The organism is Mesorhizobium sp. LCM 4576 (genome assembly GCF_001854815.1).
GTDB classification, from domain to species: domain Bacteria; phylum Pseudomonadota; class Alphaproteobacteria; order Rhizobiales; family Rhizobiaceae; genus Mesorhizobium; species Mesorhizobium plurifarium.
Genome location: NZ_MDDT01000009.1, coordinates 1 through 213,121 on the forward strand (window position 1 = coordinate 1; position 213,121 = coordinate 213,121).

At 65.0% G+C, this 213,121-nt stretch carries 184 protein-coding genes and 1 pseudogene; 72 read left to right on the forward strand and 113 right to left on the reverse strand.

Translation table 11 applies throughout. The features are described from left to right. The 16 genes from LCM4576_RS03885 to LCM4576_RS03965 form a co-directional block, all read right to left on the reverse strand. On the reverse strand, positions 1-680 hold a 680-nt coding region (locus tag LCM4576_RS03885), incomplete at its 3' end, for an ABC transporter permease subunit (RefSeq protein WP_407067358.1). Positions 681-713: 33 nt separating this feature from the next. Continuing rightward, positions 714-1,583, reverse strand: coding sequence for an urea ABC transporter permease subunit UrtB (gene urtB / locus LCM4576_RS03890; protein ID WP_071030629.1), 870 nt, complete (start codon positions 1,581-1,583; stop codon positions 714-716). 57 nt (positions 1,584-1,640) lie between these two features. Then, a complete protein-coding gene (locus tag LCM4576_RS03895; RefSeq protein WP_071030630.1) occupies positions 1,641-2,888 on the reverse strand; it encodes a transporter substrate-binding domain-containing protein in 1,248 nt (415 codons plus the stop codon). Positions 2,889-3,100: 212 nt separating this feature from the next. After that, complete coding sequence (locus LCM4576_RS03900; RefSeq protein ID WP_083361296.1) at positions 3,101-3,754, reverse strand: ANTAR domain-containing protein; 654 nt, start codon at positions 3,752-3,754, stop codon at positions 3,101-3,103. A gap of 44 nt (positions 3,755-3,798) precedes the next feature. Further along, complete coding sequence (locus LCM4576_RS03905; protein ID WP_071030631.1) at positions 3,799-4,959, reverse strand: transporter substrate-binding domain-containing protein; 1,161 nt, start codon at positions 4,957-4,959, stop codon at positions 3,799-3,801. Positions 4,960-5,039: 80 nt separating this feature from the next. Then, positions 5,040-6,056: an alpha/beta fold hydrolase gene (locus tag LCM4576_RS03910; RefSeq protein ID WP_071030773.1), complete on the reverse strand. Its 1,017-nt coding sequence runs from the start codon at positions 6,054-6,056 to the stop codon at positions 5,040-5,042. Positions 6,057-6,116: 60 nt separating this feature from the next. After that, positions 6,117-7,430, reverse strand: a complete 1,314-nt coding sequence (locus tag LCM4576_RS03915) for a cytosine permease (protein ID WP_071030632.1) — start codon at positions 7,428-7,430, stop codon at positions 6,117-6,119. A 643-nt stretch (positions 7,431-8,073) separates the two neighbouring features. Next, the gene (locus LCM4576_RS03925) at positions 8,074-8,787 is read right to left on the reverse strand and encodes an ABC transporter ATP-binding protein (RefSeq protein WP_071030634.1); all 714 of its coding nucleotides are present in this window, start codon (positions 8,785-8,787) and stop codon (positions 8,074-8,076) included. Beyond that, entirely contained in the window at positions 8,784-10,502 is a 1,719-nt protein-coding gene (locus tag LCM4576_RS03930; RefSeq protein ID WP_071030635.1) for an ABC transporter permease subunit, read from the reverse strand. The genes LCM4576_RS03925 and LCM4576_RS03930 overlap by 4 nt, the downstream gene beginning before the upstream one ends. After that, positions 10,489-11,358 (reverse strand): branched-chain amino acid ABC transporter permease, encoded by an 870-nt coding sequence (locus LCM4576_RS03935; protein WP_071030636.1) that lies wholly within the window; start codon positions 11,356-11,358, stop codon positions 10,489-10,491. The genes LCM4576_RS03930 and LCM4576_RS03935 overlap by 14 nt, the downstream gene beginning before the upstream one ends. Before the next feature lie 139 nt (positions 11,359-11,497). Continuing rightward, positions 11,498-12,682, reverse strand: a complete 1,185-nt coding sequence (locus LCM4576_RS03940) for an ABC transporter substrate-binding protein (protein WP_083361311.1) — start codon at positions 12,680-12,682, stop codon at positions 11,498-11,500. Positions 12,683-12,718: 36 nt separating this feature from the next. Next, positions 12,719-13,807, reverse strand: coding sequence for a GTP-binding protein (locus LCM4576_RS03945; RefSeq protein WP_071030637.1), 1,089 nt, complete (start codon positions 13,805-13,807; stop codon positions 12,719-12,721). Further along, on the reverse strand, positions 13,794-15,458 hold the full coding sequence (locus LCM4576_RS03950; RefSeq protein WP_071030775.1) for an amidohydrolase: 1,665 nt from the start codon (positions 15,456-15,458) through the stop codon (positions 13,794-13,796). Before LCM4576_RS03950 ends, LCM4576_RS03945 begins: the two co-directional genes overlap by 14 nt. A gap of 67 nt (positions 15,459-15,525) precedes the next feature. Further along, positions 15,526-16,299, reverse strand: a complete 774-nt coding sequence (locus LCM4576_RS03955) for an SDR family NAD(P)-dependent oxidoreductase (protein ID WP_041001997.1) — start codon at positions 16,297-16,299, stop codon at positions 15,526-15,528. After that, positions 16,296-17,093, reverse strand: a complete 798-nt coding sequence (locus LCM4576_RS03960; RefSeq protein WP_071030638.1) for an SDR family oxidoreductase — start codon at positions 17,091-17,093, stop codon at positions 16,296-16,298. The genes LCM4576_RS03955 and LCM4576_RS03960 overlap by 4 nt, the downstream gene beginning before the upstream one ends. 3 nt (positions 17,094-17,096) lie before the next feature. Beyond that, on the reverse strand, positions 17,097-18,491 hold the full coding sequence (locus LCM4576_RS03965) for a transaminase (RefSeq protein WP_244510622.1): 1,395 nt from the start codon (positions 18,489-18,491) through the stop codon (positions 17,097-17,099). A 158-nt stretch (positions 18,492-18,649) separates the two neighbouring features. On the opposite strand from LCM4576_RS03965, the gene LCM4576_RS03970 reads away from it, so the two are divergent. Further along, positions 18,650-19,396 carry an IclR family transcriptional regulator gene (locus tag LCM4576_RS03970; protein WP_071030639.1) on the forward strand — a complete coding sequence of 249 codons (747 nt, stop codon included), beginning with the start codon at positions 18,650-18,652 and terminating at the stop codon, positions 19,394-19,396. Positions 19,397-19,464: 68 nt separating this feature from the next. Here the strand turns inward: LCM4576_RS03970 and LCM4576_RS03975 are convergent, their stop codons facing one another. Continuing rightward, positions 19,465-19,851 (reverse strand): VOC family protein, encoded by a 387-nt coding sequence (locus LCM4576_RS03975; RefSeq protein WP_041006727.1) that lies wholly within the window; start codon positions 19,849-19,851, stop codon positions 19,465-19,467. Positions 19,852-20,159: 308 nt separating this feature from the next. Between LCM4576_RS03975 and LCM4576_RS03980 the strand changes: the two genes are divergently transcribed. Further along, positions 20,160-21,119 (forward strand): helix-turn-helix domain-containing protein, encoded by a 960-nt coding sequence (locus tag LCM4576_RS03980; RefSeq protein WP_071030640.1) that lies wholly within the window; start codon positions 20,160-20,162, stop codon positions 21,117-21,119. A 162-nt stretch (positions 21,120-21,281) separates the two neighbouring features. Here the strand turns inward: LCM4576_RS03980 and LCM4576_RS03985 are convergent, their stop codons facing one another. From LCM4576_RS03985 to LCM4576_RS04030, 10 genes are all read right to left on the reverse strand, one after another. Further along, positions 21,282-22,250, reverse strand: a complete 969-nt coding sequence (locus LCM4576_RS03985; protein ID WP_071030641.1) for a branched-chain amino acid ABC transporter permease — start codon at positions 22,248-22,250, stop codon at positions 21,282-21,284. A gap of 5 nt (positions 22,251-22,255) precedes the next feature. After that, a complete protein-coding gene (locus tag LCM4576_RS03990; RefSeq protein WP_071030642.1) occupies positions 22,256-23,149 on the reverse strand; it encodes a branched-chain amino acid ABC transporter permease in 894 nt (297 codons plus the stop codon). A 3-nt stretch (positions 23,150-23,152) separates the two neighbouring features. After that, positions 23,153-23,863 (reverse strand): ABC transporter ATP-binding protein, encoded by a 711-nt coding sequence (locus LCM4576_RS03995; RefSeq protein WP_071030777.1) that lies wholly within the window; start codon positions 23,861-23,863, stop codon positions 23,153-23,155. Next, the gene (locus LCM4576_RS04000) at positions 23,856-24,593 is read right to left on the reverse strand and encodes an ABC transporter ATP-binding protein (protein WP_071030778.1); all 738 of its coding nucleotides are present in this window, start codon (positions 24,591-24,593) and stop codon (positions 23,856-23,858) included. The genes LCM4576_RS03995 and LCM4576_RS04000 overlap by 8 nt, the downstream gene beginning before the upstream one ends. Before the next feature lie 146 nt (positions 24,594-24,739). Then, positions 24,740-25,948 (reverse strand): amino acid ABC transporter substrate-binding protein, encoded by a 1,209-nt coding sequence (locus LCM4576_RS04005; protein WP_071030643.1) that lies wholly within the window; start codon positions 25,946-25,948, stop codon positions 24,740-24,742. A 72-nt stretch (positions 25,949-26,020) separates the two neighbouring features. Then, positions 26,021-26,413, reverse strand: a complete 393-nt coding sequence (locus tag LCM4576_RS04010) for a nuclear transport factor 2 family protein (RefSeq protein ID WP_071030644.1) — start codon at positions 26,411-26,413, stop codon at positions 26,021-26,023. 17 nt (positions 26,414-26,430) lie between these two features. Continuing rightward, positions 26,431-27,225, reverse strand: a complete 795-nt coding sequence (locus tag LCM4576_RS04015) for a MoaF C-terminal domain-containing protein (RefSeq protein WP_071030779.1) — start codon at positions 27,223-27,225, stop codon at positions 26,431-26,433. Between the two features lie 13 nt (positions 27,226-27,238). Beyond that, the gene (locus LCM4576_RS04020) at positions 27,239-28,027 is read right to left on the reverse strand and encodes an SDR family NAD(P)-dependent oxidoreductase (RefSeq protein WP_071030645.1); all 789 of its coding nucleotides are present in this window, start codon (positions 28,025-28,027) and stop codon (positions 27,239-27,241) included. 180 nt (positions 28,028-28,207) lie between these two features. Further along, positions 28,208-28,795, reverse strand: coding sequence for a YceI family protein (locus LCM4576_RS04025; protein ID WP_071030646.1), 588 nt, complete (start codon positions 28,793-28,795; stop codon positions 28,208-28,210). 41 nt (positions 28,796-28,836) lie between these two features. Continuing rightward, complete coding sequence (locus LCM4576_RS04030; RefSeq protein ID WP_071074452.1) at positions 28,837-29,733, reverse strand: hypothetical protein; 897 nt, start codon at positions 29,731-29,733, stop codon at positions 28,837-28,839. Positions 29,734-29,938: 205 nt separating this feature from the next. Between LCM4576_RS04030 and LCM4576_RS04035 the strand changes: the two genes are divergently transcribed. From LCM4576_RS04035 to LCM4576_RS04045, 3 genes are all read left to right on the forward strand, one after another. Further along, on the forward strand, positions 29,939-31,441 hold the full coding sequence (locus LCM4576_RS04035) for an aldehyde dehydrogenase (RefSeq protein ID WP_083361312.1): 1,503 nt from the start codon (positions 29,939-29,941) through the stop codon (positions 31,439-31,441). A 4-nt stretch (positions 31,442-31,445) separates the two neighbouring features. Further along, a complete protein-coding gene (locus LCM4576_RS04040; RefSeq protein WP_071030648.1) occupies positions 31,446-33,035 on the forward strand; it encodes a GMC family oxidoreductase in 1,590 nt (529 codons plus the stop codon). A gap of 313 nt (positions 33,036-33,348) precedes the next feature. Further along, positions 33,349-33,591, forward strand: a complete 243-nt coding sequence (locus LCM4576_RS04045; RefSeq protein WP_071030649.1) for an ATP-binding protein — start codon at positions 33,349-33,351, stop codon at positions 33,589-33,591. A gap of 182 nt (positions 33,592-33,773) precedes the next feature. Here the strand turns inward: LCM4576_RS04045 and LCM4576_RS04050 are convergent, their stop codons facing one another. The 6 genes from LCM4576_RS04050 to LCM4576_RS04075 form a co-directional block, all read right to left on the reverse strand. Then, entirely contained in the window at positions 33,774-34,082 is a 309-nt protein-coding gene (locus LCM4576_RS04050) for a putative quinol monooxygenase (protein WP_071030650.1), read from the reverse strand. A 1-nt stretch (position 34,083) separates the two neighbouring features. After that, entirely contained in the window at positions 34,084-35,052 is a 969-nt protein-coding gene (locus LCM4576_RS04055; protein ID WP_071030651.1) for an ABC transporter permease, read from the reverse strand. After that, positions 35,042-36,628, reverse strand: coding sequence for a sugar ABC transporter ATP-binding protein (locus LCM4576_RS04060; protein ID WP_071030652.1), 1,587 nt, complete (start codon positions 36,626-36,628; stop codon positions 35,042-35,044). Before LCM4576_RS04060 ends, LCM4576_RS04055 begins: the two co-directional genes overlap by 11 nt. Then, the gene (locus tag LCM4576_RS04065; protein ID WP_071030653.1) at positions 36,625-37,794 is read right to left on the reverse strand and encodes a Gfo/Idh/MocA family protein; all 1,170 of its coding nucleotides are present in this window, start codon (positions 37,792-37,794) and stop codon (positions 36,625-36,627) included. Before LCM4576_RS04065 ends, LCM4576_RS04060 begins: the two co-directional genes overlap by 4 nt. A gap of 63 nt (positions 37,795-37,857) precedes the next feature. Beyond that, positions 37,858-38,961, reverse strand: coding sequence for a substrate-binding domain-containing protein (locus LCM4576_RS04070; protein ID WP_244510634.1), 1,104 nt, complete (start codon positions 38,959-38,961; stop codon positions 37,858-37,860). A gap of 56 nt (positions 38,962-39,017) precedes the next feature. Then, positions 39,018-39,845 carry a sugar phosphate isomerase/epimerase gene (locus LCM4576_RS04075; RefSeq protein ID WP_071030781.1) on the reverse strand — a complete coding sequence of 276 codons (828 nt, stop codon included), beginning with the start codon at positions 39,843-39,845 and terminating at the stop codon, positions 39,018-39,020. Positions 39,846-40,067: 222 nt separating this feature from the next. Between LCM4576_RS04075 and LCM4576_RS04080 the strand changes: the two genes are divergently transcribed. From LCM4576_RS04080 to LCM4576_RS04090, 3 genes and pseudogenes are all read left to right on the forward strand, one after another. Then, positions 40,068-41,516: an ROK family protein gene (locus tag LCM4576_RS04080; protein WP_198540203.1), complete on the forward strand. Its 1,449-nt coding sequence runs from the start codon at positions 40,068-40,070 to the stop codon at positions 41,514-41,516. A 43-nt stretch (positions 41,517-41,559) separates the two neighbouring features. Further along, positions 41,560-42,573 (forward strand): substrate-binding domain-containing protein, encoded by a 1,014-nt coding sequence (locus LCM4576_RS04085; protein ID WP_071030655.1) that lies wholly within the window; start codon positions 41,560-41,562, stop codon positions 42,571-42,573. Positions 42,574-42,584: 11 nt separating this feature from the next. Further along, positions 42,585-42,890: pseudogene (locus LCM4576_RS04090) on the forward strand (Lrp/AsnC family transcriptional regulator); the annotation flags it as partial. Between the two features lie 224 nt (positions 42,891-43,114). On the opposite strand, the gene LCM4576_RS04095 reads toward LCM4576_RS04090, so the two are convergent. Genes LCM4576_RS04095 through LCM4576_RS04110 form a run of 4 tightly spaced genes read right to left on the reverse strand, consistent with a single transcriptional unit; the run spans position 43,115 to position 47,348 of the window. Continuing rightward, the gene (locus LCM4576_RS04095; RefSeq protein WP_071030656.1) at positions 43,115-43,765 is read right to left on the reverse strand and encodes a glutathione S-transferase family protein; all 651 of its coding nucleotides are present in this window, start codon (positions 43,763-43,765) and stop codon (positions 43,115-43,117) included. A gap of 9 nt (positions 43,766-43,774) precedes the next feature. Continuing rightward, positions 43,775-45,541, reverse strand: a complete 1,767-nt coding sequence (locus LCM4576_RS04100) for a Rieske 2Fe-2S domain-containing protein (protein ID WP_071030657.1) — start codon at positions 45,539-45,541, stop codon at positions 43,775-43,777. Between the two features lie 24 nt (positions 45,542-45,565). Continuing rightward, positions 45,566-46,456: an aromatic ring-hydroxylating dioxygenase subunit alpha gene (locus LCM4576_RS04105; RefSeq protein WP_244510624.1), complete on the reverse strand. Its 891-nt coding sequence runs from the start codon at positions 46,454-46,456 to the stop codon at positions 45,566-45,568. A 34-nt stretch (positions 46,457-46,490) separates the two neighbouring features. Continuing rightward, complete coding sequence (locus LCM4576_RS04110; protein WP_071030659.1) at positions 46,491-47,348, reverse strand: aromatic ring-hydroxylating dioxygenase subunit alpha; 858 nt, start codon at positions 47,346-47,348, stop codon at positions 46,491-46,493. A 251-nt stretch (positions 47,349-47,599) separates the two neighbouring features. On the opposite strand from LCM4576_RS04110, the gene LCM4576_RS04115 reads away from it, so the two are divergent. From LCM4576_RS04115 to LCM4576_RS04145, 7 genes are all read left to right on the forward strand, one after another. Next, positions 47,600-48,436, forward strand: coding sequence for a GntR family transcriptional regulator (locus tag LCM4576_RS04115; RefSeq protein ID WP_071030660.1), 837 nt, complete (start codon positions 47,600-47,602; stop codon positions 48,434-48,436). After that, positions 48,433-49,527 carry a BMP family ABC transporter substrate-binding protein gene (locus tag LCM4576_RS04120; protein WP_071030661.1) on the forward strand — a complete coding sequence of 365 codons (1,095 nt, stop codon included), beginning with the start codon at positions 48,433-48,435 and terminating at the stop codon, positions 49,525-49,527. The genes LCM4576_RS04115 and LCM4576_RS04120 overlap by 4 nt, the downstream gene beginning before the upstream one ends. A 94-nt stretch (positions 49,528-49,621) precedes the next feature. Next, the gene (locus LCM4576_RS04125) at positions 49,622-51,163 is read left to right on the forward strand and encodes an ABC transporter ATP-binding protein (RefSeq protein WP_071030662.1); all 1,542 of its coding nucleotides are present in this window, start codon (positions 49,622-49,624) and stop codon (positions 51,161-51,163) included. Further along, positions 51,147-52,241 (forward strand): ABC transporter permease, encoded by a 1,095-nt coding sequence (locus LCM4576_RS04130; protein WP_116397877.1) that lies wholly within the window; start codon positions 51,147-51,149, stop codon positions 52,239-52,241. The genes LCM4576_RS04125 and LCM4576_RS04130 overlap by 17 nt, the downstream gene beginning before the upstream one ends. Positions 52,242-52,254: 13 nt before the next feature. Beyond that, the gene (locus tag LCM4576_RS04135; protein WP_071030664.1) at positions 52,255-53,175 is read left to right on the forward strand and encodes an ABC transporter permease; all 921 of its coding nucleotides are present in this window, start codon (positions 52,255-52,257) and stop codon (positions 53,173-53,175) included. A 248-nt stretch (positions 53,176-53,423) separates the two neighbouring features. Further along, positions 53,424-55,526, forward strand: a complete 2,103-nt coding sequence (locus tag LCM4576_RS04140; protein ID WP_071030665.1) for an FAD-dependent oxidoreductase — start codon at positions 53,424-53,426, stop codon at positions 55,524-55,526. Between the two features lie 68 nt (positions 55,527-55,594). Then, positions 55,595-57,133: a trimethylamine methyltransferase family protein gene (locus tag LCM4576_RS04145; protein WP_071030666.1), complete on the forward strand. Its 1,539-nt coding sequence runs from the start codon at positions 55,595-55,597 to the stop codon at positions 57,131-57,133. Position 57,134: 1 nt separating this feature from the next. Here the strand turns inward: LCM4576_RS04145 and LCM4576_RS04150 are convergent, their stop codons facing one another. From LCM4576_RS04150 to LCM4576_RS04185, 8 genes are all read right to left on the reverse strand, one after another. Further along, positions 57,135-57,812, reverse strand: coding sequence for a TetR/AcrR family transcriptional regulator (locus LCM4576_RS04150; protein WP_071030667.1), 678 nt, complete (start codon positions 57,810-57,812; stop codon positions 57,135-57,137). 38 nt (positions 57,813-57,850) lie between these two features. Continuing rightward, a complete protein-coding gene (locus tag LCM4576_RS04155) occupies positions 57,851-59,398 on the reverse strand; it encodes an ABC transporter substrate-binding protein (RefSeq protein ID WP_244510626.1) in 1,548 nt (515 codons plus the stop codon). Positions 59,399-59,414: 16 nt separating this feature from the next. Then, positions 59,415-60,443: an ABC transporter ATP-binding protein gene (locus tag LCM4576_RS04160; protein ID WP_071030669.1), complete on the reverse strand. Its 1,029-nt coding sequence runs from the start codon at positions 60,441-60,443 to the stop codon at positions 59,415-59,417. Beyond that, entirely contained in the window at positions 60,440-61,405 is a 966-nt protein-coding gene (locus LCM4576_RS04165; RefSeq protein WP_071030670.1) for an ABC transporter ATP-binding protein, read from the reverse strand. Before LCM4576_RS04165 ends, LCM4576_RS04160 begins: the two co-directional genes overlap by 4 nt. Further along, positions 61,402-62,289, reverse strand: a complete 888-nt coding sequence (locus LCM4576_RS04170) for an ABC transporter permease (RefSeq protein ID WP_071030671.1) — start codon at positions 62,287-62,289, stop codon at positions 61,402-61,404. Before LCM4576_RS04170 ends, LCM4576_RS04165 begins: the two co-directional genes overlap by 4 nt. After that, positions 62,273-63,223 carry an ABC transporter permease gene (locus tag LCM4576_RS04175; protein ID WP_071030672.1) on the reverse strand — a complete coding sequence of 317 codons (951 nt, stop codon included), beginning with the start codon at positions 63,221-63,223 and terminating at the stop codon, positions 62,273-62,275. The genes LCM4576_RS04170 and LCM4576_RS04175 overlap by 17 nt, the downstream gene beginning before the upstream one ends. Before the next feature lie 13 nt (positions 63,224-63,236). Next, positions 63,237-65,246 (reverse strand): CocE/NonD family hydrolase, encoded by a 2,010-nt coding sequence (locus LCM4576_RS04180; RefSeq protein WP_071030673.1) that lies wholly within the window; start codon positions 65,244-65,246, stop codon positions 63,237-63,239. Positions 65,247-65,628: 382 nt separating this feature from the next. Further along, a complete protein-coding gene (locus tag LCM4576_RS04185) occupies positions 65,629-66,981 on the reverse strand; it encodes an aromatic ring-hydroxylating dioxygenase subunit alpha (protein ID WP_041001946.1) in 1,353 nt (450 codons plus the stop codon). Between the two features lie 133 nt (positions 66,982-67,114). Here LCM4576_RS04185 and LCM4576_RS04190 point away from each other — a divergent pair, with 133 nt between their 5' ends. Then, entirely contained in the window at positions 67,115-68,008 is an 894-nt protein-coding gene (locus tag LCM4576_RS04190; protein WP_071030674.1) for a LysR family transcriptional regulator, read from the forward strand. Positions 68,009-68,018: 10 nt separating this feature from the next. Here the strand turns inward: LCM4576_RS04190 and LCM4576_RS04195 are convergent, their stop codons facing one another. Together LCM4576_RS04195 and LCM4576_RS04200 are read right to left on the reverse strand one after the other, a co-directional pair. After that, positions 68,019-69,278, reverse strand: a complete 1,260-nt coding sequence (locus tag LCM4576_RS04195) for an FAD-binding oxidoreductase (protein WP_071030675.1) — start codon at positions 69,276-69,278, stop codon at positions 68,019-68,021. 12 nt (positions 69,279-69,290) lie between these two features. Further along, entirely contained in the window at positions 69,291-71,318 is a 2,028-nt protein-coding gene (locus LCM4576_RS04200) for a prolyl oligopeptidase family serine peptidase (protein WP_083361300.1), read from the reverse strand. A 205-nt stretch (positions 71,319-71,523) separates the two neighbouring features. Here LCM4576_RS04200 and LCM4576_RS04205 point away from each other — a divergent pair, with 205 nt between their 5' ends. The 7 genes from LCM4576_RS04205 (at position 71,524) to LCM4576_RS04235 (ending at position 80,155) form a co-directional block, all read left to right on the forward strand. Next, positions 71,524-72,516: a dipeptidase gene (locus LCM4576_RS04205; RefSeq protein WP_071030677.1), complete on the forward strand. Its 993-nt coding sequence runs from the start codon at positions 71,524-71,526 to the stop codon at positions 72,514-72,516. A 189-nt stretch (positions 72,517-72,705) separates the two neighbouring features. After that, positions 72,706-74,265: an ABC transporter substrate-binding protein gene (locus LCM4576_RS04210; protein WP_071030678.1), complete on the forward strand. Its 1,560-nt coding sequence runs from the start codon at positions 72,706-72,708 to the stop codon at positions 74,263-74,265. 50 nt (positions 74,266-74,315) lie between these two features. Next, positions 74,316-75,263, forward strand: a complete 948-nt coding sequence (locus LCM4576_RS04215; protein WP_071030679.1) for an ABC transporter permease — start codon at positions 74,316-74,318, stop codon at positions 75,261-75,263. Beyond that, positions 75,256-76,128 (forward strand): ABC transporter permease, encoded by an 873-nt coding sequence (locus LCM4576_RS04220; protein ID WP_244508464.1) that lies wholly within the window; start codon positions 75,256-75,258, stop codon positions 76,126-76,128. The genes LCM4576_RS04215 and LCM4576_RS04220 overlap by 8 nt, the downstream gene beginning before the upstream one ends. After that, positions 76,125-77,105: an ABC transporter ATP-binding protein gene (locus tag LCM4576_RS04225; protein WP_071030680.1), complete on the forward strand. Its 981-nt coding sequence runs from the start codon at positions 76,125-76,127 to the stop codon at positions 77,103-77,105. The genes LCM4576_RS04220 and LCM4576_RS04225 overlap by 4 nt, the downstream gene beginning before the upstream one ends. After that, the gene (locus LCM4576_RS04230) at positions 77,102-78,112 is read left to right on the forward strand and encodes an ABC transporter ATP-binding protein (RefSeq protein WP_071030681.1); all 1,011 of its coding nucleotides are present in this window, start codon (positions 77,102-77,104) and stop codon (positions 78,110-78,112) included. The genes LCM4576_RS04225 and LCM4576_RS04230 overlap by 4 nt, the downstream gene beginning before the upstream one ends. 15 nt (positions 78,113-78,127) lie before the next feature. Next, on the forward strand, positions 78,128-80,155 hold the full coding sequence (locus tag LCM4576_RS04235; protein WP_071030682.1) for a CocE/NonD family hydrolase: 2,028 nt from the start codon (positions 78,128-78,130) through the stop codon (positions 80,153-80,155). A 23-nt stretch (positions 80,156-80,178) separates the two neighbouring features. Here LCM4576_RS04235 and LCM4576_RS04240 read toward each other — a convergent pair whose 3' ends face one another. From LCM4576_RS04240 to LCM4576_RS04315, 16 genes are all read right to left on the reverse strand, one after another. After that, positions 80,179-80,841, reverse strand: a complete 663-nt coding sequence (locus LCM4576_RS04240; RefSeq protein WP_071030683.1) for a TetR/AcrR family transcriptional regulator — start codon at positions 80,839-80,841, stop codon at positions 80,179-80,181. Positions 80,842-80,892: 51 nt separating this feature from the next. Further along, positions 80,893-81,417 carry a hypothetical protein gene (locus LCM4576_RS04245; protein WP_071030684.1) on the reverse strand — a complete coding sequence of 175 codons (525 nt, stop codon included), beginning with the start codon at positions 81,415-81,417 and terminating at the stop codon, positions 80,893-80,895. Next, positions 81,410-84,289, reverse strand: coding sequence for a sarcosine oxidase subunit alpha family protein (locus tag LCM4576_RS04250; protein WP_071030685.1), 2,880 nt, complete (start codon positions 84,287-84,289; stop codon positions 81,410-81,412). Before LCM4576_RS04250 ends, LCM4576_RS04245 begins: the two co-directional genes overlap by 8 nt. After that, positions 84,286-84,555 (reverse strand): sarcosine oxidase subunit delta, encoded by a 270-nt coding sequence (locus LCM4576_RS04255; RefSeq protein ID WP_071030686.1) that lies wholly within the window; start codon positions 84,553-84,555, stop codon positions 84,286-84,288. Before LCM4576_RS04255 ends, LCM4576_RS04250 begins: the two co-directional genes overlap by 4 nt. A gap of 14 nt (positions 84,556-84,569) precedes the next feature. Beyond that, on the reverse strand, positions 84,570-85,823 hold the full coding sequence (locus LCM4576_RS04260; RefSeq protein ID WP_071030687.1) for a sarcosine oxidase subunit beta family protein: 1,254 nt from the start codon (positions 85,821-85,823) through the stop codon (positions 84,570-84,572). A gap of 376 nt (positions 85,824-86,199) precedes the next feature. Then, entirely contained in the window at positions 86,200-88,074 is a 1,875-nt protein-coding gene (locus LCM4576_RS04265) for an alpha/beta fold hydrolase (RefSeq protein WP_071030688.1), read from the reverse strand. Next, positions 88,074-88,961 (reverse strand): branched-chain amino acid ABC transporter permease, encoded by an 888-nt coding sequence (locus tag LCM4576_RS04270; RefSeq protein ID WP_083361301.1) that lies wholly within the window; start codon positions 88,959-88,961, stop codon positions 88,074-88,076. The genes LCM4576_RS04265 and LCM4576_RS04270 overlap by 1 nt, the downstream gene beginning before the upstream one ends. After that, the gene (locus LCM4576_RS04275) at positions 88,958-89,749 is read right to left on the reverse strand and encodes an ABC transporter ATP-binding protein (protein WP_071030689.1); all 792 of its coding nucleotides are present in this window, start codon (positions 89,747-89,749) and stop codon (positions 88,958-88,960) included. Before LCM4576_RS04275 ends, LCM4576_RS04270 begins: the two co-directional genes overlap by 4 nt. Then, on the reverse strand, positions 89,746-90,471 hold the full coding sequence (locus LCM4576_RS04280; RefSeq protein WP_041006854.1) for an ABC transporter ATP-binding protein: 726 nt from the start codon (positions 90,469-90,471) through the stop codon (positions 89,746-89,748). Before LCM4576_RS04280 ends, LCM4576_RS04275 begins: the two co-directional genes overlap by 4 nt. Before the next feature lie 117 nt (positions 90,472-90,588). Further along, the gene (locus tag LCM4576_RS04285) at positions 90,589-91,836 is read right to left on the reverse strand and encodes an ABC transporter substrate-binding protein (protein ID WP_071030784.1); all 1,248 of its coding nucleotides are present in this window, start codon (positions 91,834-91,836) and stop codon (positions 90,589-90,591) included. A gap of 118 nt (positions 91,837-91,954) precedes the next feature. Further along, positions 91,955-93,043 (reverse strand): acetylornithine deacetylase, encoded by a 1,089-nt coding sequence (gene argE / locus LCM4576_RS04290; RefSeq protein WP_244510628.1) that lies wholly within the window; start codon positions 93,041-93,043, stop codon positions 91,955-91,957. A 41-nt stretch (positions 93,044-93,084) separates the two neighbouring features. Further along, on the reverse strand, positions 93,085-93,981 hold the full coding sequence (locus LCM4576_RS04295; protein WP_071030690.1) for an amidohydrolase: 897 nt from the start codon (positions 93,979-93,981) through the stop codon (positions 93,085-93,087). Positions 93,982-94,166: 185 nt separating this feature from the next. Beyond that, positions 94,167-95,234 (reverse strand): branched-chain amino acid aminotransferase, encoded by a 1,068-nt coding sequence (locus LCM4576_RS04300; RefSeq protein WP_071030691.1) that lies wholly within the window; start codon positions 95,232-95,234, stop codon positions 94,167-94,169. Positions 95,235-95,299: 65 nt separating this feature from the next. Beyond that, positions 95,300-96,319, reverse strand: a complete 1,020-nt coding sequence (locus LCM4576_RS04305) for a succinylglutamate desuccinylase/aspartoacylase family protein (RefSeq protein ID WP_071030692.1) — start codon at positions 96,317-96,319, stop codon at positions 95,300-95,302. 232 nt (positions 96,320-96,551) lie between these two features. Then, positions 96,552-97,469, reverse strand: coding sequence for a helix-turn-helix domain-containing protein (locus tag LCM4576_RS04310; RefSeq protein WP_071030693.1), 918 nt, complete (start codon positions 97,467-97,469; stop codon positions 96,552-96,554). 303 nt (positions 97,470-97,772) lie between these two features. Further along, a complete protein-coding gene (locus LCM4576_RS04315) occupies positions 97,773-98,093 on the reverse strand; it encodes a DUF1330 domain-containing protein (protein ID WP_052467793.1) in 321 nt (106 codons plus the stop codon). Positions 98,094-98,221: 128 nt separating this feature from the next. On the opposite strand from LCM4576_RS04315, the gene LCM4576_RS04320 reads away from it, so the two are divergent. From LCM4576_RS04320 to LCM4576_RS04330, 3 genes are all read left to right on the forward strand, one after another. After that, positions 98,222-98,671 (forward strand): Lrp/AsnC family transcriptional regulator, encoded by a 450-nt coding sequence (locus LCM4576_RS04320; RefSeq protein WP_071030694.1) that lies wholly within the window; start codon positions 98,222-98,224, stop codon positions 98,669-98,671. A gap of 107 nt (positions 98,672-98,778) precedes the next feature. After that, positions 98,779-99,549 (forward strand): 2-keto-4-pentenoate hydratase, encoded by a 771-nt coding sequence (locus tag LCM4576_RS04325; protein ID WP_157901198.1) that lies wholly within the window; start codon positions 98,779-98,781, stop codon positions 99,547-99,549. Positions 99,550-99,574: 25 nt separating this feature from the next. Then, the gene (locus tag LCM4576_RS04330) at positions 99,575-100,309 is read left to right on the forward strand and encodes an SDR family oxidoreductase (RefSeq protein ID WP_071030696.1); all 735 of its coding nucleotides are present in this window, start codon (positions 99,575-99,577) and stop codon (positions 100,307-100,309) included. A gap of 24 nt (positions 100,310-100,333) precedes the next feature. Here the strand turns inward: LCM4576_RS04330 and LCM4576_RS04335 are convergent, their stop codons facing one another. Next, positions 100,334-103,162: an ATP-dependent Clp protease ATP-binding subunit gene (locus LCM4576_RS04335; protein WP_071030697.1), complete on the reverse strand. Its 2,829-nt coding sequence runs from the start codon at positions 103,160-103,162 to the stop codon at positions 100,334-100,336. 332 nt (positions 103,163-103,494) lie between these two features. Between LCM4576_RS04335 and tssA the strand changes: the two genes are divergently transcribed. The 17 genes from tssA (at position 103,495) to LCM4576_RS04420 (ending at position 123,105) form a co-directional block, all read left to right on the forward strand. Further along, positions 103,495-104,667 (forward strand): type VI secretion system protein TssA, encoded by a 1,173-nt coding sequence (tssA, locus tag LCM4576_RS04340; RefSeq protein WP_071030698.1) that lies wholly within the window; start codon positions 103,495-103,497, stop codon positions 104,665-104,667. 5 nt (positions 104,668-104,672) lie between these two features. After that, positions 104,673-105,209 carry a type VI secretion system contractile sheath small subunit gene (tssB, locus tag LCM4576_RS04345; protein ID WP_071030699.1) on the forward strand — a complete coding sequence of 179 codons (537 nt, stop codon included), beginning with the start codon at positions 104,673-104,675 and terminating at the stop codon, positions 105,207-105,209. Positions 105,210-105,212: 3 nt separating this feature from the next. Continuing rightward, positions 105,213-106,718, forward strand: coding sequence for a type VI secretion system contractile sheath large subunit (gene tssC / locus LCM4576_RS04350; RefSeq protein ID WP_071030700.1), 1,506 nt, complete (start codon positions 105,213-105,215; stop codon positions 106,716-106,718). Positions 106,719-106,786: 68 nt separating this feature from the next. Then, complete coding sequence (locus LCM4576_RS04355; protein WP_198540207.1) at positions 106,787-107,236, forward strand: Hcp family type VI secretion system effector; 450 nt, start codon at positions 106,787-106,789, stop codon at positions 107,234-107,236. Further along, entirely contained in the window at positions 107,223-107,975 is a 753-nt protein-coding gene (gene tssE / locus LCM4576_RS04360; RefSeq protein ID WP_071030702.1) for a type VI secretion system baseplate subunit TssE, read from the forward strand. Before LCM4576_RS04355 ends, tssE begins: the two co-directional genes overlap by 14 nt. Position 107,976: 1 nt before the next feature. Continuing rightward, positions 107,977-109,851 carry a type VI secretion system baseplate subunit TssF gene (gene tssF, locus LCM4576_RS04365; RefSeq protein ID WP_071030703.1) on the forward strand — a complete coding sequence of 625 codons (1,875 nt, stop codon included), beginning with the start codon at positions 107,977-107,979 and terminating at the stop codon, positions 109,849-109,851. Next, positions 109,815-110,882 carry a type VI secretion system baseplate subunit TssG gene (tssG, locus tag LCM4576_RS04370; protein ID WP_071030704.1) on the forward strand — a complete coding sequence of 356 codons (1,068 nt, stop codon included), beginning with the start codon at positions 109,815-109,817 and terminating at the stop codon, positions 110,880-110,882. Before tssF ends, tssG begins: the two co-directional genes overlap by 37 nt. Beyond that, a complete protein-coding gene (gene tagH / locus LCM4576_RS04375) occupies positions 110,879-112,339 on the forward strand; it encodes a type VI secretion system-associated FHA domain protein TagH (protein ID WP_071030705.1) in 1,461 nt (486 codons plus the stop codon). Before tssG ends, tagH (LCM4576_RS04375) begins: the two co-directional genes overlap by 4 nt. Before the next feature lie 3 nt (positions 112,340-112,342). Next, positions 112,343-112,795 (forward strand): type VI secretion system lipoprotein TssJ, encoded by a 453-nt coding sequence (tssJ, locus tag LCM4576_RS04380; RefSeq protein ID WP_040985738.1) that lies wholly within the window; start codon positions 112,343-112,345, stop codon positions 112,793-112,795. 36 nt (positions 112,796-112,831) lie between these two features. Continuing rightward, entirely contained in the window at positions 112,832-114,166 is a 1,335-nt protein-coding gene (gene tssK, locus LCM4576_RS04385) for a type VI secretion system baseplate subunit TssK (protein ID WP_071030706.1), read from the forward strand. Between the two features lie 4 nt (positions 114,167-114,170). Beyond that, positions 114,171-115,505: a type VI secretion system protein TssL, long form gene (tssL, locus tag LCM4576_RS04390; RefSeq protein ID WP_071030707.1), complete on the forward strand. Its 1,335-nt coding sequence runs from the start codon at positions 114,171-114,173 to the stop codon at positions 115,503-115,505. Position 115,506: 1 nt separating this feature from the next. Next, entirely contained in the window at positions 115,507-119,046 is a 3,540-nt protein-coding gene (gene tssM / locus LCM4576_RS04395; protein WP_071030708.1) for a type VI secretion system membrane subunit TssM, read from the forward strand. Then, entirely contained in the window at positions 119,028-119,570 is a 543-nt protein-coding gene (gene tagF / locus LCM4576_RS04400) for a type VI secretion system-associated protein TagF (protein ID WP_083354888.1), read from the forward strand. The genes tssM (LCM4576_RS04395) and tagF overlap by 19 nt, the downstream gene beginning before the upstream one ends. A 100-nt stretch (positions 119,571-119,670) precedes the next feature. Beyond that, positions 119,671-120,726, forward strand: coding sequence for a DUF2169 domain-containing protein (locus tag LCM4576_RS04405; RefSeq protein WP_071030786.1), 1,056 nt, complete (start codon positions 119,671-119,673; stop codon positions 120,724-120,726). Next, complete coding sequence (locus LCM4576_RS04410; RefSeq protein WP_071030709.1) at positions 120,726-121,781, forward strand: beta-ketoacyl synthase N-terminal-like domain-containing protein; 1,056 nt, start codon at positions 120,726-120,728, stop codon at positions 121,779-121,781. The genes LCM4576_RS04405 and LCM4576_RS04410 overlap by 1 nt, the downstream gene beginning before the upstream one ends. Further along, the gene (locus LCM4576_RS37085) at positions 121,781-122,599 is read left to right on the forward strand and encodes a DUF4150 domain-containing protein (RefSeq protein WP_071030710.1); all 819 of its coding nucleotides are present in this window, start codon (positions 121,781-121,783) and stop codon (positions 122,597-122,599) included. Before LCM4576_RS04410 ends, LCM4576_RS37085 begins: the two co-directional genes overlap by 1 nt. 2 nt (positions 122,600-122,601) lie before the next feature. Further along, positions 122,602-123,105 (forward strand): hypothetical protein, encoded by a 504-nt coding sequence (locus LCM4576_RS04420; protein WP_041001898.1) that lies wholly within the window; start codon positions 122,602-122,604, stop codon positions 123,103-123,105. A gap of 46 nt (positions 123,106-123,151) precedes the next feature. Here the strand turns inward: LCM4576_RS04420 and LCM4576_RS04425 are convergent, their stop codons facing one another. The 3 genes from LCM4576_RS04425 to tssI are packed head-to-tail and all read right to left on the reverse strand — an operon-like array spanning position 123,152 to position 127,015. Continuing rightward, complete coding sequence (locus LCM4576_RS04425; protein ID WP_071030712.1) at positions 123,152-124,249, reverse strand: HEAT repeat domain-containing protein; 1,098 nt, start codon at positions 124,247-124,249, stop codon at positions 123,152-123,154. Between the two features lie 2 nt (positions 124,250-124,251). Continuing rightward, positions 124,252-124,680 (reverse strand): DUF6484 domain-containing protein, encoded by a 429-nt coding sequence (locus LCM4576_RS04430; RefSeq protein WP_071030713.1) that lies wholly within the window; start codon positions 124,678-124,680, stop codon positions 124,252-124,254. Positions 124,681-124,690: 10 nt separating this feature from the next. Continuing rightward, complete coding sequence (gene tssI, locus LCM4576_RS04435; protein ID WP_071030714.1) at positions 124,691-127,015, reverse strand: type VI secretion system tip protein VgrG; 2,325 nt, start codon at positions 127,013-127,015, stop codon at positions 124,691-124,693. Between the two features lie 307 nt (positions 127,016-127,322). On the opposite strand from tssI, the gene tagH (LCM4576_RS04440) reads away from it, so the two are divergent. The 7 genes from tagH (LCM4576_RS04440) to LCM4576_RS04470 all read left to right on the forward strand — a co-directional run bounded on the left by tagH (LCM4576_RS04440) (position 127,323) and on the right by LCM4576_RS04470 (position 140,209). Further along, the gene (gene tagH, locus LCM4576_RS04440; protein ID WP_071030715.1) at positions 127,323-128,405 is read left to right on the forward strand and encodes a type VI secretion system-associated FHA domain protein TagH; all 1,083 of its coding nucleotides are present in this window, start codon (positions 127,323-127,325) and stop codon (positions 128,403-128,405) included. A 399-nt stretch (positions 128,406-128,804) separates the two neighbouring features. Continuing rightward, a complete protein-coding gene (gene tssL / locus LCM4576_RS04445; protein ID WP_071030716.1) occupies positions 128,805-130,334 on the forward strand; it encodes a type VI secretion system protein TssL, long form in 1,530 nt (509 codons plus the stop codon). Beyond that, positions 130,334-133,861: a type VI secretion system membrane subunit TssM gene (tssM, locus tag LCM4576_RS04450; protein WP_198540204.1), complete on the forward strand. Its 3,528-nt coding sequence runs from the start codon at positions 130,334-130,336 to the stop codon at positions 133,859-133,861. The genes tssL (LCM4576_RS04445) and tssM (LCM4576_RS04450) overlap by 1 nt, the downstream gene beginning before the upstream one ends. A 117-nt stretch (positions 133,862-133,978) precedes the next feature. After that, entirely contained in the window at positions 133,979-134,758 is a 780-nt protein-coding gene (locus tag LCM4576_RS04455; RefSeq protein WP_071030718.1) for a PP2C family serine/threonine-protein phosphatase, read from the forward strand. After that, positions 134,755-137,265 (forward strand): serine/threonine-protein kinase, encoded by a 2,511-nt coding sequence (locus LCM4576_RS04460; RefSeq protein ID WP_071030719.1) that lies wholly within the window; start codon positions 134,755-134,757, stop codon positions 137,263-137,265. Before LCM4576_RS04455 ends, LCM4576_RS04460 begins: the two co-directional genes overlap by 4 nt. A gap of 11 nt (positions 137,266-137,276) precedes the next feature. After that, on the forward strand, positions 137,277-137,771 hold the full coding sequence (locus LCM4576_RS04465) for a DUF1036 domain-containing protein (RefSeq protein ID WP_083361302.1): 495 nt from the start codon (positions 137,277-137,279) through the stop codon (positions 137,769-137,771). Further along, positions 137,768-140,209 carry a M23 family metallopeptidase gene (locus tag LCM4576_RS04470; RefSeq protein WP_071030721.1) on the forward strand — a complete coding sequence of 814 codons (2,442 nt, stop codon included), beginning with the start codon at positions 137,768-137,770 and terminating at the stop codon, positions 140,207-140,209. Before LCM4576_RS04465 ends, LCM4576_RS04470 begins: the two co-directional genes overlap by 4 nt. 51 nt (positions 140,210-140,260) lie before the next feature. Here LCM4576_RS04470 and LCM4576_RS04475 read toward each other — a convergent pair whose 3' ends face one another. Then, positions 140,261-140,797 carry an OmpA family protein gene (locus tag LCM4576_RS04475; RefSeq protein WP_071030722.1) on the reverse strand — a complete coding sequence of 179 codons (537 nt, stop codon included), beginning with the start codon at positions 140,795-140,797 and terminating at the stop codon, positions 140,261-140,263. A 191-nt stretch (positions 140,798-140,988) separates the two neighbouring features. On the opposite strand from LCM4576_RS04475, the gene LCM4576_RS04480 reads away from it, so the two are divergent. After that, the gene (locus LCM4576_RS04480; RefSeq protein WP_244510636.1) at positions 140,989-141,549 is read left to right on the forward strand and encodes a DUF6931 family protein; all 561 of its coding nucleotides are present in this window, start codon (positions 140,989-140,991) and stop codon (positions 141,547-141,549) included. Positions 141,550-141,562: 13 nt separating this feature from the next. Here LCM4576_RS04480 and LCM4576_RS04485 read toward each other — a convergent pair whose 3' ends face one another. The 12 genes from LCM4576_RS04485 to LCM4576_RS04540 all read right to left on the reverse strand — a co-directional run bounded on the left by LCM4576_RS04485 (position 141,563) and on the right by LCM4576_RS04540 (position 156,531). Continuing rightward, entirely contained in the window at positions 141,563-142,801 is a 1,239-nt protein-coding gene (locus tag LCM4576_RS04485) for a caspase domain-containing protein (RefSeq protein WP_244508465.1), read from the reverse strand. A 7-nt stretch (positions 142,802-142,808) separates the two neighbouring features. Continuing rightward, positions 142,809-143,897 carry an OmpA family protein gene (locus tag LCM4576_RS04490; protein WP_071030724.1) on the reverse strand — a complete coding sequence of 363 codons (1,089 nt, stop codon included), beginning with the start codon at positions 143,895-143,897 and terminating at the stop codon, positions 142,809-142,811. Between the two features lie 149 nt (positions 143,898-144,046). Next, the gene (locus LCM4576_RS04495) at positions 144,047-144,313 is read right to left on the reverse strand and encodes a hypothetical protein (RefSeq protein WP_244510630.1); all 267 of its coding nucleotides are present in this window, start codon (positions 144,311-144,313) and stop codon (positions 144,047-144,049) included. Between the two features lie 17 nt (positions 144,314-144,330). Next, positions 144,331-146,880, reverse strand: a complete 2,550-nt coding sequence (locus LCM4576_RS04500) for a caspase family protein (RefSeq protein ID WP_071030725.1) — start codon at positions 146,878-146,880, stop codon at positions 144,331-144,333. A 244-nt stretch (positions 146,881-147,124) separates the two neighbouring features. After that, entirely contained in the window at positions 147,125-148,243 is a 1,119-nt protein-coding gene (locus LCM4576_RS04505) for a branched-chain amino acid ABC transporter substrate-binding protein (RefSeq protein WP_071030726.1), read from the reverse strand. A gap of 304 nt (positions 148,244-148,547) precedes the next feature. Beyond that, entirely contained in the window at positions 148,548-149,570 is a 1,023-nt protein-coding gene (locus tag LCM4576_RS04510; protein ID WP_041001865.1) for an AraC family transcriptional regulator, read from the reverse strand. Between the two features lie 36 nt (positions 149,571-149,606). Beyond that, positions 149,607-151,235, reverse strand: coding sequence for an AMP-binding protein (locus tag LCM4576_RS04515; RefSeq protein ID WP_083361303.1), 1,629 nt, complete (start codon positions 151,233-151,235; stop codon positions 149,607-149,609). Positions 151,236-151,238: 3 nt separating this feature from the next. Continuing rightward, positions 151,239-151,985, reverse strand: coding sequence for an enoyl-CoA hydratase/isomerase family protein (locus tag LCM4576_RS04520; RefSeq protein WP_071030789.1), 747 nt, complete (start codon positions 151,983-151,985; stop codon positions 151,239-151,241). 44 nt (positions 151,986-152,029) lie between these two features. Next, entirely contained in the window at positions 152,030-153,721 is a 1,692-nt protein-coding gene (locus tag LCM4576_RS04525; protein WP_071030727.1) for a methylmalonyl-CoA mutase family protein, read from the reverse strand. Beyond that, positions 153,718-154,719: a methylmalonyl Co-A mutase-associated GTPase MeaB gene (gene meaB / locus LCM4576_RS04530; protein ID WP_071030728.1), complete on the reverse strand. Its 1,002-nt coding sequence runs from the start codon at positions 154,717-154,719 to the stop codon at positions 153,718-153,720. The genes LCM4576_RS04525 and meaB overlap by 4 nt, the downstream gene beginning before the upstream one ends. After that, complete coding sequence (locus tag LCM4576_RS04535; RefSeq protein WP_071030790.1) at positions 154,716-155,165, reverse strand: cobalamin B12-binding domain-containing protein; 450 nt, start codon at positions 155,163-155,165, stop codon at positions 154,716-154,718. The genes meaB and LCM4576_RS04535 overlap by 4 nt, the downstream gene beginning before the upstream one ends. 28 nt (positions 155,166-155,193) lie before the next feature. Continuing rightward, positions 155,194-156,531, reverse strand: a complete 1,338-nt coding sequence (locus LCM4576_RS04540; protein ID WP_071030729.1) for an aspartate aminotransferase family protein — start codon at positions 156,529-156,531, stop codon at positions 155,194-155,196. Positions 156,532-156,628: 97 nt separating this feature from the next. Here LCM4576_RS04540 and LCM4576_RS04545 point away from each other — a divergent pair, with 97 nt between their 5' ends. Both LCM4576_RS04545 and LCM4576_RS04550 read left to right on the forward strand, forming a co-directional pair. Continuing rightward, positions 156,629-157,489 (forward strand): LysR family transcriptional regulator, encoded by an 861-nt coding sequence (locus LCM4576_RS04545; protein ID WP_071030730.1) that lies wholly within the window; start codon positions 156,629-156,631, stop codon positions 157,487-157,489. A gap of 208 nt (positions 157,490-157,697) precedes the next feature. Continuing rightward, positions 157,698-158,141, forward strand: coding sequence for a thioesterase family protein (locus LCM4576_RS04550; RefSeq protein ID WP_071030731.1), 444 nt, complete (start codon positions 157,698-157,700; stop codon positions 158,139-158,141). A gap of 45 nt (positions 158,142-158,186) precedes the next feature. Here the strand turns inward: LCM4576_RS04550 and LCM4576_RS04555 are convergent, their stop codons facing one another. The 17 genes from LCM4576_RS04555 to LCM4576_RS04635 all read right to left on the reverse strand — a co-directional run bounded on the left by LCM4576_RS04555 (position 158,187) and on the right by LCM4576_RS04635 (position 176,870). Further along, positions 158,187-159,248 (reverse strand): ABC transporter ATP-binding protein, encoded by a 1,062-nt coding sequence (locus tag LCM4576_RS04555; protein WP_071030732.1) that lies wholly within the window; start codon positions 159,246-159,248, stop codon positions 158,187-158,189. 7 nt (positions 159,249-159,255) lie between these two features. Then, on the reverse strand, positions 159,256-160,068 hold the full coding sequence (locus tag LCM4576_RS04560; RefSeq protein WP_071030733.1) for a carbohydrate ABC transporter permease: 813 nt from the start codon (positions 160,066-160,068) through the stop codon (positions 159,256-159,258). Beyond that, positions 160,068-160,949, reverse strand: a complete 882-nt coding sequence (locus tag LCM4576_RS04565) for a carbohydrate ABC transporter permease (protein WP_071030791.1) — start codon at positions 160,947-160,949, stop codon at positions 160,068-160,070. The genes LCM4576_RS04560 and LCM4576_RS04565 overlap by 1 nt, the downstream gene beginning before the upstream one ends. A 74-nt stretch (positions 160,950-161,023) precedes the next feature. After that, a complete protein-coding gene (locus tag LCM4576_RS04570) occupies positions 161,024-162,316 on the reverse strand; it encodes an ABC transporter substrate-binding protein (protein WP_083361305.1) in 1,293 nt (430 codons plus the stop codon). A gap of 64 nt (positions 162,317-162,380) precedes the next feature. Further along, complete coding sequence (locus LCM4576_RS04575) at positions 162,381-163,397, reverse strand: Gfo/Idh/MocA family protein (protein ID WP_071030735.1); 1,017 nt, start codon at positions 163,395-163,397, stop codon at positions 162,381-162,383. Beyond that, positions 163,394-164,110 carry an N-acetylmannosamine-6-phosphate 2-epimerase gene (locus LCM4576_RS04580; RefSeq protein WP_071030736.1) on the reverse strand — a complete coding sequence of 239 codons (717 nt, stop codon included), beginning with the start codon at positions 164,108-164,110 and terminating at the stop codon, positions 163,394-163,396. The genes LCM4576_RS04575 and LCM4576_RS04580 overlap by 4 nt, the downstream gene beginning before the upstream one ends. Before the next feature lie 65 nt (positions 164,111-164,175). Beyond that, positions 164,176-165,087 (reverse strand): N-acetylmannosamine kinase, encoded by a 912-nt coding sequence (locus LCM4576_RS04585; protein WP_083361306.1) that lies wholly within the window; start codon positions 165,085-165,087, stop codon positions 164,176-164,178. After that, on the reverse strand, positions 165,071-165,898 hold the full coding sequence (locus LCM4576_RS04590; RefSeq protein WP_083361307.1) for a MurR/RpiR family transcriptional regulator: 828 nt from the start codon (positions 165,896-165,898) through the stop codon (positions 165,071-165,073). Before LCM4576_RS04590 ends, LCM4576_RS04585 begins: the two co-directional genes overlap by 17 nt. Positions 165,899-165,973: 75 nt before the next feature. Further along, positions 165,974-167,113 (reverse strand): enhanced intracellular survival protein Eis, encoded by a 1,140-nt coding sequence (eis, locus tag LCM4576_RS04595; RefSeq protein ID WP_071030793.1) that lies wholly within the window; start codon positions 167,111-167,113, stop codon positions 165,974-165,976. Between the two features lie 246 nt (positions 167,114-167,359). After that, positions 167,360-168,220, reverse strand: coding sequence for a MaoC family dehydratase N-terminal domain-containing protein (locus LCM4576_RS04600; protein ID WP_071030738.1), 861 nt, complete (start codon positions 168,218-168,220; stop codon positions 167,360-167,362). Between the two features lie 12 nt (positions 168,221-168,232). Further along, positions 168,233-169,390, reverse strand: a complete 1,158-nt coding sequence (locus LCM4576_RS04605) for an acyl-CoA dehydrogenase family protein (RefSeq protein WP_071030739.1) — start codon at positions 169,388-169,390, stop codon at positions 168,233-168,235. Next, positions 169,390-170,724: an MmgE/PrpD family protein gene (locus LCM4576_RS04610; RefSeq protein WP_071030740.1), complete on the reverse strand. Its 1,335-nt coding sequence runs from the start codon at positions 170,722-170,724 to the stop codon at positions 169,390-169,392. The genes LCM4576_RS04605 and LCM4576_RS04610 overlap by 1 nt, the downstream gene beginning before the upstream one ends. Beyond that, complete coding sequence (locus LCM4576_RS04615; protein WP_071030741.1) at positions 170,721-171,887, reverse strand: CaiB/BaiF CoA-transferase family protein; 1,167 nt, start codon at positions 171,885-171,887, stop codon at positions 170,721-170,723. The genes LCM4576_RS04610 and LCM4576_RS04615 overlap by 4 nt, the downstream gene beginning before the upstream one ends. A 340-nt stretch (positions 171,888-172,227) precedes the next feature. Continuing rightward, positions 172,228-173,328: an alcohol dehydrogenase family protein gene (locus LCM4576_RS04620; RefSeq protein ID WP_071030742.1), complete on the reverse strand. Its 1,101-nt coding sequence runs from the start codon at positions 173,326-173,328 to the stop codon at positions 172,228-172,230. An 8-nt stretch (positions 173,329-173,336) separates the two neighbouring features. Further along, positions 173,337-174,716, reverse strand: coding sequence for an aspartate aminotransferase family protein (locus LCM4576_RS04625; RefSeq protein ID WP_071030743.1), 1,380 nt, complete (start codon positions 174,714-174,716; stop codon positions 173,337-173,339). A gap of 35 nt (positions 174,717-174,751) precedes the next feature. Continuing rightward, positions 174,752-176,245, reverse strand: coding sequence for an NAD-dependent succinate-semialdehyde dehydrogenase (locus LCM4576_RS04630; RefSeq protein WP_071030744.1), 1,494 nt, complete (start codon positions 176,243-176,245; stop codon positions 174,752-174,754). A 133-nt stretch (positions 176,246-176,378) separates the two neighbouring features. Further along, on the reverse strand, positions 176,379-176,870 hold the full coding sequence (locus LCM4576_RS04635) for an Lrp/AsnC family transcriptional regulator (protein ID WP_071030745.1): 492 nt from the start codon (positions 176,868-176,870) through the stop codon (positions 176,379-176,381). Positions 176,871-176,953: 83 nt separating this feature from the next. On the opposite strand from LCM4576_RS04635, the gene LCM4576_RS04640 reads away from it, so the two are divergent. From LCM4576_RS04640 to doeB, 10 genes are all read left to right on the forward strand, one after another. After that, positions 176,954-178,339, forward strand: a complete 1,386-nt coding sequence (locus LCM4576_RS04640) for a PLP-dependent aminotransferase family protein (protein WP_071030746.1) — start codon at positions 176,954-176,956, stop codon at positions 178,337-178,339. Positions 178,340-178,476: 137 nt separating this feature from the next. Beyond that, positions 178,477-179,262: an ectoine/hydroxyectoine ABC transporter ATP-binding protein EhuA gene (gene ehuA / locus LCM4576_RS04645; RefSeq protein WP_040985803.1), complete on the forward strand. Its 786-nt coding sequence runs from the start codon at positions 178,477-178,479 to the stop codon at positions 179,260-179,262. A gap of 95 nt (positions 179,263-179,357) precedes the next feature. Next, complete coding sequence (gene ehuB / locus LCM4576_RS04650; protein WP_071030747.1) at positions 179,358-180,209, forward strand: ectoine/hydroxyectoine ABC transporter substrate-binding protein EhuB; 852 nt, start codon at positions 179,358-179,360, stop codon at positions 180,207-180,209. Between the two features lie 165 nt (positions 180,210-180,374). Next, on the forward strand, positions 180,375-181,034 hold the full coding sequence (gene ehuC / locus LCM4576_RS04655; RefSeq protein ID WP_071030748.1) for an ectoine/hydroxyectoine ABC transporter permease subunit EhuC: 660 nt from the start codon (positions 180,375-180,377) through the stop codon (positions 181,032-181,034). Between the two features lie 16 nt (positions 181,035-181,050). Next, positions 181,051-181,710: an ectoine/hydroxyectoine ABC transporter permease subunit EhuD gene (gene ehuD / locus LCM4576_RS04660; protein WP_041001787.1), complete on the forward strand. Its 660-nt coding sequence runs from the start codon at positions 181,051-181,053 to the stop codon at positions 181,708-181,710. A gap of 5 nt (positions 181,711-181,715) precedes the next feature. Continuing rightward, the gene (gene eutA / locus LCM4576_RS04665) at positions 181,716-182,492 is read left to right on the forward strand and encodes an ectoine utilization protein EutA (protein WP_071030749.1); all 777 of its coding nucleotides are present in this window, start codon (positions 181,716-181,718) and stop codon (positions 182,490-182,492) included. Between the two features lie 19 nt (positions 182,493-182,511). After that, positions 182,512-183,495: a hydroxyectoine utilization dehydratase EutB gene (eutB, locus tag LCM4576_RS04670; protein WP_071030750.1), complete on the forward strand. Its 984-nt coding sequence runs from the start codon at positions 182,512-182,514 to the stop codon at positions 183,493-183,495. After that, positions 183,492-184,484, forward strand: coding sequence for a cyclodeaminase (locus tag LCM4576_RS04675; protein ID WP_071030751.1), 993 nt, complete (start codon positions 183,492-183,494; stop codon positions 184,482-184,484). Before eutB ends, LCM4576_RS04675 begins: the two co-directional genes overlap by 4 nt. A gap of 38 nt (positions 184,485-184,522) precedes the next feature. Then, positions 184,523-185,701 (forward strand): ectoine hydrolase DoeA, encoded by a 1,179-nt coding sequence (doeA, locus tag LCM4576_RS04680; RefSeq protein ID WP_071030752.1) that lies wholly within the window; start codon positions 184,523-184,525, stop codon positions 185,699-185,701. 4 nt (positions 185,702-185,705) lie between these two features. Then, positions 185,706-186,707 carry a N(2)-acetyl-L-2,4-diaminobutanoate deacetylase DoeB gene (gene doeB / locus LCM4576_RS04685; protein WP_071030753.1) on the forward strand — a complete coding sequence of 334 codons (1,002 nt, stop codon included), beginning with the start codon at positions 185,706-185,708 and terminating at the stop codon, positions 186,705-186,707. 81 nt (positions 186,708-186,788) lie between these two features. Here the strand turns inward: doeB and LCM4576_RS04690 are convergent, their stop codons facing one another. The 4 genes from LCM4576_RS04690 to LCM4576_RS04705 are packed head-to-tail and all read right to left on the reverse strand — an operon-like array spanning position 186,789 to position 191,201. After that, complete coding sequence (locus LCM4576_RS04690) at positions 186,789-187,724, reverse strand: sugar ABC transporter substrate-binding protein (RefSeq protein WP_071030754.1); 936 nt, start codon at positions 187,722-187,724, stop codon at positions 186,789-186,791. A 14-nt stretch (positions 187,725-187,738) separates the two neighbouring features. Then, positions 187,739-188,734, reverse strand: coding sequence for an ABC transporter permease (locus tag LCM4576_RS04695; RefSeq protein WP_071030755.1), 996 nt, complete (start codon positions 188,732-188,734; stop codon positions 187,739-187,741). Further along, positions 188,734-189,732, reverse strand: a complete 999-nt coding sequence (locus tag LCM4576_RS04700; protein WP_244508466.1) for an ABC transporter permease — start codon at positions 189,730-189,732, stop codon at positions 188,734-188,736. Before LCM4576_RS04700 ends, LCM4576_RS04695 begins: the two co-directional genes overlap by 1 nt. After that, entirely contained in the window at positions 189,729-191,201 is a 1,473-nt protein-coding gene (locus LCM4576_RS04705) for a sugar ABC transporter ATP-binding protein (RefSeq protein WP_244510632.1), read from the reverse strand. The genes LCM4576_RS04700 and LCM4576_RS04705 overlap by 4 nt, the downstream gene beginning before the upstream one ends. A gap of 342 nt (positions 191,202-191,543) precedes the next feature. On the opposite strand from LCM4576_RS04705, the gene LCM4576_RS04710 reads away from it, so the two are divergent. The 4 genes from LCM4576_RS04710 (at position 191,544) to LCM4576_RS04725 (ending at position 195,137) form a co-directional block, all read left to right on the forward strand. Next, a complete protein-coding gene (locus tag LCM4576_RS04710; RefSeq protein WP_071030795.1) occupies positions 191,544-192,218 on the forward strand; it encodes a GntR family transcriptional regulator in 675 nt (224 codons plus the stop codon). 28 nt (positions 192,219-192,246) lie between these two features. Next, complete coding sequence (locus LCM4576_RS04715) at positions 192,247-192,576, forward strand: L-rhamnose mutarotase (RefSeq protein ID WP_071030796.1); 330 nt, start codon at positions 192,247-192,249, stop codon at positions 192,574-192,576. Positions 192,577-192,783: 207 nt separating this feature from the next. Further along, entirely contained in the window at positions 192,784-194,295 is a 1,512-nt protein-coding gene (locus tag LCM4576_RS04720) for a UxaA family hydrolase (RefSeq protein WP_071030757.1), read from the forward strand. Between the two features lie 95 nt (positions 194,296-194,390). Continuing rightward, positions 194,391-195,137 (forward strand): SDR family NAD(P)-dependent oxidoreductase, encoded by a 747-nt coding sequence (locus LCM4576_RS04725; protein ID WP_040985817.1) that lies wholly within the window; start codon positions 194,391-194,393, stop codon positions 195,135-195,137. 119 nt (positions 195,138-195,256) lie between these two features. Here the strand turns inward: LCM4576_RS04725 and LCM4576_RS04730 are convergent, their stop codons facing one another. Genes LCM4576_RS04730 through cyoA form a run of 7 tightly spaced genes read right to left on the reverse strand, consistent with a single transcriptional unit; the run spans position 195,257 to position 202,148 of the window. Next, complete coding sequence (locus LCM4576_RS04730; protein WP_164772005.1) at positions 195,257-195,790, reverse strand: response regulator transcription factor; 534 nt, start codon at positions 195,788-195,790, stop codon at positions 195,257-195,259. Continuing rightward, positions 195,780-197,132, reverse strand: a complete 1,353-nt coding sequence (locus LCM4576_RS04735; RefSeq protein WP_083354894.1) for an ATP-binding protein — start codon at positions 197,130-197,132, stop codon at positions 195,780-195,782. Before LCM4576_RS04735 ends, LCM4576_RS04730 begins: the two co-directional genes overlap by 11 nt. After that, positions 197,129-197,953 carry an SURF1 family protein gene (locus tag LCM4576_RS04740; protein WP_083361308.1) on the reverse strand — a complete coding sequence of 275 codons (825 nt, stop codon included), beginning with the start codon at positions 197,951-197,953 and terminating at the stop codon, positions 197,129-197,131. The genes LCM4576_RS04735 and LCM4576_RS04740 overlap by 4 nt, the downstream gene beginning before the upstream one ends. After that, complete coding sequence (gene cyoD / locus LCM4576_RS04745) at positions 197,950-198,324, reverse strand: cytochrome o ubiquinol oxidase subunit IV (RefSeq protein ID WP_041006522.1); 375 nt, start codon at positions 198,322-198,324, stop codon at positions 197,950-197,952. The genes LCM4576_RS04740 and cyoD overlap by 4 nt, the downstream gene beginning before the upstream one ends. Next, the gene (gene cyoC / locus LCM4576_RS04750; protein WP_116397878.1) at positions 198,321-198,947 is read right to left on the reverse strand and encodes a cytochrome o ubiquinol oxidase subunit III; all 627 of its coding nucleotides are present in this window, start codon (positions 198,945-198,947) and stop codon (positions 198,321-198,323) included. The genes cyoD and cyoC overlap by 4 nt, the downstream gene beginning before the upstream one ends. A gap of 2 nt (positions 198,948-198,949) precedes the next feature. Beyond that, on the reverse strand, positions 198,950-200,956 hold the full coding sequence (gene cyoB / locus LCM4576_RS04755; RefSeq protein ID WP_071030760.1) for a cytochrome o ubiquinol oxidase subunit I: 2,007 nt from the start codon (positions 200,954-200,956) through the stop codon (positions 198,950-198,952). Positions 200,957-200,966: 10 nt separating this feature from the next. Next, positions 200,967-202,148 (reverse strand): ubiquinol oxidase subunit II, encoded by a 1,182-nt coding sequence (gene cyoA, locus LCM4576_RS04760; protein WP_071030761.1) that lies wholly within the window; start codon positions 202,146-202,148, stop codon positions 200,967-200,969. Positions 202,149-202,358: 210 nt separating this feature from the next. Between cyoA and LCM4576_RS04765 the strand changes: the two genes are divergently transcribed. Further along, positions 202,359-203,672 carry an MFS transporter gene (locus LCM4576_RS04765; protein ID WP_071030798.1) on the forward strand — a complete coding sequence of 438 codons (1,314 nt, stop codon included), beginning with the start codon at positions 202,359-202,361 and terminating at the stop codon, positions 203,670-203,672. Between the two features lie 19 nt (positions 203,673-203,691). Here the strand turns inward: LCM4576_RS04765 and LCM4576_RS04770 are convergent, their stop codons facing one another. Next, entirely contained in the window at positions 203,692-204,711 is a 1,020-nt protein-coding gene (locus tag LCM4576_RS04770) for an NAD-dependent epimerase (RefSeq protein WP_198540205.1), read from the reverse strand. Between the two features lie 187 nt (positions 204,712-204,898). Further along, positions 204,899-205,990, reverse strand: coding sequence for a helix-turn-helix transcriptional regulator (locus tag LCM4576_RS04775; RefSeq protein WP_071030763.1), 1,092 nt, complete (start codon positions 205,988-205,990; stop codon positions 204,899-204,901). A 234-nt stretch (positions 205,991-206,224) separates the two neighbouring features. On the opposite strand from LCM4576_RS04775, the gene LCM4576_RS04785 reads away from it, so the two are divergent. Beyond that, entirely contained in the window at positions 206,225-206,665 is a 441-nt protein-coding gene (locus LCM4576_RS04785; protein ID WP_071030765.1) for a hypothetical protein, read from the forward strand. Positions 206,666-206,954: 289 nt separating this feature from the next. Next, positions 206,955-207,362, forward strand: coding sequence for a hypothetical protein (locus LCM4576_RS04790; RefSeq protein WP_083361316.1), 408 nt, complete (start codon positions 206,955-206,957; stop codon positions 207,360-207,362). Positions 207,363-207,398: 36 nt separating this feature from the next. Here LCM4576_RS04790 and LCM4576_RS04795 read toward each other — a convergent pair whose 3' ends face one another. Then, the gene (locus tag LCM4576_RS04795; RefSeq protein ID WP_131803210.1) at positions 207,399-208,481 is read right to left on the reverse strand and encodes a hypothetical protein; all 1,083 of its coding nucleotides are present in this window, start codon (positions 208,479-208,481) and stop codon (positions 207,399-207,401) included. A gap of 26 nt (positions 208,482-208,507) precedes the next feature. On the opposite strand from LCM4576_RS04795, the gene LCM4576_RS04800 reads away from it, so the two are divergent. Beyond that, a complete protein-coding gene (locus LCM4576_RS04800) occupies positions 208,508-209,761 on the forward strand; it encodes a cytochrome P450 (RefSeq protein WP_131803211.1) in 1,254 nt (417 codons plus the stop codon). Positions 209,762-209,767: 6 nt separating this feature from the next. Here LCM4576_RS04800 and LCM4576_RS04805 read toward each other — a convergent pair whose 3' ends face one another. Continuing rightward, positions 209,768-211,348, reverse strand: coding sequence for a GH3 auxin-responsive promoter family protein (locus LCM4576_RS04805; RefSeq protein WP_071030769.1), 1,581 nt, complete (start codon positions 211,346-211,348; stop codon positions 209,768-209,770). Beyond that, complete coding sequence (locus LCM4576_RS04810) at positions 211,338-212,075, reverse strand: hypothetical protein (RefSeq protein ID WP_071030770.1); 738 nt, start codon at positions 212,073-212,075, stop codon at positions 211,338-211,340. Before LCM4576_RS04810 ends, LCM4576_RS04805 begins: the two co-directional genes overlap by 11 nt. Positions 212,076-212,270: 195 nt before the next feature. Here LCM4576_RS04810 and LCM4576_RS04815 point away from each other — a divergent pair, with 195 nt between their 5' ends. After that, positions 212,271-213,005, forward strand: coding sequence for a pseudouridine synthase (locus LCM4576_RS04815; RefSeq protein ID WP_071030771.1), 735 nt, complete (start codon positions 212,271-212,273; stop codon positions 213,003-213,005). Positions 213,006-213,121: the final 116 nt, after the last annotated feature.

Below are 213,121 nucleotides of genomic sequence, written 5' to 3' on the forward strand. Positions count from 1 at the left end.
TCCTGGTCGCGGATCGCCTGCACGATCAGGCCGGCCTTGCTTTTGGTGACCGCCAGCGCAAGGAACAGTGAAGCTGTCAGGCAGATGGCGACCAGATAGTAGCTCGYCGAGCCGTAGGCATCGAAAGCGAAGCCGGCRACGTCGAACTGAGCGAGGTCGGTGATGYCGTTGAAGCCGCCCGTATAGGCCTGCTGATCAATGATGACGAGCTGAACGACGACCATTGCCGCCAGCGTGGTGATCGCCGCATAGACCCCCGTCACGCGGCCMCGGAACATGAACCAGCCGAGAAGCGCCGCGAACAGGACCGGTATGACGATGCCGGCGGTCACGCCGAAGGTCGTGGAATAAAAAGGCTTCCAGAACCACGGCAGTTCCGGCACGTTGTTCCAGACCATGAAATCCGGCAGRCCATCCGGACCCGTATGGATCGGGATGGTCTTCAGCTTCAGCGCCATCGCCATGCAATAGGAGCCGAGCCCGAAGGTGGTGGCCTGGCCGAGGTTCAGGATGCCGGCGTAGCCCCATGACAGGCTAAGCGCGATGGCCAGCATGCCAAGCACCAGATAGCGGGCGTATTTGTTGAGCAGGAAAGAGTCGTTCATGAACACGGGCACAAGCAGGATCGCCAGGCATACCGCCGCGCAGATCACGATTTCTGTTTTTGTCTTGCCGGACACTGAGCTGTTTCCCTGATTCAAATCCGCAACGACTCAAGTCCGCACGCGGGCGGTGAAGAGCCCTTGTGGCCGGAAGCGGATGAGGACGACGATTGCGAGCAGCACGAGCGCCTTGGCGATCGTGTCGTTCGAATAGAAGGCCAGATAGCCGGACAGCTCACCCAGGATGCCGGAGCTTGCCAGCGTTCCCATCAGGCTTTGTGTGCCGCCGAGGACGACCACCATGAAGGCATCGACCACATAGTTGGTGCCCATCTCCGGCGAGACGCTCTTCAGCGGCGAGACCAGGGCGCCCGCAAGTCCGGCAAGGCCCGCTCCGTATGCAAAGGTCAGCYGATAGATGCGGCTGGCGTTGATGCCGTAGCTCGAGGCGACGGCGCGGTTCTGGGTTATCGCCCTGAGCTTGAGGCCGAAATTGGTGTGCCGGTAGATCACCCAGGTGAGGACGAAAAGAGCGAGCGCCACGAACAGGATGAACAGGCGGTAGGCCGAGTCCGTCGCGCMGAGGATGGTGACGCTCTTCGACAGCGGCTCCGGCATCTGCACGTAGCGCAGCTCGCCGCCCGCGGCCAGGCGCACGGCCTGCTGCGCCATGACGCCGATGCCCCAGGTGGCAAGGATGGTGTCGAGCAGCCGGTCGTAGAGACGGCTGATGACCAGCACCTCGACCAGCCATCCAATCGCGGYCATGATGATGAAGATCGGCACCAGGCTCGCGAGCAAAYCCATGCCGAACTCGGTCTGCAGCGCCCAGGCGGCATAGGCGCCTAGCATGACGAATTCGCCATGCGCCAGATTGATGACGCCGGTGACGCCATAGATGACGGCGAGACCAAGCGCCACCAGCATCAGGATCGATGCGATGCTGAGGCCCGTCATGAGCTGCGATACGATGATATCCATGGCACACCTTTCGAAGGGGCGGCGCCGTCCCGGGCGCCGCCGATCCGTCTTCCGGTCTCAGACCTGCTTGAGCCCTTCCGCCGTGCATTTCTGGTTCGGGTAGGCCTTGTAGGGCACCGGCTCGAGCCACTCGGCGGACTGCTTCAGGATTTTGAACTGGCCGTCTGCCTGGCACTGGCCGATCTTGGGCCACAGCCAGGTGTGCAGGTTCTCCGGCTCGATGCGGACCTTGCCCTGCGGAGCCACCATCTCCTGGCCCTTGACCGCCTCGCGGATGGTGTTGGGCGTGATGTCGCTGCCGGCGAGCTTCTCGACCGCCTGCTTGAACAGGTGGACCTGGAAGTAGGACGGCTCGGACACGAAATGGGTGACCTTGTCGGCGCCCCATCGTTTCTTGTAGGCGTCGACGAATTTATGATTCTCAGGCGAATCCCAGACCATGAAGTAAGGCGCCGAGGTGAAGTGCCCGGCAGCCGCCTCGCCGCCCATGGCCGCCACTTCGTTCTCCGACGTCGTCAGGCTGGCCATCGGCATGGTCGCAGGGTCGAGCCCGGCGRCATGGTATTGCCGGTGCAGGGCCACCACCGAGTCGCCGACCACGGTGGAGAAGATGACGTTCGGCTTTTCCGCCTTGAGCTTGTTGATGACGGATGAGAATTCGGAATGGCCGAGCGGGACGTATTCCTCGGCCACCACCTCGGCGCCGAGTTCGGCCAGCAGCTTCTTGCAGTAGTTGTTTTCCTCCTTCGGATAAATGTAGTTCGACCCTATGAGGTACCAGCGCTTGCCGAAATTCTTGACCAGCCAGGGGACGAAATCATCCTGTTGCTGGTTGGGCACGGCCCCAGTGTAGATGACATTCTTGGAGCATTCGCGCCCCTCGTAAAGGGTCGGATACCAATAGAGGTTGTTCTGCTTCTCGAACACCGGCAGCACCGCCTTGCGGCTGGCCGACGTATAGGAGCCGAAGACCGAAACGCATTTGTCGGACAGCACCAGCTTGCGCGCCTTTTCGGCGAACGTGGCCGGATCGGAGGCGGGATCCTCGACCACCGGCACGATCTGCATGCCGTTGATGCCACCCGCGGCATTGATCTCCTCGATGGCCAGGACCGTGGCCTTGTTGAGCGATTCCTCGATGATGGCCGTGGTGCCGGTCAGCGAGAACAGGACGCCTACCTTGATTTGGCCGTCCGCGGCGCGCGCCAGCGAGGCGTTCTTGCTCCAGATATGCGGAAATCCGACGAGGGACACTGTGCCGAGCGCGGCTGTGGCCTTGAGAAAACTACGACGGTTTTTGTTCACCTTTTTCTCCCCTTGAAAACGAAAAAGGCCCCGAAGCGAGCTGCGTGAAGCAGATCGTTTCGAGGCCTCAGTGCCTTTGATGTGCGCGGCACCCTGCCGCCCGCGAACTCTGTCGTTCGCAACAAAAAACCCCACGTCCCGCTTTCGCGAATGCCGTGAGGTTCCGTTACCTGTATTTCGCCGGCGGCACCGTTGCCGCCAATTTGAAAACGCTAGCTGAGAAGATCGTAGGAGTCAACAATGGCGCTGGCGACCGCGCCGATCGTCACGCGCCGTTCCATCGCCTGCCGGCGAAGGTAGTTGTAGGCCTCTTCCTCGGTGATGTTCTTCACCCGCATCAGAAGCGATTTCGCGCGCTCGACGCTGCGCATCGTGCGCAGGCTCTCGTCCAATTTATCTATGCGGCCGCGCAGGCGGCGCTCATAGAGGAAATGGCTGCGCGCCAATGAAAGGACCGCCTGTACCGAGCGCGTCGTCGTCGGATAATGGAGCACGCCGTGGGCGGCGCAATTGTGCAGAAGCTTGAGGTCGAGCGGACTGTCGCCGCGATCGATGAYGACAAGGGCAGCCCCCGGTTCTCCGGGTATCCAGGGCAGCCTTTGCGGCAGGTCCGCGGACAGCGTGCAGAACACGGCATCGTAATGAACCGGTATCTGCGGCGGGATCGGCCATTCGTGATGCACCTGGCAGCGCAACCTTTGCAACTCGCGCACGAGCCGCTCGCCATCGTCATCTCGGTCGACGATRACGGCAACCTTGAGATCCCAGAGCGACTTGGTTGCGGAAGAAGGGGAGGATTGCGTGAAAACCCCACCATCCCYCCGTGGTGCCCCTGCCTGCCCGATCTTGTCGCGACCATTCCTCATGTCGACGGTCTCTTGCACGATTGTCCTCCCTTGCTGCCGCTTGGTCAGGTTAGTTCCAGGGATCGCTGGCGCAGGCTGCGGCCGTAGCCAAGCAAATAGGGATCGGATCGAACGCAGCTTGGGGACTCATAGACGAGGTCGAACTGGCCCTGCCGGTTCGCGCGACCGATGCGCGTCCACAGATCCGCATGGCCCCAGATCGGATTGATGACAACATCGCCCTGTGGCGCCTCGAATTCGGACCCCATCACGGACGACCGCAGGATCTCTGTGTCCATCGACCCGGTCTGCTCCAAGGTCTTGGCAAACACGTTGACCTGGAAGTACGAAGCCTCCAGGCACATGTTGGTCGGCTCGTCCTCGCCATAGCGCTTCTGGTAGTGGCGCACGAAGGTGGAATTGCGCTCGTTGCCGATGCCCTGGAAATAGGGAGCCGCGGTGATGTGGYCCTCGCCGACGTCATGACCCATGGCGCGGATCTCGGCCTCCGTGGTGGTGAGGCTGGCAATCGGCATCATCTTCGGGTTGAGCCCGAGCTCGGCATAGGCTTGATAAAGGTAGACCGTTCCATCGCCGACGACTGTCGAGAAGATCACGTCGGGCTGCGCGCGTTTCACTTCACGCATGACCGGCAGGAATTCGGCACGCTTGGCGCCCATGTTGACGTAGGACTCGCCGACAACGCTGCCACCGCTGTTGCGGATCAGCTCGCGCATGATGCGGTTGGACTCGCGCGGGTAGATATAGTCCGAGCCGATGAAGTAGAAGCGGGTGCCGTAGGTCTGCATCAGCACACGGCACAGTTCGACGCTGTTCTGGTTGGGCGTAGCGCCGGTGTAGATGACATTGGGGGAGAATTCGAAACCTTCGTAGAGGGTCGGATACCACAGCAGGCCGTTCAGCCGCTCGACGACCGGCAGGACCGCCTTGCGGCTGCTTGATGTGTAGCAGCCGAATATCGTGCTGACTCCGTCCTCGACCATCAGCTTCTTGGCGTAGCGGCCGAAGGCGCTGGCCTCGGAGCCCGGATCGTAACAGATCGGCTCGATCGGCCTGYCGTTGACGCCGCCCGCGGCGTTTATCTCCTCGATCGCCGTCAGCGTTCCCCTGAATTGCGTTTCCTCGATGACGGCCATGAAGCCGGAGCGGGAAAAGAGGACGCCGACGCGCCACGGTTCGGAGGTATTGCTTGATCTGGTCAACATACGCTCCCAAAGTTCCCCAACTGCGTTTTCTTGTTGTCGGACGCGGCCGGCCGCAATCCTGCGGTCGGCCGCGATCGCGGTCAACTGGCCAGCAAATCCTTGAGCTTGCCGTCCAGGAACTTCACATCCTGCTGGCTCGTGCCGGGGCCGCCGGCAAAGTGACCCCAGATGGACTCGAAAGGAATGAATTTGGCATTGGGCATGTTCGCCACTTCGAACTCGCTGTCTTCGGGTGGGAAATAGAGATCCGTCCGGCTCGGCATAACGTAGGTCTTTGCCCGGATGGACGACAGCGCCTTCTTGAAGTCGCCCTTGTACAGCTCGTTGTCGGAGATATCGCCGTTCTGCCAGGTCCACAGCATCGTCAGGAGATTGTTGGCGTCTTTCGGCAGGAAGAACCCTYCCCAGAATGCGATCAGGAAATCCTCGAGCGAGGAGAAGCCCAGCGTTTCGAGATCCAAYTTCTGCCGGTAGAATGCTTGCGAAAAACCCCAGCCCGCATAGACCCTGGCCATCGCACGCAGACCTTTTTCAGGCTTCTTCTCATACCAACCATTGTTCCAGGCTGCATCGGCCGTCAGCGCTGCCTTGACGCCTTCGAGGAAGACGAAGTTGTGCCGCGAGCACTTGGCCGACCCACAGAACGGAGCAATGCGCTCTACCATCTCGGGATACTGAGCACCCCACTGGAAGGTCTGTAACGCGCCCATCGACCAGCCGGTGACCAGCGGCAATTTCTGGACCTTGAACTTCTCCGTCACAAGACGATGCTGGGCGCGGACGTTGTCGTATGCGGTTACCAGCGGAAAGCGGGATGCGTTGTAAGGCTCGGGCGTGTTGCTCGGCGAGGATGAGAGACCGTTGCCGAACATGTTCGGGATGACGATGCAATATTTGGCTGGGTCGAGCGCCATGCCACTGCCGATCAGCCATTCATTGTCGGCGTGCTGGCCCGAATACCAGGTCGGATAGACGATGAGGTTGTCCTTTTTGGCGTTCAGCTCGCCGAATGTTTTGTAGGCGAGCTTGGCGTTGCGCAGCGTGGCGCCGCGCTGCAGGGCGAAGTCGCCGAGGTCGAAGATTTCATAATCAGCCATATGCTTCACTTTCCTTGCGAGTTTGAGGCGGGACGCGAAAGCGGCCCGCCCGATCCAATCTCAAGCGGCCGCCCGTGCAGTCTGCTGCTGCCGGCCGATCACGGCATAAGCGATGCCGCCTGCCAGCATGGCGCTGATGGCCGTGGAGAAATGCGGGGCGTAGAATTCGACAATCAGCGCCACGGCCGATCCGATTGCCCAGGCGATGAAAGCGGTTGGCCGCCAGTCTTCGCCGATCTCCGCATTCCTGCGGTAGAGATACTGGTCGACAAGCACGATGGCGCCGATCGGCGGCACCACAACACCGAGCAGCGACAGCCACTGAATGAAGAAGGCCCACACATTGCCGGCGGCAACCACGATGCCGATGATGCCGAGGACCACCGCCATGATCCGCATGCGCGTGCCCAGGATCCGCGACCAACCGGTGGCCGAGTTGTAGAGGCAGTGCGCGCAGACCGAGCCGAGATTGCAATAGAGGAAGAGGAAGGCGAGCGCCCCGAGCCAGCCGATCTGCTTGCCGTTCATGTAGCCGAACATGTTGTCGGTGCCGAACGGGTTTGCGTTCGGCACGGCCAGCGCCGCGGTCATCACCCCGCCGGCCAGCATCGCGAGAAGATTTGCGAATGGAAACGCCGAGAAGGTAGCGACCACTGAACTGCGCGCATCCTTGGCCCAACGGTTGAAGTCGGCGGTGACCGTGYYGGCATCGATGAAGAGYGCAATGACCACGGTCAGGCCGATGCCCATCGTCATGGTCGCGGCGCCGTTGTTCCCGGGATAGTTGAAAATTGCGTTCCATCCGGACGTCGAGGCGGCATCGAGCGCTACCCATCCGCCGAGGATGACGAAAAGCGGCACAGAAACCAGGCCGATGAGGTGGAGACCACGCACACCGATAAAGGTGATGCCGATATAGAGCAGGCCGGCCACGATGGTCATGGCGACGTAGTTCAGGCCATAGGCCGAGCTTATAAGGGCGCCAGTTATCCCGGTTTGGACCGCATACCACCCCAGCAGCAGCGTCGACAGCAGGCCGGACGCGAAGACATAGCCCTTCTTGCCGAAGACGATTGAAGCCAGAAGGGCGAAGTTCATGCCGCGCCGCGTTCCCAGAAGGCCGAGCGCGCCGACGTAAGCGAACATGATGAGGTTGCCGATCCCCATCGCCCAGAGCGCGTTGCGGAACCCCATGCCGAGCACGAGGATGGATCCGGTCATCGCTCCTGTAATGATCATCGGGAACCCGATCCAGACGGTCGTCACCGAAAACGTGCTCCGCCTGGCGGAAATGGGAACGGGTTCGTGCTCGTATTCTTCGCCAAGGACGTGGTCGACTTCATCGAGCGTATCGATGTCCGTGGTCTTCGTCATTGCACCCTCCTGGGTCAATCGCGTTGCGTGACGGCCCGTCTTGCGATTGGACGCCCTTGTCCGAGCCCRCGTTTTCCTCGGTGGAAGTGCTGTCGGCCATGAATTTGTCTGGATGCCTGCCGCGGCGGCTTTTTTGCCTTTTTCCGCGCCTATCCTCGCCTTCCGGCCGACCGGCGCCTGTTCCCCTTGGCTTCTCGGTCGGTATCGCACAAACGACAAAGGCCCCCCGATGGCTCCTGGAGCGGAGTCAAAGGGAGGCCCTTTTGCCTTGATCTGAATGGTGGCCCCGTTGCCACCTACCTGCCTAGCAGGCAACATAAACCTACATGCAAGGTGGAACCGAGTCAAACAAGCATGTTCAAGGCGCTGCTGGTTTCGACCTGGTGCGCGCCGCGCGCGGCTCCCGGGACCCGATCGCCTCCAGGACGAAGCCATAGCCGGATCCATCCGGCGTAATCGGCGTGACATTGCCGGTTGGCGATGACGGGAGAACCGGAGAATATCCGAGCTGCGGTTGCATCTCGAAATTGAACTGCCAGCCGATCGCCGATCCCAGCGGCAAGCTGCGCTGGCTGAGCGTCCCCCGCCTTGGAAGCTGTTGTCGTCGCGCGCGATGCGAAAGCGCCCGTCCACAGTGCACGTGTCAGGCAGGTACAGCGCTTTCGGCTCCGCCGAGATAAAGCCGATGCAGTTCGTCCGGCGATTGCCGCAGCCTCGCGCAGTCGCCGTCATAGACGACGCGGCCGCGGCGCATGACATAGGCGCGGTTGCCGATCGAGAGCGCGAGCGCCGCGAATTGCTCGACCAGCACGACGGCCAGGCCGTCATCGGCGAGCTTGCGCACCGCCGTCATCAGACGCGTGACGATGACCGGGGCGAGACCGGCGGACATCTCGTCGATCAGCAAGACTTTCGGGCGGGTGAGAAGCGCCCGCGCGATGACCAGCATCTGCTGCTCGCCGCCGGACAGCAGGCTCGCCTTCACCGCGCGACGCTGCACCAGCTCGGGGAACAACGCATAGGCTTCCGCGATGTCGGCGCCCGGATGCAGGCTGACGCGCAAATTCTCTTCCGTCGTCAGCTGACGGAAGACGGTGCGGYCCTGCTCGACGTGGGCGAGGCCTTCGCGCGACCGGGCGCCGGGCCGTGCCTTCTGCAATTCGCGGCCGTCGATGGCGATGGTGCCRCCGGCGACCGGGATGATGCCCGAAAGGCCTTCGAGCAGGGTCGTCTTGCCGGCGCCATTGGCGCCGAGCACCACGCTGATCGCGCCGCTCTCCGCGACAAGGTCGACCGAGGTGACRACCGGCAATTCGGCGCGGTTGATCGACAGGTTGGAAACGACGAGCCTGCTCATGCCGCCACGCTCTCTTCCTCGATGCCGAGATAGGCTTTCTTCACCGCCCGGTCGCTGAGCACCTTGGCCGGCGGGCCCGATGCGATGACCTGGCCGAAGTCGAGCACGGTGACCTCCGAACAGACGGCACGCACAAGGTCCATGTCATGCTCGACCAGAAGCACCGCCGAGYCGAACAGCTTTGGGATCTCGGCGATCCGCTGGCCGAGCCGCAGCGTCTCCTCGTGYGACTGGCCGGCGGCGGGCTCGTCGAGCAGCACGACGGCCGGGCGGGCCGCGACAACGCCGGCGACATCGAGCAGACGCCTGGTGCCGGCATCGACCGAAGCCACAAGCGTGTCGGGATGCGGACAGTCTAGCCAATCGAGCACCGCTTTGGTCTCATTCGCCGACAGGCCCCTGGCCGCCAAGGCCAGATAACCGCCTACGGTGAGCTCCGGCGCGATACGGTTGGTCTGCCAGCTGCGGCGCACGCCCTCGCGGGCACGCAGATGCGCCGGCACGCCTTCGAGCGGCTTGCCGCCCAGCCGCACACTGCCCTGATAGGACGACAGGAAGCCGGCGACCGCGTCGATGAAAGTCGACTTGCCGGCGCCGTTCGGGCCGATCAGCCCGGCCACCGTGCCGGCGGCAACGCTCAGGCTGACATTGTTCAGCGCGACGACGCTGCCATAGCGAACAGTGAGCCCCTCGATGCTAAGCGCAGGTCCGGCGGCGCGCTCGATTGGTCCCGGCAATTCCGAGGCGGACGCGACGGCGGCTTTTGGCGCGCCGGCCGGCAACAGCTTGCGGAACTGGCGCCGGAAGGTCTCGCTCATCGTCTCGCCGGTCGACAGYGCCTGCGTGGCGCCGATGGCGAACAGCACGTTGCCGATGTCCTGCGGCCAGTCGAGACGGCGCAGGATTTCCGGGAACATCACGACGAGCAGGCCGCCAATGATCGCGCCCTCGGCGAAATGCGCGCCGGTCATCACCGACACCGCATAGAGCGAGAGCGACTGCATCATGCTGAAATTCTCGGCGACCAGCGTGCCGAGATAGCCGGCAAGCAGGCCGCCGGAAATGCCGGCGACGAAGGCGCTCAGCGCAAAAGCCGAGAGCTTGGCGGTGGCGATGCTGACGCCGTGAGCGGCTGCGGCGCGCTCCGAGTGACGCACGGCCAGCCAGGATGCGCCGAGCCGCGAGCGGCTGATGACTTCGAGCGCCACGGCAATCGCGACATAGAACAGCAGCACGAAGACGAAATAGCCCTCGTCGCTGTCGAACAGTTCCGGCCGCGGCACCTGCAGGAAGTCGGTCTGGCCGGGATACGTCATGGTGGCGAGGATAGTGTCGAACGCGGTGGCGAAGGAGAGCGTGACGATGGCGAGATTGATGCCGCGCAGCCTGAGCGCCGGYAGGCCGATGGCGATGCCGAACGGCACGGCCGCAAGGCCGCCGATCAGGATCCATGCAACGAGGCCGCCCGGCGCCTCGGCGAGGTTGAGATAGCCGACCGTCCAGGCGCCGACGCCGGCGAAGGACATCTGGCAGAGCGCGATCATGCCGGTGCGGCCGGCGACGAGGCCGAGGCTCTGCAGCGCGACGCCGGTGATCAGCACCGAGGTTGCGAGAAACACCCAATAAGAGGGCAGCAGGCCGGCATAGGCGACGCCGCCGGCGACGAGCGCGACGACGATAAGGATCAAAGAGGCCCGAAGACTAGCGCGCTTCATCCCAGCGGGCCTCCCGCTGCGACCAGAGGAGAACGGCAAGCACCACCAGGAACGGGATGGCGCTGCGATACTGGCTGACGCTGTCGATGGAGCTTGCCAGTCCTTCGACGATGCCGAGCGCGATACCGCCGGCCAACGCCCACCAGAAGCTGCGGAAGACGCCGATGAGCGCCGCGGCCAGCGCTGGCACGACAAGCAGGCTGAGCGTCATGAAGTTCGGTGAGCGCTGCGGCGCGATGATCATCAATGCGAAAGTCGTGAAGGYGCCGGTCATGCCCCACACCAGCAGCGACAGGAGCTGCACGCGCACGCCGAGCAGTTCCGCCGCCATCGGCCGGTCGGCCAGCGYGCGCAGATTGAGGCCGATCTTGGTCCGGTTGAGAAAGAGATCGGAGAGGATGGTGAACAGCACCGCCAACCCGATGGTGAGCACCGAGGCGATGGTCACCTCGACACCGGCGAGACGGAAAGCCGAGCCCGGAAACAACTCCGGCATGTTGTGCGGATGCTGGCCGCCCGTGAGGCGCAGCCCGATTGCGATCAGGCCGACGAGCAATGCCACCGTCACCGCCGCCTTGGTCGAAGCGCTCGCCTCGCCGAACCATCTGGTCATGATATTGCCGACCGCGACGCCGGTTGCCGTRCCGGCCGCTATCCCCGCCAGCACAGAGGGCCAGATCGGGAAACCGGCCTCGAACAGCGCGATCAGCACGAAGGTGCCGGCGGTGCCGATCGCCGCCCCGGTAAAGTTCACCACGGCGACGAGCCGGTAGGTGAAGACGGCGCAGACGCCGAGCAGGGCATACGTGCCCCCGGCCGTCAGTCCCGCCACGGCGGATGTGAGCAATGCGTTCATCTTTTCCCAATCTGGAAGTAGGGCCGGCATCGGCCCGAATATCTGTCGAGGTCGGCGCCGCCCCTCATGCCCGACATTTCTCCCGTGAGCGGGGAGAAGAGGCCGGTCACGAGAGACAGCGCCGACACCCGGGAGGACCTCATTTGGCCTGCGGCAGCACGACCCAGTCCGGCGTCTCGACCTTCCAGGCGCCGGCATCGAGCTTCATCACCTTGGTGGCCTGCATYGGCGAATGCGTCTTGGCCTTGCCGAAGACGTAAGGCGAGCCGGCGAGCGGGTTGGYGAGCGGTTGCATGTCGTGCAATGYCTTGGCGACACTTCCGCGCGTGACCTCGCCGTCGATCGAGGCGACCACCTTGAGGAATATCTCCGCGGCGAGATAACCGCCCTGCGAGAAGGYCGTGAGCGGCCGGTTTGCCTTCTGCATGTCGGCAATCCACTGCGCGTTGGCGGCCGAATTCTTCTCGGTATAGGGCTCCCATTCGGTGCCGACATAGATCGGCTGCTTGGTGTCAGCGAGCGCCTTGGYGACCTGCTCGGTGTAGCCCGGCGCCAGGAACAGCCAGTTGATGCCCGTGATCTTCTGCGCATCGACAGTTTTGATCAGCTGCACCACCTGCGGCTCGACCTGGTTGGTCAGAACCGCGTCGCAGCCGGCATCGCGCGCCTTGATGACATAGGGCGTCAGATCGCCCTGGAAGGGCAGCGTCAAGTCGAGGAGATGGATCTTCTGGCCGCTGATCTTCTCCCAGTTCTCGATCGCCTTCTTGTAGGCCTCCTGCGTGCCGCCGATGATGATGAAGAAGGCGCAGAGCTTCTTCGTTTTCAGCTCATTGGTGGCGTAGTAGGCCATGGCCGTCGACAGCGTGTACGGGCCGACATTGACGGGCGCGACATTGGGCGAGGAGAAGCAGGCGGCGTCGACGCCGAGACCCTGCACCGAAAGGATCTTCTTGCGGCTGTAGGTGGCGGAGTTGACGGCGYAGTCGAGCAGGGAGGCGGAGCCGACCAGGGCGACCGCTTCCTTGTTGTCGATCAGGTCGCGCGCGGCTTGTGCCGCGACCGCCGGATCGGCCTTGTCGTCGGCGATCGTGTAGTCGATCTTGCAGCCATTGATGCCGCCGGCCGCATTGACGGCATCGAAGGCGGCCTGCGTCGCTTTCGGCACTTCCGAGAAGTCGGCCGGACCGGTGACGGTCGACACGGCGCCGACCTTGATGGCGCCGTCCTTGCAGGTAGGGCCGGCGGCGGACGCCGTGCCGGCCATGGCGACAAGGCCGATGCCGACAAATGCCGCTGCGAGCAGTCTCGATTTCCAGTGCATGTTCATTCTCCCATTTTTGTCATGCGTTGTTCGGTTTCAGGCGGCGGCGAGCGTGGGCGAAACGATGCTGGCGGCGTCGACCGCCGCGAACTTCACCAGCGTGCGGGCGATGGTCTCGCGCTCGATGTCGCGGACGATGAACACCAGCCGGGTGCGTCGGTCCGCCGACGGCCAGCGATCGAGCCGCGCCGGCGGATGAAAGACGTGCTGCACGCCATGCAGCACAAGCGGCCGCTCGGGATCGTCGGCTGTGCGCACGATGCCCTTGAAGCGCAGCAGGTCCTCGCCCTTCAGTGCCGCGACGTAGTCCAGCCAGCGGGCGAAAGCGTCCCATTCGACCGGCTTGTCGATAATGAAGCTGAAGGACCGGATGCCGTGGTGCGTGTCGTGATGATGATCGTGACCATGGCGGCAATCAGGTCCGCATCCATGGTCGTGGTGACCAGCCGCTTCGACCCGCATCGCGATGCGGGTCGCGTCCGCCGCAGCATCAGCGSGCAGGCTCGCCAGCAGTTCGAGTTCGACTTCGCCATTGCGGGCGACGGTTTGCTCGACGGCTGGCGCCAGATGCTCAAGCCGGTGCCGCAAACCGCCGAGTGCCTCGTTCGAGACGAGATCGGTCTTGGTGATCARCAACCGGTCAGCGACGGCGATCTGCTTCGCCGCTTCGGAATGGCGGGCGAGCGTCGTCGCGCCATTCACCGCATCGACGGTGGTGACGACACCGCCGATGCGAAAGCGTGTCATGAGCTCGGCTTCGGCCATCAGCGTGTGCAGGATCGGCGCCGGATCGGCGAGGCCGGTCGTTTCGATGATCACCTGAGAAAGCGGCGGCGTTTCGCCGGCCTGGCTCTTACGATCCAGCTCCTTCAGCGTGGCGACCAGATCGCCGCGCACCGTGCAGCAGACACAGCCATTGTCGAGGAGCGTGAACTGTTCTTCGCTGGCCTCGATCAGCAGATGGTCGAGCCCGACGGCGCCGAACTCGTTGATAATGACTGCGGCGCCGGCAAGCGAGGGCTGGCGCAGCAGGCGGTTGAGCACCGTCGTCTTACCGCTGCCCAGGAAGCCGGTAARCACCGCCACCGGAACCCTTGCATCGATTGCGGGATCAGGCGCGCTCATAGACCACCCTCCCCTCGAAATACGTCGTCAGCACTTTGGTGTCGGCGAGGTCGTCGGCCGGCGTTTCCAGCACGTTACGGTCGAGCACGATGAGGTCGGCCGATTTGCCGATCTCGATCGAGCCGACTGTGTCGGCAAGGCCGATGGCGCGGGCCGAATTGATGGTGAAGATCTCGAGCGCCGTGGCCACGTCGATCGCCTGCTCCGGCCAGAGCGACGCGCCCGGAAACTCGCCGCTCGGGTTGCGGCGAGTCACCAGCCCTTCGATGCCGTCCCACGGATCGGGGTTGGGCATCACCGGCCAGTCGGAGCCGCCGGCGAGCAGCGCGCCGGCGGCGAGCAGGTCCTTGTTCGGCCAGAAGCGCAGCGCGCGCGCCTCGCCCATCGTCTGCTTGTGGCCTTCGAGGAAGCTCGTCGGATACCAAAGGAAAGGCGAAAGGTCGGCGACGACGCCGAGGTCGGCGAAGCGGGCGATGTCGTCCGGCGCGATGTAGCTCGCATGCGCGATATGATGCTTGAGCTTTGTCGGGCCGTTGAAGGAACGCACGACGTCGATCGCGTCCAGCGCCTGGCTGACGGCGGCGTCGCCCGCGCAATGGATCTTCACGCCGAGCCCGAGCTTCTCGCATTTGCCGACCCAGCGGATCAGCTCCGGCACGGTGACGATGGTCGAGCCGCGGAAGCAGCAGCCCAGAACTGGATCCTTGGTGTAGGGCTCGTGGAAGGCGGCGGTGCGGGCGCCCGGCACGCCGTCGAGGAAGATCTTCACGAAATCCGGTTTCGCATGGGCGCCGCGATATTGCTCGCGCAGCGCGATCAGCTCATCGCCGGCGATGCCGAACATGAAGGACGGCTCGACCGCGGGCATGGCCGAGACCGACCAGGCAGTCAGCTCGCCGCGATCGTCGAGGCCCTTCAACGCCGCAAGGATCGGCTGCATGGCGGCGGCGTCGAGGAATGCGGTGACGCCGTAGGAGTTGAGCGTCGCGATCGAGCGCGCCATCGCGGCACGGTCCATCTCTTCGGTGTAGTGGCCGGATTGCGCGATGGTGCGCTCGACGATGCCGGCGGCGGATTCGATCATCATGCCGGTCAGCGCGCCGGTCGTCGGGTCGCGGCCGATGGAGCCTTTCTCCGGATCAGACGAAGAAGCCGACAGGCCGGCGAGCGCGAGCGCCTGCGAATTGACCCAGCGATTGTGATAGGTGTCGTCGCGCAGCATCACCGGCCGGCCTTGGCTGACCCGGTCGAGCGCCGCCAGCGCTTCCAGGCGGTTGAGCTTCGGCAAGAGATCGCTGCCCCATTGGCCGCCGATGATCCAGGAGCCTTCCGGCGCCTTGGCCGCTGCCTCGCCGACGCGCGCGATCAGCGTCTCGAAGCTCGCGGTCGGCGGAAAMCGCAATTCGAAAAGCTCAGCCTGGCCGCCCATCATCAGATGCGCATGCACGTCGACGATGCCCGGCATCATCATCGCGCCCTTGAGGTCGACGACGCGGGTAGCCGCGCCTGTCAGCGCGGCGACATCAGCACCTTCGCCAATCGCGACGATGCGGCCGCCCTTGACGGCGACGGCCGATGCCCAGGGCCGTTTGCGGTCGAGCGTGTAGATGCGGCCATTGGTGAAAACCAGGTCGGCACTTCTCTCGGGCATTCTCTTCTCCTCCTGCTCCCGCCGACCGGCACCCTCATGCTGGCGGACGGGCAAACCTCAATTCACGTCACACCGCCCTGTTCTGTGTCGGGGCGCGGCCGCCGCCATCCGCGACCAGCACCGCGCCGGTGACGAAGGACGCTTCGTCGGAGGCGAGGAACAGGCAGCAGGAGGCGATCTCTTCAGGCTCGGCGACGCGGCGCAGCGCGATGCGGCTGGTCAGCGCCTTGAACTCCGCGTCGGGCGTCGAGCCGTTGGCGCTTGCGGCGACTTTCATCTCGTAGACGCTCATCGGCGTGCGCACCCAGCCGGGCGCCACCGCGTTGGCGCGGATGCCGTCGACACCATGCGCGAAGGCCACCGAGCGGGTGTAGGAGACGAGTGCTGCCTTGCTCGCCGAATAGGCGGCGTTCTGGCCGCTGGCGTTGAAGGCGCCGACCGAGGCGATGTTGACGATCGCGCCTCCGCGCTGCTTGAGCAGCGGCAGCGCCGCGCGGCAGACCATCATCGAGCCGGTGACGTTGACGGCAAAGCTCTTGGCCCAGGTCTCGTCGCTCAGCGTCTCCGGCTCGTCGAGGATCATGACACCGGCAGCATTGACGACGATGTCGAGGCGGCCRCCGCAGGCTTCGATGGCGCGGGCGATGTCGCGGGCATCGGTGATGTCGCCGCGTACGGCGGTGCCGCCACTGGCCTTGGCCGCTTCATCCAGCACGTCCCCGCCATGCCCGAAGGCGATAACCTTGGCGCCGTGGCGGCCGAACAATTCGGCGGTGGCGCGGCCCATGCCGGTGGCGGCACCCGTGACCAGAGCCGTGCGGCCTTCGAGGCGGCGGCTCATGCGAGCCCCCAATGCCGTTCGACGGCATAGCCGGTCTCTGGCAGGGTCGAGCCGCCRTCGACGACGATGGTCTGGCCAGTGGTGTATTTCGCTTGGCTCGAGGCGAGGTAGAGCATGGCGTAGGCGATGTCATCGGCCTCRCCGAGACGGCCCATCGGGATGAACTGGCCGAGCCTGTCCGCCACCTCCGGCTTGCTCATCGTGCCCCTGCCCGGCTTGGCGATGAAGCCCGGCTCGACGCCGTTGACGGTGATGCCGTCGCGGGCGAACTCGAAGGCGGCGCCGCGGATGAAGGCGTTGACGCCTGCCTTGGCTGCCGAGTAGTGCGCGCCGCCGGCCATCGCCACGCGCGCCGAAACCGACGAGGTGACAAGGATGCGGCCGAAGCCGTTGGCGCGCATCGCCGGGGCGGCCGCCTGCGCCAGCCAGAAGCAGGCCTTGAGGTTCACCGCAAGCGCCTCTTCCAGCTTGTCCTCGTCGAGTTCCTCGACCGAGGCCCAGGGACAGCCGCCAGCATTGTGGACGACGATGTCGAGGCGGCCGGATTTGCCCGCAACATCGCCGACCAGGGCGTGCAGCGCCGCGCGGTCCAGCCCGRCAAGCGCGACGGCGCGGGTGGATAGGCCACGCGCGGACAGCTCGGAGGCAAGCGCCTCGGCGACGTCGAGCGTGCGGTTGGCGATGACCACCGAGGCGCCGGCCTCTGCGAAACGCGTGACGATGGCGGCACCGATACCGCGCCCGCCGCCGGTCACCAGCGCCACCCTGCCCGTAAGGTCGAACGGGTTCGCCATGGCTCAGACGACGCCCGCGCCGCGAACGAGATCGACGAAACGGCCAAAGACTTCCGTATGGCGATCGACATCGACAGACGACGTCGCCGGGCACATCAGGAACATGGTGTGGAACGGCGTCACCAATATGCCTTCGTTCATGTAGAAGGCATGCAGCAGCGTCTCCAGATCGCCGCGCCGGCCGGCAATGACGTCGGCGCCGCTCAGCGGCGGCTTCGGCATGAACATTATCTCGGCGCGGGCGCCGACCTGCGTCACATGCCAGGGCAACCGGTTGGTTCGGATGATGCCCCAGGCGGCTTCGGCAAGGCGCGTGGCGTTGGYGATCATCAGCTCGAAATTGGCCGGCGTCAGCACCTCTTCCAGCACGGCGCGCATGGTGGYGACGGTGAGCGCGTTGCCGGCCAGCGTGCCGCCGATGCCGAGATGCGCCGACTGGCGCACGCGCGGATTGACCATCGGCACGATCTTCCAAAGCCGCTCGGCGATCTCCCGCGAGACGCCGAAGATGCCGGCCGGAATGCCGCCCGCGATCGCCTTGCCGGCGACCAGAATATCCGGCTCCAGCCCGTGCAGCGCGGTGTAGCCGCCGGGGCCGCTGGAGATGGTATGCGTCTCGTCGATGATGAGCACCGTGCCGGTGCGGCGGGTGATCTCACGCAGCGCCGCGTGAAAGCCGTCGGCGACCGGTATCATGCCGAAATTGGTCATCAGCGGCTCGGTAAGCACGCAGGCGACGTCACCATGCGACAGCGCTTCCTCGAGCGCCGCGACGTCGTTGAACTCGACCACCCGGGAGACGGCCGAATGATCGACGCCGTTCGGGTGGATCATGTTGCGCATGCCGATCCTGCCGTCGCGGATCTCGACATGCGCCTCCTCGACGCCGCCATGATAGCAGCCGGAAAAGACCAGCACCTTGGGGCGGCCGGTGATCATGCGCGCGATGCGGATGGCGCCGCGATTGGCGTCGGTGGCCGACGTCGTCAGCGTCCAGTAGGGCAAGCCRAAGCGGCGCGCGAGCTCGGCGCCGACCCAGAGGCTGTCCTCGGTGGGCAGCATCATGGTGGTGCCGTTCTGCAATTGGCGGAGCGCGGCGCGCGTCACCGCCTCCGGCGCGTGGCCGCACATGCCGCCAGTGTCGCCAAGCGCGAAGTCGACATAGTCGCGGCCGTCAATGTCAGTGATATGCGCGCCGCTTGTCGAAGCAGCGTAGACCGGGAAGCCGCCGGCCCAGCGCCGCATCCAGTGCGACGGCCCGCCATAAAGAAAGTGCTTTTTGCCTTCCTCCCATGCCGCCGCCGAGCGCGGATGCGTGTCGAGGAACCGCGCCTGCTCACGGTCGAGCAGGTCTTCCGTCGTTGCTGATTGCAAAGCTGTCTTGCTGGCGGCCGTCACGGCGCTGAACTCTCCCTGGCGCGCCAAATTCCGGGGCGCATAGCCGTTCCCAGTCGGTTCATTATTTGAACCAGTGTTTTGTATGTTATGAACACACTGGAGGCAGGGAGGGCGCCTGTCAAGTTAATTCACATGCGAAGTATCTTGGAGGATGCGCGATGAGCACGGTGGGCAAGGCAGTGTCGCTGCTGGAGCTGTTCACGCTGCACGAGCCGGAGATCGGCCTCTCCGATCTCGCCCGCCGCGCCGGGCTCGACAAGGCCACCRCCAGGCGGCTCCTGACGGCGCTTGCCGCGCACCGGCTGATCGAGCAGGAGCCGCRCAGCCGCCGCTATCGGCTGGGTGCCGGCCTGTCGCGGCTCGCCCGAATCCGCGACGCGCATTTCCCCTTCGTGCGCCTCGCAGCGCCGGTCATCCGCGAGCTGGCGCAAGAAACCGGCGAGACGGTACATCTGTCGGAGTTCAGCGCCGGCGCACTGCTCACCGTCCATGTCGCGCTTTCGGCCAAGGCTAATCGCGTCAATGTCGATGTCGGCCAGGTGCTGCCGCTGCATGGCACGGCCTCGGGCATCGCCTTCCTTGCCGCCTCGCGCCTGGAGGTGGCCAGCGCCTATCTGGAGCAACCTTTGCAGGCCTTCACCGCGCATACGATGACAGAGCCGGACACGCTGGCCAAAGCCATCGCGTTCGCGGCCGCAACCGGCTATTCGCGCAGTTCGCAGGGCTATGAGGAAGGCGTGCWCAGTATAGGTGCCGCGATCCTCGGCGCCGACGGCCAGCCGATCGGCACGCTGTCGATCGCCTCCCCCGTCTCGCGTATCGACGACCATCTGGCGGCCAGTCAGGGCGAGGCGGCGACCAGGGCAGCACGGCTGATCTCGGCGCGGCTGACCGGCGAGGCATAAGTTCATCTCCGCCGTTGCGGCCGGTATCGTTCGGTGCTGCCGACGCCAGACGTTCTCGTTCCTGGCCGTCAAACACCGTCCTGGTAGAGTTCGATCGGAAGTCCATCGGGATCGGCGATGAAGGTGAACAATCGGCCCGTGTAGGGATCTGTTCGGATGGGCTCCACCTCAACGTCGCGCGACCTAAGCAGCCCGGCGGTTGCCTCGACCGAGGCAACCGCGAACGCAAGATGTCTTAATCCGCAGGCCTCGGGCCTGCTGGGCCGGCCTGGCGGATTCGGGAAACTGAACAACTCGATCTGGATGGGGCCATGACGCAAATCGCATTTCCAGGACTGCCTCTCCGGGCGCCAGTTTTCGGCGAGGACGGCGAAATCGAGCTTGTTGGTGTAGAACTGCTTGGACGTTTCGTAGTCACTGCAGATGATTGCGACATGATGGACAGCCAGGAGCATCAAACGGGTCTCACGTGAGCTTCGATAAGGGCGACGCAGCAGACTCGCATCGGGCACGCCTTTGACGCAACCAGGTACCGACACCGGCATCGAGCGGCCAGAGAAACGTACCGAGTCCCGGCCTTGCTAGGACCTTCTCGCTTGCGCCGAGCGCTTCCTTGGTCACCGAGCGCGAATGAATTTCTGCCGTTGCGATGAAGATGCTTAGCATGTTAACTTATTTGCCGGTTGCATCGGCGCTGCCGTTGCGTCTCAATCCCGCGAAAAGAGGCCACGAAAAAGGGCCACGAAAAGACGGGGCGAAACTGATGGAGGAGACTATGCTCGGCCACCATGTGAGCGTCGCCGACGGCGAGGCTTTCCTGTCCGCTTCGCGGATGCTGTTCGGCCCTATCACGCAGCGGTTCTCGCGCGGTGAGGCACCCTCGCTGCCGAAGCTGGTCTCCGTCAATCTGGGCTCCTGTCGACTCTCCGAGATCAGGGCGAAATCGCACCTCGTGGTCAACGACCGTGCCTTCTGGCGCAGCTTCGATCCCGACGCGATCAAGATCCTGATGCAGCTCAAGGGCCGCAGCCGCTTCGAGCAGCAGCAGACGGCGATCGATCTCGGGCCGCGCGCGGCGATCATCTACGATCCGGTGCGGGCTTATTCGCTGCAGAACCTCTCCGACGTCGACCAGCTCATCCTCCAGGTGCCGCGCTCGACCTTCGGCGACGAGACGCTGGCCCGTCTTTCGGCGCCGGTGYCGCTGCCGGGCGAGGGCGACAGCCTAACCCATWTCGTGTCCGGGCTGATGCAGATGGCGATCGGCGAAGCGCACAAGCTCGACGAGGCCGGCTGCCGCCGCGTCGGCGAAAGCCTGATCCAGCTCGTCAACGGCCTGATCCAGGCAAAGCCCATGGCGCCGGAATTCCGCCGCTCGCCGCTGGAAGCGCTGCGCGAGCGCATCGTCGCCTATATCGACGCCAATCTGGCCCGCAGCAGCCTCTCGGCCGAGGACATCGCCCGCCATATGGGCTGCTCCCGGCGCTACCTGCACCGCGCCTTTGAGGGCGAAGGCATGACGCTGGAGCGCTTCGTCTGGGACAGACGGCTGGAGCGCAGCAAGGAGGAACTTCTCTCCCCCGCCCGCGCCTCGGTATCGATCTCCGAAATCGCGTTTGCCTGCGGCTTCAATTCGAGCGCGCATTTCTCGCGTGCGTTCAAGAGCAAGTATGACGTGTCGCCACGGGAGTTGAGGGAGCGGATGCGCACCCTGGTGCATTAAGTAGTTTCGGCTGGAGTTTTAGCAGATACAGCAAGCCGTTCCCGCCCTTGGCAGGCACCCGGTGTTCCAGTTTCCATCAGTTCTCGCAGATAGCTGAATCCTCGGCTTGCAGCTCTTGCGCTGCAACCGTCGACAGCGCCTAGTTCGGGGTGTGCACAAATTTCAAGCCGTGCGCGCCTTGCCGACAAAACTCCGCATCAGCCCCCTTGGCAGGAACAGCATCGCCAAAATGATTGTCAGCCCCGAAATCACCGGGTGATAGTCGGGGACGACGATGCGGGCGAGATCGAACACGGCGTACATCACCAGCGCGCCGAGGATCGGGCCGAGCAGCGTGYCGGTGCCGCCGACCACCGTCATCATCAAGGGCAAGAGCATCCAGTCGAGGTCGAACACCGAGTCCGGCCCGACATGGAAGATGTAGAAGGTATAGAGGCTGYCGGCGACGCCGGCGATGAAGGCGCTGCCGGCGAAGGCTGCGACTTTGACCTTGAGCGTGTCGATGCCGTTGGCGGACGCCGCCATCTCGTCGTCGCGCACGGCGATCAGGGCAAGGCCGTAGCGCGAGCGCATCAGCGCGCGGATGGCCAAGGCGGTGGCGACCATAAGGCCTAGCCCGACCCAGTAATGCGGCCGCAGCGTGTCGAAGCTGCTTGCCGGGGCGACGATGCCGAAGGCGCCGCCGGTGAAGTCGCCGCCATTGACGAAGATCACCTTCACGATCTCGCCGAAGCCGAGCGTGCCGAGCGCGAAATAATCGCCATGGAGTTTCGACAGGAGCGGCAAGCCGATGAGGACCGCCGCGAGTGCCGCGACGAAGCCACCCAGCAGCATTGTCACCGGGTCGAAATAATAGATGTTCGGATGGCTGTCATAGAGCGAGCCCCAGAGATAGTTCCCGCTCCACAGGATCGCGGTGGTATAGGCGCCGAGGCCGAAGAAGGCATGGCTGCCGAGGCTGATCTGGCCGCCATAGCCGGCGACGAGGTTCCAGCTTTGCGCCATGACGGCGTAGAGGAAGACGAAGAACAGGAAGGAGAAATAATAGGCGTCGACAGCGCCGGGCAGGAACGGCAGCAGCGCCAGCGCCGCGATGACGACGATTGCGATCCATTGCGAGGGTCGGCTCATCGTTCTCAAGCCTTCTTGTAGGGACGGCTGAACAGGCCTTCCGGTTTGAACATCAGCACCAAAAGGAACACGCCGTAGGCGATGGCGTTCGTCCAGCCGCCCGAGATGAAGAACTGGACATAGGCTTCGATCAGGCCGAGCAGGATGCCGCCGGCCAGCGCGCCGGTGACGTTGCCGATGYCGCCCAGCGCCAGCGCCACCAGCGCCTTGAGGCTGAAGATGAAGCCGGCGAAGGGGTTGAACGGAAAGGTGGTTGCGACCGCGACGCCGGCGGCGCCCGCCAGCGAAATGCCGATGGCGAAGGCAATCGCATTGACGCGGTGYGGGCTGATGCCCATCAAAGTCGCGGCGTCCATGTCTTCCGAGGCGGCACGCACCGCCTTGCCGACGATCGTCTTGCGCAGGAAGAGCATGACCAGGCCGGTGCCGGCGAGCGCGATCAAAAAACCCATCGAGCGGGTGAAGGAGGTGCGCACGCCGAAGAGCTCGATGCCGCTTGCCGTATAGCTCGTCACCACGCCGGCGGTGTTGCCGCCCCAGATCACMGTCATCAGGTTCTGGACCAGGAACATCAGGCCGACCGCGATGAGCAGCGAGACGTTGCGGTCTGCTTCAGCGGCGGCCTTGCGGAACAGGCCCTGATAGATCAGCCAGCCAACGCCGAGCCCGACCGGCACGACGATCAACAGCGACAGGAACGGGTCGACGCCGAGGCCGTAGAAGAGCGCGCGCACGAAATAGGCGGCCAGGATGATCATCGCGCCCTGGGCAAGGAAGATCAGCCGCATGGTGCCGAAGATGAGGCTCAAGCCCACGGCGGCGACGCCATACATTGCGCCGCCGAGCGCGCCGTTGAGCGACAGCTGGAGCAGGATCTCGGGTGGCGGGAGATTGACCATGTTCTACTCCAACACGCCCATATAGGCCTTCTGGATTTCGGGATCGGCGATGAGTTCGGCGCCCGTGCCTTGCATGGCGAGCGAGCCGGTCTTGAGCACGAAGGCGTAGTCGGCCACCTTCAGCGCCTGATGGATGTTCTGCTCGACAAGCAGGATGGTGACGCCTTGGCCATGCAAAGCCTGGATGAGCGCAAACATCTGCTGCACGACGAGCGGGCTGAGGCCCAGCGACGGCTCGTCGAGGATGAGCAGCGACGGTTCGGACATCGTGGCCCGCGCGATCGCCAGCATCTGCTGCTCGCCGCCGGAGAGCGACCCGGCCTTCTGGTGCGCGCGTTCCTTCAGGCGCGGGAAAAGCGTGTAGGCTTTCTCCAGCAGCTGCTTGGTGCGCGGGCGAGCCTTGGGCTGGAACGCGCCGAGCTCGAGATTTTCCAGCACCGTCATCTGGCGGAACAGACCGCGCCCTTCCGGCACATGGGCGATGCCCAGGCGGGCGATCTCCTGCGGCACCTTGCCTGTGATCGACTGGCCCCAAAGCCGGATGTCGCCGGCGTTGGGCTTCAGCAGGCCGGAAACGGTGCGGAGCAGTGTCGTCTTGCCGGCGCCGTTGGCGCCGACCAGCGCGACGATCGTGCCGGGATCGACATGGAGCGACACGCCCCACAGCGCGCCGACGTCGCCATAGGCGACCTCGAGATTGCTTATTTCAAGCAGCCGGYTCGCCAAGATAAGCCTCGATGACTTTGCGGTTTTGCGTGACGTCGCGCGGTGTGCCGTCGGCGATCTTCTCGCCATGGTCGAGCACGATGACGCGGCTGCATACTTTCATGATGGYGTCGACCTTGTGCTCGACCCACAGCATTGAGATCCCACGGTCGGCRCGCACACGGCGAATGACGTCGACCATGCGCTGGATCTCGGTCGGGTTGAGGCCGGCCATCGGCTCGTCGAGGAGCAGCAGCGCCGGATCGGAGGCGACGGCGCGCGCAATCTCCAGCATGCGGCGGTCCGACAGCGTCATATGCGCGGTGCGCATATCGCGCCTGGCGCTGAGGCCGACCAGCTCCAGCGCGGCGGTCGCCGCCTCGGTCGCGTGCTTGACGCGGCCTCCTGCCCCGTAGACGGCGCCGACCATGACATTCTCGAAGGCGGTCATGGTGAGGAAGGTGCGCACGAGCTGGAAGGTGCGGGCGATGCCGAGCCTCGAGATGCGGTGCGGCGCGATGCCGGTGATGTCCTTGCCGCGGAAGGACACGCGCCCTTCGGTCGGCGCGTAGATGGCGGTAATGACGTTGAAGAGCGTCGACTTGCCGGCGCCGTTCGGCCCGATCAGGCCAATCAGCTCGTTGGCGCCGACGGCGATATCGATGTTGTTGAGGACGACAAGCCCACCGAAGCGCTTCTTGACCGCCTCGAGGCGCAGCAAGGTTTCGTCCGCCTGCATCGTGTTTTCGTTTCCTTCCAGCGGAAGCGCCGAGGATTCGGCACTCAAACCGCTCAATTGCCGAGCGACCCAAATGTGCGGGCGGGAAGCGAACGGGCGCCTGGCTTCGCAATCAGGCGCCCGCCGCTTCCACCGCATCCGCTCGTTCAGCGCTTGTCCCAGGCCGGGGCCGGCTTGTAGGTCCAGTTGCCGTCCGGATAGATGAGCTGGTGCTTGCCTTGCCACCATTGCGTGGCAACGCTCGGTATCAGGGCGAAGCCGGTGTCGTCGAACTTGAGGTCGCCGACCACTGTGTCCTTGAACTCCTGGCCGAAGATCGCGTCGTGGATGGCGGTGGCATCGGTGCTGCCGGCCTTCTCGATGGCCTGCGCCAGCACCTGCGCATTGGCGTAGAATGCGCCGACGGTGACGGAGTCCTTCTTGAACTCGGCCTCGTAGCGGTCGCCGAGCTCTTTCGCGCCCTTATAGGGATAGCTCGCCGACCAGAAGCCGTCGGTCAGGATGTAGTCGGAATCGGGTCCGAGCGCCTCGTGGAATTCGCCGGTCCAGGTACCCTTCCAGCCATGCAGATAGGGCACGGAGAAGCCGAGCTCCTTCATCTGCCGCAAAAGCGTGACAGTGTCGGCCGGCGAGCCGAAGACCAGCATGGCGTCGACATCGGCGGCCTTGAGCTTGGTGATCAGCGCCGAATAGTCGGTGGCGCCGATCGCCCAGGGATCGTCGACGGCGAAGCTGTAGCCGTATTTCTTGGCCGCCGCCTCGAAGGCGCCGCCGAAGCCCTTGCCGTCGGGCGAGTCTTCCGAGACCAGCGCCGGATGCTTCGGCTTCTCATTCGCCGGCAGCTTGTCCCATATCTGGAAGGGCACCTCGGCGCCAGGTCCCGGATGGAAGAAGAACAGCGCCGAGTATTTGAGCTTCAGCGGCTGCCACTCGAAGGGAAAAGCCGTCGTGATCATGTAGAACTTCTTGTATTTTTCCGCGACGATGGCGCCGGCGATGTTCATCGGCCCGGAATGCGTCGAGAGCAACGCGTCGACCTTCTGCACCTTGATCAGGTTTTCGAGCGCCGAAGCGACCTTGCCCTCCGAGCTCTCGTCGTCGGCGACGACCAGCCTGAYCGGCAGCTTCTTGCCGGCCGACTTCACCATGATGCCGCCGGCCTTGTTGATGTCGGCGACCGCCTGCTCATAGGCCCATTTCTGCTCCTTGCCGTCGCCGGCCAGCGRCCCGGTGAGCGAGATCGGCGCGCCGATGACGATCTCGTCGCCGGCGGCATTGGCGACGAGCGTGCCGCCGGCGGTCAGCGCGGTGGACAGCAAAAGGCCGGCCAGCATTCCCTTCAGACTGATTTCCATTGTCATCCTCCCAGATTTTTTCATCGGGCCGATCCTCCCAAGGCCAGGCCCGCATTCACTCGTGCCGACGCCTCAGCCCATCGCGGCCGCGACCAGCCTGGTGTCGGTGAACTGCTCGAAACTCACGGCCTTGCCGTCACGCATCTCCCAGACATGGACGACGCGCGCCGTCATCGGCTTGCCGGTCTTCCTGTAGGTGCCCGAATAGGTGCCGATGCCGACGATGGTGGCGCCGCCGTCGACCAGTTTTTCCAGCGCGAAGGTGTAGCCGTCCCAGTCCTCGCCGATGCGCTTGAAGACGCCGGCGATGACGGCATCAGGGCCGACATAGGTGCCGGCATAGGGAAAGCCTGCCATTTCGGTCCAGGCGGTGCTTTCGGTGACCGGCGCCATCATCATCGCCAGATCCTTGGCGTCGGAGCCGGCGTAATGGGCCTTGATGGCGTCGTAGTTCTTGTTGCTCATGATGCTGACCCCAACACTCACACGGGCTCCTGGCCCGGGTCGTAAACGGCCCTGGATTTCTTCTCGATGAAGGCGCCGGCGGGCTTGTTCTCGACCTTGCCCTGGCTGGTCACGCCGAGAAACTTGCCGGTCGAGCGCATCGTGTCCCAATTGTAGAAGAACAGCGACGCGACCGGGATGATGAACTCGCGGAAGCCGAAGACATAAAGATTCTCGGCGAACTTCCAGGTGGTGGCGAGATCGACGTCGCCATGCCCGCGCTGGACGCCGACGAGGTTCTGCCAGGCGTAGCGCTGGGAGCTCAGATAAATGTGCTCGTATACATGGTTGGGGCTGTAGGTGTAGTGCGCCGTCAGCCCGATCAGGTCGCGCGTCGGCGCCGGCTCGCGACCGGTCGGCGGCACGGCGGGGTCGCCCAGCACGCCGGCGGAATAGGTCTGCGCCACGCGCGGCTCGCCCTGCGCTTCGCCGGGTTCACGCACCCGCTCGCGCACCGACAGAACGCGCCGCGTTTTCGTGTCGACGATGAAGGCTTCGTCCTCGGCCGGCCTCGCGGCGAAGGTCATGTTGATGAAGAAGACATGCGGCGCGACTTCCAGCGCCTCGTACCAGTCGGCGCCGGCCTCTGCGCCCTCGCTCCAGGCCACGGTGTCGGCGGCGGTGAAGGCGAGATCGATGGTGCGACCGGTCTTCAGCGTGATCTTGAAGGTCTGGCCGCGCAGCGCATCCGTCGTCGGCAGCCGGTTGGTGGCAATGCCGGCGGCGAAATCGTCGAAATGCTTCCAGTCGGCGGGTCTGTTCTGGTCGTTCATCGCCATCTCCAAATCAATCGACAAAAGCGAGCGTCGGCAGGTCGACCACGGTGGCGCCGCCATCGACGGTCAGGATCGAGCCATTCATCATCGCCGCCTCGCTCGAAGCGACGAAGCAGATGACGTTGGACACTTCTTCCGGCGTCGCCGGCCGGCCGAGCGGCACGTCCTTGGTGACAAGCCTGTAGGCTTCCTCGATCGAGCCCAGCCGGTGCTTGTCGACAATCACCTGCATCTGCTCGTCGGCCATGGCCGTCGCCACCCAGCCGGGGCAGATGATGTTGGTGCGCACGCCCTGGCGGCCGTAGTCGCGCGCCAGCGATTTGCCGAAGCCGACGCAGGCATGCTTCATGGTGACGTAGCCCGCCGCTGCCGGTCYGGCGAACAGGCCGGCGATCGAGGCGACGACGACGATGTTGCCTTTGCGCGCGATCAGATCGGGCAGGCATTCGCGGGCGCAGACGAAAGCGGTATCGAGATTGGTGCGCGTCGCCAGCGCCCAGGTCTCGTCGCTCATCGTCACCGTCGGGCCGACGCCGTGGCCGCCGGCATTGGCGACGAGGATATCGACCGGGCCGATCTTGTCGTGAACCTCGGCAACGGCGGCGCGCACCGCCTTGGCATCGGCGGCGTCGCCCTGCACGACCAGCCCGCCAATATCCCTGGTTACGGCCTCGAGCGGCTCTCGCCGCCGCCCCATCAGCACGACTTTGGCGCCCTCTGCCGCCATGCGCCGGGCGACAGCGGCGCCGATGCCGGTGCCGCCACCGGTGATGAAGGCCGTCTTGCCGGAAAATCTCATGCCACGGTCCTTATGGGCACGCGCCCAAACGTTGCCGATCGTTGACGTGGAGTGTGCGACGGTTGCCTTTTTCCGTCTTGTCCGACCGGGAACTTTGTTTTGACTGAGAGCGCACTTCTGCGCTCCTTCGGATGCCGCGCGGCCTTGCCGCGCGGCATCATGCGTCTGGCTTCCAGCGGCCTATTTCTTGACCGCCTCGACATCGATGACGATGTCGACCTCGGGCCCGAGGCCGAACCCATCGGCGGCCTTGGCCATTGGGAAGTCGGCGGTGCTGACCTTGCCGGTGGCGCTGAAAGCCGCCTTGGTCAATGTCGCGTCCCATGGCGCCGGCGCTTCGTTGAGCAGCTTGACGTCGAGCGTAACCTCCTTGCTGACGCCGCTGATCGTCAGGTTGCCGGTGACCTTGCCGGTCTTGTCGTCGACCTTCTCTACCTTGGTGCTTTCGAAGCTGATGGTTGGAAACTCGGCGGCGTTGAAGAAGTCGGGGCCTTTCAGGTCGCTGTCGCGCTGGTCGAAGGCGGTGTGGACCGAGCCGACATCCAGCTCGGCCTTGACGCTGCTTTTGGTGACGTCCGCCTTGTCCATGACGATCGAGCCTTTGACCGCGTCGAACTGGCCGTGGGCGATGCCATAGATGCCATGCTTGACGGTGAAGGTGACCCAGGCGTGCTGGCCGTCGATGTCGTAATTATCGGCATGCGCCGCGGCAGTCAGGATCGATGCGCCGGCGAAAGCGAGCGCGGCAATCAGTTTTGTCGTCCTCACATGTTTTCTCCCTGTTGTTGGTTGTTGTGTTTGGATCCGGCTCAGGAAAAGCCGAGGGCGGCCCCATGCGGCGCCCAGACGATCGCCGTCACGATGGCCAGAATCGCCGGAACGGCGATCAGGATGCCGGCGACCAGCGGCCGCAGGGGCCGTGCGCCGGGAAGCAGGTTTTGCAACGGGCCGCGCACGAGCGCGACGGCGAGCGGCGGCAAGGACGACAGGACGAGCGCGGCGGGATTGGCCTTGGGCGCGAGCAGCGCCACCTGGACCAGCACCGTCGCGGCGGCGTAGAGCAACAGGAACTCGACGCCCCTGCCCCATGGCGCGGCCACGCCGCCGCGAAGCGTCGTAAGATACTGCACCAGACACCAGCCACCGACCAGCGCGGCAATCGAGCCGAGCAGTTGCCCGGTGACGATCGAGGCGCCAAGCACCGAGACGATGGCGCCGGCGAGCGACAGCGCAAGCACCGCCGCTGGCGCGAGGAATGGCTCCTCGGGCGACGGCGATGGCGAGGGTTGCTGTGCGGTGAGCAGTGCAGCGCCGACAAGCGCTAGCAGCCCGACGGCAAGTGCTGCGATCAGTTGCACATCGAGAGCGCCGCCGGCCAGCCGCCGCCAACCGAGCCACAGGAAGGCCGCCGCGAAAGCGACGACGGCGGGAAGACTCGTTGCGCGTCCCAACACCCGCTCGGGCAGCAGGCCGATGACGATGCCGGCGAAGGCGAGATAGATCAACTTCTGACTGGCGGCGACAGGCAGCATGACCGGTGGCCCGAGCGTGTCCCAGTAGAAGAACAGGAGCAGCGCTGCCCACAACAGCGTCAGCACCGGCGATGCCGCCGGCAAAACAATGCGCGCGGCGAGCGCCAGCGCGATGCCGAGCAGCAGCGGCAGCGCGGCCGTAGTGACCATCGGATTGCCGAGAACCGCGCTCAAATCGTCTTCACCTTCCAGGACCCGCGGAGACGTGCCAGCGTGGCCGATCTCATCCCGCGATCTTGATTGGCCTTGGGCGAGCCGTCTTGTCCGAGCGGGAACTTTGTTTTGACTGAAAGCGCACTCGCGGCCGCGCCGGCTTGAAGGGCATTGGCGCGCTCCATAACCCTCTCGAAAAATGTTCGTCAATTTCGAGGAGGATGGCGTGAACGAGAGAACCGTGCCGCCGATCAGCGCGGCTGCCGCCGCATTCCTTTCGCGACCGCATCGGCCCTTCATCAACGGACGTTTCGTCCACGGGCTCGCCGGAGACGAGCTGGCTGTCGACGATTCCGCCTCGGGCGAGATCGTCGCTTATGTGCCCGAGAGCGGCCCGGAACTCGTCGACCAGGCTGTGCGCGCGGCGCGGGCGGCGCTCGAAGGGCCATGGGCGTCGATGCGGCCGGTCGACCGCCAGAACCTGATGCTGAAGCTTGCCGACGCGATCGAGGCCGATGCCGACCTTCTGGCCGAGATCGAAAGCATCGAGAACGGCAAGTCGCTGGGCGTCGCCCGCATGCTGAGCGCGGGCGGCGCCGTCGACTGGYTGCGCTACTATGCCGGCTGGGCGACCAAGATCGAAGGCTCGACCTTCCAGGTTTCCATTCCCGTGCCGCCTGGGGCGAAGCACCAAGCGATGACGGTGATGGAGCCAGTGGGTGTCGTCGGCGCCATCGTGCCGTGGAACTTCCCGCTGCTGATCGGCATGTGGAAGATCGCRCCGGCGCTCGCCTGCGGCTGCACCATCGTGCTCAAGCCGCCGCAGGAAACACCGCTCGGYCTGCTCAGGCTCGCCGAACTGATCGAGGCAGCGGGCTTCCCGCCCGGCGTCGTCAACATCGTCACCGGCAGCGGCGCTGTGACCGGTGAGGCGCTGATCCGCCATCCCGGTATCGACAAGCTGACCTTCACCGGCTCGACGGAAGTAGGAAAGCGCGTTGGCCACGCCGCGGTCGACCGGGTGGCGCGTTTCACGCTGGAGCTCGGCTCCAAGTCGCCGATGATCCTGCTCGCCGACATGGAGGAAGGCATCGAGCCGCTGCTTGCCGGGCTCGGCATGTTCTTCAACCAGGGCCAGGTCTGCACCTCGGCGGCGCGGCTGTTGATCGAGAAGCCGATCTACGACCGCACGCTGGCGCGGCTGGCCGAAATCGCCGACGGCATGACGATGGGCGCCGGCCGCGACGCGGAGGCTCAGATCAATCCGCTGGTCTCGGCCAAGCATCGTTTGAGCGTGCAGGGTTTCGTCGAGCGCAGCCTGGCGGCGGGTGTCGAACGCGTGAGCGGCGCGCGACCCGTGCCTACGAAAGGTCACTATGTGGCGCCGACCATCCTGCACCATGTGAAGCCGGAGATGGAGATCGTGCGCGAGGAGGTATTCGGGCCGGTGGTGGCGGCGATGCCGGTCGCCGATCTCGACGAGGCGATCCGCATCGCCAACGACACGCGCTACGGACTGTCTGCCTCGATCTGGACCCGCGACATGGGCAAGGCAATGACGGCGATCCACGGCCTCAAGGCCGGCACGGTGTGGGTCAATTCGCACAACACGCTGGATCCGGYAGCGCCCTTTGGCGGCTTCAAGCAATCCGGCATCGGCCGCGAGCATGGCCGCGCGGCGATCGAGGGCTACCTCGAAACCAAGACCGCCATCATGCGCTACGCCTGATCCGATGACGGACATCTACGATTACATCGTCGCCGGCGCGGGCTCGGCGGGCTGCACGCTGGCAAGCCGGCTGGTCCAGGCCGGCAAGCGCGTGCTCGTCGTCGAGGCTGGCCCCGCGGACAACACGCGCTTCATCGATATGCCGGCCACCTTCGCCAAGGTGATCGGCACGGCGCGCAGCTGGATCTACCAGTCGGAGCCGGAGCCAAGYGTCGGCGGCCGCTCGCTGCCGATCCCGCAAGGGCGCACGCTCGGCGGCGGCTCTTCGATCAACGCCATGCTCTACATAAGGGGTCAGCCGGAGGACTATGACGGCTGGCGCGATCTCGGCTGCCCGGGCTGGGGCTGGGACGAGGTGTTGCCGGTGTACAGGAGGCTGGAGCGCAACGAGCGGCTTGCCGGCGAGTTGCACGGCTCCGAAGGACCGTTGCCAGTCTCCGATCCGCGCTACCGGCATCCGCTGTCCCTCGCCTATGTGCGCGCCGCCCAGCAAGCCGGCTACCGCTTCAATGACGACTTCAACGGCGAGCTGCAGGAGGGCGTCGGCTTCTACCAGACCACGACCGCAGACGGCGAAAGGCAGTCGGCGGCCAAGGTGTTCTTGAGGCCGCTCGCCGGCAATGCCAATCTCACGGTCGTCACCGATGCACTGGTGACGGCGCTGACGCTGGAGAATGGCGCCGCGACCGGCCTCGCCTATCAAACGCCGGACGGCTATAACCATACCGCCTCGGCGAAGGACGAAGTGATCCTTGCCGCCGGCGCGCTGGCGACGCCGAAACTGATGATGCTGTCCGGTCTCGGCCCGGCCGCGCATCTGGCGGAGATGGACATTCCCGTCGTCCGCGACATGCCGGCGGTCGGCCAGGACCTGCAGGATCATGTCGCCGCCCCGCTCTACGCGCTGACGCGCAAGCCGGTCTCCCTGCTCGGCGAGGATCGCGGCTTCAAGGCGCTGCGGCATGGCATCGAATATCTCATGTTCCGGCGCGGCCTGCTCGCCTCCAACGTGGTCGAGAGCGGCGGCTTCTTCGACACCGATGGCGATGGCCGACCCGACGTCCAGTTCCACGTGTTGCCGGTGATGATCGAAAACGCCGAGCACGGCTCGGTCGAACGCCACGGCATGGAACTGAACCCGTGCGTGCTGCGGCCGAAGTCGCGCGGCTCGGTGCGGCTGCGCTCGCGAAAGCCAGGCGACCCGATCCGCTTCACCACCGGCTTCCTGTCCCATGCCGACGATCTTGCGCTGTTGCTGGCAGGGATGAAGATTGCCCGCGCCATCGTGCGTCAGCCGGCACTGCGCGAAGTAGTCTCCGAGGAGCTTGCGCCGGGCAAGGCGGACAACCTCGGCGACGAGGCGGTAATCGACCACATCATCCGCCACGCCAAGACCGTCTACCATCCCTGCGGCACCTGCCGGATGGGAACGGACCAACAGGCAGTGGTCGATCCGCGGCTTCGCGTGCGCGGCGTGCCACGCCTGCGTATCGCCGACGCCTCGATCATGCCGCGCCTCACCAGCGGCAACACCAACGCGCCGGCGATCATGATCGGCGACCGCTGCGCCGATTTCATCCTGGGCACCTCTTGAAGGTTAGCCGAGACTGATCCAGGCCGTCTTGAGGTCGGTGTACTTCTCGATGGCGTGAAGCGACTTGTCGCGACCGAAGCCGGACTGCTWGAAGCCGCCGAGCCAACTCTCCGCTAGGTCAGTTTGCGCAATAGGAAATCGTAGAAGCGCGCGTCGTCCGCCCTTGAGACGTTGATGCGTATTCCTTTCGCGAGCGGGTGTGTCTTGTCGACGCAAAACACACTGCCCGGCGCGATGAAGATGCTCTCTTTCGCGCCCTCCCGCGCCAGTTCGATATGAGAGCATCATCCTTAGCCTGTCGGCAACTCCCGTGATGTCCGATGTCGATCCCGATGCCGCCGGGATCCTGTGCCRCAACCTCATCGACAACGCGCTGCGTTATGGCAAGGCCTCGTCGCCTGTGGCAGTGACCCTCGACTCGGATGGGCTGCTGACGGTGTCAAACGAAGGACCCGTTGTGCCGCCCGAGATAATGGCGAAACTGGCGTTTCGAGCGGGGCGGAACTTCGGCCCGCGGCAGCGGAATCGGGCTGTCGATCGTTTCGACGATTGCTGATCGGATAGGCAGCCCGCTCACCCTCAAATCGCCTAGGCCAGGGAAGCAGTCCGGTTTCGAAGCCAGCGTGAACCTCGCGAACGCAAGCGAGTCCAAGTCCACGGCTTCATCTTGATGTGATGTCTGCCCCGATGGCGACGGTGAAAATGGCTGGATGCAGGCGCGAGATGATGCTCGTGGCTTCACGTCGCCATCGGGCTCAACATCACGAAACGACGGACGTCGACCGGACGTGCGACCAGATCATCGAGGCGGCCGAACAGCGGCTTCAGATGCGGCATTRCCAAATGCCGGTCGAGATCGTCCTTCGAGCGCCAGTTCTCATAGAACATGAACACGCAAGGGTCGGYCGCATCGACATGGAAATCGTAGTTGATGCAGCCCACCTCGGCCCGCGTCGGCTCGACGAAGCCCGACAGGATCGCCTGCAGTTCCTCGCGGGTCTCCGGCTTGGCGACGATGGTGCCGACCACCGTGTAGGGAACCACCATGTCATTTCCGTCCCTGGCTGAGCGCGACGGCGAGGATGATGATGGCGCCGCGCGCGATCAGCTGCTGGCTGAACTCCAGGCCMATCAGGATCAAGCCGTTGTTGATAAGCCCGATCATCAACGCGCCGACAATGGTTCCGATCACCGTGCCGGACCCGCCGAACAGGCTGGTGCCGCCAAGCACCGCCGCCGCGATGACCGACAGCTCGTCGCCCTGGCCGAGCTGGAAGCGGCCGGATTGCAGCCRCCCGGCATAGAGCATGCCGGCAAGAGCCGCCGCCATGGCCGAGATGATGAGGACGCGAAACTTGATCGACTTGGTGTCGATGCCGGAATAGCGCGCCGCGACCTCGCCGCCGCCGGTGGCCAGCACGCGCCGGCCGAAGCTGCTTCGCCTCAGCACGACATGACCGACGGCGCCCAGCACCAGCATCCAGATCAGCAGGACGGGCGCCGGCCCGATATTGCCACCGCCAAAAATCCACGAATAGCTCTTCGAGATGATCGGCACCGCGGCCGTATCGCTCATCCACATCGCGGTGCCGGTGGCGATCCCCATCATGGCCAGCGTGGTGAGGAAGGACGGAATGCYGATGCGCGTCGTCAGGAGCCCGTTGAAGGTACCGACGACGGCGCCGGTGGCGAGGCCTGCAACGATGCCGGTAACCGGCCCACCGGCGTCGATCGCCATGGCCGTGGTCACCGAAGCCAGCCCCGCCACCGCCYCGACGGACAGGTCGATCTCTCCCGCCGACAGCACGTAGGTCATGGCGATAGCCATGACCGCGATCATCGCCGTCTGGCGCACGATGTTGAGCAGGTTGTTGGGGTTGAGGAAGCCCTTGTCGAACAGCGTGATCGCGAACACGATGAAGATCACGACGAAGCCGATATAGATGATGTTCTGCCGCCAGTTGGCGAGACCGAGTCTTGCGAGGAGCGAGGGGGCGGTGTCCCGGTCAGTGGACATGTGTTCCYCCCTCACTCTTGCTCAGCGCTTTCTGGATGACGATCTGCAGCTTGCGCTCCRCCGCCTGCAACCGAGCGACCGGATCGTCCTCCGGCGCCGACAGATCGTCGAGATCGCCGCGGTCTATGTCGTCCATGACGCGGCCGTCCGCGATGACGAGTATGCGGTCGCAAGCGGTCARCATCTCGGACAGCTCGGACGAGATCATGATGATGGCCTTGCCGCTCTTGGCGAGCWCGCGCACCAGCATGATGATTTCCGACTTCGAGCCGATGTCGATGCCGGAGGTCGGCTCATCGAGGACAAGAATATCCGGCTCGGTCGAAAGCCATTTGCCGATGACGACCTTCTGCTGATTGCCGCCCGACAGCGTGCGCACCGCAGCGTCGCGCGAAGCGGTCTTGATCCGCAGCCTTCCGATCTGGCTGTCGGATTGCTCGCGCATCTTGCTGTTCGACATGAAACCATTGCGGCTCAGCCGGTCGAGCGAGGCAAGCGCGATGTTGGAGGCGACCGAATGCTCGGCAATGACGCCTTGCCGCAACCTGTCCTCGGGCACCAGCGCGATGCCGGCCTCGATGGCGTCGCTTGGCCTCGTGATCGCCACCGGCTTGCCAGCGATGCGCATTTCGCCTTCGACGATCGGCTCGATGCCGGCAATGACGCGCGCGATCGCGGAGCGGCCGGAGCCGAGCAGTCCGGCAAGGCCCACCACCTCGCCGCCGCGGACGACGAAACTGGCATTCTTCGGCTTCGTCACGCCCGACACGTTGTCGAACTCCAGCAACGGTTTTCCGATGCGCGATCCGCCGCGCGCCACATCCGACAGGCCGCGTGAGCGTTTGCCGACAATGTGTTCGATCATCGTTTCGACCGGCAGGTCCGACAGCGGCGCGGTGACGACATGGCGGCCGTCGCGCAGGATGGTGGCGCGGTCGGCGATGCGAGCGATCTCATCCATGCGGTGCGAGACATAGATGATGGCCACGCCATCCGACCTCAGCTTGCGCAGGAAGGCGAACAGCCGCTCGACATCGGACACGGCCAGCGCCGTCGACGGCTCGTCCAGCACCAGCACCCTGGCGTTCTGCGAGATCGCCTTGACGATCCCGGTCAATTGCCGCTGGCCGGCGCCGAGATCGCCGACAATCGCCTTCGGATCGACCTCGACCTCGAGCATGGCGAACAGATCCCGGGCGCGCCTCTCGGCGGCGCGGTCGTCGATTAGGCCGAACGCGCCCTTGGCTTCGCGGGTGAGAAACACGTTCTGCGCCACGGTCAATGTCGGGATCAGGCTCATCTCCTGGAAGATCATGGCGATGCCCGCCCGGCGCGAAGCCTCAGGCGAAATCTCGCTCAGCGGCTTGCCGTCGACAAGGATGGTGCCGCTGTCGGGCGCATGCACGCCGTTCAGCACTTTGAGGATGGTCGACTTGCCGGCGCCGTTGCCGCCGAGCAGGGCATGGATCTCGCCCTTCTCCACCTGCAGGTCGACATCGACCAGCGCCTTGACGCCGCCGAAGGATTTGCTGACGCCCTTCATCTCCACCGCATGAACGGGCGWCCCGTCGATCATGGCCGGACCTTGACCCAATGGCCGCTCTCGCCGGATTCGATCAACGCGTCGGCGACCCGCTCCGTCTTGTAGCCGTCCTCGAAGTTCGGCGACGGCTGCTTGCCGGACGCGATGGCGGAGAAGAAGTCGAAGCACTCGACGATCTTGGTCTCGGAATAGCCGATGCCAAGTGCCGGTATCGGCCACAGGCCCGAACCATAGGGATGCGCCGGACCGGAATAGACGGTCCTGAACCCACGGGCGTCGGCAGGATCATCGGCGAACATGACCTGCAATTCGTCGCGCCGTTCGTAGTTGAAGGCAATGGAGCCCTTGGTGCCGTGGATCTCGAAAGTGATGAAATTGTTGCGGCCATAGGCATTGCGGGTCGCCTCGAGCGAGCCGATGGCTCCGTCGGCGAATTTGAGYAGCGTCACCACCTCATCGTCGACATCGACTTCGGCCCGTTGCGCGCCGGTGTTCCGTTCGGCGGCGCCGAGCCTGTCGAGATTTCCGCTCTGAACCGGGCGCGTCTTGTTGTAGGTGCGCACCAGCGCGCTGACCTCGGCGATCTCGCCAACGAGGTAGCGGGCAAGATCGACGACATGCGTGCCGATGTCGCCGATCGAGCCGGAGCCGGCGATCTTCTTCTGGAAGCGCCAGGAGAGCGGGGAATCGGGATCCGCCGACCAGTCCTGGAGATAGGTGCCGCGGAAGTTGAGAATCTTGCCGATGCGGCCCTCCTCTATGTATTGGCGGGCCAGCGCCACCGCCGGGGTGCGCCGGTAGTTGAAGGCGACCATGTGGATGATACCCGCCTTCTTCACCGCGTCGAGCATGGTCTTCGCCTCGTCGCCGCCGCGCGCCAGCGGCTTTTCGCAGATGATGTGCTTGCCGGCTTCCGCCGCGGCGATGGCGATCGCGRCATGGCTGTCGTTCGGCGTGACGATGTCGACAACGTCGATGTCCGGCCGCTTCACCACCGCGCGCCAGTCGGCGGACGATTCTTCGAAACCGTAGCGGCGGCGGCCTTCGTCGGCCAAGGCCTCGGTGACGTCGACCACGACCTTGCGCACGGGAATGGCGGGCGCCGGCCAGAAGAACATCGGCATTGCCGCATAGGCCATGGCATGGGCCTTGCCCATGAAACCGCCGCCGATCATCGCCACGTTGAGCGTTCGGGTCATGATAGCCTCCAGATTGAGCTGAGAAGGAGTGGCCGGCGGGGGAGCGCGCCGGCCGCGGGGCCGCTACATGCTGCCCTTGATCTTGTCGGTGGCCTCGGCGTGATAGACGGCCTTCCAGCCTTCCAGCAGCGTGTCCTTGGTGACCGGCAGCGCCGGCAGGGCGACGAAGGCCGGCGCTTCCTTGCCGAGCAGGCCATAGCCGGCGAGCTTGGCTTCGGTGACGCCCTGGTCGAACGGACGTTGGGCGCCCAGCCCCTTCACGAAGCCGCCGCTTGCTATGTTGATGGCGACGTTCTCGCCGAGATCGCAGGTGGTGATGACGAGATCGTCGCGGCCGGCGGTGCGCGCCGCCGAGATCACGCCTTCGGCCGGCACGTCCCACACCGCCCAGATGCCGTTGATGGTCGGGTGCGAGGTGAGGATGGCGGACGCCGCCTTCTCGGCGTCGCCGGTGAAGTCCGGCCCGCCAATGCCTTGCTCGGCGACGATCTTGATGTCGGGATAGTTGTCGGCGATCGTCTTCTTGAAGCCGTCATAGCGCTGCCTGGTGACGAAGAAATCGGCGGCGTGGAAGACGAGGCCGATCTCGCCCTTGCCGCCCAGCGCCTTGGCCATCAGATGCGCGGCCGCGACGCCGTTGCCGTAATTGTCGGCAGAGACCACGGAGACGTAGTCCTTGCCGGCGGCGAAGCCCGCCGGAACATTGTCCATGAACACCAGCTTGGCGCCCTTGTCGGCGGCAGCCTTGTAGGCCGATGCCGTGGCCGACGGATCGGTCGGGATCGACACGATGATCTTCGGGTTCTGCGCCATCACCGTCTCGAGGTCGGCGACCTGCTTTTCCGGCTTGAAGCCGGCATCGGTGGTGGCGATCACCTCGATGCCCATCTTCCCGAACTGGTCCTTGAGGCCGGCGATCTGCGCCCTCGACCAGTCATTGCCGCCATAGTGCATGACGATCGCGGCGGTGGCCTTCATGTCCTTGATCTTTGCCAGTTCCTCGTCCGTCAGCGTGACGGAGGCTGCCGAGGCCGGCGYCTCGCCGTTCGGGCCCCTCGAAAGCACCGTCTTTTGYAGTTCCGCCAGCGCCGAATCCGGGTCGGCGGAGGCTGGCGCGGCGGCATAGAGACTGGTTGCCAGCAGCGCCGTCGTGAAGACCGCGGTCATTGTCCTGAAACGTGTCATTAGGTTCCTCCCTGATGACGGGCGCGAAGCCCGGTTGCTTAATGTGGCCCCATGGCCTTGTTGAGGTAGTTCATGCTCAGTGCTGCTCCTTGCCTGGGATCCGCCCAGGCATCGAGTTCGGTGGTGATCCAGCCGGAAAAGCCGATGTCCTTGAGCGCCTCGACGATCGGCGCCATGTCGAGGTCGCCGCGATCGAGCGGCGTGAAGGCGAAGGGGTCGCGCTGCCAGCCTTTCAGATGCACGTAGCTGATGCGGTCCTTGAATTCGCGGATCTGCGCGGCCGGATCGCCGCCGGCGGCCGCCAGGTGCGCGGTGTCCGGGCAGAAGTCGATCGCCGTGTGCCTGAAGATCTCGCGCACGTCTTCGGGGCCTTCCACAATGGTCGACAGATGCGGGTGGTAGTGCGCCCGCAAGCCCGCCTTGGCCCCGATGTCGATGACCTTGTCGAGCGACGCGCCGAGGCGCTTGAAATCGTCGGCCTGCCGGCCATTGGCGCGCTTGGCGCCGCCGCCGACCACCAGATGCTCGGCCCCAAGTTCGGCTGCGACCGCCGCGGCGCGCTCGATGCGGGCCAGTTCCTCGCCGAGGATATCGTCGAAGATGAAATTGGCGCCTGAATAGCCCGCAACGAGCGCGACGCCCGACTGGTTCAGGACGGCACGCAAGTCACCAATGCGTCCCGCATAGTCGAGGAGATTGCCGTCGAAGAGCTCCGTCCCGACATAGCCGGCCGCGCCGATATCGCGGATCGCCTGCTCCATATCACCGAAAGTGCGGTAGGTGAGCTGGGTGATCGAGGTGACGCCGACGGCATTGCCGCCAAGCGGACCCCAGCAATTGGCATGATAGGCCAGTTTGACCGGCATCTCGTATCCTCCCATACGGCCGCGACCAGCAAAGGGCGGCGCGATGTTGTTGGCCGGAGGAAAATTCGGACRCCGCCTGATGGTGCCCATCGCCTTCCAAGCCCGTCCACCTGGGCCCTCCTCCGAGCCTCCAGCAATACTTATGCGCTCCTTTCGGCGTTCGTCAAWTATTAAAATGCAAAAGTCGGCTTACTTTTGTTGATAAACGACATAAGTTCCTACTTGATCCGTAAATGGGGTCACGTTACCCATGGCGAAGTGGCCACGGCCGACGGGGCGGCACCGCGGCAGGTGAGGCGCGGCAAGGACATGGACGAACGCAGCATCTCAAGCGATGAACAGTCAGCCGCGCCACGCCGGGCCGCCGGCCGGCCGCGCGCCAGTGAATCCGCGCATGGCAGCCTGGCCCTGCTGCTCAACCTCGTGCGAAGCGGGGTGGCGACGACCCGCCAGGAACTGGAAATACAATCGGAAATGGGGCGGGCCGTCGTCACCGACCGCCTCGCCACCCTTCTCAAGCTGGGGCTGATCGAGGAGGGCGAACTGGGCCTCGCCGTCGGCGGGCGCGCGCCCCGTCATGTCCGCTTCCGCCCGCGCATGGGCATCATCCTTGCCGCCGTGCTAGATCATTCCTCGCTCGCGGTCGGCGTCTCGGATCTGACCGGACGCTTGCTGGCCGAACATCACGAGGCCRTCGAGCTGGCGGCGGGACCCGAGCCCGTGGTGCAGCGGCTGGYGACGCTGTTTGCCTGGATGCTGGAGGAACATGGCAGCGAAGGAGGCATCTGGGGCATCGGCCTCGCAGTGCCCGGAGCCGTCGAGAAGCCCRACGGCCAGCGCCTGTTCGCGCCGRCGCTGACCGCGTTCCAGAACTGGGATGGATTTCCTTTTGTCGAACAATTGGCCACGCTTGTCGGCGCGCCTGTCTGGGTGCGAAGCGGCGTTCAGACGATGACGATGGGCGAGTTGAAATCGGGAAGCGGCATCGGCCTGGCGGACATGATCTTCGTCAAGCTCGGACGCTCCATCAGCGCGGGCGTCATATCAGAAGGCACGCTGCACCGTGGCGCGCAGGGCGCCGCCGGCATGATCGGCCACACTTTCGTGGAGGGTGGAAATCTCGAAACGATCGCCGGCAGCGAGGCGCTGACGCGCGAGGCCCGTCAGGCGGCCGACAGCGGCCGCAGCCCCTATTTGGCCGGTGTCCTGGCACGCACCGGCGAAGTCACGGTAACCGATACCGGCCACGGCGCGCAGCTGGGCGATCCTTTCTGCATAGACCTGCTCGGCCGCTGCGGCCGCGCCGTCGGCGAAGTGCTGGCGCCGCTGGYCAATCTGTTGAACCCCTCGCTGATCGTGCTTGGCGGCGCGGTTGCCGAGACCGGGGACATCCTGCTGGCGGCCGTGCGCGAGGCGGTCTATCGCCAGTCGCATCCCGTGGTGACACGCGACCTCAGGATCGTGCGCTCGCAAATGGGCGGCTCGGCCGGGCTGGTGGGAGCCGCGCAGGTGGTGGCCGAGGCGCTGTTCGATCCGAGGTTCCTGCAGGGCTGGATCACGCTCGGCTCGCCGCGCGAGCACCCGGAATTCAAGGATTTTCTCGCACGCGCCGCGCTCGACATCGTTACCCGGCCGGCCAAGCCGCGCCCGCCGGGCGGCTCGCTTGCGTAGGACCTGCGATGGTGCGCCGCTGGCGCCTGGGGAGGATTGAGGAATGGCGATCACCGGGCTAGGGCCGCATGGCGAACGAGCGGTTCCCGCCGATCAGGTCGGGCTGTCGGGTGCCGACGCCGATGCCGCGCGCAAACGCAACTTTTCAGTGGCCGTCGTTCTTCACACCACGGTGAGCGACTGGGCCAAGGAGGAACTCGCCGGCATTGTCGCCACTCTTGGCCGCTACGGCGCGGCGGTCGTCGAGGTCATCGACTGCGCCTTCGATGTCGACAGGCAGGTCGCCGAACTGCAACGGCTCGCCACCGAACCGGTGGACGCCGTCATTTCCATTCCGATCGGCAGCGCCAGGGCTGCCGATGCCCATCGCGCGATAGCGGCGGCGGGAAAGAAGCTTCTGCTGCTCGACAATGCGCCGACCGGCATGCTGCCGGGCAAGGATTACGTCAGCGTCATTTCCACCGACAATTTCGGCCTCGGACAGATTGGAGCGGAGCTGCTCRCAGAGCACGTGGCCCCGGGCGGCACGATTGGYGTTCTTGCCTATGGGGTGGACTTCTTTGCCACGCATGAGCGCGAGATCGCTTTCCGCAAATGGATGGCCAGCCATCGGCCGGATCTGTCCCTGGTGCGCGGCAAGTTCGCCGATGTGACGCAGGCCAAGGCCGCGACCGCCGGCCTGCTGCAGGGAAATCCCGATCTGGCCGGCCTGTTCGCTGTGTGGGACGTGCCGGCGGCCGGCGCCATCGCCGCGATCCGCGATGCGGGAAAGACGATCCCGATCACCACCGTCGACCTTGGCAATGACGTGGCGGCGGACCTGGYTGCCGGTGGCCTGATCAAGGGCATCGCCGCGCAGCTGYCATACGACCAGGGCGTCGCGGTTGGCATCGCGACGATCCTCGGTCTTCTCGAGCGGCAACCGCCACCCTGGATCGCCCTGCCTGGACTTGGCGTCACTGCCAGCAACGTGGTGGAGGCCTATCAGGTCGTCTGGCGCGCACCGGCCCCTGCCGCCTTGCTCAGAGCCCGCAAACCGCGAAAGACCATGCCTTGACGGCAAGATGATACACCGCGGTCATCGACCAGGATCAGGTCGACCTGCCGATTTCTGTCTTCGCCTCGATCAAGCTGGAACGCCAGCGAGAGGAGGAGCTGGAACGCTTCAACGCCGCCATTTCCCGCTGGCCGGAAGTCGTCGACTGCTATCTGATGACCGGACAGCGCGATTATCTGCTGCGCATCGTGGTGCGCGACCTGCATGCCTATGATCGCTTCCTGAAGGAAAAGTTGACCCGCCTTGACGGCGTCGCATCGATCGAATCGAGCTTTGCGCTCTCGCAGATCAAGAGATCGAACCAACTGCCGATATGAGGTATCCGCCCCCGGGGGCGTCAGGCCGGTATCAATCCTGCAAATTGGACCATCGACCGCCCGCGGGCCATCCATGACGGTGCCTATCACCCGGCCGTTTTCGATGAACGGCGCGCAGCGCTCTTCCCCGTCTTCGCTTCAGGCGGCGACGGCAACGGCGGCAGTTTTCATTTTCCCTCTCGCGATTTGACTGGCTTGAGCGAATGCCGGCCCGTGACTGAAACTTATGCCGCGGCTCTGGCGGGCCCGGCCGGAAACACGCCCGACATGACGATGAAACCCTTGATGCGCTTCACGCGATCGCACCAGCGGCGGATCGCCGGATAATCCTGGCGCGAAATACCGCCTTCCTCGGACAGCATGATGTAGGGGAAGCAGGCAATGTCGGCGATCGTCGGCTGCGAGGCCGAGCAGATCCATTGACGGCCCTCCTGCTCGACGAACCAGAGGTGCTCGTCGAGAATGCGGAACAGCCGATGCGCGCCGGCGCGGGCGGCATCGATGTCGAAATCATAGAACAGCGCATCGTGCAGGCGGGCGGCCGAGGCGGTCCCGGTGATGCCGTCGGCAAAGGCCAGCCACTGGCTGATCTCGCCGAGCAGGGCCGGGTTCTCCCGGGGGTACCATGTGCCGGACGGATCGTATTTCGATGCGAGGTAGACCAGGATCGCCTGGGCGTCGCGCAGGACCAGCCCGTCATCGTCGATCACAGGCAGCTGTCCCAGTGGATTGAGCTTCAGGAACCATTCCGACTTGTGCTCGCGTCCAGGATAGAAGTCGACCGGCACGGTCTTGTGGTCGATGCCGAGGATGCTCATCAGCAGCCGCAGTTTGTAGCAATTGCCGGACAGCTCGTAGTCGTAAAGCGTGATCATCGGCGGCTCCTAGATGTCGAGCACGAGACGCGCGGATTTGGCGCGCGAGACACAGGTCATGATCTTCGTTCCAGCTTTGCGCTCGGCGTCGTTGAGATAGACATCCTGGTGATCGGGCTCGCCTTCGATCACGGTCGCGACGCAGGTGCCGCAGGCGCCCTGCTCGCAGGACGACGGCACGTCGATGCCGCTCTCGCGCATGACCTGCAGGATCGTCTTGCCGGCCGGCACCTGCAGCGTGACGCAGGATCTTGCCAGCGCCACCTCGAAGCTCGAGCTGTCGTCGATCTTGTTGGTGTTCTTGAAATATTCGAAATGTACGGCGCCGTCCGRCCAGCCCTGCTCGGCCGCGATCCCGCGTGCCGCCTCGAGCATCGGGCCGGGACCGCAGATGTAGAGATGCATGCCGTTCCGGTATTCGGCCAGCACACGGCGCAGCTCGGCGCCGGTCGCGTCCGGCGACAGGCCGAGATGCGGCTTCAGCGCGTCGCCGARCCCGGCCAGCCGATCAGCGAAGGCGAGATGCTGCTCACCTTGCGCGAAATAATGCAGCTCGTGCGTCAGCTCCTGGTTCTTCAGCGCCTGCGCCATGGCAAGCAGCGGCGTGATGCCGATGCCGCCGGCGACGAAGATCGTCTTGATGGCGTCGCGGCGCAGCGGAAAATTGTTGCGCGGTTCCGAGATCGCCAGCACATCGCCTTCGCGCACCGTCTCGTGCATGCATTTCGAGYCGCCCTTCGAGTCCGGCTCCAGCTTGACGCCGATGACGAAGCTGTCGGTCTCACCCGGCCCGTTGGTGATGGAATATTGGCGGATCTCGCCGTTCGGCATGTGAATGTCGATATGCGCACCGGGCTGGAAGGTCGGCAGGATGCCCTTGACCGGCCGCAGTTCGAAGCCAGCGATGCCATCAGCGGCCTGCCACTTCCTGGCCACCGTGACGCGCAGCGCCGCCTTGCGACCGTGCGCGGTCAGTTCCGGCATTTCGGCAAGCTCGGCCGATACCCTTTCATAGACCGGTTCGATCGGCGCTGGCGCGGGTGCATCCGCCACCTCGCGCTCGACCTCGTCACGCAGTTTTGAAAGCCGTTCGTTGTGGTGACGCAGGACGGCGATGCGGGCAGCCCCTTCGGCGTCGCGGTCGAGCACGCCGCGAATGACCGAACGGTTGGAGTCGACCGGTTGGACGAAAAAGACGCCAAGCGTCTCGGCRGTGCCGTCACGCGAGCGCAGCGCAACAGCGAAACCCTGGGACGCTTCAACTCTGATTTCGGYGCCGTCTCCGCCCATCGCCCCATCGGGCTGAAAGCGATAATTCTTCAGCGCCTCGGCAACCTTGTCGGCCGGCGCGTTGACCGGAATGCCGCGCAAGGCGAGCAGCTTGCGCTCGGCAAAACCGGCGACATCCGGCACCTCGCCCAAGGCGTCTTCCGAGGACCAGATCAGGCCGTAGCGCTCGACCGCCGGATAGGTACGGTTGGTGATGGTGCGGGCCGGCGCGTCGGCCGGATGCGCGGGGATGTAGGTGCAGCCAGCCGTGCGGTTCGCATAGCGCCAGCCATGATATTGGCACTTCAGCTCGCGGCCGTCATTGATGCCGATCGACAGCCTCACGCCGCGATGCAGGCAACGGTTCTCCCATATGTTGACGTAGCCGTCATCGGCCCGCCAGACCGCGAACTCGCGGCCGAGCAACTGGCCATGGAACACATGGCGGAACGGTAGGTCATGGGCAGCGGCGATCGGATGCCACTGGCTTCTGGCTGCTTCCAGCATTCGTCGTCTCCAAAAATGTTCTGGTCAGGCCGCGGCCGGAATGACCCCGTAGGTCACGCCTTTCTGGCTGAGCCAGCGCCGGTAGGCGATCGCCGATTTGTCGGCGCGGATCGGCGTCTCGGCGCGCGGATCGAGCGGCAGACGCTTCGGCACCTGGTTCTCCAGGATCGGCTTGTCCTGGCCGAAGATGGTCTGCTGAAAGCGCTTGATCACCTTGTCTTCGCTGTTCTCGTCGAGCACGCAAAGCAGCATATGCGCGCGCACATGCTCCTGGTCGACCGGCTGCAGGAAGATGGCGATCACGTCGCGCCGCGCCTCATAGACCGGGCTCGATTTATACAACACCGAGCAATAGGGATGCGGCACGCGGTAGACATAGTCGACATCGGCGCCGCCCTCCGAGGCGGTCGAAGCCATCGGCTGGAAGAAGCGGCAGCGCGTGGCGAGAATCTCGTCGCGCTCGACCGAGATCTCGACATCGTATTCCTTGACCTCGGTGTGCGGTTCGGCGCCGAGGATGTCGGTATGCACGTAAGGGAAATGGCCCATGTCGAGAAAATTCTCGATGGCGCGCGGCGCCGAGACATTCACGCCAAAGGTCGCGGCATTGAGCCGGCGCCGGTCTGRCTCGGCATATTCCGGGATCGGGAAGAGGTCGGCCGGCGGCGAGCCCAGCGAGGTCCAGACATAACCATAGGCGCTTTTGGCCGGCAGCCGGTCGGCGGCCGCGACCTGGTCGGCGCGGCGCAGATCCGGCCGCGGGCGCCAGACGACCGGTTCACCATCCGCGCCGACCGAAAAGCTGAGGCGCTCCTCGAGCAGCACCGTCTGCTGGACGGCGCCGGGGACAGTCTCGGCGATTGCGCCCACCGGATGCCAGAGATTGAGGACCACGGAATCCRTGCATTTGGTCATAACGTCATTCCTTTGCATGCCGCGGACATCGTGATCAGACCTGCGCCGGTATGGCGCCGTAGGTGACGGCGCGGTCGCGCAGCCAGCGCCGGTAGGAGACCGAGACGGCATCGGCGCGGATCGGCGTTTCGGCACGCGGATCGAGCGGCAGTCGCTTCGGGACCTGGTTCTCCAGGATCGGCTTGTCCTGCGCGAAGATCAATTGCATGAAGCTGCGCACCGTCGCCGCCTCCATGCCATCCTTGAGGTAGCAGAGATAGGGATGCGCGATGCAGTTCTCTTCATCGACGGGTTGCACGAAGAGCGTGATGACGTCGAGCCGGTGCTTCTGGATCGGATTGCTCTTGTAGAGCGCCACCGTGTAGGGCCGGATCACCTTGTAGATGTAATCGACGACGAAGCCTTCCCTGGCGGTGGGYGAGGCGATCGGCTGGTAGAACTTGCACTCCGTCGCCAGCACCTCGTCCTCGGCGGTGATCTCGACATTGTAGGGCGCCACCTCGGTGTGCGGCTCCTCGCCCAGCCAGCCGGTGTGCACGAAGGGGAAGTGCCCCATGCCGAGGAAATTCTCGACGGCTCGCAAGCCGGAAACCTTGACCGCGATGGACCCGCCGCTGACGAGATGACGATCCGCTTCGTTTGCCTCGGGAATGAAGACGATGTCGCGCCGCGGCGTTCCGAGGCAGGTCCAGATGAAGCCGTAGCGCTCGGCCGATTTCAGCGCGACGTCTGTATCGTCGCGAATGACCTCGAAGCTCCCCGCGCGCTCGCGGACGATCAGGCCGACGCCGAGCAGGCGTGTTGGAAACGGCTTATCCTGGGAGAGCGATTCCCGGTCGGCGACGATGTGCCAGTCGTTCAGAAGCTCGCGGTCGACGCAGCGGGTAGCCATCGGCACCCCTCTCAACTCGGCTAGCCCTTCACCATGAACCTAGCCCGGCGTTTCGACAAAACGAAAACACAAGATTGGATATCAATCAACGATTTTTTGTCAGCCAAAACTCATTTTTGTGTTGACAGGTTTCAATGATTGACTTCCCGTGTATGAAGTTCTGAATCTGGGATATGCCGTGTCCTGACGGCGCATGTCTTCGCTACGGAAAGCCTGCTGATCATGCCCTCAAATCCGCGGAGAACCGCGCCTTGAGCAGCCGTTCCCAGACGATAGCGGATAWCCTGACGCGCGCGATCATCGACCATCGGCTGGTGCCCGGCTGCAAGCTCGGCGAGCGCGAGCTTTCCGAGATTTTCGACGTCAGCCGCATCGTCGTGCGCCAGGCGCTGATACGGCTCGCCGATGACGGGCTGGCGCAGATCGAGCGCAATCGCGGCGCCTTCGTCGCCAAGCCGAGCATGCAGGAGGCGATGGAGATCTACGACGCGCTGACGCTTGTCGAACAGGGCGTCGCCGCGCAGCTCAGCGATCGCCTCGGCCCCGCCGGATGGGCGGAGCTGCGCCAGCATGTCGAACGCCAGCGCCAGGCCGTCGCCTCAGGCAACGACGCGCTGGCCGACGTGCTCGGCCAGGAGTTCCACACCGTCTTCGTGCGCTTGAGCCGCAACAAGGTGATGCAGGAAATCCATGCGCAGCTCGTGCGCCGCACCACGCTGCTGCGCTCGCTGATCACCGCCGATTTCGACTATTGCAATCTGCTCGACGACCATTCGCGCGTCGTCGACCTTCTCGAAAAGGGCCGGCTGAAACAGGCCATGGACCTCATCGACACGCATCACCGCGCGGTGGTGCGCGGCTACATCATGGATCGCGAAGTCTACGCCGAAATGACGCCGGCCGAGGCGCTGGCGCCCTATCTCGACGGCAAGGCCGACGGCGCGGCGCCGATCGCGCCGCGAAAACCGGCAAAATCATCCGGGAATGGCGATGGCACGGCGCATGTGCATGTCCATCTCCCCAAGCAAGATCCGGCACCGAAAAGCCGGGCATCGGCCAAAAAAACCAACAGAGGGCTACCAGCATGAACGACCTGACAAGACGCGGATTCCTGAAATACAGCGGCGCGCTCGGCGCGGCACTGGGCACCGGAGGACTGAGCACCATCGCCAGGGCCGACGACGTGCTCAAGGTCGGCGTCGTCTATGTCTCGCCGATCGCCGAGATCGGCTGGACCAAGCAGCACAGCCTCGGCGTCGAGGCGATCAAATCCGCGTTCGGCGACAAGGCAAAGCTTACCGTCATCGACAACATCTTCATGCCGCAGGATGCCGAGCGYGTTTTCCGCGAGCTCGCCAGCGCCGGCAATCAGTTGATCTTCGGCACCAGCTTCTCGCACGGCACGCCGATGCAGAAGGTGGCGCCGCGCTTCCCCAAGATCGCGTTCGAGCATTGCTCGGGCATCGTCCATCTCGCCAATCTCGGCACCTTCGAAGCGAAGTACTATGAAGGCACTTTCGTCGCCGGCGCGGCCGGCGGCCATATGTCGAAGTCGGGCAAGATCGGCTTCATCGGCGGCTTCCCGATCCCCGACATCGTCGGCCCTGCCAACGCGCTGCTGCTCGGCGCGCAGAGCGTCAATTCGAACGCCACCTGCAACGCCATCTTCCTCAATTCCTGGTTCGATCCGGGCAAGGAGAAGGAAGCCGCCAAGACGCTGCTTTCGCAAGGCTGCGACGTGATCTGCTCGATGACGGATACGGCGACCGGCGTGCAGGTCGCCGGCGAAGGCGGCGCCTGGTCGATCGGCTACGCCAGCGACATGTCGAAATTCGCCTCAGGCAAGCAGCTGACCTCCTTCGTGCTCGACTGGACCAGCGACTATGTCGGCGCCGCCAAGGCCGTCGCGGCCGGAACCTGGAAGCCGGAAGTGCGCTGGGACGGACTGGCCGCGGGCGTGGTCAAGATGGCGCCCTACAATGACGGCATCCCGGCCGACGCCAAGGCCAAGCTGAAGCAGCTCGAGGCCGATATCGGCAGCGGCAAGGTGCATCCCTATGCCGGCGAGCTGAAGGACCAGGACGGCAATGTCAAGGTCGCGGCCGGATCGGTGCTTCCCGACGACGGCATTCGCGGCATGAACTGGTTCGTCAAGGGAATGATCGGCAAGCTGAGCTGATCAACCGCGAAGAAGCGGGGAAACGCCGAGGCCATCTTCGGCGTCTCCCCGCCGGTTCCCGTCCAACCCCGCATCACGCCCGGCAGGACCCGCCATGCATCCGCGACTAGAATTGCGCAACATCTCCAAGCGCTATCCAGGCGTCGTCGCCAATGACGACGTCTCGCTGACGATCCAGCCCGGCGAGATCCATGCCGTCCTTGGCGAGAACGGCGCCGGCAAGTCGACCCTGATGAAGATCATCTACGGCGCGGCGCAGGCCGATTCCGGCGAAATCTTTTGCGACGGCAATCTGATCGCCGCGCACAATCCGGCAATGTCGCGCGCGCTCGGCATCGAGATGGTCTACCAGCATTTCGCGCTGTTCGAATCTGTTTCGGTGGTCGAGAACATCGCGCTTTCGGCAAGCGGCGCCTTCAATTTGCCTTCGCTGGCCGAAAAGATCCGCGAACTTTCGCTGCGCTACGGCATGCCGATCGACCCGCACCGCCAGGTGCACGACCTTTCGGTCGGCGAGCGCCAGCGCGTCGAGATCGTGCGCTGCCTCTTGCAGGCGCCAAAGCTCYTGATCCTCGACGAGCCGACCTCGGTGCTGACGCCGCAGGCCGTGGTCAAGCTGTTCGACACCCTTCGCCAGCTGGCCGCCGAAGGCTGCTCGATCGTCTATATCAGCCACAAGCTCGGCGAGGTGYAGGAGCTCTGCGACACCGCCACGGTGCTGCGCAACGGCAAGGTCACCGGCACGGCGCGGCCGAAGGAAACCACCTCGCTCGAGCTCGCCCGCATGATGGTGGGCTCCAGGCTGCCGGAAATGCATGTCAGCCCGGCAGCGCCGAGCGAGAAGCCTGTGCTCGAAGTCAGAAATCTTTCGGCCAAGGCAAGGGACCATTTCGGCGTCGACCTGGAGGATGTCTCCTTCAACGTCCATGGCGGCGAGATCGTCGGCCTTGCAGGCGTCTCCGGCAATGGCCAGGCCGAGYTCATCGCCCTGCTCAGCGGCGAGCGCCGGCACRCACAAGGCGACGCGATCAAAATCAATGGAACGGCGGCAGCCGCCTTGCGGCCCGACGAGCGCCGCAGGCTCGGCCTCGCCTTCGTTCCGGAAGAGCGGCTCGGGCGAGGCGCGGTGCCGTCGCACACGCTGTGGGAAAACGCGGTGCTGACGGCCCATCGCTTCGGCACGGTCCRCAAGGGCCTCGTCGACCGGCGCAGGGCCTCCGCCTTCGCCACCGGCATCATCGACCGGTTCAAGGTCAAGGCCAACGGCCCGGATGCCACGGCGCAGAGCCTGTCGGGCGGCAATCTGCAGAAATTCATCGTCGGGCGCGAGATCGCGCTGGCGCCGAAGCTGCTTCTCGTCTCGCAGCCGACCTGGGGCGTCGATGTCGGGGCGAGCGCGTTCATCCGCCAGACCATCGTCGATCTCAGCCGCGYCGGCACGGCGGTGTTCGTCGTCTCGGAAGAGCTCGACGAGCTGTTCGAGATCTGCGACCGGCTGCTGGTGATCTGCAAGGGTCGCGTGTCGCCGCCGCTGGTCCGCACAAGCACGGACCGCGAGGAGATCGGGCTCTTGATGACCGGCCGGACGATGGGCAAGGACCAGACGGGGGGCAGCAGCGTTGCATTTCAGGATTGAACAACGGCCGGAGCCTTCGGCCGTGATGCGTATCGCGGCGCCGGTGCTGGCTTGCGTGCTGACGCTGATCGTCGGCTCGCTCTTCTTCGCTTCGCTCGGCCACGATCCGTTGCCGACGCTCTACGCCTTCTTCATCGAGCCGCTGAGCTCGATGAACGGCCTGTCGGAATGGCTGCTGAAAGCCTCGCCGCTGATCCTCATCGCCTGCGGGCTGGCGATCGGCTTCCGCGCCAATGTCTGGAACATCGGCGCCGAGGGCCAGTTCACCATGGGCGCAATTGCCGCCAGCGGCGTCGGCCTGTTCTGGCCGAACCCGGAGAGCGCGCTGCTCCTGCCGCTGATGTTCCTGGCCGGGATGGCCRCCGGCATGGCCTGGGCGGCGATCCCCGCCTTCCTGCGCTCGCGCATGAACACGAACGAGATTCTGGTCACGCTGATGATGACCTATATCGCGACGCTGTTCCTGTCCTATCTCGTGCATGGACCGTGGCGCGATCCGGCCGGCTTCAACTATCCGCAGACGGCGTTGCTGCCGGCGGCGGCGATGTTCCAATCCTTCGACCCCGCCTACCGGCTGAATTCCTCGATCTTCATCACCGTGGTCGCCGTGCTTTTGATGTGGCTGTTCACGGACCGCAGTTTCCTCGGCTACAAGATGTCGGTGAGCGGCGCCGCACCGCTCGCCGCCCGCTATGCCGGTTTTCGCGACTCGGCCGCCGTCTGGATCGGGCTGCTGGCCGGCGGGGGCGCTGCGGGGATCGCCGGCATGGCGGAAGCGGCCGGACCGCTCGGCCAGCTCTCGCCGCAGATTTCTCCCRGCTACGGATTTGCCGCCATCATCGTCGCCTTCATCGGACGGCTGAACGCCTTCGGCATCGTGCTTGGCGGGCTGCTGATGTCGCTGCTTTTCCTCGGCGGCGAGGGCGTRCAGATGACGCTCGCGCTGCCCTCGGCGCTGACGCGCATCTTCCAGGGCATCCTGCTGTTCTTCCTGCTCGCCGCCGACTTCTTCATCTTTTATCGCATTCGCCTGGTGCGGCCGGCCAAGGACGCGCATGCGCTCGAGACGGCACGGTAGTGGGAGACAATCGATGGAACTGTTCATCGCCATCTTCACCGGCACCATCATCGCCGCCACGCCGCTGATCTTCGCGGCGCTCGGCGAGCTGGTGGTCGAGAAATCCGGCGTGCTCAATCTCGGCATCGAAGGCATGATGCTGATGGGCGCCGCCCTTGCCTTCTGGGCGGTCACCGCCGGCTACTCGATGCCGGTCGCGATCCTCGCCGGAGCGTTGGCCGGCGCCGCCGCCTCGTTACTGTTCGGCGTGCTGGCGCTCACCTTCCTCACCAACCAGTATGCCGCCGGCCTGGCGCTGGCGATCTTCGGTTCAGGCGTCTCCGCCTTCCTGGGGCGCGGCTTCGGCAGCGAGCCGATCGAAGCGCTGCACCGCGTCCGCATTCCGGTCCTCTCCGACCTGCCGGTGCTCGGCCCGCTCATCTTCCGCTTCGATCCGCTGGTCTATCTGGCGCTCTTGATGTTCGTAGCGATCAGCTGGTTCCTTTATCGCACCAAGGCGGGCCTCATCCTGCGCACGATCGGGGAATCGCCGCAGACCTCGCATGCCATCGGCTATCCTGTGATCCGGATCCGCTACATGGCGGTGCTCTTCGGCGGCCTGATGGCCGGCCTCGCCGGCGCCTATCTGTCGGTCGCCTACACGCCGCTCTGGGTCGAGAACATGACCGCGGGCAAAGGTTGGATCGCGCTGGCGCTGGTGGTGTTCGCCACATGGCGGCCGCTGCGCGTCCTGCTCGGCGCCTGGCTGTTCGGCGGCATGACGATTCTGCAATTGCAGGGACAGGCGCTGGGCCTTCAGGTTCCCTCCGAGCTGCTGTCGGCCCTGCCCTATCTGGCGACAATCGTGGTGCTGGTGCTGATCTCGCGCAACCGCCAGATGCTTGCCCTGCACTTCCCCGCGTCGCTGGCAAAGCCGTTCCGGCCGGCGAGCTAGAGCATTTCACCGTTTCAAGGAAACGGCGAACCGCTCTATCCCTTTGTTTTTACGCAATTCCGGACGGAAAAACCGCTCACACTTTTCCTGGAATTGCTCTAGCCGGGTCCAGTACGGCCGGCCGATTTTCGTTGTCGAAAGCCCGCAGTGCGAGCTCGTAGCACCGGGCTCGCGTTGACCATTGCGTTCCAGAACGATCTCGATTACGTTGTTGAACGATCGTTCAACAGTGCATTCGAGACGCCGCGATGCCGTGCAATCCTCGCTACGAAATCCTGTTCGAGCCGGTAAGAATGGGGCCCGTCACCGCGCCGAACCGCTTCTATCAGGTGCCGCATGCCAGCGGGATGACCAATGCGCTGCCGCGCGTTCGCGCGGCGTTCCGCGAAGCCAAGGCCGAAGGCGGATGGGGCGTGATCTGCACGGGGGCTTGCTCGATCGATCCGACTTCGGACGATGCGCCGCTGCCTTTCGCGACGCTGTGGGACGAGAACGACATCCGCGCTCACGCGCTGATGACGGAAGCCGTGCACCGCCATGGATCTCTTGCCGGCGTCGAGCTGTGGCATGGCGGCGCTTCGGTGATGAACCGGACAAGCCGCCTGCCGCCGCTGTCGCCATCCGGTATTCCGTGGATGGCCACGCATGTCGGCTTCATGGGCAATCTGAAACCGAAGACGATGGACAAAGCCGATATCCGCGAGGTGCTGAGATGCCAGGCCGAAGCGGCGCGCAAGGCGCGCACGGCCGGCTTCGATATCGTCTACGTCTATGCCGGGATGGGCTATCTCGGCTACGAGTTCCTGCTGCCGGAATACAATCATCGCGCCGACGAATATGGCGGCTCGATCGGGAATCGTGTCCGCTTCGTGCGCGAGATGATCGAGGTGACGAAGGATGCGGTGGGCAAGGATTGCGGAGTCGCGCTCCGTGTCAGCCTCGAGGAACTGCGCGGCCGACCCGGGCGCAACCAGCCCTCGGAAGCCCATGAGTTGATCGAACTGCTGGCCGACCTGCCCGACCTGTTCGACGTCAAGATGGACTCAAGCCCCACGGATTGCTCGGCGTCGCGCTTCACCGGCGAAGGCAGCCACGAGCCGGTGATCGATTTCGTCAAGTCGCTGACGAAGAAGCCGGTCGTCGGCGTCGGGCGCTTCACCTCGCCGGACACGATGGTGTCGCAGATCCGGCGCGGCGTGCTCGACCTCGTCGGCGGCGCGCGGCCGTCGATCGCCGATCCCTTCCTGCCGGCCAAAATCCGCGAGGGCCGCGAGACCGAGATCCGCGAATGCATCGGCTGCAACATCTGCATTTCGAGCTGGCATGACGGCGTGCCGGTGCGTTGCACCCAAAACCCGACCGCCGGCGAGGAATGGCGGCGCGGCTGGCACCCCGAGCGCGCCGGGCGCGCCGACAGGCCCGAACGCATCCTCATTGTCGGCGGCGGACCGGCCGGGCTCGAATGCGCCATGACCCTCGGCCGTCGCGGCCATGAGGTGATGCTGGCCGACGCCAGCCGCGGCTTCGGCGGGCGGCTGACCTTCGAGAAGACACTGCCAGGGTTGTCGGCCTGGAATCGTGTCGTCGAGTACCGCCTCGGCCGCATCGGCGAGATGAGCAATGTCTCGCTCTATCCTGAAAGCACGCTCGGCGCCGACGAGATCATCGACCTGGCGCCGGAGCGCGTGGTGCTGGCGACCGGCGCGCGCTGGACGAACATGCTCTATTCCTCGCTGGAGATCCCCGTCGGCCGGCTCAACCATGCGGATGTGCTCACACCCGACGACATCGCCGCCGGCAAGCTCCCTCAAGGGCCGGCGCTGGTCTTCGATTTCGACAACTACTACATGGGCGGCGTCCTCACCGAGYACCTGGCCGCCCAAGGCATCCCGATCAGCTATGCGACACCGGCCGGCCATGCGTCGGCATGGACGATCATGACCAACGAGCTGCCGCTGGTGCATCGGGCGCTGGCGCGCCGCAACGTGCCGGTGAGAACGCTGCATCTGCTGAAATCCTTCGACGGCGAGACCGCGACGCTGGCGCATCTGTTCACCGGCGAGGAAACCCGCATGGCCTGCCGCTCGGTGCTGGTCGTCGGATTGCGGTTGCCGCGAAACGAGTTGTTCGAAGCGCTGACAGAAAAGGCGGACATGCTCGCCGCGGCGGGCATTCGGGGCGTCGATCGCATCGGCGACACGCTGGCGCCCGGCGCCATTGCCCATGCGGTGCATAGCGGCCACAAGCTGGCGCGCGAAATCGGCGCGGAGCTTCGCTGGCGGCCTTACCGCCGCGACACGCCGGTCGTCGATGCGGCGGCGGATTTCGAGATGCGGACGGCAGCCGAATAGAGCAATTCCAGGAAAGGTGTGAACGGGTTCCGTTCGGAATTGCGTCAAACAAGGAGGTCCAGAGAGCCATGGAGCGTATCGCCGCACGTCGCAGGCCCGGTCGTCCGCAGCGCGAGGTCGGCGGCATCGCGCAGCGGCCCTGGAAGCGGCTGACGCGGCCCTACGCGCCGATCGAGGTCCTGTCGGCCGACCAGGTGCAGGCGATCCACGAAATGGGCCTCACCATCCTCGAGGAGATCGGCATGCGCGTGCTGCAGCCACGGGCGCGCCAGCTCTATCGTGCCGCCGGCTGCACCGTCGACGAAGGCGAGATGCGGGTGCGCTTCGACCGCGCCATGGTGATGGAGCGCGTCGCCATGGCGCCGTCGTCATTCGAGCTGCGCGCCCGTAACCCTCAGAAGAACGTCAAGGTCGGCGGGCGGCATTGCATCCTGTCGTCGGTCGGCGGGCCGGCCTATGTCATGGACAATGACCGCGGCCGCCGCCCCGGCACCTATGCCGAGATGTGCGACTACCTGAAGCTCATCCAGTCGTTCAACGTGCTGCACCAGGAAGGCGGCGGACCGTTCGAACCGCTCGACCTGCATCAGAACACCCGCCATCTCKACCTCTACTATGCCGAGATCACCCTGCTCGACAAGAACTGGCAGCCGCAGGCGCTTGGTCACGGCCGCGCCATCGACGCGCTGGAAATGGTGGCGATCTCGCTCGGCACGATGCGYGAAAACCTGGCGCGGGAGATGCCGGTGTTCACCGGCATCATCAACACCAATTCACCGCTGCAGCTCGACGAGCCGATGGCCGAGGGGCTCATCGCGCTGGCCGAGCACGGCCAGGTCAACGTCATCACGCCGTTCACGCTGGCCGGGGCGATGAGCCCGGTGACGCTTGCCGGCGCGCTGTCGCAGCAGCATGCCGAGGCGCTGGCCGGCATCGTGCTGACGCAGATCGTGCGCCCCGGGGTGCCGGTGATGTATGGCGGCTTCACCTCAAATGTCGACATGAAGACCGGGGCGCCGGCCTTCGGCACGCCGGAATACACCCAGGCCGCGCRGATCACGGGACAGCTTTGCCGGCTGATCGGCGTRCCGTTCCGCTCCAGCAACGTCACCGCCGCCAACGCGGTCGACGCGCAGGCCGCCTATGAGAGCGCGATGTCCCTGTGGGGCTGCCTGATGGGCGGCGCCAATCTTGTGCTGCACGCGGCAGGCTGGCTCGGCGGCGGGCTGACCGCATCGTTCGAGAAGCTGGTGATCGATGCCGAGATGCTGCAGATGATGTCGGCCTATTTCGATCCGCCGGTGGTCGACATCGACACGCTGGCGCTGGACGCGGTGCGCGAGGTCGGCCCGGCCGGGCATTTCTTCGGCGCCGCGCATACCATGCAGCGCTACGAGCGCGCCTTCTATTCACCGCTGGTGTCCAACTGGGACAACTACGATACCTGGATGGAACGCGGCCAGATCACCGCGCGTGAACGGGCCAACGTGATCTGGAAACGCATGGTCGCCGAATATGAGCGGCCGCCGATCGACCCCGGCATCGACGAGGCCCTGCGCGACTATATGGAGCGCCGCAAGCGAGAGGGCGGATCGCCGCTGAACTGAGTCAGGCGTTCCGCAAAGGCCCGACCTGCGCCTCGAGCATCTCGAAGCCGGCGGCCTCGGCCGCCTGCGGCGTCACCACGCTTTCGTCGAGACACCATTCGAGCCAGAGCCCGTCGACCAGCGCGATGAAATTGCGCGCCAGCGCGGGAGCATCGACCTGCCTTCGGCGCTCGACGGCAACCGCCGCGATGTCCTCGGCAAGTTCCGCGCGGTAGGCGTCGTACAGCTCGCGATGCGCCGCCTTGAGCCGCGGGTTGACGGCGATCTCACCCCACAAGGACAGCCAGATTAGCAGGTTCTCGCGGCTGAAATATTCCGGCGCGAAATTGGACCGCACCAGGGCGGCCAGCGCGGCCTCGGGAGGCCAGCCGGACGCCTCGGCGCGGCGGCGCTTGGCCTCGTCGATCTGGTTGTTGACGCTTGCATAGAGCGAGGACTTGTAGACCTCGACCAGCAGCCCATCTAGGCTTTCGAAGTGATGGTTGATGAGGCCGCGCGAGACGCCGGCCTCCTTGCAGATGCGATCTATGGTGAAGGCGCCGATGCCGCCGACGGACAGGCATCGCGTCGCCGCCTCGATCAGCATGGAGCGGCGCACATCGGCCTGCTCGCGGCTGAAGCGCGGCGCCTTCTTCGCGCCACGCTTCGTTTTTGCAGCTTCCGGTTGGGCTTGCGTCATGCAACCCAGCTAATCGATTGCGCCCGTCCTGTCCATGATCACGCCGTCTTCTTGAACAGCACAGGGTTGGGATGACCGTCCGGATAGATGACGGGTTCGAACGCGGTCTTGTGAATGGCGACCAGCGGCTGGTGACAGATGAAGACGAATCCACCGGACTGCTCCATCAGATCCTCCATGCGGTTGGACAAGGCGATGCGCTTGGCCTCGTCGCTTTCGGCAACCAGCTGCTGGTAGCCGGTCTCGAACTCGGGACTGTCGAAGCCGGACCAGTTGTAGGCGCCGATCTGGTCGGGGCGGAACCAGACCAGGTTCTCGGACGGATCGACGCCGCCCGCGAAATCCATCAGCGCCAGATCAATGTTCTTGTAGCCGTCGCCCTGCGTCTTGTCGCCGACGCCCCAGAAGGCGGCTTCGTCGTAGGGCTGGATCTCGACCTTGATGCCGGCCTGCTCGAGGCTGGCCTGGATGATCTGCGCGGTCGCGGTGCGGATGGAGTCGTTCATCACCGTCAACGTCAACGACAAGTCGCTGACGCCTGCCTCGGCGAGCAGCGCGGCGGACTTCTCATAATCGGGCGCCGCGATCAGATTGCTCGGGCGCGCGAATTTCGTGCCGGGCTGGACGACRCCGGTGGAGCGCTTGGTGAGGTCGTCATAGACGCCGGTCAGGATCTGCCCGACGTCGACGCCGTACTGCACGGCTTGCCGCACCTTCAGATCCTTGAGGCGCGGGCTCAGCATGTTGATCGTCAGCCAGACATAGCGGGTTGACTGCGCCTCGATGAGGCTGGTGTTGGCGGGCGGTTTGGCCTTCACGGCCTTGGTCGCCGAAATGGCAATCTTGGTGTAGTCGAAGGCATCGGCCTCGTAGGCCAATTGCGCCGCCTGATCGTCGGCGACGACATAGATCTCGACCTTGCCGAAATCCGGCTTCGGTCCCGGCCAGTCCGGATTTGCGGTCAGCGTCACCTTCTGCTTTTGCTGYCAGTCCGAGAAGAGATAAGGGCCGCAGGTCGCAGGCGGCTCAGTGGTGAATTTGCCGCCGGCCTTCTCTGTGCCGGCGCGGCAGATGATGTGGCCGCCATAGTAAGGCAGGCTGGTGACGAAGATCGGCTGGTACGGATCCTTGAGATGGATGATGCCGGACCTGGCGTCGACGACCTCGACCCGGTCCAGCTTTTCGAACTGATAAGCCCAGGGCGACGACAGCTTCGGATCGGCTATGCGCTCGTAGGAGAATTTCACGTCTTCGGCGGTGACCGGGCCAAGACCGTTCGACCATTTCAGCCCATCGATCAGGGTGAAGGCGATGGTTTTCGGATCCTTCAGCTCGAGTTTCTCCGCGCCCCAGAGCGACCATGGCGAACCTTGCCTGAGGTCGCCGAGGCGGTTCAGCGACACATAGATGCCGCGCATCATGACGTCTTCGATGCCGCCGATCATGAAGGCGGGGTCAAGCGTCTGCAGATCGCCTTCCATGCGGATGCGCAGCGTGTCGCCTGCCGCCGACCAGGCAAAGCCCGGTTTCATCGCCAGGCCGGCGCCCAGCACGCCGGCGGCTTTCAGGAATGCACGTCTGTCCATGGTCCATTTCGTCATCTCAGTTTCCCCTTTGGTTTGCGGAAGCGCGTGAGACGGCTTCCCGTTCTTGCCCGCCGGTCTGCAGCGGGAAATGGCAGCGCACCATGCGGCCGGCGCCCGTCGGCCGGTAGACCGGCGCCTCGGTCTTGCAGCGGGATTGCACGAGCGGGCAGCGCGTGTGGAACTCGCAGCCGGAAGGCCGCCGGAAGACGCTTGGAATTTCGCCGGTGACGGCAGGCTTGTGGCTGCGCCGGCGCGGATCTGGGATCGGCTCGGACCGGATCAATGTCGCGGTGTAGGGATGCAGCGGGGCTGAGAACACCTCTTGCGTCGGTCCCGTCTCGACCAGCCGGCCGAGATACATGATGGCGAGCCGGTCGCTGACATGGCGGATCATCGCCAGATTGTGGGTGACGATCATGGCCGCGAAGCCGAGCTCGCGCTTGAGCTCGCCGATCAGGTTGAGCACATCGCCCTGCACCGAGACATCGAGCCCGGCAGTCGGCTCGTCGRCAAGCAGCAGATGCGGTTTCATCGCAAGCGCCCGCGCCACGCCGACGCGACGCGCCTGCCCGCCCGACAGTTCATGCGGAAAGCGGTCGACGAAGGAGGCGGGCAAGCCGACCAGCGCCAGCAGCGCCTTCGCCGCCGCGCGCCGGTCCGGCATCGGCAGCCCCTGGATGACCTGCGGTTCGGTGAGCAGAGTGCCGACACGCAGGCGCGGGCTGAGCGAGGCGACCGGATCCTGGAACATCATCGCCGCGCGGCGGCGCATGGCGCGAAAGTCGGCGGGCGTCTGGACGTCCCTGCCCTCGAAGACGATACGACCGGCCGCAGCCCGGATGAGGCCGAGAATGGTGCGGGCCAGCGTCGTCTTGCCGGAGCCGGATTCGCCGACCAGCCCAAGCGTCTCTGCCGGCATCAGCGACAGCGTGACGCCATCGACGACATTGAAGCCGGGCAGCGGAAACGGATTGATCAGCCGGTCGAGCAAGCTGCTGCGAACAAAACTGACCGACAGGTCCTCGACGGCAAGCAGTGGGCTCATGACGTCACCGCATGGCAGCGGGYGGCATGGCAAGCGGTGAGCTTCACCAGCGGCGGCGCGACGGTCTTGCATGGCGCGAAGCCCCGGCCGCAGCGCGGGGCGTAAACGCATCCCACCGGTGGTTGGGTCAGGCTCGGCAATGCACCTGGAATGGTCGGCAGCCTGTCCAGCCGCTCATGGAAGCGGGCGGGATCGCAGGCAAGCAGCGCCTGGGTGTAGGGATGACGCGGATCGTGGAAGATCGCGTCGACCTCGCCGCCCTCGACCACCTCGCCGGCATACATGACATAGACTCGGTCGCAGAGCTCGGCGATGACGCCGAGATGATGCGAGACGACGATGATGATGCCGTTATAGTCGCGCCTGAGCTCGCGCAGCAGATGGATGATCTGCGCCTCCATGGTGACGTCGAGCGCGGTCGTCGGCTCGTCGGCGATGAGCAGGCCGGGATCGGTCAGCAGCGCGGCCGCAATCGCCACGCGCTGGCGCATGCCGCCGGAAAGCTCGTGCGGATAACTCCGCATGCGCCGTTCGGCATCGGCGATGCCGACGCGACCGAGCATGGCGGCGATACGGGCCCGTTTCTGCGCGCGGCTGAGATCCTTACGGTGGTGCTGGAAGTCGACGAGCTGGTCGCCGATGGTCAGCACCGGGTTGAACGCCGTCATCGGGTCCTGGCCGACCAGCGCGATCTCGTCGCCGCGCAGCAGGCGCTGGCGATGGGCGTCGAGCTTCGCCAGATCGACGCCRTTGTAACGGATCGACCCGTCGATGCGGGCGTTGKCCGGCAAGAGGTTGRCCAGAGCGGTGACCAGCGTGGACTTGCCGCAGCCGCTCTCGCCGACRATGCCGATCACCTCGCCGGGATGCGCTTCGATGTCGACATGGCGAAGGGCGTGCACGCTGCCATGYGGCGTCTCGTAGCGGACGCTGAGACCGCTGGCGGCAAGCGGGCCGCTCATGCCGGCCTCCGCAGCTGCAGGCGCGGGTCGAGATAGTCGCGCAGGCCCTCGCCAAGGAAGGTGAAACCGAGCGTCGCCAGCACCAGCGGCAGGCCGCCGAAGATCACCATGAAGGGGGCCGAGCGGATGCTGGTGTAGCCGTCATAGAGGATCGAGCCCCAGGACGGCGTCGGCGGGCGCACGCCGAGGCCGAGGAAGCTCAAGCCGGCCTCGACCATGATGACGACCGGAATATCCATCGACAGAAGGATGATCAGCGGACCGACGACATTGGGCAGGAGGTGGATGAAGATGATGCGTGCCGCACTCGCGTCGAGCAGCCGCTCGGCGAGGATGTAGTCGCTGTTCTTCAGCGCCAGCGTCTGGGCCCGGATCAGCCGCGCGTAACTTGGGAACGACGTAGCGGCGATGACGATGATCAGCGTCCCGGTGCCGGCGCCAAGCACGGTGATGATGGCAAGCGCGAACATGATCATCGGCAGCGAATTCATGCTGTCGAAAGCGAGCACCAGGATGGCGTCGAGCCAGCGCGGACCGTAGCCGGCGATGAGGCCGAGCAGCAGCCCGATGGCGCCGGCCATGGCCACCGAGACCATGGCGATGGTGAGCGCCGTGCGCGCGCCGTAGATGACGCGCGACAACAGATCGCGGCCGAGATGATCGGTGCCGAACCAGTGCTCCGCCGATGGCRCCTGCAGCTTGTGCAGCACGTCGATCTTGACCGGCGAATAGGGCGCCAGCCAGGGCGCGAAGATCGCGGTGACAAGGAATCCGGCGACCAGGATCAGCGCCACGCGGGTGAAGGGGTCGGCAAGCAATGCGCGAAGCAGGACAAGCCGTTGTCGATCCGGCGTCGATGGAGAGGCCTCAGCCACGGAAGACATCACGAACCCTCGGATCGAGCCGCGCGATGAGAAGATCGGCGGCGATGGTGATGGAGACGTAGATGGCAGTCATGATCAGCACCGTGCCCATGACGACCGGATAGTTGCGTGTGCTGACGGCGTCGGTGWTCAGCTTGCCGATGCCGGGCCTGGCGAACACCGCCTCGACGAAGACGGCGCTGGACAGGATGCTGCCGAGGCCGACCGCGACCAGCGAGATGGTCGGGATGATGGCGATCCGCAGCRCATATTTGGAGACGATTTTCCACTCGGRCAGGCCGAAGGAACGCGCGGTGCGGATATGGGGCTCGCCCATCACCTCCATCATCGAGGCGCGCACCATGCGGGCTATGTAGCCGATCCAGCCGAGGGCGATCGCCGCGGCCGGCATGACCAGCGCCCTGGCCTGGCTGAAGAGATCGCCGGYCTCGCCCGCCCCGATGGCCGGCAGCCAGCGCAGCGTGACGRCAAACAGCAGCAGCGAGTAGATGGCGACGACGAAGGACGGCACGGCGATGACACCGACCGAGAGCACGCCGATGGCGGCATCGGCGGTCGTGCCGCGCCGCATCACCGACAGGCAGCCGAGCGGGACGCCGATCAGGAGCGCCACGGCCAGCGCCGTCAGCCCCAGGATAAGCGTGTTCGGCAACGCCTCCATGACCAGTGTGGAAACGGGCCGGTTCGACCAGACATCATAGCCGAGATTGCCGGTCAGCGCGTTGCGGAAGAACTCGACGATCTGCCACCAGACCGGCTGATCGAGCCCCATGCGCTCGATCAGCAGCCGCTTCAGCTCCGGCGTGGCGCGCGGACCGAGCGCCACGGTCGCGGGATCGCCCGGAACCAGGAAGACGGCCGCATACATGGCGACCATGACAAGGACGAGGATCAGGAGACCGAGACCGATGCGCTTCACTGCATATGCAAGCATGGCCTCCTCCCCTTCAGGCGAAATCGCGCCTGATGCGCCGTGTCGCCGAGGCGCTGTGGACGAGCTTGCCCCGTTCCCGGGCTTCAAGACGCCAACTCAGGTCGAAATGCGTTTCATCCGCCGTCAGCTCCGTCACCGCCCTCGCTTCGGTGTCGGCATCGGCGCTGGCAATCGCCCATCGATATTCGGTAACGAGCTTTGCCGAGAGCGGATCGCCGCTGCTGATGCTCATCGTGTCGCTGTTGGCGGAAGACACGGTGATGGCGCGATCGTCGTAGCGCCTGCTTCCATGGTCCGAGGTCAAGGCGATGATCTGCAGGCCCGAGCCGACATCGTCGGTGACTATGCGACGGTCGAAGCCTTCGTCCAGCGTCGTGGTCGGGACCGGCGGCGCGGTTTCGGYCGGCTCGAAACGGACATCGCGGTCGCGCGGCGACGGGGRCCGCACCGGAAGAACCAGCTTGCTGTCRCCGCTCGCGACCGACAGCAGCGAAAGCTTCGGTTGCGGCCACAGGATGGGCCAATGCTGGTTGGCCAGCGCCAGGCGGACGCGGTGCCCCTTGGGTATGGTGCGCGCGAAATCGTTGAGCTTGAGCCTGACGCGGAACGGCGTTCCGACCGGACACGGCGTCGGATGCTCGTGACTGTCGCGATGGCTGAGGTTGAGCACGCCATAGGTCATCAGTGCCGAGGTGCCGTCGGGATAGACATCGCAAAGACGGGCGGCAAGGTTGACATGCGGCTGGTCGACGCTGACGAGAAGATCGAGCTCGGGCGCCCCGAGCAGGGTCAGGTCATGCTCGAGCGGCAAGGTGTCGAAGCACAGCGCCAGACCGTCCTCGCGGCGCTGGTCGATGGGCATGTCGGGACACGAGCCGCCATAGCCGCCCCAGCGGCCGCAGTCGCGGCCGGCGGTCGCCGGAGAACGTACCGACAGCGTGGCGCCCAGCGCGGCTCCGCCGCTTAGTCCGGCGGCGTTCAGATGCAAGACGCGGCGCTCGATGCGCGGTGACGGCCATTGGTCCTCGGCCGCCCAACTGCCGGCATGATCCGGGAGGTAGAAAGGCTGCGGCCGCTCCTCGCCGGTGATCCAGACCCGGTAGAGCGGTTCGTCCATGATGCCTGTGTCTTCCCCGCAAAGCCAATGACGCCACCAGCGCAGCGCTTCCTGCAGGTAGCCGATCAGCGGACCCGGCGCGCCGCGACAGGGATAGGCATGCGACCACGGCCCGACGATGCCGAGCTTCGGCCCCGGCAGATGTTCAAGCAGGCGCGGCACGAAGTTCGAATAGCTGTCTTCCCAGCCGCAGATGGCCATGACCGCGCATTCGATCGCGGCATGATCCTCGCAGACCGAACCCTGCCGCCAGTAGTCGTCGCGGCGCTGGTGGGCGAGCCAGATTTCCGACAGCGAGCGTGTCGCTTCCAGCCGGCTCATCCACATGGCGCGCCAGGCGCCGCCGACGATCTGCGGGTCGGGCGCCATCGCCTTCTTCACCAGCATGAAGTTCGACCACATTTCCTGCTCGGTGAGCAGAGCGCCGCCCATATAGTGGATGTCGTCGGCGTAGCGGTCGTCGGTGGCGCAGTTGGCGATGATGGCCTTCAGCGCCGGCGGCCGGCGCGCCGCGACCTGCAGCGCRTTGAAGCCGCCCCAGGAAATGCCGCCCATGCCGACATTGCCGTTGCACCAGGATTGCGCCGCCAGATGCGCGATGATCTCGCAGGCGTCCTCCTGCTCGCGCGGCAGATATTCGTCGGCCAGATCGCCATCGGAATCGCCGGAACCACGAATGTCTATGCGGGCGCAGGCGATGCCGTGGCCGGCGAGCCAGGGGTGGATGTCTATGTCGCGGGCAACGGTGCCGTCGCGGCGCCGATAAGGCACCATTTCGGCCACCACAGGCACCTTGGCGTCGGTGCGCGGGCGCCACACGGTGGCGGCGATTCGCGTGCCGTCTGYCAGCGCGATCCAATATGGATCGACGGTTTCGACGGCAAAGGGAAACTCGGTCCGTACCACGGCGGGTRCTCGTCAATGCCTTGTTGAACGTTCGTACAACAAGAGCATTCCGGATGCAATCCCGTTTGAGTCGTTTGCGATCCAGGGCGCAGAGAAACTGCATTCGGCTGCCCTGACCGCACTCCGCGTTCAGGCGCCTGTGGAGCAACAGATGTCTGCGATGGCAAAGCTGCCATTTAGGATCTTGGCTGCAGAGTAGACTTTGGAATGCGCGCAACCGCTGACGCGGACTGGCCTCGGCAGGCTACGCCGACCTCAGCGGCGTTGCGCAGTGACGGTCTGGCTGGRCAACGCACGGCCCGGCACGGCACYGATACCGTCCGCACCGTTGCAAGGGTTGTGGCCACGGCRCACGACGATCATCGGATCGCCGTCACAACACCTACGATGCGGCTTGACCAAACTTGCGCGTCTTGCGGGCTGCTTGCGGCGAGGCGTAGAGCTGTGACGGCGCCGTCCAAGCCTCGTCTTCGTCCCTGCGCTCGCCGGTGATCAGGGCGCGCATCTGCGAAAGATAGGTCTCTATGAAAAAGGCGGTCTGCGATTCCAGCGGCGTATAAGGCCCAGGGCGGTAGGCGCGCGAAGCGATCCCATCGGCGTTGTCTTCCGTGATCTTCTTGTCCTGAACGGTCGTCACATCCCACATCCACGAAATCTTGTCGACGTCGACCGACGCTTCGGCATCCTTGTCGACCAGCCATGTCAGGATCACGTCGGTCTCGTTGGCGTTGCGCGGGATCATCTGGAACATGGTCAGATAGTCGTTGGGCGCGCTGAGGAACGAAAGCCGGCCGATCCGGAAGCCGTTTTCGCCGCCGTCGAACGTGCCGCGCCCACCCATAAGGCATGAGACCGGCTGGCCATCGTCGGAAAGCGTGAGACGGCCCGAGCCGATCGGCTTGCGATGCATGGCGAAGGGCATCGTGTCCAGGTCGCCAGGCTCCCACACGCCTTTGTGGAATTCGGCGTCGCCGATGACGCTGTGCCAGGCGTCGATCTCCTGCTTCCATTCGGCGGCGTTGTAATCGTCGCGCATGGCGGTCACCTTCACATGGCCGTTGACGCGGAAATATTCAGGGTGAGCCGGGCGGCAGTGGTAGCATTCGAGGAAATTCTCCAGCACCAGCTTCCAGTTCGCCTTGGTCAGGTAATTCTTGCGCGCGACGATGCGCGCGTCGGCGACCCCATTCTCGCGCAGAAGATCGGTCAGCCCGGCCGCCGCCGGCTCGATGTCAGGCAGGCTGGCGGCATCAAGGCCGCACATCACCAGACCGCCGATCACCTTGGTCGGCACCTTGTGYAGTCCGAGACTGTCGCCGTCGACGCCTTCGGGCAGATCGCGCCGGGTCTGCAACTCACCGGTCAGCCGGAAGGACCAGGCATGATAAGGGCAGACCAGCAGCTTGCCGCGGCCATCCTTGACGCATAGCCGCGAGCCGCGATGGGTGCAGACGTTATAGTAAGCGGCAACGTCATCCTCGCCATCGCCGTGACGGGCGACGATGATCTCCTCGTCGAACAATTGACGGATGACGTAACTGCCCTTCTCCGGCACCTCGCTCAAATGGGCGACGATCACCCATTGGCGAGGGAACCACAATTCGCGCTCGAGCGCGAAGATATCCGGGTCGAGGTAGAAGGCCTGCTGCAGCGACCAGTCCTTGCGATGCTCGTCGATCAACCTGACAACGCGCGCGCGATCGAGACCGGACAACATCTTGTCGTTTGCATACATTGCGGACTCCAGGGTGGCGGACTCCAAGGCTGGCTAATGCCTTTTGATCAGGGTTGCAGCGAATTGCAGCATTCATCAACCATGGATTTGGCAGGCTTCCATCTCAAAAAGTCATGGACTACTCTTGCCGTCGATGAAGACGCTCAAAGYCTCGCTCCCCTTGCTCAACGCGATGGTCGCTTTCGAAGCGACCGCGCGACGCGGCAACCTGACGGCCGCCGCCGAGGAGCTCGCCATTGCGCAATCGGCCGTGTCGCGCCACATCGCCAACCTGGAAAAGCGGCTCGCGCTCGACCTTTTGGCGCGCAAGGGCAACCGCGTCTCGCTGACCGAAAACGGCGCGGCGCTGGCCGAGGCGATACGGGACGGGCTGGGYGCGATCCGCGATACTGTCGCGCGCCTGCAGGAGGCCGATCACGGCTCACTGGTCATCGCCAGCGGCTACGACCTCGTCCAGGCGTGGCTGATGCCGCGTTTCGATCTCGTGACCTCGCTCGTCACGGATGGCCGTGTCACGCTGCTGACCTCCAGCAACCCCGACGATTTCGGCCGTCCGGAGGTAGGGATCTCGATACGCTTCGGACGCCCCGAGCTCTGGCCCGGCTTCGCCGCCCGCAAGCTGTTCGACGGAGAGTGGTTTCCCGTCTGCTCGCCGGGCTTCCTCGAACGGCACCCTGCTCTGGCCTCGGAAGATCCGGCGGCCTTCCTCGACGTGCCGCTGCTGCATCTCGCCGCTCCCGAAGACGCGATCGACAATTGGCGATCCTGGATCGGCACCGCCCGCAGCCTGCCCGGTCCGACATTCTCCAGCTATCTGTCGATGATGCATGAGGCGATAGCCGGCCGCGGCGCAGCGCTCGCCTGGGCCGGCTTCGTCGAAGAGCAGCTGAGGCTCGGGCAGCTGGTGCAATTGACCAAGACTCCGCGCCGCCATGCCGACGCGTTCTACATCGTCACCCGGAGGAAGGCGACGCCAACCGAACAGATGGTGGCGCAGGCTTTGCTCGACAGCGCGACGGCCCGCTGACCTTCGTCAGTTACTCCGCCGCAGTGGCGAAACGCCTGGYGCCGTGGCGCGCGCTCCACGCCGGCATCGAGGCCTCGACATCTTCCTCGCTCGGGAAGGCATCGCGTGCGTAGYGGTCGATCCTGAACCGAGCCGGATCGACCAAGCGCGGCGTGTCCAGCAGGATCTCGGTGGCCAGCCTGCCGAGGCCCGGCCCATGGCTGACGCCGGTCTCGTTGTCGCCACCGGCGACGACGATGTTCGCGTGGCCCGGCACATGCCCGACCATCAAGCCGACGTCCGGCGTGTAGCAGGGAATGCCCTGCGACCAGTTCGCAACTTTCGAGCCGCGCAGCGGCGGGAAGACATCCTGCAGCCTCTCCATCTGCTGATCGACCATGGACTGCATCAGCTCGCGGTTATGCGGCTGGCCGGGTTCGAGCTCGCTCTCCTCCAGGCGATGCATCGGCGTGTAGTGGCTGCCCGTGCCCCACATGATGGCGCCGAAGGTCTCGCGCAGCCAAAGCCTGAGCTCGCGGCACTGGATTGTCGGCAATGTCGAAGGCAAGCCTCGATCGTCGGTGACCACGCGCGTGGCCAGGACGCGCAGCAGCGGCAGGTGCCAGTCGAGGCTGGCGAGGACCTCGTTGTTCCAGGCGCCCGCCGCCACGACCACGCCATCGGCCTCGATGACATCGCGGTCGGTCTCGAGCGTGACCTTGCCGCCGACGTCGCTGATCTTCCGCACCCTGGTCCTGTCGCGCACGACGCCGCCGAGCCTCTTGATCTCGCTGACCAGCACGCCAAGCGCCAGCTTGGTGTCGAGCTGGATGCCATGCGGGTTGTAGGCGCCGGAGTGAACTTTGGCCGGATCGACCAGCCCGCCCATCTTCTCGCCGATCTGCGCGGCGTTGAGATCCTGCATCTCCTTCGGCGCATAGGGCGAGCCGAGCACCGGCATGACGAAATCCTCGCGCCCTTGCGGCGTGAGCGCCATGATCAGCGTGCCGTTCGGCCGGTAGCCGATCTCGGTGCCGAGCTCGCTCAGCATACGGTAGAAGTCGAGGCCGTATTGCTGCAGGCGAAGTCCTTCCTCGCCGGCCGGGATCATGCCGGCCGACCAATGSGAGACGAAGCCGGCGCCGGCGCTGGTCGTTGCCGCGCCGGGCTCGGTCGCCTCCACGAGCGTCACGGTCTTCACGCCCGATTTCAAGAGGTGATAGGCGGTGGAGCAGCCGATGATGCCGCCACCCACGACCACGATATGCTTGCTGTTGGTTGCTGCCGGCATTTGTCTTCCTCCTTAGATCGTCGCGGCCGAAGGACCGCCAACATAGGTGTCGAGCCACCAGACGATGCGGGCGGCTGTGTCGATATATTCCGGATAACCGCGCAGGCTGTGGCCGGCGTTCGGATAGGTCGCGAGCGCGCTTGGCGAGCCTGAGCGCAGGGCGGCGAAATGGCACTCCAGCGCCTGTCCTGGCGGCGTGCTCTTGTCGATGCCGCCGGCCATGACCAGCGTCGGCACGCTCTTGAGCTGCCTGTAGAAGGCGGGGCTGCGGGCGAAATAGGCRCCGCCTTCCTCCCAGGGCGATGATTCCAGCATCAGCGCGTCGAATTCCGGTATCTGCGTCGTGCGATGCTGGCTGTACCAGTCGCCGACGGGCGAGATCGGAATGGCAGCGGCGAAGCGGTCGCTGCGCGTCGGCAACCATGCGGACATGAAGCCGCCATAGCTGGTGCCGGTGACGGCGACGCGGTCCGAGTCGACCAGGCCTTTCTCCACCAGGGCGTCGATGCCGCTCAAGATGTCGCCGGCATCGGCGCCGCCCATATCGCCCTGCACGGCGCGGGCGAAGGCGTCCCCGCGTCCCGTGCTGCCCCTCGGATTGGGGAAGAAAATCGTCCAGCCGCGCGAGACGAGCAGCGGTGCGGAACGCGTCCGCGCCATCCAGCGGTTGCGATGGGACGAGATAGGCCCGCCATGGATATCGACCAGCAGCGGCGTCGGCCCGGCCACCGGCGGGCGGACAAGCCAGCCCTGGATTTCCAGTCCGTCCGCGGCCCTCCAGGAGAATGGCTCGGCCTTGCCGCGGCCGGCCATCGCGGATCGCGCGTCGGGCGCCATGAGCGAAGCGATCGCTCGCAGTTCGCCGTCGGCGAGCTCGGCAAGGAACGGAGCCCGGTCATAGGCCTCGGCGATGAAGAGCGAGCCCGCGGCCCCGACCGGCACGCTGGAGGGCGCCCACTCGCCGCAGGTCAATTCGGTGGATGACCAGCGTTCGGTCACGCCTGCGCCGAAGACATCGTAATCGGCCACCACCGTCTCGTGGCCGCGAATGCCCGCGATGTGCAAGCTGGTGGCGGAGCGCCATTCGATCGACGTGACGTCGATCGAATTGGTCGGGACGATGGCAAGCTCGCCGTCCGCCGGATCGAGGATCGACAGCTGCCCGGCAACGAGGCCACGGTCGCTGCAGAAGGCCTGGATGAAGGCGATGYGGGCACCGTCGGGCGAGCCGCGAGGAACGCCGATCTGGTCGCGCGGCGTGTGAAGAAGCCTCACCGATCCCGACTTCGCGTCGATGAGCGAAAGCTTCGCCGCATACCAGCTGCCTTCGCCATGGTCATCGCTGGTCACCGCGGCGATCTTGTCGGCGCCGCACCAGCTCGCTTCCCAGACATTGACAGGCGCCGATGTGAGCGGCGCAGGATCGGCCTTCAGATCCCAGAGCCAAATCCGGCGCCAAAGGTCCTCACCCTCGCCCCAACCGACTTCCGGCAGCCATGCGGGCGCATCCGTGTTCTGCTTCTGCGCGTAGCCGCCGTGAATGCCGGCGAGGTCCGCGCCGGTGCCGGCAACGACCAGCAGCAGCTTCCGGCCGTCGGGCGACCAGTCGATCAGCTCGATCCGGCCGGGCACATCCGCCACGGCGGTGCCTTCGCCGGCGGACCAGATCTCGATGYRGTCGACGCCCGGCTCTCCACCGGCGTAGGCGACCGCCAGGACCTGCCCGTCCGGCGCAAGGCAGATTTGCCGGGTCTCCGCATCGTTGAGCCGTTCTGGCGGGTGATCGCCGCGCCGCATTTGGTAGAGACGGCTGACCGGCGCGCTGTCGAGGCCGCCCTCGAAGCTCTGGCCGATGAAAAACACCGCCTCGTTGGAGGCATGRCCGCAAAGAGAGCGGGCCGCGAAGACGTGCCCGTTCAGCCCGAAAAGGGCGGCGTAGAGGCCCCGTGCCTCAGCGAATTCCGCGGCGGAGCGAAAATCCCGGGACATCCGGCCGGCAACCGGCACGCCCTCAGATCCGGAATTCCGCATCCTACTCATCTCGACTTCCCAGCATCGCGCTCACCCTGGCGCTATCGCCATAGCAAGCTCACGGGCCTAACCATAACGGCAGCCGGCGCATTGTCTAGACACCGGTGTACATTAGATTGGACCAGCGGCCTTAAAGGCACGATGGGCGGTTGACCCGCCACGATCGGAATGCGCAGATTTCGAAGACGGCGAAACAATCCGGAMAAGAGACGCGATGAGCCTTGACGACAAAGTCCAGTCGATCCTGAAGAGCGAAGTCATCTGGGATGCGCATTCCGGCTTCATGCCCGACCCGGCCGCCGATCTGAACAATCTGYGGATCTGGCGCGACGCTGGCGTCGACTATCTTTCCATCGATGTCGGCTTCGATCTCCTGCCCTGGGAAAAGACGGTCGCCACGCTTGCCTATTTCCGGCACTGGATCCTGGCGCGCCCGGCCGACTACAYGCTCGTCTCATCGACCGACGAAATCCTCGCCGCGAAGRCACAAGGCAAGCTGGCGGTCACCTTCGATATCGAAGGTATGAACGCGCTGAACGGCCGCATCGAAATGGTCGAGTTCTACCATCGCCTCGGCGTGCGGCAGATGCTGTTCGCCTACAACCGCAACAACCTCGCCGGCGGCGGGTGCCACGACGAGGACACCGGCCTCACCGCTTTCGGCCGGCAGGTGATCGACGAGATGAACCGTCTCGGCATGTTCGTGGACGTGACCCACACGGGCTATCGCACCACGATGGATGTGATGGAATATACCGACCGGCCGGTGATCTTCTCGCACTCCAATCCGAAGGCGCTCTGCGCCCATGGGCGCAACATCACCGACGAGCAGATCAAGGCCTGYGCCCGAACCGGCGGCATCATCGGCGTCGTCGGCCTCAACCGCTYCCTCGGCGAGGGCCGCAYGGATTCCGAACGGCTGGCCGACCACRTCGAATATCTGATCGACCTCGCCGGCCCGCGCCATGTCGGCATCGGGCTCGACTATGCTTTCCCGGTCGAGGTCGAGGGCATCGAGGACATCATCTCCAGCAATCCACATTTCTGGCCGAAGAACGAATATCCCGAAGGCAAGACCACCTACTCGAGCCCGGCTCAGACGAAAGAACTCATCGAGGTCCTGCTGCGCCGCGGTCAGCCGGAGCGCACGGTTCGCRATGTGATGGGCGGCAACTTCATGCGGCTGGCGCGCGAGATCTGGAAATAGTCGATCGGAACAGCCGTCGCGTCGATCTCCGATAACCGGAAAAGGCGTCCGGTTCGGCGACAGATGATGCATTTTTTTCACTAGACATATGTGTATAGCCGGGGCAGGCTGATCGGAAGGGGACCTCTGGAAGGGTCTCCCGCAAATAAGCCGGCGCCGGCGGACACCATAAGCAAGAGGGGTAGAGCAATGATCAAAGCCGCGAACATCAACATAACGCGCCGTGGGGTGCTGGCCGGTGCCGGGGCTCTGGGCCTCGCCTCGCTGATCTATTCCACCAAACGCTCCCAGGCGGCGGGATCCGTCCTCAGGGTGCGCTCATATGGCGATATCCAGACGCTCGATCCGGCCTTTCGTCTCGCCGCACCCGAAGGCGACATCACCAATGTCATTTTCGCCGGCCTTGTCGTCGCCACGCCGGGCGACAGCTGGGGCTGGAAGCCGATGGCCGTGGAGAAGATCGAGCAGCTCGATCCCCTCACCATCGCCTTCAAGCTGCGCGACAATATCGGCTTCACCGACGGCTTCGRCCAGATGACGGCGGAGGACGTGAAGTTCTCGATCGAGCGTCTCGCCGATCCCGCCAACAAGTCCCCTTATGCGGGCGACTGGGCGACGCTCAAGGAAGTCGAGGTCAAKGACAAGCTCTCCGGCATCATCCATCTGAACAAGGCGTTCGCGCCGTTGTGGACCTCGACCTTGCCGACGCCGTCGAGCACGATCCTGTCCAAGYGCGCCGTGACCGAGGCCGGTGGCAAGCTCGGCGTGAAGCCCGTGGCGCAGTCGGGCCCCTATCTGCTCAAGGAATGGACGCCCAAGCAGCGCACCGTGCTCGTGCGCAACCCGGACTGGAAATACGAGCAGGGCGGCTATGACGAGATCCACGTCCACCCGATCGAGGACGAAAAGACCGCCGAGCTCGGCTATGAGGCGGGCGACCTCGACTATACCTGGACGTCCGTGTCTTCGATCAAGCGGCTGAAGGAAACGCCGCCGGCCGACACCGTCGTGGTCGAGAAGCCGTCGCTCGCCTTCGTCTGGCTCGGCATGAACCAGATCGCGGCGCCCTTCGACAATCCGGACCTGCGCCGCGCCGTCCAGTACGGCGTCGACCGCAAGGCCGTGGTGGACGCGGCCTATTTCGGCGCCGCCGCCACCTCCACCGGCATCATCGCGCCTGGCCTGATCGGCCACCGCGAGAAGAACCTCTTCGAATACGATCCCGACAAGGCCCGCGAGCTGGTCAACAAGGCCGGCGCCAGCGGCGTCACGGTCACGCTCGACATCCTCAACAAGGCGGAGCGCCTGTCGGCGGCGCAGGTCGTGCAGGCGAACCTGCAGGACATCGGCATCAACGTCGAGATCAAGCAGAACGACAGCGGCACGTTCTGGACGCTGGGGTCGAAGCAAAACCCCTATTACAAGAAGCTCCAGATGGTGCTGTCCCGCTTCTCGATGCAGCCCGACCCGAGCTGGGCGACGGAGTGGTACACGACCAGCCAGATCGGTGAGTGGAACTGGGAGCAGTTCAGCAGCGAGGAATTCGACAAGCTGGTCACCGAAGGCAAGATCGAGCTCGACCCGGCCAAGCGCGACGTCATGTACAAGAAGATGCAGGACCTGATGGAGGAGAGCGGCTGCTACGTCTTCCTCACCCATGAGGTCACCGGCGTGATGTACCGCAAGAGCGTGGCGGCCGGCCTCAAGCCGAATGGCGAGCCCTGCTTCGCGGACTTCAAACCTGCCTGACGTGATGCAAGACGACGGCACGGCGCGGGGCGGATCGGCCGGCTCCTGAGATGCTTCGCTATGCGCTGAAACGACTGGGCCTGGGCATCATCATCGTGAGCGTCGCGATGGTGATGCTGTTCGCCATGATCTATGTGATCCCAGGCGATCCGGCATCCGTGGCGCTCGGGCCGCGCGCTACGCCCGAGATGGTCCAGGCCCTGCRCAGCCGCATGGGGCTGGACCAGCCGATCTGGATCCAGTTCTTCAGATTTTATTTCTCCGCGCTGCGCGGCGACCTCGGCACCGAAGTCCTGTCCGGGCGGCCGGTGCTGGACGTCGTCTTCGAGCAGCTGCCCTACACGCTGGCGCTGATCGCGGGCGCGATCTCATGGTCCGTTCTGCTCGGCATTCCGCTGGGCTGCATCGCGGCGGTGCGGCGCGGCGGCTTCGTCGACCGCGTCATCGGCGTCCTGTCGGTCGCGGTGATCGCGGTGCCATCCTTCGTGATCGCGATCTATTCCCTGCTGATCTTCGCCGTCGCCCTGCAGTGGCTGCCGGCCATCGGCGCGGGCGAGCCCGGCAATCTCGCCAGCCAGCTGAAACATCTTGCCCTGCCGTCGCTCGCGATCGGCGTCGGCTGGGTCGGCTACATCGCGCGCATGGTGCGCGCTTCCATGCTGGAGACGCTGGAAGCCAGCCACATCCGCACCGCGCGCGCTTTCGGTCTGACCGATCGGCGCATCACCTATTCCTACGCCTTGCGGATCGCCATCCTGCCGACCGTCACGCTGCTCGGCGTCGGCATTGGCAATATGGTGTCTTCCGCTGTCTTCGCCGAGATCGTCTTTGCCCGCCCCGGCATCGGCAAGCTGGTCTACGAGGCGATCTCGGTGCGCAACTATCCGGTCGTCACCGGCGCCGTGCTGGTGACGACCGCTTTCTTCGTCGTCGTGAACGCTCTCGCCGACATCCTCATTGGTGCGTTGGACCCCCGTGTCAGAACAAGCTTTGATTGAGCGACAGCCGCGCGAGCGCATCGGCAAGGCTGGCCGCGTGCTTCGGCGCATCCTTCGCGAGCCGCTGGGTGCATTCGGCCTCACCCTGGTCGTGATTGTCGTTCTATCGGCTCTCTTCGCCGACGTGCTGACCAGCTATCCGCCGACCAAACTCGCCCCCGCCGAGCGTTTCGCGCCCGCAAGCCTGCAGCACCTGCTGGGCACCGACCATCTCGGACGCGACCTGTTCTCGCGCGTGCTCCATGGCGGCCGCATCGCGCTCGCCATTGCGCTCGGCGCGACCGGACTGTCGCTCATCGGCGGCATCGTGCTCGGGCTCATCGCCGGCTACGGGCCGCGCTGGCTCGACAATCTGATGCTCCTGCTCTTCGATGCCATCAAGAGCTTCCCGACCGTGATGCTGGCGCTCACGCTGGTCACGCTGACCGGACCGTCGCTGCTTGCGGTGCTGATCGTGGTCGTGCTGGTCAACGTGCCCGGCTACGCCCGCATCATCAGGACACAGACGCTCGTCCTGAAATCCGCCGAGCATGTCATGGCGGCGCGCTCGATGGGCGCGAGCACAGCGCGCATCCTCACCGTCCATATATTGCCCAACGTCATCGGCCCGATCCTCATCCTCGCATCGATGGACATCCCGGTCGTCGTGGCGATCGAGGCGGGCCTGAGCTTCCTCGGCCTCGGCGTCAGGCCACCTCTGCCAAGCTGGGGCGCGATCCTGAACGACGGCTTCGTCAACATCCGCGATTCATACTGGATCGTGGTCGCCGGCGGCCTGCCGATCATCCTCACCACGCTCGGCTTCACCTTCCTCGGCGAGACCTTGCGCGACGTTTTCGACCCCAGGCTGAAGAGGCGCGAATGACCGTCCTCGACGTCAAGGACCTCAGCGTCGACTTCGCCACCGAAGCCGGCACGTTGCAGGCGCTGCGCAAGGTGAGCCTGGAGGTGCCGGCGAACCGGATCGTCGGCGTCGTCGGCGAGTCGGGCTGCGGAAAATCGACGCTGATCAACGCCGTTCTCGGCCTRCTCGCCGACAATGGCGCGGTCACGGCGGGCCAGATCCTGTTCGAGGGCAAAAGCGATCTCGTCCATCTCGACGGCAATGGCATGCGGGCGCTGCGCGGCCAGAAGATCGCAACCGTCTTCCAGGACCCGATGGGGGCGCTGAACCCGGTGCTTTCCGTTGGCAAGCAGATGCGCGACATCCAGTACCGCTCCGGCTTGTCGCGCAAGGAGAAGGACGCGCTTTCCGTCGAGATGCTGCGCAAGGTCCGCATCCCCGATCCCGAGCGCCGGCTGGCGCAGTTTCCGCACGAATTCTCGGGCGGCATGAAGCAGCGCATCGCGATCGCCATGGCGCTGCTGATGCGCCCCTCGCTGCTCATCGCCGACGAGCCGACGAYGGCTCTCGACGCCACGCTCGAAGTCGCGATCATCGAGYTGCTCAAGGACCTGCAGAAGCAGATCGGCTGCTCGGTGCTGTTCATCTCGCATCATCTCGGCGTCATCGCCGAGCTGTGCGACGAGATGATCGTCATGTATGCCGGCGAAGTGGTCGAACGCGGCTCGACCCGCGACATTTTCCACAATCCACGCCATCCCTACACGAAGAAGCTGCTCGACTGCGATCCGGCGAGGCTCTCGCGCCGCGAGCCGCGGCTGCCCACCATTCCCGRCACGCTGCCGGACCTGCGCAACCGCCCCAAGGGCTGCGTTTTCCAGGCACGCTGCGAGTTCGCGGACGATGTCTGCTCCACGATGCCGCCCGATAGGGCGGTGAGCGCGTCTCACGTCGCGCGGTGCTGGCATACCGACGAGACGGCCGGAGCGGCCGCATGACGACGGAACCCCTGCTTTCCGTTTCCGAACTTCGCGTGCGCTTCCRCATCGGCGGCATGATGAGCGCGCTGGCCGGCCGGCGGACGGAAATCGAAGYCGTCTCCGGCGTCGGCTTCACCCTGGAGCGCGGCCAGACGCTGGCGCTGGTCGGCGAATCCGGATCGGGCAAGACCACGCTGGCGCGCGCCGTCGACGGCCTGCAGCCGGCCGCGAGCGGCTCGATCCGCTTCGAGGGCCGCGAGTTGCGCGACCTGCCGAAGAAGGACTGGAAGCCGCTCCGGCGCAAGATGTCGATGATGTTCCAGGACCCGGTCGGCTCGCTGTCGCCGCGCCTCAGCGTCCGTTCATTGCTGGCGGAGCCGTTCGCCATCCACGGCCTGTCCGGCCGCAGCCTCGAAGCCGAGGTCGAGCGGCTGCTCGCCCTGGTCGGACTTCCGCGCGATTTCGCCGACCGCTATCCGCACCAGCTCTCCGGCGGCCAGGCGCGCCGGGTCGGCGTCGCAAGAGCCGTCGCGCTCGACCCGGAGCTGATCATCGCCGATGAACCGACCGCCGGGCTCGACGTGTCGATCCAGGGCGAGGTGCTCAACCTGCTCAACGACCTGCGCGACCGCATGGGCCTGTCGATGCTCATCATCACGCACAATCTGCACGTCGTGCGCCAGATCGCCGACCGGATGGCGGTGATGTATCTCGGGCGCTTCGTCGAGGAAGGCGAGACCGAGGCGATTTTCCGGGCGCCGCATCATCCCTACACGGCGGCGCTGCTGTCCGCGAACCCCGAGCCCGATCCGGACAAGGTGCATAACCGCATCGCGCTGCCGGCCGAGGTGCCGTCGCTGCTCGACAGGCCTTCGGGGTGCGAGTTCCACACACGCTGCCCATTTTCGCAGGACATCTGCCGGACGCAGGCTCCCGCCCCGTCCGTGGTCGGCTCGAGCCGGCTTACCTGTCACTTCCCGCTCAATGCCGGCTCCAGCGCCGTCGAGGCAATCGCCGCAAGTTAAGAGAAGGTCCGTCCGATGAAAGATATCCACGTGGTCACCGATTTCCCGCGCAAGATCCGCGAGATCGAGAACCTGTGGATCCCGATGCCGGACGGCGTGAAGCTCGCCGCCCRCATCTGGCTCCCGGAGGACGCGGAAGCCGATCCGGTGCCGGCCATCCTCGAATACCTGCCCTACCGCAAGCGCGATGGAACGGTGGAGCGCGATGCGCTCACCCATCCCTATTTCGCCGGCCACGGCTATGCCGGCGTGCGTGTCGACATGCGCGGCACCGGCGACAGCGAAGGCGTCTGCAAGGGCGAATATCTGAAGCAGGAACAGGATGATTGCCTCGCCGTCATCGAATGGCTGGCGAAGCAGCCCTGGTGCTCGGGCACGGTCGGCATGATCGGCATCAGCTGGGGCGGCTTCAACGGGCTCCAGGTCGCGRCTCGACGGCCGCCGGCGCTGAAGGCGGTCATCTCTCTCTGCTCCACGGACGACCGTTACAACGACGACGTCCATTATCTCGGCGGCGCGCAGATGTGCGACAATCTGATGTGGGRCACGACCGCCTGGGCGATCGCCATGACGCCGCCCGATCCGGCGATCGTCGGCGAACGCTGGCGCGAGCTCTGGGAGGGACGCCTCGACGGCAACGGCATCTGGATGCAGGACTGGTTCGAGCACCAGCGCCGCGACGACTTCTACAAGCATGGCTCGATCTGCGAGGACTACTCAGACGTCGAGATCCCGGTCTACGCCGTCGGCGGYTGGGCGGACGGCTACCCGAACCCGATCTTCCGCATGCTTGAACACCTGYCGGGCATCCGCAAGGGACTGATCGGCCCGTGGGGTCACAAATATCCGCWCTTCGCCATGCCCGGGCCACGCATGGGCTTCCTCCAGGAGTGTTTGCGCTGGTGGGACCAGTATCTCAAGGGCATCGACACAGGCATCGCCGACGAACCCATGCTGCGCGCCTGGATGCAGGACCCGGCGGCTCCGGCCGCCATCTACGACGAGCGCCCCGGGCGGTGGGTGGCCGAGCCGTCCTGGCCGGGASCCGGCGTAGGCGAACATACGCTTGCCTTGTCGCCCGGCAGACTTGCCGAAGACGGCGCCAGCAACGACGTGCTGAATATCCGCTCGCCCTCGACGGCGGGGCTGTCGTCGGGCGCGTGGTGCGGCTACGGTGTCCTGCCGACCTTGCCGGTCGACCAGCGCATGGAAGCCGGCAACGCGCTCGTCTTTGAAACCGAGCCGCTGGAGGAGGCCGTGGAAATCCTCGGCTTCCCGGAATTCGAGGTGAAGCTCGCCTCGGACAAGCCGGTCGCGCTGATCTCCGCGACCCTGTCATTGGTGCTGGAAGATGGCGCGGCCTCGCGCGTCAGTTACGGCATCCTCAACCTCACGCATCGGCATGACGATCTCGATCTCAAGCCGATGACACCGGGCGAAGTCGAGACGGTGCGCCTGAAATTGCGCTGCTGCGGCCAGCGCTTCGAGAAGGGCCAGCGCATCCGGCTCGCTGTCGCCACCGGGCATTGGCCGATCGTCTTCCCGGGGCCGGAGAACGCGACGCTGTCGATCCATTGCGCCGGCAGCAGGCTGATCCTGCYGGTACGAAAGCCGCAGCCGCTCGACAAGACGCTCCCGGAATTCGAGGGACCGGAAAGCGCCACGCCGATGGCGCAGGACGTGATCAAGGCAGGCGAGCCTTTCCGGCGCGAGGTGACCACGGACCAGATCACCGGCGAGACGAGCTATACGGTCGTCGTCGACGGCGGCACGGTGCGTCACCCGCATACCGGCATCACCCTCTCTGCCAGGCAGACCGAAGTCTTCACCATCCATCCGGACGATCCGAACTCGGCGCGCGGGACCGTGACCTGGGACAAGACCTATGCGCGCGGCGACTGGAACGCCCGTGTTTCGGTCTCCGCCACGGTGCGCGCATTGCGCGATGTCTGGCGCATGGAAACGCATCTTGTCGCGCGCGCCGGTGACGAGGTCGTGGTCGACCGCGAGGAGGTCAAGGAGTTTCCACGCGACCTGAACTGACGTGATCGCGGACGGCGGGCTGGTCAGCCGGGGCTTTTCAGCAGCATCTTTTCGGCGAAGGCCTCGACCTCGCCTGCGCGAGGTTCCTTGCCGGTGTGCGTGAGCAGGTAGGCAGGCGTCAGGAAAAGACGGTTGCTGACCGGCTCGACGATCTCGAGCGAGTAATAGCCGATCTGCGTGAAGTAGAGCACGCGCGCCCRCACGAACGCTTCCGTGTCGGCATAACCGTGCCGCGAGAACATGGCGCGGACGGCATCGACCCGTGTATCGTCTTCCTCGTTGACGATCCGATGCACTTTTGCGGACTGGCGCGACCAGGCGCGCACGGCAAAATCCAGCCGCGGATTGAACAGCTTCTCATCCAGCCARCACTCGAAGACATTGAGCACTGCTTGCGTGATCGACGCGGCYGGCCGACCGGCCTGCTCGACGATGAAACGCGTGTTGTTGTTGCGCCAGTAATCCAGCAGCTGGTCGAGCAGATCCTGGCGGCTCTTGAAGTACCAGTAGAAACTGGACCGGGAGACGTTCARCTTCTGCCCGAGCGCAAGCACGCGCACGGCCTCCACGCCCTCGGAGATCAACGTCTCCAGCGCGAGGTTCATCCAGTCCTCGCGCGTCACCTTGGTGTTGCCGATCAGACCGGGCCGCCGCACGACTTCATCATCACTGGAATCGGAGAACATGTCGGGCCGGCCAAGTTTGAACGCCGGCTAGATAGACCTGAAACCACCCCGCTACAATACTTGCGCTTGCTCGAGCCACTCCCAGAGATAGGGGGCAAGGCCCCGGTCGACATGGAGACGCGCCCGATCGGGATTGCCGAACCGGTAGAAGAGGACGCCGACGCCGGCAAAAAGGATCGAAGCCGAGGGGCTTGCCGCTTCCGGATAGAGCGCCGTGCCCCTGGCGATCAGGCGATCCAGGTCCGGCCCCTCGATCTCGAACACATGCAGTCCGGCATCCATGACCGTGACCGCGAAACCGGCCGCGTGCCAGCCGGACGCAATGGGGAACGGCTGTTCCCCGACCGCAAGAAGGCGGTCGCGCGCGATCCGCACCAGGTATTTGTCGCCACTGGCGATTGCGCCCGCGCCGACGCCTTCGCCGGCAAGACCCGAAGCCTTCGACCAGGCCGCGAGGTCGCCGCTGACCAGAAGCTGATTCAGCCCGCCAAGCGTCCGCACGCCGACGCCACCTTTGCTGAGCGTGGCGCTCGCCCAGTCGGGCGCCGCCGGCCATTTTTCGGCAAGGTTACGCATGGAGCCGCCTCCCTTCCGGATCGAAGGCGCAAGGCGCAACGATCCTCGCCTGCCGCACGATGCCCAGATGTTGAACGTCGATGGTTTCGCCGTGCCGCGCCGCGCCCCGTTCGATGAGCGCGAGCGCAACCGGGCGTCCCAGGGTCGGGCTCTGATAGCTGGAGGTGACGAAGCCGATGCTTCTGAGCCGGCCGTCGCGCTTCTCGACGCCATGCGCGCCGGTCGCCAGCGGCGCCTCGCCTTCGGCAAGCGCAAGGCCGACGAGCTGGTTGCGATCCGTGCTGTTTGCCGCCTCCGTGAAAAGCGAGCGCCGGCCGACGAACTCGCCGGCGCGCTTGGTCCGCGGTCCGGCGACGCCCAGATCGTGCGGCATGGTGGTTCCGTCAGTGTCCTTGCCGATGACGATGTAGCCTTTCTCGGCTCGCAGGATCATCAGCGATTCGAGCCCGAGCAGCACGGCGTCGAAGGCGCGACCCTCCTGCCGCATCCTGGCCCACAGCGCCTCCGCCCGATCGGCGCGGATGGATATCTCGTAGCTGCGGTCGCCGGTGAAGGACACCCTGGCGATGCGCACCTCGTCTCCGGCGAAACGGCCGGCGGCGATCGCCATATGCGGCAGGCTTGCATCGTCCAGTGCCGCGCCCAGATCGAGCGCTTCGACGACCTGACGCGCATTCGGACCCGAGACAGTCAACGTCGCATATTGCGCAGTGGCGTTGTGGATATAGACCGCATCGCGGCCGAAGCGGTCCTGCCGCCATTCTTCGAGGCGGGCGTGGACCGCGGCGACATGCGACGACGAGCAGGAGACGATGAAGCGATGCTCGTCCAGGCGGACAAGCACGCCGTCGTCGAAGACGACGCCGTTTTCCGACAGCATGAAGCCATAGCGGCAATGACCCGGCTTCAGGGTCGACATGGTGTTGTAGTAGATGAAGTCGACAAACTCGGCCGCGCGCGGGCCGACCACCTCGATCTTGCCCAGCGTCGAGCCGTCGAAGAGCGCCACGGATTGCCGAGCCCGCCGCGCCTCGTCCTCGATCGACGCGCCGGCTTCGCCGCCGCCATAATAGGCAGGCCTCAGCCAACCGCCATATTCCTGGAACACGGCGCCCGCGGCGCGATGGTTTGCCTCCAGCGGCAGGCGGCGGACCGGCGCGTGCATGCTGGCCCGGCGCGATCCAGCCAGGCTGGCGAACGGGACAGGCGTGAAGGGCGGCCGGTAGGTCGTGGTGCCGACTTCCRCGATTCCGCGCCCGGTGATGTCCGCCAGCAGCGCAAGACCGTTGAGGTTCGAGGTCTTGCCCTGGTCGGTCGCCATGCCGAGCGTGGTGTAGCGCTTCAGGTGCTCGACCGAGACGAAATTCTCCCGCGCCGCGAGCTCTACGTCCTTGGCGGTGACGTCGCTCTGATAGTCGATCCAGACGCGCCCCTTGGCCTTGGGTTTCGGCCACAGGCTGACGACGCCGAGTGTCGCTTCCACCCCCGTGCCGCGCGGCGCGGCCGACGACGAGCCGAAGTCGCCAGGGGCCGCGGCGCCGCTGGCCAACGCCTCCGACAGCGAGACCGTGCCGGCCACGGCGCCGGCGACGCCGATCCCGTCGATGGTTTCGCCGGGAATGAAGGCCGCCAGTTGGTCGCTCCAGGCAAGCTTGCCTTTCGCTTGCGAGAACAGGTGCACGGTGGGTGTCCAGCCGCCGGAGACGAGAACGCAGTCGACGCCAAGCGTGGCGCCATCGTCCAGCAGAACACTCTGGACGGCGTTACGCCCGCGCGCCGCCGTGATCGTACGACCCGCCAGGACGCGAATACCGTTCTCTGCTCGCGCGCTGCCCTCGCGCCGGCAGTCGACCACCGTCACCGAGGCGCCGGCCTCGGCGAGCGCGGAGGCCGGCTCATAGGCGCTGTCGTTGTTGGTGGCGACCACGATCTCGCGGCCGACAAGCACGCCATGCCGGCGCAGATAGCTCAGCGCCGCATCGGCGGACAGGATTCCGGGAAGGTCGTTGTTGGCGAACGGCACGGGCCGCTCGATCGCGCCCGTCGCCAGCACGATGCGGCGCGGCCGCACGCGCCAAAGCGTGTCCGGCCGGCCGTCGGCGTGCCGCTGGTTGAGCGCGACCAGATTGTGGTCGTAAAGGCCGAAAGCGGTCGTATCGCTCAGCACGAGCTGACCGGCGCCCTTCAGCCTGGCAACCGTCGCCTCGACCCACGCCCGGCCCTCGACGCCATCGACTTCGCCGGCGCGGTGACGCAGCGACCCGCCGGGATGCGCCCCGTCGTCGGCCAGCACAACCGAATGCCCGGCCGCCGCGGCGCTGGYTGCCGCGGCAAGGCCGGCCGGCCCGGCGCCGACCACCAGGACGTCGCAGTGATGGTTGACCTGGTCCGAGACCTGACGCGGCTGCCAGTCTGGATCGACGATGCCAAGTCCGGCCATGGCGCGGATGCGCGGCTCGAACAGGTGCCAGTCCGGCCACATGAAGGTCTTGTAGTAGAAGGCGGYGGGCAGGAAGCGCGCGAAGCGGTCCAGAAAGGCATTGCGGTCGTTCTCAGCCGTCGGCGAAGCGTTGACGCTTGTCACCCGGATGCCGTCCGTGGCCTGCACGGTCGTGGCGCGCGCATTCGGCACCCGGCCGGYCGCGCTTTCGACATCGACCAGCGCGTTGGGTTCCTCGACGCCGGAGCCCCAGATGCCGCGCGGCCGATGGTATTTGAAGCTGCGGCCGACGACCGCTTGGCCGCTGGCGAGCAAGGCGGAGGCGATCGTGTCGCCCGCAAAACCCTCCACGCGCCTGCCGTCGAAGGTGAAGCTCAGCGGACGGCCACGGTCGATGTCACTGCCACCAGTGGTGAGACGGGAAGCGCTCATGCGCCCTGCTCCGCTTCGCCGAGCGCCGAAGAGCCCGACACCTTGTGATTGACGCTGTCGCGGCTCATCGCGAAGAACTCACCGCAGGTGAGATGCACCCAGATCTCGCGGGTCGGCCCCTTCGGATTGTCGCGCATGTGGAGGTAGCCGGCCCAGCGCTCGGCGGTCACCTCGCTGCCGTCGGGCCTCAGATTGCCCGCCTCGCCGCCATAGTGAAACTCGCTTTCTTCGCGCGGCCCGCAGAACGGGCAGGGAAAGAGCTGCATCTTGTTCTAAACCTTCAATGGGCAATGCCGGAGCCGGCGGCTTCGTCGATCAGCCGGCCGCGGGCGAAGCGGTCGAGATCGAAGGGCCGGCTGATGTCGTGGTGCCTGCCGGTGGCAAGCAGATGGGCAAGCAGGGTGCCGCCGGCGGGGATCGCCTTGAAGYCGCCCGTGCCCCAGCCGCAATTGAGGAAAAGGCCGGGCAGCGGCGACTCGCCGATGATGGGCGAGGAATCCGGGACCACGTCGACGATGCCGGCCCACTGCCGCATCATCTTCAACTGGCCGAAGATCGGGAACATTTCGAGCATGCCGGCGATGACGCCTTCCAGCACCGGCAGGTTGCCGCGCTGGCCGTAGGACGGGATGCGATCGAGCGCGCCGCCGATCACCAGCTCGCCCTTGTCCGATTGGCTGACATAGACGCCTGTGTCCGGCGAGATCACCACCGTGTCGATGATCGGCTTGACCGGTTCGGACACGCAGGCCTGCAGCGCGTAGGAATTGACCGGCAGCCGGAAGCCCGCTTTCGCCGCCAGCACCGACGAATGGCCGGCGACAGCCATGCCCGTGCGCTCAGCCCGGATCGCGCCGCGCGAGGTGACGACACCGCGGCAGCGCCCGTTCTCGATGATGAAGTCGGTGATCTCGCAATTCTGGATGATGTCGACACCGAGACGGCTCGCCGCGCGCGCATAGCCCCACRCCACGGCGTCGTGACGGGCGGTGCCGCCGCTTGGCTGCCAGGTGCCGCCATAGACGGGGTAGCGTGTGCCCGGGCTGAAATTGTAGATCGGCACGACGCGGCGCACGTCCTCGACCGAGAACAGCTCGCAATCGATACCGTTGACCTGGATGGCGTTGACCGACCGGGCGGCGGTTTCCATTCCAGCTTCGCTGTGCGCGAGGGTCAGGATGCCGCGCGCGGAAAACATCACATTGTAGTTCAGGTCCGTCGACAGCGTCTTGTAGAGGCTGTGGGCCAGCCCATAGATCGCCGCGCTTTCAGGATAGAAATAGTTCGAACGCACCACGGTGGTGTTGCGGCCCGTGTTGCCGCCGCCGATCCAGCCTTTCTCCAGGAGCGCGACGTTGGTGACGCCGTGATTTTTGGCGAGATAATAGGCAGTGGCAAGCCCATGCCCGCCGCCGCCGATGATGATGGCGTCGTAGCGCGGTTTCGGGTCGGGAGAGCGCCAGGCCTTTTCCCAGCCCGTCTGGCCGGCGAGGCCTTCCTTGAAGAGCGAAAGCGCCGAGTACTGTCTCGTCATGCGCCTAGACCTTCATCACAGGTCGCAAACCTCGCCTCGCCGCAAGGACTTGGCCGCCATGTCTTCAGCTCGAGCTCGTCCAACCGATCGCCCCTTAAAACACCTGCTTTGCCTTTTGGTCGCCGAACACCCCAAAGCAACGCCAAGCGCACATTTAGCGCGAATGTACACCTGTGTCCATTCAAAGCGTATGGCGCGCTTCGGCGTGTTTCACAGATTTCGGGATKTGCGGTCCGACAAGCGCCGGCACGCTCATCGGAGCCACTCCGGCAYGCGCTCGGCGAAGTGAAGCGAATGCGCCCCGCAAGCAGGGTCCCTGGAGGCCGGACCGCTTTGGTTTGCGCCCGGCGCTCTTTGCAAGTTCCGATTCTGGATATCAGGCGACCACGTCGGCGCCATGCCGGCTTGTTGTTTCGGCCGCGCGCAGGAACGCAACGAGCTTTTCGTTGAAGATCGCCGGCTTCAGCAGGAAGGGCGCGTGCTTGCCGTCCTGGATGTCGTCCGGCTCGCCGGTCCATTGATCGAGCTTGAGGTCCCGGAAATATTGATGGTTCAGGAACGGATCGTTCGAGCCGTTCAGGATGGCGAACGGCACGGCGGTCGAGCGCAGGAAGCGCATCTGTCGCGGCCAGTCGACGATCTGGAGCTTGCCCAGCGTATAGGCGCGGGCACGCCCGTCGGTCCTTCGCACGGCCCGGTGAAGGTGGATCGTCTCGGCTGTCTTCGGACCGGTCGTAGACGCAGCGAAGTCACGGCTCTCGGCCGGCGACAGGAAGGTCTTGCTCGCCAGAACGAAATGGCTGGTCGCGTCATAGGCGCGGCCGACATCTTCCGGAACGACCCGGAGCGGCGGCGTGCCAGAAACGGCAAGCGCCCGCACGGGATAGCCCCGGGCCGCAAGCTCGATGGCGATATAGCCGCCCAGCGACCATCCGAACACAAAGGGGGTTGCGGCGCCGAGCGCCTTGAGCACGTCTTCGGCCACGTCGGCGAAGGCCTCGACGCTGTAGTCCTTTTCCGGATCGGCGTTGTCGGAAACGCCATGGCCAGGCAGGTCGAAGGAGATGACGCGATAACGGTCGCGGAGCGCCTTGAATTGATTGGCGAACACCTCCTTGGTGGAGGAGTTGCCGTGGATGAGGAGAAGCGCCGGCTTGTCGCCGCCGGTGTCCGCGACGGCGATCCTGCCATGGCGGGTGGCGACCATCGTCTCATGCGCCCCGGTCATCGCTTCCCGCTGGCCGAGGCCAAAGCGGCGGCGCAATCTGGCCGTCGCCTGCGAACGCACCACGTCGAGCGCTTCACGAAGCGTCTGCAGCAATGCCCACAGCCCGCCCGGATAGAAGATCAGGATGACGATCAGCAACAGCGACATGATGATGTTGCGCCAGGCGCCGTAGGCGGCGAAGACCTCAGACACCATGGTCACGAAGAAGGCTGCAAGGATCGGACCCCAGATCGTTCCGGCGCCGCCAAGCAAGAGCATCGAGAGCAGCAGGCCGAGCAGCCCGAGGCCGAAATTGTCTGGAGAGGCAACGCGCATGTAGGAGCCGTAGAAGCCCCCGGCCACGCCGCTCAGCGCCGCGCTCACCGTCAGCGTGAACAGCCGGGTGCGCGTTTCCGACATGCCGCGCGAGATGGCGTAGTATTTGTGGTCGCGCATGGCCACGATGGCGCGGCCGAAACGCGAGCGAGTGATCTTGTAGAGGATGATGGTGGAGGCCACCAGCATCAGCAAGGCCAGATAATAGTAGCCGACCTTGCCGCCGCGGTTGAAACGGTAGCCGAAGAGCTCGAGCGCCGGCAGGCTCACCATGCCCGACGTGCCGCCGGTGATGTCGGACTGGCTGATGATGATCTGGTAGAGCACCTGCGAGGCCGCGATGGTCACCAGGATGATGTAGATGCCTGAAAGCCTGAGGATGGGCAGCGTTATGAGGGCCGCGACAAGCCCCGCGGCAACACCGGCGAACGCTATGCCCAGCCATGGCGACAGGCCGAGGGTCTGGCCGACCAGTCCGAACGCGTAGGTGCCGATGGTGAAGAGCGCGACATGGGCGAAATTGAAGAGGCCGCCATAGCCGAGGCYGAGGTCCCAGCTCGAGGCCACGATGCCGAACACGAAGGCCAGAACCAGGAGATGCCGCAGATACATGCTTGACGACAGCAGCGGCACAAGCGCCAGCACGGCCAGGACGACCAGAACCGGGATCAGCCCGGAGCTGCGGGCGAAGGACGGGCTGTACCRCATCAGACGGATTTCCTGTATCGGCCGAACAGGCCTTCTGGCTTGGCGACGAGCACGACGATCATGATGGCGAAGAGCACCGTCGGGCTCCAATAGAGGCCGACGAGATAGGTCATGACAGCCTCGAGCAAGCCGACGATGAAGGCCGCGTAGATCGGGCCGGTGAAGCGCGCGATGCCGCCGAAGATCACCACGATCAGCGCTTTCATCAGCGGGTCGGAGCCCATCGAAGGGTTCATGAAGCGGATGGAGCCGATCAGGATGCCGGCCAACGCCGCCAGCGCAGCCGACAGGCCGAAGGCAATCGCATAGAGCCGCTCGACGTCGATGCCCATGAGCTGCGCCGCCTCGCGGTTCTGCGCCACGGCGCGCATGGCGCGACCAAGCGGCGYGCGCTGCAGGAACACGCCGAGCGCCGCCAGGATGACGAGCGCCAGCGCCACCACCGCCATCTCGTTGCGGGATATGGTGATGCCGAGGAGCGACATGTCGCCGCCGAGCAGCGGAGAGAGCTGCTTGTTGCGCGGTCCCCAGACGAGGTTGATGACGTTTTCCAGGATGGTCGCGCCGGCAAGCGTGGTGATGACGGATTTCACCACGATGTCCGGGTTTCGTTCGAAAGGCTTGATGAGGAGATAGTAGACGAACATGCCGATGACGAACATGCCGATGATGGAGACCCCTGCCCCGGCCAGAAGGCCGGCGCCCGAGGCCTCGGTGCTGGCGATCTGCCAGGCGATATAGGCGCCGAGCGCGATGAAGGTGCCATGGGCGAAATTGAAGATGCCGAGCGTCGTCCACACGAGCGCCAGCCCGGTCGCCATCAGCGCGTAGAGCGCGCCCAGCACGATGCCRCCAAGCAGGATCAGGTTAAGCGTCTCAAGGGTCAATGGTGATCCTCGCCGAACATCAGTTTCATGATCTCTTCATGCGTGGGCATGTCCGCCTTCTCGATACGGCGCGAGATGCGGCCGTGGTCGAACAGGTAGAGCGTATCGATCAGTTCCTCGAGGAAGGYGATGTCCTGATCGACCACGATCAGCGGCACGCCGGATCCGCGGATGGTCTGGATCGCCGAAGCGAGTTYCCCGCGCAGCTTGGGCGACAGTCCCAGCGTCGGCTCGYCGAGAATGAGAAGCTTCGGCGCGGCCATCAGCCCGACGCCTATGGCCACCATCTGGCGCTCGCCGCCCGAAAGGAAGCGTATCTTGTGGTCGAGACGCTCGTGCACCCGGGGAAAGAGYCGGAAGACCGTGTCCAGTGTCTCAGCCGCATTGGCGCGCCCGCGGGAAGCATAGGGCGCGATCGACAGCGTTTCCGCGACAGTCATGTCCGGAAACAGCAGGTTCCCCTGCGGGACATGGATCAGCCCTGCACGCGCCACCGCTTTCGGATCCATCCGGCGCCGGGTAATGGCGTCGTAGTTGAAATTGCGCCAGYGCCGGCTGCCGCGCGCGCCGGGCCGGTTGAGTTGGACACCGTCGAAGAAAATGTCTCCATCCCACGGGTCAATGATGCCGGACAGAGTTCTCAGGAAGGTCGTCTTGCCGTGACCGTTCGGGCCGAACAGCCCCACVCTCGCGCCCTGCACCAGCGAAAGGTCAATCTTGCGGAAGATCTGCAGCGGCTCGTAGCCGCCATCGAGACCCCTGACATCGAGAAGAAGTGTGTCCGTCATCGCGCCTGCCCCAGATAGGCTTCGATCACTTTCGGATCGGCAACAACTTCGGAGGGAAGCCCCTGGGCGATCACCCGGCCCTGGTCGAGGACGATAAGCCGGTCGCAAACCGACATCAGCAGCGGCAGGACATGCTCTATGAGCAGTATGGCGATACCGCGCTGGCGCAGCCCGAGAATAAGCGCCTTCATGTGCTCGATCTCGCCGGGCGTCAGGCTCGACGCCGGCTCGTCGAGCAAAAGCACGCGTGGCGACATGGCCAAGGCGCTGGCGATCATCAGTATCTTGCGGAAGAAGATGGGAAGCGTCGCGGTCGGCGCGTTGTGCAGCGTCTGGGGAAAGCCCACCATGTCGAGCACCGCGACCGCGGCGATCTCATTCTCTCTCTGCCCCTGCCGCTTGCCGCTGTGCTCGATGGCCACCAGCACATTGTCGATAGCGCTCAGCGACGTGAAGATGCTTTCGCGCTGGAAGGTGCGGGCGATACCGGAACGGCTCACCTCCTCCGGCGCCACGTTCTGGATCTCCCTGCCGTCGAAGACGACGCGGCCGCTGTCGGCCGGAAAGGGGATGTTGGTCAGGATGTTGAACAGGGTGCTCTTGCCGCTGCCGTTCGGCCCGGCGACGCCGAGTATTTCGTTCTCGGCCAGCGCAAAGCTGACGCCGCCCACGGCGCGCAAGCCGCCGAAGGACTTGGTGAGATTTTCAGCCGTAAGGATCATGCAAGACTGCTTTGACGAAAGCGAAACGCTGTTGGGCTTCGGCGCCGGGAAGAAGCGCCGGCGCGATAGGTCGCGCCAGCACATCGGACATTTCGGGTGCCGACCGGAAGACTTCGGCTATTGCTTGATCCAAGGCGGAAGCTTGAAATCGCCCGTGGCGTATTTCTTCGGCCCGATCAGGAAGCGCTTGCCGTCCCAGATCTGGTAGAAGGTCACCGGAATATGGTTCTCGTCCTGCACGGCGAGATGCGTCGCCTGGTCGAATTCCACCGGCCCCGGCGCGGCGTCGACCTTGGTTTCGCCGAGCGCCTTGCCGATTGCGTCATGATCCTTGGGATCGCCGACCTTCTCCAGCGCGGCGAAATACATCTGGGCCTCTTCGTAGAGAGCCGAGCCGTAGACGCCCGAAGCGACCTTGAACTTGTCCTGGTACTTCTTCAGCACCTCCTGCCMGCGCGGCCAGCCGGGCGAGTCGATGGCGCCGCCGATCAGGTTATAGAGGACGCCGTTCGACTGCTCCTTGGTCAGGTCGACGAATTCGGGCACCGACGGCGCATATTGCAGGAACACCAGGCTCTGGGTCGGCTGTTCCAGGAACTGTTTCAGGAACAAAGCGGAGTTCGAGGGCTGATAGTCGGTGTTGACCACGAGGTCGGGCGGGTCCTGCCGCACCTTGGCAAGGATGGCGCGCCAGTCGTTGACGGGGCCGAACGGCACCATCTCGTCCACGGTCACGGTCCAACCGGCGGCGGAGAAGGATTTCTTCATGCCTTCCGAGATGACCTTGGAATAAGGGTTGTCGGACGAGATCATCGCCAGCTTCTTGGCCGCCGGCTTGAACTTGCCGTCGGCGATCAGTCCTTCCACCAGGGGAAGCACGTCGGTCTCGTAGCCCTTGTAGGACGGCGACAGCGACCAGCAGCAATTGTAGTTGCCTGGGTCCTTGCTCACGATGCCGGCGAACGAACCGGACGGGCCGGACGAGATGTAAGGCATGTTGGCGTCGGYGAAGAGATCGACCTCGAACAGCGACAGGCTGGCATAGCCGGTCAGCACGACCTGGACGCCTTCGGTGTTGATGAGGCGCTGCGCCGCGCTGCTGACATTGTCGGGCGACCCGTCCTTGACGTCCGCCGAGATGATCTCGAACGTGTGGCCGGCCACGCCGCCGCTGGCGTTCTTTTCGTCGACGGCGAGCTCCACGCCCTTGATGAAGTCCRCACCGTCGGAGGCCGAAGGTCCCGAAAGCGGCGCGAGCACGCCGATCTTGATGACGTCGGCAGCCGCCACGCCCATTGCCGTGCCCAGGGCCGACGCGCTTAGCGCGCCGACGAGAAGCAATTGTCTCAGTAGTCCCCTCTGCATGAGATCATTCCCCATTTTTGCGATGTTCAGTCTCCACGGCATGCCTCTCAGGCATGACGCGCATGGTCAATCAGCCGGTCGATGAAGCCGACACAACGTTCGAGCTGCTCGACGGCGATCATTCGTCGGTTATGTGCGCCTCACTGTCGCGCCCCGGACCGCAGATGATGGTCGACATGCCGGCGGACTGGAAGATGCCGGCCTCGGATCCATAGTTCACGGCCGTCACCTCGTTACGGCCGGCAAAACGCTTGGCAAGCGTTTCGGCGTGCGAGCCCGCATCGGGAATGAAGGGCGGAACGTCATAGGCGATATTGGTCACCACGCCGGAGCCTGCGAAGCCTTCCTTCATGGCTGGAACGACCTTGCCGTCGCTGAACGCCCGGAACCTTTCCACCAGCGTCTCCAGCACGCCGCCGCGTGTGGCGCGGATATCCCATTGGAAGGCGCAATCGCCGGGGATCGCGTTGCGCGCCGTGCCTCCCTGGACGACGCCGACGCTCACCGTCGTGTAGGGCACCTCGAACGGCGAGTCCGCCTCCGGCGCCGAACGGAGTTCGTTCGCGTAGGAGCGCAATTCTCCCATCAGGTCCATGGCGTGGAAGATGGCGTTCACGCCGAGGTCGGGGCGCGAGGAGTGACAGGCCTTGCCGGTCACGGTGGTGAGCAGGCCCGCGCTTCCCTTGTGGCCGCCGACGACGCCCATGCCGGTCGGCTCGCCGACGAAGACGGCAAGTTGCGGCGGCAAGGTCTTCGCCATGTGCTCGATGATGCCGTGCACGCCCAGGCATCCGACCTCTTCGTCATAGGACCATGCGAGATGGATGGGCGCTGCAAGCGGCTTCTCCAGCATGGCGGGTACGCCGGCCAGCGCGCAGGCGATGAAACCCTTCATGTCCGAGGTGCCGCGGCCATGGAGCCTGTCGCCGTCACGCCACATATTGAACGGATCGCGCGACCACTCCTGTCCCTCGACCGGGACGACATCGGTATGGCCGCTCAGCACATAGCCTGGACGGTCGGCCGGCCCGATCGTCGCGAACAGGTTGGCCTTGGTGCCGGTCGCGTCGGGGATGATGACGCTCTCCACCCCGAAACCGGCGAGATAGGCCTTGATGAAGTCGATCGCCTCYAGATTCGACCGGCTGCTGACGGTGTTGAACCCGACCAACCGGCTCAGGAGTTCGATCGCGGAAGAATGTGTCATTGTCTTTCCTGGTTCGCCCGGTTCGGCGCAGTGATTGCCGATCAAAGCCGGTAGAAGCGCTTGGCGTTGTCGTGGAACAATCGCGATTGCTCCTGTGGCGACAGGACGGCAGCGATCTTCTTGAAGGTGTCGTAGATCTGGTCGAAGCTCATCTGGATCTTCGAGACCGGATAATCCGWGYCGAACATGCTGCGCTCGGTGCCGAAACAGTCGATGCAATGCATGGCGACGTCGCGCAYGCTTTCCAGCGTCCAGTTGTGGTCATAGGCGCCCGGGTTCGAGATCTTGATGGCAATGTTGGGACAGGCGGAGATGTGCTTCAGGCCGTCGCGCCAGCGCTGCATGCCTTCCGGATCGCGGTCGATCGGGCTGCCGCAATGATTGATGATGATCTGCAGGCCGGGAAGCGCCTCGGCGATCTCCCGCACGACGCCGGCCTGGTAGGGATACATCATCAGCTCGAGATTGAGCCCATGCTCCTGCAGCCGGGCGATATCGCGGCGCCACTGCGGGTTACGCCCAAGCTCGGGGTCGGTCACGAAGCATTTCTTCGGGTCCGGGTGCCAGCTCAAAATGCCGCGGATGCCGGTCATCCGGTCGAACGCCGCCTGTCTCGCGATGGCGTCTGCCGCTTCCGGCTTGCCCAGCGAAGCGCCACCGACGTAGCGAGATGCGACGCCCTTCGACTTGTCCAGGGTTTCCAGCCAGCGGGTCTCCCCCACCGGATCGCCGGCCCACAACGCCTCGATATGGACCGTGGCGACAATATTATGTCCGCTGGAATCGCGCACATAATTGTCCACCAGATAGTCCGTGGCGATCTCGGAAAGACCGGCTACCGCCTGCACGGAAGGATCCGTGGGCAGCAGCCATGGATGCTTGCCCATGGAGAGATCCCACAGGTGATGGTGCGGATCGATGATCGGTCCCGAATACATGAACACTCCCGGTGTGGAGACGCGGCCAAACCGGGAGTGTCAGCGTTCACGACTCCTACCGGAACCCGCATGCTAACCGTCCCTGCCCGGTCCGCAACCCAAGCAGTCATAGTGATTGCAACAAAAATGCCGGTATTGTCTTTCCGGGACACGATTTCACGGAAAGGACTCCACCGGCATCCATCTCAGTCGACAGCGACGGACCAGCCATGCCTGTCGGGCACGGCGCCGGCGTGAAGTCCCGTCAGCTGTTCGAACAACTTCGCCGCCACCGGCCCTGTCTGGCTGCCGTTGACGACGATCTTTTCGCCGCGCCAGGCGAGCTCGCCCACGGGAGAGATCACGGCAGYCGTGCCGACGCCCCACATCTCCTCCAGCCTGCCCGTCCTCGACGCCGCCACCACGTCCTCGATGTCGATGGGCGCCTCGGCCACCTCCATGCCCCAGTCACGCAGGAGCGTGAGCACGCTGTCGCGCGTGATGCCCGGCAGGATCGAATCGCTCAACGGCGGCGTGAGGATGCGGCCGCCGATCTTGACCATGATGTTCATGGTGCCGACCTCCTCGAGGTAGCGGCGCTGGACGCTGTCCAGCCACAGAACCTGGCTGAAGCCGGCGGCGGCGGCCTCGCGGCCCACCTTGAGGCTGGCGGCATAGTTGGCGCCGGCCTTGGCCGAGCCAATCGCGCCCTTGGCCGCGCGCACACGCGTCTCCGAGACGAGGATGCGTACCGGGCCGGCGCCTTCCGAATAATAGGAGCCGACGGGGCAGAGGAAGATGAGATAGGTGTAGGTCTTGGAAGGCCGCACCACCATGTAGCCTTCGGTTCCCACCATGGTCTGGCGCACATAGATGGCGTTGCCGCGCTTGGCCGGCACCCAGTCACGGTCGAGACCGATCAGCTTGCGCATCGCCGCAAGCACGAGGTCGGGATCGACCGCCGGCATGCACAGTTCGCCCGCACTGCGGTTGAGACGCGCGATATGGGCCTGCGGCCGGAAGAGATGGATCGAGCCGTCTTCGCGGCGATAGCCCTTGGACCCATCGAAGATCGACTGGGCATATTGGATGGCGGAGGACGAGGGGTGGAGCTGCAGCGGGCCGAACGGCACGATGCGTGGGTCGTGCCAGCCGCGTCCTTCCGTGTACTCCATCTGGAACATGTGGTCGGAGAAGTAGTCGCCGAAGCTCGCCTTGAGGTCTTGCGGGATGGACTTGCGCGCCGCGGCGCGCGTGACGGGAATGTCATGCATGATGCTATGGATATCCTGATTGTCGATGAGGGTGGCGGGCGGTGCCCGCGCAACCGAGGTGCCGCTCAGGCCGGGGACGCCAGATGCCMCAGGCAGTCGCCGGCTTCCACCAGCGAGAAGGTGCGAATGCAGACGGCGAAACCGCCATGCCTGAAATGGACGGACACCGGTTCGGCCCAGGGATTGTCCAGATCGTAGATCAGACCGGCAAGCGCGCCGGCCGGGACCTCGTCGCCGAGCGCGAAGCGCGGCTCGAAGAAGCCTCGGCGCGGAGCGAAGGCATAGAGGCCTGGATCGTCCATCACCAGCCGGCGCACCTTTCCACGGCGCTTCGGCAAAGGGGCCGCGGGCGCCAGCACCTTCAGATGCGACAGCACCGCGCGCAGGCCGTTCTCCACGACAGCCAGCCCTTCGATATTGACAGTCGAGCCGCCGCCGAACTCCCCGGTGACGAAGAAGACGTTGTTCTGGTGCGCATAGTTGCCGATGACGCGGTCTTCGCCGCTCAGCGCCCGGATGCTGTCGAAATACACCACGTTCGGCGGGTCGAAGGCGTCGATGAACTCTTCGAGGTGCTCTTTCTGAGCGGGATCGGACCAGCGCGGCGCGAGCAGCGTCGGCAGATATTGCAGCGAACTTCCGCCGGCGTGGAAATCGACCAGGTAGTCCGAACGCGGCAACAGCTCGGTGGTGACATAATGCGCAATCATCTCCGTCGCCGTGCCGTTGCGCTTGCCGGGAAAGGTGCGATTGAGGTTGATGTCGTCGATGGGCGAGGTGCGGGTGCCGGCGACAAAGGCGGGGTAGTTGACCGCCGGGACGACGATCAATCGTCCCGAAAGCCGGGAAAGGTCGAGCTCACGGACAAGCCGCGCCAGCGCGATCGGTCCCTCATATTCGTCGCCATGGACGCCGCCGGTCAAAAGGACCGTCGGRCCTTCACCGTTCTTCGCCACCGCGATGGGGATGGCGATGTGGCCATAGGCGGAGCGATGCACGGAATGCGGCAGCCTGAGCGTGCCCGTCTGCAGGCCGTCGCGATCGAAGTCGATATTCGTTCCGATCATGGACTTGTCGTCGCTCATCGCATCCCTCCGTGCTTCAGCCGCATCGACTGGCAAGCGTAGGGCGAGCGAGAAAGGCAAGTCTTGCGCGATAGGGCCTAAAGCGCGTCGCGATCCTCCAGATTCGCTCCATGCGCTTAGTTCTTGATTCTATGCATGTCTTTGTCCCGAGACCGGTTCCACTTTCGGGAGACATGCATCGATCTTTCGCAGATCGGCCATAGYCGGCGCCCGTGCGGGCCAGCCCATCCGTTCAGACGAGCTCACGCCGCCAGCGCATCGGCGTCAGGCCGGTAGCCTTGCGGAAACAGGTGGTAAAATGGCTCTGATCGGCGAACCCGCAGGTGAGCGCGACGTCGGCCAGTTGCAGCTTCTGCTTCCTCAGCAAGTCCTTGGCGCGGTCGACGCGCCTGTGCACGATGAAATTGTGGGGCGTCTGGCCTGTGGACTGGCGGAACATGCGCGTGAAATGCCGCACGCTCCATCCGGCCAAACGGGYGAGATCGGCGAGCGCGATTTCTTCCTGCAGATGGGCGTCGATGTAATCGCAGACACGCCGCCAATCACGCGAGGAGAAGGCGCCGGTCGCCGGATGCGGGGTCCCGGCTTTCGCAAGGATGAGAACCTGGCAGATCAGCGCAAGCACCATGCTGTCCACCAGCATGCGGCCCATCGGACCTTCTGGATCGCCAAGCGTCCAAAGCTGCTGGAGAAGCGTGCTCACCACGGTGTTGGGCGCCGTGGAGCCGGACAGCGGCTCGAGCGCCGATGACAGGTCGTCGGGACATTCCGGGCCGAGCAGGCTTCTGACATGGTCGACCGGCACCGCCAGGATGACCAGCTTGCGGGGACCGCCGACGCGCCAGCGGCTCTCGACATTGGGCGGCACCACGATGAGATCGCCGGTGCGGGATTTTCCCCCTGCCCACCCGGCCCCCATGTTCCAGTCGTAGGAACAGGCTGGCGCCGACAGCGGCGTGGATATGACGACTTCCTCGACGGCCGGGTCGGCAAGCTCGTGCCGCCCCTGCTCGACCAGTATCATGCTGTAGCGCCCGGTGCCCTCGATRGTGCGATGCTGCTGGGGAAAGGCGGAATAGGAAGACCTGCGGTAGAACTCCGCATAATTCTCATACGCTTCCCGCCCGACCTGCACATTCTCGGTCCTCATGACCGGCCTCCAAGGAGCCAAACTTCGCTTCGCAAATTCGACCTGAAGYGGGTCGGCGTTTCAAGGAAAACTCGCACTGCCCCGCTCGCGTTTGTAGCATGAACTTTTCCGGGGACCGCAAGATGCGTTCCCCGGATCGTGCTCCAAGTTTTTGTTTTCATGCATGTGGTTGTCCCAGAACCGCTGCACACTTCTGGGCGACATGCATTTTTGCTCTTCTGCATGTCGTTGTCCCAGAACCGCTGCGCACTTCTGGGCGACAAGCATGAAGGACGCACTTTGCCGGCTCAACAGCCTGGCCGCTCAGACGAGCGGGTCGGGAGCCGCGCTTTCGCCGCGACCCTGCTGCAGGATCATCCGTCCGCGGTCGGAGGAGGCGCGGCGGTACTTCGACGCCGCCTGATAATCGGTATCGTTGTACCAGGCCTGGGCCGTGGCCTCATCCGGAAATTCGAGGATGACCATGCGGTCGGTGAAGGTCTCACCCTCGCAAGTGGTCACCGGATCGCCCCGCGTCAGGAACTTCCCGCCATATTTCTTCAACGTGGCRGGGGTGAGCGCGGTGTACTTCTTGTATGTCTCGGGATCGTGGACCCGCATCGTGCAGATCATATAAGCGGCCATGGCCTCCTCCTTGATTTTCGATCGAGCTTATAGCTTTGTCGAAGCGCATTCACGATAAATTTCGGTTGTTATCGCCAGCCTTTCGCGCATAATCACCAAGGTATCGAGAAATTGTAGCTGAAAGCGCCATGGTCCCACTGGACGCCATCGACCATCGCATCCTGCGCGAGCTGCGGCAGGACGGCCGTGTCTCGACGGTGGATCTGGCCGAGCGCGTCGGCCTTTCGCCCACGCCCTGCGCGCGCCGGCTGAAGCGGCTCGAGGAAACCGGCGTGATCCAGGGCTATGCGGCCCGCATCGATCCGGCGGCGCTGGGCCTCGGCGTCTGCGTGATGGTTTCCGTGCGCCTGGGACAGCAAGGCCCCGAAGGTGCCGGCCTGTTTCTGGACGAAGTGGCGAAACACCCGGAGATCACCGAATGCCTGCTGGTGACGGGAAACATCGACTACCTGCTGCGGGTATGGGTGAAGGACATCGCGGCGCTTCGCGAATTCATCAGCAACGTGCTGCAGTCGATCCCGTCGGTGGCCGAGACGTCGACGATGGTGGTGCTCAATCCCGACGAGACCAATCTCTAGGGACATGCTGATGCAGAAAACATCGTCCTTTGGTGGTCTACAGCTTACGACAAAATTGGTCCGGCAATCGGCGAGCGAATTGTCGAACGGAAATGGAGGGATCTGACATGGCATTCGATATCGTTGGTGCGGCTCAAGCGCTGGTGCGCGGCCATCGAGACAACACGCAGTTCGTGACGATCGAGGGATTGTCGGACCTTCCCTCCGCCTACAAAGTACAGGACGCCTATGTCGGATCGATCATCGGCGACGACCGCATAGCCGGTTACAAGATCGGCCTGACCTCGCTCAGCATGCAGAGCATGTGCGGGATCGATCACCCCGTCGCCGGCGCCGTTTTCGGGCGGCGGGTCATGCACAGCGGAGCCAAGCTCTCGCTGACAGGCTACGGCCATCTCGGCGTGGAATTCGAGATCTGCGCCCGGCTCGGCCGCGATCTCGCGCCGCGCGCCGCGCCCTATACGCGCGACGAGGTCGCCGCGGCGGTCGACGGCGTCTGCGCGGCGGTCGAGGTCGTGGACGACCGCCACGCAGATTATTCGGTCCTGGATGTCGGCTCGCTGGTGGCCGACAATTCGTGGAATGCCGGCGTAGTGCTGGGCGATTTCGTCGCCCCGCCGGCAGCGCTGGAGAAAGTCGAGGCGGTCGTCTACCAGGACGGTGTCGAGATCGGCAGAGGGGTGGGCGCCGATGCGCTCGGTCACCCCTATGAGCCGCTGGCCTGGCTGGCCGACCATCTCGGCGCTTCCGGCAGGGGCATGAAGGCGGGCGACATCGTCATGACGGGCAGCATCGTGCGCACGCGCTTCCCCGACAAGGCTTTTTCCTATCGGTTCGACATTGCCGGTCTTGGCAGCGTCGAGGTCAGCGGCGCCTGAGCCGCCGCATCATCGGAGAGAACGGATGGATCTTGGATTGAAGGGCAGGAACGCGCTCGTGCTGGGCGCTTCCAAAGGATTAGGCCGCGCCGTGGCCAAGGAGTTGCTGGACGAGGGCGCGCGCGTGGCGATCTGCGCCCGCACCGCCGCGGCGCTGGAGCAGACCGCCCGCGAGATCGGCGCGACGGCGCTCGTCTGCGACCTCGCGAAGCCGGGCGCTGCGACGGAGCTGGTCGAGCGGGCCAWGGCGACGCTCGGCGCGCCTGACATCGTGGTGGTCAACACCGGCGGCCCGCCCACCGCGCCCTTCGACGAGATCACCATCGAGCAATGGCGCGCCGCCTTCGACAATCTGTTCATGAGCGCGGTGGAGATCGTGCGGGCGGTRCTGCCTTCGATGCGCGAGAAGAAATGGGGCCGCGTGCTGTTCGTGACCTCCATCGCCGCGAAGGAGCCGATCAACCGCTTCGCGCTGTCCAACTCGCTGCGCGCCGGCATCCACGGACTGATCAACACGCTGAGCAAGGAAGAGGGAGCCAACGGCATCACCTTCAACGCGCTGATGCCGGGCTATACGCTGACCGAGAGGCTGGCGGATGCGAAGCTCGACCTGGAAAAGGTGAGCCAGGCCATACCCGCCAGGCGCATCGGCCGTCCCGAGGAGTTCGCGGCGCTGRCAGCCTTCCTCGCTTCCGACCGCGCTTCCTACATCACCGGCCAGGCCGTCGCCTGCGACGGCGGYGCGCTCTGGTCGATCTGACAGCGGCCTGCCTCACCGTGGAGGCTACTCGAACGAATAGGTAAATCCTTCCGGCGACGCGTCCACGGTGACTTTCGCCATCTTCTTGCCCTCGAGCGAGCGGTTGAGCACGCCGCGGCTGAGTTCCGGCAGCAGCGTGTTGGTGAGGATGGCGTCGATCATGCGGCCGCCGGATTCGATTTCGGTGCAGCGCGCCTTGACCAGATCCATCACGCCGTCCCCGATCACCAGCTCGGCGTCGTTCGTGGCCTTGAGGCGCTTGGCGATCTTGCCGAACTGATGCCGGGCGATCRCCTCGATCATCGCGTCCGACAGCGGATAGTAGGGAATGGTCACCACGCGACCGAGGAAGGCGGCTGGGAAGACCTTCAGCAGCGGGGCGCGCAGCGCGGTGTCGAGATCGTCGATGCCGGTTCGCACCRTGCCGTTCTTCGTGCGATCCATGATGACGTCGGAGCCGACATTCGAGGTGAGCAGGATCAGCGTGTTCTTGAAGTCGATCCGGCGGCCTTCGCTGTCGTCCATCATGCCCTTGTCGAAGACCTGGAAGAAGATCTCGTGCACGTCGGGGTGCGCCTTCTCGACCTCGTCGAGCAGGATCACCGAATAGGGCTTCCTGCGCACCGCCTCGGTCAGGATGCCGCCCTTGCCGTAGCCGACATAACCGGGCGGCGCGCCCTTCAGCGTCGAGACGGTGTGCGCTTCCTGGAACTCCGACATGTTGATCGAGATCAGGTTCTGCTCGCCGCCATAGAGCGTCTCGGCCAGCGCCAGCGCGGTTTCGGTCTTGCCGACGCCGGAGGGGCCGCAAAGCAGGAAGACGCCGACCGGCTTTTCCGGCGCGCCGAGGCCGGCGCGGCTGGTCTGCACGCGCCGGGCGATCATCTCCATCGCGTGGTCCTGGCCGACCACGCGCTCTGACAAGGTGGCGGCGAGCTTGAGCGCCTTTTCGGTCTGGCTGGAGAGCATGCGTCCGGTCGGGATACCGGTCCAATCCTGCACCACGGCGGCAACCGCATTGCGGTCGACCGACGGCAGGATGAGCGGCGTCTCGCCTTGCGCCGCGGCAAGTTCGGCCATCAGCTCGCGCAGCCGCGCGAGGTCGACGGCGGCTTCGTCCGCCGGTTCGGCGGACGCTGCTTCGGCCTTCGCCGCCTTGGCCGACTTGGCTTTGGAGGCTTTGGTCTTCTTGGTCTCGTCAGCCTTGCTCTCGCCGATCTTGCTTTCGGAGAGCTTTTGCTCGGGCGCCTTTGCCGCGCCCTCTGCACTTTCTGTCTCTGCAGCAGCGTCCTCGGCTGCCTCGTCGAGCGGCACGCCTTCGCCGCGCAATTTTGCGCGCAGGTCGAGTATCTCGCTCACCAGCGCTTTTTCCCGGTCCCAGCGCGCCTGGGCTGCGGCGAGACTTGTCTCGGTTTCCGCCAGCCCGGCATCGACACGGGCCTGACGGTCGGCGACGTCGATGCCGATCGCCGCCTCGCGGCCAATGATGCCCCTCTCCACTTCGAGCGCCTGGCGGCGGCGCAGGATATCCTCGACTTCGGCCGGCGTCGCATGCTGCGAGACCGCGACGCGCGCGCAAGCCGTGTCGAGCAGGCTGACCGCCTTGTCCGGCAATTGCCTGGCCGGGATATAGCGGTGYGACAGCGAAACCGCCGCCTCGATCGCTTCGTCCAGGATCTGCACCTTGTGGTGCTGCTCCAGGACGCCCGCGACGCCGCGCAGCATCAGAACGGCCACCRCTTCCGAGGGCTCATCGATCTTGACCACCTGGAAGCGACGGGTGAGCGCCGGGTCCTTCTCGATATGCTGCTTGTACTCGGCCCAGGTCGTTGCGGCGATGGTACGGAGCTCGCCGCGCGCCAGCGCCGGTTTCAGGAGATTGGCCGCGTCGCCGGTGCCGGCGGCGCCGCCGGCGCCGATCAGCGTGTGCGCCTCGTCGATGAACAGGATGATCGGCACCTCTGAGGCCTGGACCTCGTCGATGACCGCCTTCAGCCGCTTCTCGAACTCGCCCTTGACGCTGGCGCCAGCCTGCATCAGCCCGATATCGAGCATGCGCACGCTGACATTCTGCAGTGTCGGCGGCACGTCGCCCTGGGCGATGCGCAGCGCAAAGCCCTCGACCGCCGCCGTCTTGCCGACGCCGGCCTCACCGGTCAGGATCGGGTTGTTTTGCCGGCGTCGCATCAGGATGTCGACGATCTGCCTGATCTCCGGATCGCGGCCGACGACCGGAWCGATCTTGCCGTCGCGGGCGCGCTGGGTGAGATCTGTGGCGTACTTGGCTAAAGCCGAATCCCCGCCCGGACCGCGCTTCATCGGCGTCTCGGCAGCAGCGGCAGCAGGAGGTGAGCCGGCTTCGAGCGAGCCTTCGGTGACATCGGCGAAGCGGGAAACGACACCGTCGGCGTCGATCTTGTCGAACTCCGCGCTGATCTTGGACACCAGGCCTTCCAGCGCCGGCGTCTTCAGGCAGGCAAGCAGGATGTGGGCACTGCGCACCTCCTCGACGCCGAATTCCAGCGTCGCCAGATTCCAACCCTCYTGGATGGCGTGGAAGATATGGTCGGAGAATTCCTCCACTGAGGTGGCGCCATAGGGCAGCTTGTCGATGGCGCGGGTCATGTCGGCCGTCAGCCGGCTGACATCCAGTCCGGCATCGGCGACGATCATCTGCACATCCGAGCGCTCGGACAGCACCAACTGCTGGATGAAATGGGCAAGCTCGACATAGGGATTGCCGCGCAGCTTGGCGGTGTCGGCCGCGGCCTTGAAGGCGCGCACCCCCGTGGCGTTGAGCTTGGCGACCAGTTCCTTACGCTTGAAGCTCTGCGATGACCGGCGCTGTTCCATCGAACCTGCTCCCGCAATCTGCCGACCGTACCCTGCCATATAAGCGGCTGCTTGACAAAGCCGTGTGACGGACAAGGCGTTTGGACCTATCCGGGCGGCACCGCCCGGTTACACAAGCCTTGCAAACTCGTGGCCAACAAACACGATTGCTGTCCGCGCTATGCGAGCCATTTCACATACCGGGCCCGGCAATCGCGCAATGGGTTTCGCCGAAGAGAACGGTCGCGTTTAGCTTCCGTTAGTTTTTGCGCAGATGCTCAATTGTCGTCGCATGAGGCCAGTGATAACGTTACGTCACATAGGGGTCTCAGGGCCGCTGGCTGGGGGTTAGTGTGATTGATCTCGCACTCTGGCTGAATCCTCTGAACGGTGAGAATCCGTCGGGAGAGGACTTGCGCAACGACCCGGCCTTTCATGAGCTGGAGCGCCTGACCGAACCTCAGCTCAAAGTTGTCCATGACGGCAACGGTAAGCCCACATCGCAGTCCAGTCCGGTCGACTGGACGGCGGTGCTCGAAAGGGCCGAAGAGCTGCGCTCCCGCGGCCGGGACCTGCGCCTGCTGGTCATCGTCGCACGGGCCTTGGCCAACGAAGAAGGGTTGGCCGGCCTCGCCCAGGGCCTGGCGCTCATCGCCGGGACCTTCGACCAGCATTGGGACACGATGCATCCGGCATTGCGGGCGAACGCGACGCCGCGCGACGCCGCCTTGCGCCGCATCAACGCGCTGCTCGATCTCCAGAATGCCCAGGACGGCCTGCTGGCGAACCTGCGTGGAACCGTCTTCTTCTCGCCGCGCCAGGTCGGGCCGATCAGCGGACGCGACCTGGAACAGGGAGCGCTCGACGAGCGCGTCATGCTGCAGGAAGCGGCCTCGGGATTGAATGCCGCCGAGAAGGCGGCATTGGTAAGCGCGCACAACCAGTTGCTGAACCGGGTGCGCGCCGGATGCGCGGCGCAAATTGATCAGGCCGGCGAGGCGATGACGTCGCTCCTGGCCGACGCGCGTGCCGCGATCGCCGCCCTCGACGCCGTGGACGCCGCGCTCAACGCACGCATCGAAGGCCATGGCGCCACCGTCCCGGAATTGAAGAAGTTCCTGCAGCGTTTGCTGACGACCCTGGAGCGGAATTCCGGTGCCGGGGCCCCGGCCAGCGGCGCCGCGAAGACCGCTCCGCAGGCGGCGGAGCCGGCAACGCCCGCCCGCAACGGTCATGGAGCCGAGACGATGGCAAGTGTGGCAAGCCCCGTGGAAGCGAGCGCCGGTCTACCGGACCGGATCAACTCGCGCGACGAAGTCGTCAAATGCCTCGATCTCGTCGTCGCCTTCTATGACCGTACCGAGCCGTCCAGCCCCATCCCGCATCTCGCCCGGCGCGTGCGCCGGATGGTGCACATGGATTTCGTGGAACTGATGGAAGATCTCGCCCCGTCGGGGCTGAAGGAATTCCGGCTGCTTGCCGGTGTCGCCGATCCCAAGAAGCCGGCCCAGAAGGATGAAAGGTAACCAGCATGCCAGCAGAGAGCAAAGCGAAGGTCATCGAAAGAAACCGCGCGCCGCGCGTGCAGATCGCCTACGACGTCGAAACTTACGGCAGCCCGACGACGATCGAACTGCCGTTCGTCATGGCCGTGATGGCCGACCTTGCCGGCGCGTCGCAGACCAAGGAAGCGTCGAAGTCGGTCCTCGACCRCAACTTCGTCGAAACCGACGCCAACCGCTTCCCCAAATTCATGGAAGCGATGGGGCCGCGCGTGAAGGCCAGAGTAAAGAACACCCTGCCGCAGGCCGAGGGCCAGGAGCGGGACGAAGAGCTCGCCATCGACCTCACCTTCTCCAAGATGGGCGATTTCGCGCCGGACAAGATCGCCGAGCAGGTCCCGCAACTGGCCGAGATCCTGAAGATGCGCCGGCAGCTCGAGGAGCTGCTGGGCTTCATGGACGGCCGAGTCGACGCCGAAAAGCGCATCGCGCAGCTTCTGAACAACGAGCCGCTGCTGAGCAAGATCGYCAGCCAGGCGATGGATGAYGGCAAGGGCGAGGAGTAAGTCATGGCCGAACAGCAAAAGACCGCAGCCGCCACCGCCGAGGCGGAAGCCATCGATCTCGGCGAATTCAGCGGCCTCCTTGAAAAGGATTTCAAGGTCAAGAAGGACGACAGCGAGAAGCTGCAGCAACTGGTGCGCAACCTGGCACTGGCGGCCCAGTCCCGCTCCGAGACGACGACCATCTCGTCCAACGCGATCAAGTCGATCAAGTCGCTGATCGCCGGCATCGACAAGATGCTGACGACCCAGGTCAACGAGATCCTGCATGCGCCGGAAGTGCGCGAGATGGAAGGCACCTGGCGCGGCCTCTGGTACCTGATCAACAACACCGAGACGGATACCAAGCTGAAGATCCGGGTAATGAACATCTCCAAGGAGCAGCTGGCCGACACGCTGGAAGACTATGAAGGCCAGATGTGGGACCAGAGCCCGATCTTCAAGAAGGTCTACACGGACGAGTATTCGATGCTGGGCGGCGAGCCGATCGGCTGYATCATCGGCGCCTACGAATTCTCCAACCATCCGCGCGACGTCGGCTTGCTGCGCAACATTTCGGGCGTCTGCGCCTCGGCGCACACGCCGTTCATCGCCGCCRCCTCGCCGCGGCTGTTCCGCATGGACAGCTGGCAGGAACTGCCGAACCCGCAGGACCTGCAGATGATCGTCAACAACCCGGCCTATGCCTCCTGGCAGTCGCTGCGCGAAAGCGAGGACGCCCGCTATATCGGGCTTACCATGCCGCGCGTGYTGGCGCGCCTGCCCTACGGCTCCGAAACCGTTCCGGTGAAGGGCTTCACCTTCGAGGAAGAGGTGGGCGGCGACCACAACAAATATGTCTGGATGAACGCCGCCTTCCCGATGGGCGTCAACATCAACCGCAGCCACAAGCTCTATGGCTGGGGCACGCAGATCCGCGGCGTCGAGAATGGCGGCACGGTGCTCAACCTGCCGGTGCACGCCTTCCCGACCGACGACGGCTCGATCGCGATGAAATGCCCGACCGAGGTCGCCATCGACGACCGGCGCGAGGCGGAACTGGCGAAGCTCGGCCTGATGCCGATCCTGCATCGCAAGAACACCGACCTCGCGGCCTTCATCGGCGCGCATTCGCTGCAGGACGACGAGACGCGCGCCGGGCGTCTGGTCGATCCCGACGCGCAGTCGAACGAGCGGCTCAGCGCCAACCTGCCCTACCTCTTCCCGGTCTCGCRCTTCGCGCACTACCTCAAGGCGATCGCGCGCGACAAGATCGGCTCGTTCAAGGAACGCACCGACATGGAGATCTGGTTGACCGAATGGATCAACCGGTACGTGCTGGCCAACCCTGCCTTTGCCGACGACAAGGCGCGCGCCAAGCGCCCGCTTGCCGCGGCCGAGGTCCAGGTCGACAGCGTCGAAGGCCGGCCCGGTTACTACAATGCCCGTTTCTACCTGCGGCCGCACTACCAGCTGGAAGGCATCAACGCCTCGCTCCGGCTGGTGTCGGAACTGCCGTCGGTGAAGGGCTGAAATCGTAAAGTCATCTTGTTTCGTAGCGGTGGAGAAAGACAATGCCAGACAGAACCGATGCGCCTTCGATGAAGATCGACGGCTTCCTGAAAGTCCCGGACATCAAGGGCCCGAGCAAGCGCGACGGCCATGAGGACGAGATCGAGATCCATGGCGTCGATTACAAGATGATCGCGCCCTACGACCCCAATTCGCTCTCGCGGCGCGGCCGCGTGTCGATGGGAATGATCAAATTCTTCAAGCATTACGACAAGTCGTCGCCCTACCTGAAGAAGGYCCTGTTCGAGAACAAGGCGCTGGACGAGGTGGTGTTTTCGGCACGCCGCACCATCGACGGCGAGACCAGCGACTATCTGGTGGTCACGCTCACCGATGCCTCGATCATGGAATACGACATGCGGCAGGCCCGTGACGAGGCGGACCTGATCGAGGAGGAGGTCAGCTTCGCCTACAAGAAGATCAAGTTCGTCTACGACAAGGACGACGAGATCGAAATGGACGTCTATGTCGGCAAGTGAGGCCAAGCGGCCTGGCGCGAAGGCACAGCTGGCCGGCAGCTCGCGGGCAAAGCGCGAGGCGGTCCAGCCCTCCCTCTGGGACCGCCTTGTCAACGATTTGCCCGGGCTGACGTCGGAGATCGATGGGCTGCGTCGCCTGCTGGATGAAGAACTCGGCGCCGAGCGCGTCGAGGCTCTTCTTGCCGGCAGCGCCCGGGCCATCGATGCCGATCCCGAGCTTACGGCCGAGCAGAAACGGCGACTGCACAGGCTGATCTTCCAGACCGAGCATCGCGCCGAAATCGAAAGCCGCGGCGTGGTGGTGTCGGCGCGGGTGCTCAGGGAAGCGGTCCGGCGCGACATCGAGGYCCTCTTCAACACCGAGCGTTTCGAGTCCGTACCGATGCTTTCCGATGCCGAACATGAGCAGCCCCTGGACGAATTGCCGCCGCTCGCCGACTTTCCGGAAGTGCGCCGCAGCGTCGTCAACTATGGTGTGCCGTCCTTCTCCGGCCGGTCCTCGCGGGATTTCGACCGAGACACGCTGGCGCGCGAAATCCGCGCGGTGCTCGCCACCTTCGAGCCGCGTCTCAAGGAAAGCGCGACAACCGTCAATGTCACGCTCGGCGACAAGAGCGTCGGCCTCAGGATCGAGATCGACGCGGTGCTGATCATGACGCCGACGCCGGAACGCATGCGGCTGCGCACCACGATCAATCTCGACAACGGCCTGGCGCGAACCGAATTCCGGGAGACCTGAGATGGATCGGGTCTTCGTGGAGTATTACGAAGAGGAACTGACCCATATCCGGGCGCTGGCCGCGGAATTCGCCGACATGCATCCGGCGGTCGCGCGCAACCTTTCCCTCGATACCGTCCCCTGCCCCGACCCCTATGTCGAACGGCTGCTCGACGGCGTTGCCTTCCTTGCCGCGCGCACCCGGCTCAAGGTCGACGCGGAGCGCTCGCGCTTCTCGCGCGCCGTGCTCGACGTGCTCTATCCGGACCTGGTGACGCCGGCGCCGGCGACGGCGATGGCCATGCTGAAACCTGGACAGCAGGTGCAGTCGATGATCGCCGGCCACGCCGTCGCGCGCGGCACGCGGCTGGTCTCGGGCCTGCATCCGGGGTTGTCGACACGCTCGACCTTCACCACCGCGCAAGAGGTCACGCTGTGGCCGATCGCGATCACTTCGGTCAGCTATTTCCAGGACCGTAGCGCGCTGGCCGCCGCCGGCATCGCGCCGGTCGGCGGCGTGCGCGGCGAAGCGGCGTTCCGCATCGCGTTCGCGCGAACCGGAAAAGGCAAGCTCAGCGAATTGTCACTCGACCGTGTCGACCTCTATTTTGCCGGGCGCGCCAAGGCGCCGCTCCTCTTCGACGCGATCTTCGGCGCCTGCTCGGCCGTCGGCGCGCGGGCGGAAGGCAAGACCAATCCGCTCACGGCGCTGCCCGAACCCGAGATGATCGGGATCCATGACGACGAAGCGCTGATGCCGCGCACCCGCCCGACCTTCGAAGGATACCGGCTGCTGCGCGAATATTTCATGATCCCGGAGCGCTTCCACTATGTGCGGGTCGCCGGCCTRCAGCCGGTGGTGCGCAAGTGCGATGCGGGAATGGAGATCATCTTYCTGTTCCGGCGGCCGGTGCCGGAGCTCGCCGATGTGACGGCGGCCGATTTCGAGCTGTTCGCGACGCCGATCATCAATCTGTTCGAACGCGAGTGCAACGTCATCGAGATCGATCCGCGCCGGACCCGGCAGGTCCTGCATGCCGATCGCACCCGGGCGCGCGACTTCGAGATCTTCCGCGTCACCCGGGTCGAGGACGCCGACGCCGAAGGCAGCGAAGCGGTCATTCCCGAATTGTTCAGCCTGGGGCAGAACCGCGGCAGCGGCTGGGTCTACTCGACGGWGCGGCGTCCGCGCCGGGCGACGGAGGACGAGCGCCGCGACGGCCTGACCCGCACCTCCTATACCGGCGACGATGTCTTCATCGCGATCTCGCGGCCCGCGGGAAGCCCGGCTAACCGGCCGCTCAAGCGGCTCGACGTCATGGCGCTCTGCACCAACCGCGACCTGCCGATCCTGGACGACACGCCGACGCTGACGCTGGAGACCGCTGATCCGGTGGAGGCGGTGCGGCTGCTCGGCGCGCTGCGGCCGCCGCAGCCGGCGATCCCCGCAGCGCTGCCGGCGGGCGCCGAAGGCGAATCCCGCGCCGATAATCTCGCCTGGCGGCTGGTGGCGCAGCTCTCGCTCAATTTCCTCAGCCTCGCCAAGGAAGGCCGCGGCGTCGATCCGCTGCATGCCTTGCTCGACCTCTACGCCGATCGCGGCGATCCGAGCCTTGCCCGCAACGTGCATTCGATCACCCGCATCGACTCGCGCCCGGTGATCGAGCGATTGAAGATCGACGGGCCGATGTGTTTCGGACGCGGCACGGAGGTGACGCTGCATGTCGACCAGTCGGTGCTGGCGGGCCAGAGCACGCTTTTGCTTTCGGCCTTGCTGGCGCGGCTGTTCGCCCGCCATGCCGGGATAAATGGTTTCGTGCGGACGCGTACGCGGCTGCTGCAAAAGCAGGAGGATGTGCCATGGCCGATGACGCCCGGCAATCGCTACCTGATCTAGCGCAACCGGCCCCGACCGAAGCCGAGCCACTGTCGGAGGGCTTCGACTTCTTCGAATTGCTGCGCCGCCTGGAGCAGCGACGCGGCCTGTTCGGGCATTCCGGGACGGCGGAGCGCGAACCGGCAAGGCTCGGCCAGCATGTGCGCCTGAGCTTCTCGGCGCGGGATGTGGTCAAGTTCCAGGATGCCGGGGACAGGACTCCGGCGCGGGTGACCGTCGCCAATCTCGGCCTGCTCGGGCCGGAAGGGCCGATGCCGCTGCATCTGACGCGCTGGGTGCTCGACCGGCTGTCGCAGCGCTGGTTCACCGGCGCCGACGCCGAGCAGACCAGCGACACGACCTTCGTCGACTTCGTCAACATCCTGCAGCACCGCATGATCGCGCTCTATTACCGCGCATGGGCGGACGCGCATCCGGCGGTGCAGGTCGAACGTTCGGTCGGCGGGCGCGTGCGCGCCATGCTGGAGGCCATGGCGGGTATCGGCCTTCCCGGCACGCAGGATCCGGAGCTCGACACGGTTCGGCTGCGCCAGGCTGGATCGCTGGCCAACCAGGTCGACGGCGCCGAGCGGCTGACGCTGTTCCTCGCCACCGCTTTCAAGGTGCCGGTTGAGATCAAGGAATTCGTCGCCGCCTGGATCACCATTCCGAAGGCGCTGYAGAGCCGCATCGGCAAGGCCTATGCGGCGCTCGGCGGCGGCGCAACGATCGGCCCGCGCGTCTTCAGCCGGCAAAGCCGGATCGAGCTGCGCGTCGGCCCGCTCGGCCTCGACGACTTCAAATCGTTCCTGCCCGGCGAACGGCGCCTTGCCCTGTTCAAGAAGGCGGTGCGCGACATGATCGGCGAAGCGCTCGACGTCGATCTCAGGATCGTGCTCGCGCGCGACGCGGTGCCTGAGCCGAAAATGGGAACCATCCAGCTCGGCCGGACCTCCTGGCTTTCACGCCCCGCCGAAAAGGGAGACGCCGACGATCTCAGGCTGCGCACCATCGTCGGCTGGCGGCCGGACATGGCGGAGGCGGCCGCATGAGCCTGCTGCTGACGCTCGAACAAGGCCCGCGCTCGCAAGCGGTCAGGCAGACCCGGCTGGACGAGGGCGAGCTGGTGATCGGCCGCAGCGCCGATGCCGGCTGGCAGATCGACGATCCAGACATGTTCGTCTCGCGGGCGCACTGCAAGATCAGCGGCGGCCGCGACGGCTATTACGTCACCGACACGTCGAGCAGCGGATTGTTCATCGACGATTCCGACAGCCCGCTCGGCACCGGCAGGTCGACGCGACTGCAAAGCGGCATGCGGCTGCGCATGGGCGACTACGTGCTGCATGTCGAGGTGCAACCCAGCGGCGGCCGCACTTCGATCGGCCAGGCGCCGGTCGCCAACCATGCGGCGCCGGCGTGGTCGTCGCCACAGCCGCGGACGCCCGCCAGCATCGGCGGCGACGACTTCTTCTCGGCCAAGGTCGAGGAGGAACCGCAGCGGCCGCGCCCAGCAGGATTGCCCGATCCGTTCGAGCAGCCTGTGCCCGGAGCCTATGATCGCGCCTCGAGCCAACACAGTTCGCCCGCCTTCGACGACCCGTTCAGCCTCGATCCGGTGGCGACGCCGGCCTCGAACGGCGAGCCCGCCGCCGGTGGGCCGGACCCGTTCGGCTTCGGCGACATGCCATCTCGCAACGATACGCCCGAGCCCGTGTCGTCGAGACCGTCCGCATTCGACGATTTCAGCTTTGGGCCGGCGGCGACATCCGCCTCCGGCGACAGTCACGCCCCGGTTGCTCGCGACGAGCGGCCCGCCGAGAAGCCGAAGGTTGCCCGTCCTTGGGAGATACCGGCGCAGGCGCCCGAACCGCCTGCTCCGCAACCTCGCCCTGMTCCCGCGCCAAGGCCATCACGCCCGACGCAATCGGCGCGGAGCGACATGGCGCTGCGCGCGGCATTCCTGCGCGGCATGGGCGTCGAGGAGGCCGATTTTCCCGGGCGCGATCCGGTCGCCGAAATGGAAAAGTTCGGGCGCGAATACAGGCAGATGCTCGACGGCCTGATGCAGCTCCTGCGCAAGCGTGCCGAGGAGAAGGGCAGCGCGCGCGTCGCACAGACGGTCGTCGGATCTTCGGAAGTCAACCCGCTCAAATTCCTGCCGACGGTCGAGGATGTCATCGTCACCATCATCGCGGAGCGCAGCCCCGGCTTTCTCTCCGGCGAGGCCGCGATCAGCGATGCGGTCAAGGATCTCGCGCAACATCACGTGCGCGCCTGGCGCGGTGTGCAGGCAGCGCTTCGGCGCATGATCGACCGTTTCGATCCGGCCGCCATCGAGGAAGAGCTCAAGTCCAATTCCGCGATCGGCAATCTGCTCGCCGGCGGGCGCAACGCCAAGCTGTGGGAGCTCTACCAGAAACGCCATCGCGACATCGCCCAGAGCGCGGAATCGAGCTTCCTTGGCGAGATCGGCGCAGACTTCAGGGATGCTTACGAAGAGGAGTGAAGCATGATCGACAGACGCGAATTCATCGTTGCCCTTGGCGCCACGGGGCTGCTTGCGGCTTGCCAGAGCGGTCCGCCGAAACCATCGGTGATCTCGGTCAACGTGACCGGCGGCGCCGGCATGAATCCGGGACCGGGCGGCGGYGACCGGCCGGTGACGGTTCTGGTGATGCGGCTTGCCAGCACCGGCAAGTTCAATTCGGCCGATTACTTCGCGCTGCAGGGCGATGCCGGCTCGGCGCTAGGCGCCGACCTGATCGGCTCGGACGCGATCTCGGTCGCGCCGGGCAAAACGGCGGCCAAGACCATCACGGTCGAGCCGAACGCGACCGCGCTCGGCTTCGTCGCGCTGATCCGCGAACCGGGCGGACGCAACTGGCGCACGACCAAGTCGGTTTCGCCAGGATCGAAGTTCACCATCAATGTCAGCCTCGGCAAGGGCGGCATTTCCGCCTGACGGCGAGACAACCACGGCAGTGCAGAGAGTGGCAGCATGAGCGACGCAAACAGGGTGCTGTGGTCGGAGGGCCTGTTTCTCAGGACCCAGCATTTCCAGCAGCAGGACCGGTTCTTCGAGGGGATGGTGCGCGGCGCCTTGCAGGCCGGCCAGCTCCATACGTTCGGCTTCCAGCAGCTGACGCTCGACCAGTCGCTGCTCGACGCCGGCCAGGTGTCGATCGTGTCCGCCCGGGGCATCTTCCCGGACGGCACGCCGTTCTCCATCCCGGAGCTGATGGATGCGCCCAAGCCGCTGCCCGTCACGGCCGATACCGGCGCCGGGCCGGTGCTGATCGCRCTGCCGCTGGAGCCGCCCGGCGGCGTCGGCTTCGATCCGGCGCATGCGGCATCGACGGGCSCGCGCTATCACGGCAAGATCGTCCCGGTGCGCGATGCCGTCCAGGGCGGCGCCGATCCGGAAGAAATCGAGATCGCCCGGCCGCAAGCGGTGCTGCTGGCGCCCGGCAAATCGGTTGGCGGCTACACCGCGCTGCCGGTCGCCGACATCACGGGCGTGCGCGCCGATGGCGGCGTCTCGCTCGACCTGGCCTTCCTGCCGCCGACGCTGATCACCGGCGCCGTCCGCTGGTACCGGCAATTGCTGCAGGAAGTCGTCACCGGCCTCGACCAGATCGCCGAGGCGCACGGCAAGATGGTGATGGGCGGGGCAGGCCGCAGCGTCGAAGACTTGCTGATGCTGCACCTCGCCAACGCCGCGCGGCCGCGCCTCGCGCATATGCTGGCGCAGGATGTCTTCCATCCGGCCGAGCTCTATCTCGAGCTTGCCGGCCTCGCCGGCGAGATGGCCACCTATGGCTCGAGCTCGCGGCGGCTCGGCGAATTGCCGGCCTACGACCACATGGCGCCCGGCCCTGCCTATATGGCGCTGGCGGAAGCCTTGCGTTCGCTCATCCTCAGCCTGCGCTACATCGAGCCGAAGTCGCGCGCGCTGCCGGTCATGCGGCACGCGACCAATGTCTGGAAAGTGCGCATCGACAACCCGAAGCTGCTCGTCGCCAGCCGTATCGTCATCCGCGTCGGCTCCGAGCTTTCGGAAGACGCGCTGCGCAAGATCTTCGTCAACCAGGCGACGGTCGGCTCGGCGGACCAGTTCGAAGGCCTGTGGAAGTCGCGCCTGCCAGGCATCCCGCTGAAGCCGCTGCATTCGCAGCCGCGCGAGATCCCCTATGACGGCGATCGGCTCTGCCTGGAGCTCGACCAGAAGAGCGAGCACTGGGCCTCGCTGCTCGACGCTCCGGGCTTCGTCATCGGGGTGTCCGGCGTGCTGCCGAGCGAGCCGCAGGTCGACTGCTATTCGGTGAACAGGTGAGGCCATGAGCCGGGATGATCCTTTCGGACTGTCGGAGGATCGCGAGCGCACCCGCATCCGGCTGACGGGTGCCGCTCCCCGGCCGCTGGCGCCGCTGGCGCCGGGCGCGCCGGGCGCGCCGGTCAAACGCGCGCGTGCGCACCCCAACACGCTCATCAACATCTTCGCGCCGCTGCTCGAATTCGCGCCGGAGCTCGAAAGCGCGCTGGCGCCGGAGAACCCGGAAGTGATGCGCACGCGCCTGCTCGACGAGCTGGTGCGGGCGCGCGACGCCGCTGTTGCCGCGGGCTCGTCGCTGGAGCGCGCGGACCAGGCGGCATGGGCGGTGGCGGCGCTGCTCGACGATCTCGCGCTCAACACGCCATGGGGCGGGGCCAGCGCCTGGCCGCGCCAGCCGCTGGTGGTCATGCTGCGCGGCGACGTCGATGCCGGCACCCAGTTCTTCACCCGCCTCGACGAGCTGGAGCGGCATCCCAACCGCGACCGCGAAATGCTGGAGCTGCAATATTACTGCCTGGCGCTCGGCTTCCGCGGCAAGTACCGGGTGCCCGGCCGCGCCGGCGACCGGTCGCTTAACGCCGTGCGCGTGGCGGCGGCGCGCTTCCTGCGCAACGCAGATGCCGAGGACGCGCCGCTGTCGCCGAACTGGAAAGGCGTTATCGCCTCCGACGAGCCGCAGCGCTTCATCGTGCCGATCTGGGTGATGGCGCTTGCCGCGGTCGTCGTCGCCGCCGCCGCCTATATCGGCCTGTCGATGGGCTTGAGCAGCCAGGCGGTCGAGCTCTCGGCGCTGGTGCGCACGCTGCCGCCCGCTTCGCGCGGCGACGTCACCCGCGCCGCGCCCAAGCAGGATGCGCCCGCGCCTGAGCCGCAGCCGGTCGATTTCGCGCTGCTGCCGGAATTCAAGGCCGAAGCGCCGGACGATCTCAAAGGGGCGCTCAGYGGCACCGAGAGCGTCTCGCTGGCCAAACTGATCATCCAGTCGTCCAATCCCGAGCTCTTCCAGTCCGCGCGGCCGACGCTGACGGAAGGCTACGAGCCGCTGATCGCGTCGATCGCCAAGGTGATCCTGGACAACAAGGAGCTGATCGGGAAAATCACCGTCGTCGGCCATACCGACAATGTGCGGCTGCAAAAATCCAATCCGTTTGCCAGCAACCAGCGCCTGTCGGAAGCGCGCGCCGAAACCATAGCCAAGCTTCTGGTGCAGGCCGGTGTGTCGGCGGAGAGCATCTCTTCCGAGGGCCACGCCGAAACCGATCCGGTGGCGGACAACTCGACACGCGAGGGCCGCGCGCTCAACCGGCGCGTCGAGGTCCTGGTCGAGAAGAGGCTCTGAGATGTTCATCCTGCGCTTCCTCTGGGCCGTCATCACCTCGCGATWCCTGTGGACGCTGATCGGCATCGCGCTGCTTTCGCTGCTGATCTGGGTGTTCGGCCCGATCGTGCAGGTCGGCCCTTACGCGCCGTTCGAATCCGACAATGTGCGCATCGCCATCATCGCCGGGTTGATCATCCTGTGGCTGATCTGGCTGATCATCGCGCAGCGCCGCGCGATCCGCGCCAACCGCATGTTCGTCGCCGAGATCGCGGCGCCTGTTCAGGAAAAGCAGCTCACGCCCGGCGAGGAGAGCGTCGCGGCCGTCGGCGCCAAGTTCGGCGAGGTGATGGCCGAGCTCAAGCGCCGCAAGCTCGGCGGCCGCAAATTCCTGCGCGAAATGCCCTGGTATGTGATCGTCGGGCCGCCGGCCACCGGCAAGACGACGGCCTTGCGCCAATCCGGGCTCAATTTCCCGATCGACCTCACCGACGATCTGCAGGGCGTCGGCGGCACGCGCAATTGCGACTGGTTCTTCTCCGAGAACGCGGTGCTGATCGACACAGCGGGCCGCTATGTCCAGCAGGAAAGCCAGCCGGATGTCGACGCGGCGGAGTGGCTCGGCTTCCTCGACCTCTTGAAGAAGCATCGGGGCCGCCGCGCGCTCAACGGCGTCATCGTCGCGCTGTCGATCGATGCGCTCTCCGAAGGCGACGAGGCGATCAAGGCGCATGGCCGGAAAATCCGCCGCCGGCTGGCGGAGCTGAACGATCGGCTCGAGATCCGCCTGCCCGTCTACCTGATGCTGACCAAGGCCGACCTGATCAAAGGCTTCGAGGCCTTCTTCGGCGGCTTGTCGACGACGGCGCGCGAACAGGTGTGGGGAACGACTTTTCCGCTCGACGCTCGCGTCAACGCCGGCACAATCCAGACAGAACTTGCCAGGCTGGCCTCCGAGCTGGAGCGGCGGCTGGTGCCGCGGCTGGAAGACGAAGACAAGCTTGGCCAGCGCGCCGAGATCTTCCGTTTCCCGGCGCAGTTGGCGAGCCTCTCCGAGCCGATCCAGGTGCTGGTCGAAGCAATGTTCGGCGAAAGCCGCTACGAGGAGGCCGCCTGGCTGCGCGGCCTTTATCTGACCTCGGCGACACAGGAAGGCGCGCCCATCGACCGGCTGACCGCCGCCCTTTCCTCGTCCTTCGGATTGCCGCCCCGCCGCGCCATGCCGGCGGCGCGTGTCGAGAAGCGCAGCTTCTTCCTCAGGAACCTGCTCACCGAAGTGATCTTCAAGGAAGCCGGCCTCGGCACATTCGATCCGCTGGCGCAGCGCCGGCGCGCCTGGATCTGGCGCGGTGCTRCCGCCGCCTGCGCTCTCGCCGCCCTGCTCGCCGGCGGCCTGTTCACCTGGTCCTATCTCGACAACCGCAATGCAATCACCGAACAGGCCGRCCAGTTCGAGGCCCTGCAACAGCCGCTGACGGATGTCGCCGCGATACCGGTCGCGGTCGAGCAGCCGACCATGGATGGCGCGCTGGCGGCGATGGACGCGGTGGCGGCGGCCCGCACCGCGCCGCCGGACGCGATCCACAACCTGCTCGGCCCGACCGCTTCGGCCGAGCTGGTGCGCGCGCAGACCGACACCTACGACCATGCGCTGCGCAACGTGCTGGAGCCGCACATGGTCGCGTTGCTGGAGGCGACGATGTGGCGGCAGATCCGCGATCCGGATTTCATGCTCGGCGCGCTCAAGACCTATCGGATGATGACCGGCCTGTCGCAGATGGACACCGACTTCGTGCAGAACTGGTGGGTGAACAACCTGCCRCAATTCGCRCCGGYCGCGCCCTTCCCGACCGCGGACGCCGAAGAGCACCAGCTCGCCGCGATCCGCCGCATGGCTGTCGACGACAGCTATATCGCGCCGGACAAGGAACTGGTCGCCGAGGCGCTGAAGACGGTATGCACGATCTCGCTCCCGGAGCGCGCCTATAAGCAGCTTCTGACTGACCCGGAAGTGGCGGCGGTCAAGGAATGGGTGCCGGCCAATTTCGCCGGACCGAACGGCGCCAAGGTGTTCGCGCGCCGTTCCGACAAGACGCTGCGCGTCGGCGTGCCGGGCCCCTACACCTATGCCGGCTTCCATGACGCGATCCTCGACCGCGTCGAGGACGTCGCCGGCCAGGCGGCGCTCGACCGCGCCGTGTTTGCCGGCGGCTGTTCGGAGAATGCGGAGACGTCGGTCTCGGCGCTGTCGGAAGACATCCTGAAGCTCTATTACGACGACTACATTTCGCAGTGGGATAGTTTCCTGCGCGACATGCGGCTGGCGCCGCTGACCGACCTCAACGTCGCCAGCGAGAACCTCAAGGATCTTTCCAGCGCCGACTCGGCGCTGAAGCGCCTGCTGACCGCAGTGGTGCAGGAAACCGACCTGACCCGTTCGGACGACGCGGCGGCCGACGACAAGAGCGGCGCCGCCAAGACCGGTTCGAAGCTGCTCAGCAAGCTCGGCAAATTGGGCAAGGTGGTGAAGACGGGCGCGAAATTGCTGCCCCGCGCGGGCTCGGCCGATCAGGTCGACATGACCGGCAGCCTGGTGGCCGAGCATTTCAAGCAGCTCAAAGGCACGATCGCGCAGGTCGACGGCCAGCCGCCGGCGCTCGACGCCGCCGTGGTGGCGCTGACGGCGCTGTCCAACGTGCTGCAGACCGTCACGGCTAATCCCGATCCGCAGGACGCCATCAAGAAGCAGGGCGGGCTGGCCGAATTGACCGGCGCTGTCGCCAGGCAAGCGCAGATCCTGCCTTCGCCGATCAACGACTGGCTGGGCGGCATTGCCGGCGACACCAGCGGCCTGTCGCAGAAGGCCGTCACCAACGAGCTCAACGCCATCTGGCSCGCCGATATCCTGCCCTTCTGCCAGGCAGCRCTCAACAACCGCTATCCGTTCAGCCCGGACAGCGCGGTCGACGTCAATGTGCGCGACTTCCAGCGCCTGTTCGGACCGACCGGGTTGATCGATGCCTTCACCAACGACCATCTGATCAACTATGTCGACACCGCCAGCGAGCCGTGGAAATGGCGCGCCGATTTCGGTCTCGATCCGGCGGCGCTGGCGGCCTTCGAGCAGGCGCGCCACATCCGCGACGATCTCTTCCCCGGCGGCACCGGGCCGGTGATGAATTTCACCCTGGAGCCGAAGGACCTGTCGCCCAACGTGGCGCGGGTGACGCTCAACCTCGATGGCCAGAACCTCGTCTATTACAACAACGCGACGAGGCCGCAGCCGATGACATGGCCCGGCAAGGACGGCACCGGCGTGATATCGCTCGCCTTCCAGCCGGTCGACGGCTCGCCCGAGGTGATGCTCAACGAGACCGGCAGCTGGGCGTGGCTCAGAATGYTGCGCGGCGGCCGCTTCAATGCGACCAAGCTCACCGACGTCTACAGCCTGCGGCTCGGCACCAAGGGGATGTGGGCCGATTTCGAGCTCAAGGCGGCCAGCGTCGAGAACCCCTATACGCTCGAAATGTTCAAGAAGTTCACATGTCCGCCGCAGATCTGATCCTGCCCGGCTTCTACGGCAAGATGCCCGCCGCCGGCGATTTCGTGACGCGCCGTTTGCCGGGCGATTTCGTGCGCGTGTGGGACCGCTGGCTGGCTCAGCACATCGTGCCGCTGTTTGGACTCGAAACCTGGCCAACGGGTACGGCCTTGCGCTTCCTCAGCGGTCCTGGCGCCTTCGGCGCCTCGGCGGGCATCGTGTTGCAAAGCGCCGACAGGGTCGGCCGGCGGTTCCCGCTCAGCGTCGTCGCTCGGCTTCCGGAGGCGCCGCTGAAGCTGGCCTATTGCGATAGCTGGTTCGACGGCATCGAGGGCGCGGCCTTCGCCGCGCAGCGGGGGGAGCTCACGCCAGACGAACTGGACGCGGCGCTAGCCGCGCTGCCGGTTCCGCATGTCGGTGGCGAAAGCGATGTCGTCGACGACCTGGTCATATGGACCGCGCATACGGACATTTTCGACGTCGATCCGCAGGCGCCGCAGCCGACACTGGAACAGATCTTCGCCGCGAGTTGGGAGACCAGCTGATGGCCGTGTTCGAAGAGGTCTTCAGTCCRCTATCAACGCTCGGCTTCAGCCGGGCGGCTGAAACCTCGCTGATCATCATCGGCTGAGGATGTGGCTTCAGATGTGGATGCTGTTGAACCAGACGCCATTTGCCGCCCAGCAGGGCTGGACGCGCGACGAGCAGGGACACGAGGTCTGGCTGATTGCGATCAAGGCTTCCTTCGAGATCGACCCCGACGGGAAACAGCGGCTCCTCAAAGAACAGACGCCGATAAATCTGGCGCCCCTCCATGCCGCGGACGCAAACGAACTTCTCGACGACACAGATTTCAATCTCGAGAAGAAGCATACCGACATTCTGGTCGAAGGACATGTCTATGCACCCGGCAGGCGTCCGGGCACCGAGAGCACGGCGCGCATAAAGGTCGGCGACGTGGACAAGACCCTTAATGTCATAGGGGATCGCGTGTTTGTTCCCGGCGCAGTTTCGGCGAGGCTGAGCCGGGCCGAGCCGTTCACGAAAATGYCGATCACCTGGCGCCGCACCTATGGCGGCACGGATATGGAGGCTTCAAAGCCGGATTGGGACCAACGCAATCCGGTGGGAACGGGATTTGCGGTCTCGCCGCAGCGACTGGTCAGCAAAACCGGACCCAACTTCGAATATCCCGACGCGCCTTACCGCGACCACCGCAGTGGCAAGCCGGCCGGGTTCGGCCCAGTGGCGCGACACTGGCAGCCGCGTATGAAACATGGCGGCACCTATGGCGAAGAATGGCAAAGGACGCGCGATCCGCTTTTGCCGCGCGATTTCAACCGACTGTATTACCAGTGCGCGCCGGAAGATCAGCAGACCAAGACCCCGCTCATGGGCTACGAAGTCGCGCRGCTCGGCAATTTCACACAAGACGGCTTCTGGGAGTTCCTGCTGCCCCGCGTGACCTTCAACATCACCACCCAGTTCTACAACCGTCCCGACCGCAAGAACAATGAGCCGGTGATCCACACGGTGCGCATCAAGCCGGATCTGCGCCAATTCTCGATCACCTGGATGTCGACATTGTCCGTCCCTTATGACGAGGAAAGGCTGAAAGGCAGCTATGTGAGGATCCGTGAGCGTTCCGGCGTGTCGCCAGCTGTGGCGGCGACCGGTGTCTGGCTTGGGGAAGACGCGTGATGGCCAAGGCCGACGCCATCGTCGTGGTGGGCGTGGGAGCGAGAACGCCCCTGGGATTCGATGCGGCATCCAGCGCGGCGGCCGTGCGGGCCGGAATTTCCGCCATCCAGGATCATCCCTATCTGACCGATCGATTTGGCCAGCTGATGAAGGTGACCCGCGATGCCGGCGTGCCGGCGGAGCTTCAAGGCGCGGGCCGTGTGGTTGAGATCGCGTTTTCGTCGGCTCTCGAAGCGTTGCGGCCGTTGCTCGGCTCCGGTTACACGGCGCCGATATCGCTGATCCTTTCAACCGGCGAACCCCGGCCCGGCCAACCGGAAGGCTTCGCCTCGAAGGTCAGCGCCGCGTTGCGCAAGCAGCTGTCACAGCACGTCATGCTGGAAGGTGGCGGCTCTACCGCTGGCGGCCATGCCGGCGGACTGCTTGCGATCCATCACGCCTGCAAATCGCTTCGCGAAGGCAAGGCAAGGTTCTGCCTCGCCGGTGGGGCGGACAGCTATTTCGATCTGGAAACGCTGGAGTGGCTGGACGACAACGAGCAGCTTCACTCCGAGGGGAACGTATTCGGCTTCTGTCCCGGCGAGGCGGCGGGTTTCTGCCTGCTGGCGACACTCCCCACAGCGCGGGAATTCGGATTGACGCCGTTGCTTGAAATCGTTGGGACCTCCACTGCCGCCGAAGAGAACCGGATCAAAACCAAGTCCGTCGTCCTGGGAGAAGGGCTCGGTGCCGCCTTTCAGTTCCTGTTTCGAGACGGACCGATCGATCCTGTCGACCGTATCATCTGCGACATGAACGGCGAGCGCTATCGCGGCAACGAATATGGCTTTGCGGTTCTGCGAAATCCGGGGCGCTTCAGGGATGCCGCAGATTTCGAGACGCCGGCGGACTGCTGGGGCGATGTCGGGGCCGCTTCGGGGCCGCTGTTCGTCAGCCTGGTCAGCGAGGCCGTGGCGCGCGACTATCAGAAAGGTCCGCTGTCGCTGATCTGGACGAGTTCCGAGAACGGCGCGCGCGCAACGGTGCTGCTGGGCGCGCCGGGAAAGAGAAGCTGATGCCAACGCACATCACCGTCAACGGCCTTGGCCTGACCTACAAGAGCACGGTAGGCCTTTCGATGGCGACCATCCCGGATGTCTGCAAAACGCCCAGTCCGGGCGGCCCCGTTCCGCTGCCCTATCCGAACATCGCAGACCAAAGCACTTTGCAAAACGGCACCACGACGGTCTTTRCCAAGGGCGGCAAGATGATCGCCATCAAGGGCTCGCAATACAGCATGAGCTCGGGCGACGAGCCCGGTACCGTCGGAGGCGTCAAATCCGGCGTCTTCAAGAAGGCGACGGACTGGATCACCTATTCGTTCGACGTCAAGATGGACGGCAAGAACGCCTGTCGCCATACCGACAAGAAATTTCACAATGACAAGAATACGGTCGACCTGGCCGGCAATTTCGATCCCAACGTGCCGCAGCCTGGATTGAATGCGTATCAGATATCGATCTGGAAGAAATGCGTCGAGCAGCACGACAAGTACGATGATATCAAGAAGGAGAATGAGAAGCTTTCCAACGACTACAAGGCGGCTAACGGAGAGAAGCCGAGCTTGACGAAGGGCAAGATCTGGTCAGGGCGAGCAACTCCGCAGGAGAAGGCAAACTACAAGAAATTCCTTGAGGACCAGAACGCGATTTTCGAGAAGCTGGCGCATGAAAGAGCCGTCTACATCGTGGAAGATTGCGATGACATCCCCTGGGACGGAGGCAAACCCACGAAGCAGGAGCGCCTCGATGGTCACTATGACGCGCACAGCAAGGTGGAGCAGGCCATCAAGAACAACAAGGCGGAGCTTGCCGACGCCAAGATGGGACCCTGAAAATGACGACAGCACTCGAAATCGCGGAGAAGATCAAAAAGGCGTGGTCGTCTGTCGAACCCCCACCACATGAGGATATGGCGTACTTCATCACAGGCTGGGGAAAGGGCGAGCGACACCTGTTTCTTGATGTAAAGCCAGTCGATGTCGATCGCGACGATTCGCGGTTTCTGGTGGCAGACGTGCTGGCAGAGATGTCGCCGCGTGCCACGGCGGCATATCTTGGGCCGTATCTGATGACCTTCTTCGAGGATCTGGCATTCCAGGAAGACATGGGCTTCTTCTCCGAGCCGATGGTGCGCGGGAGCGTCCTGTCGCTGCTCAGCCTGCCTAGAACCTGGTCCGACATCCGGCCTTACCTGTCGCAAAATTGCAAGGAAGCGCTCGGCGAAGCTGTGGCCTACATCCTGAAATCGCACGAGATATTGAAGCTGGACCGCCCGCTTATCCTGTCCCTGGAAAAGCTTTCGCGATCGATCGCAAGGGGCATCGACTGGGAGCCATAACATGGTCCGCGAACCGCCGCGACGGGGCGACAAGCAGGCCGCTCGATCACGGCGCGGCTGACCGGAGGCCTGGAAATCTGCTGTCGCTCCATGCCTTGACATTGGCCGCCACCGGCACTTTGACCGCAAAATCTCCAAACCGGTCCTCGAACGCCTGACCGAGCTCCGTCGGATCGAGAGTGAACAAGTCCTCCGCCTCGCGTGCTTCGGGAAACAGCTCGAGCAATGCCGCGCCGGCAGCTGGCGCAAAAGCCGGCGTCCGCATTTGGTGGATCAACCAGTGGAGAACCATGCGGTCTCCCAACATGCCGGCGCCGCGCACCGCAAGGGGCGCCGTCTCGGGCGATTTCAGCAGCCCGCCCATCCAGGCTCTCGCATCCTTTTCGGGCGCTGCCTTGATGGCGGCGCGCAGCGCCGTGATGGCGTCCGGACCGCCGCCGACCGCCACCCTGCGCAATTCGGCTCCGGCGAGGTCACCCGAGCCGAGCTCCGTCAATGCCCAGGCGGCCCAGAACCGCGGCTGTTCCTGGCCATCCTCGAGAGCCGTCCGCAATTCGTTGGCGAGGTCGGTTCGCCGCAGTTGGCCGGCCAGGCGCAGGCTGACGGCGCGGACGCGCGCATCGGGATCGCGCACGAGCCGCGACAGCATCTCCTTGGGGTCGACGCCGTGTCCAAGGCAGGCCGAAACCCCGAGAAAGCGCTTGAACGCGTCCGGCGCGCCGATCCAGTTACGCACCTCGGCGGCGATTGCCCGCGGCTTGTGCCAAGCCAACGCGCCGATCAGTCCGCGCGCGTCATCCTGACTTTGGCGGCCGAGTTCGATGGCTTCGGCCAAACGGCTGCCGTTGCTCTGCTCGATCGCCATCCAGGCGTAGAGGAAGAGCTCGCCCTTCTCGGGGAAATCCTCATAAGCGGCGGCGACAAACGGCCAGGCCGCGGGACCGGCGATGCGCAGACCATCGAGGTTGGTTTCCAGACGGCRCTCGACGCCCGAGACGGCGGCAAGATCCGGCGGATCGGCCAGCATCAACGTATCGCGCTGCGCCCAGAGGAACGCGGCCTGTTCGGCGTGCTGCCTGACGATGCCGGCAACGATCGGCCGTTCCGACGGGCCTTTGGCCGCTTGATTGCGAGCGGCAGCCATCGTCAGTTGAGATCGATGGATCCGCCGCGGATGCGGTTGGCGGCGCTTGCGTGGCTGGTGACATAGGTGCCGCGAATGGTTATGCGGCCATCCTTTTCCATGAGGATCGTCGCCTTGCCGCAGCGCAGCTCGATGCGTTCTTCGCCGATGATGCGAACACACTCGCCGTCACGAACGACCTGCGGCGCTGCGCTCTTGCGCGCAGGCTCGACGATGCGGCCGACGATCAGCGGCTTCATCGCGTTGCCTTCCTGAAACAGCAAGGCAACCTCCTGGCCGATCATGTCGGCGGTCAGTTCGGTCAGGCTGCGCGCGGGCAAGGCGGCTTCTTCCGGATTGCCGGGGAAGACCACCAGCGGCGAAGCCGCATCGTCGAAAYCGAGGAAGATGCCGATCACCACACCATCGATGCGCTCGCGAACGTCGCTCATCGCCGATCCCTCAATTCTCACTGATGGTCGAGCCCTTGATGACCACGTCGCTCGACGCCTTGATGCTGATCTTGCCCGACCCCTTGACCGAAATGTCCTTGCCTTCGATCGCGATCGTGCCGTCCTTCTTCATCATGATCTTCGCCGATCCGGTCTGGATCAGTATTTCGTCGCCGGCATCGATCACCAGCTTCTTGCCGACCTTGATCGAGCTGTCCTCGCCGACGCTGATTGCGCTGCCTTTTGCAATGCCCAGCGTGTGGGCGCCTCCAACGCTCGTGGAGTCATCGGCACCAATGCTGGCGCTGCGCGCCGCGCCAACGCTGAACGACTGAGCGCTTCCGACGGCTACACTTTGATTGGCGCCGACATTGACGGTTTGCGAGGCACCGATGTCCCAGCTGTCCGCGGCGCCAATGCTGTGGCTTTGGTTGATCCCCACGCTCACCGACCGTGTCGCACCAATCGTGTTCGTCTGCGAGGCGCCGACCGATCGCGCTTCCGCTGCCCCCACCGTATCGACGCGCGCGACACCCACCGTGACCGTCTGATTGAGCCCCACGGTCTGCGAATGGTTGGCGTCGATRTTCTCGGTCGAGTTGGCGACGACGTGGATCGTCTCGTTGGCCATAACCGTCAGCGACCGGTTCGCGCCCACCGTCTCGGTGTCGTTCGAGCCGATGTTGGTGGTCTGGTCGACGCCGATCTTGACCGTCTTGTTGTTGCCCACGTCCTCATCGAGGTTGTGGCCGACGGAGTGCTTGGCGTCGTGGTCGATGCGGTCGGACTGGTCGTGCTGGACCGTCTTGTTGCGGTCGTGCTTGATCAGCAGGTGGTGGTCCTTCTGAGCCTGGAAATTGACCAGCTCGGAGCCGGCCTTGTCCTCGAACATCAGTTCGTTGTAGCCGCCGCCACCTTTCGAGGAATTCGACTTCCATCCGGATTGCGTGGCGTTGCCCGGCAGCCCGTAGGGCGGCATCTGCGAGGCGTTGTAGACGCGGCCGGTGATGATCGGCAGGTCCGGATCGCCCTCGATGAAATCGACGATGACCTCCTGGCCGATGCGCGGGATCTGGATGAAGCCCCAATTGCTGCCGGCCCAGGTCTGCGAGACGCGCACGAAGCAGGATGAGTTCTRGTCCTTCTTGCCGAGCCGGTCCCAGTGGAACTGCACCTTCACGCGGGCATATTTGTCGGTGAATATCTCCTCACCCGAAGGGCCGACGACGGTCGCGGTCTGCGGCCCGCGCATGATCGGCCGCGGCGTGATGCGCGGCGGCCGGTAGGGCAATTTGGTGGGCGCAACGCCAAGCACCACCTTGAAATTCTCGCTGTGGGCCTCGTTCTGGGTCCGGTAGCCGGGATCGAACAGCCGGTATTCGGCGCTGACCACCAGATAGTCCTGGTTCTGGTCGTCGCGCGGAAAACTTTCGAGCGTGAACTTGCAGCCGGAAAAAAGGCCGCGCACCGTGCCAACCGCCGTGCTGTGCTGGTGCACGGCCTGAAGTTCCTCGCGGCGGATCCCGGYGATCTTGTCGCCGCGCCCGACATCGAGATGGGCGCCCGGCTGGCGATAGTTCTCGCCAGAGGCTTCCTTATGGGCGAAGGGCTGGGCGGATTTCGCCATCAGATCGGCGCCGGGCTTCTCGAAATCATAGTCCGTATGCGCATAAGCGCCCGGCCGCACCGCGCTGCCAGGGATCCATTCGGTGATGTATTCGACATCGCGCCGCGAGGCCTGGCCCTCGAAGTTGTAGAGCACCTTCTCGTAGCCGGGCGCCGGCTTCAGCTTGCTCATCGCATCGCAGAGGATGAGCGTGTGCTTGCCCTCGTCGTGCTCGAAGAAATAGAAGATGCCTTCGTGCTCGAGCAGCCGCTGCACGAAATCGAGATCGCTCTCGTCATACTGCACGCAGTATTCGCGCTGGGGATAGGATCCCTGCAGCCGCTTCTCGAACTTGGCGATGCCGTATTTCGAGAAGATCTTCTCGACGATCTCCACCGCCGTCATGTTCTGGAAGATGCGGCAGTCGGTGGTGTTGCCTAGGAACCAGAGCCACGGCCTGACGGTCGCCTCGTAGAAGGCCAGCCGGTCCTCGATRCGGGTCAGCTTGAAATCCGACACGAGGCCGCTGAACCAGCGCTTAGGATCGGATTCGCCCTCGACCGAAACGACACCGCCCAGCATCTTCAACGGGTCGATGTCGCGGTTCTTCGAGACGAAGCCGACCGTATAGGCGAAACAACRGCTGATCTCATCTCGGCCGATGAGATGGGTGAAGGTCAGGTCGGCGCCAGCCGGCGTCTGTACTACCGTGGCACGTTCGTTCRGCATGGGTCGTGCCCCTCCTCGACGCGGCCGCCAGTGTGATGGTTTGAAGCCCCCGCTCTATTAACTGCATCACATTCGGGAGCGTTCGAGTTCACCGCACCGTACCGAGGCCAGCCTAGCACATGTTTGGAGGAGGCCAAATAACAGCGATGGCTAAAGCGCGCCCGCGCACCGGTGTGAAACGCTCCTCTCCCACTCAGCGTGCAAGCTGCTAGAATACCGAGGCAATTTCGGGACAGCGCGTAGCGGTTTCCGTCCGGAGTTGCGCCAAAGATAAGCATTTGTTGACCAAGTTCGGCGACGCTTCCGGATGTTCATCTCTCTCCAGATCAGCAATGCCGACAGGCTGCCGGCCGGGACCGCCGCCAGCTATGCCGCCCGCGACCGCAGCTTCGAGATCGGCCGCGAGAATTGCGACTGGACGCTGTCCGATCCGGACAAGTTCATCTCGGGCCGGCATTGCGAGGTCCGCTACCAGGCGGGTTCGTTCTGGCTCTACGACCTTTCGCGCAACGGCACTTTCATCAACGGTTCGAGCCAGCGCATGGCCGGGCCGCACCGGCTGGCCCAAGGCGACCGGCTGCTGATCGGCCGCTATGTCGTCACCGTTTCGATCGAAGACGAACGGGCCGCGACCGGGCATCCGCAGACCAGGGCCGGGTCAACACAGCGCGAGCTGCCGCCTTCGACCGGCCGGCCCGCGGATCCCGGCCATGAGCCGTTCTTCAGTCCGGCGGAACAGCGCTCCACCGGGGCGGCGGCGGTGTCGACATCGTCGGCGTTGCAACAGCCGGGGCTGGCAGCCCCACCCAATCGACCCGYGGAGGCGGACGCGATATTGCGGCAGATCGCCAGGGCGGCTGGCATCGCGCCGGACTTGCTGCAATCGCGCGACCCGCACGAGATCGCGGCCGAGATCGGCGCGGTGCTGAGGATCACGGTCGAGCAACTGTCGCTTCTGCTCAAGGCGCGCGCGGCGGCGAAGGTGCTCGCCAAGAGCGCCCACCGCACGATGATCGGCGCCGAGGACAACAACCCGCTGAAATTCGTGCCGGGCACCGACGACATATTGGAGATCATGTTCGCCAAGCGCAGGGCCGGCTATCTCGATGCCAGGCACAGCGTCGAGGACGCGTTCCGCGACCTGAAGGCGCATGAGATCGCAACCTATGCCGCCATGCAGGCCGCGCTGTCGCGGCTGCTCGACGACCTGTCGCCGGAGGCGATCGCCAGGAAGATCCCGCCTGCGTCCTTCTCGTCCAGGAAGAGCCAGGCCTGGGATGYGCTCGTCGCGACCTGGCGGACGATGGAAGACAAGCACGAGAACGGCATGCTCGATGTCTTCCTCGCCTATTTCGCCGAAGCCTACGCCAAGGCCGACAAGCAGAAATAGCCGCAGGGGCACTAGGGCATTTCACCGTTTCACGGAAACGGTGAAATGCCCAGTCTTCTTGTTTTCACGCAATTCCGGACGGAAAACCGCTCACACTTTTTCTGGAATTGCTCGAACCGCGCCCGCCGTATGTGACCGGCCTCATAGAAGAAGCCACCTCTTCGAGCATGTTGCTTCCTGATTTCAATCGGCGGCCCCGTTTCAATTGGGTATCCGGGCGACTAGAATGCGCATGGACGCTTGCCCGGCGGGCAAAGCGGCGCGGCTTGGGGCGTGTGCAGCAATGTCATGTTTCGGCGAGATGAGCCTTTCCATGCGGCCCGCCGCCGAGGCTCAGCCTGAAGCAAGTTTCCTCCGGCGAAGGCATGTTCGTCGCGCCGCGACGGTGGGGCGCCGCCGATGAGCTCGAAAGACGATCCTTCCAGGCCGGCGGACAAGACCGTCATCCGCGCGCCACGGCCGAAGCAGAAGCCGCTTGCGGCTGCCGCGAATTCCGGCCCGGAAAGCRCACGGCCTGCTCCATCCCCTGCCCGCGAAGCGACAGTGTTCGACCCCGGCGGCGGCCGGCAGATGCCAACCGGCTGGTCGTCCGGAACCGTGCTCTTTCAGGGGCCAAGTCCCGGAGCGGCCRCAAATGCGGCGCCGGGGCTGCCGCAGAATGCCCTGATCGACGCGGCCAATGGCGTGCGATACGCCGCGGCCAATCCAATCCTCGCCGCTGCGGCGCCGCTGCTGATGCTCTTCGGCCAGTTGCGGCTGATRCCGGTCGAACGGCAAGCCGCGCCCTTGGCCGAGCATATCGCCGACGCGATCGAGAGTTTCGACCGTGCGATCGCCAAAGCCGGCGTGGCCGAGGAAGATGCGCGGATCGCCAAATTCGCCCTTTGCGAAACCGCCGACGACCTCGTCGGCAACCTGCCCTGGCCAAGCAAGGACAGCTGGCTACCGCACAGCCTGGTGACCCGGTTCTTCCACACCCAACCGACGGGCGCCGGCTTCTACGAAGCGCTGAACAACATCCTCGCCAGGCCGGAAGCGCATTACGACCTGCTCGAACTGATGCATGCCTGCCTGTCGCTGGGTTTCGAGGGCCAGTATCGGGGTCTGGCCCAACAACGAAACACGCTCGAACGCGTCCGGCGCGATGTCTACGACACGCTGCGCTACTTCAAGCCGCGCGCCGGCGACGACATCTCGCCGCGCTGGCAAGGCATGGCGGCGGCGTTGCCGAAGCCGAGGGYGCGGCTGCCGCTCTGGGCGGTCGCGGCCGCCGCGGCGACGCTGGTGACGGCAGCCTTCTTCGGACTGCGGGTGCTCATCACCGACGAAGGCGACGCTACCGCCGGCGAGTTGCTGGCGCTCAATCCCTCGACGCCCGTCACCATCGAGCGCGCCAGCGTGGCGCCCACTGAGCCGGCGCAAGCCAGCCCGCCACCGCCCGTGGTTCCAGATACCACCCAGATCGATCGCATCCGCGCCGCACTTGCCAAGGAGATCGCCGGCGGCGGACTGAGCGTCGGCGAGAAAGGCGAATTCATCGTCGTCGAGATCAACAACCAGCTCTTGTTCGCCTCCGGCCAGGCAGAGTTGAAGGCTCAGTTCAAGCCAGTCGCCGCCGACATCGCCACCGCGCTCGACGCCGAACCCGGACCGATCAACATCATCGGCCATACCGACAATGTGAAGCCGAAGAAGTCGAGCCAGTTCAAATCGAATTTCGACCTTTCCGTCGCCCGCGCCAAAGCCGTCCAGGCATTGATGGCCAAGCAATTGAAGGACCCGACGCGGCTCAGTGCCGACGGCAAGGGCGAGGACGAACCGATCGCCGACAACGGCACGGCCGACGGCCGCGCCAGGAACCGCCGCGTCGACGTGATGGTTCCGAAACAGGAGAGTTTGCAGACCGGCGTGGCGGAGAACGGCGACTGATGCGCTGGCTGCTGCGGATCTTCAGCCTGGCTGCGCTTGCCGGTTTCTCGGCGGCGGTCTGGTATGCCGGGCCGCTGATCCGCTTTGAAGACACGCACCCGCTTGGTCCCGTGTGGCTCAGGGCCACGATCATCGGCGTCAGCGTCGCGGTGCTCGCGCTGTTCTACGGGATCCGATTCTGGCAGCGCCGCAAGGCGCAAAAGGCGCTCGAAACGGCCATCGCGCGCAGCGACGAGCGCGACGACGATTCACAGGTGCTCGAAGCGCGCATGGGCGAAGCGATCGCGACGCTGAAGCGGATGAGCGGCAAGCGCAATTTCCTCTATGACATCCCCTGGTACATCATCATCGGCCCGCCCGGCGCCGGCAAGACGACGGCGCTGGTCAATTCCGGGCTGAAATTCCCRCTTGCCGGCTCCGGCAGCGCGCAGCCGGTGGCCGGCGTCGGCGGCACGCGGTCCTGCGACTGGTGGTTCACCGACGAGGCGGTGCTGATCGATACGGCCGGCCGCTATACGACGCAGGAATCGGACCGCGAGCGCGACAGAGCGAGCTGGCTCGCCTTCCTGGGGCTGCTCAAGAAACAGCGCACCCGGCAACCGATCAACGGCGTCATCCTCGCCATCAGCCTTGCCGACCTGGTCGGCTTCGACGACCGGCAGCTCGACGCGCATGTCAGCGAGATCAGGAGCCGCCTGCGCGAACTGCACGAGACGCTGAAGATCCAGTTCCCGGTCTATCTGCTCTTCACCAAGGCCGATCTCGTCACCGGCTTCATGGATTATTTCGGCAACCTTGACGAGACGCGCAGGCGCAAGGTGTGGGGCGCGACATTCCAGACGGYCGACCGCACCAAAAACATGACGGGCGACGCGCCGGCAGAATTCGACGGACTRGCCAAGCGGCTCGCCGAAGACGTCGCCGACCGCCTGCAGGAAGAGACCGACCCTGTAGCGCGGATCGCGCTGTTCGGTTTTCCGGCACAGTTCGGCGCGCTGAGGAACCGGATAACCCAATTTATCGGCAGCCTGTTCGATRCCTCGCGGTCACAGGTCAATGTCAGCCTGCGCGGGCTCTATTTCTCGTCGGGCAMCCAGGAAGGGACGCCTTTCGACCAGGTGCTTGGCGCGATCGGCCGCAGTTTCGGCAGTGCTTCGCAAGCGCATCTTTCCGGCGCCGGCAAGAGCTTCTTCCTGCATGACCTGCTGACCAAGGTGATCTTCCCGGAATCGGGCTGGGTGTCGTTCGACCGGGCCGCCGAACGGCGCGCCAGGCTGGCCAGGTTCGGCGGCCTGGCCGCGATCGCGCTGGCGGCCTTGGCGGCACTCGGCGCGCTGGGCCTCAGCTTCTTCGCCAACAGAGAGCTGATCGCCTCCACAAGGCAAGCCGTGGCGCATTATCGTGACAGCGCCGATGCGCTGCTCAAGAGCACCACGGTGACCGACGTCGACCTCGAAAACGTCATCGGTCCGCTCGACCAGTTGCGCAACCTGCCGGCCGGTTTCGAAAATGGCGACCAGGCAAAGCCGATCGAGGAGACGTTCGGGCTCAGCCAGCGCGCGCGGCTGCTGTCGGCCTCCAAGACCGCCTACCGGCAGGCACTGGAGCGGACCTTCCGCTCGCGGCTGCTGGTGCAGGCGGAGCGGACGATCCAGGCCAGGATGGCCGATCCGATCGCGCTCTACGAGCCACTGAAGATCTACCTGATGCTGGGCGGCAAGGCGCCGAAGGTCGATGACGAGCTGATCGTCTCGTGGATGAAGCAGGACTGGGAAGAGAACCGCTACCCCGGCGAGAACAACCGCGAGGGCCGCGCACAACTCGAAAAGCACCTGCGCGCGATGCTTTCGCTCGACGACGCCTACGATCCAACCTTCGCGCTCAACCAGCCGCTGGTCGAGGCCGCGCAGCGCTCGCTCGGACGCATGAGCCTCGCCGACCGCGCCTCGGCGCAGATCAAGTCGGCGGTCTACGCGGCAAGGCTGCAGGATTTCTCCATCGCCGCGAAAGCCGGTCCGGAAGCGCAGCTGCTGTTCGAGCGCACGGACGGCAGCGAACTTGCCGATCTTCAGGTCCCCGGCCTTTATACACGCGCCGGGTTCAACCGCTTCTTCCTGCCGCAGCTCTCGCGCATCGCGCAGATGCTCGTCGACGACCAATGGGTGCTCGGCGGCGGCGGTGAGCAGGGCGGCATCGACCAGGACCTGCCCAAGCTCGGTCCCGAACTCATCGACCGTTACGGCAAGGAATTCGCCGCCGCCTGGAACGGCGCGCTCGACCAATTGAAGCTCAAGGCGATGCTGAAGGACAAGCCGCAATATCTCGCGCTCTCCGCCGTCGCCGCGCCGGACTCACCTCTCGACCAGCTCTTCACCGCAATCGCCGATGAGACCGCATTGACGAAGGACAGCACCGCCGAGGGCGACACCGGCATGGCGCAGCAGGATCCAGCYGGCATGGCCAAGGGCCTCGCCCGCATCGGCCTGCAGGTCGCCGGGGGGAAGTCGCAAAGCCGCGCCGGCGCAAGCCCGGCCGTTGCGCAGAATGYCGGCGCGAGCGTCGAGGCGCAGTTCCGTTCGTTCCAGGCGCTGGTCGGCGGAGCCGCCGGGCGCCGGCCGCTCGATGCGCTGACGCAGAACTTCCACGACATCTTCCAGAGCCTGAAGCTCGCGGCCGATGTCCCCACGCAGACCGAACGCGTCAACGCCAATCTGCAGCTCCAGATCTCGACATTGCGCGCCAATGTCTCGCGCCTGCCCAAGCCGCTGGCGCGCATGGTCAACGCGGCGGCCGACGAATTCGAAGGCAATGTCGCCGAGGCTTCAGTCGCCAACCTCAACCAGAGCCTCGACCAGACGGTGACGCGCGCCTGCGAGGAGGCCGTCAACGGCCGCTATCCCTTCACCCGCGACGGCGCCGACGAGATCTCGATGGCGGATTTCACCAAGCTGTTCGCGCCGGGCGGCCTGATGGACCGCTTCTTCGCACAGAACCTTGCGCCGCTGATCGACATGACCGGCCAGGAATGGACCTGGAAACAGGATGCGCGTTCCAGCAAGGACCTTGCAAAATCGACCTTGAAGGCGTTCCAGGCGGCCGCGGAAATCCGCAACGCCTTCTTCCCTTCCGGCGGTTCGGTGCCCTCGGTCTCGATCACCATCACCCCCACCTCGATGAACAGTGAAGTCGACAGCGCCGTGCTCGACGTCGACGGGCAGACGGTCCAGAGCGCCCAGACCRGCAACGCGCCGAGCATCGTGACATGGCCGAGCGGCGCCGCTTCCGGGTCGGCGAGCCTCAGCCTCGTGCCGGAAATGCCTGGACGCGAGTCCGAGCTCAAATTCGAAGGACCGTGGGCGTTGAAGCGACTGTTCGACAAGGCGACCATCACCGGCGACGGCGCCAACATCGAGGCGCGTTTCGTGATCGGCGGACGCGATGTCGCCTACACGATCCAGGCCGGCTCGGGGGCCAATCCCTTGCTGCTGCCGGCCTTGTCCGGCTTCAGCTGTCCGAAGGCGTTCTGACATGGCTGGATCGCGCCTTCATTTCGATACTCTAATGTACACGCTTGTGGCAGAGTGGCTTGGGCACACGGCCCATGGCCGGTCACAGAGGACGCTCGCTGAGCGCTTGGTGGCAAATTGAGCACTGTCGCCCTCCCCATCGACAGCTTCGGCGTCAGCCACCAGGGCTGCGTGCGCGACCACAACGAGGACAACTACCTCATCGAACCGCAGACCGGGCTCTGGGTGGTGGYCGACGGCATGGGCGGGCATGAGGCCGGCGAAGTCGCCTCGGCCAGTATCGTCGATCACCTCGCGACAATCGGCATTGCGAGTTCGGCGCCGGACCTCCGCGCCCGCTTCGAGGACCGGCTCAGCCGCGCCAACGCCGAGATCCGCGACATATCGCGCTCGCGCGGCATCACTATCGGCTCCACTTTCGCGGCCCTGCTTGCCATGGATGGGCGCTTCGCCTGCCTGTGGGCCGGCGACAGCCGCATCTACCTTGTCCGCAACGGCTCGATCTTCCAGGTCTCGAAGGACCACACCGAGGTGCAGGAACTGCTCGACCGCGGCATGATCAGCGCGGAGGAAGCGCTGACCTGGCCGCGCCGCAACGTGATCACCCATGCGGTCGGCGTCAGCGACGAACTCGAGATCGATTTCCAGCAGGGCGAGCTGATGGCGGGCGACGTCTTCGTGCTGGGCACCGACGGACTGACCGCGCATGTCAGCGACGCCGAGATCGAGGCCGCAGTGAGGTCCGCCACGCCGCGGGCGGCCTGCCAGGCCCTCTTGGACATGGTGCTGGCGCGCGGCGGCACCGACAATGTGACCATCGTACTCGTGAAGATCGGCAGCGGGCATAGCGGCGCGCACCATTCGGATCGGTCCGCAGTGGAGGGCCTGGCCAGATGAGCGACGACGACAAGACACGGATAGCGGCGAACGTCACCTATGCCRGCGTCGGCACCCAGCTCAGCGGCATCTACGAGCTCGACGAGAGGATCGCGTCGGGCGGCATGGGCGAAGTCTATCGCGRCCACAACATCCAGACCGGCGACCATGTGGCGATCAAGATCGTGCTGCCCGAATTCGCCCGCGACCAGACAATCCTGTCGCTGTTCCGCAAGGAAGCGTCGATCCTCAATCATTTGTCGCACGACGCGGTGGTGCGCTACCACGTGTTCACAATCGATACGGGTATCGGCCGCCCCTATCTCGCGATGGAGTTCGTGGACGGCCAATCGCTGTTCGACGTCATGCGGCGCGGGCCCATGCCGGGGGAGGACGTGCGCCGGCTGTGCCATCGGCTCGCATCGGGCCTCGCCGCGGTGCACCAGGCGGGCGCCGTGCACCGCGACCTCTCGCCGGACAACATCATCCTGCCCGGCGGCCGGGTCGAGCGCGCGAAGATCATCGATTTCGGCATCGCCCGGTCGGCCACCGTCGGCGGCGAGACGCTGATCGGCGGCAAATTCGCCGGCAAATACAATTACGTTTCGCCGGAACAGCTCGGCCTCTATGGCGGCGAGGTCAGCGAGCAATCCGATATTTACAGCCTCGGGCTGGTGCTCGCTGCGGCGCTGCGCGGAAAGCCGCTCGACATGAGCGGGTCGCAATATGACGTCATCGAGAAACGCCGGACCGTGCCGGACCTGTCGGATATCGATCCCGATTTCCGCGAGCTCCTCGAAGCCATGCTGCAACCGGATCCGCGCGACCGGCCGGCGAGCATGGCCGAGATCGCCCGGGCGACGCGCGGCGAGGATCTCGAGCCGACATTGCCGCCGCCGGTGCCGTTCGGCGCGCGCGAACGTTCGGGCCTGCCGCGGGCCGGCTGGACGGCGCCGCCGGACCCGAAGCCCCAGCCTCCGGCGCCTCCCGGCGAGCCGCGCTTCGTCGAGCATGTGCGCCCGGCATATCTATCAGAGCAACGACCCGCGCCACCTGCCGCTCCCCCCAGCGCGCCCGCACCGGCTGCGCCCAAAAAGGCTTCGCGGATGCCGGCCATCGCCGGCGGCGTCGCGGCGCTCGCTGTCGTGGCGGCAGGCGGCCTCTATTTCAGCGGCGCCCTGGCGCCCACCCCAGTGGCGGAAACATCCAAGCCGCTGACGCCGAAGCCGGTCGCCGAAGCCGCCAAACCAGTGGCCGAAGCGCAGCAGCCGGAGGCGCAGAAACCACAGCCGCAAGCGCCGGTCGCGCCTCAGCCGGAGGCGCCGAAACCTGATACGGCGAAGCCGCCCGCCCAATCCAATGCGGAGGCTAAGACGCCCGTCGAGCAACCGGCGCCGCCAGCCACCCAGCCGGAGAGCGAGACCAACAGCCAGGCGCGTCTCCCGCAGGTCGAGACCAAACCGGTGCAACCCTCGGCACAACAGTCGTCAACGGCTGCGCCGGCTCCCGCGCCAACGGCCGCGGAAAGCCCGCCGGCGCAGCCGCCGAGCGAGCCGGCGGCCAAGACGCCGGAGCCGAGCCAGGCGGCTGAGAACAAGTCCACACAAGAGGCAAATCCGCCGGCGGCCAAGCCCAGCGTGAAAGACCTCGTGGACATGCTTTCCAAGCTGCCCAAGCCGAACGCGTCCCCGCCGCCGACCTCGCAAAACCAGGCGGCGGCGCAGYCAACCCCTCCGCCGGCCGAGCCGAAGGCGCAGACCCCGACAGCCAGCCAGCCGGAAACACCGGTAGAACCGGCGCAACAACCGCAAACACCGGCGGCCAAGCAGCCCGACATCGATGTCGCCATCAATGTGYCAAAGCCAGCGGTTCCGACACCGGAAGATGATATGGCCAAGTGGAACGACCAGCGCTCCTGGGTGCGCGATTTCAGCGGCGGCAGCTGTTTCTACGCGAACGTGACGTCGGGACCCGGCGCCGCCCCCACGATCGAGGGCTACGGAACGGTGGTCCAGCCCTTCGAGCAATTGCTCAGCGATTTCCAGTCCAGGTTCCATGTCGAGCCGGACATCAGCGTGCGCCTCATCACGCTCTCCCAGTGCGGCGTGCCCACTTTCCTGCGCTTCCTCGACCGGAGCTCGGCCGCGAAGCCGCAGCTTGTGCTGGACCGGACATCGGTCCCGGACGGCTCGCCGGTCAGCGGCGCGCTCTATACTGGCGGTGGGCTCGTCTCGAACATCATGCTGATCGACCACAAGGGCGTCGCCTTCAACCTCGACGATCGCATGGTGCCGCAGACCGACAAGGTGACCTTCAACATCCCGATCGGCCTCGCCGCCGCGGACAAGGCGGCCGGCAAGGCGGTGCCGCAGATCATGCTGGTGATCACCGGGCCCAAGGACATCCAGGCCGCGATGTTCTCCAGGCCGACGCCGGCCTCGGAGCTGTTGCCAAAAATCCTCGAGGAGATCGAGGCCGGCGGATCGCAGTTCTCGGCCACGGCCACCTATTTCCGGCTTGGCGGATAGCATGAACGCCGATGGACTTTCGCACCCTGCGCTCCCTGTACCAGCCCTCGCCACGCAAGCAGCGTAACTGGCTTCGCTCACTCTTGCCGGGCCGCATGACGCTTGCGGCGCTGCTCGGCGCGGCGCTCCTCTCGATCCTTTCGCCGGGCAAGGCGCATGCCGAATTCACCGTCTGCAACCAGACGCTCGACGTCGTCAATCTCGCGGTGGGACAGAAGGTCGACAATGCCGACCAGACGGACGGCTGGTGGACGATCGGCGCCAACCAGTGCGTCAATGTCATCCGCGAGGAGCTGACCAACCGCTACATCTATCTCTACGCGACGGACGTCTTCGGCCACGCGATCCTCAACGGGACGACCGAGATGTGCATCGACCGGCGGCGCTTCTCGATCCGCGGCATCGAGGAGTGCTGGCAGCGCGGCCATATCGCGGCGCGCTTCGTCGAGGTCGATACGCTCGAGYAGGTGCGCTGGACCTATTTCCTGACCGGAAACAGCCCGTGACGCACGCGATCGACACGAGCTTCAAACAGAAGAAGCTGGCGCGCTTGGCCGAGCRCCGGCGCAAGCTCTGGCGCGGAATCCTTGCAGGGGCCGCAACGCTCGCCGTCGTCGCTTTAGCCACCGRCTTCTACCTGACCAAGGACTATTGGTCGTTCGGCGACGAAGATGAAGAGCTGCATCCGGTCGAGGGCATGGAAGACGTGCCCCCCGACGCCTCGGTCTATGTGCCGGCGATCATCGATCTGGCCGGCRATCCGATGTGGATCACGCTGGCGCCCGATGCCGACACCGCAACGAAGGGCAAGACCGTCGCGCGTCCGGCCGAGCTCGACAGTTCAGGYGCTTCGCCGCAGATCGAAATCCTCTCCGACGTGATGCTGAGCGCCAGCGAAAAGTTCATGACGACGATCCCGTCGACGCAGGAGGATTTCGCCTTCTTCCAGGCGCAGCGGCAAGCCGCTCCGAAACCTTCGACAACGGCGCCCGACGACCGCCAGCCGGCCCCGCCCACCCCCGCCGCGGCGCCGAGCGATCAACAGGGCGATCCGCAAGGCGATCTGGCGAACGACCTCCAGGCGGCGCCGGACGAGAGCGACGCCGGCTCGGCGCCCAAGGCCGACGCCGACGACCCCGAGGCCGGGTGGGGCGAGACTATCGACCAGGGGGAAGCGGCACTGCCGGCCTTCAAGAAAACCGCGATCGAGAACAACACGACCGTCGCGACCGTCACCAGCGAATATCAGCGCTTCGAGGCGACCGAAGACACCTTCGTGAAGATCCTCAACGACCGCAGCCTGGACAGCGTGGCGCTCGATGCGCATTTCTCCGCCGACGACGCGAAGCTTGCGGGCGAGGCGCTGAAGACGCTGTTCAACCGCGACAGGCTGGAGRCCGGCTTTGTCGTGGCCATGCGCGGGTTCCGGCCGAACCGCGAGACGACGACCATGTCGCTGATGCAGGTCTCCGTCTATGCGAGGAACGTCTATGTCGGCACGCTGACGCGCAATGCGGCCGGGGCCTTCGTGTCGGGCGTCGACCCCTGGGTGCGCGAGGATCTGTTCAACTATTCCGGCGCTTCCGACCAGGGCGGGCCCAAGCGTCAGTACCGCCTGCTCGACGCGATCTATTCGACGGYGGCGCGCAACAAGGTGCCGACCAGCGTCATCGGCGAGGCGATCATGTATCTGTCGCGGGGGCAGGACCTCGACGCCTTCGCCAGCGAGGACCAGCGCCTGGTGCTGATCTATTCGCAGACGCCGCGCGGCCAAGGCGAGATCTCCGGGCGGGTGCTCTATGTCGGCGTCCAGGGCGCGGACAGGAGCCTCGACTGTTTCGTCTTCCAGCAGAGCGACGGCCAGTATGCCTGCGTGACCGGCGACGACCAGGTGCGCTCGCTCACCGTCACCAACGGCATGGTCACGCCGGTCGCCGGGGTGATGACCTCCACCTTCGGCCCGCGCAAGCATCCGATCCTCGGCACGGTCCGTATCCACAAGGGCGTCGACTGGGCGGCGCCGGTCGGCACGCCGATCATGGCCGCCTTCGACGGCGAGATCTCTTTCCAGGGCGATGGCGGCAGCTACGGCAATCTGGTGAAGATCACGCATGCCAACGGCCGCGAGACGCGTTACGCGCATATGCAGAAATTCGCCATCGCCAGCGGCGTCGGCACCAAGGTGAAGGCCGGYGACGTCATCGGCTATATCGGCACCACCGGGCTTTCGACCGGTCCGCATCTGCATTTCGAACTCTACCAGAATGGCGAGGCGATCGACCCGCTGGGGACGGTCACCACGGTGGCTACCGCCGTTGCCGTCAGTTCCGGCGGTTCCGGCGATACCGCCGTCGAAACGCTGACGGACCGGATCGTGCATGTCGAAAGCGGCGGCAGCGCGCGGGCCAAGAACCCGCTTTCCTCGGCGACCGGCGCCGGCCAGTTCATCTCCAAGACCTGGATCCGGATGATGAACACCTATCGGCCCGACCTCGCCCGCTCGCTGTCGACGGCCGACCTGCTTGCGCTTCGCTACGACGCGACGCTGTCGCGCGAAATGGTGCGCAACCTGGCGCGCGAGGGCGAGGCCTATCTGCGCGCCYGCGGCCACCAGATTACTGCCGGCCGCCTCTATCTTTGCCATTTCCTCGGCATGGAAGGCGCTGCCCAGGTTCTGGCGGCCCCCGGCTCGACGCAGTTGAGCGCGGTGCTCGGGTCGGCCGTCATCCAGGCCAACCCGTTCCTCACTGGCAAGACCGCCAGTTACGTCGTCGATTGGGCCGAGCGGAAGATGGGGCAGAAAGCGCCGCGCGTGGTGACCGATCAGGGCCAGCCGACGACGACCACGACCGAAGTCCGGCAGACCTCGCCGGAATTCGAAAAATACAAGCAGGCGATCACTGCGCTGATAGGCTCCATCCAGGACACGCTGGAGCCTGGCTAGCCCCGTAGGGAGCGCTGCCGTCCGTTGCGTCGCAATGAGCCGGCCGGCGGCCTATTCCGTCCGGATCCGCATTTCCACCCGGCGGTTGACCGGGTCGTAGGGGTTGGCGACGCGCGGGTGCGACTTGCCGAGGCCTATCGCTTCGAGCCGCGCCGATTCAACGCCGTTGGCTTCGAGGAAGGCGGCCACCGATTGCGCCMGTCGCTGCGACAGGTCCTGATTGTAGCGATCCGTGCCTGTCGCATCGGTGTGGCCTTCGACGACGAAGCTGAACGTGCTCAGCCTATTGTCCTTCAGCGCCTTGGCAAACTCGTCCAGCTCCGTGCGCGCGGTCTGGTCGAGCTGGGCCGAATCCAGGGCAAAATTGATCATCATGTCGAGGCCGGCCTTCTGAGGCGGCGCCTCGTTCTTCTCGGCCTTGCTCTTGCACTCTTCCTCGGTGCCGACGCAGATGCCGCGCGAGGCGCCAAGATTGCCTTGGCCGGCGAAGAATTTCACGATGTCTTCCGATTTCTGAAGCGGATCGGCGTAAACRTGCGTTGAAAAAAGCACGGCCGCCAATGCCAAGGCTGAGCTGCCCCACCGCATGACCGTCACTCCTGTTAGAACGGGCCTGTTTGAACGGGTTTTCGCTGGCGCGCACTATATCAAATCCCGAAACGATTGTCTGTGAACAAGCGCACGTTGCCAGTGGCTTCCGCCTGATAAAGGGGGAGGCTTGACCGGCACTCAGCCGCGGGCTTGAGTGTTGTTCTGCCGGTGCTCGGGGTGTGGCGGCCATGGCCAATGAACTCGGATACAGAACGGCGAGGGATCTGTTTCTTGCCTGTCCCGCGATCGCCCGGGACATGAAATCGCCGGCCGCCGCCCAACCCCCGCTGGAATTCTGCCGCGYTTTGCTCGCCGGGCGCGTGCCGGAGGAAGCCGTCACGTTCTGCGCCTATCTCCTGCCCGAGCGCGCCGCGGTCTGGTGGGGGCATGAATGCCTGAGCAATCTCGCCGAGCTCCTTGCCGAAGGGGATCTCGAATTGCTGGCGCTCGTCAATGACTGGGTGGGCGAACCCGGCAATCCTCGCCATCGCGCGGCGCTGAGCAGCGCCGTCGATCCGTCGCCGGCGACGCCGGCCGCATGGATCGCGCTGTCGGCAGCGTGGCGCGACCCGGCCTTCGACATGCTATCGACCGGATTTCCCGCCGCCCACGCCGTCAACGCCGGGATCCTGGCGGGGCTGGCCCGTGTCTCGACCGCGGATCRCTTTGACGTGCTTTCCGCCTTCGTCGAAATGGGCATCCAGATGGTGAAGATCGAGGCGCAACGACCATCGGTCGACGCGTATTAGAGCAGTTCAGCAATCATTTGCAGCCGCCTTGCGCCCACCGGGCGAGCGCGACCTTGAATCGGGTGCCGAGCGGATGCTGCAGGCGCAGGACGGAAACGTCATTGGCGGCGAAATTCTTCGCCTGCTCGCAGAGGCGGGTCTCATTCCACTCGTGACAGCCGTCGCAGTGCTTGCCCTGCCAGACCGATTTGTCGAGGCCTTCGACCGGGCTGAAAATCGGCTCACTCTTGATCAACTGGGCTATGCTCTTGCCGTCGATCACCGGGTCGCCGAACTTGACCGGGCGATCGAAAAAGATCGGCCCATCCGTCGCCAGCTTCGGGATCTTCTCCCGCAGCGCGTTGAGCGCAAGCTGGTCATCGGCCTGGCCGGGCGCCGCACCGGTGTTGCGCGTCCCGGAACCGGCTTCGGCCTGCGGCGGGTTCGCCTCGCCGACGATCAGCGGCGCGTTGAGGTCGACCTTGTGCAGCACGACCTCGGTGGTCAGCGAGACATTGATCCAGGGGCGCTGCTTGCCGGCGGTCGCCTTGAAGACGTCGCTGGTCACCCTGTTCATGGCTTCGGTGACGGAGACGTTGGATTCGCCGATATGCTGGAGCAGCGCCGTGGTGAAAGGCGAGTGGTCGCCCGACCCGTCATAGGCAAGCTGGTTCGGGCTGGCGGCGAAAGCGACCAGCGTGCCGGCGCCGCCATTCTCGATCGGGATCTCGGCAAGGCCGCTGCTTGCGCCCTTGATGCCGGTGGCCTTCGCCAGCACGTCGGCAAGCGGGTTGTCCCGGCAGGCGTCAAGGAACACCAGCCTTATGCTGGTCTCGCGCGACATCTGGCGCAGGATGAAATCGACCGAGACGGCCTCGAAGTCAAGCGAGGTCTCGTCCTCGAGCGCGGCATCGACCGGCAGCAGATAGTTCTTGCCGGAGACCTGCAGGCCATGGCCGGCATAGAAGAAAAGCGCGATGTCGGCGCCGCGCACCTCTCTGGCGAACTGCGCGACGGTAGCCTGCGTCTGCTGCTTGGTGAGGTCGAAGCCGGAAACCACCTGGAAGCCGAGGTCCTTGAGCCGCCCGGCCATGGCCTGCCCATCCCGCGCCGGATTGGCGAGGGCCGCCGCGTGCTGATATTGCGAGTTGCCGAGCACCAGCGCGACGCGCCGCTCGGCGCTCGCGGCCGTCAAGGTCAGGAGCAGGGTCAGCGCCACAAGTCCAGCGGCGCGAAACATGCCACCGCAAAAGGCGATCGGAGCGGAACTCACCGCCACCTCAGTTGGCGAGCTTCGTGGCGGAGAATTCGATCCGCCGGTTGAGCGCCTTGTTCTTGGGCGTGTCGTTGGCGGCGACCGGCTTGTCCTCGCCATAGCCGGCGGAGCTCAGCTGGTTGCGCGGAACGCCGTCGGCAATCAGCGCATCCGYGACCGCCTTGGCCCGCCGTTCAGAGAGCGCCTTGTTCGCCTCGGGCGATCCGTCGGAATCGGTGTAGCCGGACACCTCGACCTTGAGGGTCGGGCATTTGCCGACGACGCCTTCGACCTCGGCCAGCAGCGGGCGACTCTTCGCGTCGAGCCKGGCGCTTGCCTGGCGGAAATAGATGGCGCCGGTGCGCGAGAGCACGGCAAACCTGTTGAGGCACTCCTCGTCGCTGAAATTGGCCTTCGCCGCATCGGTGGCGACGGGACCGACCTCGGCGGTCGAGGCCGCAACGGTCTGCACGGCGGCCGGCTTGCCGCCGTCAGCGTTGAAGACGAAATCGAAGGACACCGAAGCGATCGGCACGATGTTGGTCACATTGGCGGCCTGCTGCAATTTGTCGATGTTGGGCAGGAGGCCGAAATCCTCGACATGGACAGCGACGGGCGCTTCCGAGGCGACGGAGACCTGGGTGTCGCTGATCATGGTGACGACGACGCTCGCCTCGAGATCCTTGCTGACGCCATGCAGGTTGAGGTGGAACGGCAAGGTCGTCTTCACCCGGCGCTTGGCCGGCAGGTCGGCGAACGCCGCCGGGTCCACCTTGGCCGTCACCTCGGCCGTCGGATAGGTGAATGTCTCGAAGAACAAGAAGCGCATGCGGACGTTGCGCAGGTCGACACCGGTATCGACGGAATTGAGGTCGAAGCTGATCTTCGCATCGCCGGCGGGACTCAGCGTGCCGGTGATGTTCCTGATCTTGTTGGTCTCGACGATCGTGTTCTTCTTGACCGACTGGTAGGTGAGCACCGAGGCGGACGGATCGAGCGTCCAGTTCGGCGCGGCGCCCGCAGCCTGCGATCCGAGGACCAGCAGCGTGGCAAGGATCAGGCAAAAGGCTACGGCCTCGGCTCGCGCTTTGCGCCAGAATGCGACTTCGAACATGGAACGCCCCCGCCAGGACAACCCGATCTCGATACCGGCACGTGGCCGGAGCATAGAGCACTTGCCCCGGCTTGGCGAGCGGTTACGTCGGGCTGCAGAAAAGCGACCCCCATCGCCATGCATCGGAAAGCATGGGGTCGGGGGCGTTATCACCACCCGCCGCCACCGCCACCACCATTGCCGCCGCCACCCAGAGGCGCAATGGTGGGTGGGGTTTCGTTCTTGACCGGTTTGATCACTTTCTTGGCGGTCACCTTCTTCTGCTTGACCACCTTCGGCGTCGTCGTCACGCGAACGTGCTTGGTACGATGTTTCGTTGTCGGCGCCGGTTCGAGCCTAGGCGCGATGGTCGTGCACCCAGCAACCGCAAAGGATAGGAATGTTGCGATGACCGCCTGCTTCAATGCCCTGCCCACCATTGCCTCCTTGTTGATCAGAACAGGTCCCGACGCGGATTGGCTTGCTCCCAAACCGCTCTGGCCGTCTTGATCAGTTGGTCGTCGACCGAGCCGCCCGCCGGGATTTTCGATTTGAGTTCGGAACGCAGTTGCTTGAGCGCAACCGACTTCGGCTTGTCTCCAAACTGCGCCAGCGTGGTGCGCGCGCCGGGCAACTCGTTGCGGAGGTCGAGCCCGGCGGCAAACGCCAGATAGCGGACGGCGACGACCTGATCGGATTTGTCGCCTTTCTGCATTTCGATGGCCGCGCGGTCGTATGCCGCCGAGTAGTCGCCACGGTCCGTCGCCAGTTCGAACAGCCGCTGCGCCTCGGCAAGATTCCGGTCCACGCCATCGCCGTCCCGGTACATGCGCGCAAGGCTGCCGGGCGCATAAGGCTGGCCAAGATCCATCGCCTTCTGGAACAGCGCCTGCGCCTGCTTGGTGTCCTTCTCGACGCCGCGCCCGCTGAGATAATTGCGGCCGAGAATGTTCATCGAATACATGTCCTGGCGTTCCACGCCCGCCTTGAGAAAAGCAACGGCGCGAGCCGGGTCGGCGGGCACGCCATTGCGACCTTCGGTGAAGATCGCGGCGAGATCGTTCATGGCATATGTATGACCCATGGCCGCTGCCTTGAGCAGCAGGTCCAGGCCCTTGCCGGTATCTCGCTCGACGCCAAGACCGTTGAACAGAGCGCGGCCCCAGGCGGTCATCCCATAGGGATCGCCCTTGTCGGATGCCTTCGCGTAGAAACCATTGGCTTTCTTGGGATCAACGGCCGTCCCAATTCCTGAAGAGGCAATGTAGCCAAGCTCGAACACCGCGCGGACATGTCCCTTGTCGGCAGCGTCCTGGATAGCTTTCTTCGCCTCGTCGACCTTGCCGGCGGCGAGCAGCGCGCGCCCGAGCTCGTAGTGGAAGCGGGCGACATCGGGATAGGCCTTCACCGCCGTCCGACAGGCCTCCACCGCGCCGGCGCCGATCTCGTTCGGCAACAGGCCGGGGACGACGCCCTGCAGGTCCAAGGGCTCGCCTGCCTGCGTGTCGCATGGATCGACACTTGGCGAGAGCTTCATCGTCGCCGGCTTGGACGAGGTATTGTCAGCCGTGATCTCGAAGCCGACGATCAACGGTTTTGCGGCGCCGATCTGCGGTTCGTAGCGCAGCTGATCGATTTCATTGGCCATCAGGCTCGATTGCGGCGACAAGGTCCGGTCCGGAAGGGACAGCGTCCCGGTCGCCGGATAACTCGCGAGCTTCAGGCTGACGCCCGGATCCTTGGTCGGGACATCCAGCTTCAGCGGCACGGGGCCGACACCGACGGGAATCTTGACGTCGCGGTTCTCGATCGCCTCGGCGGCGCCGGCGATGTGGATGCCGCGCTCCGCCACCTCCTGCTTCTGGTCGGACTCCAGCGAGGCCACGAGCTGCTTGCCCGCGGCACCGTCGCCATTCTTGACCCGGAACACCAGAATACCCTGCGATCCGCCGCCCCACTCGTCATGCGTGGCGTAGGCCAGCATGTCGACCTGGTCCTCGGCGTCGGCGCCCTTCGGCACATCCATAGCGAGCCGCGGCAGATCCTTGCCCTCTATCGGCTCGCCTGTCGCGACYGGCTTGCCGTCCAGGATCAGACGCCCCAGCGCCGGCGGTCGTTCGATGCTGACGGTGACCGCGCCGCCATCGACCTCGACCGGCACCGGCAGGTCGAGCACGACAGGCCCGACGCCCGACGGCACGGTCTTTTCCAGCACCGGCGGCAAAGCCGGCCGGTTGGCGCGACGCATCAGCACCACCTCGTCGATCAGCGAGGAATTCTCCCACGGAACCTGCGCCCCCTTGGTGGCCTCGACCACGTCGCGGYGCACGGCCGCCATGACCGAGCGTATCTCCTGGTTCGGCGCCAGCGCGCGGCGCGAGAAGGCGGATGAAAACGGGCTGAGATCGCCGGAGYCGTCATAGGCCACCGCACCCGGCTCGGTGGCAAACGCTATCAGCGTGTTCAACGAACTTTTCACCTGCGCCAGGCCGGTGCCGYCGGCCGCGATCAACTGGTCGCGCAGCCAGTAGTCCTTGCGCGGAAACGGGTTGTTGCGGCAGGCGTCGAGGATGATCACCTGGATCTTCGATTTGGCGCGCAATTGCTGCAGGACATCGTCCAGCTTGACCGCCTGGACCTCGATGTYGGCCGCAGCCTTGAGCGACGCGTCGACCGGGATCAGGAAATTCTCGCCGCCAATCTGAAAGCCGTGGCCCGAATAATAGACGACCGCCAGATCGGCGCCGTCGGCCGCCGCGAGATAGTTGCGGAACTCCTTCTCGAACTGGAGCTTCGTCAGGTCCTTGGCGACGAACACGTCGAAACCGGCCAGCCGGAAGGTGTTCGACACGTCCTCGGCATCCTTGTCGGGATTCTTCAGGGCCGGGATCTCGCGGTATTCGGAATTGCCGATGACAAGGGCAACCCTTCGATCGGCGCACGCCTGCACCGTCGTGAGGCCCACGAGGATCAAGGCTGCAATCAGCGCGCAGCACCGCAGCATGGCAAAATCCCTAACTGCTCGTCGRCCACAAGAACGCAGCTTGCGACATCGTGGTCTGTTAAAGACTTCACAATCTGCCAAGACGGCAAGGAAACGCGCCTGCGATGGCAAGGCAGGTCGCGTATCCAATAAACTGCTAAAATAACTCAGAGGCCCGGTCGCCGCAATGACCTCGGGCAGGCGTATCGAGGCGAGGACGCCCGGCTCATCCGGGCATCCTGAGATATGCAAGCGTGGGCGGCGTTTACTTCTCGGCGTATGTCGGCTTGCCGTCCGCGCCCTTCTTCCATTCGTAGATGACATAGTCGGGACGCGTGATGTCGCCCTTCTCGTCATAGCCGATGTCGCCGATCGCCGTCTTCCACGGGCCGCCTGCCTTGATGGTCGCGCCGACCTTCTGCGCGTCGTCGGCCGAGCCGGTCTTGTCGATCGCGGCGGCGACGATCTGGACCGCCGCGTAAGAGTAGAGCGTGTAGGCTTCCGGCTCGAAACCAGCGGCACGGAACTTTTCGACGATGTCCTTGGCGGCGGGGTTCTTGCGCGGGTCCGGCGAGAAGGTGTTCAAGGTGCCGATGACCGAATCGCCGGCGATCGAGGCAAGCTCGTTCGAGACCATTCCGTCGCCCGAAAACAGCGTCGCCTTCAGACCCTGGTCCRCCGACTGGCGCATGATCAGGCCGGCCTCTGTGTGGAGGCCGCCGAAATAAATCAGCGTGRCGCCCGCGGCCTTCATCTTGGCGATGAGCGCGGAGAAGTCCTTGTCGCCGACATTGATGCCTTCATACATCACCTCGGTGATGCCGTCGGCGTTCAGATCCTTCCTGGCGACATCGACGAGGCCCTGGCCGTAGGGCGTCTTGTCGTGGATGATGGCGATCTTGGCGTCCTTGAAGTTCGCGGCGATATAGTCACCGGCAACCTTTCCTTGCTGGTCGTCGCGGCCGCAGGTGCGGAAGGTGTTCCACAGGCCGCGCTCGGTGTATTGCGGATTGGTCGATGCCGGCGATATCTCGAGCACGCCGTTCTCGGCATAGACTTCCGAGGCGGGGATCGACACGCCCGAGTTGAAGTGGCCGACCACATATTTCACGCCGTCCGCGACGAATTTGTTGGCGACCGAAATGCCCTGCTTCGGATCGGAGACATCGTCGCCGATCTCGATCTTGATCTTCTGGCCGAGCACGCCGCCGGCCGCATTGATGTCGGCGGCGGCCTGCTCGGCGCCTTTCTGGAACTGGGCGCCGAAAGCCGCGTTCGGACCGGTGATCGGCCCGGCGACGCCGATGACGATGTCCGCCCTGGCATTGCCCGCGAAGGCGACAAGCGCGGCCGCCGCCACCGCCGACAAGAGATGTTTCTTCATATTAGGCTCCCATTTCGTGGCGGGCACTGATTGAAGCTTCGATGCGATGCCCACGTCCCGCGCATCGAGCTGACTTGAATTGGGCGGGCCGGGTTTGCCGTTGGGCAAGATCAGGCCCAGGCGGGCGGGTCAGGTCATGAGGCCGGAGCAGGCTCCCGTCACCAAAGATGTCTTGCTCTCGATCCGCATCCGAAATGCCCCGCCTTCGGGGCATATTGGATGCAAGCGAAGTGGCATGCGATGACCGTAGGACCCAGATTTGGTGATCGATTTTGCAATGTTTCGGGAATGCGTCGCTCAGCGGTCAGTTCGCCGACGCGTTGTCGCAGGCATCGACCTCGGAAGACGCCTCGCGGCGGAACAAAGCCGGGCTCTTGCCGGTCCATTTGTGGAAGGCGCGGTGGAAGGCGCTCGGCTCGGAAAAGCCGATGTCGGCGGCGAGATCGGCGACGCTGCGGCTGCCATTGAGCAGGGCCTCCATCGCCAAAGCCCTGCGCATCTCGTCCTTGATCGAACGATAGCTCTGGCCTTCCGACTGAAGCCTGCGGCGCAAGGTCGGCGCCTGCATGCGCATGCCTGCGGCAAGCCGCTCGAAGCTCGGCCATGACGCGGGCGCGGTGGCATGAAGGCGTCCGCGTATGGCCGCCGAGAGCCCCTCGTCATGGCGGTAGCGCACCAGGATGTTGGCCGGCGCCTTGCGCAGGAATTCGCGCAACGCGCAGGCATCGCGGATGACCGGCAGCTTCAGGAATTCGGCGTCGAAGACAAGGCGGCTTTCGGGCTGGTCGAACCGCACCGGCGCGCCGAAGAACAGCCGGTAATCGCTCCCCGTCGGTGGAATGCTGCATTTGAAATCCACCCAGCGGATGGGAAGGCGCCGGCCCACCAGCCAGCAGTTCACGCCATGAACGATGATCCAGAAGGTGCGGTAGGCGAAGGCCGACCGCAACGGCCCGGAATCGCTCAGCCTGACTTCGGCGAGCCCGTCGCCGACGGTCAGCTCGCCATGCGGATCGTCGAGCACGGCGCGCAGGAAGCGCAGGCCCCTGCGCAGGGCGTGCTCCAGCGTCTCGGTGGTAAGCAGCGCCTGGCAGAGCAGCGCGAAGCTGCCGGCCCGCATCGGCCGGGCGCCTTCGCCGAAGAACTCGTCGTCCATCGCCTGCGCGACGGCATGCCAGAGCGCGCCATATTGTTCGGCCGAGATCGGCTCGGAAATCACCGGCGGCAGCCCGACGCTCGCCAGCAAAGGCTCGACCTCGACATTGTGGCGGCGAAGGCATTCGAGCGTGTCGTCCATGAAACAGGGAGCGATCATCCGGCGCTGCATCGCGTGGGGCTCCGTCCTCCTTCTGCCTGCGCCTTGCTAGCGCTCGCCCCGATCGAATGTGGCGGCGCCGACACCCTGCTGCCGCAGCGCTGTCCTGGCGATTTTTTCCGTCGGCGTTCGCGGCAGCGGCATGTCGGTGATCTCGATGTAGCGCGGCACCATGTGGCGCGGCGCCAGCGCCCTGAAATGCGCCAGCAGCTCGGCCGCCTCCAGGGTCGAGCCCGCCCGCCGCTGGGCCACGACCATGATGTCTTCCTCGGTGAACTCCGACGGGATCCCGAACGCCGCGCTTTCAACGATCTCGGGATGCTTCTCGGCGACGGTTTCCACTTCGTAGGCGGATATATTCTCGCCGCGCCGCCGGATCGCCTCGTTCAGGCGGTGCTTGAAATAGAGCCARCCATCCGCGTCCAGGCAGCCGGCGTCGCCGGAGTGGTACCAGAGGTTCCGGAGCGTCTGCACCGTCTTGGCGTCCGCCCGGTAATAGCCGGAAAACATGCTCCAGCTCTTGCGCGGGCGCGATACGATCTCGCCGACGCACCCATGCGGCAAAGGCCGGTCCTTGTCGTCGACGATCGCGACTTCCCAGTCAGGGTGCGGACGGCCGCAGGAACCTTCCTTCGTGTCATCCACGGTATCGAGCGTGACGAAACCCGTCTCCGTCTGTCCGTAGCCGGTGACAAGCCGCATGCCGAAGCGTCGCTCGAACRCTTGCTTGTCCGGCACCATTGGAATGCACTGGCATATGCGCACCGGATTGGCGCCGTCGCCGTCGGACGGCGACTGGCGCGACAGGATGACCGCCATGGCGCCGAGCAGGTTCGTGGCCGTGGCGCCGCTGGCGCGGACCTGCTCCCAGAAGCGCGAAGCGCTGAAGCCGTCGACCAGCGTCGCGCGGGTGCCGTAGATCAGCGGCAGGTAGACGCCGAACATCTGCGCGTCGGTGTGAAACAGCGGCAATGCCGAGAAATAGCTGTCGCCGGTCGTGTAGCCGAGATTGAGCGCCATTCCCGCAGCCCAGGAATAGCAGTGATGGTGCGACATCAATGCGCCCTTGGCCGGGCCGGTGGTGCCCGAGGTGTAGAGGATCGCCATCGGGTCGGAATAATGGATGTCGGCGAGGTCGAAATCCGGCTGCCCGGCCATGCATTCCTCGAAGGAGACGATGCGGCCGATCCGGATGCCGGCCGCCCGGGCCTCGCCCGGATCRACGCCGACGAGGACGAGAGTGCGCAGGTCCGGCAGCCGGTCCTGGACCCTGGCGAGCTCCTCAAGCGCGTTGGCGTCGGCGACGAGGACCTCGGCGCCACAATTGTTCAGGTTGTGGCAGAGCAGGTCGCCCTTGAGCCCCGGATTGCTGGGCACCTCGATGGCGCCCAGGCTCGACACGGCGAACCACGTCGCAACCAGCTCGAAACAATTGGGCAAGAGCATCGCCACCCGGTCGGACTTGCCGATGCCGAGGCCGCRCAGGCCGCGCGCCAGCCGCGCTGAAGCGACCTGCATCTCCTCGAAGCTGGCGGAGCGTCCGCAAATGTCGATGAACGGGCTATCGCCGAGGCGTTCGGCCTGCGTGCGCAGGATCTTCGGCAACACCCGATTCTCCAAATCGTCGTCGTGCTGGCCGGGGATGTAGAAGGAAGGGGCGAGTTCGAGCATGGTCATGGATCAAAAATTCTTTGCCCGCGCTTGCGCTTCCGGGGAGAGGAAACCGCTCACCGTGGCCCTGGTCTCCAGCGCCATTGCATCGGCGAGGGAAGAGTGGAAGCCGTTGTTGATGGCATGCTTGATTTCGGCCACGGCGCTTTCCGGACGCTCCGCTATCGCCAAGGCCAGTTTCCTTGCCTCGTCCAGCAATTGCGCCTCGGGAAAAAGCTTCCACGCGATGCCGACTTCGAGCGCCTTCCTGGCGTCATGYTTCTCGCCCAGGATCATCAGCTCCTTGGCGACCTGCGGCCCGGTCTGCTTGGTAAGCAGCGCAGTGACGCCACCGGTGACGAACAGCCCATAGGTGACTTCGGGGAAGAACCAGCGCGCACTGTCGGCGAAGAGCGTGAAATCGCAATTCACCGCCCATTCGAGCGCGCCGCCCACGCACCAGCCATGCACTGCTGCGATGACGATCTTGCGCGACTGCATGATCTGCAGGGTGATGTTCTGGATGGCGTCGACCCAGCCTCGTGTCGTCGCCTCGGAGGTGGTCTGCTCGTCGAGGTCCTTGAGGTCGTCGCCCGAACAGAAGGCGCGCCCTTCGCCATGCAGGATGACGGCGCGGATCGACGGGTCCGCTTCGGCGCGCGCCAGCGCCTCGGACAGCCCGTCGACGAGCTGCCTGTTCATGGCGTTCAGCCGCTCGGGACGGTTGAGCTTGACCCAGGCGATGGCACCATCATGCCTGGAAATGACTGCGCMCATCTTGACGCTCCCCATCTTGTCGTCTCCCACCTTGGGCATCCTCCTCAAACGATCATTGGTTCGGCATAAGCGCCCCAGACCTCGCGCAGCGCGGCGCAGATCTCGCCAAGCGTCGCCTTCGCCTTCACGRCCTCGATGGTCTTCGGCAAAAGATTGATGTCGTCAGACCTCGCCTGTTCGGCGAGGTCCTTCAGCAGTTCCCGGACGCGGGCATTGTCGCGGCTCGCCCGCACCGCCTGTAGGCGGTCGATCTGCAGCTGCGTGCACGCTTCGTCATAGGGATGGATGTGCACTTCGGCCGAGCGGCTGGCCTCGTCGACATAGCGGTTGACGCCAACCGAGATCTTCTCGCCGGCATCGATCTTCTGGAATGTCGCGTAGGCCGAGTCCGCGAGCTTCTGCTGGAACCAGCCTTCCTCGACCAGCTTCACGGCGCCGCCGCGCTCATCCACCTCGTCCAGCAGTTTCCAGATCTYGGTCTCCATGTCGCGGGTGAGGCGCTCGATGAAATAGGAGCCGCCGAGCGGGTCGATCACGGAGGTCACGTTGATCTCGTCGCGGATGATCTGCTGGGTGCGGATGGCCAGCTTCATGGCCTCTTCGGTCGGGATGGCAAAGGCCTCGTCGAGGCCGTTGGTGTGCATGCTCTGGCAGCCGCCCAACACGGCGCCGAGCGCCTGGATCGCCGTGCGCATGAGGTTGTTGTGGTGCTCGACCTTGGTCAGGCTCATCGCCGCGGTCTGCACATGCACCCGCAGCCGCATGGATTCCGGCTTCCTGGCCTTGAAGCGCTGCGCCATGATCTTGGCGTAGACCCGCCTCGCCGCCCTGAACTTGCAGATCTGCTCGAAGAAATCCTGGTGGCTGATGAAGAAGAAGGACAGCCGGGGCGCGAAGTCGTCGATGTCCATGCCGGCGCCGGTGACCTCCTCGCAATAGGCGATGGTGAAGGCCATGATGAAGGCGATCTCCTGCAGAGCGTTGCCGCCGACATCCGAGAGGTGATAGCCGCTGAGGCTGATCGGATTGATCTTCGGCGTCGCCTTGGCGCTGTGCATGATGAGGTCGCGCAACAGCCTCAYGGCGGGACRCACYGGGTAGATCCACTCCTTTTGCGCGACATATTCCTTCAGCGGGTCGGCCTGCAGCGTGYCCGCCAACTTGTGGAGGTCGTAGCCGCGCCGCTCCGCGACGGCGACATACATGGCATAGACCACCCAGGCCGACGGATTGATGGTGAGCGAGACCGAGATCTTTTCCAGGTCGATCCCGTCGAACAGCCGGTCGACGTCGTCGACCGTGTCGATGGCGACGCCGACGCGCCCGACCTCGCCGAACGCCCGCGGATCGTCCGAGTCGAGACCAAGCAGCGTCGRCAAGTCGAAGTCGGTCGAGAGCCCGGTCTGGCCGGTCTGGATCATGTATTTGTAGCGCTGGTTCGTGGCCTCGGGATTGCCGAAGCCGGCGACCTGCCGGATCGTCCAGGGCCGCCCGCGATACATCGTCGGATAGGCGCCGCGGGTGAAGGGATAGGCGCCGGGGAAACCGAGCTCGTCGGCCGGAATGTCGGCGATGTCGGCGGCCGTGTAGACGCGCTTCAGCGGAATGCCGCATTCCGTCTCGTAGGCCGGCTTTTCCTCCGGCCGGCTGCCGAGCGCGGCGGCGAGTTCCTTCTCCTCCCACGCGGCCTGTTTCTCGCGGATGTCCTCGATCGCGGTCTCAGAGAACAGATTCATGTCGCTTGCCCCTCGTCCGTCCAGCCGAGCAGAAGGCGAGCCGCGCCGGCAGGGTCCATATCCCTGTTCACGACCGCCTGGATGTGCTCTCCGATCTCGCCGGCCCGCTCATCGAATTTGCGCTGGAAAAGATATTTGGCCGCGCCGAGGATCCGCGTCCGGCAAATGCCGCGCTGCCGCTCGGCCAGCTCGCCGCTGTCGCGCAGATGCCCCCAATGCCTGGAAATGGCATCCTTCAGCTCGCCGATCCGCTCGCCCGAGACGGCGCTGACCGGAAGCACCGGCGGCGTCCATTTCGACCGCGCCCTTTGCGACCCGAGGGTCATCATACCACGCAGGGCCGAGACGGTTGCCGCCGCTTCCGGCTTGTCGGCCTTGCTGACGGCATKGATATCGGCGATCTCCAATATGCCGGCCTTGATCGCCTGTATGTCGTCGCCGAGCCCCGGCGCCGAGAGAACGACGATGCTGTGCGCCGCCGTCACCACTTCCACCTCGTCCTGGCCGACGCCGACGGTCTCGATGATGATGGGCGAGTAGCCGGCGGCGTCGAGGACGTCGACCGTCTGCAACGTAGAGCGGGCAAGGCCGCCGAGATGACCGCGTGTCGCCATGCTGCGGACGAAGGCCTGCGAGGACGAAGCCGCCTCGCTCATGCGCACCCTGTCACCGAGGATCGCGCCGCCGGAGAACGGGCTGCTCGGATCGACGGCGACGACGCCGACCTTGCGCCCCTCCGACGCGAACGCTCGGACGAGGGAAGACACGAGCGTGGACTTGCCCGCCCCCGGAACGCCGGTGATGCCGACGACATGCGCCTTGCCGGTGTGGCGGTAGATCTGCGCCAGCGCGGACGTGGCTTCCGGATAGCCCGCCTCGGCGCGCGTGATCATGCGGGCGATGGCCGCAACATTGCCGGCGAGTATCTCGGGCACCAGCTCGATCGAGGGCCTGTATGCCGCACGCCTCACCGGCCTCGAAGGCGTGAAGACGGTCATACCCGGCCACGAGCGGCGATCAGGTCCCTGATCGTCATCACGATCAGCTCGGCCCGCGCCTCCTGCGGCACGATCGCGTCGACGCCGCTATCCCACAAAGCGGCATAGTCCTGCTCGGGAATGACGCCGCCGGCGACGACGAAGATGTGATCGGCCTTCTCTTCGCGCAGGCAGCGCCCAAGTTCCCGGAACAGCGGAACATGCGATCCGGAAAGGAGGCTGACGCCGATGACGTCGACGTCCTCCTGGACCGCCGCCGCCACGACTTCGCCCGGCGACTTGTAGAGGCCGGTATAGACGACTTCCATGCCGGCATCGCGCAGGATCCGCGCCACCACCTTGGCGCCCCGGTCGTGCCCGTCCAGCCCCAGCTTGGCGACAAGCACGCGGATGGTGCCGGCCGCCGCGTCCCGGTCCGGCGTGTCGCCCGAGGCCTGTTCAGTCATGCTCGCTTCGTTCATAGGCCCCTGCCCGTCACTCGGCGGYGATGCCTGGGCGGCCGGCGCCGGCGGACAGCACCGCCTCGATGGCGTCGGAGATCGTGCGCWATCCGAGATCGAGCTCGTCCTCGGAGATCGTCAGCGGCGGCGCGATGCGGAACACGCCGCCCATGCCGGGAAGCTTGACGATGTTCATGCTGAGCCCGCGCCTGAATGCCTCCGCGGCAATCTTCGCGCCGAGCTCGTGGTCGGGCTCGCGGCTCTCTCCGTTCTTGACGATCTCGACGCCCAGCATCAGGCCGCGGCCGCGCACGTCGCCGACGCATTCATAGCGTTGCTTCAGTTCGAACAGTCCGTCGAAAAGCCTTTTGCCGAGATGGCGTGCGCGCTCGACGAGGCGCTCCCCTTCGACGACATCGAGCACGGCCACGCCAACGGCGGCCGGCAGTGGATCGGAGACATGGGTGGTGTAGAACAGGAAGCCGCGCTCATGCGCGGTTTCCTCGATCTCGGCGCTCGTCATGACGGCCGCCAGCGGAAGGCCGGCGCCGATGGTTTTCGACAAAGTGAGGATGTCGGGCGTGACGCCGTCGCGCTGGAAGGCGAACATGTCGCCGGTGYGGCCGACGCCGGTCTGCGCCTCGTCGAGGATGAGCAGCATGCCGCGTTCGCGGCATTTCTGCTTCAGCGCCGCGAGGTAGCCCGGCGGCAGCTCCAGCATGCCGCCGCTCGACAGGATCGGCTCGGCGATGAAGGCAGCCAGACTGCCGGTCGACTGGCTGTCGACCAAGGCGAAGGCATCGTCGAGCTCGGCCGCCCAGTCGAGCGAGCCGTCTGCCTTCTTGAAGCGCGGGCGAAAACTGTTCGGCGCGGGAATCGCGATCGAACCGACCGCCGCAGGCCCGTAGCCCTTGCGCCCGGCGCTGTAGGTGGCGGAAGCGGCGACCCCGGTCATACCGTGCCAGCTCTTGGAGAAGGCGACGATCTCGTGCTTGCCCGTCACCAGCTTGGCCATGCGGATGGCCGCCTCGTTCGACTCCGCGCCCGTCGAAAGCAGGAGCGCCCTGTCGAGGCCGGGCGCCAGCGCGGCGAGGCGCTCAGCAAGCTCGACGACCGGGCGGGACAGCATGCCGCTGAAGAGATGCGCCACGGTTTCGACCTGGCGGCGCACCGTCGCGACGATCCGCGGATGCGCATGCCCGAGCAGCGCGCTCATCTGGCCTGAGGTGAAGTCGAGTATCGGCCGATCGTCGGCGTCGTAGACGAACGAGCCTTCGGCGCGCTCGATGATGGCGGGCTCGAAGGCGCCGCCATAACGGATGAGGTGCTTTCGCGCCGCCGACCAGAAGGCATTGTCCAGATTTCTCGACATCTCACAGCCTCGCCAAGAATGCAGACCCGAAGATTAGCGGCTGGCGCAACAGCAGTAAAATTGATAGATATCGAACTCCGATATCAATGGAATTGATATGGCTGCACCCCTCGATCTCAAATTGCTGTCAACCTTCGTGCGCGCGGCGCATTCGGGAACGCTCAGCGCCACGGCCGTGCAGGTCGGGCGCACGCAATCGGCGGTGACGATGCAGATACAGCGGCTCGAGGATGCGCTCGGCGGCCAGAGCCTGTTCCATCGCAGCGGCAGCGGCGTGCGCCTAACCGGCAGCGGCGAGCGCTTCCTTGCCTATGCCGAGCGCATCCTCAAGATCCACGACGAAGYGGTTTCGGCTTTTTCCGGCAAGGGCCTGCGGGGCTCGATCATCTTCGGCAGCCCGGAAGACTATCTGAGCGCCTTCTTTCCCACGCTCTTGAGAAGTTTCGGGACCCTCTATCCGGACATCGAGATCAAGGTCGTGGCCGCGCCGACCGTCGAGCTTCACAGCCTGCTGCATGCGCGCCAGGTCGATCTGGCGCTCGTCTCCATTCCGGACGCGAGCGCGTCCAGGGAGGTCGTGCGCACGGAAGCGATGGTCTGGGTCGGCAGCAAGCCGACACTGGAGCTGCACGAGTTCGGCGAGACCGTGCCGCTGGCCCTGYCGGCCTCGAACGCCATGGACCACAAGGCGGCCTGCGATGCCATGTCCCGTGCCGGGCTGCGCTACAAGATAGCCTACGCCAGCAACAGCCTCACCGGCCTGATAGCCGTGGCGCGCTCCGGCCTTGCGATAAGCGTAATGACGCAGAAGGCCGTCCCGCCGGACCTGTTCATCCTCAACGCGCCGCTTCCGAGACTGTCCCGGCTCGGCGTCCTGATCGCCTTCRCCGAAACCACGAGATCGCCGGCCGTCGAGGCGTTCGCCAGCCACATTCGGGGCATCCTGCCGTCGCTGTAAAATCGACCCGTCAGAGATCCGGCAATCGATCAAAGCATGTCTCCCGAAAGCGGGAACCGGTTTCGGGATAAGGCATGCGTAAAATCAAAAACCTAACGCGCATGGAGCAAATCTGAAAGATCGCGACGCGCTTTAGGCTCTCCACGGAGACAACCGATCCCCGCTGGTCTAGATGTGGGTCGCATCGGATAAATTATCGGGAGCAAAGATGATCTTACTGACGAGAGCTGTGGTTCAACCCTGGAATTGCGACATGATGGGCCACATGACGACGCGGTTCTACGTCGCCTTCTTCGACGACGCCATCAACATCCTGCTGGGACAGGCGACCGGCTGGGCGCCGACGACGCCCGAATGGGCCGACAGGGGGTGGGCCGACGTCCGGCATGAGATCGACTTCGTCGGCGAGGTGCCATCGGGGGTCATCGTGGAAATCTACGGCACGGTCCGCAGTGTCGGCCGCACCTCCATCCAGACGGACTACGAGATGCGCAGGCTGCATGGCGGCGAACTCGCGGCGAAGCTCGCCGCCAAAACGGTTTTCTTCAATCTTGCGGAACGGAAATCCACCCCGCTGACGGAGCCTATGCTCGAACGCCTGAAATCCTGGATGGCCGCAGCCGATGCGCCAAGCCATGGCGGYGGCGCTTGAACCAGGAAGGCTGCCGGCAGGGATCGGTCAGCAGTGGACGCCTCGCTAGCGGATGCGGTTGCCCTCGGCGTCGAAGATACGGGCGCKGGTGGGCTGGAAACGCAGCGTTATCGTCTCGCCGAAGCGCGGTTGATCCTCGCGGCGTTCGGCGACGACCGTTTCGCCGGAGGGCAGCGCGCCGTGGACGTATGAGGTCGAACCCAGCCGCTCGGTGACGTCGACAGCCAGAGAAARCGTCACGCCTTCCTTCTCGTCGAGATGTTCCGGGYGGATGMCGRGCGTGACGGTGCGGCCGTTATCTAGCCGAGCCTTGAGATGCGTAATGTCCACTCTCGCTTCGCCGGCCGTGAGCGCCTTGCCGTCATCGACCACCGTCGCCTTGAGGAAGTTCATGCGCGGCGTGCCGATAAAACCAGCGACGAAGACATTGTCGGGATCGTCATAGAGCGAGAGCGGCGTTCCGGTCTGCTCGATCTTGCCGGCCTTCAGGATGACGATCTTGTCGGCGAGCGTCAGCGCCTCGGTCTGGTCGTGCGTGACATAGACCATGGTGCGGCGGATCGACTGGTGCAGGCGCTTGATCTCGGCCCTGAGCTCGGTGCGCAGTGCGGCGTCCAGATTGGACAGCGGCTCGTCGAACAAGAAGAGGCGGGGGTCGCGCACCAGCGCCCGGCCGATGGCGACGCGCTGACGCTGGCCGCCGGAAAGCTCGCGCGGCAGACGCGATAGCAGCGGCTCGATCTGCAGCAGGCGCGCGACGCCGGCGACCTTCTCGTCCGAAGTCCTGCGGTCGAGCCCGCGCATCTTGAGCGGGAAGGCGATGTTCTGCGCCACCGTCATCGTCGGATAGAGCGCGTAGGACTGAAAGACCATCGCGACATCGCGTTCCCGCGCGGGCAGGTTGGTGACGTTGCGGTCGCCGATGACGATGCTGCCGGAATCGATCGGGTTGAGACCGGCCACGGCGTGGAGCAGCGTCGACTTCCCGCAGCCGGACGGGCCGAGCAGCACGACGAAGGWGCCCTCCTCGACCTCGACCGAGACGTCGTCCAGCACCTGGACCGCTCCGTAGGATTTCGAGACCGACCGTATCGAGAGTTGCGCCATCGGATGTTCAGCCCTTCACGCTGCCAAGCGTCATGYCGCGCACCACCTGTCCCTGCACCAGGACGCCGAGCACGATCATCGGCAGCATGATGAGGGTGGCGGCGGCGGTCAGCGCGCCCCACTGGATGCCCTGGAATGTCAGGAACGAGGTGATCGAGACCGGCAGCGTCTGAGTGTCTCGGCCGGTCAGCACGAGCGCCACGAAGAACTCGTTCCAGGTGAACAGCACGCACAGGATGAGCGTGGCTATGATGCCGCCGCGGGCGGCCGGCAAATAGACGTGCCAGAAGATCGAAAACTCGCGCGCCCCGTCGACACGCGCCGCATCGCGCAACTCCTTCGGGATGTCGTCGAAGAAGGTGATGAGCAGCGAGATGGTGAAGGGTACGTTGACGAAGGCATAGGCGGCGATCAGCAGCCAGTGTTTGTTCAGCGCGCCGATGCGGGTCGCGAGGTAATACATGGGGATGACGAAGAGCAGCGCCGGCGCGATGCGCAGGCTGAGGATGAATTTCTCCCGGGCGCGGCGCAGCTCCGCCGGCTGCTGCGCCAGACCATAAGCCGCGAGCGAGCCGACGGCGACGGCAAGCGCGCTGGAGAGGATCGAGACGATGAAGGAATTGGCGAAGGCGCTAAGGAAGCCGCGATTGGCGAACACCGTCCGATAGTTGTCGAGCGTCGGGCTGAACAGCCAGACGGGCGGAATGGCGAAGGCGTCGCGCGTCGTCTTGAAGGAGGTGACGACGACCCAATAGAGCGGGAACAGCACCGCAAGCAGAAGCAGGGCCAGACCAACATAGAACAGCGCGCGCCTGGCCATCAGCGGTTCCCGGTCTTCGGGAAGAGCACGCTGTACATGKTGAGCAGCGCGACATTGGTGAACACGGTCAGGATGATGGCGATAGCCAAGGCGTAGGAGATGTCGAAATTGGTGAAGGCGACGATATAGCCGTAATAGTTCAGCGTCTCGGTCGACAACGCCGGCCCGCCGCGCGTCATGATGTAGAAGAGGTCGAAGGCCTTGATGCTGTCGATCGCCCTGATCAGCGCGACGATGGCAAGCGCCCGGCGCAGCATGGGAAGGAGCACGTACCAGGTGACCTGCCATTCGCGTGCGCCGTCGACGCGGGCGGCGTTGAGCGGATCGGTGGGCGCCGATTCAAGCGCGGCCATCACAAGCAGGATGACGAAGGGCGTCCACTRCCAGATGTCGGCGACCAGTACCGAAAACAGCGCGATCCGCGGGCTGCCAAGCCAGTCGACCTGGGCGWTGCCCACCAGCGACAGAAGATAGTTCGCCATGCCGGTGGCCGGGTCGAAGAGGAAGCGCCAGGTGAGGCCGACGACAACAGGCGTCATGATGATCGGCACCAGAAGCAACGTCCGCACCAGCCGCTTCATGGCGAAGTCGCGGTCGAGGAAGAGCACGACGGCAAGGCCGAGCGCGATCTCGATCACGGTGGCCAGCACGGTGAAGAGCACCGTGCGCCAGAGCGCGGCCATGGCGCGCGGATCGCCGAGGAAGCGGATATAGTTGTCGAGCCCGACGAACTTCTCGCGCCCTGCCCGCATCAGCGAGAGGTCGTGCAGGGAAATCCAGATGACAAACAGCGTCAGCGCCACCGATGCTACCGTCAGGCAGACGATGATCGGCTGGAAGAAATGCCTTGTAGGATCGGACGCTGCGGCCACGGGTCTCATCATCAATCCATGAATGCAGGGAAATTCACCCTGCCGCGCACAGGGAGCGCACGCGGCAGGGCACGCCTCTCGACCTAGCGGGCGAGCGCGGCGTTGTTGGCTTCGTCGGCTTCCTTCAGGGCGTCGGCCGCGCTTGCGGTTCCGGCGAGCGCCTTGGAGACGGCGATGCCAGTGTTGTTGATGATCTCGTTCGCCTGCTCGACCGTCGGCAGATATTGCGGGTTGCCGGCGTTGATGGCCGCGATCATGCCTTCCTTGAAGGCGCCGTAGCGTTTGCCGAAACTGTCGCTGTTGAGCGCCGAGAGCGAGGTCACGCCGGAGTTGGGATCGGTCTCGATCGATTTCAGCTGCTGCTCCTTTGCGGTTGCCCAGGCGGCGAAGAGGGCCGCCGCTTCCTGGTTCTTCGACTCGGCCGAGACATACATGGAATGCACGGCGAGCGAGGACGAGCCGCCCTTCGGCGAAGCCGACTTCATCGGCACCGGCACATAGCCGACCTTGCCGACCACCGTCGAGACGGCCGGATCTTCATTGTAGGCGCCGTTGACGGTCGCATCGAGCGTGATTGYCGCCTTGCCCTGCTGGAAGAGCAGCCGGTTTTCTTCCCAGCYGAAATTGGCGACGCCGACCGGACCGTAGTCCTTCAGCACCTTGGTGAAGGCGTCGAGCGCGGCGATGCCTTCAGGTGTCGCCAGCGCCGACTTGCCGCTGGCGTCGAAGAAGGAGCCGCCGAAGCCCCACAGATAGGCCGCCCAGACATAGACGCCCTGGATGCCCTGCTGGCCGCGCATGGTGATGCCGGCGATCTGCTTGTTGGTCTTTTCCGAGATGGTTTTCGCCGCGTTCTCGATGTCCTCGAAGGACTTCGGCGCCGCCAGCCCGTACTGTTCGAACAGGTCCTTGCGGTACATGACGAAGGTGCTCTCGCCATAGACCGGCAGGCCGTAGACCTTGCCGTCGAGGACGTTGGTATTGARATAGCCAGGCACGAAATCGGCCTTGTCGAAATTCTCCTTGTGCTTGGCCAGGAAATCGTCGAGCGGCACGATGTAGCCCGACTTCACGAAGCCCRGCAGGTAGATGATGTTGTTCTGGACGACATCGTAGCGGCCGGACTTGGACGAGAACTCGAGCAGCTCCTTCGCGGTGATGTCGGCCTCGGGCACGACCTCGATCGCCACGTCGATGCCGGTCTTCTCCTTGAATTCGGGCACCATCTTCTGGATGGCGTCGGTGGTCGGATGGCCCTCGAGCAGCACCGATATCTGCACGCCGTTGAACGGCTTGTCTTCGGCCGAGGCCGGCGCGGCCAGCGAGAGCGCGGCGGCGGCCGCGCCAAGCATCAGTAGATTGCGTCTGTTCAGCATGTTTTCGTCTCCCATTCTTGGGCCGTCTGGCCTCGTTGCAACAGCGCCGTCCGTTTGACTGAGCTCAACCGAGGCGCACGATTTCGCCGCTCTGTGCCGACTGCATCATGGCAAGGGTGAGTTCGAGCGAACGAAGGGCTTCCCGGCCGGTGGCGATCGGCATCGCCGCGCCGTCCAGCCAGTCGATGAGGCCGCCGAGCTGGCGCGCGAGGTCGCCGTCGATGCGGCCGTTGAGCTGGGGCCAGTGCTGGGTGTCGATCTCGCGCGACGTCTCGTTGCTGGCGAAATAGAGCCCGCTGTCGCCGCACTGGACCTCGWAGGATCCGTCGGTGCCGATAAGTTCCATGCGCGCGTCGATCATGTGGCGCGCGCCGGACGGCAGCGACCAGGCGCTCTCGAAATTGACGACTGTGCCGCCGGAAAAGCGCACGATGGCCGCGATGCTGTCCTGTGTGCCGGAGCTGCCCAGCAGCTTATCGGTCTGCTGCGCATAGACCGACACCGGCTGCTGGCCCTCGAGCATCCACAACACCATGTCGACGTCGTGGACGGTGACATGYAGTGCCAGCGGCAGCTTGCCGCCATAGCGCTTCGGGCCCTCGGTGCGGGCGCTGTTGCGGCGGGCATAGATGTGGATCGGCTCACCGATCTTGCCCGATGCCATCAGCTCCTTGGCGGCGGCGTAGCGCGGATCGAAGCGCAGCAGGTAGCCGACGCCGAGCTTTAYGCCCGCCGCCTCGCAAGCCGCGATGATGGCCTGGGCGTCGTCGACCTTGGAGGAGATCGGCTTCTCGACGAAGACGTTGATGCCGGCTTCGGCAACTGCAACGGCCGGCGCCAGATGCAGATTGTCCGGCGTGCAGATCGAGACGAGATCGAGATCGCGTTCCGAGCCGAGCAGCGCCTGATGGCTGTCATAGACCTTGCAGCCCGGCGCCTTGGCCGCCACGGCCTCGGCCAACGCGCGGTTGGGATCGACGATGGCCGCGAGCTCGGAGCCCATCATACTGGCGAAGATGCCGGCATGCATGGAGCCCATGAAGCCTGCACCAATGACGGCGACGCGACGGCGCTTGATCATGTCGGGTTCCTTCTCAGTTGCGGACGGGCACTCGAGGCGGCGACCTCGTCGGCGAAACGGCGGGTGATGGCGTCGGGCCGGGTGATGGCGCCGCCGACGACGATGAAGCGGGCGCCGAGCTCGAAGCAACGGACGGCCTCGTGCGGCGACCATATGCGCCCCTCGGCAACGAAAGGAAGGCCGGCACGGGCGAGTTCCTCCATCAGGGCGAAGGCGGGGCCGCGCTGGTCGCTGGAATAGTTTGTGTAGCCGGCCATGGTGGTGCTGATGAGGTCAGCGCCGGCATCGAGCGCGCGCCGGCCTTCATCGAGCGTGGCGACGTCGCCCATGGAGAGCCGCCCCCTCGTCGCGATGCTGGCGAACATCGCCTTCAGCTCGGCGGGGCGCGGCCGGGCGGTGGCGTCGATCGCGACGACATCGGCGCCGGCCTCGACGACGGCGGCGACGTCGTCGAGCGTCGGTGTGATGTAGACCTCGGTGTCGTCGCGCCTGGACTTGATCAGGCCGATGAGCGGCACGTCGACCGCCGCGCGGACGGCGGCGATGTTGGCCACCCCCTCGATGCGGACGCCGGTGGCGCCGCCCAACACGACGGAGCGCGCCATCGCGGCGATGTGGCCGGGAGCGTCGAGCGGCAGGCCGGATTCGGCCTGGCACGACACGACCAGCGTTCCATCGAGTGTGGCGAGCAAATCGCCCTGCTTGGCCTGCACCGGGGCATCTCCTGGAAGAGCATCACCTCTCTAACCAAGCGTAGATGAAAGTTTTTGTCAAGAAGTTATATAAGATGAAAATTTCCGTCAGGCACTTTCGAGCGTGCCAGCGTCGCCGCGCCAAGCAGGCCGGCATCGGCGCCCGCACGCGCGGCGAGGATGGGACGCCGGTAGACGCGGGGCAGGTCGAGCGAGCGCGCGTGCAGTGCCTCGATGAAGCCGCCGGCGAGGCCGACTCCGCCGCCGACGGCAAAGCAGTCGACATCAACCGAGGCCGTCAGGTCAGCAAAGGCGTTGACCAGTGCTGCGACCGCGCCGGCGATGATTTCCGCGRCATTACCGTTGCCTTGTTCCGCCGCCGCAAACAGCTCCGGCGCCGTAACCTTGCGGCCCAGGCGCGCGCTGCCCAGCCGCGCCAGCGCCGTACCCGAGGCGACCGTCTCCAGGCAGCCGCGCCGGCCGCAGCCGCACAGGATGCCGCCGGGCTCGGAGCGCGTGTGCCCGACATGGCCGRCGAGCCCGGTCGCGCCGCTTTCCAGCCGGCCATCTATCACCAGCCCGCAGCCGATGCCGGTGGAGACGGTGAAGAAGGCGAAGTTGCGAAAACCCTCGCCGGCGCCGATCGTGAATTCGGCCCAGGCAGCGGCCTGCGCGTCATTGACGACGAACGGCGGCATGCCGAAAGCGCGCTCGATCGCCGAGGCAATCGGATAACCGTCCTCGATCGGCAGGGTTTCGGGGTTCAGCGCCGTCAACGCGCCGTCGCGCACGATGCCGGTGGTGGCGACGGCCACCGCGCCAAAACCGCTTTTCGGCGCAAGCCCAGCGATGGCCGCGATCAGGTCGTCACCCCTGCCGGTGCGTGGCGTCGGCGCCTGGCGGCGGTTGGCGATCATGCCGCCACGCACTTCGGCTGTCGCGATCTTGGTGCCGCCGATATCGATGGCGAGCACCGGCAAATCAGAAGCTGCGGTCACTCACGACCTCCGCCGTGCGGCTGAGCTCGACCAGCCGCTTCGGATCCTGCCTGGTCATCTCGGCGACCAGCGCATCGACGATGAGCAGTTGGCTGATCTTCGACGGGAAGGCGCCGCCAGTGAGCGGCGTCTCCGGCCAGGAGGCAATCAAAGCCAGGTCGCAGACGGCGATCAGCGGGCTCTTCGAACGGTTGGAGATACCGATGACGAAAGCGCCCTTGGAGCGGGCGAGCTCGGCGACACGCACGGCGTCGATGGTCGAGCCGGAGCTCGAGATCACCACCTGCACCGTCCCCGGCTGCGCGGTTCCCGCCGCCATAACCGCCAGATGCGCATCGCCCAGCGCGCGGCTGAACTTGCCGATGCGGGTCATCTTGTAGGCGAGATACTGCGCCGTGACGGCGGAGGCGGCGATGCCGAAACACTCGACCACGGAAGCGTCGAGGAGTTTTCGCGACGCGACGGCGACGTCTTCGCGAACGATCAGCTGCTCGGTCTCGCGCAGCGAGGTGATCGCGGTTTCGACCAGCCGCTGGATGTCGTCGGAAGGAGAGCCGTTATCGCGCGCCCGTTCGTCGGTCGCCAATTCCTTGGCCAGCGCCAGCTTGAAATCCTGGAAGCCGGAAAAGCCTTGGTCGCGGCAAAAGCGCATGACGCTCGCCTCAGACGATCCGGACGTTTCGGCAAGCTCGGTGATGCTCTGGCGAAGCGTGGCGTCGGGTTGCGCCAGCACCGTCTCGGCGACCCGCRCCAGCGCTGGCGTCATGTCGCCCGCCGCCGCTCTCAGCGAGGCTATCAGCGCGTGTGTCATGCAATATCCCTCAAAAGCTTCCTGGTGTGAGCATGATCCTGTCCAAAACCGGTTCCCACCTTTTCGGGATCATGCTCAGAAATGTTCCGCCACCCAGGGCGGCGATCCGGCAAAGAGCTGGTCACAGCGGCGTATGTCAGCCGAGTCGCCGGAAACGAGGCGATACTGCGCCAGTTTCGAGGCGCTGCGAAAGCCCGTGAAGAGCTGGGCGAAGGCGGTCGGTTGCAGTGACACCGCCCCGCCCAACGCGCCGGCCGCCTCGCCTACCTCCGCCTTGCCGGCGCGGATGTCGATCTCCAGCGGCGGCGCCTCGCCGATGCGCAACGCGAGCCGGGCTGCGTCGACATGGTAGCCGCGCTGGCGCAGCGCGGCTGGGGGGTCGAGCACGCGCAGCAGCCACTCCTCCTGATGCGCAAGCCGCCAGCCCTTGTCCGGCATGGCCGCCACCAGATCGTCCTGCGGAGCGCCGTGCCAGCGCACGGCCGGATAGACCGAGCGGAAGCGGGCGAGGAAGGAGAGCAGGCCAAGCGCCGCCTCGGGCGAAGCGGCAAACCAGTCCCGGACCTCAAGACGCGCCTCGTTGCCCATGTCGAGGATCAGATAGGCGGCCTCGCCCTCGGCCAAATAGGCGGCGAGCGCATCGGTCGGCGCGCGGCGCAACTCGTTCCAGTGCGCCGTGCCGCGCACGAGCAGCCCGGATTCGCGCAACGTCTTTTCGGCATAGGCGCCGGCCAGCCGCTGATCGTCGAGTTCGACGCGCTCGAAGCCAAGCCGGCTGGCGGAGGGCAACGCCGCGGTCTCGGCCTCGTAGACGATCTCGTGGCCGGCGAGCTCGAAGCCCGCCTTGCGATAGACCGGCCGGGTCGAGGCAAACAGCGTCGCGACCGCCGCGCCATTTGCCTTTGCCTCCTCGCAAAGCGCGTCGACCAAGGGAACCGCTAGGCCCTGCCCACGCCGCTCCGGCGCGATCGCCACATGGGCGATGTTGACGGCCCGCACCGGCCTGCGGTGGAAGACATGCGCGGTTTCGAGCAAGGCCGCGCAAGCCATCGGAAGCCCGTCCTCGTCGCGCAGGAGCCTCAGCGAAGCCAGCCCGGCATTGGCGATGTATTCCTCAGACCGGACCTTGCTGAAGCCGAAAGCCCAGCTCAGAAGGTTGATGATGTCGGAGGCGTCGCCGGCGGTTGCCGGTTCAAGCTTGAAGTTTTTTTTCATATCGTTTCCAATATTGACGATTTCCATCATAACTTGAAAACGGCAATGCGCAACAGGCAGCTTCGCTTAAAGCGCGTCGCGCTGAAACGGATTCAGGCGACGCGCTTTAAGTCCTTGTTTTGATGCATGTCGTTGTCCCAGAACCGCTGCGCACTTCTGGGCGACATGCATTAGCTCGCGAGCCCGCCGAAGCACAGGTATCAGCTCGAGAAAGTCATCCAGGCCGGCATTGAGTGCCGTGCGGGCTTATGGCGCCGGATCCCGACCGACATCGGCTTCCATATGGACTACACCGCCGTCGCCTTGGGTCCAGAACCGCTGAGTGTCAGGGGAAGCGGCGATGGTGAGGCTGCGGCCCGCGATCGCCGGCGCGACGCCCCGGTAGCGGAAGGTCGCCGGGATTCCGGTGCCGCGAGCCGCCGCGAGGTTGAACATCAGCGTGGCCTGCAGCGGGCCATGGACCACAAGGCCCTCATAGCCTTCCGTTTCGGTGGCGTAAGGCAGGTCATAGTGGATGCGGTGGCCGTTGAAGGTGATGGCCGAATAGCGGAACAGCAGCGTGGACGACGGGACCAGGGCCCACGATGCGCCGACCGGGCGGCCTGGCATCGGAGCGGTCTTCTCGCGGCCCGATGCGGCGTGCTTCGGCGTCGCGGCCTCGCGATAGACGATATCGTGCCGTTCGCTCAGCGCGATGCCGCGTGCGGTGTGATAGCGGTGGTCGACCGCGACGAACCAGAGTTCACCAGACCTGCCTTGCTTGCGTACGACGTCGCGGATCGTGGAGACCCGACGGACCTCATCGCCGATCCGCAAGGCATCGTGCATCTGCAATTCACCACCCGCCCACATGCSGCGCGGCTGCGGCACCGGCGGCAAGGACAGGTTTCTGGCCGGATGGCCATCGRCTCCCAACTGGTCCATTGCGACGATCGCCGGCGACAGGCACCAGTGGATCMCCAATGGCGCGTGGCCGGCGGCCAACGGTGCGAGATTGGGCTCGAATATCGCTCTGAAGCTCTGCACGAGGCGCTGCGAAACGACATCGAAGCTTTCGCTTTGACGGCCAATCCAGTCGGCGAACGGTTTCTTCCCTGTCGTGTCCACTGGCCTTGTCCGTCAGTAGGAACGTGGCATTCCGAGCACATGCTCGGAGAGGTAGGACAGGATGAGGTTGGTCGAGATCGGCGCCACCTGGTAGAGCCGGGTTTCGCGGAACTTGCGCTCGACATCGTATTCCTCGGCGAAGCCGAAACCGCCATGCGTCTGGATGCACGCATTGGCGGCCTCGTTCGAGGCATCGGCGGCCAGCATCTTGGCCATGTTGGCTTCGGCGCCGCAGTCGAGGCCGGCCTCGTAGAGGCGCGTCGCCTCACGGACCATCAGCTCGGCGGCGCGCGTGTTGGCGTAGGCCCTGGCGATCGGGAACTGGATGCCCTGGTTGGCGCCGATCGGCCGGCCGAAGACGTTGCGCTCGCAGGCATAGGCGGAGGCCTTCCTGATCAACCATTTGGCATCGCCGATACATTCGGCGGCGATCAGGATCCGCTCGGCATTCATGCCGGAAAGGATATAGCGGAACCCCTTGCCCTCCTCCCCAACCAGGTTTTCGACAGGGACCTCGACATTGTCGAAGAAGACCTCGGTCGTGGAGTGGTTCATCATGGTGCGGATGGGCCGGATCGAAAGCCCCTGCTTGAGCGCCTCGCGCATGTCGAGGATGAACACCGAAAGGCCTTCGGTGCGCTTGGATACCTGGTCTTTCGGGGTCGTGCGGRCAAGCAGCAGCATCAGGTCGGAATATTCGGCCCGGCTTGTCCAGATCTTCTGGCCGCTGACGACGTAATGATCGCCGTCCCTGCGGGCGAACGTGCGGATGGAGGTCGTGTCGGTTCCGCTGCCGGGCTCGGTGACGCCGAACGCCTGCAGTCTCAATTCGCCGGAAGCGATCTTCGGAAGATAACGCTGCTTCTGCTGCTCATTGCCATGCCGCAGCAGCGTGCCCATGACGTACATCTGCGCGTGGCAGGCGGCGCCGTTGCAGCCGGCGCGCTGGATCTCCTCGAGCACGGCCGCCGCCGCCGAAAGCGTCAGGCCCGCCCCGCCATACTCCTCGGGGATCAGYGTCGCGAGGTAGCCCGCCTCCGTCAGCGCGTTGACGAAATCCAGCGGGTAAGCGCGGGCGGCGTCGAGCTTGCGCCAGTATTCGCCCGGAAACCGCTCGCAGAGCCGACGCACGGCCTCGCGGATCTCCTCGTTGTCGACATCCTTGAACATCAAGCGCTCCCCGCGGCACGTGCCTGGGGACGCGCGTCTCCAGCGAGTTCAAACAAACCCAGCGAGCGCACCGGGCGGTTGCCGGGCAGTGCAAGGATGGCGCCGATCAGTTCGTCGGCGCGGGCTGGCGAACTGCCGCCGGCGATGAGCTGCGCGCGCGCTTTCTCGGAGAGCTCGGTCGCCGTCACCGGATTGCCGGGATCTCCCTTGGCGTCGTGTCGCGCGGCGGAAAGACGCCGACCGGAAGCCGTCTCCACCACGATCTCGGCGCCCCACGATTCGGGGTACGCAGCCTCGATCCCAGGCGCCAGCTCGACGTCGACTTTCTTGCGTTCGCCGGCCATACGCTGCCGGGCATCGGCATCGAAACTTGCCTGGTCGACGCGGCCGTCCGCGAGCGCGATCGCCACCGTGTGCTGGAGCGAGAATTTGGCGCTGTAGGGATCCTCCGGGAAGGGCCGGTCGCACACGTCCAGCGCGGCCCGGTAAGCTCCGACCTTCACCTTGGCGATGGCTTCGCCGGCTATCTCTGCGTGCAAGGCAATGGCGCCGTCGATCGCCGGATGGGTATGGCGGCAGCAGGGCCAGGGCTTGATCGAGGTGTTGATCAGCTGCCAGGCCCGATCGGGCCCAGCCGTCACGGCCTCCGGGATCGGGTCGGGGCACAGGCCCGCATAGAATCCCTTTTCGCCCTGGAGGATGTTTTGCGCGCCCGTGAACCCTTCCCTGGCCAGGAACGATGCAAGGACGCCCGATTCCGCGGCCCGGGCCGTGTGAAGATGCTTGCTCATGGCGCCCTCGGCCAGGAACTCCCAAAGCCCCGACGACTGGGTCCCGGCGTTACCGAGCGCCCAGACGGTCCTGTCGTCGTCGAGGCCGATGAGCTCGGCCACGGCAAAAGCCGCGCCGAACGGCCCGCAGGTCGAGGTGTTGTGCCAGATCCGGTAATGCTTCTTGCCGACGGACATGCCGACGCGGCAACAGGCTTCATATCCCGCCAGAACCGCGCGCAGGAACGCTTCGCCGCCAAGGTCGTGATCATGGGCCACGGCCCAGGCCGCGGGAATGACGACGCTGCCTGGATGGGTCACCGAATCCCGGTGCAGGTCGTCCATCTCCAGGATATGGGACAGACCGCCGAGATAGAATGCCTTGCGGGCCGTGTCCGCCTGCGCCGGCGGCGCAACCGCCTTGAGCATGCGGGCAGGTTCGGTCGGCAACGCGCCGAGCGCACAGCCGAGCGTATCCAGGACGAACAGCGATGCCCATTCAAGATCGCGTTCGGTCACCGGCTTTTCGCGGATCAACCGGGTCAGGTCGCGGGTGAGACTCATGACGTTCCATTCCCTATCCGTTGGGATGCCGCCGTATCCGGCGGACCGAATTCCCGTCGCAAGGCCACATCGTGTTCGCCGAGCGAGGGCACCCTGCCCAATTCGGGGCGCTTGCCATCGACCGTGACGGGCGGCGCGAAAAGCTCTATCGGACCAACCGCGGTCTCGACCGCGACCCTGGTCGCGCTGCGATGCACAGCCAGGTCCGCCATGGTCGACACGCGGCCATAGCCGATGCGCACCTGGTCCAGCAGTTCRCACAAGGCGRYCATCGTGTAGGGCGCCAGGATCGCCTGCACACAAGCGTCGAGCGGCTCGCGATTCTTGATGCGCAGCACGTTGCGTTCGAATCTCGGATCCGTCGCCACCGACGGCCAGCGCAGGACGCTCTCGCAGAAGACGGCCCATTCGCGTTCGTTCTGGACGGCGATCAGGATTTCCCCGTCGCTGACGCGAAACAGCCCGTAAGGAGCTATCGAGGGGTGGGCGAGGCCAAGCCGGCTGGGCTCCTTGCCGCCGTAATAGCGCGCCAGATACGGCACATTCATGTATTCGGCGAGGGTGTCGAACAAGAAGACCTGCAGGTGGGCCCCTTCCCCGGTCCGCTCGCGCATGATCAGGGCTTCGAGGATGGCGGCATAGGCGGCCTGTCCCGTGGCGATATCGGATATCGATACGCCGACGCGCGTCGGACCCGACGTCGCCGATCCCGTGATGCCCGCCAGACCGGCTTCCGCCTGGATGAGCAGGTCATAGGCTTTCCGTTCGTGATCCGGCGTTCCTGGCGCGTAGCCGCCGATGTCGCACACGATCAGCCTCGGGAACCGCCGCCTGAGGTCTGCGCTGCCGATGCCCAGCCTGTCGGTGGCGCCGGGCACAAGGTTCTGGACGAACACGTCGGCTGAGGCGAGCATCGCCTCGACCAGCGCCAGATCGTCCGGCTGCTTCAGGTCGACGGTGCAGGACTGCTTGCCGCGGTTGTTCCAGATGAAATAGCTCGACAGGCCGTGGACATAGTCGTCATAGCCGCGGGCGAAATCGCCCTCGAGGCGCTCGAGCTTGATGACGCGCGCGCCGGCGTCGGCCAGCCGTGACGTCGCCAGGGGCGCAGCCACGGCTTGCTCCAGCGAGACGACGGTCGTTCCCTCCAGCGCGCCTGGCATGGCTCRCTCCTTATCCTGCTTTTGCTACACCATCGCACCGGAAGGGTCCCCTCCGTCAAATAGCGTTTTGTAATGGGAGGTATAGCGAAACGGCACAGTCGGCCGTGCGTTCGTTGCACCCTGGATGTTGAAGCATGATCTTCCCCGAAACCGGTTCCCAATTTCGGGATTATGCTCTAGCCGAAGAGGTCAAGAGCGGCAACGACGTCCGGCGTGTCGGCGGTGCCCCACCACACGGCGCCACTCCGGCTGGCAGCGCCATCGTGATCTATCCGAGGCTCTCGACGATTGGGGCGACAGTGGCGCGAACCTCGGCTGACCCGTCAGATCTGTCCCGCGCTCAAGCGCCGCTCCACATCGCGTCCGGCACCACCACCAGCTTGCCGACGAAGTCCTTGCCCATGAAATCGGTCTGGGCGCGATGGAAATCCGACAGTCTGTAGACGCCGCCGACCAGCGGCTTGATCTTTCCTTCCTCGATGTAGCGCACGATGCGGCGGAAATCGGCGCGCGTGCCCTGGCTTGAGCCGTGGAGCTGTAGTTGCTTCAGATACATGGTGCGAAGATCGAGCTGCACGACCGGTCCGGCGATCGCTCCGGCAGTCGTGTAGCGGCCCTCGGGCCGGAGAATGCGCAGCAAGTCATTGAAGATGGCGCCGCCGATGAGGTCGGCGACCACGTCTATGGGCTGGCCGCCCGTCGCTTCGTTGACGGCGGCGGGCAGGTCGGGCACGCCGCGCGTGATCACCTTCTCGGCGCCGATGTCGAGCACGGCCCGCTCCTTGCCCTTGCCGACGACGGCGTAAGGAACGGCGCCGCGGGCCCGCGCCAGTTGCACGATGYCGGAGCCGACGCCGCCGGAGGCCCCGGTGACCAGCRCCCGTTCGCCGGCCTTCAGCGCCGCGCGCTCCAGCATCTGCTCGCCGGTGAGATAGGCGCAGCAGAAGGTAGCCAGCTCGACATCGCTGAGCCCGGTGTCGACAACATGCGCATTCTCGGCCGGCAGCGCCTGATATTCGGCGTAACCGCCATCGCGGCCATGGCCCATATAGTCGATGTCGGCCAGCGAATCGTCGTCGCGGTTGTAGATGGAGAAATCGACCATGACGCGCTCGCCGATGCGGTCGTTGGATACGCCGTTACCGACCGCGACGATGGTGCCCACCGTGTCGGTGCCCTGGATGCGCGGGAAGGTGAGCGTGTTGCCTTGCCGGCGCCAGGTCGACACGGCGGCGGCATCCTCCTCCGTGCCATAGGCGCCCTGGCGCACCCAGACGTCGGTGTTGTTCATGCCACAGGCGCTGACCTTGACCAGCACCTCGCCGGCGGCCGGCGCGGGCACCTTCACATCGGTGCGGTAGACGAGCTTCTCCAGGCCGCCATGGCCGGTGAGCTGCACGGCGGCCATGGTGGCGGGTACGGTTACGGTCATCGCATTCATGTCACTTCTCAGATGCTTGCCAACACGCTGTTCACCGCGTCGGCGGTCTTGGCGACGACGATGTCGGCCTCCTCGCGCGTCAGGCAAAGGGGCGGCGCGAAGCCGAGGATATCGCCCTGCGGCATGGCGCGGCCGATCACGCCGCTGGCGGCCAGCGCCGTGGCGATCTGCGGCCCGACCTTCAGCGCCGGATCGAAGAAGACTCGGTCGTCGCGGTCCTTGACGAACTCGATCGCGGCCAGCATGCCGTCGCCACGCACCTCGCCGACATTCCGGTGGCCGCCGACGGCCTTGGCCAACTCTGTGCGGAAGTAAGCGCCGGTCTCGCCGGCGTTCCGCACCAGGTCCATCTCGTCGATCAGCTCAAGATTGGCGACGCCCGCGGCAACGCAGATCGGATGCGCCGAATAGGTCCAGCCATGGCCGAGCGAGCCAAGCTTGTCGGAGCCCTTGACCAGCACCTGCCAGACCTTGTCGGAAACGATGACGCCGGAAAGCGGCGCGTAGGCCGAGGTCAACCCCTTGGCGATGGTGATCAGGTCCGGCTTGATGCCGTAATGATCGGATCCGAACATGGTGCCGAGACGACCGAAGCCTGTCACCACCTCATCGGCGACGAGCAGCACGTCGTATTTGTTCAGGACGGCCTGGATTTTCTGCCAGTAACCGGCCKGCGGCGGCACGATGCCGCCAGTGCCGAGGATCGGCTCGCCGATGAAGGCCGCGACCGTGTCGGGGCCTTCGGCAAGGATCATCTCTTCCAGCTTGTCGGCGCAATATTGCGAGAACTGCTCCTCGCTCATCGAACGATCGGCGCGGCGGAAATAATACGGCGCCTCGGTATGCAAGATCGGCGCGCGCGGCAGGTCGAAAGCGTTGTGGAACAACTCGAGCCCGGTCAGCGATCCGGTCATGACGCCGGAACCGTGATAGCCGCGCCAGCGCGAGATGATCTTCTTCTTCTCCGGCCGCCCGAGGACGTTGTTGTAGTACCAGATCAGCTTGATGTTGGTCTCGTTGGCGTCGGAGCCGGAGAGGCCGAAATAGACCCTCGACATGCCTTTCGGCGCGCGGTCGATGATCATCTTGGCCAGTGTGATCGAGGCCTCGGTGCCGTGCCCGACATAGGCGTGGTAGTAGGCGAGGTTCTTCGCCTGCTCGGCGATGGCATCGGCGATCTTCTGGCGGCCATAACCGACATTGACGCAATAGAGGCCGGCGRAGGCATCGATGCTCTTCTTGCCGGTGTTGTCCCAGACGGTGACRCCTTCGCCGCCGGCCATGATCCTGGCTGGCGACTCACCCCGCGCGTGCGTGCCCATGTGCGTCGAGGGATGGAAGAAGTGGTCGCGATCCCAGGCGGAGAGTTCGTTGGACTGTTCGARCATTTTTTGACTCCTGACGAGAATGAGGCCTGCGTAGCTTAGGCTACATCGAGGCAGAGGTATTTGAGATCCGTAAAAGCTTCGAGCCCGTGGCGCGAGCCTTCGCGGCCGATGCCGGACTGCTTGACGCCGCCGAACGGGATCGGCGCGCCGGTGATCTTGACGCGGTTGATCGCGACCATGCCGTACGCCAAGGCGCCGCCTATGCGCGCCTGCCGCGCGCCATTCTCGGTGACGACATAGGCGACCAGGCCATATTCGGTAGCATTGGCTCGGGCGACGACTTCCGCCTCGTCGTCGAACGGCGTGACGGCGGCGACAGGACCAAAGGTTTCCTCATGCATGATCAGAGCTTCGTCCGGCACGTCGACAAGCAGGGTCGGCTGGTGGAACAGCGGGCCGGCAGCGTGGCGCTTGCCGCCGGTCAGGCATCGCGCGCCGTGGGTAAGCGCATCGGTGACTTGCTCCTCGACCTTCTTGACCGCGCGCTCATGCATCAGCGGCCCGATATCGGCGTCCGCGGACAGGCCGTTGCCGACGCGGAGCTGCTCGATGCGGCGCGCGAAAGCGGCGCAGAAGCGGTCATAGATAGGCCGCTGCACATAGATGCGGTTGGCGGCGAGACAGTCCTGGCCGGAGGTGGCGAATTTGGCGTCGAGCGCGATCGTCACCGCCTTGTCGATGTCTGCGTCGTCGAAGACGATCAGCGGCGCATGCCCGCCGAGCTCCATGACCAAGCGTTTCATTGTCGGCGCACTCTGCGCGGCTATCAGCCGACCGACCTCGGTCGAGCCGGTGAAGCTCATGGCGCGAACCCTGGCGTCGGCGCACATCGCGCCGACGATGGTGTGCGCATCGCCGGTGACGACGTTGAAGACCCCGGCCGGCAGGCCGGCGCGCTCGCCGAGCTCGGCCAGCGCCAGGGCCGACAGCGGTGTTTCGGAGGACGGATGCGCCACCACCGTGCAGCCGGCGGCAAGCGCGGCCGCGGCCTTGCGGGTGAGCATGGCCGATGGAAAATTCCAGGGCGTGACGACGCCGACCACGCCGAGCGGTTCGCGGCGCACCGACATCTCGGCGTTCGGCAGATGGCTAGTGACGCTTTCGGCGTTGAGGCGTTTCGCTTCCTCGGCATACCACTCGACGAAGGAGGCTGCGTAATCGATCTCGCCCAGCGACTCCTTCAGCGGCTTGCCCTGTTCCAGCGTCATCAGCAGCGCCAGATCGTCCCTGGCCGCGATGATCAGATCGAACCATTTTCGCAGGATCTTCGAGCGTTCCTGCGGCAGCGCCGAGCGCCAGGCGGGAAACGCACGGGACGCGGCGTTGATCGCTTTCGTCGTCTGGGYGGCATCGAGTGCCGCCACGAAGGCGACGGTGGCTCCGGTCGCCGGATCGGTAACCTCAAAACTTGCCGCCGCTTCGCTCGCCGTCCAGTGGCCATCGACATAGGCGAGCGCGCGCAACAGCCGGCGATCGGCGAGGCGGTCAAGCGCTTCATGGTGGTTCGTGCGGGCAAAATGCGCGGACATCAGTCGGATCTCCCGGTGCCGAGGCGATATGGAGAGACTAGCCGCGCGATCGAGACAAAGAGGCTGTTTCGGCAAGCTGACAGAGAGAGATTGTCTCTATTAGCCAGCTGCCACAGGCAATCTCTCTACCTCCTCAAAGTTGCTCCGGCAGCAGATCGGCCACCGGCAGCACGGTCTCGTCCTTGACCGTCTTGGTGACGATGTAGGTGAAGTAGCGGTCGATGCCGATCTCACGTTCGAGCAGGCTGTCGACCAGCCGCTGATAGGCATCGATGTCGCGCGCCATCACCTTCAGCACGTAGTCGACGCCGCCGCCTACCGACCAGCAGGCGACGATCTCGGGAACATCGCGCACCACACGCTCGAAACGGTCGAAGTCAKCCTGGCGGTGATTGGCCAGGGTGACTTCCATCAGCACCGTCGCCACCGGCGCGATGGCGCGCATGGCGATCGCGGCGTGATAGCCGGAGACGATGCCGGCCTTTTCCAGCTTGCGCAGCCGCATCCAGCACGGCGTCGRCGACAGGCCGACCTTCTCGGCCAGCGCCAGCTTGGTGATGCGCCCGTCGCGCTGGATGGCGTCGAGAATCCTGAGGTCGATCGGGTCGAGTTTCGCTGCCGCCATTCGGGATCCGCCTTTCGTTGGAGACACCATGACGATGCATTATTTCGATTGTCAATTGCACTGATTTCGATCTCTAATAAGTCATGACATTATGGCAGCCTGATCCTGCTCTCATCCGCCGCCCGGCCTATCTCTCGCTGGCCGACCAGTTCGCGCGCGCCATCCATGACGGGCGGCTGGCCAACGGCACGCGGCTGCCTACGCACCGCCGGCTGGYGGATGACCTGAAGCTTTCGGTGCAGACCGTCAGCCGCGCCTATGAGGAATTGATCCGCCGCGGCCTGATCTCCGGCGAGGTCGGCCGCGGCAGCTTCGTGCAGACGCAGCGCCGCGAGCCGGAGCCGCCCTACCTTCCGGAACGGCTGGGCGAGGTCATCGACCTCTCCATCCTGAAGCCGGTCTGCGAGCCGATGCATCTGGAAAAACTAAAGCAGGCGCTGGGCTGGCTCGCCGAGAACCTGCCGTCGAGCTCGGCGCTGTCGTTCCGGCCGAACATGGTTTTCCCGCGCCACCGCGCGGTCGCGGTCGAATGGCTGAAGCTCTGCGGGCTGGAGGCGTCCCCGCAGAACATCAGCCTCACCAACGGCGCCACCGCCGGCATGACGGTGGCGCTGATGAGCGTGGCGCCGCCCGGCTCGACGGTCGCCACCGAGGCGATCGGCCATCACACGCTGGTGCCGCTTGCCCGCTATCTCGGCTTCAACCTCGAAGGCTTGCCGATCGATGCCAACGGGCTGATCCCCGAAGCGCTCGACGAGGCCTGCCGCCTCTCGGACATTCGTGCCGTCTTCGTCCAGCCGTCAGTGATCAACCCGACGGCGACGTTGATGGACGCCACCCGGCGCGAGCAGATCGCCGCCGTTGCCCGTAAGCACGATATCGCCATCATCGAGAACGACGTGCTCGGGCCGCTGGTCGAAGGCCGGCCGCCGGCCGTCGCCGCCTTCGCGCCGGAGCGGACGCTCTACGTCACTTCCTTCACCAAGATTGTCGTGCCAGGGCTGCGCATCGGCTATCTGGCGGTCCCGGATCGCTATGTCGCGGCCGTCGCCAACCGTCACCTCGTCTCGAACTGGATGGCGACACCGATGGTGGCGGAGATCGCGACACGCTGGGTGAATGACGGCACGGCGATGGAACTGGTCAACTGGCAGCGCGGCGCGCTGAGACGCCGGCAGGAGATCGCTGCGGAAGTGCTCACGGGCGTCGACTATCGCTGTCATCGCGACGGGCTGCATCTGTGGCTCGAGCTGCCGGGYGACCGGGCCGAGGAGAGCTTTGTCGCGCAGGCGCGCCTGYGCGGAGTGGCGATCGCGCCGGGCACTTCGTTCCGCATCGCCGACACGTCCTGGCATCCTGCGATCCGCATCTCGCTCGGGTCGACCACCGAGGGGGAACTGCGCGCGGGCTTGAGCGTTGTCGCCAAGCTGCTGCTCGGCGAACCGGAGCATCTCCTGCTCGCCATCTGATGCACAAAGGGAGCGCAGATTGCCCTGAAATTGTGCCGCGCCGGAAATATTGTCATGATATTATTTTCCCGATTGACATGATTTGGCACGTTTCGCATCGTTAAGGGCATAGACTTCTCCAGAACGGGGAAAATGGATTGCCCGCGCCCATCATCAAGGTCGATGCGATTTCGAAGAGCTTCGGCGCCTTCAAGGTGCTGGACGGTTTGTCGATGCAGGTGATGCCGGGCGAGAAGCTGGCGCTGATCGGTCCGTCCGGCTCCGGCAAGACGACAATCCTGCGCATCCTGATGACGCTGGAAAAGATCGACGGCGGCCATATCCAGGTCGATGGCGAACAGCTCTACCACGTGGAGCGCAACGGCCAGCTGCTGGCGGCCGACGAGCGGCACCTGGCCAGGATGCGCCAGAAGATCGGCATGGTCTTCCAGCTCTTCAATCTCTTCCCGCACAAATGCGTCATGGACAATGTGACCCTGGCGCCGATGCTGACCAAGGGCGTCGCGCGCGCCGCCGCCGAGAAGCGGGCGATGGAACTGCTCGATATGGTCGGCCTCGCCGACAAGGCGAAGGCAATGCCGGCGCAGCTGTCCGGCGGCCAGAAGCAGCGCGTGGCGATCGCGCGCGCCTTGGCGCTGTCGCCCAAGATCATGCTGTTCGACGAGGTCACCTCGGCGCTCGACCCCGAACTCGTCGAGGAAGTGCTCAACGTCATGCGCAAGCTCGCCGCCGAGACCGACATGACGATGCTGCTCGTCACCCACGAGATGGGTTTCGCCCACGACTTCGCCGACCGCGTGCTGTTCTTCGACCGCGGCCGCATCGTCGAGGAGGGCAAGCCCGATGAGATTTTCCGCCATCCCAAACAGGAAAGAACGCAGAGCTTCCTGAAGAAGATCATCGCGGCCGGACATCGCGTCTGACCGCAATGCGAACGGGCGATGCAAGTCGTCCACGGGCGGCCAAAGGCCGTCCCGAACCGAGCAAACCAAGAAGCAGAAACAAGGAGTTGGGAACGATGAAGAAACTTGGCATTCTGGCTGGCGTCGCCGGCCTCGCGATCACCACGATACTGTTCGCCTCTGGCGCGCGATCGGCGGACGACGCCAAGCTGGAGCAGCTCAAGCAGCAGGGTTTCGCGCGCGTCGCCATCGCCAACGAGCCGCCCTATACGGCGGTCGCGGCCGACGGCAAGGTGTCAGGCGCAGCGCCCGACGTGGCGCGCGAGATCTTCAAGCGTCTCGGCGTCAACGACATCGTCGCCTCGATCTCCGAATATGGCGCCATGATCCCCGGCCTGCAGGCGGGACGCTTCGACGTGGTCACCGCCGGCCTGTTCATGAAGCCGGAACGCTGCGCGGCGGTCGCCTATTCCGAGCCGGTGCTTTGCGATGCCGAGGCGCTGCTGGTGAAGAAGGGCAACCCGAAGGGCTTCAAGAGCTATGCGGATATCGCCAAGGACACCTCGGCGACCATCGGCGCGCCGGGCGGCGGCACCGAGGAGAAGCTGGCGCTCAACGCGGGCGTGCCGCGCGATCGCGTCATCGTCGTGCCGGACGGCCAGAGCGGGCTGAAGATGGTGCAGGACGGCCGCATCGACGCCTATTCGCTGCCGGTGCTGTCGATCAACGACCTGATCAAGAAGGCCAACGACCCGAATCTCGAAGTGATCGCGCCGGTGCAGGGCGCGCCGGTCTATTGCGACGGCGCCGCCTTCAAGAAGGGCGACGAGGCGCTGCGCGATGCCTATGACGTCGAACTCGCCAAGATGAAGAAGTCCGGCGAGTTCGCCAAGATCATCGAGCCCTACGGCTTTTCGGCCGCGGCCGCCATGTCGACGACGCGCGAGRAGCTCTGCTCGGCGAAGTAAGGCGCGAATCCTGCCTTCTCCCCGTTCACGGGGAGAAGGTGGCCCGAAGGGCCGGATGAGGGGCGGCGCCATAGCTCAATAAGTTCGCGCTGCCCCTCATCTGCCTGCCGGCATCTTCTCCCCGTTAACGGGGAGAAGAAAGCTAACCGCAAACGTTGGAACCCCATGACCCAGTGGTCCGGCTATCTCGGCCTGACATTGCAAGGTGCGCTTGTCACCATCGAGCTGACGCTGATGGGGTCGGTGCTTGCGCTGATCATGGCCTTCCTGGCCGGCATGGGCCGCGTGTCGCGCTTTTTCATCCTGCGCGCGATCGCAACCGCCTATATCGAATTCTTCCGCGGCACCTCGATCTTCGTGCAGCTGTTCTGGGCCTATTTCGTGCTGCCTTTCGCCGGGCTGTCGCTGACGCCACTGCAGGCCGGCGTGCTGGCGCTGGGCTTGAATGTGGGCGCCTATGCGGCGGAAGTCGTGCGCGGCGCCATCCTGTCGGTCGGCCGCGAGCAATATGAGGCCTGCACGGCGCTCAACCTCGGCCGCTGGCAAGGCATGCGCCATGTGATCCTGCCGCAGGCGCTGCTGGTCATGCTGCCGACGTTCGGCAACAATGCGATCGAGCTGCTCAAAGCGACGTCGGTCGTCTCGCTGATCTCGCTCGCCGACTTGACCTTCCAGGCGCAAGTGGTGCGCTCGCAGACCGGCAGCACGCTGATGCCGTTCCTGTCGGTCCTCATCATCTATTTCGCGCTGGCGCTGATCATCTCCTGGGGCGTTCGCACGCTGGAGCGCCGGATGGCGCGCGGTCTCGACGGAGTGCGTGTCTGATGGAATGGGCCAAATAATGGATTGGGATTGGAACTTCGTCCGGGAGATCATGCCGACCCTGATCCAGGGCGTGAAGATCACCATCCTGGCGACTATTCTGGGTTCCATCCTGGCGGCGATCGTGGGGCTCGCGATCGCGCTGGCGCGGCGCTCGGAGAACAGGATCGTCGCGCGCAGCGTCGGCTGGTTCGCCGAGTTCATCCGCGGCACGCCATTGCTGGTGCAGCTCTATTTCATCTTCTACGTGCTGCCCGAYATCGGCATCCTGCTGCCGCCGCTGGTGGCGGGCGTCATCGGGCTTGGCCTGCACTACGGCACCTACACGGCCGAGGTCTATCGCGCCGGCATCGACAATGTGCCGCGCGGCCAATGGGAGGCTGCCAAGGCCTGCAATCTCAACGGCCGCCACACCTGGACGCATATCATCCTGCCGCAGGCGATCCCGCCGATGATCCCTGCCTTGGCCAATTATTTCATCGCCATGTTCAAGGAGACGCCGCTGCTCTCGGCGATCACCGTGCTCGAGCTGATGAACCAGGCCAAGAGCGTCGCCAACACCTACTACCGCTATATCGAACCGATGACGCTGGTCGGCGCCTTCTTCCTCGTCATCAGCCTCTGCTCCGTCGTGCTCTTGCGCTGGCTGGAGCATCGCTACGGCAGGATCGAAAGATGAGAAGCATGAAAGCATTGCCCGACATCCGCCTCGAAACGGCGCGCCCAACGCTCGACGCGCGTCCGCTGAAAAAGCGCGTCGGACTGATTGCGCTTGCGACCGACCACACCAGCGAGGTGGACTTCCGCCGCATGGTGGCGAGCGAGCGGATCGGCGTCTATGTCGCGCGCATCCCCTACGCCAATCCGACGACGCCGGAGAATTTGCGCAAGATGCAGCCTTCGCTTTCGGTGGGCGCGGCGCTGATCCTGCCGGACGAGACGCTCGATGCCGTCTGCTACTCCTGCACGTCCGCTTCGGTGGTGATCGGCGACGCCGAGATCGAGCAGGCGATCCAGGCAGCCAAGCCCGGTGTGCCCGTGGTCACGCCGCCGATGGCCGGCATGCGCGGCCTGAACGCCTTCGGCGTGAAGCGCATCAGCATCCTGACCCCCTATACGGTCGACACCAGCCGACCGATGGCCGCCTATTTCGCCGCGCATGGCTTCGACATCCAGAGCTTCTCCTGCCTCGGTTTCGAGGACGACCGCGAGATGGCGCGGATCACGCCGGCGTCCCTTGTCGAGCTGGCGCGCAAGGTCACGCATCCGCAGGCCGATGCGCTGTTCGTGTCGTGCACTGCGCTGCGCGCCGCGCTCGCGGTTCCTGGCATGGAGGAAGCGATCGGGCGTCCGGTGGTCACCAGCAACCAGGCCAGCGCCTGGAACTGCCTGCGGCTTTGCGGCGACGACACGCCGCGACCCGAGTTCGGCCGGCTGTGGACGAAGCCGCTGGCGCAGTGAACGAAAGTCCGTGATCGAAATGACTGTCGAGCTTCAGCATATTCGCGCCGCGCGCGAACGCATTGCCGGCAAGGTCGAGCGGACACCCTGTGTGGTGTCGCAAAGCCTGTCGGACCGCGCTGGCCATACTGTTCATCTCAAGCTGGAGCATCACCAGACCACCGGTGCCTTCAAGCTGCGCGGTGCTTCCAATGCGATCGCAGCATTGAGCGCGGACGAAAAATCGCGCGGCGTCGTCGCCGCCTCGACCGGTAATCACGGCCGCGCGCTGGCGCATGCGGCGAAGCTCGAAGGCATCCGCGCGGTGATCTGCATGTCGCGGCTGGTGCCGGAAAACAAGCTCGATGCCATCCGCCGCCTCGGCGCGGATATCCGCATCATCGGCAACAGCCAGGATGACGCACAGCAGGAAGTCGACAGGCTGGTGGCGGAGGAAGGGCTGGTCATGCTGCCGCCCTTCGACCATCCCGATATCGTCGCCGGTCAGGGCACGCTTGGCCTGGAGATCATGGAGCAGGTTCCGGATACCGCGGCGGTGCTGGTGCCGCTGTCCGGCGGCGGGCTGGCGGCTGGCGTGGCGTCGGCGGTCAAAGGCGTGAGCCCGCGCACCAAAGTCATCGGCATCTCGATGGCGCGGGGTGCCGCGATGAAAGCCAGCCTCGACGCCGGCCGTCCAGTGCAGGTCGAGGAACTGCCGACGCTGGCGGACTCGCTCGGCGGCGGCATCGGCCTCGACAACCGGCTGACCTTCGCCATGTGCCGTGGCCTGCTCGACGACGTGATCCTGCTTGCCGAGGACGAGATCGCCGCCGGCATCCGCCATGCCTATGAGGAGGAGCGCGAGATCGTCGAAGGCGCTGGCGCCGTCGGCATAGGCGCGCTGCTTGCCGGGAAGGTCGGCGTGAACGGCCCAATGGTGCTCATCCTCTCCGGYCGCAACATCGACATGGACCTGCACCGCCGCATCGTCTGCGGCGAGGCAATCGCGGAGCGTGCAGCATGAGCCGGATGACCATCCTCACCGAGGCGGAACTGCGCAAGATCGTGACGCTCGACCTGGAAGYGGTCGCCTGCGTCGAGAACGCCTTTCGCGCCTTGGCCACGCTGCCGGTAGCGATGCCGCCAATCTTGYGGCTCGACATACCCGAGCATCGCGGCGAGGTCGACGTGAAGACCGCCTATGTGCCGGGTATCGACGGTTTCGCGATCAAGATCAGCCCCGGCTTCTTCSACAATYCGAAGCTTGGYTTGCCCAGCGTCAACGGCATGATGGTGCTGCTGTCGGCGAAGACGGGCCTGATCGAAGCGCTGCTGCTMGACAATGGCTATCTCACCGATATCCGCACGGCCGCCGCCGGCGCGGTCGCGGCCAGACATCTGTCGCGCAAAGATTCCAAGGTAGCGGCGATCTTCGGCGCCGGCGTRCAGGCCGGGCTGCAGCTAGAGGCGCTGCGCCTCGTGCGGCCGATCGCGGAAGCGCGTATCTGGGCGCGCGACGCCGCCAAGGCGGAGGCTACAGCCGCGCGCTTGCGCGAGAAGCTCGGTATCCTCGTGCGGGCAGAGCCGGATGCGGCGAACGCGGCAGCCGGCGCCGACATCATCGTCACCACGACGCCTTCGACCGAACCGCTGATCAAGCCCGGTTTCGTCACCGCCGGCCAGCACATCACCGCCATGGGCTCGGATGCCGAGCACAAGAACGAGATCGCGCCGGCCATCCTGCGCATGGCCGACCTCTATGTCGCCGACAGCGCCAAACAGACGCGGCGCCTCGGCGAACTCCATCACGCCATCGAGGCGGCGGTCTTCGCCGCCGACGCTGAGGTCACCGAACTGGGGGAGATCATTGCCGGCAATAAACCCGGCCGGCGTTCAGCAAGCGAGATCACGATCGCCGACCTCACCGGCACCGGCGTGCAGGACACCGCGATCGCCACGCTCACCCGCGACCGCGCGCAGGCGGCGAATGCCGGAACGATTTTCGAGAGCTAGTACCGGCCGCAAGGCCCAACAAACGAGGACCAAGAACAATGCAACCAAATCTGAAATTCTCGCGCGGCGAATATGCGGAGCGCCTCGCCAAGACGCGGAAGGCCATGGAGGCCAAAGGCGTCGATCTGCTGATCGTCAGCGATCCCTCCAACATGGCCTGGCTGACCGGCTATGATGGCTGGTCCTTCTATGTGCATCAGGCGGTCATCGTGCCGCCTTCCGGCGAACCGGTCTGGTACGGCCGCGGCCAGGACGCCAACGGCGCCAAGCGCACCGCTTATCTCGCGCATGACAACATCATCGGCTACGCCGACCACTATGTGCAGTCGACCGAGCGGCATCCGATGGATTACCTCGCCAGCGTGCTTGCCGAGCGGGGCTGGGACAAGCTCTCCATCGGCGTCGAGATGGACAATTACTGGTTCTCCGCCGCTGCCTTCGCCTCGCTGCAGAAGCATTTGCCCAATGCACGTTTTGCCGACGCCACCGCGCTGGTCAACTGGCAGCGCTCGGTGAAAAGCCCGACCGAGATCGAGTATATGCGCAACGCCGCCCGCATCGTCGAGGCGATGCATAAGCGCATCGTCGACAAGATAGAGGTCGGCATGCGCAAATGCGATCTCGTCGCCGAGATCTACGATGCCGGCACGCGCGGCGTTGAGGGCATCGGCGGCGACTATCCGGCGATCGTGCCGCTGCTGCCGTCGGGCGCGGATGCCTCGGCGCCACATCTCACCTGGGACGACAAGCCGATGAAGGTCAACGAAGGCACGTTCTTCGAGATCGCCGGCTGCTACAACCGCTATCATTGTCCGCTGTCGCGTACCGTGTTCCTCGGCAARCCGACACAGGCCTTCCTCGACGCCGAGAAGGCGACGCTGGAAGGCATGGAAGCAGGTCTTGCCGCCGCCAAGCCCGGCAACACCTGCGAGGACATCGCCAATGCCTTCTTCGCGGTGCTCAAGAAATACGGCATCGTCAAGGACAACCGCACCGGCTACCCGATCGGCATCTCCTATCCGCCGGACTGGGGCGAGCGCACGATGAGCCTGYGCCCCGGCGACCGCACCGAGCTCAAGCCCGGCATGACCTTCCATTTCATGACCGGCCTGTGGCTGGAGACGATGGGGCTGGAGATCACCGAGTCGATCCTGATCACCGACACCGGCGTCGAATGCCTGGCCAATGTGCCGCGCAAGCTGTTCGTGAAGGACTAAGCCGATGTCCGCTTTGCGTCCATCGCCGATCACGCCGACCGTCGACTTCGAGCGCGACGGCGTCCAGCACGGCTTCCTGCGCCTGCCCTACAGCCGTGACGATTCCGCCTGGGGCTCTGTGATGATCCCGGTCTGCGTCGTCCGCAACGGCAAGGGCTCGACGGCGCTGCTCACCGGCGGCAATCACGGCGACGAGTATGAGGGGCCTCTGGCGCTCTACGATCTCGCCCGCACGCTCGATCCGAAAAATGTTTCCGGCACGGTGATCATCGTGCCGGCGATGAACTATCCGGCCTTCCGTGCCGGCACCCGCACCTCGCCGATCGACAAAGGCAACATGAACCGCTCTTTCCCCGGCCGCCCGGACGGCACGGTGACGGAGAAGATCGCCGACTATTTCCAGCGTGAATTGCTGCCGCGCGCGGACATCGTGTTCGACTTCCATTCCGGCGGCAAGACGCTGGACTTCGTGCCGTTCTGCGCCGCGCATACGTTGCCGGACAAGGCGCAGGAGAAAAAGGCTTTCGCCGCCGTCGAAGCCTTCTCGGCGCCGTTCTCGATGCGCATGACCGAGATCGACGCGGTCGGCATGTATGACACGGCCGCCGAGGAGATGGGCAAGGTCTTCGTCACCACCGAGCTCGGCGGCGGCGGAACCTCTCGCGCCGAAACCGTGCGGATTGCCCGGCGCGGTATCCTCAACGTGCTGCGCCATGCAGGTATCGCCGATGGTGCGGTCGAGAAGGGCAGAACCCAATGGCTCGACATGCCGTCGGGCGACTGCTTCGCCTTCGCCGAGGATGACGGCATGATCGAGACCATGGTCGATCTCGGCGAATCCGTGGAAGAGGGCCAGGTGGTCGCGCGCGTCCATCCGGTCGGCCGCACCGGCCAGGCGCCGCAGGAGATCACGGCCAGGATGTCGGGGCTGCTCGCCGCACGTCACTTCCCCGGCCTGGTCAAGGCGGGCGACTGCGTCTCGGTGCTGGGCGTGGCCGTTCGGTAATTGCCCCGGCGCGGCGTCCGACTGGTGCCGGGCATCGGATAGGGTATAGGCCGGCCCGGTCAAACCGGGCCGGCCATGTGATCAGAACGCCGGTTCGACCGAGCCGACATTGTCCTTGGTGACGACCGTCAGCGGGATCGGCAGCCTGTCCTTGACCTCCTTGCCGTCGATGATCTCCGCCATGGTGTTGATCGCCAGGCGGCCGTCCTCGACCGGCGACTGCACGATGGTCGAGTACATCTCGCCGCTCTTGATCGATTCGAACGCGTCCTTCTGGCCGTTGATGCCGACGATCGGTGGTGTCGGCTTGGACGGATTGGCTTCCTTCCAGGCGTCGATGAAGYCGCGCGCCATGGTGTCGTCATTGGCGTAGACGCCGGTGATCTGGTCGCCGAAGCGGGTGATCAGGTCGCGGCTGACGACCAGCGCCTTCTGCTGGTCGAAGTCGGCGTTGACGGTGTCGAGCACCTTGATATCGGCGTTCGTTTCCTTGAGCCGGTCGGTGAACCCGTTGACACGGCCGATGGTGGTGCCGTTGCCGGCCTGGCCGGCGATGATGACCACCGAGCCCTTGCCGCCCAGCGCCTTGCTCAGCGAATCCGCGGCCAGCTTGCCTTCCTCGTAGACGTCCGGTCCCGTGAAGGACTTTATGAAGGGCTTGGCGTCGTCGCTCATCGGCGAGTTGATGAGGATCGCCGGGATGTTCGCCTGCTGCGCGCGGGCAAGGCCCGGAATATAGGCCTGCGGATCGAGCGGCCACAGGATGATGCCGTCGACCTTGCGCGCCACGCAGGTGTTGAGCTGCTCGGTGCCCTTCTGCACGTCGAAGTCCTGGCTGAGGCTGAGTATCTCGACGCCAAGCTCCTTGGCGCGGGCCTCGAGCGCCTTGTTGGCCGGCGTCGCATAGGCATGCGAATCCGCCGCCGTCACGTAGCAGACGGTCTTGGCGCTTGCCCATCCGGTCGAGGCCAGGAGCGCCACGGCGGCGAGTTGGAGCATGCTTTTCTTGCCAATCATAAGTTTCCTCCCAATCATACGTTTTCTCCTTGAGTGATTGGATTGTCGCGAACGAGCGCCGGGCGCGTGCCCGGAGCCCTCCCCTTGGTGGTAACGGCCCGATCGAGCACGACGAGCAGGATCAGGATCAGYCCGGACACGACCTGCTGGACGTATGCGGGTATGGACTGGAACTCCATCGCGATGGTCAGCGAGCCGATCGTCAGCACGCCGCCCAGYGTGCCGAGCGCGGATCCCCTGCCGCCTTCGAGGCGGGTTCCGCCGACGACGACGGCGGCAATGACGGCAACCGTCAGTTCCGAGCCGAAGACGGGCGAGCCGGTGTTGGTGACGAGGCTCTGGAGGACGCCGGCAAGGCCGGCCAGCGTGCCGGCGAGGACGAAGCCGAGAAAGACGATGCGGTCCGAGGCAATGCCGCTTTCCTTGGCGGCGGCTGGATTGGAGCCGACGGCAAAGACGTTGCGGCCCGGGATGGTGCGCGTCAGCCAGACATGCAGCAGCACGATCAGCACGATGAACAGCGCGCTGCGGATGGTGAATATCTCGAGATAGGTCTTGGCCAGCGCCAGCGACAGCATGATGTCGGTGCCGGTCACGGGCTGGCTGTTGGTGATCCAGTGCGCGAGCGAGCGGAAGATCAGCATCGTGGCCAGGGTGAGCACCAGCGAATTGACCTTCAGTCCGACGACCAGGGCGCCATTGATCGCGCCGGCGACGGCGCCGACAAGAATGCCGACGGCCGCCGCGGGCAGGATGCCGATCTCGCGCTGCAGGATGACCGAGACGATGCCGGCCAGCGCGAACACCGCACCGCCGGAGAGATCGATCTGACCGGCGATCAAAAGCACGGTCAGGCCGATGGCGATCAGGCCGATGGTCGCGGCCCTGTCGAGGCCGAGGCCGAGCGTCGACGGCGCCAGATAGCCAGGCACGACCAGCGCCGAGACGACAAGCGTCAGACCGAGGATGATGAGGACGCGATATTGCGAGGCGAGGACCAGGAGGCGCATCACGCGACTCCCCGCTTGCGCAGCGCGGCGTCCATGCCGACGGCGCCGACGATCAGGATGCCCAGCACGAAGCCCTGGACCGGCGTGCGCACCCCTTGCAGCACCATGACGTTGGTCAGGAGTTGCACGAAGATGAGGCCGGCGACGGCCCTCGGCACCGAGCCGAAGCCGCCGATGATCGAGACGCCGCCGACGACGACCGCGGTGATGGCGCTGAATTCGTAGCCGGAGCCGATCAGCGGCCGTGCGCTCTGCAGCGTCAGCCCGAGCAGGCCGCCGCTGATGCCGGACGCGAGCGCGGTGATCACGAAGGCTCCGGCCTTGACGGCCTTGACGGGGACGGCGCTGGCTTCGGCGGCGCTGTAATTGCCGCCGGTCGCCAATGTCCAGCGTCCCCAGAAGGACCTGGACAGCACGAAATGGCCGATGAGCGCGATGGCCAGGAAGATCAGCACCACGACCGGGATGCCGAGCAGCCGGCCCTTGGCGAATTCGGCCGAGGCCGCGTTCGAACCGTAGACGATGACGCCGCCGACCGCCGCCTGGACAATGCCGAGGCCGATGGTTCCGACGCCCAGCGTGGCGATGATCGGATTGATGCCGACGTAGCCGACGAGAACGCCGTTGAGCAGGCCGATCAGCCCGGCAAGCGCAACCGCCAGGGCGAAGGCGGGCACGGGACCGATCAGCGGCTGCAGCCCCAGCGAGAGGATCGCGCCGCAGGCGATGGTGGCGGGCACCGAAAGGTCCGCCAGGCCGCCGACCACCAGCACGAAGGTCATGCCGACCACGACGATGCCGACGATCGACATCGAGGTCAGCACGTTGAGCAGATTGCCTGCGGTGAAGAAGGCCGGGCTGGCAAACGAGCCGTAGAGGACGACGGCGAGGATGGCCAGCACAAGGCCTGCCTTGGACAGCACACCGACGAGCCTGCTGCCGCGCGTAAAACGGTCGTTGCGGTTCACGCAGCTGATCTCCATGGCCGCGTCCGTCACGCCGCTTCCTCGCCGGTCGCGAGCGCCATGATGCGCTCCTCGCTGAGCTCGGCGCGGGTCAGCGGCGCCGATGCGCGGCCGTCGCGCATCACCACCACGCGATCGCACACGCCGAGGATCTCGGGCAGTTCCGACGAGATCATCACCACCGCCATGCCGTCGGCGACGAGTTGGCCGATGATGTGATGTATCTCCGCCTTGGCGCCGACATCGACGCCGCGCGTCGGCTCGTCGAGGATCAGAACGGCGGGTTTCGCCGCCAGCCATTTGGCGATGACCGCCTTCTGCTGGTTGCCGCCCGAAAGCAGGCTGATGYGCCGCTCGCCATCCGGCGGCGAGATGGAGAACTGCTTGACGTAAATGGCCGACAGCGAGCGGTCGGCACTGCGCCTGATGCGCCCGAAGCTGGTCAGGCGGCGCAGGATGGGCAGGCTTATGTTCTCGCGCACCGACATGCCGGGCACGATGCCGTCGCCCTTGCGGTCCTCCGGGACGTAGGCGATGCCGGCGCGCACCGCCTCGGATGGCGAGTTGATGACGACCTTGCGGCCATTGACGCTGACGCTGCCCTCGACGAGCCGCGACAGGCCGAAGACGGCGCGCGCGACTTCGGTGCGGCCGGCGCCGACGAGGCCGGTCAACCCAAGGATCTCGCCGGCCCGCACATCGAAGCTGACATCGCGGAAGCTCGCGCCGTCGCCGATGCGCTCGACGCGCAGCACCGACGCGCCGATCTCGGCCGGGCTCTTGGGGAAGACATTGCTCACCTCGCGGCCAACCATCAGCCTGATCATCTCGGCCGCGGTAATCCCCTCGATGGGCCGCGTCTCGATCATCGAGCCGTCACGCAGCACGGTGACCTCGTCGGCGATCTCGAGCACCTCCTTCAGCCGGTGGCTGATATAGATGATGGCGATGCCCTCGCCGCGCATCTTGCGCAGGATGYGGAAGAGCGCCGCCGTCTCGTGCTCGCTGAGCGACGATGTCGGTTCATCAAGGACGATGATGCGGGGCTGGGCTGCGTATGCCTTGGCGATCTCGACCAGTTGCTGCTGGCTGATCGAGAGGTTCCCCAGCCGCTCGCGCGGATTGATCGCGGCGCCCAGTTCCTTGAGGATGGCCGCGGCCTTCCTGATCATCTCGCCCTTGCGCAGCCAGGTCCATTTGCCGGGCATGCGGCCAAGATAGACATTCTCGGCGACGGTCAGGTCGGGGACCAGATTGATCTCCTGATGGACCATGCGGATGCCGAGCGCCTGCGCGTCCGCCGGCTTGCGCATGCGCACCTCATTGCCGCCGACCTTGATCGTGCCGCTGGTCGGCGCGTATGAGCCGTTGAGCACTTTCATCAGGGTCGACTTGCCGGCGCCGTTCTCGCCGACGACCGCGTGGACGGTGCCGAATTTCACGGCGAAATTGACGTTCGATAGCGCCTTCACGCCCGGAAACGTCTTGCTGATGCCCCGCATGTCCAGGGCACAATCCGCCACGACAGTCATTTCTGGCTTGGTCCTCCCTGGCAAGCGGCCCGGCGCTCCCCGGCGCGGGTTCATCGGTCATCAAGCGCATGGCCGGCCCCTCAAACCGACCACGAAAGCCCTCGCGAAAACCACGCTTGAGGCCCCCGAAACGCTTCCGCCGCGACGCCGATAATCGCGACGGCCGGCACTATTGCACTAATATAACAGTTCTGGCAAGCTGGTTTTCAGAGGCTTTCGACAAGGGAGGCAATCGGTTTTGCGCATGCGTGCATTCCGGTTGGCATTCTAATATAATTCATCCATTGGCGTGGACGAGCGATGGGATTTTTCATGGATCTGGACCCTTCGACCMTCAATCGGGCCCTGCCGCTGCGCGACCAGATCTACAACAAGGTCCGCAACCTGATCGTCGTCGGGCGACTGAAGCCCGGGGAGATCATCAACGAGGTGGCGATTGCCGAGGCGCTCGGCGTATCGCGCACGCCGGTGCGGGAGGCGGTCAAGCGCATCAGCGACGAAGGGCTGGTCAAGATCCTGGCGCAGAGCGGCACCTATGTGGCGCCGATCAGCCGCGCCGATCTCGAGGAAGCCTATGTCATCCGCCGGGCGCTGGAGATGGAAAGCGCAAGGCGCGCCGCGGCCAAGATGACGCCGCAAGCGGCCGAGCTCCTGGAAGACAACATGGCCGCTCACAAGCTCGCCATTTCGCGTGGACGCTATGCCGTGGCGATCCAGCTCGACGACGTCTTCCACCGCAGCATAGCCGAGATCTGYGGCATGCCAATGATCTGGCGGGCGGTCGACATCTCCAAGGCGCAGATGGACCGCGGCCGCTATCTGGCGATCCCCAAGCCTGGCTATGGCGAGCAGACGATCGAGCAGCACGAAGCCATCCTCGACGCCCTGAAGCGCCAAGATGCGGAGGGCGCCGCGCAGGCGATGGAGAGCCATCTGGAGACGTCCTTCCGCAACACGCTCGAAGTCGCCGCCGAGCTTCTCGACTAACGATCCAGTCGAACCAGACGAGACCATGATGAAGAGAATGGGGTTTTGCATCGGCCTGAAGGCCGAGGCGATCGAGGACTACAAGCGCGTGCACGCCGAGGTCTGGCCCGAGGTGCTCGATGTCATCAGCCGCGCCAATATAAGGAACTACTCCATCTTCCTGCGCGAGCCGGAGAACCTGCTGTTCGCCTATTGGGAATATCACGGCGACGATTTCGCATCGGACGCCGCGCGGATGGGCGAATCGGCCGCGATGCGCAAATGGTGGGAATTGTGCGACCCGATGCAGCAACCCTTGGCCACCCGCGCGCAAGGCGAATGGTGGGCGGCGATGGAGGAAGTCTTCCATCTGGACTGAGCCGCTGACGGCAGCAGGTAGAGCAAGGATCTGTGCGCGCAGGCGGCGATCCCGCTCTGTCGAGCCCTGCGAAGGATATCCCGCAACGGCGGTTCCACTGAAACACGATCGGCTGTCGCTTGACCGCTGACATTCTATTATATTAGTATTCCGACTCATCAAATCTCGCGGCCGCGCCGGTGAGAATTTTCTTCAGAGTCTTGGGCAATGGCACGCTTCATCAAGCTTTCGCATGCGGACAACATCCTGCTCGCGGTCGATCCGTTGGCGGCTGGCGAGAAGGCCGGCGATATTGCGGCTCGGACCCGAATCCCGCGCGGACACAAGATGGCCATGCGCGACATCGCGGTGGACGAGCCCATCGTGAAATACGGCCAGACCATCGGCTTCGCGCGCGGACCGATCGCGGCCGGGGATTGGGTGCACGAGCACAATGTCTACCTGCGCGATTTCGAGCGGGATTACGGCTATGGCGCGGACGCCAGGCAAACGCCGGTCGTTCCCGACGGCGAACGGGCGACCTTCATGGGTTATCGCAGGCCGAACGGCAAAGTCGGCACGCGCAACTACATCGCCACGCTGACCTCGGTGAACTGCTCGGCCAGCGTCGCGCGTTTCATCGCAGAGGAAGTCAACCGCTCCGGCATCCTGCGCGACTATCCCAATGTCGACGGCATCATCTCGCTCGTCCACGGCACCGGCTGCGGCATCGACACCAAGGGCCCGGCCTACGATCTTCTGAAGCGCACGCAATGGGGCTTCRCCACCAATCCCAATGTCGGCGGCGTGCTGATGGTCGGRCTCGGCTGCGAGGCCTTCCAGATCCCGCGCTGGATGCAATCCTACGRCATCGAGGAGAACACCACCTTCCGCACGATGACGATCCAGGAGACCGGCGGCACGCGCAAGACGGTCGATGCCGGGGTGAAGGCGATCGTCGAGATGCTGCCGATCGTCAACGCYGCGCGGCGCACGCCGCAACCGGCCTCCGAGCTGGTGCTGGCGCTGCAATGCGGCGGCTCGGACGGCTACTCCGGCATCAGCGCCAATCCGGCGCTCGGCGCGGCGGTGGACCTGCTCGTCGCGCAGGGCGGCACCGCCGTTCTTTCGGAGACACCCGAGATCTACGGCGCGGAACATCTCCTGACCCGCCGCGCCGAAAGCCGGGCGGTCGGCGAAAAGCTGGTCGAGCGCATCCGCTGGTGGGAGGACTACACCGCCAGGCACGACATGGAGATGAACAACAATCCCTCGCCCGGCAACAAGCTGGGGGGATTGACGACCATCCTGGAGAAGTCGCTCGGCGCATCGGCCAAGGGCGGCACCACCAATTTGCGCGCGGTGCTGGAATATGCCGAGCCGATCAACGAGCGCGGCCTCGTCTTCATGGACACGCCCGGCTACGACCCGGTCTCGGCCACCGGCCAGGTCGCCGGCGGCGCCAACATACTGTGCTTCACCACGGGGCGCGGCTCGGCCTTCGGCTGCAAGCCGACGCCTTCGATCAAGCTCGCCTCCAACTCGTTCATCTTCGAGCAGATGCGCGACGACATGGACATCAACTGCGGCGACATACTGGACGGCGTGACGCTGGCTGAGAAGGGCGAGGAAATCTTCGCGGAGATCCTGCGGGTGGYGTCCGGCGGGCGCACCAGGTCGGAGGTGCTTGGCTATGGCGACAACGAATTCGTGCCGTGGAGCCTCGGCGCCACCATGTAGCGTCGCGATACCGGGCCGGAAGCCCGTGCGGATCACGCATTGCGGCCAATAGCCGGAATATCAGCAGGAAAATTGGACTGGAGGAAACGCCCRATATGAACAGGATCGATCTGGACGGCCAGCACGCGGTGGTGACCGGCGGCGCCCAGGGCCTCGGCTTCGCCATGGCCAAGCGCTTTGTCGCCTCGGGCGCCACGGTCACGCTTTGGGATCTCGACGAGGCGCGCCTCGACGCCGCCCGGCAGGAGCTCGGCAAGGCCGCCACGACGCTGGTGGTCGATATCGCCGACTGGGACGCGGTCGATGCAGCCCGCGCCAGGACCGAGGAAATCGCCGACAAGATCTCCATCGTGGTGAACTCCGCAGGCATCGCCGGCCCGGCGGCGCCGCTCGACGTCTACGACGTCGACATGTGGAAGAAGATCATCGACATCAACGTCAACGGCACCTTCCACGTCAATCGCGCTGTCGTGCCCGGCATGAAGGAGCGCAATTACGGCCGCATCGTCAACATCGCCTCCGTGGCCGGCAAGGAGGGCAATCCCAACGCCGCCGCCTATTCGGCATCGAAGGCGGCCGTCATCGGCCTGACGAAGTCGCTCGGCAAGGAGCTGGCGCAATACGACATCGCCGTGAACTGCATCTCGCCGGCAACCGCCCAGACGCGCATCCTCGACCAGCTGACGCCCGAGCATATCGAGTACATGCGCTCGCGCATTCCGCGCGGCCGGCTGCTTGAGGTCGACGAAGCCGCCGCGATGGTCGCGTGGCTGGTCTCGAAGGAAAACAGCTTCACCACCGCCTCGACATTCGACCTGTCAGGCGGGCGCACCACCTACTGAGCAATCGAGGAAATTACCCCAGAGCATGTCACCGTTTCACAGAAACGGTGACATGCTCTATCTCCTTGCTTTTACGCAATTCCGGACGGAAAAGCGCTCACACTTTTCCTGGAATTGCCCTACTGCACCACGCGCTTCTCGAGCTTGCGGGCGAGCGTGCGCCGGTGCAGACCAAGCCGGCGCGCGGTCTCGGAGATGTTGAAGCCGGTCTCGACCAGCGTTTCGTGGATGCGCTCCCATTCGAGGTTCTTGATCGAAGTGGGGCGGCTGGTGAGCGGCACCGAGACGTCGCCCTCGGCGCGGCCGAAGGCGGCTTCGATGTCGTCGGTGTTGGCGGGCTTGGCCAGATAATGGCAGGCGCCGAGCTTGATCGCCTCGACCGCCGTGGCGATGCTGGCAAATCCCGTCAATACGACGATCCGCATCGACGGGTTTCGGGCGCTGAGCAGCTTGACGCATTCGAGCCCGGATCCCGCTCCGAGCTTGAGATCGACGACGGCATAGGCCGGAACAGTCTTTTCCAGCGCGACCAGCAGCGCCTCCCGGTCGTGGGAGACCACGACGTCGTAGTCGCGCTTTTCAAAGGAGCGTTTGAGCGTCCGCGCGAAGGTCACGTCGTCCTCGACGACAAACAAGGATCGATCAGATTTCACGATCGCCTCCATCGGTCAGCGCCGCCAGCGGCAGCGAAAGGGTAACGCAGGCGCCCTCCGCCATGTTGCGCGCCGAAACGTCACCTCCGAGCTTGCGCACGACATTGAACACCAGGAAGAGGCCCAAGCCGCCGCCTGGGCGCCCCTTGCTCGACATATAGGGCTGGCCGAGYCCGGCCAGAATATCCTTGTCGAAGCCCGGTCCGCGATCCCTGACGGAGAGCACCAGCTTCTCATCCTGCCGCTCGGCAGTGATGCCGACCCAATGGTGCGATGCTTCCTGCGCATTGTCGAGCACGTTGAAGATCACTTGTTTCAGCGCCGTGTCGGACACGATCTGCTCGTCCGGCTCGAAACCGTTGCTGTAATCCAGCTTGATAGGCTGGCGGCTGAGGCGCCACTCCTGCACGAGATCGTCGAGGAACTGGCGGATCGTGGTGCGGATCGTGCCCTCGCCCCGCGCATGGCCGGAAGACATGAGGATACCGGTGACGATGCTTTTGCAGCGCTCGATCTGCGCCTGCATCTCGGCCACGTCCTCGGAAAGCTCGCGGCTGCGTTTGACGCCGCGCATCTGGCGCCAGTCGGACAGGATGACCGAAATGGTCGAGAGCGGCGTGCCCAACTCGTGCGCGGCACCTGAGGCCAGCAGGCCCATGCGCACGATGTGGTCTTCCTCGGCGGAACGCTGGCGCAGGTCGGCAAGATAGGCATCGCGTTCGCGCAGGTTGCGGTTGATGCGCGTCATGAAGATCACGATCAGGCCGGCCGCCAACACGAAGCAGATGAACATGCCGCGCAGATGCAGCGCCAGGAGATCGCTGCCGCCGTGATGCGGGAGAGCGATCGGTTGGAAGGCGAAGATGAGGAAGACGAAGCAGGCGGAGGCCGCCACTACCAGGATCCAGGTCGACCATGGCGCCAGCAGCGCGGCGCCGAGCGTGATCTGCAGGAGGTAGAGCGACACGAACGGATTCGAGGCGCCGCCGCTCAGATAGAGCTGCGTCGTCAGCGCCGCCATGTCGAAGATCAGCGCGACGAAGAGCTGCGCGTTGGAGATGCGGCGATTGCCGCGCAGGGCGAGCAGGCTGAAGATGTTGAGCCCTATGAGGAAAAGCACCACGCCGGCCATCTCGGCGAGCGGCAGCTGGATGGCGAACCAGTATTGCGTCACCAGGATGGTCAGCACCTGCCCGGCCACCGCCAGCCAGCGCAACTGGATGAGGAGCAGCAGGTTCTTCCTGTTCGTGGCGTCGGTGTTCGGGGCCGAGCCTCCCTGGCCGGCCGGAGGAACCGTCAGGAACGGCTTGTCGTGATGAAGCCGCGCGATCGAAATGTTCATCTTGGCGCGTCCCGCTGATCGCGGCCGGCGAAGATCGGCCTGACAAGGGCCACCGCCAGCATCGCGGCCAGGGCGAACCAGGTCAAAGCGTAGACAAGATGCGCGTTGCGAAACTTGACGACGGTGAGCCCGCCGCGCGGCCAGCTGTCGGGGCCGGAGGCCCCGGCATCGATGAAATAGGGCGCGACGTCGGTCAGGCCGCGGGCCTTGGCGATTRCCGCGACGTCGCGCGAGTACCAGCGGTTCGTGGCCGGATCGTTGCTGCGCAGGAAACCGCCGCCGGGCTCGCTGATGCGCAGCAGCCCGTCGACCATCGCCGGCGCGGTGAGYGCGGCATTCTCCCGCTCGAACTCGGCCTTGCGCTCCTGYGGAACGAAGCCGCGGTTGACGAGGACCGTGAAACCGCGGTCGTCGCGCATCGGCGTCAGCACCCAATAGCCGGCGCCAAGCTCGGTCACCGCCTGCACCAGCGCGTTGGCGCCTTGGAACCGCCCGGCCAGCCGCACATGGCGGTATTCATAGCCGGCCGCGTTGATATCGGCCCATGTCGCGGGGCCAGGCGCATCGACGACGGAAGCATGGATGCGCTGGTCGACGCGGGCGATGAGGTCAAGCTTCCAGACCCGCCTTTCCAGCTGCCAGAGGCCGAGCCCKAGAAACACCAGAACGCCGAGAAGCCCGAGCAGCACAAGCAAAAACCGTGACGCGGAGCCCTTTGACGRCTCGGCGTGAGAGGCAATGTCTGCCCGGCCGATCACGTCTTTTGCCTCGAAACTGGCCCTCCCCGCGCGCGACACGCCCACGCCCAAAATGGGGTTCATGGCATCTCCCGCATCTCGTGGAGTCCCGGCATCATGTTGGCGTTGAGGTGGTACATCACCCAGAGCGAGCCGCTCAGCACGATGACGACGAGGATCACCGTGAAGATGAGCGCCAGCATCGACCATCCGCCTTCCGAGGCGGGGGTCATGTGCAGGAAGAAGACCATGTGCACCACGATCTGCACCACCGCGAAGGCCATAATGATGATGGCCGTGGCCTGCTTGTTGTCGATGGCGCCCGTCATGACCATCCAGAACGGGATGGCCGTGAGCACCACCGACAGGACGAAGCCGATCAGATAGCCCTTCAGCGACCCGTGCGCGGCGCCGCCATGCGTGTGGTCGTGATCGGTATGATCATGAGCGCTCATCTGAGCATCCCCATCAGGTAGACGAAGGTGAAGACGCCGATCCAGACGACGTCGAGGAAGTGCCAGAACATCGAAAGGCACATCAGCCGGCGGCGGTTGGCCTCGATGAGGCCGTATCGGGCGACCTGCACCATCAGCGTCACCATCCAGACGATGCCGAAGGTGACATGCAGGCCGTGCGTGCCCACCAGCGTGAAGAAGGACGACAGGAAGGCGCTGCGCTGCGGCGTCGCGCCCTCGTGGATCATATGYGCGAATTCGTAGAACTCGATCGACAGGAACGCCAGGCCGAACAGCATGGTCACGCCAAGCCAGGCTTGCGTCGCGCCGACGCGGCCCTTGTCCATGGTCAGCATGGCGAAGCCATAGGTGATCGAGGAGAGCAGCAGCATGGTGGTATTGACCGCCACCAGGCCGAGATCGAACAGGTCCTTCGGCGCCGGACCGGCCGCGTAGTTGCCGYCGAGCACGCCAAAGGCTGCGAACAGCATGGCGAAGATCAGGCAGTCGCTCATCAGATAGAGCCAGAAGCCGAGCATGGTGCTGCCGCCTTCGGCGTGCGCATGCTCCTCTTCCAGGTGGAAGACCGGTTCGGCGCCGGCCGTGATTGCCGTCGATGCCATGCTCAAGCCCTAGCCCCCTGAGCGGCGAGGAGCGTCGTCCTCGCCTCTTCCGTTTGCGCGACCTCGGCCGCCGGGATGTCGAAGTCGCGGTGGTAGTTGAAGGTGTGGCCGATCGCCGTGGCGATCAGGCAGACGAAGCTCAGCGTCGCCAGCCACCACATGTACCAGATCAGGCCGAAGCCGAGCGCCACGCTGAACAAGGCCAGGATGACGCCGGTGCCGGTGTTCTTCGGCATGTGGATCGGCTTGAAGCCGGTAAGCGGGCGCCGGTAGCCGGCCTTCTTCATGTCCCACCAGGCGTCGTTGTCGCGGATGATGGGGGTGAAGGCGAAGTTGTAGGCCGGCGGCGGCGAGGAGGTCGACCATTCGAGCGTACGGCCATCCCAGGGATCGCCGGTGACATCGACCAGGTCCGCGCGCTTGCGGATCGAGACGAAGATCTGGACCAGGAAGGCGGCGATGCCGGCGGCGATCAGCACCGCGCCGAAGGCGGCGATGACGAACCATATCTGCAGCGAGGGATCGTCGAAGACGCGCATGCGGCGCGTCACGCCCATCAGGCCGAGGATGTAGAGCGGCATGAAGGCGAACCAGAAGCCGACCACCCAGCACCAGAACGAGACCTTGCCCCAGAACGGATCGAGCTTGAAGCCGAAGGCCTTGGGCCACCAGTAGGCGATRGCGGCGAACAGGCCGAACAGCACGCCGCCGATGATGACGTTGTGGAAATGCGCGATCAGGAACAGGCTGTTGTGCAATACGAAGTCGGCCGGCGGCACGGCAAGCAGCACTCCGGTCATGCCGCCGACGACGAAGGTGAGCATGAAGGCCACCGTCMACATCATCGGCAGCTCGAAGCGGATGCGGCCGCGATACATCGTGAACAGCCAGTTGAAGATCTTCGCCCCGGTCGGGATCGAGATGATCATCGTGGTGATGCCGAAGAAGGAATTGACGCTGGCGCCGGAGCCCATGGTGAAGAAGTGGTGCAGCCAGACCAGATAGGACAGGATGGTGATGACCACCGTGGCATAGACCATCGAGGTGTAGCCGAACAGGCGCTTGCCGGAGAAGGTCGAAGTGACCTCGGAGAAGACCCCGAACAGCGGCAGGATGAGGATGTAGACCTCCGGGTGACCCCATATCCAGATGAGGTTCACATACATCATCGGGTTGCCGCCGAAGTCGTTGGTGAAGAAGTTGGTGCCRACATAGCGGTCGAGCGCGAGAAGCGTCAGCACAGCCGTCAGCACCGGGAAGGACGCCACGATCAGCACGTTGGTGCAGAGCGAGGTCCAGGTGAAGACGGGCATGCGCATCATGGTCATGCCCGGCGCCCGCATCTTGATGATGGTGCAGATCAGGTTGATGCCGGACAGTGTCGTGCCGACGCCCGCGACCTGCAGCGCCCATATGTAATAATCGACGCCGACATCGGGACTGTAGTTGATGCCCGAGAGAGGCGGATAGGCCAGCCAGCCGGTGCGGGCGAACTCGCCGACGAACAGCGAGGCCATGACCAGGATGGCGCCGCCGACCGTCATCCAGAAGCTGAAATTGTTGAGGAAGGGGAAGGAGACGTCGCGCGCGCCGATCTGCAGCGGCACGACGAAGTTCATCAGTCCGGTGACGAAGGGCATCGCCACGAAGAAGATCATGATCACGCCATGCGCGGTGAAGATCTGGTCGTAGTGATGGGCGTTGAGATAGCCTTCCGAACCGTTGAAGGCGATGGCCTGCTGCAGGCGCATCATGATGGCGTCGGAGAAGCCGCGCAAAAGCATGACGAGGCCCAGCACCATGTACATGATGCCGATCTTCTTGTGGTCGACGCTGGTGAACCACTCGCGCCACAGGTAGCCCCAGAGCTTGAAATAGGTGACCGCGCCGAGAAGAGCCAAACCGCCGAGCGCCACCACGACGAAGGTGCCGACGACGATCGGCTCGTGCAGCGGCAGCGACTCCAGGGTGAGGCGGCCGAAGATGAATTTGGTCAGCGTCTCAGGCATTCGCCATCCCTCACAATTCGAAGCGCAGCAGGCCGAGCGACGGCGTCTCGGCATCGGCGCGGCGGCTGCCTGCGCCGGGCGCAAGCAGGCCAACGCCGCGCAGCGGGGACAGGTCCCTGAGCGGCCAAGCCTTATCATCGGCATCCCGCGCCGCGCGGGAAGCGGCGGCCGCYTCCTCCGCCGTGCAGATGCTTGCGACATAGGACGGGTCGTTGCCGAACACCGCTCCGCGCCGGGCAAGCTTGTCGTATTGCAGCGGCAAGGTGTTGCGCACGCCGGCAAGGCCAAGGCCGCCCTTGGCGTCGATCGACATCATCTCGTTCATGCACATCTTGCCCGGTTCGACGCACAGATTGAGGATCGCGCCATAGAGGTCGAGATCGACGGAGGCATAGTGGCGGACCGGCTCGTTCTCGCTCGGACGTTCGAGCGCGAGATAGGTCTCGCGGTTGAGCGTGGCYTCAGCGCTCTTGGTCTGGGCCACCCAGTCAGCGAAGGCCTGGTCGGTGAGGCCGTGGAACGCAAAGCGCATGCCGGAGAAGCCGGCGCCGCTGTAGTTGGCCGAGAAGCCGGTATAGGTGCCCGGACGGTTGATGACCGCGTGCAGCTTCGTCTCCATGGCAGGCATGGCGTAGATCTGGCCGGCAAGGGCTGGGATGTAGAAGGAGTTCATCACCGTGGACGAGGTGATGCGGAAGTCGATCGGCTGGTTGACCGGCGCGGCCAGCTCGTTGACCGAGGCGATGCCGTAGTCCGGATAGATGAAGAGCCACTTCCAATCGAGCGCGACAACGTCGACCCTGAGCGGCTTATGGGCCTGCGTGACCAGCTGCCCCGGCTCGATCCGGTCGATGCGCCGATAGGGATCGAGCAGGTGTGTGCCGAGCCAGGTGAGCGCGCCGAGGCAGATGATGACGAGCAGGGGAGCGGCCCAGATCACCAGCTCCAGCTTGGTCGAATGGTCCCAGTCCGGCGTATAGGTCGCGGTGGTGCTGGATTGCCGGTAGCGCCAGGCGAACAGCACTGTCAGCGCCATGACAGGCACGATGATGAGCAGCATCAGCAGGRTCGAGACGACGAGCAGGTCGCGCTGCTGCGCCGCGACATCGCCCGCAGGCGCCAGCACGACGAAGTCGCAGCCGCTCAGCAGCACGGCGAGCGGAAGGAGAAGCAAGGCTCCGGATCGTTTCATCAAACGCTGCCCTCGATGGCCCTGCACGGATATTGCAGGTTGCGATGCGATAGGGCCTAACGGCTACTGCCGCCGGCATCGCGACGACATTGGACAATTTGTCCAATGCCCAGCCGGGGTGGCTTTGGCGAAACTGGCCATGCATTATGGGATGACAATCGTATCTCGGACCGGGCGCGTCCCGGACCGAGCTCGGTGGCAACGGACAAGATGGCTGAAACTTCGACTGCCGGAACGGACAGCAGGCTGATCGGCTCGCATCACGGCCAGGTCAGCGCCGGTGATATCGCGGTCGGCGTAATTATCGGCAGGACGTCGGAATTCTTCGATTTCTTCGTCTATGCGATCGCTTCCGTGATCGTGTTCCCCAAACTTGTGTTTCCGACGCACGATCCGCTGGTCGGGACGCTCTATTCCTTCGCCATCTTCGCTCTGGCCTTCATCGCGCGCCCGTTCGGCACCGTGCTGTTCATGGCGGTCGACCGCGCCTATGGCCGCGGCGCCAAGCTGACGATCGCGCTGTTCCTGCTCGGTACCTCGACGGTCGCGATGGCGTTCCTGCCCTCCTATGAGGATGTCGGCGCGGTCGCCGCCTGGCTGCTGGCGCTGACCCGCTTCCTGCAGGGCCTTGCGCTTGGCGGGACGTGGGACGGACTGCCCTCGCTTCTGGCGCTGAACGCGCCGCAGAACCGGCGCGGCATCTACGCGATGATCCCGCAGCTCGGTGCCCCGATCGGGCTCATCGTGGCAAGCTCGCTGTTTGCCTTCTTCGTCGCCAACCTGTCGGCCGACGACTTCTTCGCCTGGGGCTGGCGCTACCCTTTCTTCGTCGCCTTCGCCATCAATGTCGTGGCGCTGTTTGCCAGGCTGCGCATCGTGGTGACGCCCGAGTTCTCGAAACTCTACGAGAGCGGCGACCTGCAGCCGACCCGCATCAGGGACATGATCCGCATGGAAGGCCGCAACGTCGTCGTCGGCGCCTTCGCGCCGCTGGCGAGCTTCGCCCTGTTCCACATGGTGACGGTGTTTCCGCTGTCCTGGGTGTTCCTGTTMACCAATGAAGGGCCGGAGCGGTTCCTGGTCATCGAAGCGGTGAGCGCGCTGTTCGGCATCGCGGCGATCGTCGCATCAGGTCCGCTGGCCGACCGTGTCGGGCGCCGCGCCCTGCTCGGCGGCGGCGCCGTTGCCATCGCCGCATTCAGCGGCTTTGCCCCGCAGCTTCTCAACGGCGGCACCGTCGGCGAGACGGTGTTCATGGTGCTGGGCTTCATCCTGCTGGGCTTAAGCTTCGGGCAGTCCTCGGGCGTCGTCGCGACGAGCTTCTCGCGCCGGCATCGCTATACCGGTTCGGCGGTGACGTCGGACCTCGCCTGGATGTTCGGCGCCGGCTTCGCGCCGCTCGCGGCGCTGTTGCTGGCCGGCACTTTCGGCCTCATCGCCGCCGGCGCCTATCTGCTTTCGGGCGCCGCCTGCACGCTGATCGCGCTCTGGATCGACAGGCAGGCCTCGACGGCCGGCCGATAAGTCAACGGCAAACGTCCAATCAGACCTGGTAGAAAGCCCGGTACCATTCGACGAAGCGCGGGATGCCGATCTCGATCGGAATCTCGGGCTTGAAGCCGGTCACCTCTTCGAGCGACGTGACGTCGGCATAGGTCGCCGGCACGTCGCCCGGCTGGAGGGGCATCAGGTTGCGGATTGYCTTCTTCCCAAGCGCGTCTTCGAGCACGTCGATCAGCCGGCTCAGCTGAACGGGCGAGCTGTCGCCGATATTGTGGATCCTGAACGGCGCACTGCTCGTCGCGGGATCCGGCGCCGCGCTCGTCCAGTCTGGGTTGGGCGTCGCGGGATGTCCCATGATGCGGACCACCCCTTCGACGATGTCGTCGATATAGGTGAAGTCGCGCTGCATGTTGCCAAAATTGAAAACGTCGATCGGCTGGCCGGCGAGGATGGCCTTGGTGAAGATGAACAAGGCCATGTCGGGCCTTCCCCACGGACCGTAGACGGTGAAGAAACGCAAGCCCGTCGTCGGCARCCCGAACAGGTGGCTGTAGGTGTGAGCCATCAGCTCGTTCGCCTTCTTGCTGGCGGCATAGAGGCTCAAGGGGTGGTCGGCGGAATCATGCACCGAAAACGGCATGCGCATGCTGCCGCCATAGATCGAGCTGGACGACGCGTAGACGAGATGCCCGACGGAGGCCTGCCGGCACCCTTCCAGGATGTTGAGGAAGCCGTTGAGATTGCTTTGCGCGTAGACGTGCGGATTGATCAGCGAATAGCGCACGCCCGCCTGCGCGGCGAGATTGACGACGATCTCCGGCGCGGCCGAGGCAAAGACCGCCGAGATGCCATCGCGATCGGCGAGATCGACATGCTCGAAACGAAAGTTCGCGAACGTTTTCAGCCGTTCGAGCCGCGCCTGTTTCAGGGCGATGTCGTAATACTCGTTCATGGAGTCGAGGCCGACAACCTGCCGGCCTTCGGCGAGCAGCCGGTGGCAGAGGTGAAAACCGATGAAGCCGGCCGCGCCGGTGATCAGGATAGGCCTGCTCGACGTCAATACATGCCCCAAATGCTGTAGCCCGCCCCTCTACGGACCGACTGCTTGCCGACGGCCCGCCGGCCAACGCAGCCCAAACCTGTCATGGCCGCAGGTTCGGGAACGTCTGGATATCCCAGCTTTTTATGGCAGATGGCCGCCGAATTCAACGCACCTGTCTCGGACCGCCGCGACGCAGYCCTCCCTGTTATTGCGGCGGCAGTGAGGCCAGCGGCTGCAGCGTCTTCAACATGGCGACCAACTGGCTCTGCCGGTGGGTACCGGTTTTCTGGAAGACACGCTCGAGATAGGTGCGGGCGGATTTGACGGTGACACCGCCCCGTGCGGCCGTTTCCGCCAAGGTGAAGCCGGCGGCAAGATCGGCCGCCAGCCGCGCCTCCGCCGGCGTCAGATCGAACAAGGCGTTGAGCAGGCTCGCCGAAGGCACAAGCGCGCTCGGCTTGATGGGCGTCGCCAGCACCAGGATGTCGGCATTGCCGAATATGTCGTGCGCGGAGCGTCGCAGCGGCAACAGATGGACGACGAAAGGCGCCTCGCCGCCGATGCCCGGAACGGGGATCGATCCGATCGCATTGTCGGCGCGGCTCATGCCGGTCACGGCCAGCTGGAACAGCCGGTTGGCGTCGCGGTCGGCGATTGCCAGGCCGCCATAGGCCACGGGCAGAAAGGCCGTGTCGAGACGATCCAGATGCCGGTTGGTCGCCATGACACGCCCATTGGCCGACAGCACAGCGGCCGGCAACCCAAGCAGATCGAGGGCCGAAGTGGCGGCCACCGCCCGCTCGACCCGCAGCCGGCCGGCGACAAGACTGGCACGGGCCAGATGCGGCCGTAACGCATCGAGTCCGTCGATCTCCGGTTGCGCGAAGYCGCCATCCCTGATCCATTTCTGGAAGACGAAAGTCGCCAGCTCTCCTGTCGGCATCGGGATCGCCGTGCACAGATGCGCGCCGATGCCGAATTCCCTCAGCATGATGCGGGCCGGATCGCGCTTGATCTCACCGGGGCTCAAAAAGTCGTCGACGCGCACGAAGCTGGCCGGCTGCAAGCCGCACATCTTCTGCACGCTGTCGCAGAACTTCCAGAAATCGCCCTTGATGAATTCGTCGAACAGCGGCCGCAGATTGTCGAGCGTGGTTCCGCGCGGCGGGCCGTCGTCGCTGAAGAAGAAGACCTGAGCGCTGGCCGCGTTCGACAGGCCGCTCGCCTTCTGGAGCACCGCGTTCCATCGCTCCGGGACGAAGGCCGCCTCGTATATGGTTTCAATCAGGTCGATCATGGGCGCCATTGGGAACGGTGCGGAGACAACGCTGCGGGCCGGGCAGGCCCGGAAGACCACCAGTATCCGACAATGGAAATRCGATCTCAAGCCGACGCTGATATGCGAGCGTGATCAGCGGTCGAGCCCTTCCGTGCGAAATGAGATTGCGCGCATGTCCCGGATCGGGGATTTGGTTTTCTTGGTGATCCCCCTTCCTTGGGGCAAACTGCCAGCGGGCTGTCAGGAGGAGAAATGAGAGCACGCGCGGCGACGGTCGGAGACCTGGAAGGTGTTTTCCGAGACCTGTCCAAGCGAATGTCGGACGAGTATGTGGCGGCCGGCAAGGACAGCAAAAGCGCCTATGACAATCTGATGATGAACCTGAAGGAAGGCCGGGCGCATGCGCTCGTCGAAGGCGACAGGACCGTCGCAATCATCGCCTGGCACGAGCATGCGGACGCCGCCGATACGCTGTTTGCAGYGCAGGAGGATTTCTTCAACGCCGCGACGGTCCGCTTCTGCAAGCGGCACATCCGGCACGTCCAGGCGCTTGCCGGCAATCTGCCCGTGCATTCGCGCAGCTGGCTGGACAGGCCCGACGTCGCGAAATGGTTCCGCGTGATCGGCTATATCGACCGAGGGCGGGAGAACGGCGCCACCCTGTTCGAGCTGCCTCCGGCCGCCAATGGCTGACAAAGCGTGGCCGCCCCTAAAGCGCGTCGCGATCTTTCAGATTCGCTCCATGCGCTTTAGGTTTTCGATTTTACGCATGTCTTCATCCCGAAACCGGTTCCCACTTTCGGGAGACATGCCTTAAAACGGGCGCTTGCGCGAAAATCCGATTGGAAAGATTGTATGCGCGGGCAGCCGGGCAAGCCGGCGTGCCGGACCGGGGTGGCTGCTGGAAATCGGGATGCTGCGCGTATGCTTGGCCTTTGTCGCCATCRCCGCCTTGACCAGGCCGTCGGCGGCGGAGCCGCGCGTGTCCCATCTTTTCGACCGTCCCGACCTCGCGGYGGCCTATTCCGGCCAATCCGATCTCGTCACCGCATATACGACTGGCATGGCGCGCTACCGGCTTCAATATTCGGGCCAAGGGGCCCAGACCGGTCTGGCCGCGCCGCTCGAGCCTCGGCTGCTGCGGCCTGAATTCCAGCAACGGACATGGCGCTCGGCGGACGGCAGCCTGCTGCAGGGCTTTGCCGGCAAGGGCGGTTTCCGGCTGACCACAGGCAACTGCGTGAGCCGCATCTGCATGGCCAGCGAGTGCAGCGAAGCCGGCTGGCCGCTCTATGCCTGCAGCGACGGGCGCAAGCGCAAGATGTCGGTCAAGAGCTTCGTGACGGCAACATTCGACGGCGTCTCCTACCGGCGGCTGAGCGCGCCGTGAACGCTCAATCGCATGCATCAAACCCGTCCGATCAACTCAGCTTCTTGGCTGCTCGGACGGGTTTGCAAGACGTTTCCTMAGTCTGCGCAACGAGAGGGTTCGCCTGAGATGGAACCATCCTATGCGGCGCCGCACGCGACGCATTGCGCTGGCGTGGATCGCATCGACGTTCCGGTTACCGCGGCCGATTTCCAAAACGACATCGGACGGTGGCCGCAAGATTGCTCGCAGCGCATGCGCATGCATCTCGGCATAGCGGCTGTAGTTCACTGTGGCGTCCCAGTTGGGCGGCCGTGCCAGGACAGTTGGATTGTTGTTTATCTCGAAAGTCTGGATGCGCCCGTCGACAATGCCATAGTCGATCCGGCCATAGTCGATGCCAGCCAGATCAAACACGCGCTCGATTTGAGAGGCATGCGGATTTTCAGCGACGTAGGTCCGGCTTTCCGCCCTGTCCGCCTCGGTGAAGCGGGTGCTGGGAAATTTGATGTACCAGTTTTCATTGATGAAACAATGCTGCGGATAGATCGTCGGCCCAACCCTGTAGGCTGAATATTTGCGAAAGCGGCCGTCCGATGACGCCGCCGCTCCATATTCGACGATCATCAGGTCCGGGTCGCGTCGAATTTTCGGCGGCAGGCCGGCTATCGCTGCATCCAGCGCGCCCGGGCTTTCCAGCAACCCGGTCAAGGGTGGATCGTRCCGGCTTTCCCAGCGCACGAAGACCGGGAACCGCTGGACCGCGCGGAAATCGTCAAGACGATGCACGTCGAAGGTATTGAGTCCCGCTGCCTTCAACCTTTTCAGAAGATCGAAGCGATTCGGGACTTTCGCCGGATTGTTCAACATCAGCGCGGCGGGGTCCTGTGCTGAAATGCGGTGGCAAAGCTCCGAAGCGGCCTGCAACTGGGCGGCGGACAGTCTTTCGAAATCCGTGAAAATGAAGTTGCCGGTGGGGAGACGGCCAAGCCGATCGATCTTCTCATAGGGTATTATTCGCAAAAAGTCGTCCAACCCATGGCGGTAATAGCCAAGGAACACCCCGATCGTGTAAGCATGGCGCTGGGTACAGAGGTAGTAGATCGGACCTGATGCTCCAGCCGTGGTCATGGAAAGCATGACCCGGCCGAGCGGAGGTGAGTTGGTTGGGCACTCTGTTGGGCAGGGCGGAGATTTATTACGCAGCGATGCAGGGACAATATCCAGCTCGGGAGGAGCACTGCGCCAATCACTATTGGCATGGCGTGCGGGCCGGCTGCTTCAACGGCTCTATCGACATCTATTCTATTCATGATGAAATGYGCGACCAGGCCCCCGTCTGGCGGTCGCCCTGGGGCGACGTGTTCGTAACGAGATACGACCTCGTTTCGGCCTGCCTTGTCAATCGCCAGCTGTCGCATGTTCCCCCAAATGATCGAAATCATGCAAGCGACCAACGATCGGCCATCAACGAATGGCTGATGTATCAGGAGGGGCATGCGCACRCCGCCATCCGCCAGGCCCTGCAGCAACCCTTTGTCGGCAAGGGGGCGACCGCGCTGGAGCCTTTCGTCGCAGAAGCCGTCGATCTGCTGGTCTCGAAGGCTGACCTTGCAGGTGTCGTCGACGTGGTCGCCGCTTTCACCCGCGCTGTTCCTGAACGGGTGATTGGCCGCCTGCTTGGCGTACCCGTTGAGGACATGCCAAGATTGCGGGCCTGGTCGGCATCGATCCGCGTCATTCTCGACTCGGGGTTCGACGACGCCTTCGGACCGGTGTCAAATGCAGCGGAGGAGATGTCGGCCTATTTCACCGACCTGTTGCGCGACCTGCTGGCGCGCGGAGAGATGCCGCCACTGCTTGTCGGATTGCCGCCTCTGGTCGACAAGCTGGGACTCGAGACCGCTGGCCGCAATATAGCTTTCCTGGCCTTTGCCGGCCATGAAACGACCGTACACCTGATCGGCAACATGCTGTTCCATCTGGCTCACGCCCCTTCTCAATGGGCCAGCTTGCTGGCCGATCGACGGCTTGCTGCCAGCGCCGTTGCCGAAACCTTGCGCCTGGAGAGCCCGGTGCAGAAGATTTGCCGGTGGCCCGTGAAACCGACTGAGTTGGCCGGCCAGCCTATCGATGAAGATCAGTTGATTGTCCTGCTGATTGGGGCCGCCAACCGAGATCCAGAACAGTTTYCCCAGCCGCAAGTGTTCGACATCACCCGACATGGCAGRCAGAATCTCGCCTTCGGTCGCGGCGCCCATGTCTGCATCGGCAGGACGCTGGCGRAAATGGAAGGAAGGCTGTTGCTGGAAGCCRTCCTTCGACGCTGGAGAAGCCTTGAGCCAACGATCGACGGCGCGAAGTGGACGGATAATTCTTCGATACGCGGATTGGAGCGGTTGTCCTTGCGATTGAGCTGACCGCGATCAACGCTCCGCAACGCCCAGTCCGGCCAGAAATACACTGTCCACCTCTCTAAGCAGGACAGGCGCCTTCATGCCAGCGATGCTTGCGCCGCTTTGCATGCGGTGACGCTTCCAACGGCCGTAGAGATCGTCGATCGATGTCAACCGCACGAAGTCGAGTTGGCCGATTCGGCGAGCATATTCGTATTGGGGGTTGGCGGTCAGGGCGCGGTCGAGCCTCTCGGCGATGGCGCCATCCAGAGGATTGTCCGAGCAGGCCTCGACGAGAAGCTGGTAGTGCGGTCGAGGAGTCGTCCTGGCAGCAAGCAGCGCATAGGACGGCACGGAGATCCTTTCGAGGCARCTTGCAACAAATGCCTCGCTCAGCTTCTCGCCACACATGTCGACGGTGACACCGGCGCGGCCRCAGAATCGCAGACGGGGCGTGTMGCCGCTGAAACCGACAACCTCCACCATGTCATGTGTGTCGTAACGATAGAGACCGGAGCCCGTCGAAACGACGACACGATATATGCGGCCGATTTCAAGCTGCCAAGCGAAACGGCAATCGCCGGCTTCATCGATGAATTCGAAGAAGCCGCTGTGCGCCGCAAGCACCGAGCCCGGCCCGTCGCCAAAAGGAAAGGAAACGGYGGCCTCGGTCGACATCAAGCCCTTCGATTGCATGAAAGCCTGGGGGAAAAGCGCCTGCAGCTCGGCTGCGAAGCCTTTGCTCGACGCATCCGTCCAGCAGCTGATGGTGTCGAGTCGGGGCCAGATCGYGGAGAGATCGTTCGACGACCCGCAAAGCGTGCTTTCAAGCGTCTCGATGCGGCGGTTAACCGAATTCCTGTCCTGCGATATCGCCAGTCTGGAGGCCAAAGTCGGTAACAGATTCAGCGCGTCGCGCCGCATCGCACGCAGAATCTCGGTAAGGTAGGTCGGGCTCCAGACCCAGATCAGAGCCAGATCTTCCGCCTGCAGCAGATAAAGACAGGTTTCTCTCTGCCAGGTGTCGAAATCGGCAAGAAGCCTGAGTTCCATCGGCACAGCCGAAAGCTCGATCAGACTGCTGCGCAAAGCACCGAAATAAGCGAAGGGCAAAGGACTGCCCAATGGATAGGCGCCGATGCGCTGATCGAGCGAGCGACCCACCGGGCTCAAGGCAAAATAGCTACGGCCCTGCGTGACGGCGGGACGGCGCGCTATGAGATCCCCGAGCCAAGGATAAAGACAATCGGTGAAGGATTTGAGCGCGGTATCGGTATAAGGGATATTCTTAGCTCCGCCCGAACTCCCGCCGGTCTGCTCGAAGAACCGGACCGGTTCTGCCGTCAGCACGGCGTCGTCGCCTCCGATGATACGGTCGATGTAGGGCTGAAACGCCGCATAGTCACCGATCGGGACAAGCGAGCGGAACGACTCAGCGGACGTGATGTCGATGAATCGGTTGGCACGCCCGAAGGCGGTGAGGCGATTGGCCTTGATCAGACTTGCAAGGCTATGGCGCTGCGCTACCTCAACGTCTCCAAGCCCGGCGCGGAATTGTGCCCCGGCCGCAACGGTGGCACCGGCGATTCCTGCCCAGGCGTCAGCGACCATCGCTGAGACCTTCGGCAAAGCTGGTCGCTCCATATCGCTTCAGATTTGCGGAATTGAATTCGGCCAGACAAGCGAGCTCGACGCCGCGGTAATATGCTGGATTGGCACTCAGAAAAAATGCTRCAAAGCGGTTTCGTTCCGCCGTCTTCTCGACRCTTGCCCATTCTCGTCRGAGATGACCCTGYGAATGGCCAAAATCGATCAGTCCGCTTGTGGCATCGAAAAAACGGCCGTAGCGCGCCGCCGCTATTTGATTGCGGATCAGCCGCAAATCACTCCTGTCTTTCCCGTCGATGGCCGGGACAAATTCACGAAAGAAGTTGGGTAGAATTCTGAAAGTGCGATGGCCCATCATGATCGAGAACCAGAACAATCTTTCCTCGCCTACCTTGGCTTTCACCGCRCCAGCCGCGCGGAACCATGCACGCAGGAGAAMCGGGTCGCCCCAGYGCGACGCATCGAGCACCGYGTCACCCGAAAACAGGTAATGCACTGTTTCGCCGTCGACGATCAGGCTGCCAACCGCCAAGGTCGAGAATCCGACAATGTCACTATTGCGCCGAATAACGACGACGGCATTTTTCTCCGAGAGATCTCGTTCGAAGCGGCCCTGGTCGGTCGCCTCGTAGTACCTCTCGTAAAGGCGAAACATCTCGTCGCGATCGCCGTTGCCGAGATTGCCGACCGGAATCGTTTCGGACTCGAGCGAAACCGGCTCCCCTGCCACGTCGCCACCCCCAAGCAAGACCCAATGTGAGGACATAGAGGACAATGCACCGTCGGTCCAACTCAAAATGCTTACACCGCTCAAACCGGCTCGGCCTTCCGTATCGWAGCGCAGGCCGGCAGAATTGTCCGAGATTGCGAGGTCTTGGTCATATGTGGCACCTTTCCTGACTTACCTGTGGAACCGAATTGCGTCATGACACAGCCGCGACCCGTCGTCGCCAAGGCCAGCCTTGACCGGGCGTTGTCGAAGCTCGGCTTCTGCTCGCGCAAGCAGGCCGAGCTTTTGATCGCCGAGGGGCGCGTACGGGTGGGCGGCAAGGTGGCGCGCGACCYTTCGCTTCGGGTCGACCTCGGCCGCGACCGCATCACCGTCGACGGCGAGCGCGTGGTCGCGGAGCGCAAGGTCTATCTGATGCTCAACAAGCCGCGCGGGCTGGTCACGACCCGTGACGACCCCGAAGGCCGCGGCACGGTCTATGACTGCCTGGAAGGGCTCGACCTGCCGTTCGTGTCGCCAGTCGGCCGGCTCGACAAGGCCAGCGAAGGGCTGCTTTTGCTCAGCAACGACACGCGCTGGGCGAACGGTTTGCTCGACCCTGCCTCGCATGTCGCCAAGACCTATCATGTGCAGATCGCCGCYGCGCCCGACGAGGGAATGCTCGAGCGCTTTCGTCAGGGCGCCGTCGTCGATGGCGAGTTGCTCACGGCAAGCTCGATCGCACTGTTGCGCAGCGGCGGGCGGACGGYCTGGCTGGAGATCGTGCTCGACGAGGGTCGCAACCGGCAGATCCGCCGGCTGCTCGGCGTTTTTGACATCGAAGTGCTGAGGCTGATCAGGGTGGCGATCGGCGGTCTTGAGCTTGGCGAGCTTGCCAAGGGTCAGGCGCGGCATCTGACGAGTGAGGAGCTGGCGATGCTTGCGTCGTAAGGCGCGAGGYGTCCCCCTCACCCGGATTGCCAACCGAATTGCGAAGGGCAATTCGGGGCAATCCGACCTCTCCCCGGTGGAGGGCTTTGCACGGGAAGCGAAGTCGGGTTCGGTGT

Excerpts from the sequence above, each read along its gene's own strand:
- LCM4576_RS04010 (WP_071030644.1), bottom strand. The coding sequence starts at position 26,413 with ATGAGCAACAAGAACTACGACGCCATCAAGGCCCATTACGCCGGCTCC.
- eis (WP_071030793.1), bottom strand. The coding sequence starts at position 167,113 with ATGAAAAAAAACTTCAAGCTTGAACCGGCAACCGCCGGCGACGCCTCC.
- tagF (WP_083354888.1), top strand. The coding sequence starts at position 119,028 with ATGTCCGCCGCAGATCTGATCCTGCCCGGCTTCTACGGCAAGATGCCC.
- LCM4576_RS04510 (WP_041001865.1), bottom strand. The coding sequence starts at position 149,570 with ATGCAGCGCCGGATGATCGCTCCCTGTTTCATGGACGACACGCTCGAA.
- doeB (WP_071030753.1), top strand. The coding sequence starts at position 185,706 with ATGTCCGCTTTGCGTCCATCGCCGATCACGCCGACCGTCGACTTCGAG.
- LCM4576_RS04015 (WP_071030779.1), bottom strand. The coding sequence starts at position 27,225 with ATGAACGACCAGAACAGACCCGCCGACTGGAAGCATTTCGACGATTTC.
- LCM4576_RS04420 (WP_041001898.1), top strand. The coding sequence starts at position 122,602 with ATGACGACAGCACTCGAAATCGCGGAGAAGATCAAAAAGGCGTGGTCG.
- LCM4576_RS04535 (WP_071030790.1), bottom strand. The coding sequence starts at position 155,165 with ATGACTGAACAGGCCTCGGGCGACACGCCGGACCGGGACGCGGCGGCC.
- cyoD (WP_041006522.1), bottom strand. The coding sequence starts at position 198,324 with ATGAGCGCTCATGATCATACCGATCACGACCACACGCATGGCGGCGCC.
- LCM4576_RS04715 (WP_071030796.1), top strand. The coding sequence starts at position 192,247 with ATGAAGAGAATGGGGTTTTGCATCGGCCTGAAGGCCGAGGCGATCGAG.
- LCM4576_RS04610 (WP_071030740.1), bottom strand. The coding sequence starts at position 170,724 with ATGAGTCTCACCCGCGACCTGACCCGGTTGATCCGCGAAAAGCCGGTG.
- LCM4576_RS04255 (WP_071030686.1), bottom strand. The coding sequence starts at position 84,555 with ATGCAGCTCTTTCCCTGCCCGTTCTGCGGGCCGCGCGAAGAAAGCGAG.
- LCM4576_RS04245 (WP_071030684.1), bottom strand. The coding sequence starts at position 81,417 with ATGCGTAACCTTGCCGAAAAATGGCCGGCGGCGCCCGACTGGGCGAGC.
- LCM4576_RS04075 (WP_071030781.1), bottom strand. The coding sequence starts at position 39,845 with ATGCCGGTCAAACTGGCCTATCATGCCAATTGCTGGGGTCCGCTTGGC.
- LCM4576_RS04320 (WP_071030694.1), top strand. The coding sequence starts at position 98,222 with ATGGTCCCACTGGACGCCATCGACCATCGCATCCTGCGCGAGCTGCGG.
- LCM4576_RS04280 (WP_041006854.1), bottom strand. The coding sequence starts at position 90,471 with ATGATCCTTACGGCTGAAAATCTCACCAAGTCCTTCGGCGGCTTGCGC.
- LCM4576_RS04095 (WP_071030656.1), bottom strand. The coding sequence starts at position 43,765 with ATGATCACGCTTTACGACTACGAGCTGTCCGGCAATTGCTACAAACTG.
- LCM4576_RS04325 (WP_157901198.1), top strand. The coding sequence starts at position 98,779 with ATGGCATTCGATATCGTTGGTGCGGCTCAAGCGCTGGTGCGCGGCCAT.
- LCM4576_RS03975 (WP_041006727.1), bottom strand. The coding sequence starts at position 19,851 with ATGCTCCTGGCTGTCCATCATGTCGCAATCATCTGCAGTGACTACGAA.
- eutA (WP_071030749.1), top strand. The coding sequence starts at position 181,716 with ATGAAAGCATTGCCCGACATCCGCCTCGAAACGGCGCGCCCAACGCTC.
- LCM4576_RS04725 (WP_040985817.1), top strand. The coding sequence starts at position 194,391 with ATGAACAGGATCGATCTGGACGGCCAGCACGCGGTGGTGACCGGCGGC.
- LCM4576_RS04135 (WP_071030664.1), top strand. The coding sequence starts at position 52,255 with ATGGAACTGTTCATCGCCATCTTCACCGGCACCATCATCGCCGCCACG.
- ehuC (WP_071030748.1), top strand. The coding sequence starts at position 180,375 with ATGACCCAGTGGTCCGGCTATCTCGGCCTGACATTGCAAGGTGCGCTT.
- LCM4576_RS04150 (WP_071030667.1), bottom strand. The coding sequence starts at position 57,812 with ATGACGCAAGCCCAACCGGAAGCTGCAAAAACGAAGCGTGGCGCGAAG.
- LCM4576_RS04410 (WP_071030709.1), top strand. The coding sequence starts at position 120,726 with ATGGCCAAGGCCGACGCCATCGTCGTGGTGGGCGTGGGAGCGAGAACG.